Origin of the sequence: Mesorhizobium comanense, assembly GCF_005503535.1 — a bacterium.
In the GTDB taxonomy this organism is placed as follows: domain Bacteria; phylum Pseudomonadota; class Alphaproteobacteria; order Rhizobiales; family Rhizobiaceae; genus Mesorhizobium; species Mesorhizobium comanense.
Genome location: NZ_SCNN01000004.1, coordinates 1 through 225,917, shown reverse-complemented (window position 1 = coordinate 225,917; position 225,917 = coordinate 1). Strand labels below are relative to the sequence as shown.

The following is a 225,917-nucleotide window of genomic DNA, read 5'->3' as shown; positions in this document are numbered from 1 at the left end:
CAAGGCGTGGTTCATGCCCTGGGACTGGGGCAATACGCAGCTCACCTACAATTCCTCCAAGATCGACGAAAAGGACGTGCAGTCGCTCAAAGCGTTCGCCGATCCGAAGTACAAGGGGCGGGTGTCCATCGGTGACAATGTCGACGACGCCTATGCGCTGGCGGCGCTTGCCATCGGTCTGAAGGACTGGACCAAGATGACGGATGACCAGTTCAAGCAGGCGTCTGACTTCCTGCGCCAGGTGCACAAGAATGTCCGCTCCTACTGGACCGACACCACCGACATCGTCCAGCTGCTCTCCGGCGGTGAGGTCGACCTCGCCTGGGCCTGGAATGATGCGACTGTGCAGTCCGTCAAGGCGGGTGTGCCGATCAAGTCCAAGAAGGACACGGCGGAAGGCATCTCGACCTGGGTCTGCGGCTACGTCCTGTTCAAGGACGCGCCCGGCAATGTCGACAAGGCCTACGACTATCTGAACGCCATCAACGATCCAGAGACCGCCAAGGTGCTGGTCAAGGATTGGGGCTACGGTCAGGCCAATGCGAAGGGCATGGCCGGCGTCGACCAGGCGATCCTGAAGGAAAAGGGCTATGACGACGTGCAGAAATTCGTCGACAAGACGCTGTTCCAGTCGCCGCTGCCGTCCGATCTCAAATTGAAGATGATCGCCGAGTTCGAGAAGATCAAGGCCGGCTATTGAGTCTGCGCCGGCGAGCCCGCCCGCGTCCGCGGACGGGCTCGCCAAAGCGTTCGAATTTGCCTAACCTTGCTCCCGACATCTTTTGCGATGGGGGAGTTTTCGCGCCATGAATTCCATGCTTCGCCGCCTTGCCCTTGCTGCCACCTGCATCATCGGTGCGGGTGCGGTCTATGCCTTCGCGGAAGGCGGCGGCGACCTCGTCGTGTTCGACTGGTCCGGGTATGAAGATCCGCTGCTGCACCCTGCCTACACCGCCAAGAATGGCGCCGAGCCGACCTTCGCCTTCTTCGGCGACGAGGACGAGGCCTTCGAGAAGATGCGGGCCGGGTTCAAGGCCGATATCGCGCATCCCTGTTCGCAAAGCGTGTCGAAATGGCGCGACGCGGGCATGCTGCAACCGCTCGACACCAGTCGCATCGCCGGCTGGAAGGACCTCAATCCCGGCATCATGGGCATGAAGAACCTCACCACCACCGAGGATGGCAAGGCCTGGTTCATGCCGTTCGACTGGGGCAACACGGCGCTGCTTTACCGTACGGACAATGTTACGGCCGACGAGGCGAAATCGCTCAGGATCCTGGCCGATCCGAAATTCAAGGGCCGCGTCACCATCGGCGACAATGTCGATGACGCCTATGCGCTGGCAAGCCTGGTCATCGGCCTCAAGGACTGGACCAAGATGACGGACGCGCAATTCAAGGAGGCGTCCGACTTCCTGCGCCAGGTGCACAAGAATGTCCGGCTCTACTGGACCGATTCCAGCGACATCGACCAGGCCTTTTCCGGCAATGAAGTCGACCTTGCCTGGGGATGGGGCCAGACCTTGATCGCGATGAGCGGGCAGGGGGTTCCCGTGGCCATGAACCGCGATACCAAGGAAGGCATGTCGACCTGGGTGTGCGGCTATGTGCTGATGAAGGATGCGCCCGGCAAGCTCGATCAGGCCTATGATTTCCTGAGTGCGGTCAACGCGCCTGATATTTCGAAGTACATGGTCACGACATTCGGCTACGGCCACGGCAACAGCGCCGGCATGGCTTCCGTCGATCACAAGGTGCTGGCGGAGCGAGGCTTCGACGACATCGACAAGTTCCTCGACAAGACCCTGTTCCAGCAGCCGGTGGCGCCGGAGCTGAAAAAGCGGATGGTCGACGAATTCGAGAAGATCAAGGCCGGCTATTGAACGACAAGACCGATAGAACCGCAGTCGTCATAGTCGGCGCCGGATTTACCGGCCTGTCGGCTGCGCTCGAGATGAAGAAGGCCGGTGTCGATTTCGTGCTGCTCGAGGCGCGCGACCGCGTCGGCGGGCGCGTCGAAGCAAGAAACAACGGACTTGGCGAGCACATCGACAGTGGCGGCCAGTTTCTCTGCGAGGACATGCCGCAGCTGATGGCGCTGGTGGAGGCACGCGGCAAGAGGCTGGTCGAGACCTATGTCGACGGCGATTTCATCACCCATCCGTCCATGTCGGTCATGCAGGCCGAACGGACCTACCATGGCGCGATGGCGATCCGCGAGCGCATGAACAGGATCGAACCTGACGACCCGGCGATTGCCGGTATGAGCGCCGCCACCTGGCTCGAAAGCCAGCATGATCCTGCCGATGCCAAGACGGCTTTCCGTTCGATGATCGAGGGCCTGTGGTGCCTGCCGATGGACAGGGTGCCGCTCTGGTACCTGATCGACAACGACCGCCGCATCACCAACGACGTGCCGGAACTGCAGTATTTCCTGCATGAGACCATGCTGTCTCTGGCCGACGACCTGGCTGGCGATCTCGGCGACCGGGTGCGGCTGAATGAGCCGGTCACACGCATCGAGCATGGGCCGCAAGGTGTCCTCGTCGTCTCGGCCAAGCGCGCCATCGAAGCGCGTGAGGTGCTGATCGGCCTGCCGCCGGCAACGGCGGCCAAGCTCGATTTCGCTCCCGGCCTGCCGGAGCCGCTGGCCAAGGCGCTTGGCGTCTGGGAAAGCGGTGCGGTGATCAAGATCCTGGTGCGCTATCCCAAGCCGTTCTGGCGCGGCCGCGATCTGAGCGGCATGGTGATGTGGCGCGACCTGCCGGGGCTGTTTGCCTGCGACGCCAGCAAGGACGCGGAGCATGCCGCGCTCGTCGTCTTCATCGGCGGCCCGCTGGCGCTGCGCTGGCGGGCGCTGAGTGAGGTGGCACTTCGCGCGGAAGTGACGGCACGATTGCAGGACGCCCTTGGCCCGGATGCCGGAGATGTCATCGATTTCAGTTCGCGCGACTGGATAGGGGACCGTTGGAGTGGCGGCGCCTACAGCGACCTCATTGTCGATGTGACGGCGAAGGATGCCGAGCGCACAATTCTCGCCGGCGCGCCGCGGCTGCATTTCGCCTCGTCGGAAGTGTCGCCGTCATTCCCGGGCTATGTCGAAGGCGCGATCGTCGCCGGGCGTATCGCGGCGCGCAAGATCATCGCCGCTGTTCAGTCTGCCATCGCCACCAGGGCTTCCGGATCATAGGCGAGGCGGATCGGGGTGCCGACCGGAATGTCGTCGGCGCCGAAATCATTGGTCTCGGTGACCGAGAGCGGCTTCTCCAGGCCGGGAATTTCGACGATCAGATGGGTGATCTCGCCGAAATAGTGGCGCTCGACCACCTTGCCGGCGACCTCGAATTTCGCCGTCGCATTGTCCCACAGGACACGCAGCCGTTCGGGCCGGATACCAAGCGTCGCGCCGCCGCCATTGCGCACGAAGGCCTTGGGCTTGTCGGTCCTGACGCGGCCGAAGCCGAGCGTGTCGACGACCAGCGAGGCGCCGCTCTCCTCGACGATCTCGGCCTTGACGAAATTCATGCCGCCGAGGAAGTCGGCGACCTGCCGGTTGACCGGCCGCTGGTAGATCTCCTTGGGCGACGCGACCTGCGCGATCCTGCCGCCGAACATCACGGCGATGCGGTCGGACATGGCGAGCGCCTCGTACTGGTCGTGCGTGACCAGAACGAAGGTGATGCCGACCGCCTGTTGCAAGCGGCGCAGCTCGACCTGCATCTGCTCGCGCAGCTTCTTGTCCAGAGCCGATAGCGGTTCGTCGAGCAGCAGCACCTTGGGCCGCATCACCAGGGCGCGGGCGAGCGCCACGCGGTGTCGCTGGCCGCCCGAGAGTTCGGTTGCCCGGCGCTTGCCGAGACCGGTGAGCGAGACCTGCGCCAGCGCCTCCTCGACGCGACGCTTTTCCTCCGCGCCCTGCAGCTTCAGCCGCTTCAGCCCGTAGGCGACGTTCTGCTCGACATTGAGATGCGGGAAGATCGCATAGCTCTGGAACACCATGTTGGTCGGGCGGCGATTGGCCGGAATGCCCTCCATCGGCTGGCCGCCGACCGCGATCGAGCCACTGGTCGGATTGTCGAAGCCGGCAATCATGCGCAGAAGCGTGGTCTTGCCGCAGCCGGAGGGGCCGAGCAGCGAGAAGAATTCGCCTTCCCTTATGGTCAAGGAGGCATCGTCCAGCGCCTTGAACGCACCGTAGCTGCGGGTGACGTCGCGGATCTCGATCATCGGCTTTTCGGATTGCGGCCGCTCCGCGCGGGGGTGCTCGATCCGCGGCTGGTCAGGCATAGAGGCCTCCCTCGTTCTGGGTGCGTCTGGCCGCGCGGCGGCGCAGGATTTCGGCGACGGTCATCAAAAGGAAAGAAGCGACCAGAAGCAGCGTGCCGAGCGCCAGAACGCCCGGCAGTTTCGATGCGAAACGCAACTGGCCCCAGATGTAGATCGGCAGTGTCGCCTCGGTTCCGGTCAGGAAGAAAGCGATGATGAACTCATCCAGCGAGATGGTGAAGCAGACGAGCAGGCTGGAGATGATCGCCGGCGCCACCATCGGCAGCGTCACGCGCCGGAAGGTGCCGAAGGCGCTTTCGCCGAGATCGGCGGAGGCTTCCTCAAGGCTGCGGTCGAAACCTTCGAAGCCCGACGTCAGCACAGTCATCGAATAAGGAATGCAGACCAGCACGTGGCCGAGCACGACGGTGAACAGCGACAGGCTCAGTCCCAGCTGCAGCATGACCAGCAGCATGGAGATGGCCACGATCACCTCGGGCAGCACCAGCGGCGCCATGATCAGGCCGTTGATGGCGCGGCGGCCAGGGTAACGGTAGCGGGTGATCGAACGGGCGGCGAGGATGCCGAGCACGGTGGAAAGCACGGAGGCCGAGATGCCGACGATCAGGCTGTTCCAGGCGGCGTCGAGGAGCGCCGGCGTGTGCGGCAGGTCCTCGTACCATTGCAGCGTGTAGCCGGTGAGCGGGAATTTCGGCGTCGGCGACGTGTTGATCGAGAAGATCGGCAGGAAGATGACGGGCAGATAGAGGAAGACGATGTAGAGGAACGCGTAGACGGACAGCCAGCCGCCCGGCAGGAAACGGGAACGCGCTCTCATCGCGCCATCCTCTGCAGGGTGCGGATGATCAGCACCGTGGCGCCGGCCATCAGGGAGACGATGAGCATGGTGGTGACGGAAAGGGCGGCACCCAGCGGCCAGTTGGCCGCCTTGCCGAACTGCGCCTGGATGGCGTTGGCGATCATCACGCCATCCTTGCCGCCGACGAGCTTGGGCGTGACATAGTCGCCGACCGTCGGGATCATGACGATCAGCGCCGCTGAAATGATGCCCGGCGCCGACAGCGGCAAGGTCACGCGCAGGAACGACCGCAACGGACCATCGCCAAGATCGGTGGCGGCCTCGACCAGCGTGCGGTCGACTTTTTCCAGCGACACGAAAATCGGCAGGATGGCGAAGGCCGCCCAGGCATGGGTGAGCGTGATGATGACGGCGCTCGAATTGTAGAGCAGCGCCGTCGACGGTTCATCGATGATGCCGAGGCCCATCAGGCCCGAATTGAGCACGCCATTATAACCGAGGATGACCTTCCACGACATCACGCGCAGGAGATAGCTGGTCCAGAACGGGATGGTGATGAGGAACAGCCACAGGCTCTTGTGGCGGCCGCCATGGAAGGAAATGAAGTAGGCGATGGGATAGGCCAGAATGACCGTAAACAGGCTGACCGTCAGTGAAATGTAGAGCGAGCGCCACAACAGATCGCGGTAGATCGGCTCGGTCAGCGCGATGCGGTAGTTCTCCAGCGTGAAGGTGCGATCGATGGTCAGGTAGTGCTGCGTCCAGAAGGAATGGGCGATGACCACCAGGATCGGCAGGACCAGCAGGACAAGCGCATAGAGAAAGGTGGGACTGATCAGGGCAAAGCCCTGTACCGGCTCGGATTGCAGAAGGGCATTTCGTCTGGCCCGCGTCATGCGTAACGGGGCCGACCCTTCCGCCGCCGCCGTCATTGCAAGGCTCCCGGCGTCAGCGCTCCGGGCGTGATCTCGGTTGCTGGCCTCGACGGTTGCGCCATGCGGCTTCCCATTGTGCTGGCGCCGGCTGTTTGTTCCCACTTCATGATCGGGGCGCGGTCGAACGCAAAACCGGTGACCATTTTGCTGATCGCTCCCCTAGCTTGCCGGCTTTCTTTCATCATGCGCGCATCCGTGGATTGAAATCAAGCGCTATTTCTGAGATATTGATTGAACGGACATTCAAAATTAGGTGAAGAAAACGCCTATTTCCGGCGTTTGACGCTCAATTCGGTGTTCAGGAAAAAATCGACGAGAGAAGTGGAGGCGATGATGGCTGCGGTGAGGGATCTGAAGGCGACCGAAATGGCGATGCCCGGCGGCGACGATGCCGTCGAACTGGCCAAGCGGCATCTCATCCAGCCCTGGCCCTATGCCGGTTCCGTCGGCGCCGAGGCGCGCGCGCTGATCGGCGAAGGCGACGGCATCTACATCACCGACAGTACCGGCAAGCGGCTGATCGACGGGCCTGCCGGCATGTGGTGCGTCAATGTCGGCCACCGTCGCGAGGAACTCGCCAGGGTGATGTACGATCAGGCCATGGCGCTGTCCTACAACACGCCCTGGTACACGATGAACACGCCGTCGGCGGAGCTTGCCGAGCGGATCGCGGGTCATGCGCCGGGCGATCTCAGCCATGTCTTCTATACGACCGGCGGTTCCTCGGCCGTCGAAACGGCGCTGCGCTTCATGCAGTTCTACAACAATGTGCGCGGCCGGCCCGAGAAGAAGCTGATGTTGAGCCGTGGCGGCGCCTATCACGGCTCGACCTATCTGTCGGCCTCGCTCAATGGCCGTCCGCGCGACCGCGACTGGATGGACGGCGCCGATGAACTGGTCGTGAAACTGTCTTCGCCCGATCCGTTCCGCCGGCCAAAGGGCATGAGCATCGCCGCCTTCACCGATTTCCTGGTGGATCAGTTCCGCGACACGGTCGCGCGTGTCGGCGCCGACAGGATCGGTGCCTTCGTCGGGGAGCCCATTCAGGCCTCCGGCGGCGTCGTCATACCGCCCGACGGTTATCTCAAGCGCATCCGCGAGATCTGCCGCGACAATGATATCCTCTACATCTCCGACGAGGTGGTGACCGGCTTCGGCCGGCTTGGCCATGTCTTTGCCTCGGGCGATGTGTTCGGCATCGATCCGGACATGATCACCTTCGCCAAGGGTGTCACCTCGGGTTATTTCCCGCTCGGCGGCGTGATCATCTCGGAACGCTTGCTGGAAGAGTTGCGCCGCTCGAATCATCCCGATGCCATGTTCGGCCATGGGCTGACCTACACCAGCCATCCGGTCGGCTGCGCGGTGGCGTTGAAGAATCTCGATCTTCTGGAAGAAGGCGTGCTCGCCCATACCCAGGCGGTCGCGCCTTACTTCCAGGCGCAGCTGAAGACGCTGGAAGAACTGCCGCTGGTCGGCGAGGTGCGCGGCGTCGGGCTGATGGGCTGCGTGGAATGCGTCGCCGACCGCGAAAGCAAGGATCCGCTGCAGCTCGACAAGGATGTCGGCAAACGCATCGATGCGCATTGCCACGAGCTTGGCCTGCTGGTGCGGCCGCTCATCAACATGTGTGTGATGTCGCCACCGCTCATCATCACGCGCGAGCAGATCGACGACATGGTCGGCATCCTGCGCGAAGGCATTTCGCGCACGATGGACGATTTGCGCAAGGAAGGCGTGTGGCGGGGGTAAGTTCTTCCTTCTCCCCGTTCCACGGGGAGAAGGTGCCGGCAAGCGGATGAGGGGCGGCGCCAGCGTTGGCGATTGGCCGCGTTTTGAGAGCGTCATCCGCCTGAGGCGATAACCTGGCGCGGCGCGGGCTTCCAGGAATTCAGTCGCACGATCATCTTCCGAGGTTGCGGGCAAGCCAATCGCGAAGCGTTGGCGCCGCCCCTCATCCGCCCTTCGGGCACCTTCTCCCCGTAAACGGGGAGAAGGAAGAGGCGCTACGAGCGCGACCTCAGCGCGTCGTTCAGATTCCACATGTCTTTTTCCTCCGGCGCGGTCTCCAGGCCGAGCACCGGGATTTGCCGGCGCAGGTGGTCGTGATGGGTGCGCACGCCATATTCGAGGTCCGAGAGGTAGAAACCCTCGAAGGCTTCGGACAGCATGGATTCGTTCGACCAGACCGAGAGCTGCACATCCTCCGACATGGTGTCGCGGTCGATGCGGAAGGAGAGGTAGCGGGCGGCGGCCTGTTCGCGGCTTTCGTCGCGGTAGCGGTAGATGGCGCCGCGCAGCAGCGTCTCGCCGGTCGACAGCGGAAACTCCTGATAGAACTGCACCGATTCCGGCATCACCGAGAGAACCGCGTTCGGAAAGATGCCGTAATAGACCCAGGCCTTCCTGAGATAGTCCGGCAGATGCGCCGGCTCCGGCGCGATCTTGACATAGTTCTTGACGCTCCAGCGGCGGCCGGCATGCGGATTGTAGGTGGCGAAGGAGCGCGACACGCCGTTGACGAAAGGCTCGTCGAAATAGGTGGCGCCGTAGAGATCCTGCAGGGCGGGATGGGCCATGGCGACGTGGTAGCCCTCATTGTCGACATCGCGCACCGACTTCCAGTTGACCGGCGTCTTCTGGGTCCAGATGCCCCAGGACGGCACCATGTCTGCGGCATTGTAATGCGCGAATTCCGGCTCGATCGGCTTCAGCAATTCGGCGACGGAAGGCTGTGGCCCGCCATTGCGGAAGCGGATGAAAATGAAGCCCATCCAGACTTCGAGGTCGAGCGGCATCAGGCCGAATTCGGTCTTGTCGAGGTCGGGGAAGGAGCGGGGGCGGGCAGCACCCCGCAACGTGCCGTCGAGATTGTAAACCCAGCCGTGGAACGGGCATACCAGCGCGTTCTTGCAGTTGCCCTGGCTGTCGGCCACGACACGGCTGCCGCGATGGCGGCACATATTGTTGAAGCCGCGCACCACGCCGTCCTTGCCGCGCACGATCAGGGCGCGCTCGCCGATGACGTCCATGGTCAGATAATCGCCGGCGTTGGGAATGTCACAGACATGCCCGGCGATCTGCCAGTGATTGCGGAAAACATGCTCCTTCTCGAGCTCGAGAAGGGCGGCCGAATGGTAACTCCAGCCCGGTAGTCCCCGCCGGTCCCAATCATTCGGGATTGCCACGTCACGGAGGTGCGGGTTCATAAAACGTCTCGTCTTTTTATTGAATACTCATTCAATATAATCATATTTTGCATTGAAATGCAATGGCTTGTGGGAGGGCGTCGTTTCTGTGACGAAAACGGCAGCGGCAATTCCAGTTGAATTTCGTACCGCCGCGGGCTCTGAAAACGCCGGAAAATCTGGGTGTTAGCCCGGGTTTCCGTGCCGCGCCCGGCGGTGATCTCGGGGCCTGGAAACGGGATCCGCCCGCGAAGTTCCGGCTTGGGCAAAAAGCGCTTTTCGTTCACGGACCACCCGCCGGGGGCGTGCATTCGTCACCACCGGTAATGCCAATCGTAGAATCAGGAAGTTGGTTGCCCGATTTTGCCTGTTTTTGCCCGAATCAATGTTTCAATCCGGTTACATTGTCAGATAATCGTCACCGTAGCGCTGTTACAAAGCGCGGTTAAATTCGTTTTATCGAAAAAAGAAAATCAACGAAGGGGAAGGCAATGCATGCGAAAGTTCAGATCACCCGCGGCGAGCGTCGGCTTCAGGCTCCGGAGCGCGCTGACCGCCGCCCGAAACTGGCGCTCCGCCAGCGCGCCAGCGATCACCCCATGGCAATGTTCATGGCGTTGGCTGCTTGCGCCTTCGCCGGCATGGCGTTCGCGCCGACGGTCGGCCCGGCCTTCGCCTCGCTCAACCCGCCGGCCAACATCGCCGACGGTGCGCTGACCACCACCAGGACCGCGCGGCTGCCCATGCCGGCCATCGATTTCGCCTGCAAGGGGCAGGCCTGGGGCGCCGAGAGCGTGGATTGCCTGCGCGCCATCGCCGAGCAGTCAGGAACCCACAAGGCGCGGGCCATCCGCATGATCGCAAACGCGGCGCCGCTGACCAACACGCCGAACATCTTCTGACTTTCGCCAGGCACGATCCCGGCTGCCGTTGGGAATTGGGCCTTGAACTCCCCGAGCGCTTCCTCCAGCGCTCCCTTCGGCTCCCGCCGCATTGTCGGCCGGGAGCCTTTTTTTACTTCGGCGCGGCCTGGTCGGCGATCGTCGAAAGCACGCTGCGCACGTCCAGCGTGCTGAACGGTTTCTCTAGGATCTGCGGCCGCTGCTGCGCCGGCAAGGCTTCGATCTCGGCCTTGGCGCCGATCAGGTCGCCGGTGACGAGCACGAAACGCCGCGCCAGGTCGGGCCTCTCCGCAAGCAGTTCGCGATAGATCGATATGCCTGAAATGCCGGGCATGCGCAGATCCGAAAAGACGATGTCGGGCGGCATGTGGCCACTCAAGGTGGCGGAACCCGATTCCCACACGGGTGCGACCCGCGACTTGATGCCCATCAATTCGAGAATGTCCGACAGCGAGCCGGCGACGTCGGGCTCGTCATCGATGATCAAGGCATGGCGCAGGCCGCTTGAGCGGGGCTGGACTTCGCCAGGGGCGGCTACGCCCGCCGAAATCGCCGGCAGCTGGACGACGAAACGCGCGCCCTTCGGCAGCACTTCCTCGAACCAGACATTGCCATTGTGCCGCTCGATGATCGATTTCGAGATCGACAGGCCGATGCCGGTGCCGACGCCGACCGGCTTGGTGGTGAAATAGGATTCAAAGATGCGGTTGCGGATCGCCTCGGGAACGCCGGGACCGTTGTCCTCGACCGAAAAGCCGGGATTGCCACGGTCGCTGCGGAACGTCCGCACCTTGATCTGCCGGTCGCCGGGGATGCCGGCCAGCGCGTGCTGGCTGTTGATGAGGAAATTGGCCGCCACCTGCGTCACGTGATCGGCATCGGCCATGGCCAGGAGCGGACCGGGCGCGAAATCGGTGTCGATGACGATGCCGCTCGAGCGCGCGCCATAGGCGGTCACCTCGAGCGCGGCGCGGATCACCTGGTTCAGGTCGGTCTCGGCCTGTGCGGCGGGATGGAGGCGCACCATCGAGAGGAAGCTCTTGACGATGCGGCCGCAGCGCTCGGCGGCGGCACGCACCTTTTCGGCACGAACCTTGGTCTGCGGGTCGGAGGCGAATTCATGCAGCAGCGTCGACTGGGCAACCACGACCGCCAGCGGATTGTTGAGCTCATGCGAGACGCCGGCCAGCAGTGAGCCCATCGCCGCCATCTTCTCGTTCTGATGCAGTTTCTCGCGTTGCCGGTTGATCTCTTCCTCGGCGCGCAGCTTGTCGCGCAGGTCGCGGATGGAGCCGAAGATCAGGCGGCGGTCGGCGACGCGCATCTCGGTCGCGGTCAGTTCGATCGGGAAGACCTCGCCGGCGGCGTTCTGCGTCACCGTCTCCAGGCGCTGGCCGACCATGGGCGCCCCGCGCCCGGACATGTACTCGGCGCCCGAAGTATAGCCCTTGCGGTAGTATTCGGGCACGACCGTGTCGAGCAGGTCCTTGCCGAGAATGTCGCTGCGCAGGAAGCCGAACATCTTTTCGGCCGCCGGGTTGAACTCGATGATGGAGCCGGTTTCGTCGATGACGATGATGGCGTCGAGCGATGCCTGCAGCATGGTGCGGCGGATGACTTCACTGGCATGGGCGTCGGACGGCGAGCGTTCGATGGCGTCGCCGATGGCGAGCGCGATGATGTGCAGCGTCGCCTCTTCCTCGTCGGTCCATTCGCGCTCGTCGACACAGTCATTGACCGCCAGAGTGCCCCAGAGATGGCCATGCGCGAAGACCGACACCGACAGGAACGACTTTATGCTCTGCTTCTCGAAATCGGCCCTCAGGAAGCCCTCGAGGTCGCGTGTGTGGCCGGCGAAGATCTTACCCTGCCGTTCGTCTTCGGCAACGCGCTCGAGCAGCGGATCGGAGTTGACGATCGACTGCATGATGACGGTCGGCGACGCCAGCTCTCCGCCGAAATCGGGATCGATCCAGTAGGCGGCGACAGACTGAGCAAAGCCCTGGCCGGGAAGTTCGCGCAAGCGGAACAGGATGCCGCGCTGGCATTCGATGGCGCGGCACAGCACTTCCAGTATGCCGTCCATCTCGCGCTGCCAGTCGCCGGCCTCGCGCAAGCGTCGCACGACGCGCACCGCGGCCATCGCCGCGCCCTGCCTGAACTCCTGCATATCCGTGTTTGCCGCTTCGCCCGTCATTGTCAGCCGTCATTCCAAAGCCATGCCAGGTCGGTCGGCGGGCGACGGCTGCGAACCCTCTCGGGTGTCGCGCTCAGTTCCCGTCGCCGGCCGGCAGCGAAAATATATAGCCCTCGCCGCGCACCGTGCGCAGGAATTTCGGATTGGCGGGATCCGCCTCGATCTTTTTCCTCAGGCGCATGATGCGGATGTCGACGGCACGCGAGGATTCGGGATCCTCGGTGAAACCGATCGCCTCCGAGATCGCGGCGCGCGTCAGCAGCCGGTTGGCGCGGGTCAGAAAAACCTCCAGCACGTCGAACTCGCTCTTGGCCATATCGATCACCGAGCCGTTGGCGCCGGTGACCAGCCTGCCGTCGAGATCGGCGTGGAAGGTGCCGAAGGCGACGGAGCGGCGCTCGGTCCTGTCCTTCCTGTCCATCAATTCCGTTGGTTGCGGGACGCGGCGCAGCACGCTGCGGACCCTCGCCAGCACTTCGCGCAGCTCGTAAGGTTTGACGATATAGTCGTCGGCGCCCAGTTCCAGTCCCACGATGCGGTCCAGCGCGGTGCCGGCGGCGGTCGCGTAGATGATGCCGATGGGCAATTTCGATCGCAGCCAGCGGCCGAGCGAAAGCCCGTCCTCGCCGGGCATGGCGATGTCGAGGATGGCCAGGTGGAAGGACTGCGTCTCGACCAGGGCACGCGCAGCGGCCGCGGTTTCCGCGGTCGCCACGTCATAGCCGGCGGCGCCGAGATACTCGGCCACCGCGTCCCTCAGGTCGGGCTCGTCCTCGACGATGACAATTCTTGCCCGCACGATGCCCTCGCTGCCACTTTCAGTGGAAAGTAGATTGGGTATAAACATGATGTCCAGCACTCATATCCGGTTGCCAGGGAACGGTTGGAAAACATGGCCGCACGAGCCGTCATCGCGCTTGTCTCCGTCGCCGAAGTCGTGGCGAGCGAACTGGCCGACCATCTGGAGCGCCGTGGCCATGATGTGCGCCAGGCGCGACAGCCCTGGGAGGCGGAATCGCTGCTGGCCGGCTCGGGTATCGATGTCGTCGTCGTGGGTGACAGCCTCAGCCAGGCGGAGGGGCGGGAGCTGCTCAGGCGCTACGGGAGCAAAAGCGGCGGCGAGGAAGGACCGGACTTCATCCTGATCTGCCGGCCGGGCGATCTCGTCGACAAGGTGCTGGCGCTTGAGCTTGGCGCGGCCGATGTCGTCGAAAGTCCGCTCAATGTGCGCGAACTCGCCGCCCGTGTCGGCGGCCTGCTTTCGCGGCGCGGCAGGGGCAACCAGGAACTGATCGTGCTGGAGAACGCGACCGTCGATCTGCGCTCGGCGATCGTCATGCACCGCTCCGGCGCGGAGGAACAGCTTTCGCCCGGCCAGGTGGCGCTGCTCAGGCTGTTCCTGGCAAGCCCACGCAAGGTGCTGACGCGTGACGACATCATCGCCGCCGCGCCGGCCGAGAATGCGGATGCCTTCGACCGGTCGATCGATTCGCGCATCGTGCGGCTGCGCCGCAAGCTCGATACCGAGACCATCACTACGATACGTGGCGCCGGCTACCGCTTCGATCCGCCGCGGCAGTTCGCCGACTGACGGCGGAGCACGCGGAATATCTTGGTGATCGAGCATCGGAGGTTCCACTTGCCGATGCCCCGGACGCTCAGCGCACCACCAGCAAGGACGGACCCGACGGCATGTCCTTGCCAGAAGTGAGTTCGCTCGCGTGGGCGCGGTCCTTGAGAAGCACGGTGGCGAGGGCGGCAAAGCCGAGCAGGCCCTGCGCGTACAGCAATGCGGAAAGCACGGAGGCCGCGAATTTCGTCTTCATCGTTCCAATCTCCGGAAATACCAATTCTTCAAAAAAATGATCTGTCGCGGGTCGCTTCAGGAGCCTCCCGAAGTGCCCGCGCCGCCTACGGAGCCCCCCGCGGCGGCGCGGGCCTTCGGTCCTCTCGGCAGCAAGTTGCCGGAGGGGCCGCGCAATGCCAGCCGAAGGCCAACCCGCCAGAGGGCCTTGAGCCGGGCGATGCGCAGGCTGGATAAAATCCAGACCGTGGCTGAAAACAGGGCGACGTGAAGGGTCGAGATCTCGCTCGATGTCATCGCCGCGAGCCGCGCCACAGGGTCGCCGGCAACAATGCCGACACCGCCGATGGCTGCCGCCGCGATGCTGATCCCGAAAATCCAGGACCAGATGTTCGATTTCGTTCCCATGGCCGTTGCCGTCTGCTTTCGTTGCGTCAACATTGCTTCGGCTCCGTATCCGGATCATGCCGCCAGAACCCGCGCTTTGTTGCAGATTGGTTTCGAAAATAGAGGTAAAGTTTTCATATTAGCGCAATCCGAACTTTCGTTTCGGAGAAAATACCCATGTGTAGTGACAAGCCATGCGCGATGAAGATGGGAGAGCCTGTCTTTGGCGCGCAGCGCGTTAACCAGAGGAAACACACTCGAAACAAAAACGAATATTTAGCGAAATCTCTCCGAAACATGATGCAACGATAAGCCGGTCATCAGATGGAGCCGGCCGGGCCGGCAGAGAGAGGGACATCATGCACATCGCCACTTCCGCAAAGCTCATCAACATCACCGCCGCCGCGCTGACGGGGGCGGCACTTCTGTTCGGTGCCGGTTCGGGCGCCGCCCATGCGGCCAACAGGATCGTGGCACGCGTGTCGCTTTCGGAGCAGATCATGGAGGTATCGGTCGACGGACGGCCGACCTTCGCCTGGAAGGTCTCCACCGGCGACAGGGCGCATGTGACGCCGACCGGTTCGTTCAAGCCGACGCGCATGCATGAGATGTGGTATTCGAAGAAATACGACAACGCGCCGATGCCGCATTCGGTGTTCTTCAGCGGCGGCTACGCGGTGCACGCCACCTATGCCATCAAGCGCCTCGGCCAGCCCGCCTCGCATGGCTGCGTGCGGCTGCACCCCGACAATGCCGCCGATTTCTATCAGCTGGTCGAGACCTTCGGGCCGGCCAACACCAGCATCGTCATCGTCAAGTAGCGGCCGGGGTCAAGTAGCAGGCTGTGGGCGGGCCGGCGGACTGCCGCGCCCGCCCAGGGCTCCCGGCGGAGCATTTCGCGCGGTACCGAGCACAGCCAAAAAAAGAGGCCGGGAAATTCCCGGCCTCTTTTTGTTGTTCGGCTTTTGTCAGTCCTGCAGCGCCGGCATCAGTTTCGGATCCGGCTTCTCGGCGTGCTTGGGCAGGTCCTTGCTGGCGATGAAAGTGTAGAACATCGGCACGACGAACAGCGTGAACATGGTGCCGACCAGGATGCCGGTGAAGATCACCAGGCCCATTGAATAGCGGGCCGCGGCACCGGCGCCGCTGGAGGTGATCAGCGGCACCACGCCAAGCGCCATCGCCGCCGTCGTCATCAGGATCGGCCGCAGACGCACCTTGGCCGAAGCGATGATGGCGTCCCGCCGTCGCATGCCATGGGCCTCGCGTTGCTGGTTGGCGAACTCGACAAGGAGAATGCCGTGCTTGGTGATCAGACCGATCAGCGTGATCAGGCCGACCTGCGTGTAGATGTTGAGCGTACCGAGACCGATATTGAGCGGCACGATCGCGCCGAAGATCGACAACGGCACCGCCATCATGATGATCAGCGGGTCGCGGAAGCTCTCGAACTGCGCCGCCAGCACCAGATAGATGACGACGACGGCGGCGGCAAATGCGATCAGGATGGTGTTGCCCTGCTCCTTCTCCTGCCGGGACTGGCCGGAATAGTCGACGAAGAAGGTATCGGGCAAGGTCTCCCTGGCGAGGTCTTCCAGCACTTTCAAGCCGTCGCCGGTGGTGACTCCGGGCAGCGGGAGCGCTGAAATCGTCGAGGAATTCAACTGGTTGAACTGCTCGATCGCCGCGGGGGCCGCGTTGTTGGAAATCTTCACCACGGCCGACAGCGGCACCATCTCGCCCGTCACGCTGCGCACGAAATATTCGCCGAGCCTTTCTGGGTTGTCGCGGAATTCCTGCGGCACCTGCGGGATGATGTCGTAGCTGTTCGAGTCGCGGTCGAACTGCGCCACTTCGGCGCCGCCCACCAGCAAAGTGAGGGTGCGGCCGATGTCGGCGATCGGCAGGTTGAGGGCTGCGGCACGGTCGCGGTCGATGGTCACCGTCACCTGCGGCGCGTCATAGGCCATGGAGTTCTGCACGACGATGAAGCGGCCCGAAGCCTGCGCCTTGTTCTTGATCTTCTCTGCCTCCTCGAAGACCTCCGCCGGGGTGCCGGTCGAACGCACCACCATGGCGATCGGCAGGCCGCCGCCGGAACCCGGCAGCGTCGGCGGCGCGAAGACGAAAGCCTGTACGCCCGCCACCTTGGCGATACGGGCGGTGATGTCGGCCTGCAATTGCTTGGAATTGCGCTTGCGCTCGGCCCAGTCCTTGAAGGCGAAGCCGACGAAGGCGCTGTTGGTCGCGCCGCCAAAGGCGACGGCCGAGAATTGCGCCCGCGTTTCGGGAATGTCCTTCACAAGGCCCAGGATCTGATTGACGTAGGTCTCGGTGTAGTCGGATGTCGCATAACGCGGCGCCGTGACCAGCGAGAGCAGGAAGCCCTGATCCTCTTCCGGTGCCAGTTCGCTCGACGTCTTGGTGAACATGAAGCCGGTCACGCCGACGAGCGCCAGCACGATGATCAGCGTCAAGGGGCGATAGTTCAGCGAGCCGGTGACGGCTCGCTCGTAGACATGCTCGACCCGCGAGAAGGCGCCGTCGACGATACGCTGGAAACGGCCGGCATTGCCGGGCTTCAGGAGGCGCGCCGACATCATCGGTGTGATGGTGATGGCGATGATGCCCGACAGCACCACGGAGCCGGCCAGCGTCACCGCGAATTCGCGAAACAGCGCACCGGTGAGGCCGCCGGTGAAGGCCAGCGGCGCGAACACGGCCGCCAGCGTCATTGTCATGGCGACAATGGCGGTGGCGATCTCGCGCATGCCGTTGAAGGCGGCCTGCATCGGCGACATATGGTCTTCCTCCATATGGCGGTGGATGTTCTCCACCACCACGATGGCATCGTCGACGACAAGGCCGATCGCCAGCACCATGGCCAGCAGCGACAGCAGGTTGATCGAGTATCCGACCGCGAACAGAAGGAAGCAGACGCCGATCAGCGACAGCGGAATGGTGACGATGGGCATCATCACCGAACGGAAGGAGCCGAGGAACAGAAGAATGACGACGACGACGATGGCGACCGCTTCGGCGATGGTCTTGAACACTTCGTCGATCGAGGCGCTGATCTGGCCGGTGGCGTCATAGACGACCTCGATCGTCATTCCCTTCGGCAGCGTCTCCTGGATCTGCGGGACGAGCTTGGTGAGCGCGGCCGCGGTTGTCAGCGGGTTGGCGGCAGGCGTCGGGAAGATGGCGAGGAAGGTGCCGGGCTTGCCGTTGAAGCTCACCCGGGTGTCGGTGTTTTCGGCGCCGAGTTCGATGCGTGCCACGTCTCGCAGCCGCACGACATTGCCGTCGGTGGAGCGTAGCGGCAGTTCGGCGAAGGCTTCCGGCGTCTGCAGCGTCGAGCGCACGGTGATCGAGGAGACCACGAACTCGTTCTGGGTGTTGCCGGGCGCCGACAGGAAGTTGGAGTTGTTGATCGCCGTCAGCACTTCGGCCGCCGTCACGCCGCGCGCGGCAAGCCGGACCGGATCGATCCAGACGCGCATAGAATATTGCTGGGCGCCGAAAATCTGGACGTCGGCGACGCCCTCGACCGTCGACATGCGGGGCCGGATGACGCGCTGGATGTACTCGGTCAGCTGCTCCTTGGTCATGTTCGGATTCTGCATCGAGATGTACATCATCGCGAACTGCTGGCCGGTACCCTTGACGATGACAGGGTCCTTGGACGCGTCCGGCAAGGTGCCGCGCACGCCCTGCACCTTCGACAGCACTTCCGTCAGCGCGGTGTCCGGATCGGAGCCGAGCTTCATCTGCACCGTCACGGTGCTGGAGGACGGGCTGCTCGACGAGGTGACGTAGTCGATGTTTTCCGTCGAGGCGACGGCGCGCGCGATCGGGGCGGAAATGAAGCCCTGGATCAGGTCGGCGCTGGCGCCCGGATAGGCGGTCGTGATCGTGATCGCGGTTTCGTCGACCTTCGGATACTGCCGGATCGACAGGTTGAAGATGCCCTGGAACCCCAGGAGCAGGATCATGCAGGCAAGCACCGTCGACAGGACGGGCCGGCGAATGAAGAGATCGGAAACGCTCATTGCTGGTCGGCCTGCTTGTTTGCCGATTTGGTCGGGTCGATGGTGTTGTCGACGTTGACGGACATGCCGTTGAAAAGACGGTTCTGGCCGGCGGTGACGACTTCTTCACCCGCCTTCAGCCCTTCGACGATCTCGACCATGCCCTGGTTGCGCCGGCCTGGCTTGACGAAGACCTGCGACAGCACGAGCGCGGGCTTCTCGGCCTCCGCCGGCTTGGCCGCATCGGCCGGTTTGGCATCGGCGGCAGGCTTCGCGGCATCGGCCGCCTTGGGGTCCGCGGGCTTGGCGTCCGCAGGCTTGGCGTCGGCAGGCTTGGCGTCCGCGGGCTTTTCCACCTGTGCGGGCGCCGCTTCGGCGGGCTTCGCCGGCTGCACCACGAAGATGTAGTCGCCGTAGAGGCTGGTGGTCAGCGCCGTCTGCGGCAGCGACAGCACGTTCTGCTCCTCGGGCAGTTCGACACGCACCTGCACGAACTGGCCGGGGGTCAGCTTGCCGTCCGGATTGGCGACTTCGGCGCGGATGTTGACCAGCCGGCTGGACGGGTCGATCTTGGGATCGATGCCGCGAATGGCGCCGGCGAAGGGCATATCGCCGCCACCACCGCCGCCGCCGAGGCCGAGCCGGACCGTCTGGCCGATCTTGAGCAGCGGGAGCTGCTGTTCGGGAACCGAGAAGTCGACTCGCATCGTGTCGAGATCCTGCAGCGTCACCACCGAGGTGCCGGGCGACAGATATTGGCCGAGGTCGATCTTCGGGATGCCGACCGTGCCGGCGAAAGGCGCGGTCAGCTGCTTCTGGTCGAGCACCGCCTGCAGCCTTGTGACCTGGGATGCCGAGGCGGATGCCGCGGCGCGCGCACTGTCCAGCGTCGAATCAGAGCCAACACCACGCTTGGTCAGTTCTATGGCGCGGGTCAGCGATACCTGATCGAGCGCGGCCTGTGCTTTCTGCGCCTCGAGATCGGCGCGCTCGACAGCGTCGTCGAGCTGGAGCAGCACCGCGTTGGACGCGACCTTCTCGTTGGCATGGAAAGGGATTTCCTTGACGATGCCGCTGACTTCAACCGTCAGGTCGACGCCGCGCACGGCGCGCACCGTGCCGATGGCCTCGACGCCCGGCGTCCAGTTCGACGGCTTGGCGATCGTCGTCGACACGGTCGCCGCTGGCGGCTTCATCGTGGCGAAATACTGCTTGATCATGCCGTCGCGGAAGTAGTTGAACCAGACAATGCCGCCGACCACGACCGCGAGGACGAGCAGAACCACCAGGATGATGAAGATACGGAGTATGCGCTTGAACAAGGAAGTCCCCTCAGTCGAAATCCGGCGCGAAGCTCGGACATCGGGACGCATATCGACCGCGGGTCCCGATTTCAAATAGTGGCGGTCTTACTGTACCGTCTGGACGGTCTTGTCAATTGGGCCTAAGCTTGCGAAGGGAGGCGCCATGAGAGCCCAACGACCGAACTCGCGCGAGAAGATCCTCGCCGCGGCCGCTGATGTTGCACGGGAATCCGGACCCGGCAGCCTGTCGCTGGACGCGGTGGCCAGCCGCGCCGGCGTCTCGAAGGGCGGACTGCTCTATAATTTCCCGACCAAGGCCAAATTGATGCAGGCGCTGGTCGAAGGCTATCTGCGCGAATTCGAGCAGGCCCTGGAAGCCGCCAACAGCAACGACAAGGGCGAGAACCCGCTCGCCGTCTATATCAGGTTGTCGGCCAATGACTGCGAGGACAAGCAGCCGTCGGCATCCTGGATATTTTCGGCGATCGCCGAGGACCCCGATTTCATGACGCCGATCAAGACGTTCAAGCGGCAGCTGTTCGAAAGACTGAAGGGCGGCAGGAACGATCTCAGATCGCTGCTGGTCTGCTATCTGGCCATCGAAGGCCTGCGCAGCATGAACCTGTTCGATTCCGACGTGCTGTCGAAGGAAGAGCGCGAGCTGCTGGTATCCTCGCTCCTCGAAATCGCCGGATAGGCCGAAGGCGTCGCGAAGGCTATGCCGGGACGCTCCGTCACTCGGCGGCACGTTCGATGTCACGGCGAAGCACGATGGCGGTCGTCAGGTCCTCGACACCGCCGAGCGTGGCAACGAGATCGCGAACCGTGTTGAGCCTGTCGATCGATTTCACTTCGACCTCGACGATGAGATCGAGCTGACCGCTGACCGACGACACCCGGCGCACTTCCGGATAGCGCGCCAGCTGGTCGAGGATGCCGATCGACGGCGTGCGGATAAGCGTGACCAGCAGGAAGGCGCGGACAAGCCCCGCGTCCATCTGGCCGATATCGGCGCGGTAGCCCCTTATGACGCCGCTCTTTTCCAGCGAGGCCACGCGTTCGCTGGTCGCGCTGCGCGACAGGCCGATGCGCCCGGCAAGCGACTTCAGCGGGATGCGGGCCTCCTTCGACAGGATGGCGAGAATGTCCCTGTCCTTGGCGTCCAGTTCCCTCATGTCCCCATGCTCCTGGCGGTTCCGTTAATGTGCCGGTCAAAGCAGTCATTGTGCCGGCGTAACCGACGCTTTGCCGGATGCCCGATTTTTTGGCCCATGCCAAGCTTCGACAGGACAGATCGGATTTCACATGACTGACGTTTCCCACCCAGCGCCGCATTTCCCGCCCGGCGAAGCCGTCGATCTCGCGGCGCGGCATTTCGGCATCGCCGGAACAGTCGCGCCGCTCGACAGCGAGCGCGACCAGAATTTCAAGCTGATGGCGGCGGATCATTCGGCGTGGATATTCAAGATCGTCAATGCCAGCGAGCCGCGGGTCGAGAGCGATTTTCAGGCAGCCCTGTTCGACCATCTCGAACGCCACAGCCCGGATCTCGCCGTGCCGCGCCTCAGGAAGACAGGGCAGGGAACATCGCTCGCCCATGCCAGGGGCCCCGGCGGCGAAGAGCATGCGTTGCGTCTGGTGTCGTGGCTTCCGGGACGGCCTTTGGCAGAGAGCGAGACGAACCCGGCGCTGCTCGAGAGCCTCGGCGGCGTGCTCGGTCGGCTGGACCGGGCCTTGCAGGGCTTCATCCATCCCGGCGCCTTGCGCTCGTTCGACTGGGATATCCGCCAGGCGGGTGGCGCCCGGCATCGTCTTCATCATATCGATGACAGCCGGGACCGCGCCTTGCTCGAGCGGTTCCTTGATCATTTCGATGCGGAGGTCGCACCCCGGTTGCCAGCATTGCGCGCGCAGGTGATCCATAACGACGCCAATGACTGGAACGTGCTGGTCGACCCCGACCGGCCAGAGCGCGTCGCCGGGCTTATCGACTTCGGCGACGCGTTGCACAGCGTGCTGATCGCCGAAGTCGCCGTCGCCTGCGCCTACGCCATCCTCGACGCCGAGGATCCGATCGGCGCGGCGGCGCGGCTGACATCGGGCTTCCATGCCGAATATCCGTTGCGCGAAGAGGAACTCGACCTGCTCTTCGATCTGATCGCGATGCGCCTCGTCACCTCGGTGACCTTGTCCGCCGCGCGCCGGGACCGGACCGTCGACAATCCTTATCTGTCGATCTCGGAAGCACCGGCCTGGCGGCTTCTGCATCGCCTTGGGCGGATGAACCGGCGCTTCGCCACCGCGATCGTGCGCCATGCCTGCGGCTTCGAAGCGGCTCCCGGAGCCCGCGCCGTGACAGGCTGGATCGCGGCGAACCGTACGCGGCTGGCGCCGATCCTCGACCGCCACCCGGCCACGCTCGCCAAGGCGCTCGTGCCTTATGGCGAACCGCAAAATCCGATGACCGTGGCATCGGCCGCGCAGCAGCCCGACGAGGCGACCGCGTGGTGGGACGCCTATTGCGCCGAGCATGGTGTTGCGCTCGGCATCGGTCCATGGGGTGAGGCGCGCACGGTCTATGCGGGCGAAATGTTCCAGTCGCGTTTCGTGGAAGGCGCGCGACGGGCCAATCATCTTGGCCTCGACCTCTTCATGCCGGCGGGTACGCGGCTTTATACGCCGCTCGCCGCCACGGTCAGAAGCGTCGAGATCGAAGAGGACCCGCTCGGCTATGGCTGCCTGGTGGCACTGGAGCACGCGCCGCCGGACTGTCCGCGTTTCGTCACGCTGTGGGGCCACATGGCGCATGAGGCGGGACAGCGGCTGAAGGTGGGCGACCGCCTGGACGCCGGCGCGCTTGTCGGCGAGATGGGCAGGCCCGCGGAAAATGGCGGCTGGGCGCCGCACCTGCATTTCCAGATTTCGACGGACACCAGCCTCGCCGCGCGCGACATACTGGGTGTCGGCGAAGAGCGCTATCTCGATGTGTGGCAAGAGCTCTTTCCCGATGCCGCCGACCTCGCCGGCATTCCACCGGAAACCTTCCGGCAGAGCGGCCGCGCCCGCTCGGAGATCGTCGCGGCGCGCAAGGCGACGCTGCTGCCCAACCTCTCCATCTCCTATTCCGAGCCGATCAAGTTCGTGCGGGGCGAAGGCGCCTGGCTGATCGACGATCGCGGCCGCGCCTATCTCGACTGTTTCAACAATGTCTGCCATCTCGGTCATGCCCATCCCGACGTGGTCGAAGCGATCGCCAGGCAGGCGGCGAAACTCAACACCAACACGCGCTATCTGCACGACGCCATCGTGACCTACGCGGAGCGGCTGACGGCGACGCTCCCGGCCGGGCTGTCGGTCGCGTCCTTCGCCTGCTCGGGCAGCGAGGCCAACAGCCTGATGCTGCGCATGGCGCGAACCCATACCGGGCGCAGCGAGGCGATCGTGCTCGACTGGGCCTATCACGGCACGACGCAGGAACTGATCGACCTCAGCCCCTACAAATACAAGCGCAAGGGCGGCAAGGGCCGGCCGCCACATGTGTTCGAGGCTGTCATTCCCGACAGCTACCGCGCACCCGCCGACTGGCCCGCCGAGGAGTATGCAAGGCGGTTTGCCGAGAGCGTCGCCGAGCAGATCAGCGAGATGGCAAGGCAAGGCCGCGCGCCGGGCCTCTTCCTGGCGGAATCGATTCCGAGCGTCGCCGGCCAGGTGTTCCTGCCGGACGGCTATCTCGAGGAAGTCTACGCCATGGTGCGTGCCGCCGGCGGCATCTGCGCCGCAGATGAAGTCCAGGTCGGCTTCGGCCGGGTGGGCAGCCATTGGTGGGCGTTCGAGACCCAGGACGTGACGCCCGACATCGTCACCATGGGCAAGCCGATCGGCAACGGTCATCCGATGGCGGCGGTGGTCACGACCCGGGAGATCGCCGCCTCGTTCAACAACGGGATGGAATATTTCAATACGTTCGGCGGCAATCCGGTGTCGTGCGCGGCCGGGCTCGCGGTGCTCGACGTCATCGAGCGCGACGGCTTGAGGCGCAATGCGCTGGAGATCGGCAACTATCTCCTGACCCGGTTCAAGGAACTGCAAGCGCGCTACGCCATAATCGGCGACGTGCGCGGCCAGGGCTTGTTCCTTGGTATCGAGCTGGTCGAGGACCGCGAGAGCAAGACGCCGGCGACGGCGCTCGCCCGCCGCGTCAACGACGGCGTGCGGGCGCGTGGCGTGCTGATCGGAACCGAGGGCCCGCATGACAATGTGCTGAAGATGCGTCCGCCGATGATCTTCAGCCGCGCCAACGCCGATCACCTTGTCGGCGTTCTCGACGAGACGCTGGCGGCGGTCCTGGCGGAAAGGGCAGAGGGCTGACGCCGCGCGCCGAGGCGGCGCGCGGCAATCTCGTAAGTAGCGATTTTCAGGAACGTCCGGCGCTTGCGCGCCGGCGGGAGGAGAGGCTTTGCCTCAGCAAGGGAGGAAACCATGAGACAAGCAATCATTGCCGCGCTCGCGCTGGCATCGGCCATGATGGCCGTGCCGGCGAAGGCGGACACATTCGACATCGTCAAGCAGAGAGGCTCGATTCTGTGCGGCGTCAGCCAGGGCGTCGCGGGTTTTTCAGCGCCCGACGATCAGGGCAAATGGAGCGGCTTCGACATCGACTTCTGCCGTGCCGTTTCGGCCGCGGTTTTCGGCGATCCGGACAAGGTGAGCTATGTCCCTCTGTCGACCAAGGAGCGCTTCACCGCCCTTCAGGCCGGTACCGTCGATATTCTGTCGCGGCAGTCGACCTGGACCTTGTCGCGCGACACCGGCATGGGCATCCATTTCGCCGGTACCGCCTACTATGACGGCCAGGGCTTCATGGTGCGCAAGAACCTCGGCGTGGACAGCGCGTTGAAGCTTTCGGGCGCCACGGTATGCGCCGAGCAGGGTACGACCACCGAGCAGAACGTCGCCGACTATTTCACCGCCCACAACATGAAGTATGAGGCGGTCGTCATCGATTCCGCCGACAGCATCATCAAGGCGTTCGACAGCGGGCGCTGCGATGTCTACACGACGGACGCCTCGGCGCTCTACGCGCAGCGCCTGAAGCTGACCGATCCGGCCGCCTTTGCGGTGCTGCCCGAGATCATCTCGAAGGAGCCACTCGGTCCCGCCGTGCGCAAGGGCGACGACAAGTGGTTCGATGTCGTGCGCTGGACGCTGTTCTCGCTGATCGAGGCGGAAGAGGAAGGCATCACGCAAGCCAATGCGGAAACCTCGCTGAAGTCGCAGAATCCGACGGTCCGACGGTTTCTCGGCGTCGAGGGCGATAATGGCAAGCAACTCGGGCTGGATCCCGCCTTCGCCTACAACATCGTCGCCAAGGTCGGCAATTACGGCGAGATCTTCGAGCGCAATCTCGGCCAGTCCAGCCAGCTGAAGATCGCGCGCGGCATCAATGCGCTGTGGAGTGCCGGCGGACTGATGTACGCGCCGCCGGCGCGCTGATCTTTGTTCTGCCGCAATTCCGGACGGAAAGCCGGTTCCCACTTTTCCTGGAATTGCTTTGAGACCGTGCACGCCGGGCAGGCGTGCACGGCCGGTTTCAAGCCGTCGGCAGGGCCTTGCCTGTCGACGGATCGAAGAGGCGAAGTGCCGCCTCGTCGAAGGCGAGGTCGCGCTTGTCGCCTTTGGCGAGAGAGGCACGTGGCGGCAGGCAGGCCGTCAGCCGCTGCGTGCCGAGGCGGGCGGTGGTCACCAGCTCCGGGCCGGTCAGTTCGACGACCTCGATCTCGACGGGCAGCGAAAGGTCGGTCGCCGCGCTCTGCGCCGCGCGCAGCGCCTCCGGTCTGATGCCGATGACGACCGGCGCACCTTCTCGCGCCGCGCCGGCATAGCGCGCCGGCAAAGGTATGCGTGCCTCGGACCCGTCGATGGCCAGCCTGCCATCCGTGACAACCGCCTGCAGCATGTTCATCGAAGGCGCCCCGACGAAGCCGGCGACATAGAGCGTTGCCGGCTCGTTGTAGATCTCCTCCGGCGTGCCGAGCTGCTCGATCCTGCCGTCGCGCATGACGGCGATGCGGCTCGCCAGCGTCATGGCCTCGATCTGGTCATGGGTGACGTAGACGACAGTGGTCTGCAGCATCTGATGCAGCCGCTTCAATTCGGTGCGCATTTCCAGCCGCAGCTTGGCGTCGAGGTTGGACAGCGGCTCGTCGAAGAGGAAGACCTGCGGCTTGCGCACCAGCGCCCTGCCGATGGCGACACGCTGGCGCTGGCCGCCGGAAAGCTGGCTCGGTTTGCGGTCGAGCAGGCTTTCGATCTGCAGCAGTTTGGCGGCTTCGGCGACCGCCTTGTCGCGCTCCTGCGCCGCGACACCACGCATTTCCAGGCCGAAGCCGATGTTACGGCGCACGGTCAGGTTCGGATAAAGCGCATAGGACTGGAAGACCATGGCGATGTCGCGGTTCTTGGGGTGGACGCCAAGGATCGACCGGCCGCCGATCAGCACATCGCCGCTCGTCGCCTCGGCCAGGCCCGCGATGATGTTGAGAAGCGTCGACTTTCCGCAGCCGGAGGAACCGAGCAGCACCAGGAATTCACCGCTCTGCAGCGCGATGTCGATGCCTTTGAGCGTTTCGACGCTGCCATAGTTCTTGCGGACATTGCGGATTTCAAGCGCGCTCATGCGTGACTTCCCTGGGGTACATTGGTTCGCCGTAGTTGCGCGGCAAGGTGGATATGGCACGCGACGCCACCTGTGTGGCGGCTTCGAGCGAGGCGCTCAGCGGCTGGTCCTGCGCGAGCGTGGCCAGGAACGCGGCGTTGAAGACATCGCCGGCGCCGATCGTGTCGACAACCTTGACGTTGGGGGCGGCCGCCCGCACCAGCGCTCCGCCGGGGCCGATGGCGATCGCTCCGTCGGGGCCGCGCTTGACCACGGCGGTCGCGCCTTTCTTCATCATGGATTGTATCCGCCGCGCGGCATCGACGGGCGCGGGCGTACCGGCCAGCGTCACCGTCTCGACCTCATTGAACAGGGCAAGATCGCAGCGCGCCAACCATTCCCGCGCCGCCTTGCAGTTGGCCGGCGTCCAGCCCTGTATCGGCCATCCGGTGTCCAGCGCGACGGCGATGTCGTGGCTGGCCGCCCAATCGAAGAAGGCGTCATACTCGCCGGTCAGGTCGTCGGTGAGGAACGAGCCACACAGCAGCGCGTAGCCACCGCCAAGCCGCTTGCCGTCGAGTACGGAAAGCACATCCGCCAGGCTGAAGCGTGGCAGGTGCCCGCGCGTGGTGAAAAACGTTCTTTCGCCATCGGGATGGGTCATGCCGACCGAAAGGGTCGTGCTTTCGGGGCGCACCGGCCATTTGTCGGCCCGGGCGCCAAAAGCCTCGCGCAGCCAATGGCCGAACTGGTCGTCACCGACATTGGCGGCAATCTCGAAATCGACGCCGAGCGCTTGCCAGGCAAGTCCCGTGTTGCCGGCCTGGCCGCCGACGCGCAGATCGTCATGGTCGACGACGGTTTCGGTGCCGGCCTTCGGCCATGGCGCGACCGGGCCCATGATCAGGTCGACATTGACGTTGCCGATCACAGCAAGCGGACGCATCACTCGCTCCTGGTGATCTTGGTCGTGCGCACGGGCGTGCCGGCATTGTCGATCCGGCTGTCGGCGAAGGCGATCATCAGGCGCTGAGCGACAGGCAGCATGGCGAAGATCGCGCCCATGCCGGAAGCCGGCCTGAAGGCAAGCGTCACGGCACCCGCCACGGGCAGTTGTCCGGACGCGTCGAAGATCACCAGCGGCGCGCCGGTCTCGACCACCGAAAGGGCCATCGCGGTCACCAGCTCCGATGTCGGGTCGTTGCCGCGAAACAGGACCACGCCGATCTTCGGGCCGAGCATTTCCATCGGGCCATGCCGCAGCTGGCCGCCTTCCAGGGAAAAGCACGGCAGCCGCGAAAGCTCGGTCAGGCCGAGCGCCAGGGCTTCGGCGATACCTTGCAGGCGCCGGCCCGAGGTGACGATGGTGTCCACGCCGCCAAGCACAGCGAGCGCTGCGGCTATGTCACAATCCTGCGGCGCTTCGAGCGCGGCGACGGCGGGAGCGGGATCCTCGCCCAAGGCGGCGAGGATTGCCAGATGCAAGGCGAGGGTCACCGTCAGGCTGCGGGTCGCGGCGAAGGCTAGTTCGGTGCCGCCGGCGCCAACCAGACAGGATGCCGTGCGGGCAAGAAAAGAGCCGCCTTCCAGCGTCAACCCGAAGATATCAGGGCCGGCGCCAACCTCCTTGAACCATCTGACGACCTCGGCGCTCTCGCCGGATTGCGAGGTCACGATAACGGTGCGGCCGTCGAGCGGCAGCGGCTGGCCGAGCTGCTCGGAAAGCGGCGTTGCCAGGGCATCGACGCCAAGCGCGCGATAAAGCGGTTCCACCGCACGGCCCACGGCATGCGAGCCGCCCATGCCGAGCAGCAGCAGCCGGCCCGTTTGTCTGATGGAAGCCGCCGCTTTCCGCGCCTCGGCCGTGTTCTGCCTGAACGAGGTCAGCGCATCCGCGTGCTGGCGCGCCATTTCGCGGTCGATCGCGGCCAGTCCGGCCGGACGGTTCTTGGGTTCGTTCATTGTCATCCTTTCACACCGCCGCTGGTCAGGCCCGAGATCAGCGCCCGCTGCATCACCAGCCCGATCAGGACCGGCGGCAGCGCGGCCAGAACGCCGGCGGTGGCGATCAGCCCGTAGTCAGAAACACGGCCGCCGGCGAGATCGGCGATGGCGACCGTGAGGGTCTTGGCGCGCTGGTCGGAGGTGAACAGCAGCGCATAGAAGAATTCGTCCCAGGCCAGAAGCACGGCAAACAGCGCCGATGTCGCCATGACAGGCGCGGCGAGCGGCAGTGTGATGATGCGCCATGTCTGGAGCAGGCCGGCGCCGTCGATCATCGCCGCCGCTTCGATTTCGCGCGGAATGGAATCGAAGCCGGATTTCATCAACCAGGTGGTGAACGGCGCCAGTATGGTCAGGTAGACCAACGCCAGGCCGAAGACGTTGTTGAGCAGGCCAAGATGCGACAGGCCCATGTAGAGCGGCACGGCCAATGCCACCGGGGGCAGCATGTAGGTGGCGATGACCATCGACAGCGACCAGCCGATCGCCGGCGTGCGCGACACCGCCCAGCCGGCGGGGATTGCCAGGGCGAGTGCCGCGAGCGTCGCCATGCCTGATATCTCCAGGCTGTTGCGCAGCGACGAGGTGAAGGCCGCGCCGGCGCTGTTCTCGGCGGTCGACAGCAATTGCCGGTAACGGGAGAGATCGACGGCCTGCGGCCACCAGCGCAAGGGCTTGGCGGCGAGATCGGCGGCCGGCGAAATGCTCATGATGAACAGCCAGGCGATCGGCGCCAGGATGATCGCCGCGAGCAGGAGCGCACAGGCATAGATGAAGACGGTGAAGGCCGGGCTCCTGCGTTCCATCAGGCGGCGCTCCCGGCGGTCTTCCTCACCAGCGCGGCATAGGCAACGGCAAGCACCGTGACGAGCAAGGTGACGATCAGCGCCAGCGAGGCGCCGGAACCGGCGCGCTGGAAGGAGAAGGCCTCCTGATAGACCAGGATCGACAGCGTGCGCGTGCTGTTGGCGGGACCGCCTCGCGTCATCACCCAGATGATGTCGAAGACCTTGAAGGCTTCGATGGTGCGCAGCACCAGCGCCACCATCAGCGGGCCGGCGAGATAGGGCAGGATGACGAAGCGGAAGCGGTTGAACGGGCCGGCGCCGTCGACCAGCGAGGCGGCGGTTATGTCGCGCGGCACCGCCTGCAGGGCGGCGAGCGCGATCAGGGCCACCAGCGGAAAATTCTTCCAGCAGTCGGCGACGATCAGGGCCGCCAGGGCCGTGCCCGGTTCGCCGAGCCAGGAGCGGTAGGCGTCGATGAGGTGCAACTGCGTCAGCGCGGCGTTGAGCGCGCCGTATTCGGGATTGTAGATAAGCCGCCACAGCGTTGCGTTGACCACGGTGGGCAGCGCCCAGGGCAGGATCATCAAGGCGCGCAGGATGGCGCGGCCTTTGAATTCCTGGTTGAGCAGAAGCGCGGCGAGAACGCCGATCACCATCTCGGCGGCCACGGAGATGACCGCGAACAGCGTGGTGGTGATCAGCGTGCGCGAGAAGTTCGGGCTGGACAGCATGTTGGTGTAATTGTCGATGCCGACGAAATCGCCGCCGGTGCCGACCAGCCTGGCGTCCGTGAAGGAAAGGCCGATCGTGTCGACCAGCGGCCAGCCAATGACGGCGACCATGACCACGAGAAGAGGCAGCATCAGCAGCCACGCACGGGTTGTCATCCAGGTGCCCGACATCAGAGCAGCCTCTCCTCGTTCATCATTGATCCGGATATAGCACGGCGGCACTACAGCGTTGCGCGTCCGATTGGACGCGCAACCGAGGCTGCGGCACTTCGACGTCGGGCATGATCCCTAACGAAGATCATGCCCCTGTCGCCCGTGAGGAAGGGTCGACGCTTAAAGGCCGCTGTTCTTGGCGGCCGTATTCAAGGCATCTTCCGGCGAAGACGTGCCAAGCAGCGATTCCTGGATGGCCTGCTGCAGGGCGGTCGACAGTTCCTGGTATTTCGGCGTGGTCGGGCGCGGATACATGGCGGCCAGGCCGAGCTTGGCGGCGGCGATCAGCTCTTCCTGGCCCTTGGTCACGGCCGGATCGTCGTAGGACGAGGCCCAGATCGGCAGCGAGAGCTTGGCGTACTGGTTCTGCGTCGCCTGCGAGGTCATGAAGGTGATGTACTTCCAGGCTTCGTCCGGATGCTTCGACACCGCCGTGACGCCAAGGCCCATCGAGCCGTTGACGGCCGACACCTCGCTGGTCCCGGAAACGCCCGGCGCCGGCACGACGCCGACCTTGCCCGCGACCTTCGAATCCTTGGGGTCGTTGGCCATGTTGTACATGTAGGTCCAGTTCAGCGCGAAGGCGGCATCGCCGTTCTCGAAGACCTTGCGGACGTCCTCCTCGAGGAATTCCTTGGAATTCGGATTGGTGAGGCCCGACTTGTAGCTGTCGACCATGTATTTCAACGCCAGCAGGCCGCCGCCGTTCTGGAAGTCAGGCTTGCCGTCCTTGAGGAAGTCGCCGCCATAGGCGCTGACCAGCGTGGTGTAGTCGCAGATCGCGGCTTCGGCCTGCGACCAGCTCCAGGCGATCGGCGTCTTCAACAGGCCCTTTTCCTGGATGGTCTTGGCCTGTGCGCCAAGCTCCTCCCAGGTCTTCGGCGGTGTCTTGATGCCGGCCCTCTCCAGGATTTCCTTGTTGTAGAACAGGTATTTCGTGTCGAGGATCCACGGCATGCCGTAATATTTGCCGTCGTACTGAACCGTGGTCCACGCGCCGGGCAGCACGCCCTTCTTCATGTCGTCGGTGATTTTCGACGACACGTCGACCAACACCTTGTTGGTGGCATATTCGGCGGGCCAGATGACGTCGAACAGCACGACGTCGTAGCCGCCGCCGGAGCCCTGCGCGAGCACGGTCTTGTCGTGCAGGCCTTCATAGGGAACGAATTCGAGGTTCACCTTGACGTCCGGATTGGCCTTGGTGAAGGCGTCCGTCATGGCGCGCACATCGGCCTCGCTATAGGCGGCCTGCGCCATGAACAGCGCATTGAGCGTGGTCTCGGCGAAAGCGTGGGGGACAAGCAGCCCCCCGGCAAAAACGGCACCCAACAGGGTCTTGCCGATCGATTTCAGCATCTTCTTCTCCCATTTCCGATGTTGTCGGGCCGGCGTTCCCTGCCTTCCCGGGTCGAGGTCGCGTGACCTAATGTTTGCCGACGAGACAAAAAGCCTAGTGTCCCGGTGGTTGGCACGATTAAGTCAATTCGCTTGACTTAATTAGTCGATGAATATCCTAATGGAGTCAAGAGGGGAAAAGCCGTGGACGATATCAGCCCGATCCGCGCCAAGAGCGGCACCAATCAGGAAGGCACCAGCGCGCACAACCGCCGCGTCATGGTCGAGGCGCTGCGCCTCAATGGCGCGCTGTCGCGCGCCGACCTGGCGCGGGCGACGCAGCTGACCAAGCAGGCCGTTTCCAACATCATCGAGGACCTGGAAAGCGACGGCCTCGTCGTGGGGCTGGATGCGGTGCGCAAGGGCAGGGGGCAGCCGTCGACCCCTTACAGGCTGGTGCCCGAAGGCGCCTTCGCCATCGGCCTGCAGATCGATCGTCACTTGACGCGGGCGGTCGCGGTCGACCTGATGGGCAGCGTGCTGGCGCGGGCCGAGGCCAATCTGCCGCTCGACGAACCGTCCAAGGGGGTGGAGATCATTCTCGGGCTGATCGGCGGCGTGCGGCGCGATCTGGCCGCCATCTCCTCGCAGTCGGAGAAGCGGCTCGTCGGTCTCGGCGTCGCCATGCCCGGGCCTTTCGGGCTGGAGAATTCGGACGACAAATGGATGATGCCGGCGTGGCAGAAGTTTCCGCTACTGGAGACACTGGCGGCCGGTACGGGCCTGAATGTCGGCCTGCAGAACGACTCGGCCGCCTGTGCAACGGCCGAACGCATCGTGGGCGCGGCGCACGGGGTCGACCATGCGGTCTGCCTCTATGTCGGCTACGGCATCGGTGCCGGCCTGATCCTCAATGGCGAACTCTACAGTGGCGGCCATGGCAATGCCGGCGAAATCGGCATGGCGCTGCTGTCGCCGGCGGGGCCCGGGTCGACGCCGCTCGAACATCGCGCTTCGCTGGCCTCGCTTTACCAGCATCTCGGCCTCGATCCGGAGGACAGGGATATATACCAGCGGATGAATGACCTCGTGCTGGCCGAGAACCCCCGGATGATGGCCTGGATCGACGGCGCGGCGCATGATCTGCGCTGGAGCGTACATCTGATCGAGACGATCTTCGACCCGCAGACCGTCATTTTGACCAGCGGTGCGCCGCAAGCACTGGCGCGCAGGCTCGTCGAGGCGATGCATCCGCTGCTGCCGTCGATCGCCGACCGGCCGGGACGAAGCTTGCCGCGCCTGCAACTCGGCACCACCGATCCCTGGTCGATCGCGCTGGGCGCCGCGGCGGCGCCCATCAGCCGGGCCTTCGATCCCCTGTTTTCGGCGATCCTGAAGACGCGCTCCAGCCCGGCCTAGAGCCGGATGATTTCAGGTCGAATCGACCCTTCCAGCATCATGCCTGAGCCGGATCAACGCCGGCTATCGGCGTCACACAGGGTTCATCGTGCGGACTTAGCGTCCCTTCCGGTTCTTTGCTGCAATGCAAAAGGAGTGGGATATGGTGGACATAGTTTCAAACGAGGCGGGCATTCCGAGGCCGGATCATCCGCTTGAACAATCGGGTGGAGCCAAATGGTTCCTGCCCGCCTTCGGCGTGCTGGTGCTGGTCGGCATCATCTATGTCGGCTACGCACTCAGCCAGGATCTGGCGGTAGCCAAGACCGTGCCGTGGATCCTACTCGGAATTGCCCTGCTGATCGCGCTCGGCTTCGAATTCGTCAACGGCTTCCACGACACCGCCAATGCGGTGGCAACGGTCATCTACACGCGCTCGCTGCCGGCCGAGTTCGCCGTCATGTGGTCCGGGGTGTTCAACTTTCTGGGAGTTCTCACCTCCAGCGGCGCTGTCGCCTTCGGCATTCTGTCGCTCTTGCCTGTCGAACTGATCCTCCAGGTCGGCTCCTCCTCCGGCTTCGCCATGGTGTTCGCGCTGCTCGTCGCGGCGATCCTGTGGAATCTCGGCACCTGGTTCCTCGGCCTGCCCGCCTCCAGCTCGCACACCATGGTCGGCTCGATCATCGGTGTCGGCCTCGCCAACCAGTTCATGGCGCCGGCCGGCAGCGCCACCAGCGGCGTCGACTGGTCGCAGGCGACCAATGTGGGCACCACCTTGCTGGTGTCGCCGATCGTCGGCTTCTTCGCCGCTGCGGCCCTGCTCTATGCGATGAAGCTTCTGGTGCGCAACAAGGCCCTCTACGAGGCGCCGAAGGGCAACACGCCGCCACCCTGGTGGATCCGCGGCCTGCTGATCTTCACCTGCACCGGCGTCAGCTTCGCGCACGGCTCCAATGACGGCCAGAAGGGCATGGGCCTGATCATGCTGATCCTGATCGGCGTCGTGCCGACCGCCTACGCGCTCAACCGCACGCCCGATATCAATTATCTCGAAGCCTACAAGTCGGCCTCGGTCAATGTCGAGCAGGCGCTGGGCAAGTATGTGAAACCCGGCGTCACCGTCGCCGACGCCAAGGATGCCAAGGCAGCCGTGCAGGATGCCGTGCGCACACGGACCTGGAGCGACAAGACGACGGTCGCACTGCAGACCTACATTCACAACACGACGGCCGAACTGCAGCCCTACGCCTCGGTCGACAACGTGCCGACCGACCTGGTCAGCAACGCCCGCAACGACATCTACCTCATCGGCGAGGCGCTGAAGCTGATCGACAAGAAGCAACTGCTGCCGATGCAGGCCGCCGACCTCAAGGCGGTGACCGATTATCACAAGGCCGTCGACAATGCGACGAAGTTTATCCCGCTCTGGGTGAAGGTCGCGGTTGCCCTGGCGCTTGGCCTCGGCACGATGGTCGGCTGGAAACGCATCGTCGTCACCGTGGGCGAGAAGATCGGCAAGAGCCACCTGACCTATGGCCAGGGCGCCGCCGCCGAACTCGTCGCCATGGTGACGATCGGCATGGCCGACCGGCTCGGACTTCCGGTGTCGACGACCCACGTGCTGTCCTCCGGCGTCGCCGGAACCATGGCCGCCAACGGCTCCGGCCTGCAATGGTCGACCGTGCGCAACCTGCTGCTCGCCTGGGTGCTGACCCTGCCGTGCTCGATCGCACTGGCCTTCGTGCTGTTCATCGTCTTCCGCCAGGTGTTCTGAACGGAGCGCGATCGATCACGCAAAAACGCTGCCGCTTGGGGCCAACGCCTGACCGAAAGGTGGAACCCAAGCGGCGATTGTGTCAACATCGCTTGCCGCTTGGTTGTGGCAGGCGTAAATTTTGCCGGCGAATATCTTGGCTGGGCATTCCGCGCATTCGACTGTCGCAGAATGCCCTTCTTCGCCACAGGCCAGAATGAGGTCTTCAGGATCCGCAATCAAGAGACCTTCTTTTTCATGCGCATCGGCACAGGAATTCTCGCTCCGGCAATCATAGGCGCTTTGCTTTCGGCCTCTACGCCTGGGCGAGCGTCGGCCGAAAACGCAGTGGGTGCCTTTTCGCCCGACCTCAAGGAATTGTGCGCGCCTGATCCGCATGACCCTCCCGCTCAATGGCTGATCAGCAAACAGCTCTCCCCGGATTCCTGGGCATCGCGGTTCTCCTGCGACGCCCCTGCATCATCGACAATTCTGCGCATCTCCGTTCATCCGGGAGATGCCGCCAATCCAAATCCGGACGACAAGCCCACCGAACGCGTAGAGGCGCAGGTCCGGCAGGAAGTCGTGAAGTTCGATCAGCCTACCTGGTACCATTTCAGATTTCGCCTCGAAGCACCGTGGCAAGGCACGGACAACCGTACCGTAATCCATCAGGTCAAACAGGACATCCCGTACGCCGATCAGCTGCCTAAGGGTGATTGTCACGCCGCGATCCCTCTTTTCGCCGTGCAAGCGCGACGCTCGCCCACGGGCGCCGACTTCCTGGCGCGGGTCCACGGCGCAAAGGATTGCAATCAGGGCAAGAGCAAAACCATATGCGGGCCATGGCACGTGGATGTCGGCACTTGGAACGACGTAAACGTCCTGTTGAAACCGAGCCTTGCGGACGGTGCCAGCGAGGTTCGCGTGTGGTTCAATGGCCGAAGCTGCAAGCCCTATTTCGGCATACTGGGTTATGCCGACCATGGCGCGCGGGACGGTGCGGGGCACCCATTCATCGACACGCAGCCACGCTTCGGGATTTACCGTGACGCGCTTTCCGACATAACCCAGACCATCGGGTTCAGCGATATCTCGTTTTGGTCGTCTGCCCCGACACGCGATCCCGCATGGTCATCCATCGCGCTACCGAATGACTAGTTTTCCAATAGACCAGTCGCGTCCATGATTCCGAAGCGGGAGCCGAAACCGGAAAAGCCCCGGTCAAACAGACAGAGGCGCATTTCGATCAGCGCTGCTCCAGCTGGAACCGTACCCGCTATCGTGATCTTCCGGAGGGACCTGAGCTCCTCAGGTCGGGTCTTCGCGATGCAGGTCGTGGATGGTGACGCCGTCGGCATTGGTCGGCAGCATAAGCCATTTCTTGTGACGCAGCGTGCGCTCGGTGTCTTCCTGGCCCATTTCCCAATGCTCGCGCATCGAGGTGCCGGAGAACTCATAGTCCTTGGCGTGGCCTTCGTAGCCTTTGTGCTGGTAGATGAGGTGGACGATGTTGACGACACCGGCGTCTGAATAGTCGGCCATCAATTCCTTCTCGCCTTCCTTGAGCTGGTCCGGCGGAACACGCTTCAGCGCGTCGAGCAGCTTCATCTTCAGCGCGTGGATGCGCTGGAAATTGTCGGTGTTCTGTCGCGTGCGGCTGGAATACATGATGTCCTTGTGGCGCGACAGCACATCGGCCATGCCGCGCGGCAGCACGCCACGCGCACTGAACAGATCGACCTGGAAGACCAGCGAGGAGCGGTCCTCTTCCTGGTCGAGCAGATATTGCAGCGGCGTGTTGGAGACGATGCCGCCATCCCAGTAGTACTCGCCCTCGATGCGTATCGAGGGGAAGGCGGGCGGCAGAGCGCCGCTGGCCATGATGTGCTCCGGTCCGATGCGGACCTTGTCGGTGTCGAAATAGACGAAGTTGCCGGTCCGCACGTTGACCGCGCCGACGCTCAGCCGCTTCTTGCCGTCGTTGAGGACATCGAAATCGATCAGGCTCTCCAGCGTGTCCTTCAATTCGGCGGTGTCGTAGAAGCTGGTGGCGCCATCCGCCCCCGAAAGCTGGAACCAGGGATTGGGATTGCGCGGCTTGAAGAAGCCGGGCTGGCCCATCGTCATCGTCATCAGCGACGAGGTCTGGTTGCGGATGTCGCGGTAGAGGTCTCCTTCCGGCGTATAGGCCCAGATCTTGCGGCCCGAGATCGTCTGCCAGAATTGTTCCAGACGCTGCAGGCGGCGGCTCGGCTCGTTGCCGGCAATGATGGAGGCATTGATGGCGCCGATCGAGACGCCGGAAAGCCAGGTCGGCTCACAGCCGGCGTCGGCCAGCGCCTGGTAGACGCCGGCCTGATAGGCGCCGAGCGCACCGCCGCCCTGGAACACCAGCGCGATGCGGTCGTACTGCGCGGAGATTTCCTCGATGGTGGCGGCGGCTTCCTTGTTGCGGTTGCGTTCAAGCACGAATTTTCTCCGGCATGTTTGTGCTGGCCGCGGACCGGTCGTGCTCGGCGAGGTAGTCGTGGACGACCTCGCCCAATCCGAGCGTCAGGTCGGCTTTGAAATGGACGGCGGAAACGATGTCGAGCACCGGCAGTTTGGCCACGTCGGCCATGACATGCGGCCGAAGGTCGAGCGCGGCGGGTGCTGTCCAGGCTTCCTTCAGCGTGATGTCGGTGAGGTAGTAGCGCACCAGCTCGCAGATACGTGGTCCACCATCGACATGCGGGATGATCTTGATCAGGAAGTTGGGCGCCGCCAGCGAGGCGAGCACCTGGTCATGGTCGGCCTCCCTGTGCTTGTAGCCCATCGTGCCGGTCGCGCACAGAACGCTGCCATAGTGAAGCGTGCCGACGATCACCTCGCCTTCGTGCACGATCTTCGGGTTGGCGAGCTTTTTCGGGAAACCCCAAAGCTCGCGCCCGCCGGCGATCGGTGCGTCGTCGTCGAGATACATCGAATGGACGAAGCCGCCATGCTGGCCCTTGTAGCGTACCGGGATGACCTGGCCGGTTTCGGTGTAGTCGCCGAAACCCGTCGAGTCGGGCATGCGGATGAATTCATACTTGACCAGCGGCTCGTCGATCTCCAGTGGCGCCGGCACCACGGCTTCGAGCGCCTCGCGGGTCGTGCGGTAGGTGATGATGATGTATTCGCGGTCGAAGAAGCGGTAGGGCCCGGGCGGGAAGGACGGGTTGGTGAGCGGCATGGCATAGGCGCGCTTCACGACATCGGCGATTTCCATCCTCGTGTCCTCGTGATTTTGAAAAACGACCCCGCGCGAATGCGCTGGCAAATATGTTGCACGGCACCATGACAGTGCCGTGTCAGCCCGGCGAACACGGTTCGGGGCGTTGCGAAAGCCATGCCGGCAGCGTCATCTGGCTGTAATCGCGCCGACACATGGCTCTGTCATTGTCATGTTGCGACGCACAATTATATGCTCCTGTTCCCTCCCACATCTTGCGAGATTGCCATGGGCTCCCTGTCTTCGAAGAATGCTCTCGTCACCGGCTCGACCAGCGGTATCGGCCTGGCCATAGCCCGCGCCTTTGCCGCCGAAGGTGCCAACGTCACCATCAATGGCCTCGGCGATCCGGCGGCGATCGAGCAGGAGCGCGCCGGCATCGAGAAGGATTTCGGCGTCAAGTGCCGCTATTCGGATGCCAATATGATGGACGGCGCGGCGGTGAGTGCCATGGTGCACGATGCAGAGGCGGCGTTCGGCAGCCTCGACATCCTGGTCAACAATGCCGGCATCCAGCACGTCGCGCCGATCGAGGAGTTCCCCGACGACAAGTGGGAAGCCATCATCCGCATCAATCTCCTGGCGGCCTTCTACGCCATCAAGGCTGTCGTGCCCGGCATGAAGGCGCGCAAATGGGGCCGCATCATCAACACGGCCTCGGCGCACGCTCTGGTCGCCTCGCCGTTCAAGTCGGCCTATGTCTCGGCCAAGCACGGTATTGCGGGCCTGACCAAGACGGTGGCGCTCGAGGTCGCGCAGGACGGCATCACCGTCAATGCGATCGCACCCGGCTATGTCTGGACGCCGCTGGTCGAAAAACAGATCCCCGATACGATGAAGGCGCGCGGCATGACCGAAGAACAGGTCAAGCATGACGTGCTGCTCGCCGCACAGCCGACGAAGGAATTCGTCACCGTCGAGGAGCTTGCCGCGCTGACGCTGTTCCTGTGCTCCGACGCGGCCAAGCAGATCACCGGCACGACCTTGCCGATGGACGGTGGCTGGACCGCACAATAAGGCGCCTTTCCGGCCCTTTTCGTCCTATCTCCTTGACACAATTCCGGACAGAAAACCGCTTCGCACTTTTCCTGGAATTGTTCCGTACCGAGCCCTCCGCAAAAATGCTTTCCCTATAGCCGCCCGATCATTGTATCGTGGCGGCGGCAGCGGAAAGATCGGGAGGTTTTGCGTTGCCCTTCACCGTGGCGGTGACTGACGGAGGATCGGGAAGAGGAGGACTTTCCCCGCAAACCGTCACAAAGACGTTACCTAGACCTCCTATTTCGATCTCAGGAACGGGCAGCTTGCGTCTTATGATGCACAGCTGTGCAAAAGGGTGGTGAATGACGACGGAAAGCTTCCTCGAACTTGGCGGTGTCAGTGCCGGATATGGTGCGTCGCGGGTTCTGGACGGCATAGACCTGGGCATTGCCAAGGGCGAATTCGTGGCGTTGCTCGGCGCCTCCGGCTGCGGCAAGACAACGCTGTTGCGCGCGATAGCCGGCTTTGTTTCGCCGAACGCCGGCTCGATCAGGGTCGCTGGCCGCGATGTCACCCGCCTGCCTCCCGACAAGCGCGGCATGGCGCTGGTTTTCCAGTCCTACGCGCTGTGGCCGCATATGACGGTGGCGCAGAACATCGGCTACGGGCTGAAGCTCAAGCGGCAGCCGCGCGCCGAGATCGCGCGGCGCGTCGGCGAGATGGAGAAACTGCTGGGGCTCGATGGGCTCGGCGACCGCAAGCCGGCGCAGCTTTCAGGCGGCCAGCGCCAGCGCGTGGCGCTTGGCCGGGCGCTGGCCATAGATCCGGAAATCCTGCTTCTGGACGAGCCGCTGTCCAATCTCGACGCGCGCATAAGGCTGACCGTGCGCCATGAAATCCGCGCCCTGCAGAAGCGGCTCGGCATCACGGCCGTGCATGTCACGCATGATCGCGAGGAAGCCATGGTGATGGCCGACCGCATCGTCATCCTCGATGCCGGGCGTATCGCGCAGCAGGGCACGCCCGAAGCCGTCTACAACCGCCCGGCCTCCGCCTTCGTCGCCGCCTTCATGGGCGCGGAGAACCGGGTGGAGCTCTGGGGCCAGCCGTCGTCTGGTCGTTTCGAGATCGAGAGCGGCCCGGCGAATGCCGCCTGCGCGGTGCCGCTGGAGGGGCGCCCGCTGGCGCGCGGCTTCGTCGAGGCGCGCTTCCGCGCCGAAGCCGCGCAGCTTCTGGCCGTCACCGCCGGAGATGCGCCACCTGCCGGAACGCTCGAATTCTCGGGCCGCATCGAAAGCGTCAGCTATCCAGGCGGCCTCTGGCGCCATGCAGTCAGGGTCGGCGACGACGTGGTGCTGGTCGATGCCGGCATGGCCTTCGCCGCCGGCGAAGCGGTCAAGGTCCGCATCCCGTCCCAGGTTCTCTTCCTCTTCAACGCGCCGGCGGCTTCGTCGCCCGCGCCAACCCGTTCCCGGCAGGGCGGCGACAAAAGCCGCTCCCTGGAAGCATCCGAAGCTTGAACCCTCTTCATCCAACTGGAGACTTTCCCGTGAAGACAATCCTGCAGGCCGCATTGGCTCTCGGTCTCGTGGCGTCGCCCGCGACCGCCGCCGAACTGACCGTTCTCACCGCCGGCGACCAGAACATGGTCGACTACATCAACGACTATCTCGGGCCGCTGTTCGAGAAGGAAAATCCTGGCAATACGGTGCGCGTTGTCGGCACCGGCCCCGGTGACGCCGGTTCGCAGAAGATAACCGAGCGCTTCAAGGCGCAGGCCGATGCCGGTTCGGACAAGTGGGACACCGACGTCGCCGTCGTGCACGAGAAGTTCGCCGGCCCGATGGTGACCGCCGGCTATCTCGAAGCCTATCGGCCGAAAATCGACACCGGCAAGATGGTGACGCGTTCCAATGCCGACATGGCGCTGGGCTCCAATGTCAGCGGCTATGTCATGCCGATGTTCAACAGCCAGACCGCGATCGCCTACAATCCGGCGATGGTGCCCAATCCGCCGAAGAGCTACGACGAACTCGTCGCCTGGGCCAAGGAACACCCCAAGCAGTTCGGCTATAACGGCATCAAGGGCGGCGCTTCCGGCGTCAGCTTCGTCATGGGCTGGATCTATGCATTCGGCGAGGGCGACGCCAAAAAGCTGATGAACGGACCCTTCGACGAGGCCGAGACCAAGAAATGGGACAAGGCCTTCGCCGGCCTGAAGGAATTCACCGCCAATGCCACATTGACCCCCGGCAATGCCGGCACGCTCGACATGCTGTCGCGCGGTGAGATCGCCATGGGACCGGTCTGGGTCGACATGTTCTACTCCTGGCAGGCCGATGGCAGGCTTCCCCCAGACCTCAAGCTGGTGTTGCCGGCACCGGGCATGCCAGGCCAGCCGATGCACTATGTGATCCCGGCCAAGAGCCCGAACGAGGCGCTGGCCGAGAAGTTCGTGGCACTCGCGACCAGCCCGCAAGTGCAGGCCGAGGGCATCGTCAAGAAGTTCAACTGGTATCCTGGCATCGATGCCGAGTTCGTCAAGCCGAAGCTCGACGAGGCGACCTGGAACAAGCTGTTCGTCGACATCTCGCCGGAAGACCTGGCGAAATACGGCAAGCCGTTCCCGATCGCCCCCTACAACAATGCGATCCTCGAAGCCTATGAACGCCAGACCGCGAATTGAGTGAGCGGGCTCAATCCTGAACCCGGACCGCCCGACATCGCCGGGCGGTCCAAGCCTGTCTGATGCAAGGTGAAAGAACAGAGATGTCGAAACGGTTTCTCGGCCTGCTGCTCGTGCTGCCCGCCCTGGCGGTGATCGTGCTGCTGTTCATCGTACCACTTGCCGCGTCCGTCGTCGGCGCGTTCGAAGTCGAAGGCGGCCATGGCTTCGGCAATTTCGTCAAATCCGTCGAACTCTACCGCGGCGATACGATCTTCACGGTTCTCATCGTCAGCCTGTCGACGCTGCTCATCGGCCTGTTTTCCATCGCCATCGGCGGCTATCTGACGCTGGGTGAAAATCCGCGCGCGGTGGCGATCCTGCGCTGGCTCTACCGCTGGCCGATGTTCATCCCCTTCATCGTCGTCGGTCAGATCCTGCGCACCTTCCTGGCCAAGAACGGCCTGATGAACAATCTCTTGATCAGCGCCGGCGTCATCACGCCGATGCAGGCCACGGCCTTTCTCGACTGGCGCGGCATCGTCATCGCCTTCGTCTGGAAACAGGTTCCCTTCGTCGCCCTGCTGGTCGCCGGCGCCATGGCATCGATCGATCGCGGCACCATAGAAGCCGCGCGCAATCTCGGCGCCTCGCGGCTGCGCATCCTGATCGAGATCGTGGTGCCGCAGGTCGCCACCACGCTGCTGGTCGGCCTGATCCTGTCCTTCGTGACGATGATGTCGGTGCTGTCGGTGCCGTTGATGATCAACGCGCAGTCGCCGACCATGCTGACCGCCGACATCGCCTTCCGCATCAACGCCTATGGCGACTACGGCGTTGCCAACGCGCTCGGGCTGATCTCGCTGGTCATCACCTCGGGCGTCGCCTGGATCTATCTGCGCCACACGATGAAGGAGCGCGCATGAGTCTCGTCTCGGCATCGCCCGGGATCGGGCAGAGATTTCGGATCGACCTGTGGTGGCTGCCCAGGGCTCTCATCCTGGCGCTGCTTGCCTTCGTCATATTCGGCCCGCTGCTCAACCTGTTGCTGTGGACGGTGGCGGAGCGCTGGTATTTTCCGCATGTTCTGCCGCTCGACTACGGCTTCAGCGTCTGGACGAGGGTGTTCTCGCCGCGCGGCAATGCGATGGATTCGCTGCAGAACAGCATACTGGTGGCGGTGCTGACGGTGATCGTCTCGCTGGCGCTGGCCATACCGGCGGGTTACGCGCTGGCGCGGCTGAAGCTGCCGTTGCGCAGCCTGATCCTGCTCGCCTTCCTCATCCCGCAGGCGTTTCCGAACCTGCCCGTCTATGTCAACATCGCGCGCCTGTTCTACCAGATCGGTCTCAACGGGACGATCACCGGCGTGGTGCTGGTGCATGCCGTGCATGGCCTGGTCTATGCGGTGTGGATCGCGACGGCCGCCTTTTCCGCCGTCGATCCCGAACTCGAGCAGGCCGCCCGTTCGATCGGCGCCGGACCGTTGCGCGCCTTTCGCGACGTGACCTTGCCGCTCGCCATGCCCGGCCTGATGGCCAGCGCCATCTTCGTCTTCCTGGAGTCGCTCGACGAGTTCACCGGCAGCTATTTCGTCGGTGCGCCGGATGTGAACATGCTGCCGCTGCTGCTCTACTCGGCTGGTGCCGGCGGCAACTACCAGATCGCCTCGATCACGGCGCTTCTGTTGCTCATCCCGTCGATCGGCTTCATGCTGATCGTCGAGCGATTCCTGAAGGCCGATGTGCTGTCGCGGGTTGGCCATTGAATTTCTCGCGCATGAGCACCGACCGATGACTGCAGACAAGACTTCAGGCGACAAGACCTCGGACAAGCTTCGCTCGGTCAGCGCGCTGCACGTCGCGCGCCAGGCGGGGGTATCGCGCTCGGCGGTGTCGCGCGCCTTCACGCCCGGCGCCAGCGTCGCCGCCGAGACGCGCGAGAAGATCATGCGCGCGGCCGAGGAACTCGGCTACCAGGTCAACGACCTGGCGCGCGGCCTGCTCGCCAACCAGAGCCGGCTGGTGGGACTGGTGGTGACCAAGCCGGAAGTCGGCTTCCGCGCGCATCTGGCCGCCGCACTCACCAAGGCACTCATCCATCGCGGCAATGTTCCCGTCCTGATCAACACCGGCCAGACCGAGCAGGAGTTGATATCAGCCCAGAAGACGCTGCTTGGCCATCGCGCCGAGGCGACCATCATCCTGTCCGGCTCGCCGCCATCGTCCTTCTTCGAACTGGCGCGGCGCAACGGTCAGCCGCTCGTGGTCATCGGCCGCTCCGAGCCCGAGGCCGACCACATTCAGACGGACGGCGCCGCAGCGGCGAAGCTCGCCGCGGCGCATTTCGTCGCGTGCGGCATGACCAGGCTCGGCCTCGCCGGATCGCTGTCGGGCACGCCGACCATCACCGAGCGCGAGGATGCCTTCCGCGCCGAGGCCCGCCGCCTTGGCGCGGACGTCGCGGTCGAGCGCGGCAACGACACGGACTACGCCGGCGGATTGCAGGCGGGCCGGTTGCTGATCGATCGTGCGGACAGGCCGCAGGCAATCTTCTGCGTCAACGATCTCATCGCCTTCGGCGTCATGGACCATGCCCGCAAGGCCGGGCTCGCCATACCGCAGGACCTTTCGGTGATCGGTTTCGACGATGTCCCCGAAGCCGACTGGCTTGCCTACCGGCTGACCACCTTCCGCCAGGATCCGCAGATGATGGCCGCCAAGGCGGTCGACTTGCTCGACCTGCGGCAGCGACAGCCCGACCTGCCCCCCATCCGCGAGCGCTTCAACGTGCCGCTTGTCGTGCGCGGCAGTTTCGTGCCGCATTCCGCGGAATGATGTTGAACAGCTCCTTCCGAATCCTCGATCGCAGGCCGATGCCCCATGAAAATCATCCAGCTCTCCGACCCGCATCTGATGGCGCCCGGCGGCCGTCTCTACGGCTCCGATCCGCTTGCCAGGCTGGACGCCTGCCTCGCGGACATCGGCAGGAACCATGCCGATGCCGATCTGGTGGTGGTCTCAGGCGACCTGACCAATGATGGCGAGCGCGCCGCCTACGCGGTGCTGCGGGACAGGCTTGGGAAATTCGCTCCGCCTTGCCGGTTGATGCTCGGCAATCATGACGACCGGGCGCTCTTCCTCGAAATGTTTGCCGACGCTCCCGCCGAAGGCGGGTTCGTGCAGAGCGTTTTCGACAGCGGCGATGGACGCCTGATCCTGCTCGACACGCTGGACAGCGGGCATGTCGAGGGCAAGCTATGCCAGGCGCGGCTCGACTGGCTCGACGAACGGCTGCATGAAGCGCGGGACCGGCCGGTCTTCCTTTTCATGCACCACCCGCCGTTCCGCATACACATGCCCGTGCTTGACGAGGTCAGGCTCGCCGATGCCGATGCCTTGCATGAGGTTCTTTCTCGCCACGGCAATGTCCGGCACATCTTTGCCGGACATGTTCATCGGCTGATCGCCGGCAGCTGGCGCGGCATACCGGTCAGCACGCTGCGCAGCACCAACCACCAGACCGGGCTCGATTTTTCAGACAGCTGGCAGCTTGGCCACGAACCGCCTGCCTATGCCGTCATCTTCATCGATGCCGACGGGGTGATTGTGCACTTCCACGATTTTGCCGTTGCGGCCTGAGGCATATGCCGCAAGCCCGATCGGGGAGCCGATGCCCGTTCGAGGCCATGGGTGCACTGTCGCAACTGTGATCTGATACCCGTATCATCCCTGAGAAAAATTCTTACCGATTTGTAAAGTCATGCGTTAGAACCGCTTTGAGGGTCCATGCGGGGGTCTATATGCTGGCTATGATTTTTCGCGCGTCGCGCGCTGTTTCCTTGCTTGTCGCCGTTCTGGCCGTTGCGATGTGCACGCAGGCGCAAGCGGTCGAATTCAAGACGATCACGATCAAGGTGGGCTATGGGCCCGGCGGCGGCTATGACCAGACGTCGCGCGTGATCGCACGTCATTTCGGCCGGTTCCTGCCCGGCAATCCGGATGTCGTCGTCCAGAACGTTCCGGGAGGCGGCAGCCTCAAGCTCACCAAGATGGTGCTGGGCAGCGAGCCCGCGGACGGAACCGTCATCGCATCGATCAGCGAGGCGATGTCCTATGCTCCGGTGCTTGACCCCCAGAACGCGAATTTCGACCCGCTTGCGCTGCAATGGATCGGTTCCCTCGTCAACGAGCCGGCCTATTGCATGACCGCAAGAAGCACCGGCATCGACACGATGGACAAGTTCCTGCAGTCGGACTTTCTGATCGGCGCGACCGGCAAGAGCAGCGTCACCTATATTTTCGCGGCACTGGTCAAGAACGGGCTGAAGGCGAAGTTCAAGATCGTCACCGGCTTCGAGGGCACCGCCGATATAGAACTGGCGATGCAGCGCGGCGAAATCGCCGGAATGTGCGGGGTCTCAAGCTACAACATCTCTGGAAACCGCGACACGCTGAACCTTATCGGCACGTTCGGCTCGGGCCCGGTCGATGGGCAGAAACCGCTTGAGCGATTTACCGCGCGCATCCAGGATCCGAAGCTGCAGGAGGCGGCCGCGCTTATCGAGACGGCCCTGCACTTCCATCATCCGCTGGTTGTTCCGCCCGACACTCCCAAGGAAACCGTCGAGGCGCTTCGCAAGGGATACATGGATATGGTCCGCGATCCCGCCTTTCTGGCCGACATCGGCAAGCTCAGCGAAATGGCCGTCAACGCCACAAGCGGCGAAGACATAAGCCGGCTTGTGTCGCGACAGTTGCAGGTGGACCCGGGGGTGTTCGAGACCGCCAGGGATCTTGTGAAATAGGTTCGGGGCGGGGCTTAGAAAGGTGGACCTGATCCTGACCGCCATCGTCGAGATGGCCCAACCATTCCGCATGCTGATGCTGGTGACCGGGGTTTTCGCCGGCCTGATTGTCGGCGTCGTTCCAGGCATTGGCGGGCTGTTCGCGATGGCCCTGCTCATCCCCATGACCTACAACATGGACGCCTACGCCGCCTTCGCGCTGTTGCTTGGCATGGGTTCGGTCAACACCACGTCGGATACCATCCCGGCGATCCTTTTCGGCGTTCCCGGCTCGGTCGGCGCCGCGGCGACGGTGCTGGACGGGCATGCCATGGCCAAGAAGGGCGAAGCCGCGCGCGCCTTCGGCGCCTCTTATTCCGCATCGATGATCGGCGGCGTGTTCGGTGCGCTGGTGCTTGCCGCGGCCATCCCGGTGATGCGGCCGCTTGTCCTCTATCTGAAGACGCCGGACTTCTTCGCGATTTGCGCCTTCGGTCTCTCCATCGTGGCGATGCTGGCGGGGAGCCAGCCGCTGAAGGGGCTGGCCGCGGCCATGTTTGGCATGCTGGCCTCGTTTGTCGGCATCGACAAGATCGCCGGCATCGACCGATGGACCTTTGGCGAAATCTATCTCTGGGATGGCCTGCCCGTGGCGCTGGTGTTTCTCGGCCTGTTCGGGCTGCCCGAGCTCGCTTCGCTGCTGCTGCGCGGTTCCATTCAGGGCAATGCCGAACGGCCAACCTATGCCGGCATGTGGCAAGGCATCATGGATACCGTGCGCGAGTGGCCGCTGGTCCTGCGATGCAGCACCATCGGCTCGCTGCTCGGTGCGGTTCCCGGCGTCGGCATCGCGGTGCTGGACTGGATCGCCTATGGCTATGCCGCGCGCCGGCCAGGATCAGGACCGAAGTTCGGCGAGGGCAATGTCAGGGGCGTCATCGCGCCCGAAAGCGCCAACAATGCCAAGGAAGGCGGCTCGCTTATTCCCACCATTGCCTTTGGCGTGCCGGGTTCGGCCTCGATGAGCATCCTGCTCGGTGCCTTCGTGGTGCATGGTCTCGTTCCGGGCCCCGACATGCTCGGCAAGAATGCTGCGCTCACCATGTCCATGGTGTTCAGCATCGCCGTGGCGAACATAGTGGGCGCGGTTACCTGCTTGGTGCTGACGCGGCCGCTGGCGCGCGTCGCGCAGGTCTCGGCGGCCATACTGGTGCCGCTGGTGGTGACCTTCATCGTGGTCGGCGCGTACCAGACCAATATGAGCGCTTTCGACTTTGCGCTGGTCATCGGCGTCGGCGCGATCGGCATGGCGATGAAGGAGCTCAACTGGCCGCGCTCGGCCTTTTCGCTTGGGTTCGTGCTTGGCCCGAGCCTGGAGAACTACTTCTTCCTTGCCTATCAGATTTCCGGCTGGTCGTGGCTTGCGCAGCCCCTGGTGCTGCTGCTGCTTGGACTGGCCGTGGTCGGGGTCATCAGGCAGACGCGATCGTGGATAAAGGCCAGAAAGGCCGGCGGTCCGTTGCCGCCCGCGCTGCCCGATATCATCGCCGGCACCGCCGTGACGTTGCTGGCACTGGCCGCACTGGTGACTGCCGTGACGGAGTTCCCCTTCGAGGCCGCCATCTTCCCCGTGATCACCGCCGGACTGCTCGCGGTCTTCTCGCTGGTCACCACTGCGCAGACGATGGTGAGGTGGCGTCGCCGGGTTCCTCACGAGCCTGAACTGCAGCCGTCCGCCGAGGCCCCGGGCGAATGGACGCCGGCTACCGAGCCGACCATGAAGGGCAATCTCGCAATTATCGGCCTGTGCCTTGCGCTTTCCGTCCTGATCCTGCTGGTCGGTCATCTGGCGGCGACGTTTGTCTTCGTTGCCGGGAGCATCGTGCTGTTGGGCGTGAAGTCGTGGCGCAAACCGCTCATCATAGCCGCCGTTACGACGGTCTTTGTTTATTCCGTCTTCGACATGCTGGCTTCACAGCCGTGGCCCACGCCCTGGCTCGGCCACGTCAATAAGATGTTTTAGGCTATTTGCGGGCCAGCGTCTCGACGAGCTGGCGGCGCAGCAGCTTGCCGTTGTCGCTGTACGGCAGTGATGCGACGAGCCGTATCTCCCGCGGCCGCCGGTCGGGCGCGATGTTGGCGCGCATGAAGGCCTGAAGTTCCTCGGCCGTCCCTTCCCTGGAGACGATGAACGCGGCGATCTCCTGTCCCATGGTCTCGTCCGCGAAACCCGCGACGGCGACATCCTGCACCTTGGGATGCGCGCGGATCAGTTTTTCCAGCTCCTGCGGCGCGACGCTGACCCCGCCGCGCACGATCATGTCGGCCTCCCGATCGACGATCGTCACGAAGCCGTCCGCGTCCAGGAAACCGATATCGCCGGGAATGCCCCAGTCCGGGCCCATGACCTGCGGATCGACGAAAAGCCGGTTGCCGGGCATCAGCACGGCTGATGCCATGGTCGGCGTCCGGGCCTTGATGAGCCCGCGTTCGCCTTGCGGCAGCACACGGCCGTCCGCGTCGAGAATCTCGATCTGGACACCGGCCACCGGCCTGCCGGCGCTTTCCGGCTTGGCCAGGATATCCAGGCCTGAAAGCGACGATATGATGCCGGTCAGGCTCGATGAGTAGCTGATGCGATATCCCGGCGAGATGTAGCGATAGGCCGCGATCTTGTCCTCGCCCCTGGCCGGTCCGCCCACGCTGTAGAGAACGGAGAGATGGGGAAGCAGGTGGGTGGCGCGTTCGCCAACCTCCTTGACCATCCGGGCTATGACCGATGGCGCCAGCGCCGTGCCGCTCGCCTGGAACGACAGCAGCGCCTCGATGAGCTCCGATGGCGTGAACAAAGGCGGGAAGAACCGGACGACACCGCCATAGAGCAGGTAGCCGAAGACCTGGTGGCGCATCGCCGAGTAGGACAGGGCCATCGGCGTCAGGAAGCGCTTGGCGGTGCCTTCCACCACGGCTTTGCGGGCAGCGATCCGCCTTGCCAGCGCCTGATGCGACTGGATATAGGCTTTCGGATCGCCGGTGGTGCCGGACGAGAAGATGAGGAAGGCTGGATTGGCATCGCTCATCGGAGCGTCGGTGCCGAAACCCGGCGCCGACGCGTCCGTTTTCCAGCCGGCGTCGAAGAGGGCGCGGGGATAAACCTCGTCGCCCGGCATGGCGCGGTTCTCGAAAATGATCTTCAGGCCGAAGTCGCGGGCCTGCCTGGCACGCTGGCTCGCGGGCGTTCGAAAGTCGATGACGACAGGAGTGGCGTTGTTTTTCCAACAGGCAAGGATGGAGAGCACCACGTCGATGTTGTCGACCATTGCCAGGCCAACACGATCGCCGGGCCCGATACCCGATGCGCTGAAATTGGCGCTCAGATGCCCGATCTGCGCCAGCGCCTGCGCATAAGTGACCTGTGACCGGTCACTGACCATCGCCACCTTGTCGCCATGGCTGGCGAAGGCCTCCAGCAGCTGCCGGCCAAAACTCATGGATTGTGCCGGGCTTCCCGCGCCGCGCCTTGCCGTTCGGCGAGGAAAGCGAGGATTTCGGCGTCGATCGCATCCATGTTGGCTTTGCGGAATTTGTTGTGCGTGCCGGGCATAACCACCGTCTTCACGCTGGCTTTGTCGGATGCCCAGCCCTTGTAGTCGGCAACCGTCGTGGCACCCCATTCCGAACTGGCGAGGATGAGGATGTCGCAGGGGTAGGATGAGGGCACGAAGCCGGCGGCCGCCTGCAGGAGCGTGCTCTTGTAGGCCTTCTTGCGCAGGTGCCGTCCAAGCCGTGTCTGTCCGAGCCCGACCGCCTTGAGCGCATCGCGCAAGATGCGCCAGTAGATCACCTTGCGGGCGATATTGCGCCGCCTGCCTTCGGTCAGCCGATCGTCCGGCATCGGCTTCAGCCAGGCCGAACCTGGCGAGGGTGGGTCGATGAGCACGATCGCCGGCCGCTTGCCGGTCGCCTCGTGGCTCAACCGGCCGACCTCGATGGCCAGCAGCCCGCCAACGCAGATACCGCCGACAATGTCGGGATGTCGGCCCGTCACAGAGGTGAGGGCCTCGAAATAATTCGAGCAGATCTCACCCATGCCGGAATAGGGCGTCTCGCCGGGCTCGGTGCCCATGCCGCGTACGGCCAAGATGGCGTATTCCTGCTTCAGCTGCCTGCTGAAGCGGTTGGCGAACAGCGCCGAGCCGGTAATGCCATGGATCATGGCGATCGGTTCGTGGCCGGTGCTGCCCGATACCGGCACGATCAGTTCGCGGGCAGGGTGCATCGGCACCAGCGAGCCGATCAGCCGGCCGAACTCGCGCGGTGTCTGTGCCTCCAGCAGGACGGAGGTCTGCAGCTTGACCCCGAACCGCTTCTGCACGGCAAGCACCAGCGTCTCGGCCATCAGCGAATCGCCGCCGAGATCGAAGAAATTGTCGTCGAGACCAACCGAGGGAACCTGCAATTCCCCGGCGAAGATGCCCGCGATCGCATGTGCCGGTCCGTCGCCCGGCGACGCGACCGGGCGCGCCCTTGGATGAACATTCATCGGAAAGCCCCTGCCGATGTTTCCATGACCTTTTACGCACAGCTGTGTCCAGGGACAACCCCACGATCCGACGGCAGGCAAAATGGCCGTCTGCATGACGGTTGCGGGTTCGTGGAATGGGAGGCGAAAGTGCGGTAATTTTGGACATTAGTCTTGACAGAAATACAGATGTTCAATACCCGTCAACCACTTGAACAAGCCTGCAATGTGGGAGGAATGAGCGGTATGGCTTCCAATATTTCGTTGACGGGGCTCGCCCGCGATCTCGATGAGCGCGGCAAATCGGGCAAGCCTATCCGCATCGGCCTGATCGGTTCGGGTGAGATGGGAACCGACATCGTCACCCGCGTCGCCCACATGTCCGGCATCGAGATCGGCGCCATTTCCGAACTCAACCTTCCCGCCGCCAGCAAGGCGGTCGACATCGCCTTCCAGGAAACCGGCCATGCGCGCGAAGTGTCGAACGCCTCGGCGATGACGTCAGCCATGGAGGCCGGCAAAGTCGCGGTCACCAACGATGCCAGCCTGGTCATCAACAACGATCTCATCGACGTCGTCATCGACGCCACCGGGGTTCCGGCTGTCGGCGCCGAGATCGGCCTGCGCGCCATGGAGCATGGCAAGCATCTGGTGATGATGAATGTCGAGGCCGACGTTACCATCGGCGCCTATCTGAAGAGCGAGGCCGACCGGCTGGGCGTCACCTATTCACTGGGCGCCGGCGACGAGCCGTCCTCCTGCATGGAGCTGATCGAGTTCGTCTCGGCGATGGGCCATCCGATCGTTGCCGCAGGCAAGGGCAAGAACAACCCGCTCAACATCGACGCGACGCCGCCCGCCTACGAGGAAGAAGCCAGGCGCCGGCACATGAATGTGCGCATGCTGGTCGAGTTCGTCGACGGCTCCAAGACCATGGTCGAGATGGCGGCGATCGCCAACGCCACCGGGCTGGTGCCCGACAAGGCCGGCATGCATGGCCCGGCCGCGACCCTTGGTGAGCTGAACAAGGTGCTGGTGCCGCAGAAGGACGGCGGCGTGCTGTCCAAAGTCGGCGTGGTCGACTATTCCATTGGCAAGGGCGTTGCGCCCGGCGTCTTCGTCGTCGCCGACATGTCGCATCCGCGCATTTCGGAGCGCATGGAGGATCTGAAGATGGGCAAGGGCCCGTACTTCACCTTCCACCGCCCCTATCATTTGACCTCGCTCGAAGTGCCGCTGACCTGCGCCCGCGTCGTGCTCTACGGCAAGGCCGACATGGTGCCGCTGGCCAAGCCGGTGGCCGAGGTCGCCGCCGTTGCCAAGAAGGACATGCAGCCGGGCGAGAAGCTCGATGCGATCGGTGAATATTGCTACCGCGCCTGGATCATGACGGCGCCGGAAGCGCACGCCGCCAGGGCCATTCCCTGCGGCCTGCTGCAGGGCGGTTCGGTGACGGCGCCGATCAAGAAGGGCGAACTCATCACCTATGCGAATGCGGCGCCCGCACCGGGCTCCAAGATCGCCGAACTGCGTGCGCGGCAGGACAAACTCGTCTACGGAACCGTGGAGGCGTGATCATGGCCACAGCCAGCAAAGCGGCCGCGGACAGCCGCGCCAACCTGCCTTTCGTCTATCGCCAGTACAGCGCCGAGCAGCTCAGGGAGGTGCTTCACAAGATGTACCTCATCCGCCGCTTCGAAGAGGGCGCGGAAGAAAGCTACATGCGTGGGCTGATCCACGGCACGATGCATCTGTCCATCGGCCAGGAGGCCAGCGCCATGGGCATCTGCATGCCGCTTGCCGAGGATGACCAGATCACCTCGACGCATCGCGGCCATGGCCACTGCATCGCCAAGGGCGCTGAGGTCAAGCGCATGTTCGCCGAGTTCTTCGGCAAGACGACGGGCTACTGCAAGGGCCGTGGCGGCTCGATGCACATCGCAGACGTCGCCAAGGGCAATCTCGGCGCCAACGGCATCGTCGGCGGCGGCATTCCGATCGCGGTCGGTGCGGCACTCTCCTCCAAGATGATGAAGACCGGCAAGGTGGTGGTCTCCTTCTTCGGCGACGGCGCCAACAATGAGGGCGCCTTCCACGAGGCGCTCAACATGGCGGCAGTCTGGAAGCTGCCTGTCATCTTCGTGTGCGAGAACAATGGCTACGGCATGTCGACCTCGACGGCCCGCTCGACCGCTGTGAAGAACATCGCCGACCGCGCCGCCGCCTATTCGATGCCCGGCGTCATCGTCAACGGCAACATCTTCTCCGAGGTGGCAGAGGCTTCGCACAAGGCTGTCGAACGGGCTCGCAACGGCGAAGGTCCGACGCTGATCGAATCCAAGACCTACCGCCATCGCGGCCATTCCAAGAGCGACCGCAACCGCTATCGCACCAAGGAAGAGATCGAGGACTGGATGTCGAACCGCGACCCGATCACGCTGTTCGAGAGCGAGTTGCGGGAATTCGGCTTCATCGACGACAGGGGCATCGAGGCCATTCGCGAAGCGGTGGCGAAGGAAATCGCCGACGGCATCGAATTCGCCAAGGCGAGCCCGTCGCCCGACGTCAGCGAGACTGGAAATTATGTTTATACGGAGCAGGCGTGATGGACGCGATGGTGCGTGAACTGAGCTACGCCCAGGCGATCCAGGAAGCCATGGCGATCGCCATGGACATGGACGAGCGCGTCTTCCTGATGGGCGAGGACATCGGCGTCTATGGCGGCGCCTTCCAGGTGACCGGCGACCTGGTCGACCGCTATGGCGCCGACCGGGTGCTGGACACGCCGATCTCGGAACTGGGCGGCGCCGGCGTCGCGGTGGGCGCGGCCGTCACCGGCATGCGGCCGATCTTCGAGTTCCAGTTCTCCGATTTCGCCACGCTCGCCATGGAGCAGATCGTCAACCAGGCGGCCAAGATGCGCTTCATGCTGGGCGGCGAGGTTTCCGTGCCCGTGGTGATGCGTTTTCCCGCGGGTTCCGGCACGGGTGCCGCCGCGCAGCACAGCCAGAGCCTGGAAGCTTGGCTCGGCCATGTGCCGGGCCTGAAGGTCATCCAGCCGGCGACACCCTATGATGCCAAGGGCATGCTGCTCGCGGCCGTCGCCGATCCTGATCCGGTGATGATCTTCGAACACAAGCTGCTCTACAAGGCGAAAGGCCCGGTGCCCGAAGGCTACTACACCGTGCCGATCGGCAAGGCCGACATCCGCCGCGAGGGCCGGGATCTCACCATCGTCGCGACCTCGATCATGGTGCAGAAGGCGCTGGACGCCGCCGCCACGCTGGAAGCCGAAGGCATCGACGTCGAAGTCGTGGACCTCCGGACCATTCGGCCGATGGACAAGCAGACCGTCATCGACAGCGTCAAGAAGACGTCGCGGCTGATGTGCGTCTACGAAGCGGTCAAGACGCTGGGCATCGGCGCCGAGGTCAGCGCGATGATCGCCGAGAGCGAGGCGTTCGACTATCTCGACGCGCCGATCGTGCGTCTGGGCGGCGCCGAGACGCCGATCCCCTACAATCCGGAGCTCGAAAAGGCCACCGTGCCGCAGGTTCCCGACATCATCGCCGCCGCGCGCGACCTCGTGAAAGGGGTTCGCTGATCCATGCCGACCGAAGTCATTCTTCCCAAGGTCGACATGGATATGGCGACCGGCCAGATTTCGCGCTGGTTCGCCACGGAAGGTCAGCAGGTCAAGAAGGGCGACGTGCTGTTCGAGATCGAGACCGACAAGGCGGCGATGGAGATCGACGCTCCGGCCAGCGGCATCTTGCGCGATGTGACCGGCAAGGAAGGCGTCGACATCGCGGTCGGCGCGCCCGTTGCTTGGATCTATGCCGACGGCGAGGCTTATGGGGCCAAGCAAGATTTGACGCCAATCTCCCCCCTTGTGGGGGAGATGTCGGCGAAGCCGACAGAGGGGGGCGCTGTCCCTCCAGCCTCTCATTCTGTCGCGCCCCCCTCTGCCCTGCCGGGCATCTCCCCCACAGGGGGGGAGATCGGCCAGTCGCCGTCGGGCGGACGCGCGACACCGTTGGCTCGTCGTCTGGCCCGTGAAGCGGGCATTGCCCTCGCCAGCATCGCCGGAACCGGCCCGCATGGCCGCGTGGTCAAGGCGGATGTCGAGGCGGCGGTTGCCGGCGGCGCAAAGGCTGCGCCCGAAGCCAAGGCGCCGCCCGCTGAGGTTCCAACGACCACCGCTCCCGCACCGGCCAAGCCGATGTCGGACGATCAGGTGCTTCGCCTGTTCGAGGAAGGCTCCTACGAGCTCGTGCCGCATGACAATATGCGCAAGACCATCGCGCGCCGTCTGGTCGAAGCAAAGTCGACCATCCCGCATTTCTACCTGACGCTCGACTGCGAACTCGATGCGCTCTTGGCGCTGCGTTCGCAGTTGAATGCCGCGGCTCCGATGAAGAAGACCGGCGAGCAGTCCAACGGGGGCGAGGCGCCCGTCTACAAGCTGTCGGTCAACGATATGGTGATCAAGGCGATGGCGATTGCGCTAAAGGCGGTGCCGGATGCCAATGCCTCGTGGACCGAAAGCGCCATGGTCAAGCACAAGCACGCCGATGTCGGCGTGGCCGTGTCGATCCCGGGCGGGCTGATCACGCCGATCATCCGGCATGCGGATGAAAAGACGCTGTCCACCATCTCCAACGAGATGAAGGACCTGGCCAGCCGCGCGCGCAGCCGCAAGCTGAAGCCGGAGGAGTACCAGGGCGGCACCACGGCGGTGTCGAACCTTGGCATGTTCGGCATCAAGGACTTTGCCGCCGTCATCAACCCGCCGCATGCGACGATCCTGGCGGTCGGCGCCGGCGAGGAGCGGGCGGTGGTCAAGAACGGCGAGATCAAGATCGCAACGGTCATGTCGGTGACGCTGTCGACCGACCATCGCGCCGTCGATGGCGCGCTGGGGGCCGAGCTGCTGGTCGCCTTCAAGAGCCTCATTGAAAATCCGATGGGCATGCTCGTCTAGCCATAAGGCATTAGCCGGCGCCAATGTTGCGCCGGCTCACGACAGAAACGACTTGTCAGGCGCCGACCCTTGACCCATGTTCTTGATGGAACGCGATCAAGGGAGGCCCGCATGCCCGCATTCGACCCGTCCGACGTCAAAACCCTGTTCGGCAAGGTCATGGGCGCGTCGCCGTCCGACATCAAACTGGTGGCGCAGCGTCTGCACGATCATGCATTCGAGCCGCGCATGTCGGCGCAAGAGACCAAGCAGCTTGTCGCCAGCCTTGGATTTGAGAGCCTGGATGCGTTCTGCGCCGATATCGGCCTGCCCGCGCACATCGCCGAGCGGTGGAGCCGGTTCGGCGTTTCCGGCGAGATGAAGCAGGTGTTCACGCTGCTGGCGGCCCAGCGCAAGCGGGTGGCCGAGGCGATCGCCGAATTCGAATCCATGACCCATGTCGGCGTCGAGGACTTTTTGCGCGACCGCGGCCTGATCTAAAACCGAACTCAGAAATTCGAATCGAAGCCGTCTCAGCCGCCTTTGGCCAACAGTGCCGCGGCGGTGTCGCTGTCGGTGATCAGCACATTGGTGCTGACGGCCTTCAGCGCCGCGAGGATCGCCGCCACCTTGCGTTTCCCGCCGGCGGCCAGCACGACATTGGGCACCTTGCCGACGACATCGAGATCGATGGCCATGACCCGGCCGTTGACCTCGTGGTCGACCAGGCGCCCGGCGGTGTCGACGAAAAAGCACAGCATGTTGGCGACCGCGCCCCTCGCCTTGAGCGGTGCGATCAGCGATGACGGAACAATGCCGTGCCGGAAGATCGTGGCATCGGGCGACATGTCGCCGACGGTGAGCAGCGCTATGTCGGCGGCAGCCGCGCGCCGCTGCACGTCTTGCAGTGTGGGTTGCGCCCAAAGCAGATCGCGCAGCGCAGGATCGTCCACGGTTACCGGTGCGGTGATCTGGTAGCTGTCGACCTCGAAAACGTCGGCGACCTTCGCCGCGACGATCGAGGGGTTGATCCATTGAGAATGCGGCAGGCTGCCGACGAGCGCGACCACGGAAGCGCGTTTCAATTGCCGGCGGGCAAGGAAGCCCAGGCTGGAGTGCAGCGTGGCGCCGCCGCCGATGGCGAGCGTCATGCCGTCCTGCATCTGTTCGCCGAGATAGGCAGCGACGGCATGGCCGATCGCCTTTTCCAGATGCTCATGCGCCGAAGGCGTGGGGACGACGACGGCGGCATCGAGGCCCCAGCGCCTTTCCAGGTCCCTTTCGAGCGCCACCTGTTCGGCAGTTGGCGCATTGATCATGGTAACGACGATGCCTTCGGCCGTGCAGGCGGCGAGTGTCCGCATGACCTTCACCCTGGAGACATCGAGCTTTTCGGCGATCTGCTCCTGCGTGAGGCCTTCGACGTAATAGAGCCAGGCGGTCTTCACATTCAGGTCGGACGAAACCATCGGCAGGCGGGCCGGTCGGGGCTTTTGCGTGGACATAGGTTCTCATCCCTCATGAGTCCTGGCGGGGGCGCTGCCGACATCGGAGAAACGCCGGCCTTGTGTCAACTGGATGCCGGATCGCGGCTTGATGGATTGTGGCACATCTCTGTTCATTTGTAATTGACATTGAACATATGAACATATTTTGTGGGTTTCACGCGCTGTGTCATCCACCAGTCATATGCGCCGTGCAGGGAGGAAGAGACGGGGTATCGGCCTGGGGCCGGTCCGGTCGTGCACAGACAAGACAGGAGGTCTCATGAAGACGCACTTCATCACGCTGCTGGCCAGCCAGCTGGCGCTCGCGGCGGCTTTGTTTGCCGGCGTGGCAAACGCCGAAACACTGACGCTCTACACATCCCAGCCCGAAGCCGACGCGGCCAAGACCGTGGAGGCCTTCAAGAAGGCGCAGCCCGGCATCGATGTCACCATCTATCGCTCGGGAACCAGCGACATCCTGACCAAGATGGCGGCGGAGTTCGCCGCCGGCAGCCCGCAGGCCGACGTGCTGTTGATCGCCGACGCGGTCTCGATGGAACTGCTGAAGAAGGATGACCGTCTGATGGCCTATCCAGAGGCCAAGCTCGACGGCATCGAGGCCGATGCCTATGACGCCGGCAAGACCTATTTCGGCAGCAAGCTGATCACCACCGGCATCGTCTACAACACCGCGGCGGCCGAAAAGCCGCAGCATTGGGCCGATCTGGCCAAGCCGGCCTATGCCGATGGCCTGGTGATGCCGAGCCCGCTCTATTCGGGTGCGGCCGCCTATCTGCTGTCGGGCTTCGCGGGCGACAGCAATTACGGCTGGGACTTCTTCCAGAAGCTGAAGACCAACAACACCGTCAGCGTGCGCGGCAATGGCGCGGTGCTGAAATCGGTGGCGTCGGGCGAGAAGCCCTATGGCATCCTCGTCGACTTCATGGCGATGAACGCCAAGAAGAAGGGTTCGCCGGTCGAGTTCGTGTTCCCCAGTGAAGGCGTGCCCGCCGTGACCGAGCCGGTGGCCATCATGAAGACCGCCAAGAATGTCGACGGCGCCAAGAAGTTCGTCGACTTCATTCTGTCTGACGAAGGCCAGAAGCTGGCGCTGTCGATGGGTTACCTGCCGGCGCGCGCTTCGGTCGGCCGTCCCGAATGGCTGCCGGAAGGTGTCAAGGTCAAGGTGATGCCGTTCGACACCAAGGCGATCGTCGCCAAAACCGACGCCGACAAGGCGAAGTTCCAGGAACTGTTCGGCGGCTGAGCCGTCAATGACGGCGGGATGCCGGCCGGCCGGCATCCCGCTCGCCTCGACCCAGGAAACACAATCATGCCCACACGAGTGAGGGAGAGCCGGGGCCAGGAAATGGCCCTGACCGTGGCGGTGGCCATCGTCATTGTCCTGCTTTCCCTGTTGCCGATGCTGCGCCTGATCAAGGAGATCGTGGCGCCCGGCGGCACCCTGTCGACAATAGCGGTCGAAGCCGGATTGCGAAGCCCGGCGACGTGGATCGCGACCTGGCACACGCTGGTCGTCGGCATCGGCGGTACATTGCTCGCCGTGCTGTCGGGAACCCTGGTGGCTGTGCTGGTCTCGCTGACCGACATACGCGGCCGCGGCGCCCTGGTGCTGTGCTACGTCATGCCGCTGATGATCGCCCCGCAGGTGACGGCGCTGGCCTGGCTGCAACTGTTTGGACCGGCAAGCCCGTTTCTCAAGCTTTTCGGGGCGGCGCCGCCGCTCGGCACGAAAAATCCGCTCTATTCGACCTCGGGCATCATCCTGCTGCTCGGTGTGCAGTATGGGCCGCTGGTGTTCCTGCTGGTGCGCGCGGGCCTGCGCAAATTGCCGCGCGAACTGGTCGAGGCGGCACGCGCCGGCGGCGCGAACTGGTTCACCGTGCTGGTCACCATCGTGTTGCCGCTGATGACGCCTTCGATCATGGCGGCCGCGGCATTGGCCTTCGTCTCCTGTGTCGGCAATTTCGGCATTCCGGCTTTCCTCGGCATTCCGGCCAACTATCTCGTGCTGCCCACGCTCATCTACCAGAAGCTGGCCGGCGGCGGCCCGGCGGTGCTCGGTGAGACGGCGTTCCTGTCGGTGCTGATCGGCGTCATCGCCATGGCCGGCATCCTTGCCCAGGAAGTGATGAGCCGCCGGCGCGACTACCGCATCTCCTCCACCTCGCTGCCTGCCGAGCCCTATGAACTGGGCGGCTGGCGGCCCGTCGTCCAGGCCGGCATGTGGCTGCTGATCCTGCTGGTGCTGGTGCTGCCGCTGTTCGGTCTGGTGCTGACGTCGCTCGTGCCGGGCTACGGCATCGCGCTTACGGGAAAGACCGCGACGCTCGACAATTACCGCTTCGTGCTGTTCGAACACGATGCCGCCAGGCGCGCCTTCTTCAACAGCTTCTGGCTGTCGATCGCGGCCGCCTTCTTCGCGGTCATCGTCGCCGTCCCGGTCGGCTATCTCATCGCCTGGGGCAAGCAGCGCTGGGTGCGGCTGCTCAACCTGTCGGTCGAACTGCCCTATGCCTTGCCGGGTGTGGTGCTGGCAATCGCTTCGCTGCTGCTTTTCCTGCGGCCCATCCCGCTCACCGGCATCCAGCTCTACAACACGGTCTGGATCATCCTCTACGCCTATCTCGCCCGCTTCCTGGTGCTGGCGCTGCGGCCGACGATCAGCGGCTACCACCAGATCGACCGGGCACTCGAGGAGGCCGCGCAGGTGGCGGGCGCGGGTCTGTTCACGCGCATGCGCACGATCGTCTTTCCGCTTGTGGCGCCGGCGGCCGTTGCCGGCGGCCTGCTGATCTTCATGACGGCGCTCAGCGAGCTCACCGTCTCGGCGCTGCTGTGGTCCTCGGGGTCCGAGACCATCGGCGTGGTGATGTTCTCCTTCGAACAGGGCGGCGATTCCAACTATGCGGCGGCGATGTCGGTCATCACGGTCGCGGTCACCTTCGGGCTGATGCTGGTGACCAATCTGCTTGCCCCTCATCTTCCAAGCGGAGTTCTGCCATGGCGAGATTGACCCTGGACCATGTGACCAAGAGCTTCGCCGATTTCGATGCGGTCAAGGATGTCTCGATCGACGTCGCCGACGGCGAGTTCCTGGCGGTGCTCGGGCCTTCCGGCTGCGGCAAGACGACATTGCTGCGCCTAGTTGCCGGTTTCGAGAAAGTGAGTTCAGGCGAAATCCGCATCGGCAGCGACGTCGTGTCGAACAGCGGCGGCGGCGTTGCGCCGGAGAAGCGCCGGGTCGGCATCGTTTTCCAGAACTATGCGCTGTGGCCGCATATGACGGTGGCCGAGAATATCGGCTATTCGCTGAAGGTGGCCAGGCTCGACAAGGCCGTCGCTCGCCAGAAGGTGGAAGACGCGCTGGCCCTGGTCAACCTGCAGGGACTGGGCGAGCGCCGGCCCGCCAACCTCTCCGGCGGTCAGCGGCAGCGTGTCGCGCTGGCGCGCTGTCTTGTCGCCGCGCCTTCGCTGGTGCTGTTCGACGAGCCTCTGGCCAATCTCGACGTGCATCTGAGAGCCTCGATGGAGGATGAGTTCGCCGCCTTCCACAAGCGTTCGGGCACCACCATCGTCTACATCACCCATGACCAGGCCGAAGCAATGGCTCTAGCCGACCGCATCGCGGTGATGGACCATGGCCGGCTGGCGCAGCTTGCGACACCGCGCGAACTCTATCATGAGCCGGCAAATGAAATGGTGGCCTCCTTCATTTCCCAGGGCATCCTGCTGCCGGCCGATGTGCTCAGCGGGGAGGAGGCGGGCCATTGCAGGGTGCGGGTGCTCGGAACCGAACTCGTGGTCCGCTGCCGGCTTGGCGAACGGCCCCGTACCGGCGCCAAGATCTGCTGCCGCTCCGCCGATCTCGAAGCGTCGGCCGATGTCTCCGGCTTCGACGGTCTGGTCAAGCGGGTGGTCTATCAGGGCGGCGCGGCGCGGATCGAATTCACGCCCACTGCCGGCCCTGGCCTCACCCTGCATTTCGAGCAGCCGGACCCGGTCCTCCTGGAAAGCGGATCCCAGGCGCGGCTGCGCGTGAAATCCGGCTGGCTGATCCCGGCGGCAGGGACATCATCGTGATGATGCTGGACCTGCTCGGCGGCTTCGGGGAAAAGGGCCGCACCAGCGTTGCCGTGAGCAGCGGCGGGGACCGTATCCTCCTCGACGCCGGCATCAGGGTGGGAGCCTCGGGGCCGGCCTACTATCCCGCACTTGAAGGTTCGGCGGCAGACATCGATGCGCTTTTCATCTCGCACGCGCATGAAGATCACGTCGGCGCGCTGAGCTGGCTGTTGTCGCGTGGTTACGCCGGCCCGATCTTCATGACGGCGGAGACCCGCGATGAGGCCCCGGCCACGCTTGCCGCCTATGCCGATGCCGGAGACCTGAGCCGATTTCCTTTTCCGGGAGACCGCATCGAGCTGTTTGAACCCGGAGATATGCTCAAGATCGGCAATCTCACGATCAGCACCGGACGATCGGGGCATGTCGTCGGCGGCGTCTGGTTTGCCGTCGACGATGGCGACAGCCGGGTCGCCTATTCGGCCGATGTGGTGCCCGACAGCAACGTGTTCGTCATGGACAGGATTCCGAATTGCGATCTTCTCATTCTCGACGCTTCCTATGGCGCCGACCCGATCGCGGGGGCTGCGCGGGCGCGACAGATTTCCGAATGGGTAGCCCGGCATCCGCAGGGGTGCCTGCTGCCGACGCCCTTGTCCGGCCGGTCGCTGGAGCTGATCGCGGCCTTGCCTGGCCCCTTCGCCATCCATGCCAGCATGCGCTCGTCGCTGCAGGCGCAGATCGATGCCTCGGCATCCCTGTTGCCGGGCGTTCCGGGCATTCTGCGCCATCGCCTCGCGGAAGCGCCCGATTGGACCGACGTCGATCCTTTGCCGGCACTGCCGCTGCTGGCCGACGACGGCATGGGCGAAGCCGGCCCGTCGTCGCGCCTGCTGCCTCGTGCGGGGGAGGCGGGCTATCCGGTCTTGCTCACCGGACACCTGCCGGCGGGCTCCCCGGGCGACTTGCTGCACGCGGCCGGCCGGGCGGATTGGGTGCGCATGCCCACGCATCCCACCCTGTCCGGCAATGTCGGCATCTGGGAGAAGGCCGGCCGGCCGGCGGCGCTTGGACATTCCTGCGCGCCCGACCTTCTCGATGAGCTGAAGAGCCATATCCCGTCGCTGCTTACGAACTATCGCACGGGCCAGCGGATCGCGGTGCCGCAAGGGAGCAATCCATGAGAATCCTGATCTGCAACGATGACGGCATAGAAGCGCCGGGACTGGCCCGACTGGTCAATGCCGCCAGCGACCTGAGCGATGATGTCTGGGTGGTTGCGCCCGAAGGCAAGCGGACGGCTGCCGGCTCGTCGCTGACCATTGCAAGGCCATTGACGATGCGGCGCGTCGGGCCCAACTGGTATTCCTGCTCGGGCACGCCCGCCGACTGTGTGGTGAGCGCGATGGCATGGCTGTTCGCCGATGCGATGAAACCCGACCTGGTGCTTTCGGGCGTCAATGACGGCCGCAACGTCGCCGAAGACCTTGCCTATTCCGGCACGCTCGGCATTGCCCGGGAGGCGAGCTTCTGGGGCGTTCCCGCCATCGGCTTCTCGCGCGTGAAAAATCCCGATTTTACCGATGCCGATGACGGATGGCTCGGAGCACTGATCGCCTCATTGTGGCACTCGCGCGCCGATTGGGTTGCCGAAGGGCATTGGCTGAGCGTCAATCTGCCGGCCGCTCTGCCGGCCGAAATCAGGCAGCCGGCCATCGGCCGCGACAAGATCGCCCGGAGCGCGCAGATCGTGGAAAGCGGCGGCGACCGCACGGTGATTACGGTCCCGCGCGGACGCGCGCATGCTAGTGAGCCAGGCGACGAGAATGAAGCGATCGATGCTGGCTTCGTCGGCATCAACCGGTTGAACTGGTTTGGCGAAACGCGGCTGGACGAGGGGCTCCTGGACGGGATTCAGCGCAACGAAGCCAGCTGATTTCAGGTTTGGCTCGTCGAGCCGATTGAATGGCGCCAGCGCTTTGGAGGCGCGGCCCGCGAGACCGCAGATCACCAAGCTGTCAGCGGCCAAATTGCGTCAATCCAATGCTTATGCTTGAAGCTGCCGCTTTTTCATTCCACATCGGTCAGGATGAAGGGCGAGACAGGAGAACGGCGTCAGAATCTGTTGTGGGGCATCCCCGCATCGCTGCTCCTGCATGCGCTTTTCGTGGTGGCCCTGGTATACGGCGTACGCACGCCCCCCACACAACCTCAGCAGGACGAGCCGGTCAATGTCGCGCTGGTGCCTCCGCCGGAGCAGCCAAAGCCGAAACCTGTTCCCCCGCCGCCACCCAAGCCCAAAGCCGAAAAGCCGCCGGAACAGAAGGTCGAAAAACCGCCCGAGCCGCCGCCCAAACCCGTGAACATTCCGGTTCTGAAGCCTGTTTTCCAGTATGGCAAGAAGGATACCGGGCCCGAGAAATCTCTCGACGGCGGCAGCGCTCAAGCCAATGCGCCTTCGCCGGCCAAGGATGAGGCTGCGAAGCCGCCTATTACACCGACACCCACGCCGGCCCGGCCCGCCCCGGCTGCAACGCCAGAGCAGAAGGCAGAGCCGAGCAAGCCCGACGAGAAGCCGGCAACCGCCCCGCCGGACGAAAAGCCTGTGCAAAGCGAGGATAAGCGGCCGACTGAGGATGCCGACAAACAGCAGCCGGACAAAGAGGAACCCGCGCCGCAACCCGCCGAAAAGCAAGCGGTTGCGGAGCCAAAGCCATTAGCAGCCGAGACCGGCGACAAGCCGGCGCCTCCAGCCTCGACTGCCAAGGCAAAACCCAAACCAGCCAAGACAATGGCATTCAAACCGGCAAGAGCCTTCAAAGCCCCAAGCGGGAAAGCAGGGAAATCAAACCCTACCAGCAACGACGTTGCAGGATCGCCGATGTATTCCGGTCTTCCGGGCGTCAGAAAGCTGTTCTCGCAAGGAGCAACCGGCGATGCGTTGGCGACAAGCTCCATGGATAATGTGCCGCGCGGTCAGCGCGTGGCCAATCTTTGCGGCAACGTTCTGAGCCAGGAATTGCAAGGAGCCGACTATTCGATCAAATGGGTACCAACCATTACCCTGGACAAAGGTAATGTTCTTAATCCGCCGCAGGCGGCCTTCAGCACCAGAAACACCTGGTACAATCTAAACTTCCGGTGCGAAGTCGACGCGGATGCGACGAGGGTCCTATCCTTCAACTTCCGTGTGGGCTCATTGGTCCCGCCTGGCGAATGGGCCAGCCGTGGATTCACCAAGTATCCGCTGAATTAAGCCGGCACGCCAAGACCAGCCAATTGCCGGCTGATCTCATGCCAGTCCGGGCAGACGAAATCGGCGCCGGCCGCCTTCAGCCGCTCGGCGTGCTCGGGATAGGTGTGGCCACCGCCGGTGTAGCCGATCGCCGTCATGCCGGCGGCCGCCGCGCCCTGGATGCCGAAGGGCGAATCCTCGATCACGATGCAGTCGGCGGGGTTGGCGCCCATCCGGGCCGCCGCGAAGAGGAAGATGTCGGGCGCCGGCTTGCCGTTCTTGACCATGGAGGAACTGTAGATCGCGTCCCCGAAAAACCGCGCCAGCCCGGTGACGGCCAGGCTGTGGTTGATGCGCTCGACAGAGGATGACGAGGCAACGCAGCGGTCACAGGCAAGTTTGGCGAGGAACGAGGCGATGCCCGGCGTCGGCTTCAGCTCCTCGGAGAAGACAGCCTTGGTCTCGGCCCAGATATCGCCATCGGCCTCGGCGGGAAACTGGTGGCCGGTCAACTCCTTGATCTTCACGATGATATCGGCCTGCTTCATGCCGATGCACTGGGCGATGATCCCGTTATGAACACCGGGCATGCCGTGCTTTTCATAGACGCGCTCATAGGCCCTGGCGGCCAGGGGTTCGCTGTCGACGAGGACGCCGTCGCAATCGAAAATGATAGGTCTTGATCGCGCCACGCGCTTCTCCCGGAAGTCAAATTTCGCACATCGCTATCGATAAAAAGTCAAATGTTCAATAGCGGGATAGCGGTTGTACGGGGCGGCGGGGCCTAGAGCTGGCGCAGCGCATCGCTGGCACGGGCGGATCCGAGTGCCCGTTGCATGGCCTGGCGCGATTGCGCGCGGTCGGGCGTGATCCAGTTGGGCTCGGCGCCCAGGAAGCGGTCCAGGAAAGCCACGGCATAGGCCGGCATCTCGGTGACGTTCTCGCGATAGGACCACCAGGTGCGCAGATCGTCGGCGCATTTGTCGATGCCGGGCGCGGAGCCGAATTCCTGCTCGTGGATCGCCGAAATTACGGAAACGCAGTAGTTGGTGTAGAGGAAGCCCTCCGGCCAGAAACGGATGATCTCCAGCGTGCCGGCATTCTCTCCCGTTTCGATGAGCCCTGTGAGGCCGGAGACTTCCCTGGCCGGCGCCTGTTTGATCAACTCTCGCAGCACGAGCCCGGCGGCAAAGACGATGAAGTCGGCGCGGTCGATCGCGGCGAAGCGCTTCTGCGCCTCCATGATCTCGACCCAGTCGAGAAAGGCTCGTGTGAGCCGCGCCTCGTCGATCTCGAAACGCACGCCGAATGTATCGGAGACCACCTTCGCGCTGCCGCGGAACGTGGCGCGAAACCAGCGCAATTGGCGCAGCCGGTGCCGCAGGTCGGGCATGAGGGCCAATTCATCCCTGAAGGGCAGTTCCATGTCTCTCATCCCGTTTCGGACAGGCTAGCACAGCCGCGGCGCCACCGAAATCCGCCGATGGCCTGTGGATGACCGTGTCGGGTGCCAATATCATACATATTGACATTCTCGGAAACAAATGTTCTCACTTTGCTGTTGTCTCGCATCGGTCCAAGGTGCGGGTTCAACGCAAGCTTCGGGAGGAGAACTGGATGGCGATCTGGCAGTGGGCACTGCTTCTGCTGGTTATTGTGTGGGCGCTGCAGTCGCTCGGTGTCTGGCTGCAGATGCGGCACTATTCGGATGTCTTCCGGGGCGTCACCGACCAGTACAAGGACGGCTTCGTCGGAGCCGGCAATTTTCGCGGCCGGCTGGCCAAGGGCACCATCGCGCTCGTCGTGGTGACGCCTGACCTGATCGTGCGCCGCATGATGGTGATGAGCGGCCGCTCCGTCTTCACCAAGTTCAAGAGATTTCAAGAATTCGAGGGGGTCTCCCTCGATCGACTCCGGTCCAATCCTGCAATCATGGGAGAGGGGGAACCCGGTGTGGCCGAGGCCGTGAAACGGGCGATCGAACAGATCGACAAAGCACGGTCGGAGCCGGGCAAGAAGCCGGGCCTATCCGGTTTGAATGTAGCAAGGGCCTAGAGTCGGATGATTTCAGATCCAGTCGATCTGAATCTGAATCCGCCTCTGAATCAAAGGGATAGAGCATGAAGTCGTCCGAAAACCGCTTCGCACTTTTCGGCATCATGCTCTGAGGACGCCGCGCACCGACTGGGATCAACCGGCGGGCGGCATAAGGAGGAGAAATGTCTGTATTTTCGTTGTTGGCGCAGCATGCCGACCTGGCCGTTCACAATTTGCATGTGGCGGGCACGATGGTCTCGGATGCTGCTTTGCATGGCAAGCTCGCCGTCGAGCATGCTTCCGACCATCTCGTTGTGCTGGCCCAGGCCGACAGCGGGCCGATCACCGTCGATCAGTTCAAGGAGAAGCTGAAGGACGTCCAGCAGGAAGAGCAGCTGGGCTGGCTGACCGCCATCGGCAAGTACTTCATCGGCATCTTCCAGAAGGGCGGCGAAGTGTTCGCCGGCTTCGTCACCGGCATCATCCCGACGCTGGTGGTGCTGATGACCGCCTTCTACGCCGTCACCGAACTGGTCGGCGAAGAGCGCGTCCACGGCCTGGCGCGCGGCGCCGGCAGGATCGCGCTGACGCGCTATACGCTGCTGCCGCTGCTGGCGGTTTTCTTCCTCACCAACCCGATGGCCTACACGTTCGGGTCGTTCCTGGAGGAAAAGCACAAGCCCGCCTTCTATGACGCGGCCGTGTCCTACGTGCATCCGCCGCTCGGCCTGTTCCCGCACATCAACCCGGGCGAATATTTCGTCTGGGGCGGCATTCTCGTCGCTCTGCTCGAGCTCGAGAAGAAGGGCGTCGTCGTTGCCGGTTACCACGTCAAGGTGGCGATCTGGTACGCCATCGTCGGCCTCGTCGTCATCCTGCTCAAGGGCATGCTGACCGAGCGCATCACCGCCATCATGGCACGCCGCCAGGGCGTCGAGCTCTAAGGGCGGGGAGGACATCATGGCCAAGACATACAAAGCCGTAAAAATCTCCCGGGGCTCGACCGGCTGGGGCGGTCCGCTCGTCATCGAGCCGACCGCGCAGCGTGACAAGGTCGTCTCCGTCACCGGTGGCGGCATCCACCCCGTAGCGCAGCTCATCGCCGACATGACCGGCGCCACGGCCGTTGACGGCTTCAAGGCGCCGCCGATCGAAAGCGAGATGGCTGTCGTCGTCGTCGACTGCGGCGGCACCGCCCGGTGCGGCGTCTATCCGCGCAAGCGTATCCCGACCGTCAATCTGACGCCGGTCGGACAGGCTGGGCCGCTCGCCCAGTTCATCACGGAAGACATCTACGTTTCGGGCGTGAAGCCGGCCAATGTCGCAATGGCGGACGGATCCGAGGCGGTCACCACTGCGGGGGGAGCAGCATCGATGAGTTCAAGCAACAACACTACAGCCGCGGCGCCACAGCCGCTGCCGAGCGAGGGCGGGCTTATCGGCCTGATCAGCTCGATCGGCCGCGTCATGGGCCGCGTGGTCGGCATCTTCTTCAATTCCGGCCGCCGTACCATCGACCAGGTCGTGCGCAACGTGTTGCCGTTCATGGCCTTCGTGACCATGCTTATCGGCCTGATCCTCTACACCGGCATCGGCGACGTGCTGGCACAGCCGATGGGACCGCTGGCCAACAACATCGTCGGCCTGCTGATCATCTCGGCCATCTGCGGCCTGCCGTTCCTGTCTCCTATCCTGGGGCCAGGCGCCGTGATCGCACAGGTCATCGGCGTCGCCATCATCGGCCCGCAGATCGCCAACGGCACGATTTCGCCGGCGATGGCCCTGCCGGCGCTGTTTGCCTACAACACCCAGGTCGGCTGCGACTTCGTGCCGGTCGGCCTGGCGCTGGGTGAAGCCAAGCCGAAGACCATCGAAATCGGCGTGCCGGCGGTGCTCATCAGCCGCCAGATCATGGGCCCGGTCTCGGTGCTGATCGCCTGGATCGTCTCCCTGATCGTATTCTAAACACTAACAACAACGAGGTTCGCCATATGTCGGTTCTTCTCAAGACACGGGTCACAGCAATAGGACCCGAAGTGGCGGACCTTGCCGAAGGGGGCGTGGTCATCCTGTTCGCGGATGGCTCGCCGCCGGAGCTTGCCGAAGTCTCCGTGCTGCACAAGACGGAGCAGGGACCAAGTGACGGAGCGCCCGCCAAGGGCGCTTCGATCACCATCGGGCCGGTTTCAGCTGTCATAACGGCCGTTGGGTCCAGCGCCTGGAGCAAGGTGCTCGAAATGGGCCACGTCGTCATCTCGTTCAACGGCGCCGCCGAGGCCGAGAGGCCAGGCGAGATCTGCGCGTCGCAAGTCGATGGTGGAGCGCTCGTAGCCGCCTTGAAAACCGACGCGATCATCACAATCGCCGCCTGACAGCATCCGCGCCGCCGCCTATGCTGGGCGAGGCGCCCATAACAAGAGTATTTGCCATGGAACGCTCGACCATCGTCAGAGTGCATGAAGGTTTGCATGCCCGTCCCGCCACGCGCTTCGTCAAGCTTGCCAAAGGCTTCGAATCCGATGTCGAACTGGTCAAGGACGGCAAGGCGGTCAGCGCCAAGAGTTCGGTCAAGCTGATGCTGCTGGCGGTCAAGGAAAACCAGGAAGTCACCGTGCGGGCCAATGGCGCCGACGCCATCGAGGCCATCGAGGCGCTGATCGGCTATCTCGAGAACCCCAAGGCGGGCCTCGACGACGAAGCGCCGCAGCATCCGGCGAATGACGCCGGCCAGGAGGCGATGCCCGCGCCGGTGCCCCAATCAGCGCCCGCCGCAGCAGGTCAAGCAAATGGCTTGCGCGGTGTGGCGGCCAGCGAGGGTGTCGCCATCGGGCCTGCCTTCGCGCATTTCCCGCCTGACATCACCGGACAGGGCCGCATGCTGCAGGCCGGAGAGATCGCCGGTGAGATCGATCGGTTCCGCGCCGCCGTCGCCGCGGTCCAGGCGCGCATGGACAACGCGCTGGCGCAAGACAATCTGTCGGCCGGCGACCGGGGTATCGTCGCGGCACTTCGCGATATCGCCGCGGACGACAGCCTGACCGGCCAGGCCGAGAAGGCTATCGAGGGCGGCAATGACGCGGTTTCGGCCGTCATCACCGCCGCCTCGACCATCGCCGCCGAGTTCAGCGCCGTCGACGATCACTATCTCAATGCGCGCGCGGACGACGTCCATGCGGTCGGCCGGCAGATCTGCCTGGTGCTGCTTGGCCAGGACGATGTCAGCCTCGAGAACATTCCCGAAGGCGCCATTCTCATCGCCGACGACATCGGCGCCTGGGATCTGGCGCGGGCCCCGCTGAAGCGCATCGGCGGTGTGGTGTGCGGCCATGGCGGCGCCACTTCGCACATCGCCATCATCGCCCGTTCGCACGGCATTCCGGCGGTGCTGGGCCTCGGCGAGCGGATCAATACGCTGCGCACGGCGAACCAGGTCGCGCTCGACGGCAATAGCGGTCATGTGATCGTCGATCCCGACGCGGCCGTCCGCGCCGATTTTGCCGGCCGCGTCGAGGCGGCGGCCAAGGAGCGCGCCGGCCTGGCGGCTTTCAAGACGGTGACGCCGAAACTCGCCGACGGCCGGGTGATCGAGGTCGCCGCCAATATCGGCTCGCTTGAGGAAATCGAAGCCGCGCAGGAAGCCGGCGCCATGGGCGTCGGCCTGTTCCGCACCGAGCTCCTCTTCATGCGCCATATGCATCTTCCCTCGGAGGACATGCAGGCCGAGACCTATGCGGCGCTGGCCAAGGCGTTCGCGCCCTATCCGGTCATCGTGCGCACGCTGGACATAGGCGGCGACAAGCCGATCGCCGGCATCGAATTTCCTGACGAGGAAAATCCGTTCCTGGGCTGGCGCGGCATTCGCATGTGCCTCGACCGGCCCGATATCTTCAAGCGCCAGCTGCGGGCCCTGCTCAGGGCCGCGGTGCACGGCAACATCAAGGTGATGCTGCCGATGGTGTCCGACATCGGCGAGGTCAGGCAGACACGGGTGTTGGTCGAGGAATGCGCGGCGGAACTCAAGGCCGAGGGCGTGCCGCATACCGGGTTCGATCTCGGCGTGATGATCGAGACTCCGGCAGCCGTGCTGATCGCGCCAGCGCTGGCAAGGGAAGTGGCTTTCTTCTCGATCGGCACCAACGACCTGACCCAGTACATCATGGCCGCCGATCGGCTCAACCCGACCGTCGCCAAGCTCAATGACGTCGCCAATCCCGCCGTGATGTCGGCGATCGAGCTGACGGCAAAAGCCGGCGTCGCCGCGGGCATCATGGTCGGCATGTGCGGAGAGGCGGCCGGGCGGCCGGACCTCATCCCCACCTTCATCGAAATGGGTCTGACCGAACTTTCGATGAGCCCGGCCTCGATCCAGCGCGCCAAGAAGACAATCACGGCCATGGTGACGGAAAGTGGGGCGGCCGGAAAGTAGCTCCGCGCGGCCGTTCCGGTCCCGGAAACGCGCTGGAGGCCTTACGGCAAATGCGCAAGCAAGGTGGCGAAGACAGCCGTCAGTTCCTCAGCCGGGCTCGCCTTGGCGCAGGCCTGCACGATGCGGTCGCGGCGGATGTCGGCGGCCAGGATCGCGATCTCCAGCATGTCGGGTTCCGGGGCGCCGTCGCGGCCGGTGGTCGCCAGGCCGCAGGCCAGGACGACCGGCGCAAGGCAGCTTATGTCGAGTGCCCTGTCCCCCATTGCTGCTGCTTCCGGCGGCGTGTCTCCAAAGCGGACCGGCCGCTGGTTCAGGCATTCGACCAGCAGCGCCGAGCATGTCGACGCGATTTCCCGCAGCCCCGCGCCGGGCGCGGTAAGAGCGGTCAACAGATCCCCGTGGCGCTTGCGCATGGTTGCATGGACGGCGGCGAACCCGGCTTCATGGATGCGGGCATTGTCGATCTTCAGCCCGGCAAGCACCGCCTTGGTCAGATAATACATGTCGCGCCGGAACAGCCGCTCCGCGCTCAACTGCCGTTCCTCGTCTCCAACGGGGAAATAGGTGCCGAGACCCTTTACCGTCGTTCCGTCCACCTTGATCGGGCGTTCATGCGGCACGAAGGATTCGGCGATCGACAGCGCCTCGTCGACGGCGCTGGCGGCATGGCTGAGCAGGTCTTCGATGCCCTTGCCAGGGAAGGGCGGCAGATGGCTGGTGGCTTCGCGCAGCACGCTGGCGTCGCCGGTGCCGTCATGGCGGCTCTGCCGGATGATGTCGCGGACCTCCCGCAACCGGTCCTTCAGGTTGACCCGGACATCTTCGGAGATTTGTCGCAGCATCGCGGATCGCCTCGAAACCATCTACTGATCGCGGCCGGTGGACGCCGACCGTCAACCCTACATTGTTCCTCTCGATTGGTAGATCAATAGGCGATATTAGACCAGCATGGAGAATCGGCGGGGGCTCGTCCGTCGCCGCGGGGAGAGAGACAATTGGGCAGGCGACGGCAAAGCGATAGCGAGAACGATCGGGCCGATATGTCCGAGCAGGTCGTCAGCGAGAGCCGGACGGACCGCCTTCGGATTCGCGCCGCCTGGATGTATTTCGTCGAGCAGATGACGCAGAACGAGATCGCCGACGTGCTCGGCGTCGGCCGCGTCACCATCGTGCGCATGCTGGCCGAGGCGCGCTCGCGCAACGAGGTGAAGATCACCATCGAGAGCGAGCTGCTGGAGATCGTGCGACTGGAGCGCGCGCTGGAAAAGACGTTCGGCCTGCAGCAGGCGCTGGTCGCGCCGCTTACGGCGGCCAGCGCCGATCCGATCCCGGCAATCGCGGCCAAGACCGGCATGTTCCTGTCCGACGCGATGAAATCCGGAATGCAGGTCGGCGTCGGCTGGGGCAACACGCTATTCCACACCTTGCCGTTCATCAGCGCCAAATCGCTTAGCGACTTCAAGGTGATTTCGCTGCTTGGCGGTGTCGGCGTCGCGCGCCGGGTCAACCCCGCCGAATTCGCCTGGCGCTTTGCGCAGATATTCCAGGGCGACGGCTATCTGATGCCGACGCCGGCCGTCGTCGACAGCGTCGAGACCAAGATCGCGCTGGTCGAACGTTGCGGCCTGCAGGAGGTTTTCGAAATGGCCGATTCGCTCGATGCCGTTCTGCTGAGCGTAGGCGGCATCGCCTCGGCCACGACGTTCTCACGCGGCGGCTTTCTGCGGGAAGCAGACCGGGAGGCCTTGCTCGAACGAGGCGCCGTCGGCGACCTCCTGTTCCATTTCTACGACCGCAATGGCGATCTCGTCGACCATCCCGTCAACAACCACGTTATGTCGGTGGATGTCGACCGGCTGCGCAAGGCGCCGATCCGCATTCTCACCTCCGGCGGCGAGGAGAAGACCGAGGCGCTACTCGGCGCCATGAGCCTGATCGCGCCGACGATCCTGATCACTGATGAGGAAAGCGCCAAGCGGATGCTTGCGGCGGTCAGCGGAAGCTGAAAGATGTGGTGACGTAGTCGGGCCAGGCATCGTGCTCGTCGAACACAGCGGCGAGATCCGACCTGTCCGCCAGAATACCGCCCAGCACCAGCGCTGTCGCGATGCCGGCGCCGTTGCCGCCGGCTATGTCATGCTCGACGCTGTCGCCGACGCAGACCACGCCGGCACGGTCCGGCTCGCCGGCCAGGGCCAGCGCCGCGTCGAAGATCGCCGGATAGGGCTTGCCGATGCGGGTGACGCTGCCGCCCAGATTCTCATAGAGATCGGCGATCTCGCCGGCGCCGAAGCGGGCGCCGACCGAAGTCAGCATGATCTTGTCCGGATTGGTGCAGAAGCACGGCACCTGGCGCGCCGCAGCCGGGGCCAGCAGTCGGCGATAGTGCTCGAGATCGTAACGATCTCCCTCGCTGGCCGAGATCAATACCAGTTCGGCATCCTCGCCTGTTCCCGTCATTATGAAAGGCAGGCGCTCGATCGCGCTGCGATCGCCATCGCGGCTGATCAGCAGACATTTCGTGCCGGGCCGTAACGCTCCGGCTGCCGCCATCCCGTCAAAGCGCCGCCACGCCACCTCGCCGGACGAAACAAAGTGATCCCAGCTTCCAGCTTCGAAGCCGAGTGTCAGCAAGCGATCCTCGTTGGGTCTGGCACGCTTGCCCGAATTGGAAATCAGCACCACGGTCTTGCCCGCGCGCTTGAGCGCCGACAGGGCCTCCACCGCGCCGGAATAGGGGGCCTGGCCGTCGTGCAGCACTCCGAACTGGTCGAGCAGGAAGACCTGATAGCGCTCAGCCAGCAAGCCGATGCCGTCCAGGCGTTCGATCTCTTTCGCACTCATGCAAGCCCTGCCTTCCTCGCGCCCTTGAGCGCCAGCCGCGCGGTACCGGCGGCGGCCTCGTCCGACAATGCGGGCAGAAAAGCGACGCCGAGCTTGCGTTGCCGTATCGCCGTCCAGGCCGGGTTCGCGGCGCCGCCGCCAACGCTCCTCACCGATGTCAGCGCCGGCGCGCCAAGTTCCGCCAGCCTGCCGTAGCCAAGCGCCTCGATCGAAGCCATGCCTTCCAGCATCGCCTTGAGATAGTCGGCGTCGCTGGCCGGACGAGGCGAAAGGCGAGGCGGCAGCGCCGGGTCGGCGATCGGAAAGCGCTCTCCCGGTGTACCGAGCGGATAGTAGTCGAGACCGGTCTCGGTCGTGGGATCGATCGCGGCGCTGAGTTCGATGATGCGCGCGAGCGGAAAATGCTGAGCCAGAACCTTGCCGCCGGAATTCGACGCCCCGCCCGCCAGCCACATATCGCCCAGCCGGTGGCTGTAAATGCCGAATCGCGGCGCCGAAATCGGCCGGTCGGACAGGATCTTGATGGTCAGCGAGGATCCCAGTGCCGTGACGCCGTCTCCGACCGCCGCCGCACCGGTTGCAAGAAACGAGGCGCAGCCATCCGTGGTGCCGGCGACCACGGCCACGTCGCGCGACAGGCCGAACAGGTCTGCTACCGTCGCGCTCAGGGGGCCGGTGACATCGCCCGGTTCGACAATGCGCGGCAGCAGATCCATGCGCATGCCGGTGGCGGCGATCCAGTCCGGCCAGTGGCGCGCTTCGACGTCGTAGCCGGTCTTGAGCGCATTGTTCTCGTCGCTGACATCGAACCGTCCGGACAGGTTTCCGGCGATCCAGTCCGCCTGGTGCAGCATGCGGCTGATGCCGGGCAGGTGCTGGAACCGCAAGGCCTTGGCGAGGCCGGAGGTCGCTCCGTGGGCGGCACTCGCTTCCGGAGCCTCGCGGGCGATGATGGCCAGGATATCGGCGTCATCCACTTTGTCATTGTACATCAGCGGCTCGGCCAGGGGCCGCCCATCGCTGTCGACCGGCAGCAGCGTGCCTGATGTGCCATCCACGGCGACGGCGCGGACAGCGGTGCGGTCGATGCCCGTAAGAAGCTCCGCCAACGCCGCCTGGACCGCCTGCCACCATATCAGGGGCTCGCGGGGGTTCTGGCCGAACCTGTCGAGCCGAACAGCGGCCTGGCCGGCAATGGAAAAATCCTGGCGCATGGCGACGGCGCGGGCGCCGGAGGTGCCGATGTCGATGCCGACGACGAGTGGCGTCATGCCGTCCGTCCCTTGCTAGGCCGCGCCGGCCGCATTGAGCTTCTGGCGATACTGCTCGGCGTCCCAATTGACCAGTTCATCGTTCTCGGCGGCGGTGAGATAGTTCAGCCGCGCTTTACCATCGACGCGCGCGGTGACATCGGCAAGGCAGCGCTGCATGGCGTCGGCGCCTGCACTGGCGTCAGCGCGCATCAGCACGCCGGCGCCGGGAAACAGCACCGCGACGGGCGGCGCGCCGAGCCGCGCCGTGACGCCGGCTATAGTCTCGCCCGGCCTCGCCACGGCCGATCCCTGGCCGAGGAAGATGACATGGTCGGGATAGAGGCTGCCGGCTTCGGCCATGCGGCGGCTCTCTGGATCTAGCGCGACGGCGTGCGCTTCGAGATCCGCTGGCAACCGGTAGGCACTGCCCCCGGCAAGCGTCGTCAGGGCCGTGATGTCGGGCGCGACAGTCGCACGCGCCGGCCGTGCCAGCAGCGATCGGACGCGGTGCAGCAGCGCGTCCGCCTCGGCGACGGTTTCGGCGGCGACGACCAGCCCGTGATTGCCGAGGATCAGCACGTCGACGCCGGGCCGCAGCTTTTCGGCAATGCCGCGAGCGAGCGGCAGGCCCGGCCGGAAATAAGGCACATAGGCCCATTCGATGCCGCCGAGCCGCCTGGCAACCTCGGCCTCGCCGTCGGCCTGCACAGCAAGCGAAATCGTGTCGACGCAGTGCACATGCAGGACCACGCGTTGCGGCATCAGGGCGTGCACCGTGGTCTCGATCGACGGGCGCAAGCCGCGCGGGTTGAGCGCCTCGATGGCGAATGCCTGCGGCTTTTCCGCTGCCGGATCGCGCTCCTCGACGGCCTTCAGCAGCGGCGGCATCGCCACCGGCACCATGATATCATCGGCGAGGGCATCCTTCAGCCAGGTGCCGGATGCCTTGATCCACAAAGTGTCGCCGGCTTTCAGCGAGGTATTGCCGCCCGCTGCCTGCGTCATATGCGGGTCGTTGCCAATGTCGGCCGAAAGCGCACGCAGGGCCGCCATTTCCCGCGCGTCAGCTTGGATTGCCATGACGCCTTCTTCTCCTACGCTTGCACGAAATCTCGCCGCCAGGCGGGATTGGCGCTGATATCGCAGATGCGAGTGATCTGCGTCAATAGTGATCTACTATCGTCAAAACCCGCTTGCAATCCAACTGATGTTGAGTAAGTTGCACCAATTGCCATGGAAAATGGCATTTGGGAGGAAAATAATTGAGCGACTCCGGCCGCCAGCGTCAGATCGTTGAGCTCTTGCGGGATCGTCCGTTCGCCTCGGTGCGCGAGCTTCAGGAGCGGCTTGGCGTATCGGCGGCGACGGTGAGGCGCGATATCGACCGGATCGACGAGGCCGGTGAGGCCCGCAAGGTCTATGGCGGCATCTCGGCGCTCGACGGCGCCTCCCAAGGCGGCGTGGCCTATGCCCGGCCCTATGACGAGAACCGCGACCTCGCGGTCGAGGCAAAGCGGCAGATCGCAAGTGTCGCGGCGACCATGGTGAGCGACGGCGATGCCGTCATAGTGCATGGCGGCTCCACTTGCTTCCATCTCGGTGTCAAGCTCGCCGACCGCAATATACGGCTCTACACCAATTCGATGCCGCTCGCCGCCTATCTCAGCGACCATGGCCATTGCAGTCTGACGGTTGCCGGCGGCGACCTGCATCGCGAGCCCGGCATCATTCATTCGCTGGCCCAGGCCAGCCCCTTCTATGCCTCGAAATTCTTTCTCGGCGCACAGGGCCTCAACCAGGAAGGGGTGTTGGAATCGCATCCGCTGCTGGTGCGCTCCATCATCGACCTGAGCCTGTGCGCCGACCAGATCGTGGTGTTGGCCGACAGCCGCAAACTGTCGATCCACGCCCGCAATGTCGCGCTGCCCTGGTCGCGCATCGGCACGCTGGTGACCGATGACGGCCTCTCCGATGCCGACGCACGCATGCTGGAGGATGCCGGCGTCATGGTGCGGATCGCTTCCGCCTCGGGAGCCGTCCCGTGAAAGTGGCCGTGCTCGACTTCGGCAAGACCAATTCGAAGCTGTTCGTCTTCGGCCAGGACGGTCGCATCCTCGACGAGCGCCGCACCCAGCCGAAATGGATTGATCAGGCCGGCTTCAGCGTGCTCGACGAGGCCAGCCTCCACGACTGGGCCCTCGGCGCGGTCACCGACGCGGCGGAGAGCCATGGCGTGGAAGGGGTCACGGTCTCGGGCCATGGGTGCACCTTCGCCCTTGTCGACGACAAGGCGCTGACGCATGCGATCCTCGACTACGAGCAGGAGCCGCCCACCGAAATCGCGGCGCGGATCGACCGGCGCATTCCGGATTTCGCCGAGACCTTCTCGCCGCGCCTGCCGCTCGGCTTCAACTATGGCCGTCACATGCTGTGGCTGCAGGAGGTCGACCCCGACGCGTTCGCAGGGGCAAGCTCGATCCTCGGTTATCCCCAGTACTGGAGCTGGCGGCTCGGTGGCCGAGCCGTTTCGGAAGTGTCCTATCTCGGCTGCCATTCGCACCTTTGGGCGCCGCGCAGGCGCGATTTCTCCTCGCTTGTCGATGCCCAGGGGTGGCGCGGCCGGATGCCGGCCTTCGAACGCGCCGGCGCGGTCATCGGCGAACGGCGCCTTGGCGGTGCTTCGCGGCCGATCGCCATCCACAACGGCGTTCACGATTCCAATGCGGCCTTGCATACCTATCGCCGGCAGGCGCTTGGTTCGCTCACCGTCGTGTCGACCGGCACATGGGTGGTCGTGCTCAATCCCGACTGTCCGCTGGACGCACTCGACCGCGAGCGCGACATGCTGGTCAATGTCGATGTCGATGGCGGCCCGGTGCCGACCATCCGCTTCATGGGCGGGCGCGAATTCGCCGTCATCAGCGGCGGCTGGCAAGGCGAGATCCCGCAAGGCTCGGTGCAGCAGGCGCTCGACGCCGACATCATGGCGCTGCCGAGCTTCGCGCCGGGCGGGCCGATGCCGGACCACCCGGGCCGGCTGGTCGGCCGCGAGCCCGACGCGGGCGAACGCGCGGCCGCGGCGCTGCTCTATGTGGCGATGATGATCGATCTCTGCCTTGACCTGATCCATTCGAAAAACACGGTGATCGTCGATGGCGGGCTGAACACTGGCGGCCTGCTCGCCGGGCTGCTGGCGCAGCTTCGCCTGGGGCAGGCCTTCCTGCAGGGGGCTTCGCTGGAGGGCAGTGCGACCGGCGCCGCCGCGCTCGCCTTCGAGAGCTTGGGGCGTGACTTCGCCGCCGAGCCGCCAGGGCCGGCGCATGCCGCACGCTTCAACGGCCTTGCCGCCTATCGCGATGCCTGGCGCGACCGCGTCGCCGGTCATGACAGCGCCACCAAAGCGGCGGGCGGTGCGCGATGAGTGTGGCGGCCCAGCCAAGCGCGGCACGCCGGCCGGTGCTGGAGATGCACCACATCTCCAAGACCTTCGGTGCGATCCGCGCCCTACAGGATGTGTCGCTCTCGGTCCATGCCGGCGAACTGCATGCGCTGATGGGCGAGAACGGCGCCGGCAAGTCGACGTTGATGAAGGTGCTGTCGGGCGCTTATCGGCCGGATGCCGGAGGCGAAATTCTTATCGACGGCGTGCCCGCCACGACCGGCGACCCGATCAAGGCGCGAGCCGCGGGCATTGCGGTGATCTACCAGGAGCTGTCGCTGGCGCCCAACCTGACGGTGGCGCAGAACATCTTCCTCGGCAACGAGCCGCGCCGCTTCGGCATCGTCGACCGCGAGCAGTGCCATCGGCGCGCCAGTGAAATCATCGCGCGGCTCGGCGTGTCGTTTTCCGCGCGCGCCCTGGTCTCCAGCCTGTCGCTTGGCGAGCGCCAACTGGTCGAGATCGCCCGGGCGCTGTCGACCAATGCGCGCATCATCGTCATGGACGAGCCGACGACGTCGCTGACCTCGCGCGAAACCGACCGCCTGTTCGAGGTGATCGCAACGCTGAAGGCGCAAGGCATCGCCATCATCTACATCAGTCACCGCATGGAAGAAGTCTACCAGCTCGCCGACCGCGTCAGCGTGCTGCGCGACAGCGGCTATGTCGGCACGCTGGAGCGCGCCGACCTCAGCGCCTCACGGCTCGTCGCGATGATGGTCGGGCGCGATCTCTCGGCCTTCTACAAGAAGGATCATCGTCCGCCGGACGCGAAGCGCGCCGTCGCGCTCTCTGTACGCGGCATGTCCGACGGGCGGCTGCTGAAGAACTGTTCGTTCGACCTTCACAAGGGCGAGGTTCTGGCGCTGGCGGGCCTCGTCGGCTCCGGCCGCACCGAGCTTGCACGATTGATCTTCGGCGCGGACAGGCGCAGCGCCGGCACGCTGGAACTCGAGGGCAAGCCCGTGACCATCGGCTCACCTCGCGAGGCGCTCGACGCCGGCATCGCCTATCTCACCGAGGACCGCAAGGAACTCGGCCTGTTCCTCGACATGTCGATCTCCGACAACATCAGCATGGGCGTGCTGAGCCGCGATGCGCGAACCGGCGGATTCCGCGACTTCGCGGCCGCCGACAGGCGCGCGGCGAAGGCCGTCGCGGATCTCTCCATCCGCACCCGGTCGGCGCAGGCCAATGCCGGCTCGCTGTCGGGCGGCAACCAGCAGAAGGTGCTGCTCGCCCGGCTGCTGGAGACCGAGCCCAAGGTCGTCATCCTCGACGAACCGACGCGCGGCGTCGATGTCGGCGCCAAGTCCGAAATCTACCGGCTGATCGACAGTCTCGCCAACAAGGGCATCGCCATCCTGATGATCTCCAGCGAACTGCCCGAGGTGATCGGTGTCGCAGACCGGGTGCTGGTCATGCGTGACGGCGCCATCGCGGGCGAGGTGACGGCATCCGAGGGCGAACCGCTTCGTCAGGAGGCGATCATGGAACTTGCGACGGGAGCGGCCCAGAAATGAGCGACAAAACGACGGTGACGAGCGGGGACCAGGCGGCGCTCAGAAGCCGGCGGCTGCGCACCGCTTTCGCCGCGCTTGGCATGCTGCCCGTATTGATCCTGCTTGCCGCCGGCTTCCAGTTCATCAATCCACGCTTCCTGACCGGCACCAACCTGTTGATCGTCACGCAGCAATCGTCGATCAACATCGTGCTCGCGGCAGGCATGACCTTCGTCATCCTCACCGGCGGCATCGACCTGTCCGTCGGTTCCATTCTCGCCGCCGCGGCAATGGTGGCGGTGCTGGTGTCGCTGGTGCCGGACTGGGGGCTGCTCGGCGTGCCGGCGGCCATTCTGGCGGGTCTCGGCTTCGGGCTGATCAACGGGCTGCTCGTCGCCTATATCAGGTTGCCGCCCTTCATCGTCACGCTGGGTTCGCTGACCGCCGTGCGCGGCATCGCCCGGCTGCTCGGCGAGGATACGACCGTGTTCAATTCGGACCTGCCGTTCGATTTCATCGGCAACGGCTCGGTCCTCGGAATTCCCTGGCTGGTCATCATCGCGCTCACCGTGGTGGTGCTGTCCTGGCTGGTGCTGAAACGCAGCGTGCTCGGCACCTGGATCTACGCCGTCGGCGGCAATGCCGAGGCGGCGCGGCTGACCGGCATCAAGGTGCCGCTGGTGCTGCTGTTCGTCTATGGCGTTTCGGGCCTGCTCGCCGGCCTTGGCGGCGCCATGTCGGCCGCAAGGCTCTACGCGGCCAACGGCCTGCAACTCGGGCAAAGCTATGAACTCGACGCCATCGCGGCGGTGATCCTTGGCGGCACCAGTTTCGTCGGCGGCGTCGGTTCGATCTGGGGCACGCTGATCGGCGGCCTGATCATCGCGGTGCTGTCCAACGGGCTCATCTTGGCCGGCGTTTCGGACATCTGGCAGTACATCATCAAGGGATTGGTCATCATCGTGGCGGTCGCCCTCGACCGTTACAGACTCCAGGCAGGGGCGAGAACGTGAGTGACCTGGTCGCCGGCATCAACGACCGGCTTGTGTAACGCAACGCGAGAGGCGCGAGGCATCAGGAGGAAGTAAGCGTAATGAAGACCATCGCCAAACTGCTTTGCGGCGCCGCGTTCGCGGCTGTCGCCATCGCGCCGGCATCGGCCAAGGACCTCAACAAGGTCGGCATCTCGGTCGGCCTGCTCGGCAACCCGTTCTTCGTCGCCACCATCAAGGGCATCGAGGACGCGGCCAAGAAGATCAATCCGAAGGTGGAGGTGACCTCGGTATCGGCCGACTACGATCTCAACAAGCAGGTCTCGCAGGTCGATTCCTTCATCGCCGCCGGCGTCGACGTGATCATGCTCAACGCTGTCGATGCCAAGGCGATCGCGCCCGCTGTGAAGAAGGCGCAGGCGGCGGGCATCATCGTCGCGGCCTTCGACGTTTCGGCGCCTGGCGCCGACGTCACCGTGATGACCAACAACGTCAAGGCCGGCGAGGAGGCCTGCCAGTATCTGGTCGACCACACGGGCGGCAAGGGTGACTACGTCATCCTCAACGGCCCGGCCTCGTCGTCGATCCTGGAGCGGGTCAAGGGCTGCAAGAACGTGCTCGCCCAGCATCCCGACATCAAGATCCTGTCCGACGACCAGAACGCCGAAGGTTCGCGCGACGGCGGCCTGAAGGTGTTCCAGGCGCTGCTGACCCGTTTCGACAAGATCGACGCTGTGTTCGCCATCAACGATCCGACGGCGATCGGCGCCCAGCTCGCCGCCAAGCAGCTCAACCGCTCGGAGTTCATCTTCACCGCGGTCGACGGCGCCCCCGACATCGAAAAGGAGCTCTCCTCCGGCAAGTCGATGATCAAGGCGTCGGCCTCGCAGGATCCCTATGTGATGGCCGGCCAGTCGCTGACCATGGCGGCCGAGCTGCTGGCCGGCAAGAAGCCGGCCGAGGCCACCGTGCTGCTCGATCCCAAGCTGATCACGGCCGAGAACCTCAAGGACTACAAGGGCTGGACCGCGGCCCGCTGATCCATCCGACACGGGCGCGGCCGGATTGATCCGGCCGCGCTTTTTCCTTCCTGCCCGTTAACCGGAGACGATCATGTCGCGCATCGGAATCCATTCTTTCGTCTGGTCGGCGAGTTCGGCGCAGAACGAGCTCGAACGCACGCTGGCCAATACAAGGGAGGCGGGTTTCGACCTGATCGAATTCTCCTATCTCGACCCCGCCGACGTCGATATCGGCGGGCTTGCCAAGCGCATCGCCGGTCTCGGCCTCGGCGTGGCGATCAGCATCGGGCTGCCCACCGATGGCGACATATCGAGCGCCGACAAGGCTGTCGCCGCGCGCGGCGTCGAAATCCTCAATGAGACCATCGCGCTGACGCGCGACCTTGGCGGCAGCAAGGTCGCCGGCATCTTGTCGACGAGCCATGGCCTGCAGGTCGAGGCGCCGACACGCGATCAATGGAACCGCAGCGCCGCAACGCTTGCCAAGGTCGCCGAGACGGCCAAGGCGGCAGGTGTCACGCTCAATCTCGAAATCGTCAATCGCTTCGAAAGCAACCTGCTCAACACCGCCGCACAGGGGCTTGCCTTCATCGAGGACACCGGCTCGGACAACATCTTCCTGCATCTCGATACCTTCCACATGAACATCGAAGAGGCCGATGTCGGGCTCGCCATCCGCCATGCCGCAGCCAAGATCGGCTATGTCCATATCGGCGAGAGCCATCGCGGCTTCCTTGGAACCGGCAACATCGACTTCGCCGGCATATTCGATGCGCTGACGGCCATAGGGTACAGCGACGACCTCAGCTTCGAATCCTTCTCGTCGGAGATCGTCGACGAGAACCTGTCGAAGAAGACCGCGATCTGGCGCAATCTGTGGACCGACAACATGGCGCTCGCCAGGCACGCGCGCGGCTTCATCGGGCTCGGGCTGGAGACGGCGCGGCGCAAGGCGGAATTGGTCTCGGCCCGGCACAAGCCGTAGGGCTGCCGGGGCAGGGTACCAGGCCGTGCCGGAGGCGCAAAAGCCTCTGGCCTCATGGCCCATGCATTGCTCCCGTCATGGGCATCGGCTATCCGATCCTTCGGACACATGCAGCAAAACGGAGCCCGGCATGACGAACAAGACGATCCTCAAATTCGGCGCGATCGAACACGCGGAAGCCGGCGACCTGCCCGGCTGGGTCGTGGTCGAGGGCCACCCGACCATGCAGACTGCCGTCCAGCACACGACCGAGGACGGCAAGGTGATGTCGGGCACCTGGCGCGCGTCCCCCGGCACCTACCATGCGACCTACACCGACTATGAATTCGTGCACATGATCGCCGGCCGCATCATCATCACCCCCGATGGCGGCACGCCGGTCGAAGTCGGTCCCGGCGACGCTTTCGTCGTCGAAGCCGATTTCAAGGGCACCTGGAAGATCGTCGAGCCGGCGACCAAGCATTTCGTGGTCAGGGTCGCCTGAACCGGCCTGCCTCGATCGCGCAAGACATGCAGGCCGGTGGTTCGCCGGCCTGCGGTATTTTTCTTCAATCCGGCTGCTCTTGCCTGTGATAGTTCGAGCTCAGTAAGCTTGTTCAGGGAGCGAAGCAGTGAGCGCGCGAAACGCGAAAGAGCACGCCCGTTATTTCACCGCGCCGACCACCGGCGTGGAATGCCTGACGGCTTCGTTCAGCCAGCATCAGTACGCTCCCCATGCGCATGAAACCTATGTGATCGGGGCGCTGCTCAGCGGCAAGGCCAGCGTGTTCATCCGCGGCGCCCAGCATTTCGCCGGCGCCGGCGACTTGACCCTCTACAATCCGCATGACGTCCATGACGGCATTCCGAGCAATGAGGGCTACAGCTATCGGGTCAGCTATCCCGAGGCCGGTCTGATCGTCGACATCGCCTCGGAAATGACGGGGAGCGGCATTCACGGCACGCCTTCGTTTCCGGAACCCGTCGTCAACGACCTCAAGGGCTGCGCCCTGTTCTTCGAGGCGCATCGCGCCTGGGAGGCCAACCAGTGTCCGCTGGAGGCCGAAGAGTTGATGCTGCGCAGCTATCGCCATTGCCTGTCCCGGCATGCGCGCGTGGCGCTGAAGCCGGCCGGCGTCGAAAAGGGACCGGTGGCGCGCGCGGCGGCGGTCATGAGCGAACGGTTCGACGAAAAACTGACCCTTGCCGAACTGGTCAGGGAAGCCAGGCTGCCGCGGCAGCGGCTGATCGCTGCTTTCCAGCGCGACACCGGCCTCACGCCGCATGCCTACCTGATCAACCGGCGCGTGGATGCCGCGAAGGCGATGTTGCGGCGAGGCCATGAGCCGGCCGATGTTGCTGCCGCTTCCGGCTTTGCCGACCAGGCCCATCTCATCCGCACATTCAAGGCGCGCATCGGTGTTACTCCCGGTGCTTATCAGGCCGCCTTCGCCATGTAGCGGGCATTCTGTCGCGGCTGTGACGAGGCCGCATCCATTCACTCCATACATGAACCAACCCAACCGGCGCAGCCATGCGCCGCAACGAAGGAGCATGCCGTCATGAAACGTACGCCGGAGCCATTCAGGATCAAGATGGTCGAACCCATCCGCATGACCGAGCGGCCCTATCGCGAGGCCGCGCTGCGGGAGGCCGGGCTGAACCCATTCCTCCTGCGCAGCGGAGACGTCTATATCGATCTGCTCACCGACAGCGGCACGGGCGCGATGAGCGATCGCCAATGGGCCGGGCTGATGCTGGGCGACGAGGCCTATGCCGGCAGCCGCAACTACTATCGGCTGGCGGAAACCGTCGGGCGGCTGTTCGGCTATCCCTATACGATCCCGACCCATCAGGGGCGCGGCGCGGAACAGATCCTGTTTCCCGAAATGATCAAGCGGCGGGGCTCGGCGACGCCGGTCTTCCTGTCGAACTACCATTTCGACACGACGAAAGCGCATGTCGAGCTGGCTGGCGCCAAGGCGGTCAACGTGCTGACCAAATCCGCCCTCGACACGGCCAGGCATGACGACTGGAAGGGGAATTTCGACCTGGCGGAATTGCTCCACGCGATAGAGATCCATGGCCGCCAGAACATTGCCGGCATCATCGCGACCATCACCTGCAACAGCGCCGGCGGCCAGCCGATGTCGATGGCCAATCTGCGCACCGTTTCCGGATATGCCCGCGAAATGGGCATCCCGATGATCATCGACGCCACGCGTTTCGCCGAAAACGCCTGGTTCATCAAGCAACGCGAGGTCGGCTATGCCGAGCGCTCGATCCGCGACATCGTGCGCGAGATGATGTGCTATGGCGACATGCTGACCCTGTCGGCGAAGAAGGATGGGCTGGTGAATATCGGCGGCCTCTGCGCCTTTCGCCAGGACGAAGACCTGTTTCGCGCCGTCCAGACCCGATGCGTTCCGATGGAAGGCTTCATCACCTATGGCGGCCTGGCGGGGCGTGACATGGAAGCGGTCGCCATCGGGCTCGAAGAGGCGGTCGAGAGCGACTATCTCGCCTACCGCATCGGGCAGGTGGCCTATCTCGGCGAAAGGCTGCGCAGCGCCGGCGTTCCGATCCAGTATCCGACCGGCGGCCATGCCGTGTTCGTGGATGCCACGGCTGTCCTGCCGCATATCAGGCCCGAGCAGTTTCCAGCACACGCGCTCGCCTGCCAGCTCTATCTGGAAGCCGGCGTGCGCGCCGTGGAGATCGGCTCGCTGATGCTGGGCCGCGACCCGAAAACCGGAAAGCAGGAGGCGTCGCCTCTCGAATTGCTGCGCCTGACCATCCCGCGACGCGTCTACACCAACGATCACATGGACTATATAGCCGAGGCACTGATTGCCGTCGCCGCGCGCGCCGGCGATATAAAGGGACTGGACTTCGAATATGAACCACCGGTCCTGAGGCATTTCACGGCGCGCTTCCGGTGGATGGACATGGCCCCGGCGGCATTGAACAGAGAACTGGCCGACGCATGAGCCCTTTGGTCAAACGCTATCTCGAAGAACGAGGCGCGGCATTTTCCGTGGTGACGCACCGGCCGCTGATCTCGTTCGAGGACGCAAAGGAGATCCTGAGCCTCGACCCTCGCAACATGGTCAAGACCCTGGTGTTCCGTTGCGCCGATGACAGCCTCGCGCTCGTCGCCCTTCGCGCCGCCGATCGCGCCGACTACAAGAAGATCGCCAGCGCGATCGGGGAGCGACGGGCGGAGATGCGCATGGCCGACGCCGACCTTGTCCGCGACAGGCTCGACATGGAGGTCGGCGGCATCGTCCCGCTGCCGATCAACGGCGCCCGCGTGTTCATGGACAGCAACGTCCTCGAACTGGAAGAAGTGGTCTGCGGCACAGGCCGCAACACCGCGACCCTGGTGATCGCCCGCTCCGAGCTGGTGCGGATCGCCGGCGCCATCTCGGGAGACCTGTCGAAGCCGGCCCCTGCCGCCGGCTGACGGGTGATGCGTCCCCCGGGCGTCAAGCTTGGCAGCGAGCGGGTGAGGGCCAGGATCGCCGGTCTTGCCCTGATCGGCCTTGGGGTGATCGGGTTGACCGGCGCATTGCTGAACTTGCTCGGATACTGAGCCGGGGGATCGGATGAGCGATCGGTGAGGGACAAACCGCGGCGCTCGCCGGCTGGACTGGCCTGGCTGCCGTTCCTTCGACCTCACAGCGTCTTCAAATACGCGATCAGCGCGGAACGCTCCTCCTCCTTCAGTTCGCGGCCAATGACGCCAAGCCGGGGTGAGCCGTCCGCCGGACTTTCGAAGGAATGACCGAGATTGGAGTTGCCGCGTTGCGTTACGTCGAACCGGGTCAATCCCGCCTCGCATTCCACCTTCTCGGGTTTAGTGGTGATTGCGACCGGCAGGCCGACCTTTTCGGGATCGAATTCGAGCGGGCCGACGCAGAAGGCCTGCGGCCGGTCGCCCTGCGGCCTGAGCAGATCATAAAGGGTTGGAACCGAACCATTGTGCAGATAGGGCGCGGTCGCCCAGATGCCGTCGAGCGGCCGGGCGCGGTAGCGGGGTGTCGCGAGATAGGCGATATCGGCCGGACCCTTTGCCGTTCGCGCCGCGTAACTGTCGTCGGCGGGCAGCATGGAATTGAAAACCCTCGGATTCGGACAGTTCGGTCTTTTGCTGGCCGCCGCGGTGGCTTCCTGCGCCGACATCGCACTTCCATCGGCGCGCCTGGGATCGCCGATCCATTGCTTCTGGGTTCTGCTCACCGCCGCCATCAGGTTGACGGCGTAGGATTTCTTCAAAGCCGCGTCACCCGTCATGCTGCAGCCTTTGAGCACTTCGGCTTGAGGATCCAGGCCAAGATATTTCGGCACGTTGACCTTCCGCTCGGCAAGCACGCGGGCCTGTTCGGGGTCGGTGCCCATTTGGACGACCGGTTTCTGGACCACGTTGAACAGCCACTCGCCGCCGATAAAAACCCAGTTGGCGTCGTCCTGCTGGCTGCCGGTCTGGTCGCTGTTTTTCTCCTGCCAGAACGAATCCGGATCGCTGGCCGGGATCTGCGCGTCGCGCAACGGTGCGCGGTGGCATTCGAAACAGAACTGGCGATAGAGTTTCCGGCCAGTGACCACCATGTCGGCGTCGACAGCCCACTTTTCATCGTCCTGGCTGTTCCAGTCCGGCATGGCTTTGAGCTTTTTCACCGCATCGTCCCAGCGCGGTGCTGCCAGCGACTCCGGAGGGCCATCGAAGCGCGTTGGTCTCCCGTCCACATGCTTGCGGCCTTGCAGCATGCTCTCGATCCTCGCTATCTCGGCGACATGGACCGTCGACGCAAACAGCGGGCGCTCGGGATTGGTCATATTGATCCTGGCGGTAACGCCCATGGCTTCGCCGATGTTGCGGATGCTGGGGTTGAGGATCGAGGCGTCGTACTGCGCCCAGGAAAAATTCGGAACGTCCCAGATCGGCGGGAAGCTGACCGGCGCGGTATGGGCGGCGAAATTGGCATCCATGGCTGTCTGCGAGAGGCCGCCATCCTTCTCGGGAACGGCCGGCTGTTCCGGATTTTCCTGGCTGGCGAGATTCTCGTGGAACACCTGGTTGCCAATGCGGTTGAGTGCATCGAGGCGGCCGAAGCCTTCCTCGGTATGAACCATGTGCTGGCGGGCGAGAATGTTCCTTTCGGCGGTCACCTTGCCGAAGACCTTCTTGTCGCAAATGTCCTTTATCCCGGCCGCGATTGCTTCCCTCGCCGGATAGTCCTGCCGGTCGGCAGCAGGGCCGGTATCGAGGACGGCCTCGGCAAAGCGCGTCCTGCGCCAGGGCGCCTTGGCCGTGTAGCAAACCGACAGGCCGATGATCCGCTCCAGGTTTTGCAGGTCGATCATCGCCTGCGCGCCATCGATGCGCAGTTCGAATCCCTTGTAGAAGATATGACCGGTGTGACATGCCGCGCAGGTCAGCCCCAACCCGTCCTCGAATTTCTCGCCTGTTGTCGGGTCGATGCCGCTCTTGAGCACGGCGAAGCCGACGGGCAGGGCGCCGTAGCCTTCGGGCTTGTCGGTGCCCGGCTTCGGATCGCAATCGCGCGGCGCCATGAAGCCGAGCCGGGACAGATAGTCGGGGTCGCTGATGAGGCCACGGCGCGCCAAGACATCGAACGGGCTGATTTCCGGGCGCTCGAGTTTCTGGAACCAGGCGTAGGATACGGGGAAGGTCGCCGTGCCCTGTGAAACATTGTGGAACCAGGCCCTGTCCGCCTCCGACCAGTTCTGGTCGAGCCAGGCACAGCCCTTTTTCGGCCGCTCGGCCACAAGTGGCGGCGCAAGCAGCGCCGAAGCCAGTTCCACGGTCTTGCCCCTGAAAGCCAGGAAGGACCGGGCAAGGTTCGGCGCGTAGCTCAGCACGAGGATTGCCACGACGGTGGCGGCAATCGTCACCAGCCCCAGTTTGAGCAGGGCTCGCCCGAATTTCCGCAGTGACGGCTGGAGTCTCATCATTGCCCCCGACGCGTTCTCCCGGCCTGCCGGCTATTGTACCTCTTGCAGCAACTCGTTCGCGGCCTTCACGACCTCATCGGTTTCGGTCGCGGTGCGGCGGGTGATCGTCGGCCTGAGCCCGCCGGGCTCAAGTCCCCAGCCGAAATTGCGCACGTTCCACCTGTCCTTTGGCAGAACAGCCTCCGCCACGCCCTCGATGCTGGTGGTCGGAGACCTGGAACGCAGCAGCCGGGTCTCGGTATGGCAGCTGACACAGTCAGTGTTGAAGAAATGGCTCTTCGACGGGTCGGCGATGGTCGCGGTCAGGGCTATGGTGTCCTGTTCGCTGGCTGTGCCGTTGAGCAACGTCGCCGTGGAAACGCCCCTGCGGTCGCCCGGCAAGCGAAAGCAGGTCGTCATCGTCTCGTTCAAATTGTCGGAAACGGGTGCAGGCAGCACCTTGTCTCCGAAAAACCGCACCAGTTCGGCCGTTGCCTTGCCGTCGAGGGCCGGGCTTGGAACCGCGACCAGTTTTCCCGTGCCGGGCTGTCTTTGCATGGCGATAAAAATCCATGGTTCCGGTGCGGATTTCGGCAATCCCATGGCCGCCATGGCGCCAAGCTGCCTTGCCGAAAGATCCTTGCCCAGAACGGCCACCAGCCTGTCGCGGAACGGCTTCCTCGCCTTGGCGTCCCTGAGCGCCGGATGGACATCGAGGGGACCCTCCGTGCTGATGGATGCCGCTCCCAAGCTGCCTTTGGCGAGGTCGTCGCGCAGCGACGCGAAGTCGGCAAGCGCAGTCCGGAAATGATCGAGGTCTGGGTCGATCCGGCTCAGCATCGGGATCGCGCACGTCTCCTGCGATTGGGCTTTTCCCTTGGCGAAGCTGAAGATCATGTGCGCGGCGCGGTCGTGGATTTTGACTGCACCGCCCTGAACCGTCACGGGCTGCAGGATCAGCCGGACCTGCGGTATCTGGCCGAACGCCGCCATGACGTTTTTCGAAAGACCCGGTGCGCCGACATCGACGCGGATCCCGGCGACGAACCAGTTCCTGATGTCCTTGACAGCGTCCGGGAGGCCGATCTGCGCCGGTGTGCCGCCAGGGACGGCAACCTGGCCGGCGTCGCTGGCCGCGATCGCCAGAAATTCCTGGAACAGCGGGTCTGGAACCAACGGCGCCCCGCCGGCGTCGGCCAGGTCCGCGACGGAAATGAAATTCGCAAGGTCGGCGGCGTCTTTCGGTGCTGGGAACAGGATCGACACATCAAGGGGATGGAGCGCCGCTGGCGCGTCGGCAACCGCTGCCGGAGAGGTGAAGCCCAGTATCGCGGCAAACGCCATCGTGCCGACTGACACAATTGTCCTTCGATAAGCCTTTGAAGACTTCCCCATGTTCCCCCCTTGCTGTGCCGAAAGTTCTTGCTGCTCCTCGTTGAACGCGTGGTCTGAAATGATCTGTCAAACATCGGCGCGTCAGCGCGCCGTCAACAATCGGCTGCCAAGTTTCCACGCCGTATATGTAACTTCAAAAAAATGTGATTGCTTGGCTATATTGATAAGCGTGGCGAACGGTCGATGTCAATCGGGCCGAATTCTATTTGAAACCACAATAGAGGTTCGTTTTGAATTTTATTCCAATTGAGAGTAGCGGCGCGCCGAGGCTGAAACCGCTTCCTGCATTCGAGGAGCTGGATGACATTTGCGTTCGACGTCCGTCGGGCAATCTGAAGCCGTATCAGGGTCGACGCGATCGTCCGGTCCCGGATGTCGCGCGGGGCTTCAGAGGTCGACTTTCGCAAGGTGAAGCGTGGTGATCCCGACAGGAATCGAACCTGTGACCTACAGATTAGGAATCTGCCGCTCTATCCTACTGAGCTACGGGACCACGCGGCCCGACACATAGCCGCTTCGGACCGTTTCGCCAAGGGGCCGGACGAAGGCAATTCGGCCGGTCCCCTTGCAGTGCGCCAGGGGTGTTTCAGGCGGCGAGCGCGGTTTCCGCCAGCTTCACCCAGTAGCTCATGCCATGCGGGATGGCCTCATCGTTGAAGTCGTAGCCGGGGTTGTGCAGTCCGGCCGTGTCGCCATTGCCGATGAAGATGAAGGCGCCGGGGCGGGCTTCCAGCATGTAGGAAAAGTCCTCGCCGCCCATCACCGGCTGGATGGCGCGATGCACCTGCGCATCGCCGGCCACGCCGGCCGCAACGTCGCTGGCGAAAACCGTCTCTTCGGCGTGGTTGAACGTCACCGGATAATTGGCGTCATAGTCGACCTCGATCGTCGCGCCGTAGGCGGTGGCCAGTCCGGCGCAGATCGCACGGATGCGTTCTTCCGACTTCTTGGCCACGTCCTTCTTCAACGTGCGTACCGTGCCGGCGATCTCGGCCGATTCGGGAATGATGTTGTAGGCGTCGCCGGCATGGAACTTGGTCACCGACACCACCACGGCCTCGACCGGATCGGTGCTGCGCGAGGCGATGGTCTGCAGCGCGCCGACCAGCTGGCTGGTGATGACGATCGGGTCGATCGTGCCGTGCGGCATCGCCGCGTGGCCGCCCCGGCCCTTGACGGTGATTGTGAATTCCGCGGTCGCGGCCATGATTGGACCCGGGCGGATGGCGAACTGGCCGACAGGCAGGCCCGGCATGTTGTGCATGCCGAACACTTTCGAAATGGCGAAGCGTTCCATCATGCCGTCCTTGACCATCTCGTTGCCGCCGCCGCCGCCTTCCTCGGCCGGCTGGAAGATCACCGCCACCGAGCCGGCGAAGTTGCGCGTCTCGGCGAGATATTTCGCCGCGCCCAGAAGCATCGCCGTGTGGCCGTCATGGCCGCAGGCGTGCATCTTGCCGGGAATGGTCGACGCATAGGGCTTGCCCGTTATCTCGTTGAGCGGCAGCGCGTCCATGTCGGCGCGCAAGCCGATCGTGGTGCCATCGCCCTGACGGCCGCGAATGATGCCGACGACCCCCGTCTTGCCGAGGCCGGTCACCACATCGTCGCAACCGAATTCCTTCAGTTTCTCGGTGACGAAGGCCGCCGTCTTGAACACGTCGAAGTTGAGCTCCGGCGTCTGGTGGAGATGGCGGCGCCAGCCGGCGACTTCGTCCTGCATCTCGGCGGCACGGTTCAGAATTGGCATGATGGGTCCATTTCGTTGTTGGAGCAGCCGGCTTCGGCCTGGTGTTTTTGCAATTGTGGCCGGTCTTTTGCGATTGTGATTGTCAGGCGCTTTGCCATGTTGGCGTCACATAGGGTAAATAGCACCGCAACAACAGGGTCCGGTTTTGAGGGGCGGATCCACTTTGCTCGCGGCCATGTAACGAAATCTTACGGAGCCAGAGGCGATTACGGCAAGAGGCGATTTCGGATTTCCATCATGCGGCACAGGCATTTCCTCAAACTATTGACGGCTGGCGCAATCATGCTGCCGGTCCTGGCCGGGTCAGCGCAGGCCAATCCGGTCATGCTGTTCGACCTCAACAGCGGCAAGATTCTCGAACAGCAGGACGCGTTCAAGCGCTGGTATCCGGCCTCTCTCAGCAAGCTGATGACTGCCTATGTCACGTTCCGCGCGATCGAGGCGGGCGAGGTGCAGTTGAGTTCGCCGATCAAGGTGACGAAGCATTCCGCCGCCGAGCCCCCAAGCAAGATGGGCTTCAAGCCCGGCTCGGTGATGAGGCTCGACAATGCGTTGAAGATGATGCTCGTCAAGTCGGCCAATGACATAGCCATGGCGGTCGGCGAGAATGTCGGCGGCTCGCAAGCCGCCTTCGCCATACGCATGAACGCCGAGGCCCGGCGCCTTGGCATGACCGGAACTTCTTTCGTCAATCCGAACGGGCTCTTTTCTCCGGATCAGTATACGACGGCGCGTGACCTCGCCCTGCTTGTCATGGCGATCCGCAAGGACTTTCCGCAATATGCCTCCTGGTTCTCGATCGAGGGATTGGCGGTCGGCAAGAAGGCGATCCCGAACTACAACCTGCTGATCGGCCGCTATCCCGGCGCCGACGGCATGAAGACGGGCTTCGTCTGCCCGTCGGGTTTCAACATGATAGGCTCGGCGACGCGCAATGGCCGCACGCTGGTGGCGGTGGTGCTCGGCGAGAAGTCGGCGGTCAGCCGCGCCGAGGCCGCGGCCAGGCTGCTGGACCAGGGCTTCGACATGCCGGCGACCGGGTCGGCCACCGTCGCCACCCTGGCGCCGTATGGCGATACGACCACGCCCAACGACATGCATGACGAGATCTGCAAGAAGAAGGCGCCGGAAGAGCAGTCCGAGGCGCCGGCCGCCGCAGCCAAGGACGCTCCGAAGTCGCCCTACCAGGAAAAGCTGGACCACGTGCCGACGTTGGTTGCCGTCGGCCTGGGCGGCGCCACCGGCCCGGCGCCGAAGGCGATGCTGGACCAGGGCGGTCAGGGCTATGCCGACGTGCCGATTCCGAGCTGGCGGCCCGACCGGCCGGTCCCGACCGGCGCCGGGTCGGCCCTGGCTGGCGCGGACGCTCAAGGCGACCAGCCGGCCAAGGCTCCCAACTAGGATATCGACTTTGGCCGTTTGGTCTGGAAAAGGCCTGCGTCGATAAGTAGATAGAGCACCATGGCGAACTTCCCCATTCCCGTTTCGGTGCTGACCGGCTTTTTGGGTGCCGGCAAGACCACGCTGCTCAACCGGCTGCTGAAAGATCCGGCACTGGTCGATACGGCGGTCATCATCAACGAGTATGGCGAGGTGGCGATCGACCACCTGCTGGTCGAGCAGGCTTCGGACGGTATCATCCAGCTTTCGGACGGATGCCTGTGCTGCACGGTGCGCGGCGAACTGGTCGACACGCTTGCCGACCTCGTCGACCGGCTGCAGACCGGCCGCATCGCGCGTCTTGCCCGCGTCATCGTCGAGACCACAGGCCTGGCCGACCCGGCGCCGGTATTGCAGTCGATCATGGCGCATCCGGCGCTGGTCCAGGCGTTCCGGCTGGACGGCGTCATCACGCTGGTCGATGCGGTCAACGGCAATGCCACGCTCGACGCCCATGTCGAGGCGGTCAAGCAGGCCGCGGTCGCCGACCGCATCGTGCTGAGCAAGGTGGATCTGGCCGCGGATGCCGCTGACCTGGGAACGTTGCGCAGACGGCTGCGGCAGATCAATCCCGGCGCAGAGCTGCTCGATGCCGGTGATGCCGGGACAGGCGTGGCGGCGCTGTTCGACTGCGGCCTCTACAACCCCGCCACCAAATCCGCCGATGTACGGCGCTGGCTCGGCGAGGAAGCAGCGCACGATCATCATGGTCACGGCCATGACGGGCACGATCACGGCCATGACCATGGCCACCGGCATGACGAGCGCGTGCGGACCCATTCGCTGGTCCATGACGGCCCGGTGCCGTTCTCGGCCATCGAGATGTTTCTCGACCTCCTGCGTTCGACGCATGGCGAGCGGCTGCTGCGCATGAAGGGCGTCATAGAGCTCAAGGAGGATCCGTCGCGGCCGCTGGTGGTGCACGGCGTGCAGAAGATCCTGCATCCGCCGGCGCGCCTGGCCTCCTGGCCCGACACCCAGCGCGGGACGCGGCTGGTGCTGATCACGCTTGATATGCCCGAGGATTATGTGCGCCGGCTGTTCGCCGCTTTCACCGACCGGCCGTCCATCGACACGCCTGACCGTGCGGCGCTGGAGAACAATCCGCTGGCGATCGCCGGCCGGTAGCCTTTACTGCGGTTGCTCGCCGCGTTCGACCAGAAAGCGGTGGCCGCCCGATACCGATGCGGTTTCAACCAGCCGGTGGCCGGCGTCCGAGCAGAAGGCCGGAATATCGATGACGGCCAACGGGTCGGTGGTTTCGAGCCAGAGCCGGCTGCCCGGCTCCATCCCAGCCAGCCGTTTCCTGGCCTTGAGGACGGGCAGGGGGCAGTTCAAGCCCTTCAGGTCATAGACGGTATCGCTGGTCACGGCGATCAGCCGCCGAACATGCCGAGGATCTTGTTCTTCAGCTTGGTCACCCGGTTCTCATCGGCACTTGCGGCCTGCGTTTCAGCCTGCGGCGCGGCTTCGGGGGGCGCGGCGATCGTCGCGGTGGCGACAGGGGCTTCCTTGGCGGCCTTGGCTGCGATCTTGGCCTGCTTGGCGGCTTCCTTCTCGGCGAGGGCCTGCGCCTTGGCCGCTTCCTTGGCCTGCTTGGCTGCCTCTATGGCAGCCAGTCTCTGTTCCTCGGCCTTCTGCTTGGCGGCTTTCTCGGCGTCGAGCGCGGCCATCTTGCGGCCGGCGGGCGAATCGATACGGCCCATGCGCGCCGTTTCGGTCACCGTACCGTCCGAATTGAGCGAAGGCGGATCGATCGGCACGCGTTCGCCGCGCGCGCGGCGCTTGGACCAGTCGGAGACGATGCTGGCTTCCTTGACGCCGGCAATGGTCGGCTTGGGCGGCGGCACGCTTGCCTTGAGCGCGCTGTTGAAAGCCGCGTCATAGGTGGTCTGATAGGCGTTGTAGGCGCTCTTCAGCGAATCCGGCTGCGTCGTCGCGGGGCAGGGGCCGGTCGGGTTGAAGGTCTGGCCGTCGGCTGCAACCTGGTTGAAGACGTAGCGCTTCTCGCAGACATCCACCTTCGGCGGCACCTTGGTGACTTCGAAATTGTCGTAGCCGACCTTCAGCATCTTCCAGAATTCGTAATTCGGGTCGTTGCGGTAGCGCGCCATGTTGGCGGCGGTCATGCGGAAGGGAAAGGCCTGAATCTGGAATTCGGTCTGGCCGCCCTGGAAGGCATCGCGGCCGAAAGCATAGATCTGCTCGATCTGCGCGTCGGTCATCGAATAGCAGCCCGAGGACGAACAGGCGCCATGCACCATCAGGTTCTGGCCGGTGCGGCCGTTGGCGCGGTCATAGGCGTTGGGGAAGCCGATGTTGAAGGACAGATGATAGCTCGAGCGCGGGTTCATCTGCGAGGGGCGTACCGTGTAGAAACCTTCCGGCGCCTGGCGGTCGCCTTCGGTGTATTTCGGCCCCAGCTTTCCCGACCATTTGCAGATGTCGTAGCTCGCCACCATGTCGTAGCGGCCGTTGGTCTTGGCCTTCCAGATTTCGAGCTTGCCCTCTTCCTTGAAGATGCGCGCCATCACTGAAGAGGTGCGCACCATGCCCTTGGCCTTCATGTCGGCCAGGATCTTGTCGGGCAGCGGCTTGTTGGCTTCCGGGGCAAAGTCCTTCATCGACGAATCATTGCAGCCGGCAATGGCTATCGAGGCAATCAGGACTCCGGTGCGGGCAAGCTTGGCAAACATGGATACGGCTATGTCTTTTCTCCCGGGCCAAGGCTTTGCGAAAAGCCGACCCGTATGCTGAACATCGACGGACCGTAAGCCCGTTAACCTTGAAAATTCCTTACCGCAAGCTCCAGCCGGTCTCTCGCGGCAATTTCATTGACCCGAATGGGGCGGCAATTTTGTGGCGAAATTGCTCATCGAGGCCACATTGTCGACCGTGACGGCCCGCTACGCCCTGCCGGGCCGGCGGCAGGTCAGAGGCTGCGGCCCATCGCCAGGTACTTTTCACGGCGCTGTTCGCGGAAATCCGTGTTGGCGCCGGCAAATTCCTTCATCGTCTTGGCGATGAGGTCCCCTGTCGCGGCAATCACCGTTTCGGGTGCGCGCTGGGCGCCGCCCATCGGCTCGGGGATGATGGCGTCGATAACCTTCATTTGCAGAAGGTCCTGCGCGGTGATCTTCATATTGGTCGCCGCGTCCTTCAATCGGGTCGTGTCTCGCCACAGGATCGAGGCAGCGCCCTCGGGCGAAATTACCGAATAGATGGCATGTTCGAGCATGTAGACGCGGTTGGCGGTGGCGATCGCGATGGCGCCGCCCGAACCGCCTTCGCCGATGACCACCGAAATCGACGGCACCTTCAGCGCAAGGCAGGCTGAGGTCGAGCGCGCGATCGCCTCGGCCTGGCCACGTTCTTCCGCGCTGACGCCGGGATAGGCGCCTGCGGTGTCGACCAAGGTCAGAAGCGGGATCTTGAAACGGTCGGCAAGCTCCATCAAACGCACTGCCTTGCGGTAGCCTTCCGGGCGCACCGAGCCGAAATTGTGCTTCAGGCGGCTGGCCGTGTCCGAACCCTTTTCCTGACCGATGATCGCAACAGGCTCGCCGCGAAAGCGGGCAAAACCGCCGACGATCGCCTGGTCCTCGCCGAAACTGCGGTCGCCCGCGAGCGGCGTGAAGTCGCTGAACAGGCCCTTGATGTAGTCGACGCAGTGCGGCCTGTCGGAATGGCGTGCCACCTGCACCTTCTGCCACGGTGTGAGCGCCTTGTAGAGTTCGCGCAACGCGTCGTGGGAACGCTTCTCGAGCCTGGTTATCTCATCGGCGACGTCGACTGCCTCGCCGTTCTCGGCAAGCTTTTTCAGCTCGAGGATCTTGAGTTCGAGATCCTGCACCGGCTTTTCGAAATCGAGGTAATTGTACATGCTTGAGCGGACCGATACGTCGAAAGGCAAGGACAGCGGAACCGATGAATTCAGGGCTCCGGGCGGCGAAATGTCGTCCTCACATAGCGATATGAGGCCTAGTCGGCAAGCGGATGATGATCGTTGACCAGCCGCACCAGCCGCTCTTCCAGCACATGGGTGTATATCTGTGTCGTGGATATGTCGGCATGGCCAAGCAGCTGCTGCACGGCCCTGAGGTCGGCGCCGTTCTGCAGAAGATGGCTGGCGAAGGCATGGCGCAGCACGTGCGGCGATATCTTCGCGGAGGCGATGCCGGCCCGGGCCGCCAGGCCCTTCAGGTCACGCGCGAAGACCTGCCGCGACAGGTAGCCGCTGTCCGATGCCGCCGGGAACAGGAACGGGCTTTCGGCGAAGGCGGGGACCCCGGCCCGAGCCGCCAGCCAGCTCCGCATCGCAGTGCGCGCCTTGGCCGACAGTGGCACCATGCGTTCCTTGTCGCCCTTGCCGCGCACCATGAAGAAACGGTCGTCGCGCTGGGCCACAGTGACCGGCAGGCCAACCAGTTCGGAAACGCGCAGGCCGGTGGCATAGAGCACCTCGACCAGTGCATGCAGGCGCACCGCCGCCAGGCTGTCAGCGTAGCCGAGCCCGGCGTCACCGGCTTCCTGCGCGGCGCGGTCGATCAGCCTGCCGGTTTCGGCCTCGCTCATCGTCTTGGGCAGCGGGCGTCCCTTCTTCGGGCTGTCCAGCGTACCGGTAGGGTCGTCGCCGCGCAGGCCTTCGGCATAGAGGAACTTGAAGAACTGGCGGATCGCCGACAATTTGCGCGCCTGCGAGGTCGGCGCAAAGCCGCGCGCGGCGATGTCGTCTATATAGGCGCGGATATCGGCGGCGGCCGCACCGGCAAGCCCGCCATCGATCTCTCGCGAGGCGTCCTCGAGGTCGCGGCGATAGGAGGAAAGCGTGTTTTGCGCCGCGCCACGCTCGACGCTCATCATTTCCAGGAAAGCCTCGATGCGCGCCGCGCTGTTCATTGCCTTTGAGGATCCGGGATCAGTTCTTCTTGGGATTCAGCTTTTCGGGCAGGATGCGAACGCTCATCTCCGCTTTCTTCGGCTCGACGAACATAACCAGCGCGAACATCGTACCATAGGCAATGCCGGCCAGAATCGCTGCTACCACGACAAAGCGAAACAGTGTCGGCATCAATTTTCGCTCGTCTTCTTGTTCTGCGTTTCCAAACCCTGTGCCCTTATGGGACGCCAATCCGTCCAATTCAAGGAAGAACCGGAGGCTTGTTAGCAAGTTCTGATGCACGCATTGCTTCCGAGCCATGCGCCGCATGGTGTTCGCCGCGCTTGACGCAACCGGGGTTTTCATGTCGATACGCCGGCAAAGAGGGCCTTTATGAACGCGTTGCCAGCAAATCCTCCAGGTGAGAGCCATGCCGGGCTGCTTGGCCGGCTGGGCAATCGCTCGATCGTCTTTGTCGGACTGATGGGGGCCGGAAAGACGGCGATCGGACGCAAGCTGGCAACCATGCTTTCGCTTCCCTTCATGGACAGCGACCACGAGATCGAAAGCGTCTCGCGCATGACGGTGCCGGAACTGTTCGAACGCTATGGCGAGAGCGAGTTCAGGGCGCTGGAACAGCGGGTCATCCTGCGCCTGCTGGAAAACGGTCCGCAGGTGCTGTCGACCGGCGGCGGCGCCTTCATGAACGCGCAGACGCGCGAGGGCATCGCCGCGCACGGCGTGTCGGTATGGCTGAAGGCCGATCTCGACCTTCTGATGGACCGCGTCTCCAAGAAGCAGAACCGGCCGCTGCTGAAAAACCCCGACCCGCGCGGCGTGCTCGAGCGGCTGATGGGCGAGCGCTATCCGGTCTACGCCACATCCGATGTCACCGTGCCGACCCGGGAAGAGCGCAAGGAAGTCATCGCCGCGGAGGTGCTGGCGGCGTTGTGCCGGCATTTCGGCATCGAGGAAATTGCCGCGACAGGCGAGGTCGAATCGTGAGCGTGGAACAGCCTGTCACCGTCGAAGTCGGGCTTGGCGAGCGCGCCTACGACATTCTGATCGGCTCCGGCCTGCTGTCTCGCGTCGGCGCCGAGATTTCAAGCCGGTTGCCCGGTACGCGCGCGGCCGTCATTACCGACACCAATGTCGCGGCCGCCCATCTGGACGCGCTGAAGGCCGGTCTCGAGAAAGGCGGCATCCAGCCCGCGATCCTCACCCTGCCGGCCGGCGAGAAGACCAAGAGTTTTGCCCATCTCGAAGAGGTCGTCGACGGTATTCTGGCCGCCAGGCTGGAGCGCGGCGATGTCGTCATCGCCTTTGGCGGCGGTGTCATCGGCGATCTCACCGGCTTTGCCGCCGGCATCGTGCGGCGCGGCATGAATTTCGTGCAGGTCCCGACCTCGCTGCTGGCGCAGGTCGATTCCTCCGTCGGCGGCAAGACCGGCATCAACAGCCCGCGCGGCAAGAACCTGGTCGGCGTCTTCCTTCAGCCGAAGCTGGTGCTGGCCGATACCGGGGTGCTCGACACGCTGCCGATCCGCGAATTCCGCGCCGGCTATGCCGAGCTTGCCAAATACGGGCTGATCGACCGGCCGGACTTCTTCGCCTGGCTGGAGAAGAACTGGGCGAAAGTGTTCGCCGGCGGACCGGAGCGGGCGCAGGCCATCGCCGAAGCCTGCCGCGCCAAGGCCGACGTGGTCGCCCGCGACGAGTTCGAGACGGGCGATCGTGCGCTGCTCAACCTCGGCCATACTTTCGGCCACGCGCTGGAGGCCGCGACACAATATGATGGCGCAAGGCTCGTGCATGGCGAAGGCGTTGCCATCGGCATGGCGCTGGCGCACCGGTTCTCCTCGCGCCTCAACCTCGCCAGCCCCGATGACGCGGCGCGCGTCGAGACGCATCTCAGGGCCGTCGGGCTGCCCTGGCGCATGTCCGATATCCCAGGCGACCTGCCGGATGCCGAGGCGCTGCTCGGCTTCATCACGCAGGACAAGAAAGTCTCGCGCGGCGCGCTGACCTTCATCCTGACGCGCGGCATCGGCCAGGCCTTCATCGCCAAGGACGTGCCGGCGTCGGAAGTGCTGGCCTTCCTGAGGGAGAACCATCCAGCCAGCAGCAAGGCTGGCTGAGATGGCCAGCGAGACGGGCTGGATCGTCGTCGCCGTCCTTGCCGTGCTCATCGTGCTGGCGGTTGCCCTGCGCTCGCGCCTGCTTGCGGCTTTCGGCTATCAGCTGTCGCGCATCGAGCCGCAGCGGTCGAGCCAGGACGAACTGCGCGGCGCGGTCGACGATTTCCGCCGCGACGGCCAGGTGGTGCGCGAGGACCGCGACCGCATCGGCGGCCTGTTCGACCTCGAGGAACTCGAAGTCTCGGACGTCATGGTCCACCGCACCAACATGCGCTCGGTCAATGCCGACAATGCGCCGGAAGCCGTGGTGCGCGAGATCCTGCAAAGCCCGCATACCCGCATGCCGCTGTGGAAAGGCTCGCTCGACAACATCGTCGGCGTGCTGCATGCCAAGGACCTGCTGCGGGCGCTGAACGAGGTGGGCAACGATTTTTCCCAGATCGACGTGATGAAGATCGCCTCGAAACCCTGGTTCGTGCCCGACACCACCACTTTGCAGGAGCAGCTCAACGCCTTCCTGCGCCGCAAGGCGCATTTCGCCGTCGTTGTCGACGAATATGGCGAGGTCGAAGGGCTGGTGACGCTGGAGGACATCATCGAGGAGATCGTCGGCGAGATCGCCGACGAGCATGATGTCGACATTCAAGGCGTCAAGCAGGAAGCCGACGGCTCCGTCGTCGTCGACGGCACGGTACCGATCCGCGACCTCAACCGGGCACTAGACTGGAACCTGCCCGACGAGGAGGCGACGACGATCGCCGGGCTGGTCATCCATGAGGCGCAGTCGATCCCCGAGGAAAAGCAGGCCTTCACCTTCCACGGCAAGCGCTTCATCGTCATGAAGCGCGACAAGAACCGGATCGCCCGGATCAGGATCCGGCCCGTCGCATAGGCCGCAAGGGTACACCTTACCGATCGTTCATTGGAACCTCGCCGCGCCCTAGTGCATTCTGCGCCGGGCTGACAGGAGAAAACGATGATCGACCGGCGAACCCTGCTTCTGGCCTCGATGGCGGCGTTCCTGCCCTTGAGGGCGCTCGCGCGCCAGCCGCAACCTGAGCCGGTGACATTCGACTACGGCCCGGCCAAACTCGATATCTACACCCCCGATGGCGCAAAAAACCTCCCGGTGGTCTTCTTCGTCCATGGCGGCGCCTGGGAGTTCGGCAAGCGCAGCCAGGTCGGTGAGAAGCCGGCATTCCTGCTCGCCAACGGATTCTGTTTCGTTTCGATCGACTATCGAATGCTGCCGCAGGCTGACGTGGCCACCCAGGCAAGCGACGTCGAAAAGGCCTATGCCTTTGTCCGAGCCAACATCGCCCAGCATGGCGGCGACCCGAAGCGCATCGTCGGCATGGGTCATGCGGCCGGCTGCCACCTGATCGCGCTGACCGGCTTGCGCGGCGGCTTGCCCGAGGTCGCCGGGCTGCTGCTCGACGATACCAGGGCCTATGATCTGGCCGCGCTTGAGAAAGACGGAGGCATGGTGCGCTCTTATGCGCGGGTGTTTTCCGATCCGTCGCAATGGGCGGCGCTGTCGCCGGCGAGCTATGTCGACGGTCGCAAGCATCCGCCGACCTTCATCGCCTATTCGAAGGCGCCCGGGCGGGGAGAGGAGTCGAAGGCCTTCGCCGAGCGCCTGCGGGCGACAGGCACGGAGGTGACCGTGTTCGATGGCAGCGCCTATACGCATATGTCGATCAACAGCGATTTCGGCAAGGATGGCGACGCGCTGACGGCGGCGGCGTTGAAATTCCTGAAATCAACGGTCGGTTGACCGCCTGCCGGTGAATTCACCGACCTGGCTCATGCCAAAAGCGGCGGCGGGATATTGCCGCGCGGACGTCCGTGGGTGCAATTGGTCCTCGATCCTGAGGAGAAAATTGCATGAATGGCGCCGATGTCCTGTGCGACGTGCTGCTGGCCAATGACGTCAAGGTCTGCTTCGCCAATCCCGGCACGTCGGAAATGCATTTCGTGGCGGCACTCGACCGGAAGCCCGAGATGCGCTGCGTCCTCGGCCTGTTCGAAGGCGTTGTGACGGGGGCCGCGGACGGTTATGCGCGCATGACCGACCGGCCTGCGGCGACGCTCCTGCATACCGGCCCGGGCCTCGCGAACGGACTGGCCAACATGCACAATGCCCGTCGCGCCAGGACGCCGATGATCAACATTGTCGGCGACCACGCATCCTACCACCTGCCGCTCGACGCGCCGCTGACGAGCGACATCGAAGGCCTGGCGGCGCCGATGTCGCAATGGGTGCGCCGCATCGAAGGAGCGGGCGACGTGCAGCCGGCGACCGAGGCGGCCTTCCGCGCCTCGCTGACGCCGCCCGGCGTCACGACGCTGATCCTGCCGGCGGACGCGGCATGGGGCGACGCCAGCCCGGCAGCACCTGGCAAGGTGGAGCTTTTGCCGCCTCCGACCGTCGATATGACCAGCGTGCGCGAAATCGCCACAGCGATCCGCGCCGCTCCCGGTAGGGTCGGCATGATCGTCCGCGGACAGGCGGCGCGCGCCGATGCGCTGGAGATCGCGGGCCGGATCTCGGCGGCCTGCAATGTCAGGCTGTTCAGCGAGGTGCTGATCGCGCGCATGCAGCGCGGCCTTGGCCGCGTCGCCCCGACCCGCATCCCCTATCCGGTCGATGCGGCGACGGCGATGCTCAGGGATATCGACGTGGTGGTGCTTGTCGGCGGCAAGGAGCCTGTCGCCTTCTTCGCCTATCCGGGAAAGCCGGGGCGGCTGGCGCGTGACGATTGCCGGGTGATGACGCTCGCCGCTCATGGCGACGATCTCCATGCGGCACTGGAGGCGCTGCATGATGAACTCGGCGTCAAGCCGTCACAGTGGACGGTATCGGCGAGCGCGTTCCCGGATGAAGCGACACCGGGCGGAAGGCTGACGGAAGATGCCATCGCGCTGTCCGTCGCGAGAAAGCTGCCCGACAATGCGATCGTCTGTGACGAGGCCGTCACTTCGGCTCGGCGTTTCTTCGCGCTTTCGGCCTTTGCCGCGCCACACGATTACATGATGGGCACGGGCGGCTCGATCGGCGGCGGCATTCCGCTGGCCACCGGCGCGGCGGTCGCCTGTCCCAACCGCAAGGTGGTCAATCTGGAGGCCGACGGCAGCGGCATGTACACCGTGCAAGGCCTGTGGACCCAGGCGCGGGAAAATCTCGACGTCGTGACGATCGTCTTCTCCAACCGCACCTATGCCATCCTGCATGGCGAAATGCGCAATGTCGGGGTCAACGCCATCGGCGAGAATGCGCGCCGCATGCTCGATCTCGACCATCCGGCGCTGGACTGGGTGTCGCTGGCCAAGGGCATGGGTGTGGAAGCCGCGCGCGCCGATACCTGCGAGCGGTTCGACGCGTTACTCGACAGCGCCCTGTCGCGGCGTGGGCCTTTCCTTATCGAAGCAATGATCTGAAGGCCTACCAGCGCGTCTGTTCGCCGGGCGCTGCCGGCTCGATCGCCAGGGCATGGACGCCGGCCTTCAGTTCGTCGGCCAGCAATTCGTTGACGGCGCGATGGCGGTCGATCCGGCTCATGCCGGCAAAATTCGGCGACACGATGCGGACGCGGAAATGGGTCTCGCCGGTGCCGTCATAGGCGCCGTGATGGTCCGAACCGTGATGGTGATGGCCGGCATGAAGGTGGCTTTCGTTGATGATGACCAGCCGGTCGGGCGAAAATGCCTTGTTGAGCTTGTCTTCCATCGTCGTCTGTATGGACATTGCCGTCTCCCTTCACCACATATCGGTGGCGCATCGGCCTGGGGCCGCCGCCGCGCGACAGAATCCACCATCCGCCTGTTTTATGCCGCGATTCAGCGGTTAGGGCGAGGATCGCGAAAATGTCAATTCTTGTTTCGCATCTGCGAACGCCCCATAAATGGGTGAGATGAAGCCGTATCCCAAATATTTCGAGAAGATTCGCATCCGCCCGGAGAAGGACGCGGAGCTGAAGTCGCACTCGCCGATCTGCCAATGGGACGGCTGCAAGGAGCCCGGCACCCATCGCGCGCCGGTCGGGCGCATGAAGGAGGGCGAGTATTTCCGCTTCTGCTTCGACCATGTGCGCGAGTACAACAAGGGCTTCAACTATTTCTCCGGCGTGCCCGACACCGAGGTCGCGCGCTTCCAGAAGGAAGCGATGACCGGCCACCGGCCGACATGGAAGATGGGCGTCAACGGTGCCTCGCCACGCTCCTCTCCCGATATGGCGTCGCCCGACATGGCGCAGATGCGCTCGGGCCGCGCCGGCTACTACAACCGCATGCGCGACCCGTTCGACCTGTTCAAGGGGCCGAAGGATCCGCGCGAGGCGCGCGAGCGCAAGGCCAAGCCGCTTGAGGCCAAGGCGCTGGAAACGCTTGGCCTTGATACAAAGGCGACTGGCAAGGATATCAAGGCGCGCTATAAGGAACTTGTGAAGCGTCACCATCCGGATGCGAATGGTGGCGACAGAGGTTCGGAAGACCGGTTCCGCGATGTGCTTCAGGCCTATCGCGTGCTCAAACAGGCAGGCCTGTGCTGAGCGACCCTATGGTTTGTGTCGTTTTCCAACTTTCATAAGGTTGGAAAAGGCTCTAAGACCGCCCCCGAACAAAATCGATTGCCGGCGAAACGGGACGTTTCGCTTGTGGAGACGTTGAGAGATATGAACAAGGTCGATCGCGACATCGCCAACCTGCCCGACACGACGGTGTCGGTGAAGGACAAATTCGGTTTCGATTCCAAGATGGTGGTGCCGGCCTATTCGGTGACATCGGAGCACGTGCCTGACGTCGATCCGGACTATCTGTTCGACAAGGCGACGACGCTCGCGATCCTCGCCGGCTTTGCCTACAACCGCCGCGTGATGGTGTCGGGTTATCACGGCACCGGCAAGTCGACCCATATCGAACAGGTCGCCGCCCGCCTCAACTGGCCCTGCGTGCGCGTCAACCTCGACAGCCATGTCAGCCGTATCGACCTCGTCGGCAAGGATGCCATCGTCGTCAAGGAAGGCCTGCAGGTCACGGAATTCCGCGACGGCATCCTGCCATGGGCCTACCAGCACAATGTCGCGCTCTGCTTCGACGAATATGACGCCGGCCGCCCGGACGTGATGTTCGTCATTCAGCGCGTGCTCGAATCCTCGGGCCGCCTGACGCTGCTCGACCAGAGCCGCGTCATCCGCCCGCATCCGGCGTTCCGGCTGTTCGCCACCGCCAACACGGTCGGCCTGGGCGATACCACCGGCCTCTATCACGGCACGCAGCAGATCAACCAGGCGCAGATGGACCGCTGGTCGATCGTCACCACGCTGAACTATCTGCCGCACGACAATGAGGTCAACATCGTGCTGGCCAAGGCCAAGCACTATCGCGACGCCAAGGGCAAGGACACCGTCAACAAGATGGTGCGTGTCGCCGACATGACGCGGTCGGCCTTCATCAATGGCGACCTGTCGACCGTGATGAGCCCGCGTACCGTCATCACCTGGGCCGAGAACGCCGAGATTTTCGGCGATGTCGGCATGGCGTTCCGGCTGACCTTCCTCAACAAGTGCGACGAGCTGGAGCGTTCGGTGGTCGCCGAGTTCTACCAGCGCGCCTTCGGTCAGGATCTGCCGGAAAGCGCCGCCAACGTGGTGCTGGGCTAAGAGCTGATGCCGGAAGGTCAGAGGACCTTTCGGGCACCATCATGCTCCAGGGAATAATTCATGGCGGGTCCAGGCGACAACACGCGCAACAAGTCGAAGACCGGGTCTGAAGCCGACAGCTTCAAGCGCGCCGTCACCGTGTGCATGCGCGCCATTGCCGGCGACAAGGAACTCGAGGTCGGTTTCGCCAAGGACAGGCCGGCACTAGCCGGAAGCCGCGCCCGACTGCCCGAACTGCCGAAAAAGGCGTCGAAGACCGACATCGCCATCACCCGCGGACTTGGCGATTCCATGGCGTTGAAACGCGCCTGTCACGATGTCCGCATCCACAGCAAGCTGGCGCCGGAAGGCAAGGCGGCCCGCGCCATCTACGACGCCGTCGAGCAGGCCCGCGTCGAGGCGATCGGCAGCCGCGCCATGCAGGGCGTGGCCGACAATATCGGCTCGATGCTGGAGGACAAATACGCCAAGGCCAACCTCGTCGACGTCAAGGACAAGGCCGACGCGCCGATCGAGGAAGCTCTTGCGCTGATCGTGCGCGAGAAGCTGACCGGCCGTCCGGTGCCGAAAAGCGGCGAGCGGCTTGTCGAACTCTGGCGGCCCTGGGTCGAGGAAAAGGCCAAGGCCGATCTCGACGGCCTTTCGGACAAGCTGGAAGACCAGCAAGCTTTCGCCCGCCTGGTGCGCGACATGCTCGCCTCCATGGAAATGGCCGAGGAACTGGGCGACGACCAGGAGACCGAAGACTCCGAGGACAATGACGACAACCAGCCGCAAGGCGAGGAGCAGAGCGAGGAGGGCGGCGAAGACGATTCCGGCTCCGAGCAGTCGCAGTCCGAGGACGCCGAGGCCTCGGTCGATGACGAACAGTCGTCCGAGACCGAAGCTTCCGACGCCACCGCCGACGATTTGTCGGACGACGACGATGCCGACGCGGAGACACCAGGCGAAGCGCGCCGCAACGACAATCCCTTCACCAATCTGCCGAAGGAAATCGACTACAAGGTCTTCACCACGGCCTTCGACGAGACGGTCGGCGCCGAGGAACTCTGCGAGGAGGAAGAACTCGACCGGCTGCGCGCTTTCCTCGACAAGCAGCTCGCCAACCTCTCCGGCGTCGTCGGCCGCCTGGCCAACCGCTTGCAGCGCCGCCTGATGGCGCAGCAGAACCGGTCCTGGGATTTCGATCTGGAAGAGGGCTATCTCGATCCGGCGCGGCTGGTGCGCGTGGTCATCGATCCGATGCAGCCGCTGTCCTTCAAGCAGGAACGCGACACCAAGTTCCGCGACACGGTGGTGACGCTGGTGCTCGACAATTCCGGCTCGATGCGCGGCCGGCCGATCACGGTCGCCGCCACCTGCGCCGACATCCTGGCGCGCACGCTGGAGCGCTGCGGCGTCTCGGTCGAGATCCTCGGCTTCACGACGCGTGCCTGGAAGGGCGGGCAGGCGCGCGAGAAGTGGCTGAAGGACGGCAAGCCGCCGAACCCAGGCCGCCTCAACGACCTGCGCCACATCATCTACAAGTCGGCCGACCATCCGTGGCGGCGGGCGCGCCGCAATCTCGGCCTGATGATGCGCGAGGGCCTGCTCAAGGAAAACATCGACGGCGAGGCGCTGCTGTGGGCGCACAACCGGCTGATTGCCCGGCCCGAGCAGCGCAAGATCCTGATGATGATCTCCGACGGCGCTCCGGTCGACGATTCGACGCTGTCGGTGAATCCCGGCAATTATCTGGAGCGGCACCTGCGCGCCGTCATCGAACTCATCGAGACGCGCTCGCCGGTGGAACTGCTGGCCATCGGCATCGGCCACGACGTCACGCGCTACTACAGGCGCGCCGTCACCATCGTCGACGCCGAGGAACTGGCCGGCGCCATGACCGAGCAGCTGGCCTCGCTGTTTGCCGAGGAACGCGCGCGCGATACGCGCCGCGGCGGCATGCGGCGCGCCGGATGATCTTTTCGCGGGGCGGCTTTCGGCGGGTGCTGCTGGCCGCTTGCGCGCTCGTCGGCACGGTCGTCTCACCGGCGATTGGCGCCGGGCAGGCCGCGATCGAGCCGGTCGAGGTCTCGGCAAGGCCGATAAGTCAGTTCAAGATCGGAAATGACGGGAAACAGTTCGGGCCGCTCGAATTCGTCGGCGGCCTGGAGATGACTTCGAAGTCACGCGACTTCGGCGGGCTGTCGGCGCTGCGTTTCCTGAAAGCGGGCAGCGACTTCATCGGCGTCGCCGATACCGGCTTCTGGTTCTTCGGCACCGTCGCCCGCGATGGCGAGAAGCGGCCCGTGGCCATCCAGAACTTCCGCATGCAGCAGATGGTCGACCGGAAGGGTCAGCCGGTCGACGAGAAATGGGAAGTCGACGCCGAAGGCCTTGCGGTGAAGGACGGCATCGCCACCGTCGGGTTCGAGCGCAACCACCGGGTCGCCCAGTTCAGGATCAACCCTGATGACATGAAGGCGCCGTTCCGGCAGCTGGATTTCCTCATCCCGGCACGCGAACTGCGCCAGAATCGCGGCTTCGAGACCGTCGCCCACGCCAATGCCGACGGCCGCCACAAGGGCGGCATCGTCGTGGTTTCCGAGAAAAGCCTGGACAAGGCGGGCAACATCTATGCCGCTATCCTCGAAGGGCCGCGCAAAGGCATCTTCACCGTCAAGCGCAACGACGATTTCGACATCACCGATGGCGCCTTCCTGCCGGACGGCGACCTGCTGCTGCTGGAGCGCAGTTTCACCATGGCGGGCGGCCTCAGGATGCGGCTGCGGCGCATTCATGGCGACAGCGTCGAGAAGGGCGCCATCGCCGACGGTCCGGTTCTGCTGCAGGCCGATATGGGCTACCAGATCGACAATATGGAAGGCCTCGACGTCTGGACCCGTGACGACGGCGCGCTGATGGTGTCCCTGATCTCGGACGACAACCACTCGATCCTGCAGCGCAATCTCTATCTGGAGTTTATCTTGCACCAGGATTGAGCGGTCATCAGATCCGCCTGATGCCCGCCTGCTGGAGGTTTTGCAGCGGCTGCGTGTTTCATGAGCGGCTTGCATTGCGTTATGCGGCGCTGGTCGACCCCCACTCCGTCTCGGCTTCGCCGAGCCACCTCTCCCCCGATCGACGGGGGAGAGGAAGGGCGCTAGGCTTTTTGTCGCCAGCGCTTGTCCAGCAAAGCTCCCTTCCTTTCCCTCCGGAGGGGGGAAAGGTGGCGCTGCGAAGCAGCGACGGATTGGGGGAACCACATCGCAAGAAAGCCTCGCGCCGACAATCACGCGAGATGTGTGCATCCCCTAGCGTTGATCAGGGAAGAGGTGTCGAGCGCAGCTTGAGTCGACTGCTCACCGCTCCCGCGAGCCGTTGGTCGCTATCCAGATGACGTGGCGCGCGCCGCGCTTGCCGTTGGCGCGCGTGTTCACCTCTTCGACCGCAAGGCCTGCCTGTTTCAGCCGCCGCGTGAAGCCGGCATCCGGGCCTTGCGACCACACGGCCAGCACGCCGCCGGGCTTGAGGGCCACGCGCGCCGCAGCGAGGCCGGCCGCGCTGTAGAGCGCGTCATTGCCCTTGTGGACGATGCCTTCGGGGCCGTTGTCGACGTCGAGCAGGATCGCGTCCCAGGACCCGCGCCCGGTGCGGATAAGCGCCCCGACATCGGTCTCCTCTATGGTGACGCGGGGATCCTCAAGACAGCCGCCAAACACCTCGGCCATCGGGCCGCGCGCCCAGGCGACGACCGCCGGCACCAGTTCCGCGACAACGACGCTTGCATCGCCGCCCAGTTCGGCAAGGGCGGCGCGCAGCGTGAAACCCATGCCGAGGCCGCCGATGAGAATGCGTGGTTGCCGATGGCCGGCAATCTTGCGGCAGGAAAGCCGCGCCAGCGCCTCCTCCGAGCCACTGAGGCGGCTGTTCATCAGTTCATTGGTGCCCAGCATGATCGAGAATTCGGCGCCACGCTGCTTGAGGCGAAGTTCTTGGGCACCATCCCCGGTCTTGGCGGAATCGAGTTGAACCCAAGGGATCATGGGCTAGGCGGCCACGACCGGCTGGCTCCAGCGGGCGGCGAGCAGCCGGTAGGGAATGAGCGCGACCACGGCGATGATCAGCTTGACGCTGAGGTCGCCGAGCGCCCAGGAGATCCAACGCATGGCCTCGACATGAAAGACGCCCATCAACGGCGCCGTCTCCAGCGCAAAACCGTCGCTGGGGCCGACAAACGCAAAGGCGGCAGAAAAGGCGACGCTGAAGAACACAAGCGTGTCGAACACCGAGCCGACCAGCGTGCCGAGAATCGGCGCACGCCACCAGCTCTGCCGACGCAAGCGGTTGAACACGGTGACGTCGAGCAGTTGCGCGGTCAGGAAAGCGGCGCCGGAGGCGCAGGCGATGCGCACCAGCCGGTCCGCCGATATCTCGAATTCGATTAAGCCGTGACGGAACAGGAAGGGCGGCACCAGGATGGAGCACACGACCGCCGTCATGAAGCCGACAAAGACGATCCGGCGCGCGACGGCCGGCCCGTAGCGGCGGTTGGCGAGGTCGGTGACCAGGAACGAAAAGGGATAGGTGAAAGCGCCCCAGGTCAAAAGGTCAGCCAGCGAGAGACCGCCGACCTGACCCTGCATGGGGAATTGCACCAGAATATTCGATGCCACAACGACAAGCGCCATGGCGGCCACAAAGGGCAGGTATCGCGAGAAGGAAGTCATTTTTTTATCCTGGGTAATGGAACCAGCGGAGCGTTTTGCCGAGGCAGCGCTCGCTTGATATCAGGGCATCGGACCATCGAACCTTGCGGGTCTTATCCGATGCCCAAGGCCAACAAGAGGTTGGCCAGGGCGGTTGTCCCCCGCCTGAAAGGATTAAGCAGCCGCCTGTTCGGCGAGCTTCTTGGCGATCTGCTTCTTCAGGAGGCGCGCGCGCTGCGACAGCTCCTTGGCATCGGCCTTGGCCAGGAAGGCGTCGAGGCCGCCGCGATGTTCGACCGAACGCAGCGCGTTGGCCGAGATGCGCAGACGCACGTTCTGGTTCAGCGCTTCCGAAATCAGCGTCACATTGACGAGGTTCGGCAGGAAGCGGCGCTTGGTCTTGTTGTTGGCGTGGCTCACATTGTTGCCGGTCATGACTGCCTTGGCAGTGAGTTCGCAGGTACGGGACATGGTTCTAACCTTCAGTTCTCTCGTGACCTGCCAAACCTTTGTGCCCGCGCCGGGTGGCGCGCGGTTCTGGTCAGGCGGCCTTATGGAAAAAGTTGGCGTTCCATAGTTGCATTTCACCGGGGCGTCAAGCTCCGGCTTCCCCAGGGAAGCGCGCGGCGTTTCATATTAAGGCCGGATTTCGCTCTATAAGCGGTCTCATAGGGACATGCCAGACCGGAGTCGCCCGCTTCCGGTCGAATATCAAGGATACGATCCCGCCATGCCTCGTTTGCCTCACGCGCTTGCCGCCGCGCTTGCCATCGCCTTGCCGTCCGCCGCCTCGGCCGCCTCGCCGCAATCCTTCAAGGGCGCATACACCGTATCGTTCCTGGGTTTGTCGATCGCGAGATCGACCTTCTCCAGCAGTTATGAGAACGGCGTCTATACGATCAATGGCACCGTCTCGGCGGCGGGTCTGGCCAAGCTGTTCGACGACACGCGCGGCACGATCTCGTCCAAGGGCACCATTTCGGGCCAGAAGATGGTGCCGCAGGCATTCCGCGCCGACTACACCTCGGGCAAGAAGGTGTCGGCGATCGACATCCGTTTCACCAACGGCAACGTCACTTCGACGCAGGTCATTCCGGCCCCCGGCAAGCGCGACCCCAAGGAATGGGTGCCGCTCGGCGCCGGCGACCTGGCCTCGGTACTCGACCCCATGGCGGCAACCGTCATCCATGCCGACAGTCTGGACAAGGTCTGCGGCCGCACGGTGAAGATCTACGATGGCGAGATGCGCGCCGATCTGACGCTGAGCTACGTTTCGAAAGGGACGATCTCGGTGCCGGGCTACAAGGGCGACACCGTCACCTGCAGGATGGGTTTCGAGCCGGTGGCGGGCTATCGCAAGGGCCGCAAGGCGCTGGAATTCCTGAAGAACAAGAGCCGGATGATGGTGACGTTTGCGCCGCTCGGCCAAACCGGCGTATATGCGCCGATCCACGCCACGGTCGGGACCCAGATCGGTCCGCTGACCATAAGCGCGAGACAGTTCGAAGCGGTGCAATAGACCGGGCGCGGCACTGGAGACAGGGGAGGGCGCGCCACTGGAGGGGGAATGGGGCGCGCAACACTGATCGGTTTTTCGGCCGTCGTCATGTGGGCGCTGCTGGCTCTGCTCACCGATGCCTCCGGCAAGGTGCCGCCCTTCCTCCTGTCGGCGATCACCTTCTCGATCGGCACCGGGGTCGGGCTTGCCGCGCGGCTGGTGATGCCGGTCGCCGACAAGAACCAGAAGATACCGCCCCAAGTCTGGCTGATCGGGATAGCGGGCCTGTTTGGCTATCACTTCTTCTACTTCACCGCGTTGCGCAACGCGCCGGCGGTTGAGGCAAGCCTGATCGCTTATCTGTGGCCGCTGCTGATCGTGCTGGGGTCGGCGCTGATGCCGGGCGAGAAGCTGGCGTGGAACCACGTCGTGGGCGCGCTGCTCGGCCTTGCCGGCACCGTGCTGATCGTCACCAAGGGCGGCGGCCTGGCCTTCGACGCCCGCTATGCCTTCGGTTATGCCATGGCCGCCGTCTGCGCCGTGCTGTGGTCGTCCTATTCGCTTCTGTCGCGAAGGTTTCCGTCCGTGCCGACCAGCATCGTCACCTGGTTCTGCGCGGCAACCGCGATCCTGTCGCTCGCCTGCCATCTGGCGCTGGAACAGACGGTGCTGCCCAATGGCGCCGGCCAGTGGCTGGCCGTGCTCGGCCTTGGGCTGATGCCGGTGGGCGCCGCCTTCTATGCCTGGGACATCGGCGTCAAGCGCGGCAACATCCAGGTGCTGGGCGCCGCGAGCTATGCCGCACCGTTGCTGTCGACACTGGTGCTGATAGCAGCAGGCGTCGCCGAGCCGTCGCTGCGCATCCTGGCCGCATGCGTGCTCATCACCGGCGGCGCGGCGCTCGCGGCGAAATCGCTGTTCCTGCGCAAGCCGGCGCCGGCCGAAGGCGGAGCAGGGGCATCCGAAGACGGAGCCAGGGCATGACGATGCCCTTTGCCGGCGGCATCGACGCCAACGCCAATGCAACGCTGATCTTCTCGCTGGTGGCGGCGGTCATCTACGCCTTTTCAGCCGGAATGCCGCCGACGCTCGGCCGTTCGGCGGCGAAGACGCTCGCCGTGGCGATGCTCGCCGTGCTCGCCGCCATGCAAGGCGGCCCGCTGCTTCTGGTCGCCGCGCTTGCGCTGAGTGCGATCGGCGATGCCTTCCTGTCGCGCGATGGCGAAAAGGCCTTCATGGGTGGGTTGGCGAGTTTTCTCATCGCCCATGTCGTCTATATTGCGCTCTTCCTGCGCGCCGGGGGCGGACTGGGCCTGATTGGCGCCGAGCCCTGGCGCGGCGCGGTTGTGCTCGCCATGGCGGTGTTCGCGATCGTCATGCTCGCCGCGCTCTGGCGCCGCGTTGGCCCAGGCCTGCGCATCCCGATCGCCGTCTATGTCGTGGCGATCCTGGCGATGGGCTTGTCCGCACTGACGACGAGCAGTCCTCTGGTGATCGGCGGCGCGGTGCTGTTCATGGCGTCGGATGGGTTGCTCGCCACCGAGAGATTCCTGGTCGCCGCCATCTCGCCGCATCGCGGCTGGATGCAGCTTGCCGTATGGGTGCTCTATTATGCCGCCCAACTGGCGATCACGCTGGGGTTCCTGCTGGGTTAAGGCTGCCTGGGCCGCCAGTCCGGCGTGGCCAGTTCGAAGGCGGCGAAGTCGAAGCCGGGCGCCACCGTGCAGCCGACCAGCGTCCATTCGCCCAGGCTGCGCGCCGATTGCCACCAGCCGGCCGGCACGACGACCTGCGGCCGTTCGCCCGCCGCGAGCTCGATGCCGAGCACCTGCTCGATCACCTGGTTGTCCCTCGTGCCGCCTTCTTCCCATATCGACAGGGCCAGCGGCGCGCCGGCATAAAAATGCCAGACCTCGGCGGCGTCCCTGACCCGGTGCCAGGCCGAGACCTGATCCCGTTCCAGCAGGAAATAGATCGCGGTCGAATGGCCGCGCGCACCGCCGGCCTCGTCGCGGAAGGTTTCGGCATACCAGCCGCCTTCGGGATGCGGTTTCAATCCGAGTGTCGCGATGATTTCGGCGGAACTGTTCATCGAGCGAAAGCTAGCACGGCGCTCAGAAATTGTCCTTGCGCTTGCGGATCTCCGCGAACACCTCGGCATCGCCGGCCTTTTCCATGGCGAGATGCTTGCGGATCGCCGGATCGTGCCAGCGCAGGAAAGGGTTGGTCGACAGCTCTTCGCCAATCGTCGTCGGCAATGTCGGCTTGCCGTCTACCCGCAACGCCTCGATCCTGGCGGCACGCTCCCGCAAGGCCGAGTTGGTCGGGTCGACGCTCAGCGCGAAACGCGCGTTGGCAAGCGTGTATTCATGGCCGCAATAAATGACCGTCTCGGCCGGCAGCGCCGCGAGTTTCCTCAGCGAGTCATACATCACCGGCGGCTTGCATTCGAACAGCCGGCCGCACCCCAGCGCAAACAGCGTGTCGGCGGTGAAGGCCACTTTCGAACCGGGCAGGTGATAGGAGACATGGCCGGCGGTGTGCCCCGGCGTGGCGATCACCTCGATGCGCTCATTGCCGAGATGAAGGACGGAACCCTCTGCGACGGCCTCGTCGATGCCGGGAATCTTGGCCTTTTCTGCTTCAGGGCCGACGATGCGCAGCTTGAAGCGCTCCTTCAGCGCGAGATTGGCCTCGACGTGGTCGGCATGGTGATGGGTGGTCAGGATCATGGTCGGCGTCCAGCCGGTGCGCTTGAGCGCGGCCAGGATCGGGCCTTCCTCGGGCGCGTCGATGATCGCGGTCTGGCCGCTTTCGGGATCGTGCACCAGCACGCCGAAATTGTCGGTGCGGCACATGAACTGTTCGATTTCGACCGCCATCGCCTCTCTCCATTCGTTGCCGCAGACATAGGGTGGCGGAACGCCGATGTCATCCGGGAAGGCCGAATAAGATCGGTAAAGTTCGCTGTCCCGGGGCTTTTGTTGAATCCCGCTGATATCACGGCTACATCCCTGACATGCATTCCGACATCGTCGACCTCCGTTCCTTCTATTCGACAACGCTTGGCCGGTTTGCCGAGCGCTCGATCACCATGGCGCTGTCTTCGATATGGGCAGCGGTGCCCAATGAACGGCTTGTCGGCCTCGGCTACACATTGCCGTGGCTGGAACGTTTCGGCACCGACGCCGAGCGGGTCTTCGCCTTCATGCCGGCAACGCAAGGCGCCGTGGTCTGGCCATCGACCGGGCCGACGGCAACGGCGCTGGTCTTCGACGAGGAACTGCCGCTGGTCGATTCCTGCATCGACCGCGTGCTGATGGTCCATTCGCTCGAACATGTCGAAAATCCGCGCGAGACGCTGAACGAGATCTGGCGGGTGCTTTCGCCGGCGGGGCGGGTCGTCATCGTGGTGCCGAACCGGCGTGGCGTCTGGGCGCGCTTCGAGCATACGCCGTTCGGCAACGGGCGGCCGTTCTCGCGCGGACAACTGACCGAATTGCTGCGCGAGGCGAATTTCACCCCGGCGGCGTGGTCCGATGCCCTGTTCTTCCCGCCGTCGCGGCGGCACTTCATGATGCGCTTCCACAATGTGCTGGAGCGCGCCGGCCGGCGGCTGTGGCCGATCTTTTCCGGGGTCATCGTCGTCGAGGCGCAGAAGCGGCTCTATCAGGGTGTGCCGGTGGTCCAGCGCGCGTCCCGCCGCGTCTTCGTGCCGGTGCTGTCGCCGCATGGCGCGACCCGGCTCGGCCGCCGTGGCGGCGAAGGCGCATCACCGGCACGCCGGGTGAAACCTTCGTGATCTCGGTGGAAATTTCCTCAGCGCGGCCTTTGCCGGCCTATCTGTCGTGGTGAACTCGCAGCCTGGTTGATATGCGGATGGCTTCAGTCTTCTTCATCCGGTTTCAGCATCGCTTCTGAACGCAAGGACCTCTGACATGGCTGATCAACCAGACAACGCTGTCCGGCCGGTCGCGGCTGTCGAAGCCAGCAGCCTGCGCGACCAGGTGACGACGATCAAGCAGGCGCTGCTTGGATCACCGGTTCGCAAATGGCTGCTGTGGACCTCGGTTGGCATCATGCTCGTGATCATCGCGACGTCGATCGGCCAGGTCCTGCTCAACCGCTGGAACCAGCCCTTCTACGATGCGCTGGCGCGTCGCGACATGGCGGCCTTCCTGCATCAGCTTTTGATCTTTGCGATGATCGCCGGCGGGCTGCTGGTGCTCAATATCGGCCAGACCTGGCTCAACCAGATGATCCGGCTGAAGCTGCGCGAGGCGCTGACGCTGGACCTGATCGACCAGTGGATGCGGCCGGCGCGCGCTTTCCGGCTGGCCAATGCCGGCGCCATCGGCGTCAACCCAGACCAGCGCATGCAGCAGGATGCCGCGCATCTGTCGGACCTGTCGACCGATCTCGGCGTCGGCCTGTTGCAGTCGTTCATCCTGCTGGTGTCGTTCGTCGGCGTTCTGTGGGAGCTGTCCTCGGGCTTCGTGTTCCACATCGGCGGCTGGTCGCTGGCCATACCGGGCTATATGGTGTGGGCCGCGTTCCTCTATGCCGGCATCGCCTCCTGGCTGAGCTGGCTGGTCGGCCGGCCGCTCATCCGTCTCAACAGCGATCGCTATACGCGCGAAGCCGAGCTGCGTTCCTCGATGGTGCGCGTCAACGAGAATGTCGACGCCATTGCGCTCTACCATGGCGAGGACGACGCCCGGCGACGGCTCGAACTCGACCTCGGCACGGTGCTGGGCGCCATGCGGCGCATCTTCACCGCCCAGATCAACCTGTCCTGGGTGACAGACACCTATGGCTGGATCACCGTGGTGGCGCCGATCCTGGTCGCTTCGCCAGTCTATTTCTCCGGCGATATCTCCTTCGGCGGTCTGATGATGGCGGTAGGCGCCTTCAACCAGGTCCACTCCTCGCTGCGCTGGTTCATCAACAACATCGGCAGCATCGCCGACTGGCGCGCCACGCTGATGCGGGTCGCCGATTTCCGCATCGCGCTTGTCGAGACCGATGTGCTGCACGACAAGGAAAAGCGCATCGCCTTCGATGAAAACGCCAATGGCAGCCTGACCTTCGAGAAACTCCAGGTCGCGTCGCCGGAAGGCTGTACGAAGCTGTCCGACCAGCATGTCGAGATTCGCCCCGGCGAGCGGGTGATGATCACCGGCGAGCCCGGCGCCGGCAAGACGCTGTTCTTCCGCGCCATTGCCGGCCTGTGGCCTTGGGGTAGCGGCCGTATCGGTATGCCGGCCGGCGAAGTTCCGGTCTTTGTGCCGCGCGTCCCGTATTTTCCGGCAGGCACACTGCGCGAGGTGCTCGATCATCCCTATGGCGCGGATCCGGCGAGCGACGCCGAGATCACGGCGGTGCTTGCCGAGGTCGGACTGGAGCGGCTGTCTTCATCGCTCGACCGTTCGGCACGCTGGGAGCGCGAACTGGGCGATGACGAGCAGCGTTCGCTGGCTTTTGCGCGGCTTGCGCTCAGGCAGCCGAAATGGGTTGTTATCGACGAGGCGATGGATGCGTTCGACGGGCCGTCGCTGCGGCGAGTGCTGTCGCTGATGGAGAAGCACCTCAAGGGAGCCGCGATCATCAATATCGGGCGCGGCCAGCACAACAATCAGTTCTTCCCGCGCAGCCTGACGATCGTGAAGGATTCCGGCGCTCCGGCGCTGAAACCCGCGCGCGTCAGGGCCGGAGCGATCGAACCGCCACCTGTCACCGCCCGACGCAAGAAGTAGAGCGACGACCGGATTGCCCTGGAGCAGCTTTATTTCGCCGTGATCGCGGGGAAAGCTCGGCGGGAGAAACAATTCCGGCACTGGCCATGCTTGACGCCCTGCGTTTGCTTGTCTGTCTCGCCTGCGGCCAGGCGATACAAGTCGCCGCGCCCCAGGCGGCGCTGCCGGTCGATGTCGAGCTGGTGCTGGCGGTGGACATCTCACTGTCCATGGACGAGAAGGAGTTCGCCCTGCAGCGCGCCGGCTATGTCGAGGCGTTGCGGCATCCGGATTTCGTCCAGGCGGTGCGCTCCGGCAACAAGGGCCGCATCGCGCTCGCCTATTTCGAATGGGCCGGCACCGTGCGCGATGACGCGGTCATCGGCTGGCACGTCATCGACAGCGCCGAAAGCGCCAACGCCTTTGCCAACCAGCTAGCGGCCCGCCCGTTCCGCAGCTTTCGCGGCACCTCCATTTCCACCGCGCTCGCCTTCGGCGCCGGACTGTTCGACAAGACTGATTTCCAGGGCGAGCGCAGCGTCATCGACATATCGGGCGACGGCCCCAACAATATCGGCCCGCCGGTCACCGCGATGCGCGACGCGGCGATCGCCAAAGGCATCACCGTCAACGGCCTGCCGATCCTGATCAACCCGTCGCCGACCTTCAAGCATCTGGACCAGTACTATGCGCAATGCGTGACCGGTGGGCCTGGCTCTTTCGTGCTGCCGATCCATGCGGCCGCGGAGTTTTCCACCGCCATCCGCCGCAAGCTGATCCTCGAAGTGAGCGGCGTTCAGGACAAGCCGGTGATCACGCCCATCGGCATGGAAACGCCGGTCGACTGCCTTCTAGGGGAACGCGACCGGCGGTTCCTGTCGGATCCCTATTTCCCGGAACTGGACCGATAGGCTGGCCTGCTTCACGCAGGCCGGGCGCCGAACTCGGCGCGGAACTTGTTGGAGAGGTCGCGGCGCCGGCGCCGGCCCTGGACATATCCTCTGGCCAGCTCCGGCAAGGAGTAGCCGAGCGCCTTCGACGAGCGATTGGCCATATAGCCCTCGAACGCCTCCGGTATCCGGCCCCTGAGGATATCGGCGATGATCTGCCGCGCGATCATGTAGGGCGGGATGTGCGGATAGGAACGGGCGATATGCGGGTGCTTGCCCATCAGGTTCGCATAGGCTTCGACGTAACCCGCCCGGCGGCCCGAGATCGAATTCTGCGAATTGTATTTCGTCCAGTCGATATCTCCCGACAGTTGCGCGCCGAACCGTAGCGCCAGGCGCAACAGCAATTCGCGGTCCTGCATGCGAGTAATATCGCTGTCGTAGCCGCCAATCTGCAGCAATGCTTCGCGGCGGGCCGATATGGCCGAGCCGGCGATGAAGATCGTCTGCGCCACAAGCGTCCGCTCCAACAGCATCGGGCTGACAAAGGTCTCGGGATTGACGCAATTGGTGGCGCGGCCGCTCTTCAAAGAGACAAATGAGCTGAGAAGCACCTGAAGGGCGAGATTGTCGTCAAACCAGGCCAAGGTGCGCTCGAGCCGATGCGGCAGGTAGACATCGTCGGAATCGAGAAACGTCACCACCGGTGCGCGCGCCCGCTCGATTCCGGCGTTCCTGGCGGCGTTGGCGCCACGCCATTTCGCTCCGACATAGACCAGCCGGGGATCGCTGATGCGCGCCAGCGCCGCCTCGGTTCCGTCGGTCGAGCCATCGTCAACCACGATATGCTCGAAGCGCGGCATGCTCTGGGCAAGCACGCTGTCGATCGCGCGCAGCAGGGTTTCGCGCCGGTTATGGGTCGGCGTGATGACCGTGATGAGAGGCGCCATGTCAGCGGTACTGGCCATGTTCAGCTATGACCGACATGGACAGGCAAGAGTTCCGGTTCGTCCCGGACCAGGCCGAACGCCATGGCCGCCTGGCCGAGAAAAACCAGCGTGCAAAAGGCCAATCCGACGATCAGGGCGAACGGGATTTGCCAGACCGGCATTCCGAGTTGCGACGCCTGCCCAAGGATGCGCCCGCTTACGCGGCGGGACATCGAAAACCAGCGCCTGGTTGCTTTCAGCACACGTCGGTGCCGTGAGGCTGATTCCAGCGCCACATATTTGCGGTCCGCATCGCGGCCGGTGACCAGTGCGCGCCATAAGAAAAACCTCCAGCCGCGCGGGGGATAGTGGCTCGCTCGTGCATCGACCCTGACGAAATCATGTCCGCTTTCCCGCAACTGGCTGGTCAGCAGCGTGCAGGAAACCTTGAACCCATTGCTGGCCGGATAGGGATGGCTGGCCAGCCAGCTTCTGCGAAACGCGCAATTGTTGGCGTTCATCGCTCGCCTGGAAGCGAAACGCTGATCACCGTCGCGCAGCGGGAAGAACCATAGGAGGGCAAAGGTCCGCGAGGCGAAATCGTCATGGCCGAGATAGGTGTAGCCATTCACGGCAATCGTCTTGGGGTCTTCCATCGGCTTGAGAAGCGCGGACAGCCAGCCGTCTTCGATCACCGTGTCCGAATCGCAGAAGATGACGACATCGCCATTTGCCAACGCAGCACCGGCATTCTTCAACTCATAGTACCGGCGGCCGGGACAAGCGCTGAAAAGCAAAGTCGCGGTCGTTGCAAGCAGCGGGACGAGTTCAAGGATGCGGTTCTGGAGAAGTGGTGTGTCGGTGCGCTGTCCGCTGTGAACCACGATAACCTGAGGTTTGTGGCAATGGCCGACCGTCGTCGTGCGCTCTATTTCCCGCGCCAAGGCAGTTAGCGAAACGCCAATCTCATCCTCGTCGATGGAACTGGCATTCTCCATTTCAACAACGATCGAATATGTCTGATTCTTCGGTTCCATGCTCCGCCCGCATCTATCCGGCGCGACGCTACAAAGAACATGCCGCTGTGTCACCACATCATGCACAGTTCAACCTGTTCGAAACGACGAATTGCTGGCCTGGCGCCCCAATAGCAACATCACTGCAGGACCAGAAAGCCTGCAAATCGAAGCTGATTCGCTCCGCCGCACAGATACCGTTCTTATTATCCGAGAGGTAATCGAATTGCGTGTGCTGCCTTGGCAATGTGCGGTCGAGAGGCCGGCAACCGGCTTCGGACACAGGAGTTCCGCTATGACCGCTTATGCCGTTGCCCACATGCGCCAAGTCACGATGGGCCCGCAGATCATTGAATATCTGCACAGGATCGATGCCACGCTGGAGCCCTTCGGCGGCCGGTTCCTGATCCATGGCGGCGACGTCGAAGTGGTCGAGAACGACTGGCCGGGCAATCTGATCGTCATCGAATTTCCCGACAGGCAGCATGTGCGGGACTGGTACGCCTCGCCGGCCTATCAGGCCATCCTTGCATTGCGGACCGAAAACTCGCAATCGGATGTGGTTTTCGCAGATGGCGTCGAGCATCCGCACAAGGCGACCGACGTTCTGGGCTAGCGCCAGCTATCGGATTTGATCTTGGCTACCGCTTCAGCAGGAACACCGCCTGCTGGCCGAAGAAGTTCCAGAACCACCAGGGCATCGACAGGCCGATCTTCTGGCCGTTGCCGTCGAGCGCGGTCGCCTTTTCCACCGTCGCGCCAAGCTCCTCGCACAGATTGACGAAGTCGCGGATGGTGCAGAAGTGGATGTTGGGCGTGTCGTACCAGGAATAGGGCAGGTCCTTGGTCACCGGCATGCGGCCGTTGACGAACAGCGACAGGCGCACCCGCCAATGGCCGAAATTGGGGAAGGAAACGATCGCCCGATTGCCGATCCTGAGCAGTTCGTCGAGCACCAGCTTCGGGTTGCGGGTGGCCTGCAAGGTCTGCGACAGGACGACGAAGTCGAAACCCTTGTCGGGATAGAATTCGAGGTCCTTGTCGGCATCGCCCTGGATGACCGAGAGGCCGCGTGCAACGCATTCGTTGACGCCACGCTGCGACAGTTCGAGGCCGCGCCCGTCGACCTGCTTGGTGTCCTGCAGCAACTCGAGCAGCGAGCCGTCGCCCGAACCGACATCGAGCACGCGCGAGCGCGCCGGGATGAGGTTGGCGACGACCTCGAGGTCGACGCGCTGGCTTCCGTTGACGCTCATGATGCCGTCTCCTGTCCGGCGCATGATCCCGATCCGGAAAATCTGCGATTTTCCGGGGTCATGCGCTCAGTCCCCTTGCGCGCGCGGCCGAGCCGATGAAGCCGTTGATGGCGGCAAACAGTTCCGGTTCGTCCAGCAGGAAGGCATCGTGGCCGCGGTCGGTCTCGATCTCGACGAAGGACACAGAGGCGCCGGCGGCGTTGAGCGCGTGCACGATCGAGCGGCTTTCCTCGGTGGGGAATAGCCAATCGCTGGTGAAGGACACCAGGCAGAAACGGGTCTTGGTACCGGCGAAGGCATCCGCCAGCCGGCCGCCATGGTCGGCGGCGAGGTCGAAATAATCCATCGATCTCGTCATGTAGAGATAGGAATTGGCGTCGAAGCGGTCGACGAAGGTCATGCCCTGGTGGCGCAGGTAGCTCTCGATCTGGAAGTCGGCGTCGAAGCCGAAGGTGAGCGCTTCGCGATCCTGCAGGTTGCGGCCGAATTTCCGGTGTAGCGCGGCTTCCGAAAGATAGGTGATGTGGGCGGCCATGCGCGCCACCGCCAGGCCCTTCTCGGGGCGCTTGCCGTGCTCGAAATACTTGCCGCCATGCCAGTCCGGATCGGCCATCACGGCCTGCCGGCCAACCTCGTGGAAGGCGATGTTCTGCGAGGAATGGCGTGCGCCGGTGGCGATCGGCAGCGCCGCGAAAACCTGCTCCGGATAGCTCGACGCCCATTCGAGCACCTGCATGCCGCCCATCGAGCCGCCAAGCACGCAAAACAGCTTTCCGATGCCGAAATGGTCGATCAGCATCTTTTGCGCGCGCACCATGTCGCGGATGGTGATGACCGGCAGGTCGAGCCCGTAGGGCTTGCCGGTGGCCGGATTGGTCGAGGCCGGGCCGGTCGACCCCAGACAGCCGCCTATGACATTGGAACAGATGACGAAGAAGCGATCAGTGTCGATGATCCTGCCCGGTCCGATCAGCACTTCCCACCAGCCGGGCTTGCCGGTGACCGGGTTGGTGCTGGCCACATGCTGGTCGCCGGTCAGCGCATGGCAGACGAGGATGGCATTGGAGCGGTCATCATTCAGCGTGCCATAGGTCTGGTAGGCGATCTGGAACGGCGACAGCAGCGTGCCGGCGTCCAGCTTCAGCGGCTTGTCGGGCCCGAAGCGCAACATCGGGCTCGACGGCGCGTCGGCCTCGTTATTGGTCTTTCCTGTGCGCTGGGCGGCCATCACGTACTCACTTGCTGCATCATGCTTGGCGTCAAGCGCCGCGATGCGGTCGTCCGGCCGGCCGCGGACAATAAAAAACCGGCATTGCCATTCGCAAAGCCGGTTACGTCACGCAACGGCCCTTTAGCGAATTGTTTAACGTGGCTGCAAGCCGACCGGCCAAATCACCACGGAACTGTCACTGTCCTTCTAGAACTCGGCCGCCTCGCCGTCAATGCCGGCGGTTGGGCCGGCGATCGGGCCGGCGGTTGGGCGGACGGTTGGGTCGACCTTTGGGCCGAGCGTCGGACTGGCGGCTGGGACGGCCGCTGGCACCATTGCCGGCTCTCGACATTGCGGGCCATGGCCTGTATTTCCGCTGCGGCTTCCGGATGGAGGCATTCTCGACGGATTTTGCAAAAATGAGCCAGACACCGGACAAGGCACGTCCAACGCCCCGCGCGGGCATCATGGATATCGACGCCTATGTGCCGGGCAAGAGCTCAGCCCCGGCCGGTGTCGCCAAGGTCCACAAGCTGTCGTCGAACGAGAACCCGCTCGGCCCCTCGCCAAAGGCGATCGAGGCCGCACGCGAGGTTGCGGCCAGGCTCGACATCTATCCCGACGGCACAGCCAGGCGCCTGCGCGAGGCGATCGCCGAGGTGCATGGGCTCAATGCGCAGAACATCATCTGCTCCAACGGCTCGGACGAGATTCTCGGCCTCCTGGCGCAGACCTATCTCGCGCCCGGCGACGAGGCCGTGTTCACCGAACATGCCTTCATGGTCTACAAGATCTACATCCAGTCCGCCGGCGCCACCCCTGTCGTGGTCAAGGAGACCGACGAGCGCGCCGACGTCGATGCGATCCTGGCCGCCGTGACAGCGCGCACGAAGATCGTTTTCCTCGCAAATCCCAACAATCCGACCGGCACCTACCTGCCTTTCCAGGAGGTGCGCCGGCTTCATGCCGGACTGCCGAAGAACGTACTGCTCGTGCTCGACGCGGCCTATGCCGAATATGTGCGCCGCAACGACTACGAAGCCGGCATCGAGCTGGCGGGCAGCGCCGAAAACGTCGTCATGACCCGTACCTTCTCGAAGCTCGGCCTCGGCGGCGCGCGCATCGGCTGGATGTATGGCCCTCTGCACATAGTCGATGCGATCAACCGCGTGCGCGGACCCTTCAACGTGAATGCGACGGCGATCGAAGCGGGCATCGCTTCCATCCGCGACCGCGCGCATGTCGAGCGCAGCGTCGCGCACAACGAGACCTGGCTCTCCTGGCTGAGCGCCGAGATGACCGGGCTCGGACTGCGGGTGACGCCCAGCGTCGGCAATTTCCTGCTCATCCACTTCCCTGACGACGCGAAGCATTCCGCGACGGCGGCTGACGACTACCTGACGGCGCGCGGCTACATTCTGCGGCGGGTTTCCGGCTATGGCTTTCCCAACGCGCTGCGCATGAGCATCGGCACCGAAGAGGCCAACCGTGGCGTCGTCGCCGCGCTCACCACATTCTTGAAAAGCTAGAACGCCGAAAAGCTGGAACCCCATGACATCCCCGATGTTTGAAAAAATCGCGCTCGTCGGCATCGGCCTGATCGGTTCGTCGCTCGCCCGCGTCATTCGCCGGGAAGGCCTGGCGGGCCACGTCGCAATCTCCACCCGCAGCGAAGCCACGCTCAAGAGAGCCGAGACGTTGGGCCTTGGCGATTCCTACACCACGGACGCCAGGGAAGCGGTGCGCGACGCCGACCTGGTCATCGTCTCGGTGCCTGTCGGTTCATCCGGCACGGTCGCGGAAGAGATCGCGCCGGCCCTGAAGAAAGGGGCGATCCTCACTGATGTCGGCTCGACCAAGGCCTCGGTCATCGCGCAGATGCAGCCGCATGTGCCCGAGGGCGTGCATTTCATTCCCGGCCACCCTCTGGCGGGTACGGAAAAATCCGGTCCGGACGCCGGCTTCGCCGAGCTGTTCGCCAACCGCTGGTGCATCTTCACGCCGCTGCCGGGCACCGATCCCGACGCGCTGGAAAGACTGTCGGAATTCTGGCGCCGTTGCGGCGCCAACATCGACACGATGGACCCCCAGCATCACGACATGACGCTGGCCATCGTTTCGCATCTGCCGCACATCATCGCCTACAACATCGTCGGCACGGCCGACGACCTGGAATCGGTGACCAAGACGGAAGTGATCAAATATTCCGCCTCAGGCTTTCGCGATTTCACGCGCCTGGCCGCTTCCGACCCGACCATGTGGCGGGACGTCTGCCTGCACAACAAGGACGCCATCCTCGAAATGCTGGCGCGGTTCTCGGAAGATCTGGCGTTCCTGCAGCGCGCGATCCGCTGGGGCGATGGCGACAAGCTGTTCGACCTGTTCACCCGCACCCGGGCCGTGCGCCGTTCGATCATCGAGGCCGGACAGGACATCGACGCGCCCGATTTCGGCCGTCAGGCGGTCGAGCACCCCGCTAAGGGCTAAGCTTCCCCGGCTGGCCAGGTCGCGGCGACCATGGCCAGTGTCGCTCCCCGGTCCGGCGCGCCCAACCTGCCGCCAAAGCGAAGGCATTTGAGGGCGGCGGCAGCGCTTGCGAAACGCAAGGCCTGCTCGATAGGCATGGCTTCCGCCAGTCCGACGGCGAAGGCGCCGTGAAAGACATCGCCGGCGGCCAGCGTGTCGACCGCCTTGATTTTTGGGGCCTCGACATGGCGGATGCCGGACCGATCGCTCCACCAGGTCCCGGCGGCGCCCCCGGTCACGGCGACAAAGGCGTCGGTTCGCGACGCAAGGTCTGCGCACGCGGTCCGCGGGTCGAGCGCATGGCCGCATATGATGCGGGCGGCGGGTTCGGACGCGACGATATGCGAGGCCAGCGGCAGGAGGCGCTCGAGCACCTCCAGCGGCGCGGTGTCGGCATCGAGGATCGCCGGACGTCCGGCAGCACGGGCCGCCTTGAGCGCGAGGGCCGCTGCGCCCGGCCAGCGCACATCCACCAGCACGGCATCGAAGGCAGACATGTCGGCGACAGGCAATGTGTCGGGATCGGCCTGCGCCTTGGCGTCGTAGAAGGGCACGATGATCCGCTCGCCATGCGCGTCGACGAGAATCGAGGCCAGGGCCGAGCGGGCGCCTGGAACGCGGCGCACATGGCTGCAGTCGACGCCCTCGGCTTCGATCCCGGCAATCAGCTGGTCGCCGACAGGATCATCGCCGGCGCTGGCCCAAAGCGACACGTCGGCGCCGAGCCGATGCGCGGCACAGGCAGCGCTCGTCGCCATGCCAGAAGCAATCTGGACACCGTCGGAAGCGATGAATTTTCCCTGATGGTGGGGCAAGGCGTCGACACGCAGGATGGTATCCAGCGTCAGGGCTCCGACACTCAGCAGCTTCTTGGGGCTTGCCATGGCGGCGCTACGTCAGGCCGACGGTTCGTTGAACCGTCCCTTGTCGATCTCTTTTTTCGAACATGATCTCTTCCGAGCACGGGGGCCCCTTTTCGGGATCATGCTCTATTGCACCGGCTTGATCTTGCCCAGCGGAATGAAGCCCAGCGAAGCCTTGCTCTTGATCACCTTGAGCGGCATGGAGGGCTCGCTGCCGAGCAGGGCCAGCGCCGCAAAGCCCTGCTGGATCGCATTCTTCTGTTCCGGCAGCGCGCCGCCAAGAATGGAAGCCACGGCCTTCGGGTCCTTGATCCGGATCATCAGGTCGGCATCGATCAGCCCTTCGGCATCGACGGACAATGGGCCCGAAACGGTAATCCGCGCCGTGCCCGACGACAGGTCGAGGTTGCGGATTTCGACGCTTTGCCCGCGCAGGCTTTTCAGCTGTGTTCCGATCAGTGCGACGCCGTTCTTGAGCGTGGCATCACCGCTGGCGTCAAGCGCCGGCAGCACGCGCCCGCCAATCGCATTGGGGTCGATCTCCAGATCCGTGAAGCTTCCGACATAGTCGAGATCCCCGCCATTGGGCTGCAGCTGGCCGGATGCCTTGCCGGCGCTGAACAGTTGCATAGGGTCGGTATCATCGGCTGGATCGGTCTGGCCGGACAGGCCGTCGGCCTGCAGCGAAATACGGCGCGGCAGCGGCCAGGACAGTTTGACGTTGGCCTGCAGATTGTCCCAGTCGATCCACAGCGGCATCATGCCGGGGACGGAGGTCCGCAACGGCCCGCGCAGGTCGGCCACCGGCGACAGGGGCTGGGTGATCTGGGCAACAGCGTTGAACGAGCCGGCCGAGGCCGCGATGTTCCTGGTATCGTCCTCATAGGCGAGGTTGTCGCATGTGACCGTAAAGCTCAGCGGATAGCCGCTGACCTGAAGGTTGGTGCAGCCGGCCAGGACGCCGTTCTTTTTCAGTGTCGCAACCGTGTTGTCGGCTTCGGTCCTGACCTTGTTGGCCAGATAGAACCAGCCGGCGCTGTAGATGGCGAAAAGCAGGACGACAAAACCCGCGAGCCACCACAGGATGCGGCGATTGCGGGGTTGGCGTTCGTCAGGTGACGTCATGCTTCGGCTCTCATTAACGCGGGAATGTCGTGGCGGAGTCTCGATTCCGACGACACTGGAGTTATCACGCAATTTCGGATGGAAAACCGCTTCACAATTTTCCTGGAACTGCTTTAGGCAGGTTAAATCATATAGGTAGACGGACGCGGATGGAAAAAACACCGGTTTCCGATGCGGTGCTGCCATTCTTTTTGCAATCAGGCGCGGCGATATGGGCGATTTTTGGGTGTTCGGCTACGGCTCGCTGATTTGGCGGCCGGGTTTTGCACATGTCGAGACCCGACGCGCACGCCTGCACGGCTACCGTCGAGCGCTCTGTGTCTATTCCTTCGTGCACCGCGGCACGCGCCAGAGGCCAGGACTGGTGCTGGGCCTCGACCATGGCGGTTCCTGCGTCGGCCTGGCCTTCCGCGTGCCGGGCGAACTGAAAGACGAGGTGATCGCCTATCTGCGTGAGCGCGAACTCGTCACATCGGTCTATCTCGAGCGGACGCTCAAGGTGCGCCTCGACGGCGGCGGGATGGTCGACGCCGTGGCCTACATCGTCGACCGCAAGCACGAGCAATATGCCGGCGCGCTGGATGCCGCGCATGCGGCGGCGGTGGTGCGCGGCGCGGTCGGCCGCTCGGGCGCCAACGAGGATTATGTGCTCAGCACGCTGGAGCATTTGCAGGCCCTGGGCATCCGCGACCATTGGCTGGAGGAGGTGGCGCGGGCAGTAGCGCCGTTGTGAAGCGCTGGCTCTGCGGAAAAAGCCCGGAGGCCTTTGATCTTGCTGAGGCAAGACCTAGCTTAGGCTGCGAACCCAGCCTGCGGGCGGCATCCGCCCGGCCCCAACTTCACGGAGATCAGCCTTGCAAAAACGCCGTCTTGGTCGCACCGACCTTTCCATCGCGCCATTGGTCCTGGGCGGAAATGTCTTCGGCTGGACCGCCGACGAGAAGACCTCCTTCGATCTTCTTGACCATTTCGTGGATGGCGGCCTCAATGCCATCGACACGGCGGATGCCTATTCGCGCTGGGTGCCGGGTAACAAGGGCGGCGAATCCGAAACCATCATCGGCAAATGGATGAAGGAGCGGGGCAACCGCGACAAGGTGGTCGTGATCACCAAGGTCGGTTCCGACATGGGGCAGGGCCACAAGGACCTGTCCGCGGCCTATATCGAAAAGGCAGTCGAGGCATCGCTCAAGCGGCTGCAGACCGACGTCATCGATCTCTATCTTTCGCACTGGCCCGATCCGTCGACACCCTACGAAGAGACGCTCGGCGCCTATCAGAAGCTGCTCGCCAAGGGCAAGGTGCGCCATATCGGCTGTTCCAACCTCGACGCCGGCCAGTTGCGCGCGGCCCTCGATGTGGCGAGCCTGCGCGGCCTGCCGCGCTACGACGTGCTGCAACCGGAATACAATCTCTACGACCGCTCCTCTTTCGACGGCCCGCTGCGCGATCTCTGCGTGGCGCAGGATATCGGCGTCATCACCTATTTCAGCCTGGCCAAGGGCTTTCTGAGCGGCAAGTACCGCTCGCAGGCCGATCTCGGCCAGAGCGAGCGCGGCGAGGATGTCGGCAGCTATCTCAATCCACGCGGCATGCGTATCCTGGCGGCGCTCGATGCCGTGTCCGCCCGGCATTCGGCCAAGCAGGCCGAAGTGGCGCTTGCCTGGGCGATCGCGCGGCCAGGCGTCACCGCGCCGATCGCCAGCGCCACCAAGCCGGGCCAGATGGACAGTCTGATCAAGGCTGCGTCGCTGAAACTGACCGCCGACGACATGGCTGAGCTCGACAAGGCGAGCGGCTGAAGCCGCCGGCGCCACGCGCACGAACGTCCAAGACGGCCCTTGCCTCCTGTCCTACGGTTTCCAACGGATGCCGCAGGACAAAGGATAGGAAATGGCCGAGCCGCTTCTTTCGCAGCCGGATTTGTGGCGCCAGCTGCTTGCGCTGCTGCTCGCCGCCACCGTGGTCATGGGCAGCCCGGGGCCGGCAACGATAAGCGTCACCGCGGTTGGCGCGGCGTTCGGCCTGCGCGATTCGCTGCGATATGCCTGGGGTATCGTGCTGGGCACGATCGCGGTGCTGCTGGTCGTGGCAACCGGCATCGTGGCGCTGCTTGCCTCGGTGCCGAGACTGGCGCCGGTGCTGGCGGTCGCGTCGGGTGCCTACATCCTCTATCTCGCCTACAGGATCGCGACGGCGCCGCCATTGGCGGCGCGCGACAGCGAGGCTTCGCGCCCGACCTGGCTGGCCGGGTTCCTGCTGGCCGTCGCCAACCCGAAGGCCTATGTCGCCATCGCCGCGGTTTTTGCCGGCGCCTCTTCAGGCCAGGAGGGCGCCGGACTTGGCCTGTGGCTGAAACTGGCGGCCCTTGCCGCGATGATCGTGGTGATCCATGCCGCTTGGCTGCTCGCGGGCGCGGCGTTCGCGCGGTTCCTGCGCAGGCCGCTGGCCTCGCGCGTCATCAATCTGGCTTTCGCCGCAACGCTGGTCCTGACCACCGCACTGGCCGCGTTCGGCTGATTGCATGGCTGGAGCCTGTTGCCGAAAAGTGTGAAGTGGTTTTCGGTCTGAAATCACCCGGCTCTTGCGGTTCAGGTCTTGGCTGCGAGCTCGCGCAACCGTTTCACGGCCGTCGGCGGCAGGGCCGGCGGATTGGGCGCCTGCGAGGCTTCTATCAGGAACTGGTCGCAGGCCGCTTCCGTATCGCCGATCAGCCGCGCCATGAACTCGTCCTTGCCCAGGCCAGGCGGGATCGGCGGCAGGAAGCGCGCCTTGATGGTGCCTGGATAGCGCAGGAACTTGCGGCGCGGCCAATAGAGGCCCGCGACATGGGCGACGGGCACGACCGGGACGCCGAGCTGCGAATAGATCTCGACGATGCCGTATTTGTAGGCCGGCTCGTCGCCCGGCGCCCGGCGCGTGCCTTCGGGATAGATGATCAGCTGGCGCGGATTGCGCGCCATCTCTTCACGGGTCGCGGCGACGACCGCCTTCAGCGCCTTGGAGCGGCTGCCACGGTCGACCGGGATCATGCGCATCTTCATGATGTACCAGCCGAAGAACGGGATCCAGGTCAGCTCCCGCTTCAGGATGTAGAGCGGGTCCTTGAGAAAGGGGAAGAAGGCGATCGCGTCCCAGAACGACTGATGCTTGGGCGCCAGGATGAAGGAGCCTTCGGGCAGGTTTTCCAGGCCTGATATCTCGTTGCTGGTGCCGGCGATCTTGTCGTACAGCCACATCGAGGTGCGCGACCAGAATTTCGGCACGAACCAGGCGCGGTGGCGTGGCGACAGGAAATAGTAGGGCGTCCAGAGGATCATCTGGACGATCAGATTGACGTAGAAGACGAAGTTGAACGCCAGCGACCTGACATAGAGCATGGGGGAGGTCCGGTGAGGAGGTGTGCGTTGGTTACACCAAGCAAGGGCAAAAAGGAAATGGCCGAGGTGCCCTCGAGCACATCAAAAGCCCTCGGCCCGCAGGCGCCGGTTCGCTACTCTAACCGTGCCAGCCGCTCCTTCAACCTCGGAGCCGCGAAATCGAGAAAGGCGCGCAGCTTGACGGGCAGCAGCCCCTGGCCTGCATGCACCAGGCTAACCGGCCAGGGTTCCGGTTCGAAGGACTGCAGGAGGATGCCAAGCGCGCCGGATCGCAGCGCTGCCTCGATCTGGTAGGAAAGCACCCTTGTCGGCCCAACGCCTGATATCGCGGCATCGATCGCCGCCTCGGCGGTGTTGACCTGGAGCCGGGAGCGGACCTGAAGCGTTGCCTCGCCCTGGCCCTTGCGGAAACTCCATGCCGAGAGCGCGCCCGAACCCTCGAAGGTGATGCAGCTGTGCGCTGCGAGATCTTCGGGGGTTTGCGGCGTGCCATGCCGGGCGAGATAGGCGGGGCTGGCGCAAACCACCCGCCTGATTGCGCCGACGCGGATGGCGACGAGGCTGGAATCGGGGAGCGAGCCGATCCGCACCGCAAGGTCGATATGATCCTCGGCGAGTTGGGATATGCGATCGGCCAGTGACAGGCGGATGTCGACGTCGGGATAGGCGGCGAGGAAAGCGGTCACGACCGGCAGCACGTGCAGCCGGCCGAAGACGACGGGCGCCGTGATGACCAGTTCGCCGGTCGGGGTGCTGTATTCGCCCGCGGCGGCACGCTCGGCCTCGCGCACATCATTGAGGATGCGCCGGCAGGCGGCAAGATAGGCATGCCCGGCATCGGTCAGGGTCAACCGCCGCGTCGAACGGGTCAGCAAGCGTGTGTTGAGATGCCGCTCCAGCTCCGAGATCTTGCGGCTGACGGTGGCCAGCGGAATGCCCAGCTGGCGCGCGGCGGCGGAAAGGCTGCCGGCTTCCACAGCGCCGATGAACAGGGACATGGCTTCCAGACGATCCATATTTCTTCCGGAAAATGGAAGGGTAGGTTACAGATATGCCAGCTACATCTCAATGATGGAAGGCTCCATATTAGCCGCGTGGGCACAGGCGGCCTTGAGCAGGAGAAAGTTGCATGTCTGAAAGCCGTCCACCGCTTCCGCCCTTCACCGCCGAGACCGCCGCGCAGAAGGCGCGCATGGCCGAGGATGCGTGGAACTCCCGCGATCCGGCGCGGGTGGCGCTTGCCTATACGGCCGACAGCCGCTGGCGCAACCGCGCCGAGTTCCTGCAGGGGCGCGAGGCCATCCAGGCTTTCCTGGCGCGCAAATGGGCGCGTGAACTCGACTACCGGCTGATCAAGGAGGTGTGGGCCTTCCATGGCAACCGGATTGCCGTGCGCTTCGCCTATGAATGGCACGACGATTCCGGCTCGTGGTTCCGCAGCTATGGCAACGAGAACTGGGAGTTCGACGAGCATGGTCTGATGCGGCTGCGCATCGCCAGCATCAACGATCTGCCGATAGCGCAGGCCGACCGCAAATATCACTGGCCGCTCGGACGCCGTCCGGACGACCATCCGTCCCTTTCCGCGCTCGGGCTCTGACTCTGATTTGGCGCCCGCCGCCTTGCAAGGAGGCTTTCGATGAACGCGCATGCCTTTACCAGCGATGTCGCCTTCACGCCGACCGTCAAGGCGATCCAGTCGCGCAAGGGCTCGCGCCAGTCCTACGCCCGGGTCGAGGAGCGTGGCGGCTGGCAAGCCGTGATCACACCGGACCTCGCCGCCTTCATCGGGATGCAGACCAGCATTTTTCTGTCGACGGCCAATGGTGAGGGCCAGCCCTACATCCAGCATCGCGGCGGGCCGGCCGGCTTCCTCAAGGTGCTCGACGAGAAGACGATCGGCTTCGCGGACTTTTCAGGCAACAGGCAGTTCATCACACAGGGCAATCTGGCCGACAATCCCCGGGCATTCCTGTTCCTGATCGACTATATGATGCGCCAGCGCATCAAGATCTGGGGCACCGCCCGCGTGGTCGAAGGCGATGCAGAACTGACCGCAAGTCTGATGCCGCAGGACTACAGGGCCCGCCCCGAGCAGGTCATCCTGTTCACTGTCTCGGCCTGGGACGCCAACTGCCCGCAGCACATACCGCAGCGCTTCGAGGCCGCCGACGTGGCGGCCGCGCTTGGCGAGCGCGACAGGCGCATTCAGGGGCTTGAACAGGAAATCGCGCGGTTGAAAGCAGAACTAGGCGCTGCGGCCAGTCAATGATGGCGGCTCAGCCGCCGGTGGCGGTTTCGGCCAGCGCGATACCGTCGGGTGTCGGCCTTACCGGCACGATGCCGCGCGCCAGCGCCAGAAGATATTTGGTGTATTCGGTGAACAGCACCCGCAGCGCCTGCGGCTTGGTCAACCAGTTGCCATTGTCGAGATTGGCGTTGACCACCGGATAGGGCTCCAGCTTGGCCTTGTGCAGCAGCCGGCCCATTTCCAGCAGGCTGCGCGGCATGTGGTAGTTGTTGGTGACGAGGATGACCGTGCCATAGGCATGGCTCTCGACCCATTTGGCGCTTTCCTCGGCATTGCCGATCGTGTCCAGGGCCGCGCGGTCGATATCGACACAGCAGGAAAAAAGCCTGATGTCGCCACCGGTCGCGGCCTGAAGCTGGCGACGGCTGGCGGAGGGATGCACGCCGCTGATCAGGAGCCGTTCGCCCTTTCCGGACGCCAGAAGATCCATCGCGGCATCGAGGCGGGACTGGCCGCCGGTCAGGACGATGATGGCGTCGGCCTTGGCCGGATTGGCCGGCGTTGTCATATGGCCAACCTCGTTGGCGAACCAGCCGAAGCCGCCGGCGAACATCGTGGCGAGCAGGATGAGGCAAAAGGCCGAGATGCGCAGAATGGCTCTGAGACGGCCAGGCTTGCTATGGTCACGCGAACGGGCAACCACCACTGGCAGCTGTCCAGCCGTCCCGGTCGAATCCCGCGCGTCCATCGGCATATGGTTAACTCTGAAATGCGGTCTTTGGTAGGTTGAAGACGCACTTTGCGTTACGCCAATTCTCCATCCGTGATCGCGCGATCTCATGGGCCGGTCGCCTTACGCATCGGGCTGGCGAACGTCGATGTCGCTGAGATAGGCGACAACGGTGGCGTGCGAGGTCGCGGCGGTCAGCGCGCCGATGACCAGCACCATGAGAACCACGCCGAGATAGCCCGCCGAGCCGATGGCGAAATTGCCGAACAACGCGGTTGCCTGATCGGCCTGGGGCGTCGCCATGTTGCGCGACGACCACCAGGAAAAGACGATGAAAACCAATACGGCCGCCGCGCCGCCGGCGGCCGCGCCCTTCATGCCGGTCACCAGGAAATGGCGGCGGAATTCGCGGGCGATGAAGCGCGCCTCGGCGCCGACGAAATGCAGCACCTCGATGATATGGCCGTTGCCCGCCATGGCGCCCCGGGTCGCGAACACGACGGTCAGGACGGTCGCCGACAGCATCAGCGCCAGCACGGCAACACCTATGGTCACCGTGGTGCGGGCCATGGCCACCAGCCTGTCGACCCAGGTGCGGTGATCGTCGAGCGAGGCGCTCGGCAGCTTCGGCGTGATCGCCGCCCGCATGGCGGCGAAGTCGGGCGGGCTGTTCTCGTCGATGGTGACGATGATCAGCCGCGGCACCGGCAGGTCGTCGATGTTGAGGCCGGAACCCAGCCATGGCTCCAGAAGCCTGGCGGTCGCCTCGCGGTCGATGATGCGGGTCGACTTCACGCCGGGGAATTCGCCGGCGATCCGCGAAGCCTGGGTCAACGCCGCTTCCATGTCGAGGCCGTCGACCGGCTTGATCTGGATCGTCGCCTCGCGCGAGATCTGGTTCTCCCAGACCGAGGCGGTGTCGCGCACCAGCGTGACCGCGCCGAATGTCAGGCAGGACAGGAAGGTCATGATGGCGATGACCAGCACCAGCGCCCGGCCGGCGATGTTCTGCGCCGGCACGATGGGCGCCATCCGCCGCTGGGCGCGCTGCCTCGTCGGCGCGGCCTCCGCGTCCTCGTCCTCGAAATGTTCGGCCGACAGATCAGTCATAGATGTCCAGCCTTCCACCGGCCAGGATCATGCGGCGCGCGTCGACCTGTTCCATGAGGCCGAGATCGTGGGTCGCGATAACCACCGCGGTGCCGAGACGATTGAGCTCGATGAAGAGCCTGAGCAGGCGCCGCGCCAGCGGCGGGTCGACATTGCCGGTCGGTTCGTCGGCCAGCAGGATTTCCGGCTGCTCGATGAGGGCGCGGGCGATGGCGGCGCGCTGCTTTTCGCCGCCCGACAGGACCGGCGGCAGCACATGCATGCGCTCGCCCAATCCCACCCATTTCAACAGCTCGGTCACGTCGGTGCGGTAGCTCGCCTCCTCGCGCCCGCGCACACGCAAGGGCAAGGCGACGTTCTCGTAGGTGGTCATGTGATCGAGCAGGCGAAAGTCCTGAAAGACCACGCCGATGCGCCTGCGCAGATGCGGCAACTCGGTGCGCGAGATGCGCGAGCGGTCCTTGCCGAAGATGGTGATCAATCCGCGCGTCGGCTTCAGCGACATGAACAATAGGCGCAGCAGCGTCGTCTTGCCGGCGCCCGAGGGTCCGCTCAGGAACTGGAAGGAGCGCTCCGGGATGTGCAGGGAAATGTCGCGGAGGATTTCCGGACCCATGCCATAGCGGAGGCCGACATTTTCGAAGCGAATCAATTTCGACGACCTGAAATTCCTGGCGGTGGCGAACCGGCCGTTGGTGAGAAACGACCATCGGCGCGCATGGTTAACCGGCGGTTAATAGCTGGGCTCTTTCGGCGTGTCACACGGGCTCCGGTGTGGAAGCGTTAACCATTTATGTTTACGCAAAAGAAACGAAAAGCGAACAGGTGCAATAGCAGGGCCATGATGGCTGACGAGCGAACCGCGCGCCCGGTTTCCGGCGAAATCATGACCGATCCGCCGGCAATCACCGTGGCGGACCGTATCTTGCGCGGTCCGGCGGCCGATATCATCGATGCCGACTATGTGGTCACGCCGCGGCGTGCCCCGATCGTCGAAGCGGTGCCATCCCCACAGCGCGTCATCGCCACGCCGGCCCTGGAGGGCATGGACATGCTGCGCAAGCCGGAGGCACCGGCGGAGCGCCCGCCCGCCTCGCGCGGCGGCCCGATCTTCTGGGTCGCCGGCGTTGGCGCCGCCCTTGCCGCCTTCTGGGTTTCAGGCGGGCATGCGCTGATGCGTCACGCATCCTTGCCGGCCAGCGCGCCAGCAGCCGCGCTGACCATTTCGGACGTGACCTCACGCGTCGATACTTCTGGTCCCAATCCCGTGCTGTTCGTCGACGGCGAGGCCGCCAATGACGGGGCGAAACCTGCGCCGCTGCCGCCGCTCGAAATCCGGGTTACCGGCAATGACGGCCGCCTGACCCGCTATACGTTGGGGACATCCGGCCGTTCGCTGGCGTCGGGGGAAAGATTCGGCTTTGCCAGCCGGCTCGAGGTGCCTAGAAACGGGGTCAAGGCTGTTTCGGTCACTTTCGCCGAATAGGCGACCACCACCGGGGAAGACAATCAATGCCCATCGTACGCGGCAAGGACATCGAAGTCCTGTTTTCGGCGTCGGCCATCGCACGCCGCAATCTGGAACTCGCCAAGGAGATCGCCGAACACGACTATCACGACCTCCTGGTGATCTCGGTGCTGAAAGGCTCGTTCATCTTCGCGGCCGATCTCATCCGCGCCATGCATGATGTCGGCCTGTCGCCCGAGGTCGAATTCATCTTCATTTCCAGCTACGGCTCCGGCACCACCAGCGGCGAGGTGAGGGTGCTGCGCGACATCGACAATGAGGTCGCCGGCCGCGACGTGCTTCTGATCGACGACATTCTCGAATCGGGCAAGACGCTGACCTTCACCCGCGACCTCATGCTGTCGCGCGGCGCCAGAAGCTGTTCCATCGCCGTGCTGCTCGACAAGCGGATGCGCCGCCAGACCGCGCTCAACGCCGACTATGTCGGCTTCGACTGCCCGGATTACTTCGTCGTCGGCTACGGCATGGACGTGGCCCACGCCTTCCGCGAACTGCCATTCGTGGGTGTCGTCAAAGGCGATGTCTGAGACCCGCGGCGCGACACGCAAGCGTTGAAAAAGACCTTAACGGCCGACAGAAAATTTGCCCTGCCGGGTCGCCCTGGCCTTCAGGAAAAGTCAACTTTTGGCCGCCAAATATGCCTGCCATGGCAAAGCTTCTGATCGTCGAGGACGATGAGTCCGTCCGCACCCTTGCAGCCCGCGCGCTCGAACGCGCCGGCCACGCAATCGATATCGCCGCGGACGGTGCTCAGGGCCTGGCGCTGATCCGCGCCGCGCAGGGCGGCTACGATCTCGTCGTCTCCGACATCCGCATGCCGGAGATGGATGGCATCGAGATGGCGGTCGCGGCGGCCGCCCTTTTCCCGGCGATGAAGATCATGCTGATGACCGGCTACGCCGACCAGCGCGAGCGCGCCGAGGAGCTGGACGGCATCATCCTCGATGTCGTGCAGAAGCCGTTCACGCTCGCCGAAATCCGCGCCCGGGTCGAAAAAGCGATCGCCTGCTTCGCCTAGAACGACCAGGTGACAAAGAACAACCAGGTGACAATCTATCTTCGCATCCCCTAATATGCCGTCGGGGCAGTTGGGGTGGGCGGAATGGCGCGTCAGCGTCGCAAGGTTGAACCGGCAACCGGAGGAAAAATCGCGGCGACCGAAGTTGCGGCATCAGGGGAGCAACCGCGGCGGATGCGTGACCGGTTCTCGCTTGCCGGCTTCGACAGCTGGTCGACCACGGTTCGCAGCATCTTCCTCAACGCGCTGTTCCTGGTCGCGGTGATCATCGTCTTTCCGGTTCTGGTCAGTCAGTTCCGCCGTGACGAAGTGGTTATCGAGCCGATAGCCGTGCCGGAGGCGCTGAGCAAGGAAGGGCTGACCGCCGATGTCGCGGCAAGCCGCGTCTGGGACGGGCTCCAGGACGTGACAGCCAAGGCCAAGACCAGCAAGGCGAGTATCTCCGCCATTCCGCAGTCGCGCCGGGTCGAGTTTTCGTTTCCCGATTCCGGCTTCTCGATCGAATCGCTGATCTTCCATGTGCGCCGTCTGTTCAACGCCTATGAGACACGCATTTCCGGGGAATTCGTCTGCTCAGACGCGGCCTGTGCGCGCTCGGGCCTGCGGTTGCGGCTGAGGGTCGTGCGCGACACGGTCGAGATCATCGACATGCCGGCGATCGGCGACGAACCCGAGCGGCAGTACTTCGCCGACGCGGCCACCAGCATCATGGCCACGCTCGACCCGTTCATCGCCATCGCGGCCGATGCCGAGAAGGAGCCTTTGCGGGCAACCACGCTGGCGCGGCGGCTGATCCGCTCGCACCACAAGGATGCGAAGTGGGCCTATAATCTCGTTGGTCTGATCCGTTACAACGCCAATGACCTGCCGGCGGCAACCGAGGATTTTCGCGCCGCGATCGCGCTCGACGCCGGCTTTGTGCCTGCACGGCTCAATCTGGGGAATGTGCTGCGCGTCGCCGGCGATCTCGACGGGGGACAGGCCGAGTTCAACGAGGTTCACAGCCGCGACGCCGGCAATGCACTTGCCGTCGAAGGGCTGTCCGACATAGCGATGGCGCGCAAGCAGCCGGACGAGGCGATAAAGTACCTGGTGCAGGCGGCCGATCTCGACCCGGAAAACCCGCGTTACTACGCCAAGGCCGGCAAGATCGAACTCGATCGCGGGCGCAAGGAGCAAGGTGTTAGCCTGCTGCGCCGTTCGCTGGAACTCGAACCCGGCTATCTCGTGGCGTTTGCCTATCTGGCGTCGATGTATCTCGGCGACGGCAATTACGACGAGGCGGAGAAGGTTTTCCGCGATGCGGCCGACTATTCGCCTCAGAGCGCCCAGGCACAGGCCGAGGACGCCAATCTGCTCGCATTGCTGCACAAATGGGACCAGGCCGCCGAGCGTTATGATCGCGCCAGGACGCTTGAACCCGGCAATGCCGGCTACTGGCTGGAATATGGGCGTTGCCTGCAGGCGCTGGGAAAGCAGAAGGAAGCGCTCGCGGCACTGGAAACGGCGGTGAAACTCGCGCCTGATAAGGCCGACATCTATAGCGCTCTCGGCGACAGCTATCGCGACACCGACCGCAAGCCCGAAGCCATCGCCGCCTACAAGAAGTTTCTCGAACTGGACAAGTCGAACTCGCCGACGCGGCCGGTCATCCAGCGCTTCATCGAAATCCTGTCCGGCTGACCTTGCCTCATGCCGTGTCGCCTGTCGTGGCGAGCACGGGCGCCACGGCTTTTCTGCGCCCCACATTGAGCGCCAGCAGGCCGGCGCCGATGATCAGGGCCGCACCGATCACGGTCGTCGGGCGCGGCACTTCGGCGAAGAACAGGAGCCCCCACAGCGGCGACCAGAGTATGCCCGTGTATTCGAAGGTGGCGACGCGGTTGGCAGGCGCCAACCGGTAGCCCTGCGACAAAAGGATCATGCCGGCGGAGGCCACGAAACCGCAGGCTGCCATTTTCAGGAAATCCGGCAGCGTCGGCCATATCCACGGCCGGACGAGAAATTCCAGGCTCGGATGGACGGCGTGGGTTATGCCGGCCAGATGGAAGGTGCCGGCAACCACGAGCGCGCCGACGAGATAGGCGCCGTTCTGGTAGAAAGCCATCACGGTGGAGGATTCAGTGTCGCCGATCTTGCGCGCCATCAGCTGCGAGAAGCCATAAAGCACGGCCGAGCCCAGCGACAAAAGGGCCGCCCATTCGAACAGGCCGGCGCCGGGGCGCACCATCACCAGCACGCCAAGCAGGCCGAGCAGCACCGTTGCCAGCGTCTGCCAGGAGACGCGTTCGCCCAGATACGGGCCGGCCAGCGCCATGATGCAGAGCGGCGCCATGAAATAGAGCGCCACCGCGTCTGCCAGCGGCAGGGCGGCGATGGCCAGGTAGTAGACGGTGTAGGAGGTAAACTGGATGAAGGCGCGCGTCGTCAGCATGCCGAAGCGCTTCGACAGGATCGCCCGCAGCCCGACATCGGCATGAACAAGGACGATGAGGATCGGCAGAGCGACGATCGCGCGGATGGCCATGACCTCGGTCACGGGATAGCCGCCCGACACGGCCTTGACGAGCGGATCCTGAAGCGAAAACACCAGCACGCCCAGGCACAGGCTCAATATGCCGCGCACGATCTGGTTCTGCATCTGCGTCAGGGCTCCTGCACGAATCGGAAGCGTTCACAGGGTAAAAAGAACCCGCCACCGTTTCGGGCAGCGGGTATGAGTGAGGACTCTTGATTGGTCCGCGGCCGATTCGGCAGCCGCATATCCAATGGGTGAGATGACTATCATCCGGCGTTTGACATGTTGCAAACGAATTGGAATGATATCAGTAATCAAAATTTCTTATGGCGGATTTCATGCGCCCGACCCTCGACAGCGATCTTCTGCGCACCTTCGTCGCCATTGCCGAGGCCGGCAATTTCACCAGGGCGGCGGAACTGGCCGGCCGCACCCAGTCGGCCGTATCGATGCAGATGAAGAAGCTCGAAAGCCTGGTGGGCGACAGCCTGTTCGAACGCGGCTCGCGCGGTGTCGCGCTGACGCGGCGGGGCGGCGAGCTGATCGTCAACGCCCGCCGCATCGTCTCGCTGCTCGATGAGACGGCGGCGTCGATGGTGGCGGCGCCGCTCGGCGGACCGGTGCGCATCGGCATTCCGGAGGAATACGGCCACGCCATCCTGTCGCGCGCGCTGGGCGCGTTCTCCAAGCGCCACACCAAGGTCGAGGTCACCGTCCGCTACGCGCATTCGGAGGCGCAGATCGCCGCGCTCGCCGCCGGCGAACTCGATCTTTGCGTCGTGTTCGAGTGGCAGGACCCTTCCGGCGGCGAAGTGCTGATGCACGACCCGACAGTCTGGGTGACGTCGGCACAGCACAACACGCACGAGGAGCGCCCCGTGCCCATCGCGCTCTACAACCGTGTCAGCTGGTGCAAGGACTTCGCCATCAAGTCGCTGGAGCAACGCGGGCTTGCCTATCGTGTCGCCTATTCCAGCGACACGACCGGCGGCCTGAAACTCGCCGTCACATCCGGCCTGGCGATCGCGCCGATCTCGCGCAGCAACATTCCAGCGGACTGCCGCGAACTGACCGCCGCCGACGGCTTCGGCGACATCGACGCCTCCAATGTGGTCATGCACCGCAACCCGAATGCGTCAGGCGAGGCGATCGACGGCATGCAGGAGGCGATCCGCGAGGCGTTCATCAACCGGTAGGGTCAGAGTTTCGTTCCGACGCAGTTCCCAAGGGAAAGCGCTACGCGCTTTTCCCGGGAAAACCGTTCAGACTTTTCCTGGAATTGCTTTCACATCCTCATAAAAGGTCAGGCGGTTGCCGAACGGATCGTTGACTGTGACCTCTTTCGTCTTCCAGGGCGTCTCTTCCAGGCCCGGCCTGGCAAAGCGGTACTTTCTTTCGATCAACTCGTGATGAAGCCCGGCAATGTCCGCCGTCTCGATCCGGACGTGAGCGCCCGGCGCACCGTCGCCATGATGTTCGCTCAGATGCAGGACACAGCCGTCGCGATAGACGCCTGTGTAAAGCGGTGTGCCGTCCTCGAAGCGGTGTTCGAACTGAACCTTGAAACCGAGAAAGCCGAGGTAGAATTCATGCGCCTTGGCAACATCGAAGATGCGCAGGATGGGCGTGACAGTACCAATCTTCGGCATGGTCTTGTTACCGTTGGAGAGCGCTTCGCGCGAGGGAAGCGATCCTATTTCAGCTCCAGCAGCCGCTCCAGATAGCTGCGCTCTATATCCGGGCTGAGCGCGTTGCCGAGCCGCTTGCGGATCGCTTCCAGGATCTGGCGGGCGCGCTGCACGTCGATCTCGTCGGGCACCTTCACCGAATCGCCGAAGTCGGGGCCCTGGCTGGCGCGTGGGCGGCCGAGCGGATCGCGGTCGGCATTCTGCTGGCGGCCGCCTTCCTGGCTGCCACCCTGGTCGCCCTGCATGGCCTGCATCTGCTTCATCATGTCCTTGGCGCCCTTGCGCAGTGCCTCCAGCGCCCGACCCTGGTGGCCGACGGCCTCGTCGCCCTGGCCTTCGCCGAGCGCCTGCTCGGCGCTGCCCATGGACTTGCCGGCCTCGCCGAAGCCTTCATTGGGCTCCATGCCCATGCCTTCGAGGCTCTTCTTCAGCTGTTCGAGATCGCTTTTCAGCTGGCCCTGGCCTTCCTGCAGCTGTTTCAGCGCATCGGCGAATTCCTGCGGCGTCATCGGCTTCTGGCCGGCCTGCGGGTCGCCCTGGCCGCCACCTTGCTGGTCCTGCTCCTGACCGCCTTGGCCGAGCTGTTCGTCGCGGTTCTGCCCACGCTGCTGCTCGCCGCGCCGCATCTGGTCCATGCGGAAAGTGTCGTTCATCATCTCCTGCTGGCGCCGCAGGATCTCGCCGAGCTTGTCCATCTGCTGGCGCATCTGGCTATCCTGCTCGCCGCCCTGCTGCTGACGCCCGGCCTGGAGGTTGTTCATCATGTCCTGCAGCTGCGACAGCAATTGCTGCGCCTTGTCGCGGTCGCCCGATTTGGCCAGGTTCTCGATCTGGTCCATCATGCGGTCGATGTCGCTCTGGCGCAGCTCCTGGCCGTTCTGCTGCATCTGCGGCGCGTTCGGGTTCTGCTTGGCGCGTTCGGCGAATTCCTGCAGGAACTGGTTCATCGCCTCGCGCAGTTCCTTCATCGCCTTTTCGATTTCCTGGTCGCTGGCGCCGTTCTTGATGGCGTCCTGCAGCGCCTGCTGTGCCTGGCGCAGCCGCCTTTCGGCGGCGGAGAGGTTGCCCTCCTCGATGCCGAGCGCGATTTCCCAGAGATAGGCCACCTCGCTGCGCAGCTGATCGTCGTCGTGCGCCAGCTTCAGCCGGCTCTGCGCGCTCACGATGGCGAGGTAGTGGGACATGTTGTCGAACGTGTCTTCGGGCCGCAGCGTGATGGCGTCCATCAGGTCGAGCACGCGCGGCTTGGCATTGGCGTCGAGCGCCAGAAGGCGGCGCTGCTCGATCACCGCGCGGGCCAGCGGGTTGGCAAACGGCCGCTCGGGCATGACAAGCGTCTTGGTCTCGCTCGAGGCCGTGTGTCCCGCATCGTCGGTGGCGACCAGCGTCAGCTTGATGCTGCTGCCGGCCCAGACATGCTCGGTCAGATCCTTCGTGGTCTTGGCGGCATTCGACTTGCCTCCACGGCGCGGCAGCGTCAGCGGCATGTCGGGCGGGCCGTAGAGTGGATGTGCGCCCGGCGCCTGCGGATCGGCCAATGCGAAAACGGCCTTGGCGCTGGCGGCGCCATAGTCATCCTCGATCTGATAGTTGAGCTCAAAGGCGCCGTTGGCGGCGCGCTTGGGCTCGCCGACGAAGCGGATCTGCGGCGGCTTGTCCGGAATGACCGCGAATGCCCAGCGGCCAAGGTTCTCTTCTCCCGATTTCAGCGTCAGCGTACCGTCGCCGGTCAGCTTGCTGGTGAACTGCCGCACTCTCGACGGTGTGGCGGGCGCGGCAGCGGGCTTGGCTGTCGCGGCGGCCTGTGGCGCGGCGGGGTCGATGGCACGCTCGTTGCCATCCTTGTCCGCATAGGCGAGCGTTTCCTCGCCCGAGCCCCCGGTCACCCGCAACGAGACATCGCTGCCTTCGGGAACATGAAAGGTCGGCGTCGCCTGGTTGGCGTCGGCGGTGAGGAAGACCGGCGGTTTGCCGGTATAGGCGGGCGGGGTCACCCATGCATCGATGCGCGGCGGCACGACGTCATGCGCGCTGCGGGCGCTGAAGCCGTCTTCTATCCTGCCGCCCGCCGGCCCGAAGGAGAAGGCGAAGGCGGTGACGAGCATGAGGGGAGCGATCGCGCGGAGCCCCCAGGGATCGCGCTCCGGCACGTGCGTGCGCGGCAGGTCGGCGCCGAGGCTGTCGAGCCTTGCCGCCATGCGCTTCTGATGCTCGCGCCACAGCGCTTGCGAGAAGCTGCTTTCGCGGCCGCTTGGCTGGTCGGCCTGCACCAGAACGGGGCTGTGCAGCAGGTTGTTGGCGGCCTCGATGCGGCGATCGACCTCGGCCACGGCGGGCATGCGGAAGAAACGCAGCGGATAGAGCGCCGCCAGCCCGGCCAGACCGAATGCGGAGACAAGGCCGATGCGCACGACATCCGGCAGCCGGGAGAAGATGCCGAACCAGGAGGCGCTCAAAAACAGGCAGGCGACCACGATGAGCGGCAGCAACAGCGGCCAGCCGCGCTCGGCGATCATCGAGACCCGTGTCGCCAGGCGGCTCAAAGCCAGGCGTCCGGCAAGGCCGCGATCGTTACTGAAGATGGGTCGTTGCGTCATCGGCCCTTCCTGGGATCGGGCTCAACGGCCTGATCCTCACGACTCGAAGTTTACCAGCAAACACGGCAAAGGCGAGGCAGTTGGTAAAAACGTGACGGCAGCCGAAATGGTTGCGCTCAGAAAGTGGCGGGGTTGGCGTTGGCGCCACACACCAATACCGCGAGCCGCTCACCCGGTGCGGGCGTATAGCGACCCGACAGGACAGCCGCGAAGGCGGCCGCACCGCCCGGCTCGGACAGGATCCGAACACGGTTCCACAGCGCCTTCTGCGCGGCGACGATGTCGTCGTCGCTGACCAGGATGGAGCGTTCGACGAAAGCTTCGGCGATGGGGAACATCATTTCGCCGACACGCTTGGGAGCCAGCGAATCGGCCGCGACGCCTTCCGCCGGCGCGTCTACCGGATGGCCGGCCTCGAACGCGCGATGCAGCGTCGGCGCACCCTCGGGCTCGATGGCGACGATGCGAATGCGGCCCGCATACCAGGCGGCGATGCCGCCGATCAGGCCGCCGCCGCCGACAGCGACCAGCAGCGTGTCGATCTCGGGCAGGTCGCTTTCGATCTCGAGCCCGAGCGTGCCTTGGCCGACCAGCGTCTCCTCCTGGTTGAAGGCGTGGATCTGCAAGGCGCCGGTCTTTTGCGCGAAGGCTTCGCTGGCAGCCAGCGCCTCGGCATAGCGGGCACCGCCGACAACCAGATCGGCGCCGTAGCCGCGAATGCGGTCCAGCTTGGCCTGCGGGCTCACTTCGGGAACGAAGATGGTCGCCTTGTGGCCAAGCCGCATGGCGGCATAGGCGACGGCGGCGCCATGATTGCCGCCCGACGCGGCGACGACGCCGGCCTGGGGAACCGGCCTTTCCAGCAGGTTGGTGAAGGCGCCGCGCGCCTTGAACGAGCCCGAATGCTGCAGGCATTCGAGCTTGAGGTCGACCGCTAGCGGCGGCCGGTCGAAATCGGCCATATCGACGCGCAGCACCGGCGTATGCCTGATGTAGGGGCGGATGCGCGGTTCCATCGCGGCAATGCGCTCGCGGGTGACGGTGATTTCTGGCACGGTTTGCTCCCTGAGAAGTCCTTGCGGCTATTTCAGCCAGTCCGGAACCGAATCCAGCCCGAGCAGGTCGTCATAGGTCAAGCGCGGGCGTACGACATGGAACCGGTCGCCGTCGACGAGCACCTCTGGCACCAGCAAGCGAGTGTTGTAGGTGCCGGCCTGCACCGCGCCGTAGGCGCCGGCGGTGGAGACGGCGACGAGATCGCCGGCCTTCAGTCTTGGCAGATCGCGGTCGAGGCCGAGATAATCGCCGGTCTCACAGACCTGGCCGACGACGTCTACCATCATGCGCGGCGTGTCGGCAGGCGGTTGCACGACCGGCCTGATGTCGTGGAAGGCGTCATAGAGCGTCGGCCGGATCAGATCGTTCATGGCGGCGTCGACGACGAGGAAGTTCTTGGCGTCGCCTTCCTTCACGAAAATCACTTCGGAGACCAGAATGCCGGCGTTGCCGACGATCAGCCGGCCCGGCTCGAACATCACCTTCAGCCCAAGCTTGGTGACGTGCTTCCTGACAATCTGGGCATAGGCATCTGGGAGAGGCGGCGGGTTGTTGTCGACGCGATAGGGAATGCCGAGGCCGCCGCCGAGGTCGACATGGTCGATCGCGTGGCCGTCGGCGCGCAGCGCGCCGACCAGCTCCACCAGAAGGGCAAAGGCGTCGTCGAAGGGCTGAAGTTCGGTGATCTGGCTACCGATATGGGTATCGATGCCGGTTACCTTGATGCCGGGAAGCTCGGCCGCGCGGGCATAGACCTGCCGCGCCCGCTGCCACGGTATGCCGAACTTGTTCTCGGCCTTCCCAGTGGAGATCTTCCTGTGGGTCTTGGCATCGACATCCGGGTTGATGCGCAGCGAAACCGGCGCCACCTTGCGGAGCGCCGTGGCGCGGGCGGAAAGTAGCTCGAGCTCCGGCTCGGATTCGACATTGAAGCAGAGGATGCCGGCTTGAAGCGCGAAGTCCATTTCACGCGCCGTCTTGCCGACGCCCGAGAACAGGATCTTGCCGGCCGGAATGCCCGCGGCCAGCGCGCGGCGCAATTCGCCTTCCGAGACCACGTCGGCGCCGGCGCCCAGCCTGGCCAGGGTCCGCAGCACCGCCTGGTTGGAATTGGCCTTCATGGCATAACAGACCAAGGCGTCCAGCCCGGCGAAGGCCTGGGCGAAAACGCGATAGTGCCTGGTCAGCGTCGCCGTCGAATAGCAGTAGAAGGGCGTGCCGACCTGGGCGGCGATATCAGGGATCGCCACGTCCTCGGCATGCAGCACGCCGTCGCGGTAGTCGAAATGGTTCACGGTAGTGGTTCCGGAAAGTTGGAGCGCAATGAGATCGGGTTCGGAAAGACGAACCCGGTCTCCTGGCCTCTAGATCAGAGGGTCGAGGATGAACTTCTTGTCCTGGACCGGTTTTTCCGGCTCCGGCGGCACAGGCTGGTGGGCCTTTTCAGCATCCTTGCGGGCCTGGACCGCCGCCTCGTAAGGCGTGTCGAGACCGGCTTTGCGGCCGCAGGCGGTCACGGCGGCCATTGCCGCCAGCAGCGTCAGCGTCACCAAAATCCTGCTTCCGGTCATCGATCCATCCGTCCGAAACATTTGCCAGCCGCCGCTTTTAGCCGAGTTCTCGGTGTATTGCACCCCGGATATTGCCACTGGCAACATCTGGGATGTTGCTGCCGCAATGCGCGGGCTGTTGCGGTCGCAACGGCCGATATCAGGCCTTTGCGATGCGCTTTTTCCAATAGCGGATCTGCTTTCTTACCTCCGACGGCGCGGTGCCGCCGAAACTGGTCCGGCTCTTGACCGAGTTCTGCACCGCCAGAACCGAGAATATGTCGGCCGTGATGCCCGGATTGATCGACCGCAGATCCTCCAGGGAAAGCTTCTCCAGGCTCACCTTCTTCTCTTCGGCCAGCGCCACCGCGCGACCGGTGACGTGATGGGCCTCGCGGAATGGCAGGCCCAAAGTGCGCACCAGCCAGTCGGCGAGGTCGGTTGCCGTGGCGTGGCCGGACCCGGCGGCCTTCTTCATGGCCGCCGGGTTGACGGTCATGTCGGAAACCATGCCCGTCGTCGCGGCCAGCATCAGGTCCAGCGTCTCGGCGGCGTCGAACACCGATTCCTTGTCTTCCTGCATGTCCTTGCCATAGGTCAAAGGCATGCCCTTCATCACCGTCAGCAGGCCGACAAGATGGCCGTTGACGCGGCCGGTCTTGCCGCGCACCAGTTCGGCGGCGTCGGGGTTCTTCTTCTGCGGCATGATGGAGGAGCCGGTGGAGAATGAGTCCGACAGCCTGATGAAGCCGAACTGCGGCGTCGACCAGATGATGATCTCCTCGGCGAGCCGCGACAGATGCGTGGCGCAGATCGCCGCCATGCCGAGAAACTCGAGCGCGAAATCACGGTCCGAAACGCTGTCGAGCGAATTGCGCATCGGCTCGCGGAAGCCGAGCGCTTTTGCCGTCTGGTGGCGGTCGATCGGGAAACTGGTGCCGGCGAGCGCGGCCGCGCCCAGTGGGCTCTCGTCCATGCGTTCGATGGCGTCGCGCACGCGCGACAGGTCGCGCGAAAACATCTCGACATAGGCCATGCAATGATGGCCGAAGGTCACGGGCTGCGCCGCCTGCATGTGGGTGAAGCCCGGCATTACGGTCGCCGCGTGTTCCTCGGCCCGTTCGAGCAATGCCTTGATCAGTCCTTTCAGCGCCTCCGCGACGCGGAAGCATTCGTCCTTGACCCAGAGCCTGAGGTCGACCGCAACCTGGTCGTTGCGCGAGCGGGCGGTGTGCAGGCGGCCGGCGGCCGGGCCGATCAGATCGGCGAGGCGGGCCTCTACATTCATATGGATGTCTTCCAGCTTCGTCGAAAACTCGAAGCTGCCGGCCTCGATCTCCTTCAGGATCGTGTTCAGCCCGTCGGCGATTTTTTCTTGATCGGCCGCCGAAATAATGCCCGTTTGCGCCAGCATCTGGCTATGGGCGATCGAGCCTCTGATGTCCTGTGCGTAGAGCTTGCGGTCGAACGAGATCGACGCGTTGATGGCTTCCATGATCGCGGCCGGACCCGAGGCAAATCGTCCGCCCCACATCTGGTTGCTGGTCTTCTTGTCGCTCATCGCTATAAAACCCGTACTTCGGAGCAGTTGTGAGAACATGGCAGACGGAAACAGATTTTTCCCGGCCCCGCGCCTGATCCTCGCCGCCCTGGTGGCGGGAGCGCTGGCCGGCGCGGTGGCGGTATATGTCAGCGAGAGCCGGTCTGGCAACAATGCCGCGCCGCAAGCGACGGCCGGCGACAGCAAGGACGATGTCGCCTGCGCCGCCAAGAGCGACCGCGCCAAGAAGGTCGCGGCCTCCGCCACCGGCGAGGTCGCCGCACTTTTGCCGGCCGATCCGCCGCAATCGATGAGGAGCCTGGCCTTCAAGGGCCCTGACGGCAAGCCGATGACCATCGCCGACCATGCCGGCAAGACGGTGCTGCTGAACCTCTGGGCGACGTGGTGCGCGCCGTGCCGTGCCGAAATGCCGGCGCTCGACGCGCTGCAGAAGGAAAAGGGCAGCGGTGCCTTCGAGGTCGTCGCAGTCAATGTCGACGCCGGCGATGATGTGAAGCCGAAGAAGTTCCTCGCCGATACCGGGGTGCACACACTTGGCTACTACCGGGATTCGACGATGGCGCTGTTCAACGACCTGAAGGCGCGCGGCCTGGCGCTGGGCCTGCCGGTCACCATGCTGATCGACGGCGAAGGCTGCCTGATCGCTCATATGAACGGTCCGGCGGAATGGGCCGGCCCCGACGCCAAACGGCTGGTCGAGACAGCCCTTGGCTCATGACCGGCCTCGCGACGGCTTCAGGCCGAGCGCACGCGCTGCCTTGATATAGCAGGCCGCCGCTCGCGGGGAGCGGGCGCGTCGGGCGTGCGCTTGCCGTGGCCGGTCAGATCGTCGAACGCCTCGATCGGGGCCGGTTTGCCGAGATAATAGCCCTGGCCGATCTCGCAGGCCTCGGCATCCAGGAACTTCAATTCGCCAAGCGTCTCGACGCCCTCGGCCAGCACCGGCAGGCCGAGACCGCGCCCCAGCCCCAGCACGGCGCGCACGATCGCCGCGACCTGGCCGTTCGTGTCGACCGCCTTGATGAAGGAGGCGTCGATCTTGATCTTGTCGAAGGGAAAGGCGCGCAGGTTCGACAGGGAGGAGTAGCCGGTCCCGAAGTCGTCCATCGCCACGTGCACACCCAGCGCCTTGACCTGCCGCAGGGTTGCCAGCGCGCGCGGCATGTCCTTCACCAGCGCGGTTTCGGTGATCTCGAGCTCCAGCCTGGCTGGAGCCAGTCCCGACTTAAGCAGGGTTTCATGGACCTTGCGGCTGAAATTGGGGTTGTGAAGCTGCACCGCGGAGACGTTGACGGCGATCGTCAGCGGGTTCTCCCAGCGGGCGGCTTCCTCGCAGGCCGCCTCGAGCACCCAGTCGCCTATCTGGCCGATGGCGCCGCTGTCCTCGGCAACCGGAATGAAAAGGGCCGGGGAAACGTCGCCGCGCTCGGGGTGGCGCCAGCGGATCAGCGCCTCGAAGCCGACCATCCTGCCGCTGCTGATTTCCTTCTGCGGCTGGTAGACGAGGTAGAATTCACCGCGCACCACGGCCTGGCGCAGTTCATGCTCCATCACGCGCTTGTCGCGGGCCTCGGCGCCCATCGAGGCCTCGAAATAGCGGTATGTGTCCCGGCCTTCCGTCTTGGCGCGGTAGAGTGCGGTATCGGCATGGCTGATGAGGCTGGTCTGGTCCTCGGCATCCAGCGGATAGATCGCGATGCCGATGCTGGCCGAGACCAGGCCGCCGCCGACGGCGGCGCGGTTTTCCTCGCGCATGGCGGCAAGCACTGACGCCGCGATACGGCCGGCCGCCTGCGGGTCGGGCAGGTTCGGGACGATGATGGCGAATTCGTCGCCGCCCAGGCGCGCGAGCAGCTGCCCGTGGCGCAGGACACCGCCGGCACAGCTTGCGACCTTTTGCAACATCGCGTCGCCAGCGCCGTGGCCGTAGAGGTCGTTCACCTCCTTGAAACGGTCGAGGTCGAGCAGCAGAAGCGCGAGATGCCTGCCTCTGACGCCCGGCTCGGCGCTCGCCACGCGCTTCATCGATGCAATCTCCGCGTCGAGACGGCTGGAGAAGGAGCGGCGATTGGCAAGCCCCGTCAGCGGATCGAAATGGGCAAGCCGCAGGATCTCCTCCTCGGCCTTTTTGCGTTCGCGTATGTCGCGCACGGCGATGACGTTGTGTGGCCTGCCGCAATAGTCGATGCCGCGGGCGATCAGCTCGACGGGAATCCTCGTCCCGTCGCGGCTCCTCAATTCGGCCTCTCGTGGCTGACCCTCGATACCAGCCACATCGGATGCGACGCGTTCATCGAAGAGATCGTCCAGGTCTTTGCCGTTCAGGGCTGCCGCGGCTGTGCCGGTCAGCTTGCCCATGCTGTCATTGGCACTGACGATACGGCTGCCGTCGCAGACGATCAGCCCCTCGACGGCGGCATTGGCCAGGCCATGCATGCGCTCGACCTCGAGCCTTTGGCGGCGAAAGCGCAGATCGATCCACAACGCCGATGCCGCCAGCACCAGGATCACCAGCGTGGCGGCCGCGGCGGCGAAAGCCTGCGAGGTCGGCGCGATCGTGTACTCGGATATGGCGATCGATGAATCGGGAAAGATGGCGACCGCACCCATGCCGATGAAATGCAAGGTGCAGATCGCCAGCGTCAGCAGCACCGCGCTGGCGCATGCCGCCGGGAATGAGGGGCGGCGCAGGACGACGCGCAGAGCCAGCGCCGCCAGTGTGACGCCGGCCAGCAGCGAAACGCCGACAAGCATCAGGTTCCATTCGATCCGGCCTTGCACCTCGAATGCCGCCATGCCGATGTAGTGCATGGCGGCGATGCCGCCGCCCAGCACCGCGCCGCCGACGAGATGATAGTCGAGTTCGTTGCGCAAGGTGGCGATCCACATGCCGGCCGCCGTCAGCATGACCGAGGCCGCGAGCGAAAGCGCTGAAAGTTCCGGATCGTAGGCGCTGGGTATGCCGGGCGTGAAGGCAAGCATGGCGATGAAGTGCGTTGCCCAGATGCCAAAGCCGGTCGAAGTGGCTGCGATCATCAGCCAGGCGAGCCGGTTGCGGTCAGTCGAACGGCCAATGTGCTGAAGCAGGTTGGCGGCCGAGAAGCAGGAAATTCCGCAAATCAATGCGGCGAGCGCGACCAGCCTCAGATCGTGCTGGTTCACGATACAGTTGTAGACCGTCAACATCTTGTTTTCCCCGATCCGCCGGAAATAAAAAACGAAATATGACTGAGTAATGCTTGGTCATTGAAGGATCGATGAAGTCTTCTGCAACCGTAGCGTGCTTTCCAGGCGCAGGGGCGCTGACGGACGGCGGGATCATCGGGTGGAGGCGAGCCGCGTCTTCCGGCGATGTCCGCCACTCACGCAAACCGCCGGTGCCGGGTTTCGTGATCGGCCCGAGGCCTTGGCCGGAAGGTGCGGGCACCACGGCCAGCCATGGCGCCAACGCTCCATTGGCTCCTTAGCCGGATGATCGTCCTCACCATTTCATGGCCTTTACGCCCTCGGCCGCTGTCCTAGATACCTGGATGCCGGGCGGATGTTTTGATGCCGGCCAAACTGCCGTAGGGGAGGAAACGAACAGCTGTGCAAAGGCCCCGGCCCCACAGCAGAACTGTCACATACCTTCTCTAAGAGAGCGGGCGAGGACTTGCGCAAGAACCCTTGTCACCATCCACTCAAGAGGGAAAAACCATGACCATCATCAAGCGGGGCGTTGCTGCCCTTGCCGCCGGCGCGCTCAGCTCCCTGCTGGCGATGCCCGCCTTCGCGGAGCCGGTAAAATTCGACTTCTGGTTCGGCCTTTCCGGCGACCTCGCCCGGGTTGTCGACACGATGTGCAAGAACTTCAACGAATCGCAGAAGGACTACGAAGTCGTCTGCACCAGCCAGGGCAATTACGACGCCACGCTGCAGAACACGATCGCCGCCTTCCGCGCCGGCAAGCAGCCGACCGTCGTCCAGGTCTATGACGTCGGCACCGCGACGATGATGCTGTCTGGCGCCTACAAGCCCGCCGACAAGCTGATGGAAGAGAACGGCTACAAGATCGACTACGCCGACTACTTCCCCGGCATTGCGCGCTATTACGCTACCTCGAAGGGCGAGATGCTGTCCTTCCCCTTCAATTCGTCGACCGCGCTGATGTACTGGAACAAGGATGCCTTCGCCAAGATCGGCAAGACCGAAGCGCCCAAGACCTGGGAAGACGTCGGCGCCGACCTCAAGGCGATGAAGGACGCCGGCTACGAATGCCCGATGGCGATCAACATCTCGGCCAACGAAAGCTGGCAGCTGATGGAGCAGTTCTCGGCCATCCACAACCAGCCGATCGCCACCAAGAACAACGGCTATGACGGCCTCGACGCCCGCCTGGAAGTCAACAAGACCAAGTTCGTCCAGTACGTCACCGACCTCAAGAAGTGGTATGATGCCGGCCTGATCAAAATAAAGTCCAAGGATCTCGGCCAGGACATGGTTCAGGCCTTCGCGACGGGCACCTGCCAGGTCATCCTGACCTCGGTCGGCGACCACGGCACTGTCGGCCGCACGCAGAAAGAAGGCATGAACTGGGATGTCGCCGAACTGCCGGTCTATGCCGGCACCGAGCGCAAGAATTCGCTGGTCGGCGGCGCTTCGCTGTGGGTCCTTTCGGGCAAGTCGGATGCGGAATACAAGGGCGCTGCCGCCTTCCTCAACTTCATCCACGATCCCAAGACGGCTTTGTTCTGGTCGACCAACACCGGCTACATCCCGGTGACCAAGTCGGGCTTCGACTACATGAAGGGCCAGGGGTTCTACGACAAGGCGCCCTACAAGGGCCGTGAAGTCGCGATCGCCAGCCTGACCGCGTCCGAACCGACCGAAATCACCCGCGGCATCCGGCTGGGCAACTTCACCCAGATCCGCGCCGAGTTCGGCACGCAGATGCAGGCGATCTTCGCCAACAAGGTCAGCGTCCAGGAAGGCCTCGATACGCTGGTCAAGAATGGCGACGCCATCCTCGATCGCTTCCAGCAGACCTATCCGGGCAAGACCCTGCCCTGATCACCGCGACTTTCCGGCTGCCCGTCGACGTGTTTGCGTCGAGTCGACGGGCAGCCGTTTCGCGTATTAAATGCAAAAACGTGACTGGCCGCTAAGCGGCATCGGCGGACCGATGGAAAAACGCGTCACCTTCAGCAAATGGACGATCGGCATCCTGTTCGCGGTGCCGCAGCTCATCCTGATCTTCACGTTCTTCTACTGGCCGGCCGGCCAGGCGGTGTACTGGTCGCTCACGCTTCAGCAGCCCTGGGGCGGCGGCAACATCTGGGTCGGGCTCGACAATTTCCGTTCGATCCTGGCCAATCCGGACTACTGGCGCTCGGTATCGGCCAGTCTCGTCTTCGCCGGCATCAGCACCGGCCTGGCGATGTTCATCGCGCTCGTTCTTGCCGCGTTGACCGACCGGCAGCTTGCCGGTTCGTGGCTTTATCGCGTGGTGCTGATCTGGCCCTACGGCATAGCCGCGCCCGCACTGGCGTTGGCCTTCCGCTTCATCCTGGCGCCGGAAGCTGGGTTCCTTTCCGTCGTCAACCAGATGTGGCCCGGGATCTGGGATCCTGGTCTCGATGGCACGGATGCCATGGCCTCGATCATCGTCGCCTTCTCGTGGAAATATGTCGGATACAATTTCATCTTCTTCCTGGCCGCGTTCCAGGCCATCCCGCGTTCGCTGATCGAGGCGGCGGCGATGGACGGGTCGGGCGTCATCAGGCGGTTCTGGGACATCCAGTTTCCGCTCATCACGCCGACGATCTTCTTCTTGCTGGTCATCAACATCACCGAAAGCTTCCAGGATTCCTTCGGCATCGTCGACATCATGACATCAGGCGGTCCGGCGAACGCGACCAACCTGATGGTCTACAAGATCTATTCGGACGGTTTCAAAGGCCTGGATTACTCGGGCGCCGCCGCGCAGAGCATCATCCTGATGCTGCTCATCATCCTGCTCACCATCTTCCAGTTCCGCTTTCTCGAGCGGCGCGTGCATTACAGGTGAACCGCCATGGTCGAGCGCACGCCTTTCCTCAATTTCTTCACGCATCTGATCCTGTTCGCCGGCTTCGTCTTCTGCATCGCGCCGTTCGTCATCGTGACGATCGCGGCGTCGCACAATCTCAAGGATGTCAACGACGTGCCGATGTCGCTGCTGCCCGGCAGCGATTTCTGGATCAACATCAAGACGGCCTGGGTTACGGCCGATCTCGGTCCCAAGCTGCTCAACTCCTTCATCGTGGCCGGCGGCACCGCCATCGGCAAGGTCATCGTCTCGGCGCTGACGGCCTTCTCGATCGTCTATTTCCGCTTTCCCGGTCGGATGCTGATGTTCTGGCTGATCTTCATCACGCTGATGCTGCCGCTCGAAGTGCGCATCGTGCCGACTTACGCGGTTGTGGCCAACGTGCTCGAACCCTACCAGGCGATCATGGACGTGACCGGCCTCTCCTGGCTGATCGAAAAGATATCGGGTGTGCAGGTCTCGCTCAGCCTTGGGCTGCTCAATTCCTATAGCGGCCTCATCCTGCCGCTGGTTGCCACCGCCACCGGCACGTTCCTCTATCGGCAGTTCTTCCTGACCGTGCCGGATGAACTGACCGAGGCGGCGCGCATGGACGGAGCCGGCCCGTTGCGCTTCTTCATCGATATCCTGCTGCCCCTGTCGCGCAACAACATGGCCGCGCTCGGCACCATCATGTTTCTATGGGCCTGGAACCAATATCTGTGGCCGCTGCTGATCACGACGGACCAATCGCACGCGATGGCGGTCACCGAGTTGAAACAGCTCATTCCCAATGTCGGCGGCTCGCCGGAATGGCACATCGCCATGGCCGGCACGCTGATCGTCATGCTGCCGCCGATGATCCTGGTGGTCCTGATGCAGCGCTGGTTCGTGCGCGGCCTGATCGCCACTGAAAAATAAGGAGACGGAACCATGGCCTCCATCACCATTCGCGGCGTCAGGAAGAACTACGGCAAGACGCAAGTCGTGCATGGCGTCGATCTCGACTTCGCTTCGGGTGAATTCGTGGTCATCCTCGGGCCGTCCGGCTGCGGCAAGTCCACGCTGCTGCGCATGATCGCGGGACTGGAGGAGATTTCCGACGGCACGATCGCCATCGACGGCACCGTGGTCAACCAGCTGGAGCCACGTGAGCGCGGTTGCGCGATGGTGTTCCAGAATTACGCGCTCTACCCGCATATGAGTGTCGCCCAGAACATCGGCTATTCGCTCAAGGTGGCCGGTGTTCCCGCCGCCGAACGCACCCAGCGCATCCAGGCGGTCGCCCGCACGCTGGAACTCGAACATCTGCTCGACCGCAAGCCGATGGCGCTTTCGGGCGGCCAGCGGCAGCGCGTCGCCATGGGCCGCGCCATGATCCGCGAGCCGAAAGTGTTCCTGTTCGACGAGCCGCTGTCCAACCTCGATGCCAAGCTGCGCGTGCAGATGCGCTCCGAGATCCGCAAGCTGCACCGCCGGCTCAACGCGACATCCGTCTTCGTCACCCACGACCAGGTCGAGGCGATGACGCTGGCCGACCGGCTGGTGGTGATGAATGGCGGCCGCGTCGAGCAGGTCGGCACGCCGGGTGAAATCTACACGCGTCCCGCCAGCCGCTTCGTCGCGACCTTCGTCGGTGCGCCGGCGATGAACATGCTGGAGGGCACGGTGGAACTCGACGGGCTGTCGTTGCTCGGCGGCAGCCGGCGTCTCGCCGTCCCGCGCGCGGGCCTGCCGGTCGGCACGAAGGTGGCGATGGGCGTTCGGCCGGAAGCGGTCCGGCTGGTGGCGCCCGGCACATCAGGCGCGCTCGACGCCACCGTCGACCTTGTCGAGGAACTGGGCGCCGGGCGGGTGATCTATGTCGATCTCGACGGCTCGCCGTTCTCGGTGATGACGTCGGAGGCCATCCACCCAGAGCCCGGCAGCACGGTCTGGCTGAAGTTTTCCGCCGACGACATGCATTTCTACGCATCGGAGACAGGCGGCCGCCTCGATGTCTTCAAGGCGTCCGTGCCCGAGCCGGCCTAGAGCACGATCGCGATCAACATCATCCTGCTCTAGGAGAGACGCTCGTGGGCGGTCTCCCGCATGGTGGCGATCGTCAGAAGTCCAAGCAGCGAGGCGCCGATCACGTAGAAGGTCGGCGCGATGGCGTGCCCGGTCAGTGAAATGAGCCAGGTGGCGACAAAGGGCGCGAATCCGCCTGCCAGCGCGACCGCGATGCTGTAGACGGCCGAAAGCCAGGAAGAGCGATTGTGCGTCGGGAATATCTCGGTCAGCGCCGCCGTGGCCGGTCCCGAGATCGCGGCCAGGGACACGCCGAAGAGGATCTGGATGGCGACGAGTGTCCAGACGCCGATGCCCGAGAGCATGAAGAAGAACAGCGGATAGGTCAAAGCGGCGAACGCCATGCAGCCGACCGCCAGCACGATCCTTCGGCCAAACCGGTCCGACAGATGGCCGGTCACCGGCAGGCAGAGCGTGTAGACGATCAGGCCGGCCGTATTCGCCCAGAGCGCCGTGCTTGCCGACATGCCCAACTGGCGTTGCGAGAAGGACGGCAGGTACGACAGAAAGATGTAGAACTCGACGGACCAGGCCGACGCCAGCCCCAGCACCTGCAGAGCCCTTGTGAAGGACCCCGAAGCCGCGGCGGCAGGCTTCGGAACGCTGCGGCTTGCTTCGAAAGCCGGCGTTTCGCCGACCGAACGCCTGACATAGAAACCGACCGGCAAAAGCACGATGCCCAGCAGGAAAGGTATGCGCCACGCGCCGGCATCGATCGTTGCCGCGTCCACGAGCGAGTTGATGGCCGCGGCCGTGAACGATCCCAGCAGGATGCCAACCGAAGCGCTGAGCTGGTTGAAGCTGCCGTAGAGGCCGCGCTTCCGGTCGGGCGCCCATTCGACCATGAACGCGGCGGCCACGGCCCATTCGCCGCCAAGCGAGAAACCTTGAAGGAGGCGAACCAGGACAAGCATGACCGGCGCGGCGATCCCCACGGTCTCGAAGGTCGGCAAAAGTCCCATCGCCAGGGTCGACAGCGCCATGATGAAGAAGGTGACAAGCATGACGGGCTTGCGGCCCCACAAGTCTCCGAGCCTGCCCAGCACGATGCCACCGAGCGGTCGCGCGACGAAGCCCAGGCCAAATGTCGCGAATGTCAGCAGCAGGGACGTCGTCTCGTTCGCCGGAAAGAATTTCCTGCTGATCGTCAGCGCCATGTAGCCGTAGATAGTGAACTCGTACCATTCGAGCATGTGACCAAGACCGGCCGCCATGATCGCCCGGCGTGCGCTTTTGCTCTGGATGGTTGGCGAGGCCTGCTGTGCCGCGTCGAGCTCGATGCCGGTTACCTGTGCTTGCATGCTTATCCCCATCCTGACGCCGCAGCCGTGATTGCCACCCTCTCGAAGATAGAATACCCCGACATGAATGCAGTCAATCTGTATATTGATATGCTATCAATGTGAGCGCCACCCGCCGACGGTGACGCTGCCGGGCTGGCTGCACCGAAGTCGAATGGAGCGCCGCTCAGGCAGTTCGAAAATTCGAAAGCAGTGGCCAGCCGCGCTGTGACGTTGAAGTCCGTCTGGGACCGGGAGCGATCGGAGGACGGCGCCATCACTGGCAATCGCATTCGCCTGAAGGCGGCCAAGCGCCTTCATTCAGCTCTGGCGCAATGGCAGGAACTGTTTCACGCCGTTGCTGGAGTTGCTTTCATCGCCTCAGGCGATCGCGACAGGCCGCGCCTTGTGCCGCGGGGGGTGATCGTCATGGTCGTGATGGTGATGGCCCGCGGGAATTGTCGCCATGCGTTTGGCGAGACCCGCAACGTCGCCCCGATCGGCAAGCCGACGGCCATCGAGCAGGCTTTCCAGGGCGCTGAGCCAGCAATTGTAATAGGGTTCGTCAGCGCCACGCCGATTGATTTCGGCGCCAAGTGCCGTGGCGAACTCTTCCCATGCAAAAAGGCCGTCGCGGCTCAACGATACTGCCATGGCGAAGGCCCTGGCCTGCCAGGGTTCGTCGAAGACGGATTTTCCGTCTTCGGGAAGTCGAACGTCATGTGTCTCGTTCATCGGATGGCTCCAGATAATCGTCCCAGAGATCGACCAGGACCGCGCCCGGACCCGGCTCGCCGCCCCACAGCTCAGCGGCTTCGAACCGGACCAGGTAGAGATGCTGCGGCTTCGGACCGAGCCCCGCGGCGGATGTGTCGGGAAAGCTGAATACACCGTGATCCCGCTCGATCCGCCCCGTGCGGCCCCGGACATATCGCGGCAGCCGGGTATGCCCTTCGGGATGAAGGTTGCGCGCCTGGACCCGGTCGCCAACCGAGAACTGCGCCGGCGCTCCCATACCCAGCCTGGCGGATCCGCGCCTGGCGACCCGTTCGGGAACATCCTCGGCTTTCAGGCACGATAGTGCGAGCCCGGCAGGCACGTTGCCGGCGCCAGGCCTGCTGTTGTGCCGTTCAGCCGCCGTTACGATGCCTTTGCGCTCGAGGAGGATCTCGGTCGCGCACAGCCACCGCCAATAGTAGCTTTCGCCGGCATGGATCGTCCGGAGGTAGAGCAGGGGGTCCATGCGTTCGACGCCGTCGCGCGCCTCGTCCATGCTCAGGGCGCCGCTCGCGATCACCGCGATCAGCAATGCGAATGCCCGGCACTCCCAGTGTTCGGGAAACAGGGCCTCGTGCTCGTCACGCAGGATCGGGCCGAAGCCATGCATCCCGCCAATGTCGTGAAGCCCGTTCATGGCGCCGGCGCGCCGGCGCCATCGGGAGCGCGGATCAAGCCGGTCCCTATAAGCGCGTCGCGGGTAACGATCGCCGCAAGCCTGTCCTGCGACCAGCCCTCGGTCCCCGCTGGCCGCTCCGGAAGTACGACGTAACGGAGCTCGGCGGTCGAATCCCAGACCCTGACCTCGACGTCGTTGCCAAGGTCGACCCCGAATTCCCTCAGGACGCCCCGGGGATCGGACACGGCGCGTGAGCGATAGGGCGCCGATTTGTACCAGGTTGGCGGCAGCCCAAGCACCGCCCAAGGATAGCAGGAGCAGAGCGTGCAGACGATCATGTTGTGAACGCCCGGCTCGTTGGGGAGGAACATCAGGTCCTCGCCCTGCATGCCGCCGAAGCCCATCTCGCCGATAGCCTGGGCGCCGTCCTCCAGCAGGCGCTGGCGAAAATCCCGGTCGACCCAGGCGCGCGCCGTGACCCTTGCGCCGATATGCGGCCCGACCTTCGTCTCGTAGGTGTCGACCAGCACATCGAGCGCCGCCGGGTCGATGATGCCCTTGGCGCTCAGCAACTCTTCGAGAGCCTTGACGCGAAGCGCCGGGCCGGGCTCGCGCGGATCCTTGAAATCACCGCTCATGATCGGCCTCCGCCGTGCCGGGGCGAATGAAGTCGTATGCGCCGAAGCCCTGGAGATTGATGAAGTGACATGTGTCGCCGCCGATGTTGGTGACGCGGTGCTCGCATCCCGGGGACACGGCGCAGTATCCTCCCGCGCCGAGATCGAACGACTGATCCGGAGCCTGGGTTTCGACGCGAAGTCTTCCCGCGATCACCCAGAAATGGTCGATGACGTTCGTGTGCCGATGCCACGGCACCTGTTGTCCCGGAGCGAAGCCGGCGTCCAAGACCCGCAGAATGGGTGTGTCGATCACGATGTCGATGCGGTCGGCCGAATAATGCTTGTCCCAGGGGCGCTTTTCATCGGTTCGGTTCATCTCTGTCATTTCAATTGACACCATATCAATATTAGAATTGACATTATCAGAACATGGCAATTAAACCTCGTCAATAGGGAAAGGGGTGGACGTGCTGACAGGAACATTCACAATCGTCGCGCGCTGCCAGGCCACGGGCGAGTTGGGTGTCGCGACGTCGACGGCAATTCCCGCGGGCGGCGCGATCTGTCCTTTCGTCACCCGGTACGGGGCGCTGTCGACGCAGTCGTTCAACAATTTCTACTTCGGGATCGACGGTCAGCGCCTTCTGGCCGAAGGTCTGCCTGCGCGATCTGTCTGTGACGTGCTGCTGCGCACCGACCCCCAGCGTGAAATGCGGCAGCTGCTCGTGGTCGACGCCGGGGGCGGCTCCTGGGCATTTACCGGGCGGGAGTGCGTTGCGTCCCACGGACACCGGACAGGTGACGGTTTCGCCATTGCCGGCAACATGCTGTCGGGCGAGCTGGTCCTCGATGCGATGGCGGACGCCTTCTGCGGCGCTTCCAATCTGGAACTCACGGATCGTCTGATGGTGGCCCTGGAGGCGGGCCAATCCAAGGGCGGCGACAAGCGCGGCAAGCAATCGGCCGCGCTCAAGGTGGCGGGATCAGGCAGCGAAGTTCCGATCTGCGACCTGCGGGTGGACGAACATCCGAGCCCGGTAGCCGAGTTGCGGCGCATCCTTGAAATCGCCAGGCGGCAATTGTTTCCGTTCTTGCGCTCCATGCCGACACGAACCCGGCCCGAAGCTATGCTGACAGCTGAATTGAGCCATTATCTACAGCGATCCGTGGAGGACAGATGACGCATTCGAATGCCAGGCACGGCGCCGACACGCTCCCGTCCCCCTATCGGCTCATATCGGCGCTGGAGCCGTCGCATCTGGTCGAGTTGCAGCGGCTCTATGAGCAGGAATGGTGGACCAAGGGCAGAACCCCGGCACAGACCGCACAAGTGGTGGAGGGATCATCCCTCAATCTCGGCATCACCGGCGGCGAGGGCGAGCTTGTCGGATATGCCCGCGTGCTGACCGACTACACGATCAAGGCGTTGATCTTCGACGTCATCGTCAGGAAGGACCATCGCGGGCATCAGCTTGGCGCCTATCTGATGGAAGCCATCGTTCGTCACCCCTCGCTGTCGAATGTCGCCCATTTCGAACTGTATTGCTTGCCGGAGATGGAGCCCTTCTACGAGAGATGGGGCTTCTCGTCCGAGCTGGGCACACTGCGCTTCATGCGTCGCAAGACAGGCTGAACCCTCTATCCCGGCGCCCGGTGAGCGACATCGCCAGCACGACCAGGGTCCGCACCGGGATCTCAGACGAAGACGTGGGCCTTCCCGGATACGGTCAGCCGCACGATCTCGCCCACCGCCGGCGCGTCCATGCCCGATTTGCGCAGGATCAGCGGCGTGCCGCCGATCGCGGCTGCATCCGGCGGATCGGCATTGTTCAGAAGCCGCACTGCGATCGTGCATGTCGAGCCGGCGAATTCCGATTCCGTCACTTCGCCGAACAGCATGTCCGGGGTGCCCGACATGCCCTCGCGCGAGGTCCTTTTCAGCCCGATCTGTTCGGGTCGCAGCATGATGCGGGCGACGTCGCGGCTGTCCGGCGTGTCGACGGCGATGCGGCCCAGCGGTGAGTTGGCGAAACCGCCGGAGACGCTTGCCGGAAGGATGATCGCATCGCCGAGGAACTCGGCGATCATCCTGTCCTTGGGCCTGAGATAGAGGTCGCGAGGCGTGCCGACCTGCGAGAATTTGCCGTCGCGCATGACCGCCACCTGGCTGGCGAAGGACAGCGCCTCGGCCTGGTCGTGCGTGACCAGGATGGTGGTGATGCCCGCTGCCTCCAGCAGTTCGGCCACCGCCTTGCGCATCGAGGCGCGCAGGCCGGTGTCGAGCGCCGAGAACGGCTCGTCGAGCAGCATCAGCCTGGGCTTCATCGCCATGGCGCGGGCGAGCGCCACGCGCTGCTGCTGGCCGCCGGAAAGCTCATGCGGGCGGCGCTTGAGGATCGCCTTGTCCAATCCCACGATATAGGCGAGTTCCACGATGCGCTCGGTGCGCTTGTCCTGGCCACGGTCCATGCCGAAGCCGATATTGTCGGCGATGGTCAGATGCGGAAAGAGGGCGCCGTCCTGCGCCACGACGCCGATGCCGCGGCGATGCGCGGGCACCGCGGCGCCGCCATTGGCCAGCACCTGGCCGTCGAGCACGACGCGGCCATGGTCCGGCGCCTCGAAGCCGGCGATCAGCCGCAGCAACGTGGTCTTGCCGCAACCGGAGGGGCCGACGATTGCCGTGCGGCTGCCGCTGGCGACAACGAGGTCAACGCCGGCAAGTGCCGCGACCGGGCCATAGTGCTTTTCAAGACCGGTGATTTCAAGGAAGCTCATCGTCCGGCCATCCGTTTCGACTGGACGTAGAGCAGCCAGGTCAGCGGCAGCGACATCGCCACCATGATGAAGGCATAGGGCGCCGCCGAGGCATAGTCGATCTCGCCGCTGTAGGACCAGAACGCCATCGCCAGCGTGCGGGTGCCGTTCGGGGCCAGCATCTGGGTCGCGGTCAATTCGTTCATGATGCCGAGCGCCACCAGCGCCATGCCGGCCGCCGCGCCGGGCGCCGAGAGCCGGATCGTGGTCGACCAGAGCGCGTTGAGCGGGCGCCGGCCGAGGCTGGACGCGGCACGCTCGAGTTCCACCGGCGCCTGGGCGATCGAGGCCCGCAGGCTGACCAGGGCGCGCGGCAGGAACATGAGGGCATAGGCAACCAGGATGGTGAACAGGGTCTGATAGAGCGGCAAGGCGATGCGCACGGTGATGGTGACCAGCGCCAGCGCGATGACGACACCCGGTAATGAGCCGACGATGTAGTTGCAACCCTCCAGCAGCCGCTGCAGCGGTCCCGGCGCACGGATCGAGATCCAGGCCATGGGCATCGCAGCAATGGTGGCGAGCAACGCGCCCGCGACCGCCAGGAACAGCGTTTGGCCGAGCGCCAGGCCGATCTCGTTGAGGCGCCAGACATCGGCGCCGCCGGCGGCAAGCCAGCGGCCGATGGTGACGAACGGCACGCCCAGCGTCAAAAGGGTGGTGGCGGCGAGCAAGGCCAGGCTCGGTATGGTGGCGCGCCCAAGGCTCATGCGTTGCTGGTGGCGTGCGGCGCCGGAGCCGACACGGGCATAACGCTCCTCGCCGCGCACCAGGACCTCGAGACCGAGCAGAACGAAGCAGCAAGTCACCAGCACGCCGGCCAGCATGTTGGCGGCGGGTCCGTTGAAGGTCGACTGGAACTGGTCGACGATCGCGGTGGTGAACGTGTCGAAGCGGATGAAGACATAGAGGCCATATTCGGCCAGCAGATGCAGGCCGACGAGCAGCGAGCCGCCGCAGATGGCGAGCCTTAGTTGCGGCAGCACGACGCGCCAGAAGATGCGCCAGGGCCCGAGGCCAAGTGCCGCGGCCGCGTCTTCCAGTGCTGGATCGAGCCGGCGGAGCGCAGCCGACACCGGCAGATAGAGGAACGGGAAATAGGCGATCACCGACACCAGCACGCCGGCCCACAGGCCATGCATTCCAGGCACCATGGTGATCCAGGCGTAGGAGTGCACGAAGGCAGGAATGGCGAGCGGCGCCACGCACAACCAGGCCCAGAGCCGGGCGCCGGGAAGGTCGCTGCGTTCGGTCAGCCAGGCAAGCGCGACAGACAGTACGATGGCGATCGGCACGGCCAGCAACACCAGCAGGCTGGTGTTGACCAGGAGCTCGCCCACGCGCGGCCGGAAGACCAGCGCCGAGACCGTCTCCCATCCGGTCTGGATCCCGATCCAGATGATGAAGGCGAGGGGCACAAGCGCCAGCAGCGAGACGAACACGGCCGCGGCGACGATCCACGGTGCAACCCGGCGATGCGCCCGCCGGCGGACCGTCGCAGGCAGGCTTGGGCGCGAAAGATCGACCGCGGACCGCATCAGTCGAGATGCCGGGCCGTTGCCGCTCCAGCGGCGGCAATCAGGCGGCCGCCGGAGCGGCCAGGGAGGGAACATGCCGTCATCGACAGGTCTCGAAAAACAAAGCGCTCCCGCGGGGTTACCGCGGGAGCACGGTCGAACGTCCTTATTAGGACGAATGGCAACTAAAGCAAGCCGGCTGCCGTCATCAGGTCGGTGACCTTCTTGGAGTTCAGCGTCGCGGCGTCGACCTTGGGCGCCTGCAGGTCGGCGAGCGGCACCAGCTTCGGATTGGACTGCGCATCCTTGCCGACGGCGTATTCGAAGGAAGTGCCGTTCTTCAGCACGTCCTGGCCGCCCTTGCCGGTCACCCACTTCAGGAAGGCCTGCGCTTCCTTCTGGTGCTTGCTCGAGGCCAGCACGCCGCCGCCCGAAACCGAGACGAACGCGCCCGGATCCTGGTTCTTGAAATAGTGCAGGTCGACGTTCTTGCTGTTTTCGCCGGTCTTGGCCTGATCGCCGAAGTAATAATAGTGGTAGATCACACCGCCTTCGATCTCGCCGGCATTGACGGCTTTCATCACCGTGCTGTTGCCCTTGTAGGCGGTGAAGTTGGTCTTCATGGCCTTCAGCCAGTCGGCGGTGGCGGCCTCGCCCTTGAGCTGCAGCAGCGCGCTGACGATAGCCTGGAAGTCGGCGCCCGAAGGCGACGCGGCCCAGCGGCCCTTCCAGCTCGGATCGGCAAGGTCGAGCAGCGACTTTGGCAGCTTGTCGCCGCTAAGCTTGGTCTTGTTGTAGACGAATACGGTGCTGCGCGCCGCCACGCCCACCCACTTGCCGGTCGACGGCTGATAGTCCTGCGGTACCTGGGCCAGCGTGTCGGCATCGACAGGGGCGAACAGGCCGGCTGCCTCGACCAGCGCCATGGCCGGTGAATTCTCGGTCAGGAACACGTCGGCTGGCGAAGCGGCTCCCTCGGCGACGATCTGGTTGGAAAAGTCGCTGTCGCCGCCATTGCGCAGCGTGACCTTGATGCCGGTTTCCTTGGTGAAGCCCTCGGCCCATTCCTTGGCCAGGCTTTCATGCTGGGCATTGTAGACGATGATGCCATCGTCCTCGGCCATAGCCGGACCGCCGATCAGGCTGATGGCCAGCGCGGTTGCACCGGCCAGGGCGGAAAGAGCATATTTCATGGGATAGTCCTTGATCTAGGGGTTGGCGCGCCCACCTATCGATACCTGACCATGATAGTCAACATTGCTGACCGCGCACAGCCACAAACGTCGGTATCGGACGGATAATTCCGCGCGGCGCGAAAATTGTCTTCCCGGCGGCCGGCCGGATTCGGAATGCGAAACGAATCAAGCCCTTGCCTTGATTCCAGCGGGTTCGATGCCGCCGGCGGCGGGATAGCCGCACCGATGCCGGGCAGCCGCAAACTTTCGTGATTTGCCCGCAGTTTGGCTTGGACATTATTTCGCCGGCCACGTAACAAATCAGTGCCGAGGCACGAAAATCGGGGGAGTGAACTCTTGTGAGCGGCAAGGACGAGGCCGAGCTTTCCCGGCTGCTGCGAGCCGCGATCGCGGGAGATGAAAAGGCCTATGCCGATTTTCTCCACCGGATTGCCGCGCTGGTGCGCGGTTTTGTCCGCCGCAAGATCGTGCAGGGCGGGGTCGATCCCGAGGATGTCGTGCAGGAAACCTTGCTGGCCATTCATGTGAAGCGGCATACCTGGCGCCAGGAAGCGCCGGTGCTGCCGTGGATCTATGCGATCGCCCGCTTCAAGCTGATCGATGCCTTCCGGCGGCGGGGCCGGCGCATCGAGATCGATGTCGACGATATCGCCGAGACCTTCGCCGAGCCGGAGACCGAGACCGTCAGCGAGCGCGACATCAACCGGGCGCTGGACGGGCTGCCGCCGGCGCAGCGTTCCGTGGTTTCGGCTGTATCGGTGGAAGGCCGCTCCATCGGCGAGACGGCGACCAAGTTCGGCATCAGCGAGACGGCGGTGCGTGTGTCGCTGCATCGCGGCCTGGCCGCGATAGCCAGGCGATTTGGACGGGAATGACATGAGGACCGAGGATCTCATCAAGGCGCTCGACGCCGATGCAAGCAGCAAGGCGATGCCGCTGCGCTCGGCCTGGTGGCTGGCGGCCGGCGCGGCGATTGTCATCGCGGCGGTTGTTTTCATGCTGACGATCGGCCCGCGCCCCGACTTCATGGTGGCCGCGCACACAATGCGCTTCCTGTCCAAATTCGTTTTCACCATCGTGCTGGCCATCAGCGCCTTCGCCCTGATCCGCGCTTTGTCGACGCCGGGTGCCTCAACGGGTCGCGCAATGGTAGGGATGCTTGCGGCGCCGTTGCTGGTGGCTGTGGCGGTGGTGCTAGAGCTCTTCATGGTTCCGGAGGCGTTGTGGGGCACGCGCATGGTCGGCTCCAACATGATGATCTGCATGAGCTTCATCCCGCTGATCGGCATCGGGCCGCTGGCGGTCTTCCTGTGGATGCTGCGCTATGGCGCGCCGACGCGGCCGGTGCTTGCCGGCGCGGTGGCGGGGCTGCTTGCCGGCGGGCTTGCAGCAACCTTCTATGCCGCGCACTGCTTCGACGATTCCCCGCTTTTCGTCGCCACCTGGTATACGATCGCGATCGCGGCTCTCGCCTTGCTTGGCGCGCTCGGCGGGCGGTTTTTCGTGCGCTGGTAGCGAGCGCGCATACCGATCCTTAATCATGCCGGCGATTGTTTGCCGGTTGTCCATATCACCAGTCCCCCGGCCGCAACCTTTCCTTAAAATCGATCCTTCAGGGTTTTTACGGGAAAAAGCGATTGCCCACGGGGGTGGCACGGGTCGTGACATTGCGAGAAATGATCGGGCCAGGGCCCCACAAACGCGCAGCATTGGCCCTGCTCGGGTTCGGTCTCGCCGTGGTGACCGTTCTGGCCCTGTTTTCCAGGGTGACGCTTGGCGCCGACGCGCTGAAATTCTGCCTGCAAGTATCGGTCGTGGTGGCGCTCTGCGCGGTCTTCTTCGCCTGTCTGGTCATCGGCCGGATCTCCGACGACCGGCGCCGGATCGTACAGAGCGAACAGCGATTTCGCCGGGCCATGGAGGATTCATCGATAGGTATCGCCATCGTTGGCCTCGACGGGCGCATCCTTCAGACCAATCCGGCCTTTGCCGCGATGCTCGGTTACAGCCGTCCGGAGATCGAGGCGCTGACCTTCTTCCAGATCACGCACCCCGACGATCTGCATATCGGGCGCGAAACCATGGCGAACATGCGAGCCGGTACGGTCGACGCCTTCCACTTCGAGAAGCGCTACCTCAGGAAGGATGGCACGCCCATCTGGGCCCGCCTTGCCGGCTCGGTCATCCGTGACGAGAAAAGCGGGCGTCCGCTCTATCTCGTCTCGCAGATCGAGGACATCGACGCGCGCAAGCAGGCCGAGGCGCGGATCGCCGAGGCCGAGACGCGCTGGAATTTCGCGCTTGCCGGGGCCGGCCAGGGGGTCTGGGATCTCAACATGCGCACGGGTGGCACGACCTACTCCTCGACCTGGGTCAAGATGCTGGGCTACGCGGAAGGCGAACTGGACGGCGACCCCGACCACTGGCTGACGATGATCCACCCGGATGATCGCGAGGCGGTGATGGCGGCCGATCGCGCCCATCTCGACGGCAAGACGGAATTCTTCGAAGCCGAGTTCCGGATGCGTCACAAGGACGGTCACTGGATGTGGATCCTCGACCGGGGCAAGGCGATCGAGCGCGACGGCGATGGACAACTGATCAGGGCGATCGGCAGCCTGACCGACATCACACAGCGCAAACAGGCGGAGGAGCGGCTCATCGTTTCGGCGGCGATGCTGGCCGACGAGAAGGAGCGGCTCAGGGTGACGCTGCGGTCGATCGGCGACGCCGTCATCTGCACGGATGCCGCGAACCGCGTCACTTTCATGAACCCGGTGGCGGAGAAGCTGACCGGAGTCTCCGGCGACGAGGCGTTCGGCAAGATGCTGGGGCATGTCTACTGGGCGGTGGACGAGGAGACAGGGCACAGGATCGGCGTGGCGCGGCCCGCCATCAGTGCGGACGGGCGGGCCGATCAGAACAGCCGCGCCGTCCTCATCCGGCGCGACGACACGCGCTGCAGCATCCGTCAGGTCGTGTCACCCATCGTGAACGAGCGCAGCGAATTCTGCGGCCTGGTCATCGTCTTCCAGGACTTCACCGATGCGCGTGCCCTGCAACGGCAACTCGCCCATGCCGCCGCGCACGATGCGCTGACGGGCCTCGCCAACCGCTCCAGCTTCATCCGCACAATGGAGGACCTTGTCGACCAGGCGCGCAGGGATGGCCCGACAGCCAGAGGCGGCCATCAGTTCATGTTCATCGACCTCGATCATTTCAAACTGGTCAACGACACTGGCGGCCACGCTGCGGGAGACGCCTTGCTGAAGCGGGTCGCCGAGGCCATGCGCGGCGTGCTCGGCCCCGAGGATGCTGTAGCCCGGCTGGGCGGCGACGAATTCGCCGTCATCCTGAAATCGGCGTCGACATCAGGCGCCAGGATCGCGGCCCGCTCCATCATCGATGCGATAAGGGGGCTGGATTTCACCTGGGATGGCCGTCCCTACCAGATCGGCGCCAGCATCGGGCTGGCGTCGATCGATGCCGGCGCCGGCGAAGCCGACGAGATCATCGCCAGGGCCGATGCGGCCTGCTACGCGGCCAAGGCGGCAGGACGCGGATGCGTCTCGGCTTCGGTGGATCGCGAGGTCCCCGCTGCGGACGAGCAGATAGCGGTGGCGTCCTGACGCAATGCGTCGGGTCGAAACGGACCCGGCGGTCGCCTCCAGACCGGCCGGGCGCCGCGTCAATCAGCGTGTGGGAACCGGATGCTCGCCGCGATAGTCGTAGAAACCTCGCCCGGTCTTGCGGCCGAGCCAGCCGGCCTCGACATACTTTACCAACAGCGGGCAGGGGCGATACTTCGAATCCGACAGACCGTCATGGAGCACCTGCATGATCGACAGGCAGGTATCGAGGCCGATGAAGTCGGCGAGCTGCAGCGGTCCCATCGGATGGTTGGCGCCGAGCCGCATGGCGGTGTCGATGGCATCGACCGTGCCGACGCCTTCATAAAGCGTGTAGATCGCCTCGTTGATCATCGGCAAAAGGATGCGGTTGACGATAAAGGCCGGAAAATCCTCCGAGACCGTGATCGTCTTGTCGAGCTGCTTCACATAGGTCTTGGCCGCCTCGAAGGTCTGGTCCTCGGTGGCGATGCCGCGCACCAGTTCGACCAGCTTCATCACCGGCACCGGGTTCATGAAATGTATGCCGATGAAGCGCTCAGGCCGGTCGGTCTGCGCGGCAAGCCGCGTGATCGAGATCGACGAGGTGTTGGTCGCCAGTATGGCCTCGGGATTGAGCTGCGGGCAAAGCTGGGCGTAGATCTTGCGCTTGACCGTCTCGTCCTCGGTTGCCGCCTCGATGACCAGGTCGGCGCCGGCCAGATCGGCCATCGCCGGTGCGGACCCAATGCGCGCCATGGCCTGGTTGCGCAGCTTCTCGTCGAGCTTGCCGGAACCCACCTGGCGGGCCATGTTGCCGCTGATGGTGGCGATGCCCTTCTCGATGCGGTCGGGCGATATATCGTAGATCAGCACCTTGTAGCCCGAAAGCGCGGAGACGTGGGCGATACCCCCACCCATCTGGCCCGCACCGATGATGCCGATCGTTTCGATCTTGCTCATTACACCGATCCCGTCCGGAGCCGTTCCGCCTGAATTGCGAACGCGCCCCACCTTTTTTGTTTTACCGCAATTCCTAGGGGAAAGCGCTACCCACGCCTCCGGGAATTGCTTCGAGCCTTCGCGGCCTGCTTTTTGTGCGGTGCAAACTAAAAGGGCGGGGCGACTTCGTCTACCCCACCCCCCTGTAATTTATACGCTTTGCCGAAGAGCGTCAGAAGCGACCGTCAGAGCGCCTTCTGCAGCTCCGGCAGAACGACGAAGAGATCGCCGACGAGGCCGTAATCGGCAACCTGGAAAATCGGTGCCTCCTCGTCCTTGTTGATGGCGACGATGACTTTCGAATCCTTCATGCCGGCGAGATGCTGGATGGCGCCCGAGATGCCGACCGCGATGTAGAGATCGGGGGCGACGACCTTGCCGGTCTGGCCGACCTGCCAGTCGTTCGGGGCATAGCCTGCATCGACCGCCGCGCGGGACGCGCCAACCGCCGCGCCGAGCTTGTCGGCGACCGGCAGTATGACCTCCTGGAACTTCTCCGAGGAGCCCAGTGCGCGGCCGCCGGAGATGATGATCTTGGCCGAGGTCAGTTCCGGACGATCGGTCTCCGACAGCTTGTTCTCGACGAAGGTGGACAGGCCGGGATTGGCCGCCGGCTTGACCGTCTCGACGGAAGCGGAGCCGCCCTCGGGCGCCGCCTGGAAGGAAGCGGTGCGCACGGTGATGACCTTCTTGGCGTCGGACGACTGCACCGTCTGGATGGCGTTGCCGGCGTAGATCGGACGCTTGAAAGTGTCCGGTGAAACCACCTCGATGATCTCGGACACCTGCGCGACATCGAGCAGGGCGGCGACGCGCGGCGCGATGTTCTTGCCGGTGGAGGTGGCGGGCGCGACGATGGTGTCATAGGCGCCGGCCAGCGAGACAATGAGCGCTGCCGTCGGTTCGGCCAGCCGCTCGGCAAGCTCGTCGGCTTCGGCGAGCAGCACCTTGCTGACACCCTTCAGTTTCGCGGCGGCGTCGGCGGCGCCCTTGGCACCCTTGCCGGCGACAAGCACATGCACGTCGGAGCCGATCTGTAGCGCGGCCGAGAGCGCCTTGGCGGTCTGGTCGGAAAGAGTGGCGTTGTCGTGTTCGGCGATGAGGAGAATTGCCATGTGTCTGTTCCTTTCCTGACCGCTTAAAGCACGCCGGCTTCGTTCTTGAGCTTGTCGATCAGTTCGGCGACGCTCTTGACCTTGACGCCCGCCTTGCGGCCGCCCGGCTCCTCGGTCTTGATGACCTTGAGGCGCGGCTTGACGTCGGCGCCGAAGTCGGCCGGGCTCTTTTCGTCCAGCGGCTTCTTCTTGGCCTTCATGATGTTGGGCAGCGAAGCATAGCGCGGCTGGTTGAGGCGAAGGTCGGCGGTGACGATCACCGGCATCTTCAATTCAACGGTCTGCAGGCCGCCATCGACTTCGCGCGTCACCTTGGCCGTATCGCCCTCGATGACCACCTTCGAGGCGAAGGTGCCCTGCGCCCAGCCCAGAAGTGCCGCCAGCATCTGGCCGGTCTGGTTGGAGTCGTCGTCGATCGCCTGCTTGCCGAGGATGACCAGGCCGGGCTTCTCGGCCTCGACCACGCCCTTCAGCACCTTGGCGACGCCGAGCGGCTCGGTCTGTTCGTCGGTCTTGACCAGGATCGCGCGGTCGGCGCCCATGGCGAGCGCGGTGCGCAAGGTTTCCTGCGCCTGCTGCGGACCGATCGAGACGACGATGATTTCCTCGGCCTTGCCGGCTTCCTTCAGCCGGATAGCTTCCTCGACCGCGATCTCGTCGAACGGGTTCATCGCCATCTTGACGTTGGCGAGCTCGACCGCCGAACCATCGGCTTTCACGCGAACCTTGACGTTCGCATCGACAACCCGCTTCACGGGCACAAGGATCTTCATTTGCCTGTCACCTCTTCACGCTAGTTGGGCGCGCTATAGCAGCCCGCGCCCGCTCTGAGTTGTCGAAAGCCGACATTCCTGACGGAAATTATAGTCTCTGACCGCCTTGGGCTGCGGCGGAGACGTTTCCGTAGTTGCGGCAACCCCGCGCGTCAATACGCAGAAAGCTGCTCAAATCGGTTCAGTTTGGGCCAGACGGGTTTCCCCGGCCCCAGCGGGTGGTGGTGGCCGGCTGCTCGGGCGTCTCTGGCTCAACGGCAACCGGCGGCCGTTCGGGGGTGGGAGCCGCGGCATCCTCGTCGGCCGGGGCAAACAGCGGCACGCCACGGCTGCGCAGGACCAGCACGAGAATTGCCCCGGCGATGATGCCGCCAATGTGGCAGGCCCAGGAAATCTGGTCCTCGCCGCCGGCGGCGAACATGACGACCTGGAACGCCACCCACAGGATGAGCGGGATGAACGCCGGGATCCGCAATGGGATACGGGCGAAGGCCAGCACCCACACCTTAACCCTCGGATAGAGGATCAGGTAGGCGACGACGACCCCGGCTATGGCGCCCGAAGCGCCGATCAGCGGCACTTGCGAATCCCAGGCCACAAGCCCCTGGAAAGCGGCACCTGCGACGGCGCACAGCAGGTAGAAGATGAGATACCTGATATGGCCGAGCGCATCCTCGACATTGTCGCCGAACACCCACAGGAACAGCATGTTGCCGCCGAGGTGGAAGATGTCGCCATGCAGGAAGGAGTAGGTGACGTAGCTCAGGCTCTCGGGGATGATGATGAAGCGAGGGTCGAGCTGGGCCGTGTCATGGACGACGGCCGGAATGAAGCCGAGGCCGAGCACCGCGGCGTTGTTGAAGGCATCGCCGCTGAGCGCAGTGACGCAATAGACAAGCGCGTTCGCCACGATCAGGCCGATCGTTACATATTGCAGGCGGATGTGGCGCAGCCTGTTGGTGTCGTAAAGCGGGATGAACATCGATCCCCGGTCCCCTGCCGCCGTTCGGACAACTCAGCGGTTCTTGCCGGGAACCCATAGCACGTCGGCATTTCCATTGTCATTGACCGCCCGGGCGGCGACAAACAGGAAATCGGAGACGCGGTTGATGTATTTCAGCCCGTCGCGGTTGACGTGCTCGTGCGGATTCCGCGCGAGGGCCACCATCAGCCTTTCGGCCCTCCTGGCCACCGTGCGGGCGAGGTGGAGGGCCGCCGCCGCCGGCGTGCCGCCATTGAGCACGAAGGACTTCAGCGGCTGCAGATCCTTGTTGAGGAGGTCGATGTCCTTCTCGATCCTGTCCGTCTGCGCCGCGACGATGCGCAACGGTTCATATTCCAGCGGCTTGCCGTCGTCCGGGACAGCGAGATCGGCGCCGAGGTCGAAGAGGTCGTTCTGGATGCGCGACAACATGGCATCGATGGCGGGATATCCACCTGCCGTGTGGATGCGGGCGATGCCGATACAGGCATTGGCTTCGTCCACGGTGCCGTAGGCGTCCACGCGCAGGTCGGACTTCAGCCGTCTTTCACCGGTACCGAGGCCAGTGGTGCCATCATCGCCGGTGCGGGTATAGATCTTGTTGAGCTTGACCACATCGCCTCCGCAACACCTGTCACTTGCGGGTGAAATACACGGCGAGCAGGATCAGCGCCAGCGCCACCGCCTGCAGCATGACGCGCGCCTGCATCAGCTTGTTCGAGGTGACGCCGGAACCGCCGCGCATCATGTTGACGAGGCCTCGGATCAGCACGATCACCACGGCGGCCATGACCAGGATGGCCAAAATGTTGAAGACGGTTGCCATTGTTGCGTTTCCAGTTGTTTCGCGGTCAGGCGCGTTTGGCCATCAGGCGGTAGAGTATCGATGCCGGCAGGACACGTTTGAGCGCCGCGCCGATCCTGGCCGGCACTGTTACCACATAGTGCGGGCGCGGGCGCCGCGACAGAAGCGCATGGCGCAGAACCTTGTGGACCACTTCCGGCCCGGGCTTCAGTGCCGACTGGCTGCCGCCGGCGCGCAGCCGCTCCAGCTGTGCTTCATACTCCACCCGGTGCACGGAGTTCTCGTGGTCGATATTCCTGAGGAACCAGGGCAGGCCGTTGCTGGCGATCTTCGATTTCACCGGGCCCGGCTCGATCAGGCAAACCTGGACGCCGCTGCCTTCCAGTTCCTGGCGTTGGCAGAGCATCAACGCCTCGAGCGCGTGCTTGGAAGCCGAATAGGCGCCGCGGAAGCGCACTGGCACCAGGCCGAGGATCGACGAGCAATGGACGAGGCGGCCATGGCCCTGGCGGCGCATGACAGGCACAAGCCGGCGCGTCAGATCATGCCAGCCGAAGAAATTCACCTCGAACTGCTCCCTGAGCGCCGCCACGGAAAGGTCCTCGACGGCGCCGGCCTGGGCGTAGGCGCCATTGTTGAAGAGCGCGTCGAGCCGGCCGCCGGTGCGGCCAAGCACCGTCGTCACCAGGGCGGCGATGGACTCCGGTTCGCTGTAGTCGAGATAGAAGGCCTCGATGCCGTCAGCTTCGAGTGCGGCGATGTCTTGCGGCTTGCGCGCGGTGGCGAACACCCGCCAGCCTTCGGCCTTCAACGCGCGGGCGCAGTACGCCCCAATGCCGGAAGACGCACCGGTGACGATGATGGTGCGCAACTCTATCGCTGTTGAATTCGTGGTTTGACGAAGGGTTGCCATTTGCCGCATTCACTTCCCATATTCGCGGCGTCGAGACAATCGAAGGGAGCGCGCGTTCTTGCTGCGGAATATTGTCGCCCTGCGCCGCGTGCTCTACGACGCGATCGGCCATTTCAACACCGATGACGGCTGGGCCATGGCCAGCCACCTGGCGATCACTTCGCTGATGGCGCTGTTTCCGTTCCTGATCTTCGCCACGACGCTCGGCAGTTTCCTCGGTGCACAAGCCTTCGCCGACACGGCCGTGCATCTGGTGTTCGACACCTGGCCCGATCAGATCGCCAAGCCGATCGCGCACGAGGTGCTCAACGTTCTGACGGTACGGCGCAGCGACCTGTTGACCTACGGCGTGTTGCTTGCTGCCTATTTCGCCTCGAACGGCATCGAGGCGCTGCGCACGTCGCTCAACCGCGCCTATCGCGTCACCGAGACGCGCGGCATCATCTACCGCCGGATACAAAGCATCTTCTTCGTGCTGATCGCCACCGCCGGGTTCCTGGCCATCAGCGTGCTGCTGGTGTTCGCCCCGCTGCTGGCGCGGCTGGCGGAGGCGCATTTCGAGTGGATCAAACCCTATACCGGCACGATCACGCTGTGGCGCTACGTCATTGCCTCGACCGTCATCATCGGCGGGTTGTTTGCCGTTCACTATTGGCTGCCGGCCGGCAAGCGCCGTTTCGTCTCGCTGGTGCCGGGCATCATCTTCACACTGGCCGCATGGCTCATCGGTTCGACGATGTTTGCCACCTATCTCGACCATTTCTCGTCCTATGTGACGACCTATGCGGGCCTGGCCTCGATCATGATCGCGGTGGTTTTCCTCTACATCGTCTCGGCGATCTTCATCCTGGGCGGCGAGCTCAATGCCGCGATCAGCCGTTATCTGGAGGCGCGGGCGCGGGTTGGATGAGGCTGTGCCGGGCGGATGGGGAAATGAAGACCTGAAGAAAAATTGGCATGTCTGGCGCGCTGTGCGTGCGCTTCTCCTCAATTCCTCAATTCCTCAATTCCTCAATTCCTCAGTTTTTCCCTTGCTCTGTCTCGCCGTGGCCAGGCCAACACCGAACGTCGTGATCGCCATGCCGACGATCTGCAGCGCGTTGAGCTGTTCGTTGAACAGGGCCCAGGCGATGATGGCCGTCACGGCCGGCACCAGGTAGAACAGCGAAGCCACCTTCGACATCTCGCCGTCGCGGATCATCACCATCAGGAGAAAGATGGCGCCGACCGACAGCACCAGCACCAGCCACGCCATGGCGAAGATCAGTTCGCCATTGATGACGACGGTGTGGGTTTCGAAGGCAAGGGCCGCCAGGATCATGAGTGCTGAGCCGCCGACATATTGCCACATCGTTGCCGCCACCAGGTCGCCGCCGGACGCGAAGCGCTTCTGCCAGATGGTGCCGGCGGCCATGCCGAGCACCGAGATCAGCGACGCGGTCAATGTCGCGGCCGTCACGCCGCCGCCCAGCGCTCCAAGCTTCGGCCATAGCACGATGACGATGCCGATCAGGCCGATGCCGAGGCCGAGCCAGTGGCGGGGCAGGATCGCCTCGCCCAGAAACTTGCCGGCAAGCACGGCCGTGATCAGCGGCTGCAGGCCGACGATCAGCGCCGAAAACCCCGCCGGCATGCCGCGGTGGATGGCCCAGAAGACAGCGCCGAGATAGACGCCATGCATCAGCACACCGGCGCCGGTGGCATGGAGCGCTTCCTTGCGCGTGGCTCTCCTGGAGCCGAGCACGAGCGTGAGGACGGCAAACAGGATCGCGGCGATGACGAAACGCGCCGCCAGGAAGGTGAACGGTTCCGCCCAGGGCATGGCATAGCGGGCGCCGATGAAGCCGGTTGCCCACAAGACAACGAAGGTGGCGGGGATGAACCGCTTGAGGCTCTGCATTTTTGGAAAACCGCCGCGCTGGTGAAATCTGGCGATGCTCTAATCCCGTTCAGTCCGGTGTGCAAAACGAAACGATTGATCCATGCATCACCGGAATTCAACGGCGGCGAGAGCTCAGAGCCCGACCATCCGCCTGACATCTTCCGGCGACGCTCCGGCATCACGAAGTGCTGCAAGGCCCGTATCGCGCAGACTTTTCGACAATTTGCGTCCGTCCGGGCCGAGGATGAGCCGATGGTGGAAATAGGCGGGTTGCGGCAAACCGAGCAGTTGCTGGAGCAGGCGCTGCACGCTGGTGGCGGAAAACAGATCCTGCCCGCGCACGACATGGCTGATGCGTTGCAGGGCATCGTCGACGACGACGGCGAGGTGGTAGCTGGTCGGGATGTCGCGCCGTGCCACGATCACGTCGCCCCAATCCTGCGGGCGCGCCTCCACGGGATGCGTCGCCGACAGCGTTTCATCGGTGAATTCGCTCCATGCCAGGTCCTTGCCGGTACGCGCCGTGGCGGCGGCCACGTCCAACCGCCAGGCGAAGGGCGCATTGTCGGCAATCCGCTGCTTGCGCTCCTTCATCGGCAGCGCCTTGTCGGCTGGCGGGTAGAGCGGCACGCCGTCGGGGTCGCGCGGCCAGTCACGCCCGCGCTTCTCGCTGTCGGCGATGAAGGCGCGGATTTCGCCACGGCTCATGAAGGCGGGATAGACCAATTCCTCGCGGATCAGCCGGTCGAGCACTGCTCCGTATTGGGCGAAATGCTCGGACTGTCGCCGCACCGGCTGTTCCCAGCCGAACCCCAGCCATTCCAGGTCGGCAAGCATGCCGGCTTCGAATTGCGGCGTGCACCGCGTCGTGTCGATGTCCTCGATGCGCAGCAACGTGCGGCCGCCATGGACGTCCGCCAGCTTCTTGTTGAGCAGAGCCGAATAGGCGTGCCCCAGATGCAGGTCACCATTGGGGCTGGGCGCGAAGCGGAATGTCAGGAGCGTCATGTCTCGAGCGGCAATCGGGTTGTGCGGCGGTTTTGGCCGTTGTTATTTTGCGGCACATTCGAGGACAAGGATACCATGCAACGCATCGCGACACTGGACGACGTTGCGCGCGGGCTCGATGCGCTTTGCGTCATCGATCCGCGCCTGGAAAAGGTGCGCGCCATGGCCGGAGAGGTGCCGCTCAGGCTTTCGGAGCCGGGGTTCAGGAGCCTCGCCTCGATCATCGTCTCGCAGCAGGTGTCACGCGCCAGCGCCGATGCGATCTTCGGCCGGTTGACGAAGCTCGTCGATCCGCTGACGCCGCTGGCGATCCTCGCGGCGGGCGAGGACATGTTCCGTGAGGCCGGCCTGTCGCGGCCCAAGCAGCGTGGACTGATCGCGGTCGCGCAGGCGGTGGCCGACGGTCTCGACCTGCATCATCTCTGCTCCCTGGACGCCTCGGAGGCGATCGCGGCGATGACGGCGGTGCCCGGGATCGGTCCCTGGACAGCCGAAGTCTATCTGCTGTTCGCCGCCGGGCATCCCGACATCTTCCCGGCGAGGGACGTCGCCTTGCAGAGCGCGGTCGGCCATGCGCTGGGCATCGAGCCGCGTCCGCCGGAGAAAATGCTGATCGCGCTGGCCGAATCATGGAGCCCCTGGCGAGGGGTCGCATCGCGGCTTTTCTGGTCCTACTACCGCGAGACCAGGGGCAGGGATGCCGCCCCGCCGAGCGGAACTGCCGAAAAAGCATGAAAATGGGGTATTTTTGGCGCTTCGTCCCAACGACAATCCGCTTCACATCCCTGTCATGTCGGGCTTACAGTATCCGCGCCGAACGGAAGGACTTTTGAAGCGGCGCATGATCCTTTCCGGAAGTCGAGTTCGATTTTCGGGGCCATGCGCGAACCAAGGAGGTCAACAAGGTGACGGTTGCCGTATCTCCGGATGGGCTTCCAGCGCTGGTGCTGAATGCGGATTACCGTCCGCTCAGCTATTACCCCTTGTCGCTCTGGTCCTGGCAGGACGCCATCAAGGCGGTGTTCCTCGACCGGGTGAACATCGTCGCCGAATACGAGCACGCGGTTTCCTCGCCGACCTTCTCGATGCGGCTGCCCAGCGTGGTCAGCCTGAAGGCCTATGTGAAGCCGTCCAGGCATCCTGCCTTCACGCGCTTCAATGTGTTCCTGCGCGATCGTTTCCAGTGCCAGTATTGCGGCACGCCTGAAGACCTGACCTTCGATCATGTCATCCCGCGCCATCGCGGCGGCGCCACGACATGGGAGAATGTCGTGGCCGCCTGTTCTCCGTGCAATTTGAGGAAGGGCGGCATGATGCCGTCGCAGGCCAAGATGTGGCCGCTGCAGAAGCCGTATCAGCCGACCGTGCATGATCTGCACAACAACGGCCGGCTGTTCCCGCCGAACCATCTGCATGAAAGCTGGATGGATTATCTCTACTGGGATGTCGAACTCGAACCATAGAGTTCGGCAGAAATCCGCCATGCTGGCCGCCTGACGCAGCTTACCGAGCTTTCCCTATTCTGCTGCATCGCAGTGGAACTGAGCTCACGTCCTTGAGTACGCTCCGCTCCGGCTCTCGAAAGCCGCGGCACTCGACTCAGCCGGCCGAATTTCTGGGCGAACTCCGCGTCGCGCTGGTTTAGCTAGTCGCGGGCCAGCGCGCCGCGGAAGGCGACGGCGGCCAGGATCAGGCTGGCGATGGCGTTCCAGCCGGCGAGCGACAGGCCGAGGATGCGCAGCGCCGCCTTGTCGCAGGAGGGCGGGACGAATTTGTCGAGCGCGTCGAGCACGCCCTTGCCGCCGGTGTCGACCGGTGCGGCGCCGGCCGTGCAATCGGTCGGACCGGCCCACCAGTGCCATTCCACGCCGGAGTGGTAGATGCCGAGATAGAGGCCGTACAGCATCAGCAGGCCGCCGATCGCCAGCAGGCCGCGCGTAATCCACGCGGGCGCGCGCAGTATCGATGCAATCGCGGCCAGCACCATCAACGGCACGCCGACATAATAGGGGGTGCGCTGCTCCAGGCAGAGATGGCAAGGGATGTAGCCGCCGATATGCTCAAAGCCGAGCGCCGAGCCGACAGTCGCGGCCATGGCGATGGCGAGAAACAAGGCCATGCGCGTGCGCTGGCGTCCGGTATCGGCATTCATGGTCGCTGTCATGGGTCTTTCGTCCGTTGTGTTCGCCGCCCGCCAGGTGCGCTTGCCCGTCTCAAAACCGATATCGGTTTTGAGACCAAGGCCTCAGAGCGCGTATTTGATCAGGATATAGAGCAAAATCAGGGCAACCGCGGCGGCTCCGGCGATCAGTCCGAGGCGCTTTTCGATGAATTCGCGGATTGGCTCGCCATAGCGGCGCAAAAGCCACGCCAGCAGCAGGAAGCGGCCGCCGCGCGCCACGATGGCCAGCACGATGAACAGCACCAGGTTGACGCCGAGAGCGCCCGACAGGATCGTCACCACCTTGATCGGCGGCAGATGCGCCGCGCCCGAGGTGATCAGCATCAGAACGATGAGCTCGATGCCAACGCCAGCCGAAGCCCGCAGCTGTTCGAACTCGTCATACTTGCCGTAGAATTCGAGGATCGGCCGCGCCACTGCGTCATAGGCGTAGTGGCCGATGAACCAGCCGGCAACGCCGCCTAACACGGAAGCGACGGTGGCGACCAGCGCGTAGCGGTAGGCCCGGTCCGGGCGCGACAGCGCCATCGGCAGATAGAGGACGTCCGCCGGCACCAGGAATACGGAGCTTTCGACAAAGGCGATGAAGGCCAGCCACCATTCGGCGGATTTCCGCGCCGCCAGCGACAAGGTCCAGTCGTAAAGTCCGCGAAGCATCGGCTCTCCTAATGCAAATCGCCCAAACACGCATAACCGGCTTGGGACAAAGGCATGGGTGAAAGGACGTAAGGCGCCGCATCCATGTCTTCAGCCACGCCGCGCCCTGACGCGCCGCCTGTCTAGAAAGATTTTCCGCGCCGCACAATGGCAGCGCCGCCACGAAATCGAAAGGCGAAGTTTGGTCGCAGCCGGATTTTTGGGAGAATTGGCCAGTTGACGAACAGGCACCCAACCGTATAGTCCGCGCCATCCAGGCCGCCCGGCCTGAGCCCCTATGGCGGAATTGGTAGACGCGCTCGACTCAAAATCGAGTTCCGCAAGGAGTGCTGGTTCGATCCCGGCTAGGGGCACCACCGCCTTTCGAAGAAGCGGCGCCGGACGGTTCCGGTCAATTTCGATCTTCAGTTGACCTGGCAAAAGGCCGATCTCAGCCCGCAACTTCCCGATCAAATTCGATAGGCTATCGGTCCGGCAGTCCCGACATGCCGAATTGCCTGTACCGAACGCGCCGCCCGGGCCCGGAAGATTGCCTTCAAGGTGGTGTGCCACGGTCGGCTGTAGCGTCCCGCAGCCAATTCCATGCGCCGCGCACGTCGGCATCCCTGAGCCGGTCGGGCGTCGATATGGCATACCAGGCGCGGCCGGTTTCAAGAACATGACCAAAGGGCTGTTTTAGTGACCCATCGGCAAGCGCCTTCTCGGCAAGCGTCAGGCTGCCGAGCGCCACGCCCTGGCCGAGCTCGGCAGCGGCCAGGGCGAAATCGCTGTCGCTGAAGTTGCTTCCCGCCCAGGTTCCGTTCACCGCGATGCCGGCGTGCAGGAACCAGTCCGCCCAGCCGATAGGGCGCTCGTCATGAATGAGAGGCGCATCAAGCAGGTCGGGAGCTTGCCGCAAGGACGCAGCGCGTTCCGCCGTCATGACCGGGGACAGAACGTCTGTCGCGATCAGCAGGCTTTCACAGCCCTCCGGCGGTGCGTCGGCGTGGACGATCGCAAGGTCGATTTCCAGGGTCTCGAAATCGACCGGCGTTCCGCTCGTGTCCAGCCAGGGTTCGCAGCCCGGGGCCGCCGCCCGCAGCGACGGCAGGCGATGCAGCAGCCAGCGCCGGGCGAAGTCGCGCGGGGCATAGATGACCACGCTGCCGGGCTTCCGGTAGGGTTCGAGGCGGCGATAGCCCTCCTCCATCAGCTCAAGACAGCGGCGCACCGTGCGCTGATAATCGCGCCCAGCGTCCGTCAACCGCACCTCGCGGCCGCTGCGCAGGAACAGGGGCTGGCCGATATGGCCCTCCAGCAGGCGCATCTGGTGGCTGATGGCGGACTGGGTGAGGCCCAGCTCCTCGGCCGCGCGGCTGAAGTTTTCCAGCCGCGACGCGGCCTCGAAGCCCTTCAGGAACTGGGTCGGCGGGATATGGCGGAACTTCACCATTCATGAATTCCATTCATTCTAAGCAGGAATGCTTCTCAGTTGTATGCCGGCTTGGCCTGCTTAACAATGAGAACCACAAATGAATGGAGCATTTCATGAACGCCGTTGAATGGCCGGCACAGCAGTTGCGGTTCCGCCGGCCCGCCGAGTTCGAACTTCACGCCAAGACATGGATGGCTTGGCCGCACCGGCGCGACATGTATGCCGCCAAGCTGCCGGCCATGCAGCAGGCCTATGCCGATGTCGCCCGCGCCATAGCCGGGTTCGAACCGGTCAGCATGGTGGCCCACCCTGATCACGCCGACGGCGCCCGGGCCATGCTGGGCGAGGGCATAGAGGTCGTCGAAATTCCGATCGACGATTGCTGGATCCGCGATTCCGGTCCGACATTCCTGAAACGGGCCGACGGCGGCCTCGCGGGCGTGTCGTGGCGTTTCAATGCCTGGGGCCGCAAGCACGAGCCCTATGATCAGGACAACGCCCTTGCCGAACGGGTGCTCGCCCATGAGGGGGCTCTTGCCCTGCGGTCCTTCCTGCATTGCGAGGGTGGCTCGCTGACGACCGATGGCGAGGGCACGCTGATCGTGACCGAGACCAGCCTGCTCCATTCCAACCGCAACCCGGGCATGGCCAAGGCGTGGGTGGAAAAGGAGCTGATGCGCATGCTCGGCATGGAAAAGGTCGTCTGGCTGCCGGGGGATCCGCTGGATCTGGAGACGGACGGCCATGTCGACGGCATGTGCTGCTTCGTGCGTCCAGGCGTGGTGATGTTCGAATACAATCCCGATCCATCCGATCTGCACGGGCGTATTCTCGCCGACAATCTTGCCGCTCTGCGCGGCCAGACCGACGCGCGTGGACGCGATTTCGAGGTCATCATGATCCCCGAGGCCTATGACGTCGAGGCGACCAGCGAGGTCTTTGCCCGCTCCTACATCAATTTCGCGCTCGTCAATGGCGGCGTGGTGATGCCGACCTTCGGCCGTCCGTCCGGCGAAGAGGCGAAGGCAGCGGTCGCGCGCGCCTTCCCCGAGCGGCGCATCGTCACCGTCGATGTCGGCGCCGTCGTGCCGGCGGGCGGCGCCATCCATTGCATCACCCAGGAACAGCCGCTGTAGCGGGTCACCGATGAGGACATCATGGACGCGTCGCGAATTCATCCTGGCAGCGGGTTTGGCGGTCATGCCTGAGATCGTGATCAAGACAGCAAGGGCCGACGACTGGACGGGCGTAGCCCCGGCGGAGGCGAAGCCGCATGCCCGAACCTGGATGGCCTGGCCGAGCACGCCGGCGATCTATGGCGGGTCCGGGGCCTACTACGAAAGCGTACAGGAAACGCTGGGCAGGCTCGCGGCGGCGATCGCCGAGAACGAACCGGTGGCGATGGCCGCGCCGGCGGATCAGCACACCCTTGCCGCCGCGCTTTGCGGCCCTCGGGTCGAACTCGTCGACCTCGCGACCGACGACATGTGGATGCGCGATTGCGGTCCGGTTTTCGTGCGCTCTGCGAAAGGTCCCATCGCCGTCGATTTCGGCTTCAACGGCTGGGGCAACAAACAGGCGCATGCGCGTGATGCCGAGGTGGCGGCCGGTGTCGCCAGGCATCTTGGCATCCCTCGCCATGCCGCGGCGATCCGGGGTGAAGGCGGCGGCATCGAATATGACGGCGACGGCACCTTGCTTCTGACCGAGAGCTGCTGGGTCAACGACAACCGCAATCCGGGTCTGAGCCGCGCCGATATCGAAGCGCACCTCAAGTCGATCCTGGGCGTCGAAACCGTGATCTGGGTTCCCGGCGTCCGGGCAAAAGACATCACGGACGGCCACATCGACGGCTCGCTCCGCTTCGTGAAGCCTGGATTGGTCGTCGCCAGCACTTGGCCGGGCGATGCTTCCGAATGGGGGCGGGCGCATGCGCAAGCCCTCGCCATCCTTGCCAAGGCCAGGGATGCCAGGGGGCGCGGTTTCGAGGTGGTCTCCATACCCGCGGCCACAAAGGCGCGATCGACGCGCGACGACGTTCTCACCAGCTATGCCAACTACTATGTCGGCAACGGCGCGCTGTACACACCGCAGTTCGGCGACGCGAAGGCCGATGCGCTGGCGAAGGAGACGCTTGGCCGGCTGCATCCCGAGCGGCGCATCGTCCAGCTTGACATGGACCGCATCTATGAGAATGGCGGCGGCATCCATTGCGTCACCCAGCAACAACCCCTGTGAGGTGAAACCATGCGTCAGCTGATTGCCGCCGCCGTTCAGATTTCCTGCACCGACGACACCGAAGCCAATCTTGAGAAGCTCGAGCTTCATGTTCGCGAAGCTGCCCGGCGGGGTGCGCGGCTCGTCGTGCTGCAAGAACTCTTCGAAGGCCTCTATTTCTGCATTGACGAAGACCGGCGCCATGATGCGCGCGCGCGTCCGCTCGCCGGCCATCCGACCATCGAGCGCATGAGCGCGCTGGCCCGCGAAACAGGCGCCGTGCTGCCGGTTTCGCTGTTCGAGCGCGATGGTTCGCGCCTGTTCAATACGCTGGTCATGATCGACGCCGACGGCAAGGTTCTGGGCCACTACCGCAAGAGCCATATCCCCGACAGCCCGGGCTATTGCGAAAAGTTCTATTTCGCCGACGGCGATACCGGCTTTCGCGTCTTTGAAACCGCCGCCGGCAGGATCGGCACGGGTGTCTGTTGGGACCAATGGTTTCCCGAGGCGGCGCGCGCCATGGTGCTGGCGGGCGCCGAGGTGCTGATCTATCCCACGGCCATCGGTTCCGAGCCGTCCTATCCCGGCTGGGACTCGCGCGACCACTGGCAACGCGTCATGCAGGGGCATGCCGGCGCCAATCTGACACCCGTCATCGCCGCCAACCGGGTTGGCGCCGAGAAAGGCGATGCCGGCGAGGTCGTGTTCTACGGCTCGTCCTTCATCGCCGACCACACCGGGGCCAAGCTGGCGGAAGCCGACCGTGTCGGCGAATGCGTGATAACAGCGGCACTCGACCTGGACGAGATTGCCAGCGCGCGGCGTGGCTGGGGCGTATTTCGCGACCGGCGATCCGATCTCTACGGCGCACTGATGGAGCCGACGCCGGAGCGCCTGCTCGCCCGGAATGCGACTTGAAGTGCCTTGCATGAGAGCATGACCCCCTGACCGGGGGTTTTCACCAAGGGAGGAAATGATGAAGATCTGGCTCGCGCTTGTCGCGGCATGCCTTTTTGCGTCCCCGGCGCTGGCCGAGGAGAAGGTGCTGCACCTCTATTCCTGGGAATCCTATTTCGGTCCCGACTCGGTCGCGCAATTCGAGAAGGAGACCGGCATCAAGGTCACCTACGACCTGTTCGACTCAAACGACATCGTCGAAACCAAGCTTCTGACCGGCGGCTCGGGTTACGATGTCGTCACCATCAACCTGTCGCCGCACATGCAGCGCGAGCTTCCGACCGGCGTCTGGGGCACGCTGGACAAGAGCCGGCTTTCCAACCTTGGAAATCTGGATCCGGCGGTGGTCGCCCGCGTCGACGAAGTCGACAAGGATGGGGCGCATGGCGTGCCCTGGATGTGGGGCACGACCGGCGTCGGCTACAACATCGACAAGGTCCGCGCGATCATGCCCGACGCCCCGGTCGATTCGCTGCGCATGCTCTTCGACCCCGCGATCGTCGCCAAATTCGCCCCATGCGGTGTCGTCATGCTCGACGATGCGGAGCAGGTGCTGGGCCTGGCGCTGATCTATCTCGGGCTCGATCCGGACACTACCGATCCCGAGATCCTGCAGAAGGCCGTCGACGTGGTGGCCAAGGTTCGCCCCTATGTGCGCAAGTTCCACAGTTCGAGCTACATCAACGACCTTGCGGAAGCCGATGCCTGCGTGGCGCTCGGCTTCTCAGGCGACATGCACATAGCCGACATCAGGGCGAAGGAGGCAAAGCGGCCCTTCTCCATCACCTATCGCCTGTCGAAGGAAGGCAATCTGGTCTGGGCCGACGTGCTGGCGATCCCGGCGGACGCCCCGCATCCGGAAGCGGCGCATGCCTTCATCGACTTTGTCATGCGTCCGCAGATCGCCGCCGCGGCTGCCAACGACACCGGGTTCTCGACCGCGAACAAAGCGGCATTGGCGATGCTGGACGGAAAGATGGCAGGCGACGCGAACCTCTATCCTTCGGCGGAAGCCCAGAAGCGCTTTCATCTGCCCAAAGCGCTCGACCAGAAGGCGCTGAAGATGTGGTCGAACGCCTGGAATCGCGCCAAGGGCCTGGAATAGGCCGTAAGCATGAGCGCTCCGGGCCCGAACAGTCCGGAGCGCCCGGCTTCGACAACAGGCGAAGGCCTAGAGCGTTACCGGCGAAACGGAATCGCCGGTAACGCTCTATCTTTCTGTTCTGACGCAATTTCCGGACGCAAAACCGCTTCGCACTTTTGCTGGAATTGCTCTAGCGGCGCCTCAACAGGCTCTTCATGCGGTTGCGCAGGATGCGCGCCATGTTGCGGGTCTCGCGATAGAGGTGCAGCTGTGAGGCCGCCTGGCGGGCGGGACGGTCGGCATCCGGCGTCAGCCCGATCACCAGCGTGCCCATCGGCTTGCGTTCGGTCCAGAGCCTGCTCATCACCGGATGGTCGGGCACCGCGCAGGAATCGGTCATCATGATGTTGGGATCGTCGAGATGCTGCCGGGTCACTTCGATCATCAGCAGCGTGCCCGGCGAATAGCTGGCCAGCGTCTCGTCATAGGCCGTCTTCCAGGTATAGGCGACGCCGGCTTCGACGAAGACGATCAGGCTGGCGATCGTGCGGCCGTCGAGCGTCAGGGAATGGATGCGGCACATGTCCTGTTCGGCGAGCCGGTGCACGGCCTCGCGGGCGAAGGCGGCGCGGAAACGGTCGATCGCCATGGCGGTGCGCTCGCGGCCCTTCCAGCCGGACGCTTCCAGCGTCAGGAAGCTCTCTATGGCGTGACGGATATCTTCGGGCGCGCGCGCCACGGCATGTTCGAGTTTGCCAAGGTCGGCCAGACGCCGCTTCAGGCGGCGGAATTCGCGATAGTGGTGCGAGCGCAGCGAAGCCTTGAGATAATCGTCGCCGTCGAGCTTGCTCTCGAGCATCGGCCGCGAGGTCTGGCTGGTCGTCACCAGCATCAGGCCGCGTGTCTCGGCCACGGTGCCGACGAGGCTCGCCACCGGGCCGTCGAGCCGCACGTCGGGCAGGACAAGCACTTTCGGCAGCTTGAGATGCGGACGCGACAGCATCGAGAAGAAGTCCTCGACCACGCCGACCGGATCATCACGGTCGATCAGCGGCGTGCCGAGCGGACCGAACGGGCTCGACCAGGTGCGCATCACCGGCACGCCGAGCGGCACGACGGGACGCTCGACCGAGATCGGCACCAGAAGCCGCAGGCGGTTGCGGTATTCGTCGCCGTCGCGGATGACCGCCAGCCGCACCTCGCGGTCCTCCAGCCGGGGCATGGCCGGCGCCAGGAAGCGCGGATTGAAGAAGACGTTCGGCTCGATCGTGCGGGCGCAGAGATAGTCCAGCTCCTCGACCAGGTCGAAGCCTGCGGACGCCGGGTAGATGGCGAGCTTGCGCTCGGGCCGGTTGTTGGCGAGGACTTCGAGATGGGCCGGGTCGGCATCGCGGCCGAGGCCGGCCAGGCCCGACACCATGGCGCCGGCGGTGCCGCCACTGGTTTCCTCAAGCAACGGGATCGCGGCCATCAGGCGGCTCCTTTGGCTGGCACGAAGATCGCCATGACGATGCCGAGCTTGCGCCATACGGTGAAAGACAGCGCGCTGGCCTCGAAGATCATGGCGAAGGCGGTGGCCATGGCCGCGCCCCACAGGCCGAAAAGCGGGATCAGCACGACGTTCAACCCGATGTTGAAGGCCAGCGTCATGGCATAGACGGCGGCGCAGATGTTCTGGTTGCCGCTCATGGTGAGCAGGCTTTCGCACGGGCCTACGGCGGCCCGCGCCACGACACCGAAGACGAGCAGGAACAACAGCGGATAGCCCGATGTGAATTCAGGCCCGAACAGCACGAGCATGGGTTTGCCGAGCGCCAGCACCAGCAGCGCCATCAACAGCGACGGCCAGAAGGTCCAGGACACCGTTTCGCGCGCAAAGGCGGCAAGCTTCTCCGGCTCGCCATGCGTGAACTGGGCATAGCGCTGGGCAACGCCGGCCTTGACGGCGAAGTAGACGAAATGCACCAGCGCCAGCGTCTTGACCGTGGCGAAATAGACGGCGACGTCGTTGGGATCCATATAGGCGCCAACCATCAGCACGTCGGCATTGGTGAGCAGGAAGAAGAAGCTCTCAACCAGGAAGATCGGCAGCGAGACGATGAACCATTGCGCGAAATGGACCTTCATCGGCCCGGCGGGTATCTGCCGTTCCATGCGATGTGTGACACCCACCAGCTGGGCGAGCGTGGTGACATAGGTGGCGGCGATCGAGGCGAAAATCGCTGTCCTGGCATCGGGCGCATAGCCTGCCCAAAGCATCAGCGCCATGAACATCAGGATCAGCACCGGCCGCACCAGATAGGTCGGCGAGAGGGCAAACAGCGCCCAGCTGTTGGCCCTGGCCTGGCCTTGCAGCAGATCCGACAGGGCGATCATCGGCAGGCAGATGATGCCGAGGATGAAGGGTATCACGTAGTAGTTTTCGAGCCAGGGTGCCGCCAGCCAGACGCCGAGCGCGCCGAGCCCGGCGATGATTGTCGAGGCAATCAGCACGAACAGGCGGCTGGCGACGACGATGCCGCGCAGTTCGTCCATGAGGCCGCGCTCGCGGTATTCGGGAATGAAGCGGATGACGGAGGTGTGGAAACCGAGGCAGGCAAGGTTGCCGACGATGACCATCGTCACCCAGACCAGCACGAAGATGCCGTATTCGAACGAGCCCATCCAGCGCGCCATCAGCACCTGGCTGATGAAGGCGATGACGGCGCTGATGATGCGGATCGAGAAGGCGATGACCGACATGCGCCCGGCTTCGCCGCGCTCATCGGCGGTGAACAGCACGGCGTCGATGCGGCCAAGCAGAGGCTCCACGCGCAGCGCCAAGCGCTGCGGCAGGAACCGCCCGGCAGTCGTGGCCGCGGAAAAGCGCACCCCGATCTCTCTCCGTTTTCCGCCTCTTTTTCAGGCCTTGGTGTAGCGGAGACACCTTAAGAAACGGTTGGGTGAGGGGGCTTCTCCCCGTGGAACGGGGAGAAGGAAAGAGCTGCGTTACGCGAACGCGCCGTGGCAGTGCTTGTATTTCTTGCCGGAGCCGCAGGGGCAGGCTTCGTTGCGGCCGACCTTGCCCCAGGTCGCCTGGTTGTTCGGGTCGCGGTCTTCCGGCGCCACGACCGCGTTGCTCTCCTGGCGGACCAGAAGGGCCGTTTCGCCGCCCTGGAAATCGTCCTCGCCGGTCGAGCCGTCGATGTGGCTGCCGAACATGTCGGGCGCCTCCGGGGGCGGCGCCTCGGCGGCCTGGCGGACCAGTTCGACGCGCATCAATTGCGCGGTGACGGCCTGGCGCAGATTGCCCAGCATCGCCTGGAACAGCTCGAACGCCTCGCCCTTGTATTCCTGCAGCGGATCGCGCTGGGCGTAGCCGCGGAAGCCGACCACCGAGCGCAGATGGTCGAGGTTGACGATGTGCTCGCGCCACAGATGATCGAGCGTCTGCAGCACCACCGAGCGCTCGACATAGGTCATCACCTCGGGGCCGAAGCGATCGGCGCGTTCCTTGGATGCAGCCTCGGCGGCCGCGCTGATACGCTCGCGGATATCGTCCTCGGCGATGCCTTCTTCCTTGGCCCACTCCTCGATCGGCAGGTCGAGATTGAGGAATTCGGCGACCTCGGCCTTCAGGCCGGCCACATCCCACTGTTCGGCATAGGCATTTTCGGGAATGGCCTTGGCGACGATCTCTTCGATCACGCCTTCGCGCATCTCGGCGACCGTCTCGGACAGGCCTTCGCCGTCCATCAGTTCGATGCGCTGCTCGAATACGACCTTGCGCTGGTCGTTGGAGACGTCGTCATATTTCAGCAGGTTCTTGCGGATGTCGAAGTTGCGCGCCTCGACCTTCTTCTGCGCCTTCTCCAGCGCCTTGTTGATCCAGGGATGAATGATGGCCTCGTCTTCCTTGAGGCCGAGCTTCTGCAGCATGCCGTCCATGCGCTCGGAACCGAAGATTCGCATCAGGTCATCCTGGAGCGACAGGAAGAATTTCGAGCGGCCCGGGTCGCCCTGGCGGCCGGAACGGCCACGAAGCTGGTTGTCGATGCGGCGCGATTCATGGCGTTCGGTGGCGAGCACATAGAGGCCGCCGGCGGCCAGCGCCTTTTCCTTCAGGCGCTCGATGTCGGCGTGGATCGCCTTTTCGCGTTCCTCGCGCTCGGGGCCGGCGGGCATGTCGCCCAGTTCGTCGGCGATGCGCATCTCGGCATTGCCGCCGAGCTTGATGTCGGTGCCGCGGCCGGCCATGTTGGTGGCGATGGTGATGGCGCCGGGCTTGCCGGCCTGGGCGACGATTGCCGCCTCGCGCTCGTGGTGGCGGGCGTTGAGCACTTCGAAGTCCTTGAAGCCTTCCTTGCGCAGGCGCTCGGCCAACTGCTCCGACTTTTCGATCGAGGTGGTGCCGACCAGCGTCGGCTGACCCTTGGCGCTGGCTTCCCGGATCTCCTTGACGATCGCCTTGTACTTCTCCTCGACCGTCCGGTAGACCTCGTCGTCCTCGTCCTTGCGGATGACGGGCAGGTTGGTCGGAATCTCGGTGACTTCGAGGCCGTAGATGTTGCCGAATTCCTCGGCCTCGGTCAGCGCCGTGCCGGTCATGCCGGCGAGCTTCTTGTAGAGGCGGAAGTAGTTCTGGAAGGTGACGGAAGCCAGTGTCTGGTTTTCCGGCTGGATCGCCACGTGTTCCTTGGCTTCCAGCGCCTGGTGCAGGCCTTCCGAATAGCGGCGGCCGGGCATCATGCGGCCGGTGAATTCGTCGATGATGACGATCTCGCCATTGCGCACGATGTAATCCTTGTCGCGCTGGAACAGGCGATGCGCCTTGAGCGCGTTGTTGACGTGGTGGACGATGGCGACGTTCTCGACGTCGTAAAGCGACTCGCCCTTGAGCAGGCCGGCCACGCGCAGCATGTTCTCCAGCTTCTCGGTGCCTTCCTCGGTGAAGATCGAGGTCTTCTGCTTTTCATCGATCTCATAATCCTGCGGCTGCAGCTGGATGATGAAGGTGTCGATGGTGTTGTACATTTCCGAACGGTCCTCGAGCGGACCGGAAATGATCAGCGGCGTACGGGCCTCGTCGACCAGGATGGAATCGACTTCGTCGACGATCGCGTAATTGTGGCCGCGCTGCACCATCTGGGCGCGCTCGTACTTCATGTTGTCGCGCAGATAGTCGAAGCCGAGTTCGTTGTTGGTGGCGTAGGTGACATCGGCCTCGTAAGCCGTGCGGCGCTCCTCGTCCGACAGGCCGTGGACGATGATGCCGACCGACAGGCCGAGGAATTTGTAGACACGGCCCATCCATTCGGCGTCGCGGGTGGCCAGGTAGTCGTTGACGGTGACGACGTGGACGCCGTTTCCGGCAAGCGCGTTGAGATAGACCGGCAGCGTCCCGACCAGGGTCTTGCCCTCGCCGGTGCGCATTTCGGCGATGCCGCCATTGTGAAGCACCATGCCGCCGATCAGCTGGACGTCGAAGGGGCGCATGCCGAGCACACGGCGCGAAGCCTCGCGCGCGGTAGCGAAGGCGGGCACGAGCAGGTCATCGAGGCTGGCGCCATTGGCGATGTCCTGCCGGAATTTCTGCGTGCGGCCGGCAAGCTCGGCATCCGAGAGCGCCCGCATCTCGTTTTCCATGGCGTTGATCGCCTCGACACGCGGCCGGGTCGATTTGACCCGGCGGTCGTTGGAGGAACCGAAAACCTTACGGGCGAGACCGCCAAGACTGACCATTCAATGGTCCTTTCGATAAAATTCTCAATCTTTGAGACGAGCGCCGGCCGGCCCCATCACATCCGCGTGATTGCATCGCCTGAATATGGGCAAACACAAAAAGCGCCCGGAAAACGGTTCTGGACGCCAAGTCGTTGGACAGATAAGAGGGGGCTCAACTGATGTCAACGCCGCGCTCGCCCTGCCGGTCGCGCCAAATTCCGCCACAATCAGGCTGATCTGGAAGCCAACCCTCCCTACAATCCTTCACCGGAGTCATCCTTATGCCCCTGTTGTTAAGCCGTGCGTCGCTCGCCAGCCTTGGCCTGGCCTTCGGCCTGTCGGCTCTTTGCCTGTCGCCTTTGATGGCGCAGGAGACCGCTCCCGCTCCGGCCGCCCCGGCGGATGCCGCCGCTCCCGCCGCTGCGCCGGTCGATCCGAATGCCGTGATCGCCACCGTCAACGGCCAGCCGCTGACCGAAGCCGACCTGACGCTTGCCGAAGGCGAGCTGTCGCAGCAGTTCGCGCAGCTGCCGCCCGAACAGCGCCGCGCCGCCGCGCTGTCGGCCGCGATCGAGATTCGCGTCATGGCCGCCAAGGCTGTCACGGACGGTCTCGACAAGGATCCCGACTTCCAGCGCCGCATGGCCTTCCTGCAGGAGCGTGCGCTGCACGGCGAAATGGTCGAGAAGGGCGTGGTCGACAAGGTCACCGATGCCGAGGTCCGGGCCCGCTACGACCAGGAAATCGCCAACACGCCGCCGGTCAATGAGGTGCATGCCCGTCACATCCTCGTGAAGACGAAGGAAGAGGCCGAGGCGATCATCAAGCAGCTCGATGGCGGCGCCGATTTCCAGAAGCTCGCCAACGAGCACACCAGCGACCCCTCCGGCAAGTCCAATGGCGGCGATCTCGGCTGGTTCGGCCCCGGCCAGATGGTGCCGGAGTTCGACAAGGCGGCCTTCGCGCTCGACGTCGGCAAATACACCGAGCAGCCGGTGCAGACCCAGTTCGGCTGGCACGTGATCAAGCTCGAGGACAAGCGCGCCAAGCAGCCGCCGGCCTTCGACGACGTCAAGGACCAGGCCAAGCAGGCCGTCATCCGCGACAAGTATTTCGCGCTGGTCAAGTCGCTGCGCGCCGACGCCAAGGTCGAAATTCCCGACGCCAAGCTCAAGCAGGCCGTCGATACGCTGGAAGGCGGCAAGTAAGCCCGTCAAGCTTTGATAAAAAGGCGCGGCAGCCGAAGGGCGCCGCGCCTTTTTTCTTGGCGAATGTTTCATGGGCAAACGTTTCTTGGGCGAATGCCGGCCGCCCTATCCAACGGGTGCCTGGATGCCTCTCAGGAGGTAGCGAACCACCTCGCGTATCGCAGCCTCCGGCTCGTCCAGCCGGTTGGTCAGGAGATGCCGCCAGGCGTAGGAGGCCACGAGATCGGCGACCACGGCCTGATCGATATCGGCCGCGACCTCGCCCCTTGCCTTGGCGCGCTCGATGATCCGGCCGGTATGGGCGCTGCGCCCTGCGGCATAGCCGGCAAGGGCTGCCGCCGCCGTCTCGTCCGACTGCGCCTCGGCGATCAGCGACCTGAACACGCTGCCCGACGATGTCTCGCGCCAGTGCGCGAACAGGTTCTTCAGGAAGCCGGCGAGATCCTCTTCCAGGCTCCCCGTATCCGGAACCTCGACGCGCTTCTGGCGCTGGTAGACTTCGAACAGGAGTGCAGCCTTGCTCGGCCACCAGCGATAGATGGTCGGCTTGCCGGCGCGGGCGCGGCGCGCCACCGCCTCGATCGAGAAGCCGGCATAGCCCGCCTCGACCAGAACGGCTTCGGCCGCCTCCAGAATGGCTTCGGCGCTGTCGGGATTGCGCTTGGCGCCTATCGATCTGCGTGCCGGATCAGCACTCTCGGCCATCCCAATTGTCCTCGCCCTGAAAATTCGCCGGCAATCATAGGTGAGCTCGCGGTCAAACGAAACGGTGCGTTTTTCAATGGCTTGCGCAAGCCGTCGAGATGGGAACGGCGATAAGCTCAGGTCGGGTGGTCAATTCATCGCCTGCGAGGTTTCCGATTCGATACGCCATCCGTCTTCGGCCTTGACCAGCCCTAGCGTGACGCGCGCCTTGCCGGTGAGCCGGGTCGCCGATTTGTCCTTCGGCAGGTAGTCATAGCGCATGGCGAAGTTCGCTTCGGCGCGGTCTTCCCCTCGCGGGGTGATTTCCAGGCTGCCGGGTTCGAGGTGAAGCGACCACGAGGCCCATTGCGCGAACCAGTCGGTCTTCACCTTGACGATCGCGTCGGCGTCATAGCGCGTGCCGAAAATGGTGGCCGACGGGCCATAGAGCCGCTTGACGGTCTTGCTCATCGCTCCGGCGTCGGGCGCCAGATAATCCTGGCGCAGGAACGTTTCGATCGAGCTCTTGTCGTCGCCCACGGAGCGCTCGGCAGTGGCCACCTGCGTGGCCGGCGCCGGCTCCGCCGCCGGCTTGGGGGCGGGGGCGGGGCTTTCGCCCGGCACGAATTCGAAGCGTTCGAGCAGCGAGCCTTGCTCCCACGGGCGCTGGGCCTCGCGTGTCTGCGAGACCACATCGCGGCGGACAGCGATCATCATGTCGTTGATGCTCTGGCCGGGTTCGGCGATATGCCGCAGCAGCGCCTGGGCGAAGGGGGAGTTCCGCCCGGTCCCGTCCATGGCGACGGCGCCCGGAGCGGTCGAGAAGGCGATGAAGGAGCCACGCGTCGAATCGAATTGCGCCAGGCCGGCGAGCGCGGTGGCCGAGCGGGTCGTGGCGCTGCGGCTTAGGCTGCGGGCAAACGGGTTGTTGCGGCAAGCGTCGAGAAACACCAGGCTGACTTTGGTCTGCTGTTCCATGATGTCGAGGACTTCGTCGATCGGCACCGCTTCGAGCTGCAGCTTCACCGGCATGTCCAATCGCGCGTCGACCGGTACGATGTAGTTGCGCCCGTCGACCTGCAGGCCGTGGCCCGCATAGTAGAAAAGCCCGACGCCCGCGCCTTCGAGCGCATCGGAGAATTCACCGATGCTGCGCTCGAGCTCGCGCTTGCCAAGGTCGTTGCCTTCGATGACCTCGAAACCGATGGAGCGCAGCTTGTCGGCGATATCGAGCGCGTCGTTCACCGGATTGGCCAGCGTGCCGGCCTCGGCATAGGTGCCATTGCCGATGACGAGCGCCACGCGCCGCGCCGGCTCGGCGTCGGCGCCCAGCAGCAAAAGTCCCAGAAATGCCCAAGCGAGGATCACAAGCCTGCCCATGGGGCGCGATCATAGCCCCACAGGCCCCGGCCACGCCAACAGATTTGAAATGCAGGCTTAATCGCCGGCCGCTGCCCCGGTGGGGCGCGGCGAAAACGCCCTTGCACGCGCGCGCCGTATCGGGCAAACCGGCCTTCCCTTGCGATTTTCCCGCCCGAGGTTCCCATGTCCACGACGATTTCACCGCTCGCGCCGAAGAAATACCCTGAGATGCCTGTCATCGAAGGGGTGCGCATCGCCACCGCCGAGGCGGGGATCAAGTACAAGAACCGCACCGATCTCCTGGCCATGGTCTTCGATCCCGGCACTGCCGTTGCCGGCGTGTTCACCAGGTCGAAATGCCCTTCGGCGCCGGTCGACTTCTGCCGGCAGAACCTTGGTGCCGGCAAGGCCCGCGTGCTGATCGTCAATTCCGGCAATGCCAATGCCTTCACCGGCAAGAAGGGCCGCGAATCCACCGCGCTGACCGGCGAGGCGGCGGCCAAGGCGGCCGGCTGCACGGCGGGCGAAGTGTTCCTCGCCTCGACGGGTGTCATCGGCGAGCCGCTCGACACGACCAAGTTCAGCCATCTGCTCGCCGGGCTGGTCAGCAACGGCAAGCCGGACCTGTGGACCGAGGCGGCGAAGGCCATCATGACCACGGACACCTATCCCAAGGTGGCGACGCAGACAGTGAAGCTCGGCGACACCGACGTCACCATCAATGGCATCTCCAAGGGCGCCGGCATGATCGCGCCCGACATGGCGACGATGCTGTCCTTCATCGCCACCGACGCGCCGATCGCGGCGCCTGTGCTGCAGGACCTGCTCTCGCGCGGCACCGCCAAGACCTTCAATGCGGTGACCGTCGACAGCGACACCTCGACCAGTGACACGCTGCTGATCTTCGCCACCGGCAAGGCCGCCAAGCGCGGCGCGCCCGAAATAACCGACCCGAAAGACGCCCGGCTCGGCCAGTTCCGCCGGGCGCTCGGCAAGGTGCTGAAGTCGCTGGCCTTGCAGGTGGTGCGCGACGGTGAAGGCGCGCGCAAGCAGGTCGAAGTCACCGTGACCGGCGCCAAGTCGGCGCGCTCGGCCAAGCGCATCGCGCTGTCGATCGCCAATTCGCCTCTGGTCAAGACGGCGGTTGCCGGCGAGGACGCCAATTGGGGCCGCGTCGTCATGGCCGTCGGCAAGGCCGGCGAGCCCGCCGATCGCGACAGGCTGTCGATCTGGTTCGGCGACAACAGGCTGGCGCATGAGGGCGAGCGCGACCCGGCCTATTCGGAAGAAAAGACCTCCGCCTACATGAAGCGCGACGATATCCGCATCCGCGCCGATATCGGCATCGGCCGCGGCAAGGCGACGGTGTGGACCTGCGACCTCACCAAGGAATACGTGACCATCAACGGCGACTACCGGAGCTGATCGCCTTGGTTTCGCGCCACCCGGCAAGCATGCTCGCGACCGTGCGCCGCTACGAGGCCGCCGGCTTTCGCGCATGGCCGGCTGCCGCCGTCCATTATGACGGCACCTGGGTGGTGCGGCTGACCGCCGGCCATCCGGCCAAGCGGCTGAATTCGGTCAACCCGCTCGATCCCGGCGACATCCAGCACATCGCCGACCGCATCGGCCGCGCCAGCCGCCGTTTCGATGCCTATGGCCGGCCGCTGACGTTCCGCATGTCGCCGCTGTCAGGCCCCGATCTGGCCAGCCATCTGGACAAGGAGGGTTGGAGCCGGTTCGACGAATCGCTGGTCATGCGGCTGCCGCTGTCCAGCGCGCAGCTCGACGCCGCCATGGACCAGATCCCGCTGAAGGACATCAGCCGCTTCATCGGCGCGTCGCTCAAGGTCAGCGGCTCGGATGTTTCGCTGCGGCCCGGCCTGTCGGAAATCATCGGAGCGATCCAGCCGGAGGCGGGGCTGTTCGCGCTCGAGGAAGGGACGGAGCCGCTGGCGACGCTGATCTGCGTGCATGATGGCGACCTTGCGGGCCTGTTCGAGGTCGCTACCGACAAGTCGGCGCGCAACCGGGGGCATGGCCGCAACCTGATCCTGTCGGCGCTGAAGTGGGCGCGGCTGCGCGGCGCCCGGGAAGCCTGGCTGCAGGTCGAGGCCGGCAACGTGCCGGCACTGGCGCTCTACCGGTCGCTCGGTTTTGAGGAAGTCTATCGCTATCATTACCGGCGGCCGCCTGGTCATGAGTGACGTTGGTCATGAGTGAAGTTGGGCATGAGTGATCTGGCAAATCCCGGCAAGCGCCTGCTTCTCGTCGCCGCCTGCGCGCTCGTCGACGCCGACGGCCGCGTGCTTCTGGCGCAACGGCCGCCGGGCAAGCAGCTTGCCGGCCTGTGGGAATTTCCGGGCGGCAAGGTCGAGCCCGGCGAGACGCCGGAACAGTGCATCATTCGCGAACTTCATGAGGAGATCGGCATCGAGACCGACATCCCGTGCCTGGCGCCGCTGACCTTCGCCAGCCATTCCTATGACGACTTTCATCTGCTGATGCCGCTCTTCGTCTGCCGCCGCTTCCGCGGCATCGCCCAACCCAGGGAAGGCCAGGCGCTGAAATGGGTGCGGCCGAAGCAGATGCGCGACTATCCGATGCCGCCGGCCGATGCGCCGCTGATCCCGTTCCTGATCGATCTGCTCTAAGGATCGGGCGGCGGACCGAGGGGTGGTCCATATCAGCCAGCGTTAATGGAAGATTTATCTGATCATGAAAAATTGATCCAAGGCCGCGCTCTCGTCGCGGTCGCCGATTGCGTGGAGAGCGACAGGATGAGCCTGGACAGGGATTGGGATTCGATCCGGCCTGAGCGCGGCTTTCGCGCCGCCGACGCCGGCATGGGCATCCTGCGCATAACGCTGCTGTTCGGGTCCGCAGCGGTGGCGTTGGCGTTGATCGCGACGCCATTCCTCGACAGCCAGACGCGGTCGCAGACGGCTCGCGATGATTTTCCCGGCCTGGACATGACGGCCACCGGCTCGATCAGCCATCGCGGCACCTACACGGTGCGGCGCAGCGTGCTGCAGTCCGAGCCCGGCTCGGTCTGCATCATCGGCTCCGACGGCAAGACCAGCGGCGATTGCTGACATGGTTAAGACATTTTCGACAGGCGGGCCGTTTCACCGCCTGTTAAGCCTTTGCCGTTAACCTTTCTTAACAGATGGGCGGTAAGGTTCCGGCAAGGGGGATTGAGCCTATGAGAACAGTGCTGCTGCGGTTTTTGAAGGACGAGAACGGCGCCACGGCCGTCGAATACGCCCTGATCGTCTGCGTGCTGTCGCTGACGATCATCGGCGGCATCGGCCAGGTTTTCAACTCGCTCACCTGGCTGTTCAGCAGCAACACCAGCAGGCTTGCCAACGCTTTCGCACAGTAATTTTGCGCGTCCGCGCCAGCGGATTGCCTACTGTCCTTCTTCAAGTATCGTCTTCAGCGACACCTTGGCCGAACCGGGCTTGAGCGGCTTCTGCTGCGATGCATCGGGCGCCCAGCCGGACATCCAGACCATCGAGAAGCTCGCCCGGATACGGCCATCGGGGTCGGAGAAACGCTCCGCGTAAATTTCGGCGGCCCTTGCAAACAGCCTGCGCGAACCCGGCCGCCGGCTGCGATCGGCGAGCGCGCCGGTTTCACCCATGGCGCGCAGATCGGCCATCAGGGCGAACAGGTTGGCATAGCGCACGGTCAGCGTCTCGACATCGGCGACCGGCAAGGCAAAGCCGGCTCGCTGCAGCAGCGCGCCGGCATCCCGCACGTCCGTAAATGGGGTGACGCGCGGGCTGGCGCCGCCGTAAAGCTCGGTTTCGGCCGCAAGCAGGCTTTCGCGCAATTCGCCCAGCGTGCCGGCGCCGGCGAAGGCGCCGAGGAAAAGCCCGTCCGGCCGCAGCGCGCGGCGGATCTGGATCAGCATGCCGGGAATGTCGTTCATCGCCTGCAGCGAGAGGAGCGAGACCACCAGATCGAGGCCTTGCGGCTCGAACGGCATGGTCTCAAACGGCGTGACGAGACCGGGGGCGCCGTCCAGAAAAGCCGCATCCGCCTCGACGCGGGCGAAATCGGCCACCTTGCCGCTCGCCGCGAGGACCTGGGCGGCGGCTGACGTCTGGCAAAACAGCGCCGCCGCCTTGCCGAACCTGCGCTCGACGGCGCCCAGCCTGTCGGCCAGGTCCTCAGCGGCACGGTTCATCAGGAAATCCACGCCTTCGGACGGATGGGTGAGCGCGCGCCGCTTGTGCGCCAGCCACAGGGATGTGTCCATTATGGGCTGCAACGGATGGGTCCTTGTTTGTCCGCGCCCTGATATGGTTTGTATAGAGGCGTGGAGAACCAACCACGTGGCCGATCCTATGCTCAAGATCAAGTCCGCCGAGATCGGGAAGCTGGCCCGGTCGGCAGCCCACTCGGCCCTGAACTGGCCGGCCCGCATTCTTTTTCCGCCGGTTTGCGCGGGCTGCCGCCGGCAGGTCTCTCAGCCCGGCGTGCTGTGTGGCGCCTGCTGGCCGAAGCTCAGGCTTCTGGAACGGCCCTGGTGCCCGGTGATGGGCACGCCGTTTACCCACCATATGGGCGAGGGGTTCCTGTCGGCCGAGGCCATCGCCGATCCGCCGCCCTTCGAGCGGGCACGGGCGGCGGTCGCTTATTCCGGCGTCGCCCGCCAGATGGTGCAGGGGCTGAAGTATCAGGACCGCACCGATCTCGCTCCCTGGATGGCGCGCTGGATGGTGCGCGTGGGCGCCGACGTCATCGCCGATGCGGACGTGGTCGTGCCGGTGCCGCTTCACTGGCGGCGTTTCTTCCGGCGGCGTTTCAACCAGTCCGCGGAACTGGCGCGGTCGGTTTGTGAGCTCAGCGGCCTGACCTTCGCGCCGTCCGTCATGCGACGCGTCAAACTCACCCGCCAGCAGGTCGGACTGGAGCGGCAGGAGCGCGACGAGAATGTGCGGGCCGCCTTCCGTGTGCCCGATGACGCCGAGATCGAGATCGCCGGCCGAAGGGTGCTTCTGATCGATGATGTCTACACGACCGGCGCCACGGTGCGTGCGGCCACCAAGGCCCTGAAGAGAGGAGGGGCGGCTGCCGTCGACGTGCTGACCTTTGCCCGTGTACTGCCGGGGGACTTCCGGGCGGACGAGTCCGCGACTATATAAGTCGGCAACGAAAGTGGAATTCCGTCATGGTCGATGTCACGATCTATACGCGCATGATGTGCGGCTACTGCACGGCGGCCAAGCGGCTGCTGGAGCGCAAGGGTGTCGCCTATACCGAGCACGACGCATCGTTTTCGCCCGAACTGCGCCAGGAAATGATTTCGCGCGCCCATGGCCGCACGACCTTTCCGCAGATTTTCATCGGCGATACGCATGTCGGCGGCTGCGACGACCTGCATGAACTGGATGCGGAAGGCCGGCTCGACAAGCTGCTGGCCAACGGTTCGACGATTTGAGGATTTGACGATGGGTGTTTTCAAGGCGGCGGCGGTGCAGATGCGTTCGGGCGAGAGCCCCGAACGCAATGCGGTCGATATGGAACGGCTGGTGCGCGAGGCGGCGGCCCGGGGCGCGAGCTATGTGCAGACGCCCGAAATGACCGGCGCGCTGATCCGCGACAAGCAGGCCGGCGCCGCGGCCTTCACCACGCAGGACAAGGACGTCGTTGTTTCCACGGCCCGCAAGCTGGCCAAGGAACTCAGCATTTTCCTTCATGTCGGTTCTACCGCGATCCTGCGTTCGGACGGCAAGCTTGCCAACCGTGCCTTTTTGTTCGGTCCGGACGGGGCCGTGCTTGCCACTTACGACAAGATCCACATGTTCGACGTCGACCTCGACAATGGGGAGAGCTGGCGCGAATCCGCCTCCTATGAGCCGGGCACCGAAGCGGTGGTGAGCGAAGCTGCCGGCGCGAAGCTGGGCTTCGCGGTGTGCTACGATCTGCGTTTTCCGCAGCTGTTCCGCACCGAGGCCCTGGCGGGCGCCGATCTCTTGACCGTGCCGGCCGCCTTCACCCGCCAGACCGGCGAGGCGCATTGGCATGTGCTTTTGAGGGCCCGCGCCATCGAGAACGGCGCTTATGTCGTGGCTGCCGCGCAAGGCGGCCTGCACGAGGATGGCCGCGAGACCTACGGCCATTCGCTGATCGTCGATCCGTGGGGCCGTATCCTGGCCGAAGCCGCCCATGACGAGCCCGGCGTGATCGTGGCTGAGATCGATCCGGCGCAGTCGCTCGCGGCGCGCAAGAAGATCCCCAATTTGAAGAACGCGCGGGATTTCAGCATCGGCGCCGGCGAGACGCCGCGTCTCAGGGGTGCCGCATCTTGATCCGGTTTTCCCTGATCTGCGAACACGAGCATGAGTTCGAAGGCTGGTTTCGCAGCAATGACGATTTCGACAAGCAGAAGAAGCGCGGCTTCGTCGACTGTCCGAGCTGCGGTTCGCACAAGGTCGGCAAGGCCCTGATGGCGCCGGCTGTTTCGACGGCGCGCAAGCAGGAAACCATCGCGCTCGCCATGGGCGAGGCACAGAAGCAGGCCATGGCGCAGTTGAAGGCAATGGCCGAGAAGGTGCGCGAAAACGCCGACTATGTCGGCGACAAGTTCGCCGAGGAAGCGCGCAAGATCCATTTCGGCGAAACGGATGCGCGCGGCATCTATGGCGAAGCAACGCTGGAAGAGGCCAAGGGCCTCGCCGAAGACGGTGTCGATTTCATGCCGATCCCGGTGTTTCCGGACGACCGGAACTGATTTCCGGTGGCAACGTCGCGCCGGCCCTCGAGCGCTGCGCGGCGACCTTTGTCAGTCGTGCTGCAAGATATTCTTAGTCGGCTGGCCATGAGGGCCGATACCAAGCGCACAGTCGGCGGGTTGGTGATCGCTTATAGCAAAGGCAGCAAAGCAGCGGACAAGGTCGCCGCTGCACTGCAGTTGATACAGGACGTCGACCCTCTCCGGTACCGGCGGATGGTCCTAGATCTCAAACAAATCTGGATTACAACCATTCCCGGCGCCGCCGGGCAGTTCGTAAGATCGACGTTGACTTGCGAGCTAGATGAACGGTTTGTCATGCGCGAAGACATATCGGTCGCAGAGGTGGCCAACGCCATCGTCCATGAGGCTGCGCATGCGCGTATCGATCGATGCGGGATTGGTTACGAGGAGGAATTGCGCTCCCGGATCGAAGAGGTCTGCATGCGGCGTGAGCTCGCCTTCGCAGCCAGACTACCGGACGGTGAAAGAATTCACCGATGGGTGGAAGCTAGGCGGAACGGGTCAGTCGACTACTCCAATACAGGGTTCAATACCCGCGAGATGGCTGGTATCCGGGATGCGTTGATCCATCTCGGCACGCCGGTATGGCTTGCGGACAGAATGATTGCTTTCGGGCGATGGCGCCGACGCCGGAGCAAACGGCACTAAGTCGACAACTCTTCCAAACCGGGTAACAGCGCCCTATTTCATCTAGGCTCCAGCGAGCTAGGTGATGCTACCAATCAGCTTTCGCAGTAGGCCTGCAAGCGTGTCGCACTCCGCGCGCGTGAGGGCCGACAGAATTTCGTGCTCGTTGGCGACATGGGCGGTCAGGGCCTCGTCGATCAGGGCTCTGCCTTTCTCGGTGAGCTGCACGACAATCCCGCGCCGGTCGGTCGGATGGGCGCCCCGCGCGATCAGCTCTGCCTTCTCCAGCCTGTCGAGCCGGGCGGTCATCGCACCCGAGGTCACCATCGTGGCCTCATAGAGTTCGGTCGGGGTCAGCGCGTAAGGCGCTCCCGAACGGCGCAGCGTCGCCAGCACGTCGAATTCGCCGGATTGCAGCCCGAAGCGGGCGAAGACCGGGGCGAGCCTGTCGCGCGCGATCAGCGAGGACACTTCATTCAGGCGCCCGATCACACCCATAGGCGAGACGTCAAGATCCGGCCGCTCCCTGTTCCACTGTTCGATCGCTCTCGCCGCCCGGTCCATTTATCTCACCATAAAATATCTTGACGTTAAGAATCTTTGTATTATCTTAGCTGAAGATGGAATGGCGGCCAAGTGCCTGTTCAGGGATGACGGGGTCATCGATGAAATTTCTCTGGGATTCCGCACTGGGCCTGCTGGTTGTCACGGGCGGCCTGCTCGGGTTGACGCTGCCCTTCGGCAAGCTTGCCACCGCCGCGGGCGTGCCGGCCATGGTGTGGGCCTTCGTCATCTCGCTCGGCGCCGGCGGCGTGCTTTTGGGCGTACTCCTGCTGCGCGGCCAGCGTATTCGGCTCACCGCGCACAAGCTGCGCTATTTCTTCGTCACGGCGGCAGTGTCCTATGCCGTGCCGAACCTCTTGATGTTCTCGGCCATACCGCATCTGGGCGCCGGCTATACCGGCATCATGTTCACGCTGTCGCCTGTCATCACGCTGGTGTTCTCGATCCTGTTGCGCGTCCGGCGCCCCAACATGCTGGGCATATCAGGCATCGTCGTCGGCTTTGTCGGCGCCGTCATGGTGGCGGTGACGCGCGGCGAAGCCGGCCAGCCGGCCGATTTCTTCTGGGTGGCGATGGGGCTGCTGATCCCGGTCAGCCTTGCCGCCGGCAACATCTACCGCACCGTCGACTGGCCTGAAGGCACCGGCCCGATCGAGCTTGCCGTCGGCAGCCATCTGGCATCGGCGACGCTGCTGCTCGTCGGCATTCTTGCCCTGTTCGGCTTCAAGGCGTTCGCGCCGCTTGCAGGGGTGCCGCTGGTGGTGCTGGCGCAGGTCGCGTCGGCATCGGCGATGTTCGCCTTCTTCTTCCGGCTGCAAGCGGTGGGCGGCCCGGTCTATCTCAGCCAGATCGGCTATGTGGCGGCGGCCGTCGGTCTGTTCGCCGGCACGCTCTTCCTGGGCGAGCACTACCAGTTGCTGACCTGGATCGGGGCCATCATCATCACCGCCGGCGTGTTCATCACCACAAGGGCGCAAAGCCGGAAGGCGTGAAGGGTCTAGCCTCTAACCACCTGTTTTACGCAAATCCCCAGGGAAAACGCGGTGCGTTTTCCCTGCAAACCATTTCACACTTTTCCTGGAATTGCTTCAGTCCGTGCCGGCGGCGATGCCGGGCTCCGGCCTTGGATTCCGGCGGCGGTGGGTGGCGGCGGCGCGCGCCGCCTGTTCGTAGATGCCGGTCATGAGTTCGAGCGTGCGCGCGACATCCTCAAGCTTGCCGGCCATTTCGGGAATGCGCGTCACCGCTTCGATCAACAGCACCGAGCGGATGTCGGCATAGCGCTCGGTCACGCGATACCCAAGCGGCGTCACCTCGTAGGTGACACCGGCCCTGCCGCTGCCGGTGCGGGTGATCAAACCGCCCTTGAGCAGTTTGCGCAGGCTGTACTGGATGTTGGGGATGTCGTCGCGGTTGGTCATCTGGGCCAGATCGCGCACGCTTTTCGGGCGGTCATTCATGCGGATGATGTGGAGCAGCGCATTCTCGGGTCCGCTGGCGGAAAACTCGATCACGGTGGCGAGGCATTCGGCCTGCCAATGGCCGAACGCCTCGTAGGAGCGCATCAGCGCGTACTCGACTTCGGTGACGTCGATTTCCAGCGGCGTTCGCGCCAGATGCCAGCCGCGATCCAGCAGCTCGGCCTGTGTTTCCAGAGATTTGCGCCGATCATTCATCTGTCTGTTCCCCGTCACCAGCATGCGCCGATGCCGGCGATTGCGTCCACATGAATTTATGATAGACTTTCTATCATAAATTATAAGCAAAAATGAGGAGAACATCACCGATGAGCATGCTCGACAAGACCGCGCCTCATGCGCAGCCCTTCTTTCTCGGCACCTTCGCATCCAATTGCTCCGGCGGCATGACCGTTACCAAGGTGCCTGAGCGCTGGGTCAGTTCCTGGGATAACAATCTGCGGCTGGCGCAACTGCTCGATGAGGCCGGCATCGACTTCATGCTGCCGATCGCGCGCTGGATCGGATACGGCGGCGAGACCAATTTTCACGGCAACGTTCTGGAGACGATCACCTGGGCGGCCGGCCTTCTGGCGCTCACCCGCAACATCACGGTTTTCGCGACCACCCACACCGCGGCGAACCATCCTGCCGTCGTCGCCAAGCAACTGGCGACCATCGACCAGATCAGCCGCGGCCGCATCGGTCTCAACATCGTTGCGGGCTGGAACAAGCCGGAATACGAGGCGCTCGGGCTGACGCTGCCCGATGACCACGTCACGCGCTATGGCTATGCCCAGGAATGGTTCGACGTCGTCAGGGCGCTGTGGGAGCGCACGGAAGCCTTCGACTGGGACGGCACCTGGTTCAAACTCAAGAACGTGCTTGGCGATCCGCGTCCGTCCTCACGGCTGCCGATCCTCAACGCGGCGGGGTCGGAAGAGGGGCGCAAATTCGCCGTCCGCAACGCCGATTTCCTGTTCACGCCGGCAATCGACCTGGCGCGCTCCAAGGATGAAATCCTCGCGTTGAAGGAGCAGGCGAGGGCCGCCGGCAGCGATGTCGACGTGCTGACCTTCGCCCATGTCGTGTGCCGGCCGACTGAAAAGGAGGCCAAGGACTATCTCGAACATTTCGGCCGCAGCAATGCCGACTGGGCGGCGGTCGACAATCTTGTGCGACTGCAATTCGCCCATGCGCAGTCGTTCCCGCACGACCTCCTGGCACTCATTCGCGACCGCATGGCGGCCGGCCATGGTGGCTTCCCGCTCACTGGCACGCCCGAGCAGGTCGCGGACGGGATCACCGCCCTGCATGAGGCGGGCTTTCGCGGCTCGACGCTCTCCTTCGTCGACTATGTCGAGGAGTTTCCCTATTTCCGCGACACCGTGCTGCCCATCCTCGAGCAGAGAGGCATCCGCATCGCGCCGGCCGCGATGCAGTCGGCGGCTTAGGAGAAGGTCGTGTCCACGGCTTCGGGAGGGGATGCGGTCAGTGTTGCCGACTTCCGCGCCGCCATGCGGCTGGTCGTCGGCAATGTCAGCGTCATCACCGCCGGCATCGGCGAGGATCGCTCCGGCCTCGTCGTCATTTCGGTGGTTTCGCTCTCGGCCGAGCCGCCCAAGGTCATCGCCTGCGTCAACCGATCGTCGTCGACCTGGCCGGTCATCGAGCGCTACCGGCATTTCGGCATCAATTCGCTCGGCCCTCAACACCAGCACTTGGCGGAGCGTTTTTCCGGTTTCGGCGGCATCAAGGGCAAGGATCGGTACGAGGGCGCCGAATGGGTGACGCTGAAGACCGGAGCGGCGCTGCTTTCCGACGCCGTGGCCGCCTTCGACTGCAGCCTGGACGAGATGATCGATCGCGGCACGCATTCCATCATCATCGGCTCGGTCGAGGCGGTGCGCACCCACGATAGCGGCCAGGCGCTGATCTACTGGCGCGGCGGCTATCGCCCGCTCAATGTTGAATAGTGCGCGACAGGATCAGGCCGATCCTTTTTCCGCCAGCACCATGTAGTTGACGTCCATGTCCTTCGAGCGCGCCCAGCGGTCGGCAAGCGGGTTGTAGGTGACGCCGGTGCGGTCGATGATGGTCAGGCCAGCGCCGCCCAGCGCCTTTTCCAGTTCCTCGGGGCGCACCAGCTTGCCGAACTGGTGGGTGCCGCGCGGCAGCCAGCGCAGCACATATTCGGCGCCGATGATGGCAAGGCCGAGCGCCTTCAGCGTGCGGTTGATGGTGGCCACGAACATGATGCCGCCGGGCCGCACCATCTGCCCGCATTTGGCGACGAACAGGTCGATGTCGGCTACATGTTCGACCACTTCCATGTTGAGGATGACGTCGAACGTCTCGCCGGCGTCGGCAAGGTCCTCGGCCGTCGTCGCACGATAGTCGACGCTCACATTGCCTTCGGCCGCATGCAGTTTCGCCACCTCGATGTTTGTCCCGGAGGCATCCGCACCCACGACCTCGGCGCCAAGCCGCGCCATGGGTTCGCACAAAAGGCCGCCGCCGCAGCCGATGTCGAGGATGCGCAGCCCCTCGAACGGCCGCGCGGCACGCGGGTCACGCCCGAAGCGTGCCGCTATCTGGTCACGGATATAGGAAAGCCGGACCGGATTGAACTTGTGCAGCGGCCGGAATTTGCCGTTCGGATTCCACCATTCGGCGGCAAGGGCGGAGAAGCGTTCGACTTCTCCGGCATCGATCGTCGATCGTCGGGGCTCTGGCATAGGTTGGTCTCCTCGGACGCTAGGAAGTCGGGCGTGAGGCATCGAATGTCAAGGCAGCAATTTTCAATGCTGCCAGGGGGAGAGCCGACAGCGCGGCGGCTCCGCCGAACGGAGCGGTCTATTTCGCGTCCAGCACGTCGCGCAACTTGGCGGCCAGCTGCTCGATGGTGAAAGGCTTGGCCAGGAAATGCACGTCGTGGTCGAGCACGCCGTTGTGGACGACGGCGTTGCGCGTGAAGCCGGTGGTAAAGACGACTTTCAGCCCGGGTTGGCGAGCCACAGCCTGCTCCGCGAGTTTGCGGCCGTTCATCACCGGCATGACGATATCCGTGAAAAGCAAGGCGACATCGGATGTGGCGGCCAGCTTCTGAAGCGCTTCCTCGCCGCTGGCGGCATGGATCACGGTGTAGCCCAGTTCGCGCATGGCGTCCGTGGTGGCGGCCCGCACGCGGGCATCATCCTCGACGACGAGGATCGTCTCCGTGGCCTTGGCCGCGCTCTTGCCATGGCCGACAGCCACCGCCGGCTCTTCGGGTCCGAAAAATCGGGGCAGGTAGATCTTGATCGTCGTGCCTTCGCCCGGCTCGGAGTAGATCTTGACGTGACCGCCGGATTGCTTGACGAAGCCGAACACCTGGCTGAGCCCCAGTCCGGTGCCCTTGTTGACCGGCTTGGTGGTGAAGAAGGGCTCGAAGGCCTTGGCGATGACCTCCGGCGCCATGCCGGCACCGGTGTCGGTTACCGCGATCATCACATACTGGCCCGATGTGACCTCGGCGTGCGTCGCGGCATAGGCGTCGTCGAGGTGGCTGTTGGCGGTCTCGAGGGTCAGCTTGCCTTCATTGTCCATCGCGTCGCGGGCGTTGACCGCCAGGTTGAGAATCGCATTCTCGATCTGGCTCGAATCGGCATGGATCTTCCACAGGCCACCCGCCAGCACCGTTTCGATGCGGATGCCTTCGCCGAGCGCGCGCCGCAGGAGATCGGACATGCCGGTCACCAGGCGGTTGGCATCGACGACTTGCGGCGCGAGCGGCTGCAGGCGCGAGAAGGCGAGCAGCCGCGACGTTAGATTCGCGGCGCGGGTGGCGGCATCCGTCGCGGCTTCGACGAACTTCTCGATGTCGTGCTCGCCGCGTTTCAGCTTGCGCTGGGCCAGGTTCATGGCGCTGAGGATAACCGCCAGCATGTTGTTGAAGTCGTGGGCGATGCCGCCGGTCAATTGGCCGACCGCCTCCATCTTGTGCATCTGGCGTATCTGGGATTCGGCCTTTTCCCGCGTCTGGATCTCGTTGCCGAGCTCGATGTTCTTCCGCATCAGCTCTTCCTGGCCGGTGGCGACCTCGCGGAATCGGCGGCGGGACTCACGGATCGTGTAGGTGCCGAGCAGGAAGATCGCGATCAGCGCCGTGATCGAGCCGACGCGCAGCCAGGTCTCGACCTGGTCCGTGTGGTCGTCACGCGCGGCCACGGCGGCGGCGCCGATACGCCGGATCGTATCCATGCTGGCCCGGATTTCATCCATGGCGGCTTTGCCCTGGCCGCTGTGGACCAGTTGCAGCGCCTTCGCCGCATCGCCTCGGTCATAGAGGGCTATCGTCTGCGCCAACTCAGCCTGTTTCTGCGAAAGCGCGTCCTTGATGTGACTGATCTGAAGGGCAAGTCGGTCGTCCGGCGGCGTCATTGCATCGATGCGCGCGAACTGGCCAGGAATCGCGTCGACAGCCTTCTGGTAAGGCTCGAGATAGGACTTTTCGCCCGTCAGCAAGTAGCCGCGCTGACCGCTCTCGGCGTCCTGCGCCATCGAAAGCAGCCCGGAGAGCAGGTCCTGGTATTCGATCGTCTCACGCGCCGCGGCGCGATTGGCCCTCTGACCCTCGACCAGCAGGGCGCGGGTGCCGACGATCAATGCCAGCACGGCAAAGCCGACGACAAGCGGCAGCGATTGCAATCGCATGGCGCGTCGAAGACGAGCAATCATCTGTTATGCCAAACCAAAAGGAATTCCCCGCGGGCAGCATTTGGTAAGCGGCGCGGGCCTGGAAGGCAATATGCCGGCTTCTTGAACCGGGCAAATCCGCAGCCAGCCTTGCGAAACCTTCATCATTTGGCTAAGGAGGCCGCGCATTCAGCGGCCGGCGTCAACCGGACGTTTCCTTCCGCTTTCGGTGTTCCCCTTCGCGGGGAGCCGGCTTCAGTCAAAGGCATCTCGCTTCCATGGCGCGTATCGTGATGAAATTCGGCGGAACGTCCGTCGCCGACATCGCCCGCATCCGCAATGTCGCGCGCCACGTCAAACGCGAGGTCGATGCCGGCCACGAGGTCGCGGTGGTGGTGTCGGCGATGGCCGGCAAGACCAACGAACTGGTTGCCTGGACGCGCGAAGCCTCGCCCATGCACGATGCCCGTGAATATGACGCGGTTGTCGCGTCCGGCGAGCAGGTCACGGCCGGCCTTCTCGCAATCACCTTGCAGAACATGGGCGTCCATGCCCGTTCCTGGCAGGGCTGGCAGATTCCGATCAAGACCGACAATGCGCATGGCGCCGCGCGCATCCTCGACATTGATGGCGCGTTCCTGGTCAAGCGCTTCGGCGAAGGCCAGGTGGCGGTCATCGCCGGGTTCCAGGGCATCGGCCCGGACAATCGCATCGCCACGCTCGGTCGCGGCGGGTCTGATACCAGCGCGGTGGCCATCGCCGCGGCGGTCAAGGCCGACCGCTGCGACATCTACACCGATGTCGACGGGGTCTACACCACCGACCCGCGCATCGAGCCCAAGGCGCGGCGGCTGAACAAGATTTCCTTCGAGGAAATGCTCGAAATGGCGTCGCTCGGCGCCAAGGTGCTGCAGGTGCGCTCGGTCGAACTTGCCATGGTGCACAGGGTGCGTACCTTCGTGCGATCGTCCTTCGATGATCCCGATGCGCCCGGAATGGGGGATTTGCTCAATCCTCCGGGAACGCTCATTTGCGACGAGGAAGAGATCGTGGAACAGCAGGTCGTCACCGGAATTGCCTACGCCAAGGACGAAGCTCAGATTTCGCTGCGCCGCGTCGGCGACCGCCCCGGCGTCGCCGCCGGCATCTTCGGCCCGCTGGCCGAGGCCAACATCAATGTCGACATGATCGTCCAGAACATCTCCGAGGACGGCAAGTTCACCGACATGACCTTCACCGTGCCATCAGGCGATGTCGACAAGGCGCTTGCCGTGCTTGACCGCCTCAAGGCCGATGTCGGCTACGATGTCGTGCAGTCGGAAGCCGGCATGTCGAAGGTCTCGGTCATCGGCATCGGCATGAGGAGCCACGCCGGTGTCGCGGCAACCGCTTTCAAGGCGCTGGCGGACAAGGCGATCAACATCCGCGCCATCACCACCTCCGAGATCAAGATTTCGATACTGATCGACGGTCCGTACACCGAACTGGCGGTTCGCACTTTGCATTCCGTCTACGGTCTGGATAAGCAGTAGCCAGACTGAATCAGTTGTTGCGCGCATGCCGGCAGCGGCGGAAACTGCGCCGGCAAGTGTTTCATTGGAGAAGAAGCCGCGATGCGTGACCAGGCCAGCGGCCCGCGCGTTCTGCTGAAACGGCTCCGCGAGCTCATGCAAGAGCCGCTGGAGCCGCAGGAGCGGCTTGACCGGATCGTGCGCGACATCGCCTCCAACATGGTCGCCGAAGTCTGCTCGCTCTATGTGCTGCGCGCCGATTCGGTGCTCGAACTCTATGCCACCGAGGGTCTCAACCCGAACGCCGTCCACCTGGCGCAGTTGCGGCTCGGCCAAGGCCTGGTCGGCACGATCGCCGCCAGCGCGCGGCCGCTCAACCTATCCAACGCGCAGGAACACCCGGCCTTCGCCTACCTGCCGGAGACGGGGGAAGAGATCTACAATTCCTTCCTCGGCGTGCCGGTGCTCAGGGCAGGGCGCACGCTTGGCGTCCTTGTGGTGCAGAACAAGACCATGCGCCACTACCGCGACGACGAGGTCGAGGCGCTGGAAACCACGGCCATGGTCATCGCCGAGATGATCGCCACCGGCGATCTGGCGCGCCTGACCCGGCCGGGACTGGAACTCGACCTGCGCCGGCCCGTCAGCTTCACCGGCCTGTCCTTCAACGATGGCGTCGGGCTTGGCCATGTCGTGCTGCACGAGCCGCGCATCGTCGTCACCAACCTGTTCAACGAAGACAGCGAGGAAGAGGTCAGGCGGCTGGAAAGCTCGCTGGGCTCGCTCCGGCTCTCCATCGACGACATGCTTGAGCGGCGAGACGTGGCTTTCGAGGGCGAGCACCGCCAGGTGCTGGAAGCCTACCGCATGTTCGCCAACGACCGCGGCTGGGTGCGCCGGCTGGAGGAAGCGATCCGCAACGGCCTGACAGCGGAAGCGGCGGTGGAAAAGGTGCAGAGCGACATGCGTGCCCGCATGCTGCACATGACCGACCCCTATCTGCGCGAGCGGATGAGCGATTTCGACGACCTCGCCAACCGGCTGCTGCGCCAACTGATGGGACGCGGGCCGGAGGATGTCGCGGCCTCGCTGCCCAAGGACGCCATCATCGTCGCCCGGTCGATGGGCGCGGCCGAACTGCTCGACTATCCCCGCGACAAGCTGCGCGGCCTGGTGCTGGAGGATGGCGCCGCGACCAGCCACGTCGTCATCGTCGCGCGCGCCATGGGCATTCCGGTCGCCGGCCAGATGAAGGGCGCCGTTTCCATGGCGGAAAACGGCGATGCCATCATCGTCGACGGCGAGGAAGGCACGATCCATCTTAGGCCACAGTCCGATCTCGAAGCCGCCTATGCCGAGAAGGTGCGGTTCCGCGCGCGCCGGCAGGAGGTCTACCGCGAACTGCGCAAGAAGCCGTCGACGACCAGGGACGGTGTCCAGGTCGACCTCTTGATGAATGCCGGGCTTGCCGTGGACCTGCCGCAGCTCGCCGAAGCGGGTGCCGCCGGCATCGGTCTGTTTCGCACCGAGCTCCAGTTCATGGTCGCTTCGACCTTTCCGCGCGCCGAGGCGCAGGAAAAACTCTACCGCGACGTGCTGGAGGCGGCGCGTGGCAAGCCGGTCACCTTCCGCACCATCGACATAGGCGGCGACAAGGTGCTGCCTTACTTCAAAGGCGCCATCCAGGAAGAGAACCCCGCGCTCGGCTGGCGGGCGATCCGCCTGACGCTGGACCGGCCGGGCCTGCTGCGCACCCAGATCCGCGCCCTGCTCAAGGCCAGCGGCGGGCGGGAGCTCAAGCTGATGCTGCCGATGGTGACCGAGCTCGGCGAGATCGCCCAGGCGCGTGAGATCATCGACCGCGAGGTGCGGCATCTCTCGCGCTTTGCCCACCATCTGCCGACCAGCCTCAAGCTCGGCGCCATGCTGGAAGTGCCGTCGCTGCTGTTCCAGCTCGACGAACTGATGAAGGCTGTCGATTTCGTCTCGGTCGGCTCGAACGATCTGTTCCAGTTCGTCATGGCGGTCGATCGCGGCAACACGCAATTGGCCAACCGGTTCGATACGCTGTCGGCACCGTTCCTGCGTGTGCTCAAGCAGATCGCGGATGCCGGCGCCCGCAACCACACGCCCGTTACCTTGTGTGGCGAACTCGCCGGAAAACCCATATCGGCCATGGCGCTCATCGGCCTCGGCTTCCGCTCGATCTCCATGTCGCCGGCCTCGATCGGGCCGGTCAAGGCGATGCTGACGGAGCTGCCGCTGGAGGAGTTGAAGGCTTTCTTCGACGACAATCTGATGGCGCCCACGCAAGGGATGCCGATGCGGGCGCTGCTGCAGGCCTTTGCCGACGACCGTTCCATTCCGCTTTAGCGTTTGCCATGATCAACCTTCCCCGCGACCGTATGGATCAAGTCGTCAAGCGTTTCGAGATGCTCGAAGCGCAGATGGCGGCCGGACCGGCGCCGGACGCCTATGTGAAAATGGCGTCCGAATATGCCGAGCTGCAGGACATGGTGGCCAAAGTCCGGGAGTTGCGCTCCGCCGAACAGGAGCAAGCCGACCTCGAGGCAATGCTTGCCGACAAGGGCACCGACGCGGAGATGCGCGGGCTCGCCGAGGCGGATCTGCCAGGCGTGGAGGAACGCATCGAGGCGCTGCAGAAGGACATCCAGATACTGCTCCTGCCCAGGGATGCCGCGGACGACAAGAACGCCATCCTCGAAATTCGTGCCGGCACCGGCGGCGACGAGGCGGCGCTTTTCGCCGGAGACCTGTTTCGCATGTATGAGCGCTACGCCGCCGAACGCGGCTGGCGGTTCGAAACGGTCTCGGCCAGCGACGGCGATGCCGGCGGGTTCAAGGAAATCATCGCGACCGTGTCCGGCAAGGGCGTGTTCGCGCATCTGAAGTTCGAATCAGGCGTGCATCGGGTGCAGCGCGTGCCGGCGACCGAGGCGAGCGGACGCATTCACACCTCGGCCGCCACCGTTGCCGTGCTGCCGGAGGCCGAGGAAGTCGATATCGACATCCGCGCCGAGGACATCCGCATCGACACGATGCGCGCTTCGGGTTCGGGCGGCCAGCACGTCAACACCACCGATTCGGCCGTCCGCATCACCCATCTGCCGACCGGCATCATGGTGGTCCAGGCCGAGAAGTCGCAGCACCAGAACCGCGCCAAGGCCATGCAGATCCTGCGCGCCAGGCTTTACGACCTCGAGCGCAGCAAGGCGGATGAGGAGCGCTCCGAATCGCGCAAATCGCAGGTCGGTTCCGGTGACCGCTCCGAGCGCATCCGCACCTACAATTTCCCGCAAGGGCGCGTCACCGACCACCGCATCAACCTGACGCTCTACAAGCTCGACCGGGTGATGATGGGCGAGCTCGACGAAGTGGTCGACGCACTGATCGCCGACCACCAGTCGAAGCTGCTCGCCGATATCGGCCTCGATGGCTGACCTGCCAGAGGTGCTGGGGCCGCTGCTACGGGAGGCGCGGGCCCGGCTCGCGGCCGCATCCGTCGACGATCCCGCGCTCGATGCGCGGCTGATCGTCGAACATTTTTCCGGCACCAGCCGCACGCAGGCCATAGCCGACCCTCAGCGCGGGATCGGCCGGGACGCCGTCGCCGCGATCGACGCGGCGCTGAGGCGGCGCGCCGGCGGCGAACCTGTGCATCGCATCCTCGGCTATCGCGAGTTCTATGGCCTGCGCCTGTCGCTGTCGCCGGAAACGCTCGAGCCGAGGCCCGATACAGAGACGCTGGTCGAGGCGATCCTGCCCTTCGTCAGGGCGGTCGCGGCAAGGGAGGGGCAATGCCGTATTCTCGACCTCGGCACTGGCACGGGCGCCATCGCACTGGCGCTGCTGAGCGCCGAGCCTGCCGCGACTGCCATTGGTGTCGATATTGCCGAGGGCGCGTTGGCGACGGCGACCGGCAATGCCGGGCGAATAGGTCTTGCCGATCGCTTTGCGGCGCTACAGTCCGACTGGTTTTCGAAAGTTTCCGGCCTGTACCATGTAATTGCCGCAAACCCTCCCTATATACCTTCCAGAGACATCGAAAATCTGCAGGACGAGGTCTGCGATTTCGATCCGCACAGCGCCCTTGATGGCGGCGCGGATGGTCTGGACCCCTACAGGACAATCGCCGCCGAAGCGGCCGGGTTTTTGAAACCCGAAGGCAGGATTGCAGTCGAGATCGGTCACACGCAACGCGTCGAGGTCACGGATATATTCAGGCTGGCCGGTTATGCACTGGCGGGTGCTTTCCGCGATCTCGGTGAAAACGACAGGGTTCTTGTCTTTCAACGGGGAAAGCCTTGACGCAGTGCGAAAAAACCGCTTGGCAATACCGGGGAATGCGGCTAGGGTCGCCTTAACCGGATGAGACGAAGCAGGCAGTGCTCTTAGCGATTCGGTTTTCCTTGGAAATAGCTGCCTTCTTGCGCAAACGACGCCCATGCTTCGTGCGGGAATCGTCCGGCAAGTGATGTAACCGGAACAGGATGGCACGTGGCGCCAACGCAATCGATGCGGGCGAACGCCGGTGAAGAAACGAAACGGCTGGCTGCATGAGCGCCACCGTGCGTGAAGAGTTTTTCGAAAATTCACTATGAAGAGAGTCGAATGAGGCCACAACAGCAGAACAGGCGCATGCGCGGTCGCAACAACAATGGCGGCGGCGGTGGCAACAACAATAACAACAACAACCGCAAGGGACCAAATCCCCTCACGCGCAACTACGAGAGCAACGGCCCGGACGTGAAGATCCGTGGATCGGCTCAGCAGATCGCCGAGAAATATGCTACCCTTGCCCGTGACGCGCAAAGCTCCGGCGACCGGGTTATGGCTGAAAACTATCTCCAGCACGCCGAACACTACAACCGCATCATTGCCGCCGCGCAGGCGCAGATGCCGATCCAGAACGTCCAGCAGAACCGCGACGAGTTCGACGAGGACGGCGATGAGGATCGCGACGAGTTCGACAATGCCGGAAATTCCGGCAACGCCGTCTCCGACACGCAGTTTCCTGCAAGCAGCCACGGTGCAGGCCCGCAGCCGGTTATCGAAGGCATGCCGGCCGAGGTCGCGCTGAACCGCGATGGCCGCGACAACAATGGCGGGCGTAACAATGGCGGCCGCGACAACAATGGCGGACGCCATCGCGATCGTCGCCCCAATGGCGGCTATGGCCAGAATGGCCAGCGCGATCATGCCTCGCCGGCCGAGCAAGGCGGCCAGCAGCAACGCAATGAAGCTCCGGTGCAAGCAGAACAGCCTGTCGCCGCGCAGGCCGAGACCGTTGCGGTCGCCGAGCCGGCGCCGTTGTTCGGTGATTTTTCGCCGGCAGGTCTGGCCGCCCAGGCTCAACTCAATGAGGCCGCCGCCGAGGGCGGTGCCGCCCGTCGCCCGCGCCGTCCGCGCCGTCCGCGCGCCAGTGCCGACCAGATTGACGGCGGCAGCGACAATTCCGATGCCGGCGAGGCGACCGCAGCCCCGGCCGAAGGCGGCGGCGAGCCCGTGATCGCCGACATCGACAACTGATCGGTCACTTCTTTCAAGACGTTGAACGGCGGGGAAAAATCTCCGCCGTTTTCGTTTTCATGGCTGTGGAATATTATGCGCTTGCCGATAGCGAGACGTCTTGAGGGGCAGGGGTCCATGCACCATATCTGGGCTGAACAGGATCCGGCTCGCATGAGCGGGTCCGTCACCGCAATCTGATCCGGTGCCGCAAAGCGGGCCGGTGATGGAAGGAGACAGATATGAACCTTGAGAAATACTCCGAGCGCGTGCGCGGCTTCATCCAGTCCGCGCAGACCATGGCGCTCTCGCGCAACCACCAGCAATTCACTCCCGAACACATCCTGAAAGTACTCGTCGACGATGACGAGGGCCTTGCCGCGTCGCTGATCGAACGCGCCGGCGGCAATGTGCGTGACGTCAAGCTTGGTGTCGAAGCGGCACTTGAGGCCATGCCCAAGGTGGAAGGCGGCAACGGCCAGCTTTACCTGGCGCAGCCGCTTGCCAAGGTGTTTTCGACCGCCGAGGACCTGGCCAAGAAGGCCGGTGACAGTTTCGTCACCGTCGAGCGCCTGCTGCAGGCGCTTGCCATGGAGAAGTCGGCCAAGACGGCCGAAATCCTGGCCAAGGCGGGTGTCACCGCGCAGGCGCTCAACCAGGTCATCAACGATGTCCGCAAGGGCCGCACCGCCGATTCGGCGAGCGCCGAGCAGGGCTATGACGCGTTGAAGAAATATGCGCGCGACCTGACCGCCGACGCGCGCGCCGGCAAGCTCGATCCTGTCATCGGCCGCGACGACGAGATCCGCCGCACCATCCAGGTGCTGTCACGCCGCACCAAGAACAATCCGGTGCTGATCGGCGAGCCGGGCGTCGGCAAGACCGCCATCGCCGAGGGCCTGGCGCTGCGCATCGTCAATGGCGATGTGCCGGAATCGCTGAAGGACAAGCAGTTGATGGCGCTCGACATGGGCGCGCTGATTGCCGGTGCCAAGTATCGCGGCGAGTTCGAGGAGCGGCTGAAGGCCGTGCTGTCGGAGGTCACGTCGGCCAATGGCAGCATCATCCTGTTCATCGACGAGATGCACACGCTGGTCGGTGCCGGCAAGGCGGACGGCGCGATGGACGCGTCCAACCTGTTGAAGCCGGCCCTGGCGCGCGGCGAATTGCACTGCGTCGGCGCGACCACGCTTGATGAATACCGCAAGCATGTCGAGAAAGATCCGGCCCTTGCCCGCCGTTTCCAACCTGTCTTCGTCGAGGAGCCGACGGTCGAGGATACGGTGTCGATCCTGCGCGGCCTGAAAGAGAAGTACGAGCAGCACCACAAGGTGCGCATTTCGGATTCGGCGCTGGTGGCGGCCGCGACGCTTTCCAACCGCTACATCGCCGACCGGTTCCTGCCGGACAAGGCGATCGACCTGGTGGACGAGGCCGCCTCGCGGCTCCGGATGCAGGTCGATTCCAAGCCCGAGGCTCTCGACGAGATCGACCGCCGCATCATGCAGCTCAAGATCGAGCGCGAGGCGCTGAAGGTCGAGACCGACGACGCCTCGAAGGACAGGCTTGCCCGCCTTGAAAAGGAGCTCGTCGGGCTCGAGGAAGAATCAGCCGAGATCACCGCCAAATGGCAGGCCGAGAAGCAGAAGCTCGGGCTGGCCGCCGATCTCAAGAAGCAGCTAGACGAAGCGCGCAACGAACTTGCCATTGCCCAGCGCAAGGGTGAATTCCAGCGCGCCGGCGAGCTGGCCTATGGCAAGATACCGGAGCTGGAGAAGAAGCTTCGGGAAGCCGAAGCCCAGGACGGCAAGGCAGGCATGGTCGACGAAGTGGTCACGCCCGATCACGTCGCCCATATCGTCTCGCGCTGGACCGGCATCCCGGTCGACAAGATGCTGCAGGGCGAACGTGACAAGCTGTTGCGCATGGAAGACGAGATCGGCAAACGCGTCGTCGGCCAGGGCGAGGCAGTGCAGGCGGTTTCGAAAGCCGTTCGGCGCGCCCGCGCCGGCCTGCAGGATCCGAACCGGCCGATCGGCTCGTTCATCTTCCTGGGACCTACGGGTGTCGGCAAGACGGAGCTCACCAAGGCGCTCGCCAGCTTCTTGTTCGACGACGACAGCGCCATGGTGCGCATCGATATGTCGGAGTTCATGGAAAAGCACTCCGTCTCCCGGCTGATCGGCGCGCCTCCCGGCTATGTCGGCTATGAGGAAGGCGGCGCGCTGACCGAAGCGGTGCGGCGCCGGCCCTATCAGGTCGTGCTGTTCGACGAGATCGAGAAGGCGCATCCCGATGTCTTCAACGTGCTGTTGCAGGTGCTGGATGATGGCCGGCTCACCGACGGACAGGGTCGCACGGTCGACTTCCGCAACACGCTGATCATCATGACGTCCAATCTCGGCGCCGAATATCTGGTCAATCTCGGCGAGGACCAGGACGTCGACGCCGTGCGGGACGAGGTGATGGGCGTGGTCAGGGCATCGTTCCGGCCGGAGTTCCTCAACCGGGTCGACGAGGTCATCCTGTTCCACCGGCTGCGCCGCAAGGATATGGACCGCATCGTCGAGATCCAGCTCAAGCGGCTGGAAAGCCTGCTTGTCGACCGCAAGATCGCCCTGTCGCTGGACAAGGAGGCGATCGAATGGCTGGCGGCCAAGGGCTACGACCCTGCCTATGGAGCGCGGCCGCTGAAGCGGGTGATGCAGAAGGAACTGCAGGATCCGCTGGCGGAAAAGATCCTGCTCGGCGACATCCTCGACGGCTCGACCGTGAAGGTCACCGCCGGCTCCGACCGGTTGAACTTCCGCTCCAAGCCGACGGTCGTGGCGGCCGAAGCGGCGGCCTGATTCACGACGCCGCGCGTCCGGACCGGACGCGCGGCGTTTCCCATCCAGAGGCGGGGCGATGACGCTGGACGATTACAACGGTTTCTGCGCCTCGCTGCCTTCCACGACCCATGTCGTGCAGTGGGGAGGGGCCCATGTCTGGAAGGTCGGCACCAAGGTGTTCGCGATCGGCGGCTGGGATCAGGGCCAACGGCTTTTCGTGACCTTCAAATGTTCCGACATCGCCTACGATGTGCTGAAGGAGCAGCCCGGCTTGCGGCCGGCGCCCTACCTCGCCTCGCGCGGCATGAAGTGGATCCAGCGTCAGACAAGCCAGAGCATGGATGATGGCGCACTGGAAGACTATCTGCGCGAGAGCCATCGCCTTGTCGCCCTGAAGCTGACCAAGCGGGAGCGCAAGGTGTTGGGACTTGCCGCAGGCTAGCTAATATTCGCAGAGGCGCCGGAAAACCGCCATCTTCATGCCCGGTTCATGTTGGAACCATAGTGTGGGGCAAGTGGTTTGCTGGCGAAGGGGTTCGCCGAATCGCACAATGCCGGGCGGCGGCACATACGGACCGGAGAGTTTGGCCACCATGCTGCGCACTATCTTCACCCTTTCGGCGCTTGCCGCGGGACTGGTGTTTTCCAGCGCTTTCGCAGCGCCGACACAGGACGGTGAGACGCGTACCGTCCGCGCGGCCGGGAGCGGCGGCATTCTGCTCGCGCAGGACGGCAACCTCGATGTCTACTATGATGCGCGCGGCAACCGCGTCATTGTCGACGCCGACACCGGCAAGGTTATCGCCATCCAGCCACCGCAGACCCGATTCGACCGGCGTACGCTGCGCCGCGACATGCGGCTGCGCGAGCTGGGCCGGGCACCGGCGGACGACGACGGCTATTATCTCGACGATCCTCAAGACATGCCGCGCCGCAGGCAGGATGGAGACAGGATGCTCGGGCCAGCGCCCGATCAGGGCGATCCCTATGGCGACAACTCCGTGGAGGCCTATCCCCGTGCACCGCAGGATGACGGCACTTACGACAACACGTATCCCGACGCGCCGCAGCCGGCGAAGCCGCGCACCATCAAGCGCCAGCCACTGAACGAAGCCTCGATCGATCCGGCCCAACCGACCACGCCTCCCGCCCTGCAGACGCCTCCGTCGGACCAAACGGCGTTGCCACCCAAATCCGGTGGTCAGACCACGGTCGATCCCTCGCTTTCGCTCGGCGCGCGCCAGGATGTCGCCGCGTTGCAGGTTCTGCTCGATCGCGGCGGCGCATCGCCCGGCGTCATCGACGGGCGCTTCGGCTCCAATGTCGACAAGGCGCTTGCCGCCTACAACGAAATCAACGGCAGCAATCTCAAATCGACGGATTCTGTCGGCATCCAGGCGGCGCTCTCGCAATCGGGCGGCGACCCCTTTGCCAATTACACGATCACGGCCGAGGACGTCGCCGGTCCTTATGTCGCGTCGATCCCGGAAGACTACAGCCAGAAGGCGCAGCTCAACTGCATGTGCTACACCTCCGTCACCGAGGCGCTGGCGGAGCGCTTCCACATGGACGAGAATTATCTGAAGTCGCTCAACAAGGGCCTCGACTTCAACAGTCCCGGCACGGTCATCAAGGTCGCCAATTTCGGCAAGCTGGTGTCGACGCCGGTCGCGCGCATCGTCGCCGACAAGACCAAGAAGGAAGTGTACGCCTACGATGCCGGCGGCAAGCTGGTCGCGGCCTATCCCGCGACCATCGGTTCGGCTGACACGCCGTCGCCCACCGGCATCCACGCCGTTTCGCGCATCGCGCTCGACCCGAACTATACCTACAACCCCAACATCAATTTCAAGCAGGGCCAGAACGACAAGATCCTGACCATCCCGCCAGGCCCCAACGGGCCGGTCGGCTCGGTTTGGATCGCGCTGGACAAGCCGACCTACGGTATCCACGGCACGCCGGATCCCTCGAAGATCGGCAAGACCGAAAGCCATGGCTGCGTGCGACTGACCAACTGGGATGCGCGCGAACTCGCCAAGCTTGTATCGCCAGGCGTTACCGTGGAATTCATCGGCGGGCCTTCAGCCGACAACGTTGCGCAGCAGTAAGCCGCGCAGTGCGGCTGCTTGGATCAACCGCACGACCAGCCGGCAGTCCGCCGGAAACCCGGCATGACTGCCGCTGCTTGCCTCCGGACCGTTTCGTCTCCTGCCCGTCCGGCTGGATTCAATGACCGCCGGCTGCTGGCCGGTTGTTGCCCGGGCAATGGCGGTCTAAGCCAAGGCCCATGCATTCACCAAATGAAGTTGCTGCAACACCGCTGACCGGATCGATCACGAACGGCACGTTCTGCCCGCAATCCCAGCGGCATTACGTGTTGATCGCGGCTATCCTGGCCTCGGCACTTGGTTTCATCGACGGTTCCATCCTGGCCATCGCCATGCCGGCAATCCGCGTCGATCTCGGCGCCAGCCTTGCCGAGGCGCAATGGATTTCCAACGCTTATGCATTGACGCTTTCGGCGCTGATCCTTGCCGGCGGCGCCGCGGGTGACCGGTTCGGGTTGCGACGCGCCTTCGTGGCGGGCATCGCGGTCTTCGTTGTCACCTCGCTTGCCTGTGCGATCGCACCGAACGCCGTCGTGCTGATCGCATTCCGCGCTCTCCAGGGCATCGGTGCCGCGATCATGGTGCCTGGCAGTCTCGCCATCATCGCCAAGGCCTATCCGAAGAAGGAACGCGGCCGCGCGATCGGTATCTGGGCGGCGGCTTCCGCACTGACCACGGCACTCGGCCCGGTGCTCGGCGGCCTTGTGCTGTCAGCGTTCGGGGACGGCATCTGGCGCGCGATCTTCGCCGTCAACCTGCCGCTCGGCCTGATCTCGATCTACCTGCTGCTGGTCAAGGTGCCTGCCGATGCGCCGACGGAGAAGCGCAGCCTGGACCTCGGCGGCGGCGCGCTGGCGACACTGGCCTTCGGCGCGCTTGCCTATGGGCTGACCTCGATGAGCGCCAGCGGTGGGAACCGGATGGCGGTCCCGAGCATTGCCGCCGGCGCCGTTCTGCTTGTCGTCTTCATCCTGTTCGAGTTGCGCCGGCGCGAGCCGATGATCGATCTCAGCCTGTTTCGCATCGGCGCTTTCGCCGGGGCCAATGTCGCGACTTTTTTCCTGTATTTCGCGCTGTCGGCCAACCTTTTCTATCTGCCCATGCTGCTGATCGCAGGCTGGGGGCTGAGCTCGGCCGAGGTCGGGTTCATCTTCCTGCCGCTTTCGGCATCGATCGCGTTGCTGTCGGGGCCGGTCGGGCTGTGGTCGGACAGGATCGGTCCGCGTTTCCCGATAGCCTGCGGCAGCCTTGTCGTTGCCTGCGCCTTTGCCGGACTGGCAATGCTCAGCCATGCCCGTATCCATCATTTCTGGACCGGCACATTTCCACTGATGGCACTGATGGGGCTTGGCATGGCGCAGGTCGTGTCGCCGCTGTCGACGGCGATCATGACAGCCGTGGAGGACAAGGACACCGGTGCCGCCTCCGGTATCAACAATGCCGTCTCCCGCATCGGGGGGCTTATCGCGGTGGCGGCGATGGGATCTCTGGCCGCCTGGGTTTATGCCCACGCATTGGATGGTAGCGCTGCGCCCGGCGTGCCCGGCTTTGGCGAACCGGCGCCAGCCGGACTTGCGCCGGCACTTGATGCCGCAAGGCTGGCGGCCAGCGACGCCGCCTTTTCAGCTGTCTCCGCCGTGACGGCGCTGCTGTGCCTGCTTGCTTCCGGCGTCGCATGGGTGACCATCCCGGGCGAACGACTGCCTTGGGCGCGGCGAACTGGAAGTTCGTAACGATCAAGGTTTGAAGATCAGCCGTCGATCTTGGCGCTGGCGACCTTCAGCGAATTGCCGTCTTCCTGCTTCAGCAGGTCGTCGATGCGCTCGCGTTCTCGCTTGAAAGCAACGAGGTCGTCACCCTTCAGCACCTTGCCCACAGGCAGGCGCACGCGCATCGAATCGACCTTGGTGCCGTTGACGATCAGCTCGTAGTGGAGGTGAGGACCAGTGGAGAGACCGGTCTGGCCAAGATAGCCAATGACCTGGCCCTGGCGAACATGAACGCCCGCCGCGATGCCTTTGGCAAAGGCGCTCTGGTGATTGTAAGAGGTCTCATAGCCATTGGCATGGCGAAGGATGATCTGCTTGCCATAGCCGCCGGCCCAACCGGCTTTCTCGACGACGCCGTTGCCGGCAGCGATGATCGGTGATCCGATCGGGGCGGCCCAATCGGTGCCTGTGTGCATGCGGACATAGCCTAGGATAGGATGCTTGCGCGCGCCAAATCCGGAGGTGAATCTCCCGTTGGGCAGTGGGTTGCGCAGCAGAAACTGCTCGGCGCTCGATCCGTCCTCATCGAAATAGTCGGTGCTGCCGTCCTGCATCTGGAAGCGGTAGAAGTTGCGTGTCGTGCCGCCGAACGTTGCCGAGACGTAGAGAAGCTCGGAATTGTCTGACGTCTGGTCGTCGCTGTCGGGCTGCGAGAACAGCACTTCGAGGCGATCCGACGGATTGAGTCGCGACTGGAAGTCGACACCAGACGCCAGCAGCTTGATCAGCCGCTGGGTCATGGCCTTCGACATGCCGTAGGAATAGGCTGTGCGGTAGATGCCGTCATAGACGTTGGGCAGGTTGCCACGCACCACCACGGGTGCCGACGAATCATCGAAAGCCGTCAGCAGTTCGGGATTTGGATCCGGTTCCTGCGCGGGTACATACTGGCCGCGGTCATCGAGCGCGATGGTGACGATGTGCGTGGTCTTGTCGTAGACGCTGGTGCGCACGACCTTGGCGGCATCGCCGTGAACCTCGAGGCCGACGCGCAGCACGGTTCCGGCCTTGAGCGTGGTCGCGTTGAGAAGCTTGCCGATGGCCTCGGCCATGCCCGTGGCGTCGTCACCGGTATAACCCGAATCGGCAAAGGCCTCGGTGAGGTCGGTGTCCTTGGTGAAGGGAATGATTTCCTCGGCGAAAGCCGGCGCCTGGTCGTCGGTGGCGGCACGTGGCGACACCGAGACGTTTTCCGGCACGATCTTCACGTCATAGGAGCCGGCCATGCTCTCCGCGAAGGCTTCGCCGAATCGCTGCGGGTCGACATAGTGGAGCGAAGCGACCTGCACGGCCCCGTCGCTGAGGTCGGTGCCGGCTTCGCGCACCACCTTTTCCACCTCGTCGGCGGACAGGTCGCTCTTTTCGTCGAAGGAGGCCGTCTCGATCGGGAAATCGACGGTCTTCAGGCTCATCTCGCTTTCGACCTTGGCGCCATAGATCTGGCCGGAGGCGGCGGAGGCCGTCGCCGGTTGCGCGGCATTGTCGTCGCTGTCGTTGCCAAACACCTGCAGCGGGTCGAAAGGAGGGTAGGGGCGGTTGGTGGTGTGGCCCGCGGCGAGCGCCATCTTTATCTGCACGAAGGGCATGGTGTGGATGACGTCGCGGTCGCCGACCTTGGTGACCATCGAAACTTCCATGCGGCGCCGATCCTTGGCCTTGGCGATCTGGCGCGGCGCCACCAGCCTTGTCGTCTTGGCCACCTCGCCGGAATCGCCATTGCTGGCAAGGCCGATCAATTCGGCGATCTCCGGCGGCGTCGCCAGTTGCTGGCGTCCGTCGAGGGCGGCAAACAGCGCCACACCCATGAGCACGCTCGACGTCACGCCTGTAAGGAATGTTCCCGACAGCCAGCGCGCGGAAACCTCACGCCGGTCGGGCGGGCCGCTGCGGCCGTCCGCGATAAGCGGCGGCTCGTTGCCGAGTTCGGCTATGACATCTTCCGTGTCTGGCATCCAGAAAGGCTGCTTCTTCCCCGGGCGGAACGGCTTGTCGCTTTTGTTGTGGCCATGACATTTGCCTGTCACGGCTGGTGAAGTCAACGAAGCCTCGGGCCCGGTCGACTTCGTCTGGCGTCCTTGTCTCAACAGAGCTTTCGGCGGGGAAGGCGGCGTGCCTTCTTTATAAGGCCTTCCGCCTGCTCCTTTGGGAAGCTCTTTGAAGGAGGCATTGCACGGATGTGCACGCTCTCTTTCGTCGGCCTTGGTGTCGAACCGCAATGCGGCGGCAATAGGGCTCCTTCGGGGCAGTTTTCCCTGGCTGTCCCCGGTTCCCCTGGGGCAGTCGGCTGCCGACAAGGCGTGCCCGAAATTTCTGTCGCAAAAAGTTCAAAAACTTTGCGATGGTGTGTTGACAGTTTTGGTTGGTGGCGACTATATACGCCTCACGAACGAGGGCGGTGCGCCGCTGGCGACGAAGAAGTTCGCTTCTAAGAGTGCCCTCGACGAAATTCAAGAGAGC

The 225,917-nt window shown here is 64.3% G+C and carries 213 protein-coding genes, 2 tRNA genes and 1 riboswitch (1 of these 216 running past the window's edge); of the genes, 121 read left to right on the top strand and 94 right to left on the bottom strand.

Annotated elements, in window-relative coordinates; translation table 11 throughout:
- The 3 genes from FFS37_RS09825 to FFS37_RS09815 all read left to right on the top strand — a co-directional run.
- A protein-coding gene (locus tag FFS37_RS09825) for an ABC transporter substrate-binding protein (protein WP_137930748.1) crosses the window boundary here: on the top strand, positions 1-700 show its 3' portion. It extends 383 nt beyond the left edge of the window; 700 of the gene's 1,083 nt are visible here — the last part of the coding sequence; its start codon lies off the left edge, out of view; its stop codon occupies positions 698-700.
- Positions 701-806: 106 nt separating this feature from the next.
- Positions 807-1,883 (top strand): extracellular solute-binding protein, encoded by a 1,077-nt coding sequence (locus tag FFS37_RS09820; RefSeq protein ID WP_137930747.1) that lies wholly within the window; start codon positions 807-809, stop codon positions 1,881-1,883.
- Positions 1,880-3,190, top strand: a complete 1,311-nt coding sequence (locus FFS37_RS09815; RefSeq protein WP_232375611.1) for a flavin monoamine oxidase family protein — start codon at positions 1,880-1,882, stop codon at positions 3,188-3,190. Before FFS37_RS09820 ends, FFS37_RS09815 begins: the two co-directional genes overlap by 4 nt.
- Here FFS37_RS09815 and FFS37_RS09810 read toward each other — a convergent pair.
- Genes FFS37_RS09810 through FFS37_RS09795 form a run of 4 tightly spaced genes read right to left on the bottom strand, consistent with a single transcriptional unit; the run spans position 3,154 to position 6,206 of the window.
- Positions 3,154-4,227 (bottom strand): ABC transporter ATP-binding protein, encoded by a 1,074-nt coding sequence (locus FFS37_RS09810; protein WP_137930905.1) that lies wholly within the window; start codon positions 4,225-4,227, stop codon positions 3,154-3,156. The two genes, FFS37_RS09815 and FFS37_RS09810, sit on opposite strands and share 37 nt — an antisense overlap.
- 52 nt (positions 4,228-4,279) lie before the next feature.
- Complete coding sequence (locus FFS37_RS09805; protein WP_137930745.1) at positions 4,280-5,104, bottom strand: ABC transporter permease; 825 nt, start codon at positions 5,102-5,104, stop codon at positions 4,280-4,282.
- Positions 5,101-6,018 carry an ABC transporter permease gene (locus tag FFS37_RS09800; RefSeq protein ID WP_137930744.1) on the bottom strand — a complete coding sequence of 306 codons (918 nt, stop codon included), beginning with the start codon at positions 6,016-6,018 and terminating at the stop codon, positions 5,101-5,103. Before FFS37_RS09800 ends, FFS37_RS09805 begins: the two co-directional genes overlap by 4 nt.
- The gene (locus FFS37_RS09795) at positions 6,015-6,206 is read right to left on the bottom strand and encodes a hypothetical protein (RefSeq protein ID WP_137930743.1); all 192 of its coding nucleotides are present in this window, start codon (positions 6,204-6,206) and stop codon (positions 6,015-6,017) included. The genes FFS37_RS09800 and FFS37_RS09795 overlap by 4 nt, the downstream gene beginning before the upstream one ends.
- A 148-nt stretch (positions 6,207-6,354) precedes the next feature.
- Here FFS37_RS09795 and FFS37_RS09790 point away from each other — a divergent pair, with 148 nt between their 5' ends.
- The gene (locus tag FFS37_RS09790) at positions 6,355-7,773 is read left to right on the top strand and encodes an aminotransferase (protein WP_137930742.1); all 1,419 of its coding nucleotides are present in this window, start codon (positions 6,355-6,357) and stop codon (positions 7,771-7,773) included.
- A 254-nt stretch (positions 7,774-8,027) separates the two neighbouring features.
- Here FFS37_RS09790 and FFS37_RS09785 read toward each other — a convergent pair whose 3' ends face one another.
- The gene (locus FFS37_RS09785) at positions 8,028-9,230 is read right to left on the bottom strand and encodes an aromatic ring-hydroxylating oxygenase subunit alpha (protein ID WP_137930741.1); all 1,203 of its coding nucleotides are present in this window, start codon (positions 9,228-9,230) and stop codon (positions 8,028-8,030) included.
- A 470-nt stretch (positions 9,231-9,700) separates the two neighbouring features.
- Here FFS37_RS09785 and FFS37_RS09780 point away from each other — a divergent pair, with 470 nt between their 5' ends.
- Positions 9,701-10,111 carry a hypothetical protein gene (locus tag FFS37_RS09780; protein WP_137930740.1) on the top strand — a complete coding sequence of 137 codons (411 nt, stop codon included), beginning with the start codon at positions 9,701-9,703 and terminating at the stop codon, positions 10,109-10,111.
- Between the two features lie 112 nt (positions 10,112-10,223).
- On the opposite strand, the gene FFS37_RS09775 is transcribed toward FFS37_RS09780, so the two are convergent.
- Positions 10,224-12,308 carry a PAS domain S-box protein gene (locus FFS37_RS09775; RefSeq protein WP_171026230.1) on the bottom strand — a complete coding sequence of 695 codons (2,085 nt, stop codon included), beginning with the start codon at positions 12,306-12,308 and terminating at the stop codon, positions 10,224-10,226.
- Positions 12,309-12,381: 73 nt separating this feature from the next.
- On the bottom strand, positions 12,382-13,155 hold the full coding sequence (locus FFS37_RS09770) for a response regulator (protein ID WP_171026229.1): 774 nt from the start codon (positions 13,153-13,155) through the stop codon (positions 12,382-12,384).
- Positions 13,156-13,200: 45 nt separating this feature from the next.
- Here FFS37_RS09770 and FFS37_RS09765 point away from each other — a divergent pair, with 45 nt between their 5' ends.
- Positions 13,201-13,899, top strand: a complete 699-nt coding sequence (locus tag FFS37_RS09765) for a response regulator transcription factor (RefSeq protein WP_137930739.1) — start codon at positions 13,201-13,203, stop codon at positions 13,897-13,899.
- Between the two features lie 67 nt (positions 13,900-13,966).
- Here the strand turns inward: FFS37_RS09765 and FFS37_RS09760 are convergent, their stop codons facing one another.
- Positions 13,967-14,134 (bottom strand): hypothetical protein, encoded by a 168-nt coding sequence (locus FFS37_RS09760; RefSeq protein ID WP_137930738.1) that lies wholly within the window; start codon positions 14,132-14,134, stop codon positions 13,967-13,969.
- A 56-nt stretch (positions 14,135-14,190) separates the two neighbouring features.
- On the bottom strand, positions 14,191-14,553 hold the full coding sequence (locus FFS37_RS09755; RefSeq protein WP_232375610.1) for a hypothetical protein: 363 nt from the start codon (positions 14,551-14,553) through the stop codon (positions 14,191-14,193).
- 305 nt (positions 14,554-14,858) lie between these two features.
- Between FFS37_RS09755 and FFS37_RS09750 the strand changes: the two genes are divergently transcribed.
- The gene (locus FFS37_RS09750; RefSeq protein ID WP_137930737.1) at positions 14,859-15,320 is read left to right on the top strand and encodes a L,D-transpeptidase; all 462 of its coding nucleotides are present in this window, start codon (positions 14,859-14,861) and stop codon (positions 15,318-15,320) included.
- A 147-nt stretch (positions 15,321-15,467) separates the two neighbouring features.
- Here the strand turns inward: FFS37_RS09750 and FFS37_RS09745 are convergent, their stop codons facing one another.
- Positions 15,468-18,551 carry an efflux RND transporter permease subunit gene (locus FFS37_RS09745; protein WP_137930736.1) on the bottom strand — a complete coding sequence of 1,028 codons (3,084 nt, stop codon included), beginning with the start codon at positions 18,549-18,551 and terminating at the stop codon, positions 15,468-15,470.
- A complete protein-coding gene (locus tag FFS37_RS09740; RefSeq protein ID WP_137930735.1) occupies positions 18,548-19,852 on the bottom strand; it encodes an efflux RND transporter periplasmic adaptor subunit in 1,305 nt (434 codons plus the stop codon). The genes FFS37_RS09745 and FFS37_RS09740 overlap by 4 nt, the downstream gene beginning before the upstream one ends.
- Before the next feature lie 145 nt (positions 19,853-19,997).
- Here FFS37_RS09740 and FFS37_RS09735 point away from each other — a divergent pair, with 145 nt between their 5' ends.
- On the top strand, positions 19,998-20,531 hold the full coding sequence (locus FFS37_RS09735; RefSeq protein ID WP_137930734.1) for a TetR/AcrR family transcriptional regulator: 534 nt from the start codon (positions 19,998-20,000) through the stop codon (positions 20,529-20,531).
- Between the two features lie 37 nt (positions 20,532-20,568).
- Here the strand turns inward: FFS37_RS09735 and FFS37_RS09730 are convergent, their stop codons facing one another.
- Positions 20,569-21,009: an Lrp/AsnC family transcriptional regulator gene (locus FFS37_RS09730; protein WP_137930733.1), complete on the bottom strand. Its 441-nt coding sequence runs from the start codon at positions 21,007-21,009 to the stop codon at positions 20,569-20,571.
- 130 nt (positions 21,010-21,139) lie between these two features.
- On the opposite strand from FFS37_RS09730, the gene FFS37_RS09725 reads away from it, so the two are divergent.
- Complete coding sequence (locus FFS37_RS09725; protein WP_137930732.1) at positions 21,140-24,202, top strand: aminotransferase class III-fold pyridoxal phosphate-dependent enzyme; 3,063 nt, start codon at positions 21,140-21,142, stop codon at positions 24,200-24,202.
- 111 nt (positions 24,203-24,313) lie between these two features.
- Entirely contained in the window at positions 24,314-25,327 is a 1,014-nt protein-coding gene (locus FFS37_RS09720; protein ID WP_137930731.1) for an amino acid ABC transporter substrate-binding protein, read from the top strand.
- A 97-nt stretch (positions 25,328-25,424) separates the two neighbouring features.
- On the opposite strand, the gene FFS37_RS09715 is transcribed toward FFS37_RS09720, so the two are convergent.
- From FFS37_RS09715 to FFS37_RS09690, 6 genes are all read right to left on the bottom strand, one after another.
- Positions 25,425-26,510 carry an ABC transporter ATP-binding protein gene (locus FFS37_RS09715; RefSeq protein ID WP_137930730.1) on the bottom strand — a complete coding sequence of 362 codons (1,086 nt, stop codon included), beginning with the start codon at positions 26,508-26,510 and terminating at the stop codon, positions 25,425-25,427.
- Positions 26,497-27,435, bottom strand: a complete 939-nt coding sequence (locus FFS37_RS09710) for a PfkB family carbohydrate kinase (RefSeq protein WP_137930729.1) — start codon at positions 27,433-27,435, stop codon at positions 26,497-26,499. The genes FFS37_RS09715 and FFS37_RS09710 overlap by 14 nt, the downstream gene beginning before the upstream one ends.
- Positions 27,435-28,451, bottom strand: coding sequence for an SIS domain-containing protein (locus tag FFS37_RS09705; RefSeq protein ID WP_137930728.1), 1,017 nt, complete (start codon positions 28,449-28,451; stop codon positions 27,435-27,437). Before FFS37_RS09705 ends, FFS37_RS09710 begins: the two co-directional genes overlap by 1 nt.
- A gap of 2 nt (positions 28,452-28,453) precedes the next feature.
- Positions 28,454-29,299: a carbohydrate ABC transporter permease gene (locus FFS37_RS09700; RefSeq protein ID WP_137930727.1), complete on the bottom strand. Its 846-nt coding sequence runs from the start codon at positions 29,297-29,299 to the stop codon at positions 28,454-28,456.
- The gene (locus FFS37_RS09695) at positions 29,299-30,183 is read right to left on the bottom strand and encodes a carbohydrate ABC transporter permease (RefSeq protein ID WP_137930726.1); all 885 of its coding nucleotides are present in this window, start codon (positions 30,181-30,183) and stop codon (positions 29,299-29,301) included. Before FFS37_RS09695 ends, FFS37_RS09700 begins: the two co-directional genes overlap by 1 nt.
- A gap of 162 nt (positions 30,184-30,345) precedes the next feature.
- Positions 30,346-31,584: an extracellular solute-binding protein gene (locus FFS37_RS09690; protein WP_137930725.1), complete on the bottom strand. Its 1,239-nt coding sequence runs from the start codon at positions 31,582-31,584 to the stop codon at positions 30,346-30,348.
- 183 nt (positions 31,585-31,767) lie between these two features.
- Between FFS37_RS09690 and FFS37_RS09685 the strand changes: the two genes are divergently transcribed.
- From FFS37_RS09685 to FFS37_RS09675, 3 genes are all read left to right on the top strand, one after another.
- Positions 31,768-32,982 carry an ROK family transcriptional regulator gene (locus FFS37_RS09685; RefSeq protein WP_137930724.1) on the top strand — a complete coding sequence of 405 codons (1,215 nt, stop codon included), beginning with the start codon at positions 31,768-31,770 and terminating at the stop codon, positions 32,980-32,982.
- 142 nt (positions 32,983-33,124) lie between these two features.
- Complete coding sequence (locus tag FFS37_RS09680) at positions 33,125-34,735, top strand: inorganic phosphate transporter (RefSeq protein WP_137930723.1); 1,611 nt, start codon at positions 33,125-33,127, stop codon at positions 34,733-34,735.
- Positions 34,736-34,906: 171 nt separating this feature from the next.
- The gene (locus FFS37_RS09675) at positions 34,907-35,875 is read left to right on the top strand and encodes a heparin lyase I family protein (protein WP_137930722.1); all 969 of its coding nucleotides are present in this window, start codon (positions 34,907-34,909) and stop codon (positions 35,873-35,875) included.
- 150 nt (positions 35,876-36,025) lie between these two features.
- On the opposite strand, the gene FFS37_RS09670 is transcribed toward FFS37_RS09675, so the two are convergent.
- Complete coding sequence (locus FFS37_RS09670; RefSeq protein ID WP_137930721.1) at positions 36,026-37,186, bottom strand: patatin-like phospholipase family protein; 1,161 nt, start codon at positions 37,184-37,186, stop codon at positions 36,026-36,028.
- Positions 37,179-37,967 (bottom strand): acetoacetate decarboxylase, encoded by a 789-nt coding sequence (locus FFS37_RS09665; protein ID WP_137930720.1) that lies wholly within the window; start codon positions 37,965-37,967, stop codon positions 37,179-37,181. Before FFS37_RS09665 ends, FFS37_RS09670 begins: the two co-directional genes overlap by 8 nt.
- Before the next feature lie 231 nt (positions 37,968-38,198).
- On the opposite strand from FFS37_RS09665, the gene FFS37_RS09660 reads away from it, so the two are divergent.
- The 9 genes from FFS37_RS09660 to FFS37_RS09620 all read left to right on the top strand — a co-directional run bounded on the left by FFS37_RS09660 (position 38,199) and on the right by FFS37_RS09620 (position 48,425).
- Positions 38,199-38,987, top strand: coding sequence for a 3-hydroxybutyrate dehydrogenase (locus FFS37_RS09660; protein WP_137930719.1), 789 nt, complete (start codon positions 38,199-38,201; stop codon positions 38,985-38,987).
- Positions 38,988-39,313: 326 nt separating this feature from the next.
- A complete protein-coding gene (locus FFS37_RS09655) occupies positions 39,314-40,471 on the top strand; it encodes an ABC transporter ATP-binding protein (RefSeq protein WP_137930718.1) in 1,158 nt (385 codons plus the stop codon).
- 29 nt (positions 40,472-40,500) lie between these two features.
- Entirely contained in the window at positions 40,501-41,637 is a 1,137-nt protein-coding gene (locus FFS37_RS09650; protein WP_171026228.1) for an ABC transporter substrate-binding protein, read from the top strand.
- A gap of 83 nt (positions 41,638-41,720) precedes the next feature.
- Complete coding sequence (locus tag FFS37_RS09645; RefSeq protein ID WP_137930717.1) at positions 41,721-42,542, top strand: ABC transporter permease; 822 nt, start codon at positions 41,721-41,723, stop codon at positions 42,540-42,542.
- Positions 42,539-43,384 (top strand): ABC transporter permease, encoded by an 846-nt coding sequence (locus FFS37_RS09640; protein ID WP_137930716.1) that lies wholly within the window; start codon positions 42,539-42,541, stop codon positions 43,382-43,384. Before FFS37_RS09645 ends, FFS37_RS09640 begins: the two co-directional genes overlap by 4 nt.
- A 25-nt stretch (positions 43,385-43,409) precedes the next feature.
- Positions 43,410-44,453 (top strand): LacI family DNA-binding transcriptional regulator, encoded by a 1,044-nt coding sequence (locus FFS37_RS09635; RefSeq protein ID WP_137930715.1) that lies wholly within the window; start codon positions 43,410-43,412, stop codon positions 44,451-44,453.
- A 45-nt stretch (positions 44,454-44,498) separates the two neighbouring features.
- The gene (locus FFS37_RS09630) at positions 44,499-45,257 is read left to right on the top strand and encodes a phosphodiesterase (RefSeq protein ID WP_137930714.1); all 759 of its coding nucleotides are present in this window, start codon (positions 44,499-44,501) and stop codon (positions 45,255-45,257) included.
- 161 nt (positions 45,258-45,418) lie between these two features.
- Positions 45,419-46,423 carry a Bug family tripartite tricarboxylate transporter substrate binding protein gene (locus FFS37_RS09625; RefSeq protein WP_137930713.1) on the top strand — a complete coding sequence of 335 codons (1,005 nt, stop codon included), beginning with the start codon at positions 45,419-45,421 and terminating at the stop codon, positions 46,421-46,423.
- A gap of 22 nt (positions 46,424-46,445) precedes the next feature.
- On the top strand, positions 46,446-48,425 hold the full coding sequence (locus FFS37_RS09620; RefSeq protein ID WP_137930712.1) for a tripartite tricarboxylate transporter permease: 1,980 nt from the start codon (positions 46,446-46,448) through the stop codon (positions 48,423-48,425).
- A gap of 1 nt (position 48,426) precedes the next feature.
- Here FFS37_RS09620 and FFS37_RS09615 read toward each other — a convergent pair whose 3' ends face one another.
- Both FFS37_RS09615 and FFS37_RS09610 read right to left on the bottom strand, forming a co-directional pair.
- Positions 48,427-49,893 (bottom strand): class I adenylate-forming enzyme family protein, encoded by a 1,467-nt coding sequence (locus FFS37_RS09615; RefSeq protein WP_137930711.1) that lies wholly within the window; start codon positions 49,891-49,893, stop codon positions 48,427-48,429.
- Positions 49,890-50,945, bottom strand: coding sequence for a thioesterase domain-containing protein (locus tag FFS37_RS09610; RefSeq protein ID WP_137930710.1), 1,056 nt, complete (start codon positions 50,943-50,945; stop codon positions 49,890-49,892). The genes FFS37_RS09615 and FFS37_RS09610 overlap by 4 nt, the downstream gene beginning before the upstream one ends.
- A 225-nt stretch (positions 50,946-51,170) precedes the next feature.
- Between FFS37_RS09610 and FFS37_RS09605 the strand changes: the two genes are divergently transcribed.
- The 5 genes from FFS37_RS09605 to FFS37_RS09585 all read left to right on the top strand — a co-directional run bounded on the left by FFS37_RS09605 (position 51,171) and on the right by FFS37_RS09585 (position 56,388).
- Positions 51,171-52,499: an NAD(P)H-dependent oxidoreductase gene (locus FFS37_RS09605; RefSeq protein ID WP_137930709.1), complete on the top strand. Its 1,329-nt coding sequence runs from the start codon at positions 51,171-51,173 to the stop codon at positions 52,497-52,499.
- Positions 52,500-52,501: 2 nt separating this feature from the next.
- Entirely contained in the window at positions 52,502-53,530 is a 1,029-nt protein-coding gene (locus tag FFS37_RS09600; RefSeq protein WP_137930708.1) for a thiamine pyrophosphate-dependent dehydrogenase E1 component subunit alpha, read from the top strand.
- A complete protein-coding gene (locus tag FFS37_RS09595; RefSeq protein WP_137930707.1) occupies positions 53,530-54,528 on the top strand; it encodes an alpha-ketoacid dehydrogenase subunit beta in 999 nt (332 codons plus the stop codon). Before FFS37_RS09600 ends, FFS37_RS09595 begins: the two co-directional genes overlap by 1 nt.
- Positions 54,529-54,531: 3 nt before the next feature.
- Positions 54,532-55,908: a pyruvate dehydrogenase complex dihydrolipoamide acetyltransferase gene (locus FFS37_RS09590; protein ID WP_137930706.1), complete on the top strand. Its 1,377-nt coding sequence runs from the start codon at positions 54,532-54,534 to the stop codon at positions 55,906-55,908.
- Positions 55,909-56,019: 111 nt separating this feature from the next.
- The gene (locus tag FFS37_RS09585) at positions 56,020-56,388 is read left to right on the top strand and encodes a hypothetical protein (protein WP_137930705.1); all 369 of its coding nucleotides are present in this window, start codon (positions 56,020-56,022) and stop codon (positions 56,386-56,388) included.
- 32 nt (positions 56,389-56,420) lie between these two features.
- On the opposite strand, the gene FFS37_RS09580 is transcribed toward FFS37_RS09585, so the two are convergent.
- A complete protein-coding gene (locus FFS37_RS09580) occupies positions 56,421-57,392 on the bottom strand; it encodes a sugar-binding transcriptional regulator (protein ID WP_137930704.1) in 972 nt (323 codons plus the stop codon).
- Positions 57,393-57,654: 262 nt separating this feature from the next.
- On the opposite strand from FFS37_RS09580, the gene FFS37_RS09575 reads away from it, so the two are divergent.
- The 6 genes from FFS37_RS09575 (at position 57,655) to FFS37_RS09550 (ending at position 64,716) form a co-directional block, all read left to right on the top strand.
- Positions 57,655-58,641 carry an ABC transporter substrate-binding protein gene (locus tag FFS37_RS09575; RefSeq protein ID WP_137930703.1) on the top strand — a complete coding sequence of 329 codons (987 nt, stop codon included), beginning with the start codon at positions 57,655-57,657 and terminating at the stop codon, positions 58,639-58,641.
- A 66-nt stretch (positions 58,642-58,707) separates the two neighbouring features.
- Positions 58,708-60,411 carry an ABC transporter permease gene (locus tag FFS37_RS09570; protein ID WP_137930702.1) on the top strand — a complete coding sequence of 568 codons (1,704 nt, stop codon included), beginning with the start codon at positions 58,708-58,710 and terminating at the stop codon, positions 60,409-60,411.
- Entirely contained in the window at positions 60,399-61,478 is a 1,080-nt protein-coding gene (locus FFS37_RS09565; protein ID WP_137930701.1) for an ABC transporter ATP-binding protein, read from the top strand. Before FFS37_RS09570 ends, FFS37_RS09565 begins: the two co-directional genes overlap by 13 nt.
- Entirely contained in the window at positions 61,478-62,644 is a 1,167-nt protein-coding gene (locus FFS37_RS09560; protein ID WP_137930900.1) for an MBL fold metallo-hydrolase, read from the top strand. The genes FFS37_RS09565 and FFS37_RS09560 overlap by 1 nt, the downstream gene beginning before the upstream one ends.
- Positions 62,641-63,396, top strand: a complete 756-nt coding sequence (locus FFS37_RS09555; RefSeq protein ID WP_137930700.1) for a 5'/3'-nucleotidase SurE — start codon at positions 62,641-62,643, stop codon at positions 63,394-63,396. Before FFS37_RS09560 ends, FFS37_RS09555 begins: the two co-directional genes overlap by 4 nt.
- A gap of 153 nt (positions 63,397-63,549) precedes the next feature.
- Positions 63,550-64,716 (top strand): DUF930 domain-containing protein, encoded by a 1,167-nt coding sequence (locus tag FFS37_RS09550; protein ID WP_137930899.1) that lies wholly within the window; start codon positions 63,550-63,552, stop codon positions 64,714-64,716.
- On the opposite strand, the gene FFS37_RS09545 is transcribed toward FFS37_RS09550, so the two are convergent.
- The gene (locus FFS37_RS09545) at positions 64,713-65,387 is read right to left on the bottom strand and encodes an HAD family hydrolase (RefSeq protein ID WP_137930699.1); all 675 of its coding nucleotides are present in this window, start codon (positions 65,385-65,387) and stop codon (positions 64,713-64,715) included. The genes FFS37_RS09550 and FFS37_RS09545 overlap by 4 nt on opposite strands.
- Before the next feature lie 92 nt (positions 65,388-65,479).
- Positions 65,480-66,121 carry a hypothetical protein gene (locus FFS37_RS09540; RefSeq protein ID WP_137930698.1) on the bottom strand — a complete coding sequence of 214 codons (642 nt, stop codon included), beginning with the start codon at positions 66,119-66,121 and terminating at the stop codon, positions 65,480-65,482.
- Between the two features lie 191 nt (positions 66,122-66,312).
- On the opposite strand from FFS37_RS09540, the gene FFS37_RS09535 reads away from it, so the two are divergent.
- The 5 genes from FFS37_RS09535 to ptsP (FFS37_RS09515) all read left to right on the top strand — a co-directional run bounded on the left by FFS37_RS09535 (position 66,313) and on the right by ptsP (FFS37_RS09515) (position 71,158).
- On the top strand, positions 66,313-66,750 hold the full coding sequence (locus tag FFS37_RS09535; protein ID WP_137930697.1) for a transcriptional regulator GutM: 438 nt from the start codon (positions 66,313-66,315) through the stop codon (positions 66,748-66,750).
- A gap of 164 nt (positions 66,751-66,914) precedes the next feature.
- Positions 66,915-67,676, top strand: coding sequence for a PTS glucitol/sorbitol transporter subunit IIC (srlA, locus tag FFS37_RS09530; protein WP_137930696.1), 762 nt, complete (start codon positions 66,915-66,917; stop codon positions 67,674-67,676).
- A gap of 16 nt (positions 67,677-67,692) precedes the next feature.
- Positions 67,693-68,697 carry a PTS glucitol/sorbitol transporter subunit IIB gene (srlE, locus tag FFS37_RS09525; protein ID WP_137930695.1) on the top strand — a complete coding sequence of 335 codons (1,005 nt, stop codon included), beginning with the start codon at positions 67,693-67,695 and terminating at the stop codon, positions 68,695-68,697.
- Positions 68,698-68,723: 26 nt separating this feature from the next.
- Positions 68,724-69,104 carry a PTS glucitol/sorbitol transporter subunit IIA gene (locus tag FFS37_RS09520; RefSeq protein WP_137930694.1) on the top strand — a complete coding sequence of 127 codons (381 nt, stop codon included), beginning with the start codon at positions 68,724-68,726 and terminating at the stop codon, positions 69,102-69,104.
- A 56-nt stretch (positions 69,105-69,160) separates the two neighbouring features.
- On the top strand, positions 69,161-71,158 hold the full coding sequence (ptsP, locus tag FFS37_RS09515; protein ID WP_137930693.1) for a phosphoenolpyruvate--protein phosphotransferase: 1,998 nt from the start codon (positions 69,161-69,163) through the stop codon (positions 71,156-71,158).
- A 41-nt stretch (positions 71,159-71,199) separates the two neighbouring features.
- Here the strand turns inward: ptsP (FFS37_RS09515) and FFS37_RS09510 are convergent, their stop codons facing one another.
- Positions 71,200-72,000, bottom strand: coding sequence for a hypothetical protein (locus tag FFS37_RS09510; protein WP_137930692.1), 801 nt, complete (start codon positions 71,998-72,000; stop codon positions 71,200-71,202).
- 198 nt (positions 72,001-72,198) lie between these two features.
- On the opposite strand from FFS37_RS09510, the gene FFS37_RS09505 reads away from it, so the two are divergent.
- Positions 72,199-73,164, top strand: a complete 966-nt coding sequence (locus FFS37_RS09505) for a sugar-binding transcriptional regulator (protein ID WP_171026227.1) — start codon at positions 72,199-72,201, stop codon at positions 73,162-73,164.
- Here FFS37_RS09505 and FFS37_RS09500 read toward each other — a convergent pair.
- Genes FFS37_RS09500 through FFS37_RS09490 form a run of 3 tightly spaced genes read right to left on the bottom strand, consistent with a single transcriptional unit; the run spans position 73,151 to position 76,335 of the window.
- Complete coding sequence (locus tag FFS37_RS09500; RefSeq protein WP_137930690.1) at positions 73,151-74,002, bottom strand: TIGR01459 family HAD-type hydrolase; 852 nt, start codon at positions 74,000-74,002, stop codon at positions 73,151-73,153. The two genes, FFS37_RS09505 and FFS37_RS09500, sit on opposite strands and share 14 nt — an antisense overlap.
- Positions 73,999-75,273, bottom strand: coding sequence for an FGGY-family carbohydrate kinase (locus FFS37_RS09495; protein WP_137930689.1), 1,275 nt, complete (start codon positions 75,271-75,273; stop codon positions 73,999-74,001). The genes FFS37_RS09500 and FFS37_RS09495 overlap by 4 nt, the downstream gene beginning before the upstream one ends.
- A 15-nt stretch (positions 75,274-75,288) precedes the next feature.
- Positions 75,289-76,335, bottom strand: coding sequence for a class II aldolase/adducin family protein (locus tag FFS37_RS09490; RefSeq protein ID WP_137930688.1), 1,047 nt, complete (start codon positions 76,333-76,335; stop codon positions 75,289-75,291).
- 182 nt (positions 76,336-76,517) lie between these two features.
- On the opposite strand from FFS37_RS09490, the gene FFS37_RS09485 reads away from it, so the two are divergent.
- The 10 genes from FFS37_RS09485 (at position 76,518) to FFS37_RS09440 (ending at position 86,640) form a co-directional block, all read left to right on the top strand.
- The gene (locus FFS37_RS09485) at positions 76,518-77,300 is read left to right on the top strand and encodes a DeoR/GlpR family DNA-binding transcription regulator (RefSeq protein ID WP_137930687.1); all 783 of its coding nucleotides are present in this window, start codon (positions 76,518-76,520) and stop codon (positions 77,298-77,300) included.
- Positions 77,297-78,676, top strand: a complete 1,380-nt coding sequence (locus tag FFS37_RS09480; RefSeq protein WP_137930686.1) for an acetate and sugar kinases/Hsc70/actin family protein — start codon at positions 77,297-77,299, stop codon at positions 78,674-78,676. Before FFS37_RS09485 ends, FFS37_RS09480 begins: the two co-directional genes overlap by 4 nt.
- Positions 78,673-80,217, top strand: coding sequence for a sugar ABC transporter ATP-binding protein (locus FFS37_RS09475; RefSeq protein WP_137930685.1), 1,545 nt, complete (start codon positions 78,673-78,675; stop codon positions 80,215-80,217). Before FFS37_RS09480 ends, FFS37_RS09475 begins: the two co-directional genes overlap by 4 nt.
- A complete protein-coding gene (locus FFS37_RS09470) occupies positions 80,214-81,209 on the top strand; it encodes an ABC transporter permease subunit (RefSeq protein ID WP_137930684.1) in 996 nt (331 codons plus the stop codon). The genes FFS37_RS09475 and FFS37_RS09470 overlap by 4 nt, the downstream gene beginning before the upstream one ends.
- Before the next feature lie 80 nt (positions 81,210-81,289).
- Positions 81,290-82,228 carry an ABC transporter substrate-binding protein gene (locus FFS37_RS09465; protein WP_137930683.1) on the top strand — a complete coding sequence of 313 codons (939 nt, stop codon included), beginning with the start codon at positions 81,290-81,292 and terminating at the stop codon, positions 82,226-82,228.
- A 73-nt stretch (positions 82,229-82,301) separates the two neighbouring features.
- Positions 82,302-83,195: a sugar phosphate isomerase/epimerase family protein gene (locus FFS37_RS09460; RefSeq protein WP_137930682.1), complete on the top strand. Its 894-nt coding sequence runs from the start codon at positions 82,302-82,304 to the stop codon at positions 83,193-83,195.
- A 130-nt stretch (positions 83,196-83,325) separates the two neighbouring features.
- The gene (locus FFS37_RS09455) at positions 83,326-83,679 is read left to right on the top strand and encodes a cupin domain-containing protein (RefSeq protein WP_137930681.1); all 354 of its coding nucleotides are present in this window, start codon (positions 83,326-83,328) and stop codon (positions 83,677-83,679) included.
- Between the two features lie 127 nt (positions 83,680-83,806).
- Positions 83,807-84,634 (top strand): AraC family transcriptional regulator, encoded by an 828-nt coding sequence (locus FFS37_RS09450; protein WP_137930680.1) that lies wholly within the window; start codon positions 83,807-83,809, stop codon positions 84,632-84,634.
- A gap of 102 nt (positions 84,635-84,736) precedes the next feature.
- Positions 84,737-86,164, top strand: coding sequence for a tryptophanase (locus FFS37_RS09445; RefSeq protein WP_137930679.1), 1,428 nt, complete (start codon positions 84,737-84,739; stop codon positions 86,162-86,164).
- Complete coding sequence (locus tag FFS37_RS09440) at positions 86,161-86,640, top strand: aminoacyl-tRNA deacylase (RefSeq protein WP_137930678.1); 480 nt, start codon at positions 86,161-86,163, stop codon at positions 86,638-86,640. Before FFS37_RS09445 ends, FFS37_RS09440 begins: the two co-directional genes overlap by 4 nt.
- A 212-nt stretch (positions 86,641-86,852) precedes the next feature.
- Here FFS37_RS09440 and FFS37_RS09435 read toward each other — a convergent pair whose 3' ends face one another.
- The 4 genes from FFS37_RS09435 to FFS37_RS09420 all read right to left on the bottom strand — a co-directional run bounded on the left by FFS37_RS09435 (position 86,853) and on the right by FFS37_RS09420 (position 92,277).
- Positions 86,853-89,150 (bottom strand): di-heme-cytochrome C peroxidase, encoded by a 2,298-nt coding sequence (locus FFS37_RS09435; protein WP_137930677.1) that lies wholly within the window; start codon positions 89,148-89,150, stop codon positions 86,853-86,855.
- A 33-nt stretch (positions 89,151-89,183) separates the two neighbouring features.
- Positions 89,184-90,491 carry a hypothetical protein gene (locus FFS37_RS09430; RefSeq protein WP_137930676.1) on the bottom strand — a complete coding sequence of 436 codons (1,308 nt, stop codon included), beginning with the start codon at positions 90,489-90,491 and terminating at the stop codon, positions 89,184-89,186.
- Positions 90,492-90,943: 452 nt separating this feature from the next.
- A tRNA-Arg gene (locus tag FFS37_RS09425) sits at positions 90,944-91,020 on the bottom strand.
- A gap of 93 nt (positions 91,021-91,113) precedes the next feature.
- Positions 91,114-92,277, bottom strand: coding sequence for a M20 aminoacylase family protein (locus tag FFS37_RS09420; RefSeq protein ID WP_137930675.1), 1,164 nt, complete (start codon positions 92,275-92,277; stop codon positions 91,114-91,116).
- 237 nt (positions 92,278-92,514) lie between these two features.
- Between FFS37_RS09420 and FFS37_RS09415 the strand changes: the two genes are divergently transcribed.
- Both FFS37_RS09415 and FFS37_RS09410 read left to right on the top strand, forming a co-directional pair.
- Positions 92,515-93,678: a D-alanyl-D-alanine carboxypeptidase family protein gene (locus tag FFS37_RS09415; protein ID WP_137930674.1), complete on the top strand. Its 1,164-nt coding sequence runs from the start codon at positions 92,515-92,517 to the stop codon at positions 93,676-93,678.
- Between the two features lie 60 nt (positions 93,679-93,738).
- Complete coding sequence (locus FFS37_RS09410; RefSeq protein WP_137930673.1) at positions 93,739-94,845, top strand: CobW family GTP-binding protein; 1,107 nt, start codon at positions 93,739-93,741, stop codon at positions 94,843-94,845.
- Between the two features lie 3 nt (positions 94,846-94,848).
- Here FFS37_RS09410 and FFS37_RS09405 read toward each other — a convergent pair whose 3' ends face one another.
- From FFS37_RS09405 to FFS37_RS09385, 5 genes are all read right to left on the bottom strand, one after another.
- Positions 94,849-95,088, bottom strand: a complete 240-nt coding sequence (locus FFS37_RS09405; RefSeq protein WP_171026226.1) for a sulfurtransferase TusA family protein — start codon at positions 95,086-95,088, stop codon at positions 94,849-94,851.
- 5 nt (positions 95,089-95,093) lie between these two features.
- Positions 95,094-96,413: a L,D-transpeptidase family protein gene (locus tag FFS37_RS09400; protein WP_137930671.1), complete on the bottom strand. Its 1,320-nt coding sequence runs from the start codon at positions 96,411-96,413 to the stop codon at positions 95,094-95,096.
- 236 nt (positions 96,414-96,649) lie between these two features.
- On the bottom strand, positions 96,650-97,600 hold the full coding sequence (locus FFS37_RS09395) for an acetyl-CoA carboxylase carboxyltransferase subunit alpha (RefSeq protein ID WP_137930670.1): 951 nt from the start codon (positions 97,598-97,600) through the stop codon (positions 96,650-96,652).
- Positions 97,601-97,698: 98 nt separating this feature from the next.
- Positions 97,699-98,616, bottom strand: a complete 918-nt coding sequence (locus FFS37_RS09390) for a site-specific tyrosine recombinase XerD (protein WP_137930669.1) — start codon at positions 98,614-98,616, stop codon at positions 97,699-97,701.
- 19 nt (positions 98,617-98,635) lie between these two features.
- Complete coding sequence (locus FFS37_RS09385) at positions 98,636-98,788, bottom strand: histidine kinase (RefSeq protein WP_137930898.1); 153 nt, start codon at positions 98,786-98,788, stop codon at positions 98,636-98,638.
- Positions 98,789-98,989: 201 nt separating this feature from the next.
- Between FFS37_RS09385 and FFS37_RS09380 the strand changes: the two genes are divergently transcribed.
- From FFS37_RS09380 to FFS37_RS09360, 5 genes are all read left to right on the top strand, one after another.
- Complete coding sequence (locus tag FFS37_RS09380) at positions 98,990-99,601, top strand: shikimate kinase (protein ID WP_137930668.1); 612 nt, start codon at positions 98,990-98,992, stop codon at positions 99,599-99,601.
- Complete coding sequence (gene aroB / locus FFS37_RS09375; protein ID WP_137930667.1) at positions 99,598-100,734, top strand: 3-dehydroquinate synthase; 1,137 nt, start codon at positions 99,598-99,600, stop codon at positions 100,732-100,734. The genes FFS37_RS09380 and aroB overlap by 4 nt, the downstream gene beginning before the upstream one ends.
- A gap of 1 nt (position 100,735) precedes the next feature.
- Positions 100,736-101,626 (top strand): HlyC/CorC family transporter, encoded by an 891-nt coding sequence (locus FFS37_RS09370; RefSeq protein WP_137930666.1) that lies wholly within the window; start codon positions 100,736-100,738, stop codon positions 101,624-101,626.
- 84 nt (positions 101,627-101,710) lie between these two features.
- On the top strand, positions 101,711-102,511 hold the full coding sequence (locus FFS37_RS09365) for an alpha/beta hydrolase (RefSeq protein WP_137930665.1): 801 nt from the start codon (positions 101,711-101,713) through the stop codon (positions 102,509-102,511).
- Between the two features lie 110 nt (positions 102,512-102,621).
- Positions 102,622-104,175, top strand: coding sequence for an acetolactate synthase large subunit (locus FFS37_RS09360; RefSeq protein WP_137930664.1), 1,554 nt, complete (start codon positions 102,622-102,624; stop codon positions 104,173-104,175).
- Between the two features lie 4 nt (positions 104,176-104,179).
- Here FFS37_RS09360 and FFS37_RS09355 read toward each other — a convergent pair whose 3' ends face one another.
- The gene (locus FFS37_RS09355; protein ID WP_137930663.1) at positions 104,180-104,482 is read right to left on the bottom strand and encodes a BolA family protein; all 303 of its coding nucleotides are present in this window, start codon (positions 104,480-104,482) and stop codon (positions 104,180-104,182) included.
- 157 nt (positions 104,483-104,639) lie between these two features.
- Here FFS37_RS09355 and FFS37_RS09350 point away from each other — a divergent pair, with 157 nt between their 5' ends.
- The 4 genes from FFS37_RS09350 (at position 104,640) to FFS37_RS09335 (ending at position 109,375) form a co-directional block, all read left to right on the top strand.
- Positions 104,640-105,284 carry a J domain-containing protein gene (locus tag FFS37_RS09350; protein ID WP_137930662.1) on the top strand — a complete coding sequence of 215 codons (645 nt, stop codon included), beginning with the start codon at positions 104,640-104,642 and terminating at the stop codon, positions 105,282-105,284.
- A 123-nt stretch (positions 105,285-105,407) separates the two neighbouring features.
- Positions 105,408-106,394 (top strand): cobaltochelatase subunit CobS, encoded by a 987-nt coding sequence (gene cobS / locus FFS37_RS09345; RefSeq protein WP_137930661.1) that lies wholly within the window; start codon positions 105,408-105,410, stop codon positions 106,392-106,394.
- A gap of 60 nt (positions 106,395-106,454) precedes the next feature.
- A complete protein-coding gene (gene cobT, locus FFS37_RS09340) occupies positions 106,455-108,353 on the top strand; it encodes a cobaltochelatase subunit CobT (RefSeq protein ID WP_137930660.1) in 1,899 nt (632 codons plus the stop codon).
- Entirely contained in the window at positions 108,350-109,375 is a 1,026-nt protein-coding gene (locus FFS37_RS09335) for an esterase-like activity of phytase family protein (RefSeq protein WP_137930659.1), read from the top strand. The genes cobT and FFS37_RS09335 overlap by 4 nt, the downstream gene beginning before the upstream one ends.
- 360 nt (positions 109,376-109,735) lie before the next feature.
- Here the strand turns inward: FFS37_RS09335 and FFS37_RS09330 are convergent, their stop codons facing one another.
- From FFS37_RS09330 to rpmB, 3 genes are all read right to left on the bottom strand, one after another.
- Positions 109,736-110,419, bottom strand: coding sequence for a spermidine synthase family protein (locus FFS37_RS09330; protein WP_137930658.1), 684 nt, complete (start codon positions 110,417-110,419; stop codon positions 109,736-109,738).
- Positions 110,420-110,422: 3 nt separating this feature from the next.
- Positions 110,423-111,103, bottom strand: coding sequence for a queuosine precursor transporter (locus FFS37_RS09325; protein WP_137930657.1), 681 nt, complete (start codon positions 111,101-111,103; stop codon positions 110,423-110,425).
- A 153-nt stretch (positions 111,104-111,256) separates the two neighbouring features.
- Positions 111,257-111,553 carry a 50S ribosomal protein L28 gene (rpmB, locus tag FFS37_RS09320; protein ID WP_137930656.1) on the bottom strand — a complete coding sequence of 99 codons (297 nt, stop codon included), beginning with the start codon at positions 111,551-111,553 and terminating at the stop codon, positions 111,257-111,259.
- 259 nt (positions 111,554-111,812) lie between these two features.
- Here rpmB and FFS37_RS09315 point away from each other — a divergent pair, with 259 nt between their 5' ends.
- The 3 genes from FFS37_RS09315 to FFS37_RS09305 are packed head-to-tail and all read left to right on the top strand — an operon-like array spanning position 111,813 to position 114,235.
- Positions 111,813-112,601, top strand: a complete 789-nt coding sequence (locus tag FFS37_RS09315) for a DUF3108 domain-containing protein (RefSeq protein WP_137930655.1) — start codon at positions 111,813-111,815, stop codon at positions 112,599-112,601.
- A 48-nt stretch (positions 112,602-112,649) separates the two neighbouring features.
- Positions 112,650-113,564 (top strand): aromatic amino acid exporter YddG, encoded by a 915-nt coding sequence (gene yddG, locus FFS37_RS09310; protein ID WP_137930654.1) that lies wholly within the window; start codon positions 112,650-112,652, stop codon positions 113,562-113,564.
- Positions 113,561-114,235, top strand: coding sequence for a lysoplasmalogenase family protein (locus FFS37_RS09305; RefSeq protein ID WP_137930653.1), 675 nt, complete (start codon positions 113,561-113,563; stop codon positions 114,233-114,235). Before yddG ends, FFS37_RS09305 begins: the two co-directional genes overlap by 4 nt.
- Here the strand turns inward: FFS37_RS09305 and FFS37_RS09300 are convergent.
- A complete protein-coding gene (locus FFS37_RS09300; RefSeq protein WP_137930652.1) occupies positions 114,232-114,672 on the bottom strand; it encodes a cupin domain-containing protein in 441 nt (146 codons plus the stop codon). The two genes, FFS37_RS09305 and FFS37_RS09300, sit on opposite strands and share 4 nt — an antisense overlap.
- Positions 114,673-114,694: 22 nt before the next feature.
- Positions 114,695-115,462 (bottom strand): hydroxyacylglutathione hydrolase, encoded by a 768-nt coding sequence (gene gloB, locus FFS37_RS09295; protein ID WP_137930651.1) that lies wholly within the window; start codon positions 115,460-115,462, stop codon positions 114,695-114,697.
- 137 nt (positions 115,463-115,599) lie between these two features.
- Here gloB and FFS37_RS09290 point away from each other — a divergent pair, with 137 nt between their 5' ends.
- From FFS37_RS09290 to FFS37_RS09280, 3 genes are all read left to right on the top strand, one after another.
- Complete coding sequence (locus FFS37_RS09290) at positions 115,600-116,382, top strand: class I SAM-dependent methyltransferase (protein WP_137930650.1); 783 nt, start codon at positions 115,600-115,602, stop codon at positions 116,380-116,382.
- Positions 116,383-116,518: 136 nt separating this feature from the next.
- A complete protein-coding gene (locus tag FFS37_RS09285) occupies positions 116,519-118,336 on the top strand; it encodes an ABC transporter ATP-binding protein/permease (RefSeq protein ID WP_137930649.1) in 1,818 nt (605 codons plus the stop codon).
- 86 nt (positions 118,337-118,422) lie between these two features.
- Complete coding sequence (locus FFS37_RS09280; protein ID WP_137930648.1) at positions 118,423-119,226, top strand: DUF1194 domain-containing protein; 804 nt, start codon at positions 118,423-118,425, stop codon at positions 119,224-119,226.
- An 11-nt stretch (positions 119,227-119,237) separates the two neighbouring features.
- Here FFS37_RS09280 and FFS37_RS09275 read toward each other — a convergent pair whose 3' ends face one another.
- Together FFS37_RS09275 and FFS37_RS09270 are read right to left on the bottom strand one after the other, a co-directional pair.
- Complete coding sequence (locus tag FFS37_RS09275; RefSeq protein ID WP_171026225.1) at positions 119,238-120,173, bottom strand: glycosyltransferase family 2 protein; 936 nt, start codon at positions 120,171-120,173, stop codon at positions 119,238-119,240.
- A 2-nt stretch (positions 120,174-120,175) separates the two neighbouring features.
- Positions 120,176-121,237 carry a glycosyltransferase family 2 protein gene (locus tag FFS37_RS09270; protein ID WP_232375609.1) on the bottom strand — a complete coding sequence of 354 codons (1,062 nt, stop codon included), beginning with the start codon at positions 121,235-121,237 and terminating at the stop codon, positions 120,176-120,178.
- Between the two features lie 208 nt (positions 121,238-121,445).
- Between FFS37_RS09270 and FFS37_RS09265 the strand changes: the two genes are divergently transcribed.
- Positions 121,446-121,766, top strand: a complete 321-nt coding sequence (locus FFS37_RS09265; RefSeq protein WP_137930647.1) for a DUF1330 domain-containing protein — start codon at positions 121,446-121,448, stop codon at positions 121,764-121,766.
- 25 nt (positions 121,767-121,791) lie between these two features.
- On the opposite strand, the gene metW is transcribed toward FFS37_RS09265, so the two are convergent.
- Both metW and metX read right to left on the bottom strand, forming a co-directional pair.
- Positions 121,792-122,406, bottom strand: coding sequence for a methionine biosynthesis protein MetW (metW, locus tag FFS37_RS09260; RefSeq protein WP_137930646.1), 615 nt, complete (start codon positions 122,404-122,406; stop codon positions 121,792-121,794).
- A 58-nt stretch (positions 122,407-122,464) separates the two neighbouring features.
- Positions 122,465-123,634, bottom strand: a complete 1,170-nt coding sequence (metX, locus tag FFS37_RS09255; protein ID WP_137930645.1) for a homoserine O-acetyltransferase MetX — start codon at positions 123,632-123,634, stop codon at positions 122,465-122,467.
- A 103-nt stretch (positions 123,635-123,737) separates the two neighbouring features.
- Positions 123,738-123,815, bottom strand: a riboswitch (SAM riboswitch).
- A 220-nt stretch (positions 123,816-124,035) separates the two neighbouring features.
- Between metX and hisC the strand changes: the two genes are divergently transcribed.
- Positions 124,036-125,145, top strand: a complete 1,110-nt coding sequence (hisC, locus tag FFS37_RS09250) for a histidinol-phosphate transaminase (RefSeq protein WP_137930644.1) — start codon at positions 124,036-124,038, stop codon at positions 125,143-125,145.
- Positions 125,146-125,167: 22 nt separating this feature from the next.
- Complete coding sequence (locus FFS37_RS09245) at positions 125,168-126,103, top strand: prephenate/arogenate dehydrogenase family protein (protein ID WP_171026224.1); 936 nt, start codon at positions 125,168-125,170, stop codon at positions 126,101-126,103.
- On the opposite strand, the gene FFS37_RS09240 is transcribed toward FFS37_RS09245, so the two are convergent.
- Both FFS37_RS09240 and FFS37_RS09235 read right to left on the bottom strand, forming a co-directional pair.
- Positions 126,100-127,026 (bottom strand): sugar kinase, encoded by a 927-nt coding sequence (locus tag FFS37_RS09240; protein WP_137930642.1) that lies wholly within the window; start codon positions 127,024-127,026, stop codon positions 126,100-126,102. The genes FFS37_RS09245 and FFS37_RS09240 overlap by 4 nt on opposite strands.
- A gap of 105 nt (positions 127,027-127,131) precedes the next feature.
- Entirely contained in the window at positions 127,132-128,130 is a 999-nt protein-coding gene (locus FFS37_RS09235) for a DUF2125 domain-containing protein (protein WP_137930641.1), read from the bottom strand.
- A gap of 211 nt (positions 128,131-128,341) precedes the next feature.
- Here FFS37_RS09235 and FFS37_RS09230 point away from each other — a divergent pair, with 211 nt between their 5' ends.
- The 3 genes from FFS37_RS09230 (at position 128,342) to FFS37_RS09220 (ending at position 130,650) form a co-directional block, all read left to right on the top strand.
- A complete protein-coding gene (locus tag FFS37_RS09230) occupies positions 128,342-128,863 on the top strand; it encodes a gamma-glutamylcyclotransferase (protein WP_137930640.1) in 522 nt (173 codons plus the stop codon).
- 121 nt (positions 128,864-128,984) lie between these two features.
- Entirely contained in the window at positions 128,985-129,932 is a 948-nt protein-coding gene (locus tag FFS37_RS09225; RefSeq protein ID WP_137930639.1) for an aldo/keto reductase, read from the top strand.
- Between the two features lie 91 nt (positions 129,933-130,023).
- A complete protein-coding gene (locus tag FFS37_RS09220; RefSeq protein ID WP_137930638.1) occupies positions 130,024-130,650 on the top strand; it encodes a LysE family translocator in 627 nt (208 codons plus the stop codon).
- A gap of 71 nt (positions 130,651-130,721) precedes the next feature.
- Here the strand turns inward: FFS37_RS09220 and FFS37_RS09215 are convergent, their stop codons facing one another.
- Complete coding sequence (locus FFS37_RS09215; RefSeq protein WP_137930637.1) at positions 130,722-131,510, bottom strand: lysophospholipid acyltransferase family protein; 789 nt, start codon at positions 131,508-131,510, stop codon at positions 130,722-130,724.
- Between the two features lie 113 nt (positions 131,511-131,623).
- Positions 131,624-132,526, bottom strand: coding sequence for a LysR family transcriptional regulator (locus FFS37_RS09210; RefSeq protein WP_137930636.1), 903 nt, complete (start codon positions 132,524-132,526; stop codon positions 131,624-131,626).
- A gap of 113 nt (positions 132,527-132,639) precedes the next feature.
- Here FFS37_RS09210 and FFS37_RS09205 point away from each other — a divergent pair, with 113 nt between their 5' ends.
- Both FFS37_RS09205 and FFS37_RS09200 read left to right on the top strand, forming a co-directional pair.
- Positions 132,640-133,110 (top strand): nuclear transport factor 2 family protein, encoded by a 471-nt coding sequence (locus tag FFS37_RS09205; protein WP_137930635.1) that lies wholly within the window; start codon positions 132,640-132,642, stop codon positions 133,108-133,110.
- Positions 133,111-133,149: 39 nt separating this feature from the next.
- Positions 133,150-133,782, top strand: coding sequence for a pyridoxamine 5'-phosphate oxidase family protein (locus FFS37_RS09200; protein ID WP_137930634.1), 633 nt, complete (start codon positions 133,150-133,152; stop codon positions 133,780-133,782).
- A 7-nt stretch (positions 133,783-133,789) separates the two neighbouring features.
- Here the strand turns inward: FFS37_RS09200 and FFS37_RS09195 are convergent, their stop codons facing one another.
- From FFS37_RS09195 to ftsE, 3 genes are all read right to left on the bottom strand, one after another.
- A complete protein-coding gene (locus FFS37_RS09195; protein ID WP_137930633.1) occupies positions 133,790-134,515 on the bottom strand; it encodes a YdcF family protein in 726 nt (241 codons plus the stop codon).
- Between the two features lie 99 nt (positions 134,516-134,614).
- Positions 134,615-135,601, bottom strand: coding sequence for a cell division protein FtsX (locus FFS37_RS09190; RefSeq protein ID WP_137930632.1), 987 nt, complete (start codon positions 135,599-135,601; stop codon positions 134,615-134,617).
- Positions 135,594-136,253, bottom strand: coding sequence for a cell division ATP-binding protein FtsE (gene ftsE / locus FFS37_RS09185; RefSeq protein ID WP_010911739.1), 660 nt, complete (start codon positions 136,251-136,253; stop codon positions 135,594-135,596). The genes FFS37_RS09190 and ftsE overlap by 8 nt, the downstream gene beginning before the upstream one ends.
- Positions 136,254-136,442: 189 nt before the next feature.
- Between ftsE and FFS37_RS09180 the strand changes: the two genes are divergently transcribed.
- The 4 genes from FFS37_RS09180 to FFS37_RS09165 all read left to right on the top strand — a co-directional run bounded on the left by FFS37_RS09180 (position 136,443) and on the right by FFS37_RS09165 (position 139,830).
- Positions 136,443-137,087 carry a hypothetical protein gene (locus FFS37_RS09180; protein WP_137930631.1) on the top strand — a complete coding sequence of 215 codons (645 nt, stop codon included), beginning with the start codon at positions 136,443-136,445 and terminating at the stop codon, positions 137,085-137,087.
- Between the two features lie 26 nt (positions 137,088-137,113).
- Positions 137,114-137,656, top strand: a complete 543-nt coding sequence (hpt, locus tag FFS37_RS09175) for a hypoxanthine phosphoribosyltransferase (RefSeq protein WP_137930630.1) — start codon at positions 137,114-137,116, stop codon at positions 137,654-137,656.
- Positions 137,657-137,775: 119 nt separating this feature from the next.
- A complete protein-coding gene (locus FFS37_RS09170; protein WP_171026223.1) occupies positions 137,776-138,147 on the top strand; it encodes a response regulator in 372 nt (123 codons plus the stop codon).
- A 174-nt stretch (positions 138,148-138,321) separates the two neighbouring features.
- Positions 138,322-139,830, top strand: coding sequence for a tetratricopeptide repeat protein (locus FFS37_RS09165; protein WP_137930628.1), 1,509 nt, complete (start codon positions 138,322-138,324; stop codon positions 139,828-139,830).
- Positions 139,831-139,837: 7 nt separating this feature from the next.
- Here the strand turns inward: FFS37_RS09165 and FFS37_RS09160 are convergent, their stop codons facing one another.
- A complete protein-coding gene (locus tag FFS37_RS09160; RefSeq protein WP_137930627.1) occupies positions 139,838-140,788 on the bottom strand; it encodes a DMT family transporter in 951 nt (316 codons plus the stop codon).
- A 215-nt stretch (positions 140,789-141,003) separates the two neighbouring features.
- Here FFS37_RS09160 and FFS37_RS09155 point away from each other — a divergent pair, with 215 nt between their 5' ends.
- Positions 141,004-141,861, top strand: coding sequence for a LysR substrate-binding domain-containing protein (locus tag FFS37_RS09155; protein ID WP_137930626.1), 858 nt, complete (start codon positions 141,004-141,006; stop codon positions 141,859-141,861).
- A gap of 66 nt (positions 141,862-141,927) precedes the next feature.
- Here the strand turns inward: FFS37_RS09155 and FFS37_RS09150 are convergent, their stop codons facing one another.
- From FFS37_RS09150 to argH, 6 genes are all read right to left on the bottom strand, one after another.
- Entirely contained in the window at positions 141,928-142,314 is a 387-nt protein-coding gene (locus FFS37_RS09150; RefSeq protein ID WP_137930625.1) for a glyoxalase superfamily protein, read from the bottom strand.
- Between the two features lie 44 nt (positions 142,315-142,358).
- On the bottom strand, positions 142,359-144,950 hold the full coding sequence (locus tag FFS37_RS09145) for a TIGR02302 family protein (RefSeq protein WP_137930624.1): 2,592 nt from the start codon (positions 144,948-144,950) through the stop codon (positions 142,359-142,361).
- Positions 144,951-145,066: 116 nt separating this feature from the next.
- Positions 145,067-146,005: a threonine/serine dehydratase gene (locus tag FFS37_RS09140; RefSeq protein ID WP_137930623.1), complete on the bottom strand. Its 939-nt coding sequence runs from the start codon at positions 146,003-146,005 to the stop codon at positions 145,067-145,069.
- A gap of 27 nt (positions 146,006-146,032) precedes the next feature.
- Positions 146,033-147,301, bottom strand: a complete 1,269-nt coding sequence (lysA, locus tag FFS37_RS09135; RefSeq protein WP_137930622.1) for a diaminopimelate decarboxylase — start codon at positions 147,299-147,301, stop codon at positions 146,033-146,035.
- 69 nt (positions 147,302-147,370) lie between these two features.
- A complete protein-coding gene (locus FFS37_RS09130) occupies positions 147,371-147,577 on the bottom strand; it encodes a hypothetical protein (protein ID WP_137930621.1) in 207 nt (68 codons plus the stop codon).
- A 139-nt stretch (positions 147,578-147,716) separates the two neighbouring features.
- Complete coding sequence (argH, locus tag FFS37_RS09125; RefSeq protein ID WP_137930620.1) at positions 147,717-149,117, bottom strand: argininosuccinate lyase; 1,401 nt, start codon at positions 149,115-149,117, stop codon at positions 147,717-147,719.
- Between the two features lie 37 nt (positions 149,118-149,154).
- Between argH and tlpA the strand changes: the two genes are divergently transcribed.
- Positions 149,155-149,835: a thiol:disulfide interchange protein TlpA gene (gene tlpA, locus FFS37_RS09120; RefSeq protein ID WP_137930619.1), complete on the top strand. Its 681-nt coding sequence runs from the start codon at positions 149,155-149,157 to the stop codon at positions 149,833-149,835.
- Between the two features lie 17 nt (positions 149,836-149,852).
- Here tlpA and FFS37_RS09115 read toward each other — a convergent pair whose 3' ends face one another.
- Positions 149,853-152,303 (bottom strand): sensor domain-containing diguanylate cyclase, encoded by a 2,451-nt coding sequence (locus FFS37_RS09115; RefSeq protein ID WP_232375608.1) that lies wholly within the window; start codon positions 152,301-152,303, stop codon positions 149,853-149,855.
- A gap of 510 nt (positions 152,304-152,813) precedes the next feature.
- On the opposite strand from FFS37_RS09115, the gene FFS37_RS09110 reads away from it, so the two are divergent.
- The 4 genes from FFS37_RS09110 (at position 152,814) to FFS37_RS09095 (ending at position 157,194) form a co-directional block, all read left to right on the top strand.
- Positions 152,814-154,166 carry an extracellular solute-binding protein gene (locus FFS37_RS09110; RefSeq protein WP_137930618.1) on the top strand — a complete coding sequence of 451 codons (1,353 nt, stop codon included), beginning with the start codon at positions 152,814-152,816 and terminating at the stop codon, positions 154,164-154,166.
- Positions 154,167-154,278: 112 nt separating this feature from the next.
- Positions 154,279-155,163 carry a carbohydrate ABC transporter permease gene (locus FFS37_RS09105; protein ID WP_137930895.1) on the top strand — a complete coding sequence of 295 codons (885 nt, stop codon included), beginning with the start codon at positions 154,279-154,281 and terminating at the stop codon, positions 155,161-155,163.
- Between the two features lie 6 nt (positions 155,164-155,169).
- Positions 155,170-156,084: an ABC transporter permease subunit gene (locus tag FFS37_RS09100; RefSeq protein WP_137930617.1), complete on the top strand. Its 915-nt coding sequence runs from the start codon at positions 155,170-155,172 to the stop codon at positions 156,082-156,084.
- Positions 156,085-156,096: 12 nt separating this feature from the next.
- Positions 156,097-157,194, top strand: coding sequence for a sn-glycerol-3-phosphate import ATP-binding protein UgpC (locus FFS37_RS09095; RefSeq protein ID WP_137930616.1), 1,098 nt, complete (start codon positions 156,097-156,099; stop codon positions 157,192-157,194).
- Between the two features lie 29 nt (positions 157,195-157,223).
- On the opposite strand, the gene FFS37_RS09090 is transcribed toward FFS37_RS09095, so the two are convergent.
- The 5 genes from FFS37_RS09090 to FFS37_RS09070 form a co-directional block, all read right to left on the bottom strand.
- Positions 157,224-158,534 carry an MFS transporter gene (locus tag FFS37_RS09090; RefSeq protein WP_171026222.1) on the bottom strand — a complete coding sequence of 437 codons (1,311 nt, stop codon included), beginning with the start codon at positions 158,532-158,534 and terminating at the stop codon, positions 157,224-157,226.
- Positions 158,535-158,894: 360 nt separating this feature from the next.
- Positions 158,895-159,248, bottom strand: a complete 354-nt coding sequence (locus FFS37_RS09085; RefSeq protein ID WP_137930614.1) for a nitrile hydratase accessory protein — start codon at positions 159,246-159,248, stop codon at positions 158,895-158,897.
- Positions 159,232-159,900, bottom strand: coding sequence for a nitrile hydratase subunit beta (nthB, locus tag FFS37_RS09080; RefSeq protein WP_232375607.1), 669 nt, complete (start codon positions 159,898-159,900; stop codon positions 159,232-159,234). Before nthB ends, FFS37_RS09085 begins: the two co-directional genes overlap by 17 nt.
- A 23-nt stretch (positions 159,901-159,923) precedes the next feature.
- Positions 159,924-160,547 carry a nitrile hydratase subunit alpha gene (gene nthA, locus FFS37_RS09075; RefSeq protein ID WP_137930612.1) on the bottom strand — a complete coding sequence of 208 codons (624 nt, stop codon included), beginning with the start codon at positions 160,545-160,547 and terminating at the stop codon, positions 159,924-159,926.
- Positions 160,537-160,905, bottom strand: coding sequence for a cupin domain-containing protein (locus tag FFS37_RS09070; RefSeq protein ID WP_210240449.1), 369 nt, complete (start codon positions 160,903-160,905; stop codon positions 160,537-160,539). The genes nthA and FFS37_RS09070 overlap by 11 nt, the downstream gene beginning before the upstream one ends.
- A gap of 85 nt (positions 160,906-160,990) precedes the next feature.
- On the opposite strand from FFS37_RS09070, the gene FFS37_RS09065 reads away from it, so the two are divergent.
- Positions 160,991-161,710 carry a DUF1028 domain-containing protein gene (locus tag FFS37_RS09065; protein WP_171026221.1) on the top strand — a complete coding sequence of 240 codons (720 nt, stop codon included), beginning with the start codon at positions 160,991-160,993 and terminating at the stop codon, positions 161,708-161,710.
- Positions 161,707-162,162, top strand: coding sequence for a GNAT family N-acetyltransferase (locus FFS37_RS09060; protein WP_137930609.1), 456 nt, complete (start codon positions 161,707-161,709; stop codon positions 162,160-162,162). The genes FFS37_RS09065 and FFS37_RS09060 overlap by 4 nt, the downstream gene beginning before the upstream one ends.
- 62 nt (positions 162,163-162,224) lie before the next feature.
- Here the strand turns inward: FFS37_RS09060 and FFS37_RS09055 are convergent, their stop codons facing one another.
- The 3 genes from FFS37_RS09055 to FFS37_RS09045 form a co-directional block, all read right to left on the bottom strand.
- Complete coding sequence (locus FFS37_RS09055) at positions 162,225-163,307, bottom strand: ABC transporter ATP-binding protein (protein ID WP_137930608.1); 1,083 nt, start codon at positions 163,305-163,307, stop codon at positions 162,225-162,227.
- Positions 163,304-164,884, bottom strand: a complete 1,581-nt coding sequence (locus tag FFS37_RS09050) for an ABC transporter permease (protein ID WP_171026220.1) — start codon at positions 164,882-164,884, stop codon at positions 163,304-163,306. The genes FFS37_RS09055 and FFS37_RS09050 overlap by 4 nt, the downstream gene beginning before the upstream one ends.
- 164 nt (positions 164,885-165,048) lie before the next feature.
- Positions 165,049-166,056 (bottom strand): iron ABC transporter substrate-binding protein, encoded by a 1,008-nt coding sequence (locus FFS37_RS09045; RefSeq protein ID WP_137930606.1) that lies wholly within the window; start codon positions 166,054-166,056, stop codon positions 165,049-165,051.
- Positions 166,057-166,397: 341 nt separating this feature from the next.
- Between FFS37_RS09045 and FFS37_RS09040 the strand changes: the two genes are divergently transcribed.
- From FFS37_RS09040 to FFS37_RS09030, 3 genes are all read left to right on the top strand, one after another.
- Entirely contained in the window at positions 166,398-166,934 is a 537-nt protein-coding gene (locus FFS37_RS09040) for a sigma-70 family RNA polymerase sigma factor (protein ID WP_137930605.1), read from the top strand.
- Position 166,935: 1 nt separating this feature from the next.
- Positions 166,936-167,574 carry an NrsF family protein gene (locus FFS37_RS09035; protein WP_137930604.1) on the top strand — a complete coding sequence of 213 codons (639 nt, stop codon included), beginning with the start codon at positions 166,936-166,938 and terminating at the stop codon, positions 167,572-167,574.
- Positions 167,575-167,768: 194 nt separating this feature from the next.
- Positions 167,769-169,688, top strand: coding sequence for a PAS domain S-box protein (locus tag FFS37_RS09030; protein WP_232375606.1), 1,920 nt, complete (start codon positions 167,769-167,771; stop codon positions 169,686-169,688).
- 63 nt (positions 169,689-169,751) lie between these two features.
- Here the strand turns inward: FFS37_RS09030 and FFS37_RS09025 are convergent, their stop codons facing one another.
- From FFS37_RS09025 to FFS37_RS08995, 7 genes are all read right to left on the bottom strand, one after another.
- On the bottom strand, positions 169,752-170,630 hold the full coding sequence (locus FFS37_RS09025; protein WP_137930603.1) for a 3-hydroxybutyryl-CoA dehydrogenase: 879 nt from the start codon (positions 170,628-170,630) through the stop codon (positions 169,752-169,754).
- 224 nt (positions 170,631-170,854) lie between these two features.
- A complete protein-coding gene (locus FFS37_RS09020; protein WP_137930602.1) occupies positions 170,855-171,784 on the bottom strand; it encodes an electron transfer flavoprotein subunit alpha/FixB family protein in 930 nt (309 codons plus the stop codon).
- A gap of 23 nt (positions 171,785-171,807) precedes the next feature.
- A complete protein-coding gene (locus FFS37_RS09015; protein ID WP_137930601.1) occupies positions 171,808-172,557 on the bottom strand; it encodes an electron transfer flavoprotein subunit beta/FixA family protein in 750 nt (249 codons plus the stop codon).
- Positions 172,558-172,738: 181 nt separating this feature from the next.
- A complete protein-coding gene (locus tag FFS37_RS09010; protein ID WP_137930600.1) occupies positions 172,739-173,539 on the bottom strand; it encodes a rhomboid family intramembrane serine protease in 801 nt (266 codons plus the stop codon).
- Between the two features lie 33 nt (positions 173,540-173,572).
- Positions 173,573-174,154, bottom strand: coding sequence for a cob(I)yrinic acid a,c-diamide adenosyltransferase (locus FFS37_RS09005; RefSeq protein WP_137930599.1), 582 nt, complete (start codon positions 174,152-174,154; stop codon positions 173,573-173,575).
- Between the two features lie 19 nt (positions 174,155-174,173).
- Entirely contained in the window at positions 174,174-174,365 is a 192-nt protein-coding gene (locus FFS37_RS09000) for a twin transmembrane helix small protein (protein ID WP_137930598.1), read from the bottom strand.
- A gap of 25 nt (positions 174,366-174,390) precedes the next feature.
- The gene (locus FFS37_RS08995) at positions 174,391-175,257 is read right to left on the bottom strand and encodes an SDR family oxidoreductase (RefSeq protein ID WP_137930597.1); all 867 of its coding nucleotides are present in this window, start codon (positions 175,255-175,257) and stop codon (positions 174,391-174,393) included.
- A 58-nt stretch (positions 175,258-175,315) separates the two neighbouring features.
- On the opposite strand from FFS37_RS08995, the gene FFS37_RS08990 reads away from it, so the two are divergent.
- Complete coding sequence (locus FFS37_RS08990) at positions 175,316-176,167, top strand: YihY/virulence factor BrkB family protein (RefSeq protein ID WP_137930596.1); 852 nt, start codon at positions 175,316-175,318, stop codon at positions 176,165-176,167.
- 93 nt (positions 176,168-176,260) lie between these two features.
- Here FFS37_RS08990 and FFS37_RS08985 read toward each other — a convergent pair whose 3' ends face one another.
- On the bottom strand, positions 176,261-177,157 hold the full coding sequence (locus FFS37_RS08985; protein ID WP_137930595.1) for a DMT family transporter: 897 nt from the start codon (positions 177,155-177,157) through the stop codon (positions 176,261-176,263).
- Between the two features lie 114 nt (positions 177,158-177,271).
- Positions 177,272-178,147 (bottom strand): tRNA glutamyl-Q(34) synthetase GluQRS, encoded by an 876-nt coding sequence (gene gluQRS / locus FFS37_RS08980; RefSeq protein WP_137930594.1) that lies wholly within the window; start codon positions 178,145-178,147, stop codon positions 177,272-177,274.
- A 75-nt stretch (positions 178,148-178,222) separates the two neighbouring features.
- On the opposite strand from gluQRS, the gene FFS37_RS08975 reads away from it, so the two are divergent.
- Positions 178,223-178,882 carry a DNA-3-methyladenine glycosylase family protein gene (locus FFS37_RS08975; RefSeq protein WP_137930593.1) on the top strand — a complete coding sequence of 220 codons (660 nt, stop codon included), beginning with the start codon at positions 178,223-178,225 and terminating at the stop codon, positions 178,880-178,882.
- Positions 178,883-179,052: 170 nt separating this feature from the next.
- Positions 179,053-179,610 (top strand): HNH endonuclease, encoded by a 558-nt coding sequence (locus tag FFS37_RS08970; protein WP_137930592.1) that lies wholly within the window; start codon positions 179,053-179,055, stop codon positions 179,608-179,610.
- A 182-nt stretch (positions 179,611-179,792) separates the two neighbouring features.
- On the opposite strand, the gene FFS37_RS08965 is transcribed toward FFS37_RS08970, so the two are convergent.
- Together FFS37_RS08965 and FFS37_RS08960 are read right to left on the bottom strand one after the other, a co-directional pair.
- On the bottom strand, positions 179,793-180,311 hold the full coding sequence (locus FFS37_RS08965; RefSeq protein WP_137930591.1) for a disulfide bond formation protein B: 519 nt from the start codon (positions 180,309-180,311) through the stop codon (positions 179,793-179,795).
- A gap of 81 nt (positions 180,312-180,392) precedes the next feature.
- A complete protein-coding gene (locus FFS37_RS08960; RefSeq protein ID WP_137930590.1) occupies positions 180,393-180,986 on the bottom strand; it encodes a YqaA family protein in 594 nt (197 codons plus the stop codon).
- Between the two features lie 271 nt (positions 180,987-181,257).
- Between FFS37_RS08960 and FFS37_RS08955 the strand changes: the two genes are divergently transcribed.
- A tRNA-Leu gene (locus FFS37_RS08955) sits at positions 181,258-181,342 on the top strand.
- A 179-nt stretch (positions 181,343-181,521) separates the two neighbouring features.
- On the opposite strand, the gene FFS37_RS08950 is transcribed toward FFS37_RS08955, so the two are convergent.
- Positions 181,522-182,418, bottom strand: a complete 897-nt coding sequence (locus FFS37_RS08950; RefSeq protein WP_137930589.1) for a LysR substrate-binding domain-containing protein — start codon at positions 182,416-182,418, stop codon at positions 181,522-181,524.
- A 95-nt stretch (positions 182,419-182,513) separates the two neighbouring features.
- Here FFS37_RS08950 and FFS37_RS08945 point away from each other — a divergent pair, with 95 nt between their 5' ends.
- The 4 genes from FFS37_RS08945 to FFS37_RS08930 all read left to right on the top strand — a co-directional run bounded on the left by FFS37_RS08945 (position 182,514) and on the right by FFS37_RS08930 (position 186,682).
- Positions 182,514-183,536: an agmatine deiminase family protein gene (locus tag FFS37_RS08945; protein WP_171026219.1), complete on the top strand. Its 1,023-nt coding sequence runs from the start codon at positions 182,514-182,516 to the stop codon at positions 183,534-183,536.
- Between the two features lie 64 nt (positions 183,537-183,600).
- Positions 183,601-184,638: an agmatine deiminase family protein gene (locus tag FFS37_RS08940; protein ID WP_137930587.1), complete on the top strand. Its 1,038-nt coding sequence runs from the start codon at positions 183,601-183,603 to the stop codon at positions 184,636-184,638.
- A 9-nt stretch (positions 184,639-184,647) separates the two neighbouring features.
- A complete protein-coding gene (gene aguB, locus FFS37_RS08935) occupies positions 184,648-185,538 on the top strand; it encodes an N-carbamoylputrescine amidase (protein WP_137930586.1) in 891 nt (296 codons plus the stop codon).
- 58 nt (positions 185,539-185,596) lie between these two features.
- A complete protein-coding gene (locus tag FFS37_RS08930) occupies positions 185,597-186,682 on the top strand; it encodes an extracellular solute-binding protein (protein ID WP_171026218.1) in 1,086 nt (361 codons plus the stop codon).
- 169 nt (positions 186,683-186,851) lie between these two features.
- On the opposite strand, the gene FFS37_RS08925 is transcribed toward FFS37_RS08930, so the two are convergent.
- The 3 genes from FFS37_RS08925 to secA form a co-directional block, all read right to left on the bottom strand.
- Entirely contained in the window at positions 186,852-188,132 is a 1,281-nt protein-coding gene (locus FFS37_RS08925) for a GNAT family N-acetyltransferase (RefSeq protein ID WP_137930584.1), read from the bottom strand.
- A complete protein-coding gene (locus tag FFS37_RS08920; protein ID WP_137930583.1) occupies positions 188,132-189,532 on the bottom strand; it encodes a lipopolysaccharide biosynthesis protein in 1,401 nt (466 codons plus the stop codon). The genes FFS37_RS08925 and FFS37_RS08920 overlap by 1 nt, the downstream gene beginning before the upstream one ends.
- Before the next feature lie 117 nt (positions 189,533-189,649).
- Positions 189,650-192,382 carry a preprotein translocase subunit SecA gene (secA, locus tag FFS37_RS08915; protein WP_137930582.1) on the bottom strand — a complete coding sequence of 911 codons (2,733 nt, stop codon included), beginning with the start codon at positions 192,380-192,382 and terminating at the stop codon, positions 189,650-189,652.
- Positions 192,383-192,645: 263 nt separating this feature from the next.
- Between secA and FFS37_RS08910 the strand changes: the two genes are divergently transcribed.
- On the top strand, positions 192,646-193,572 hold the full coding sequence (locus FFS37_RS08910; protein WP_137930581.1) for a peptidylprolyl isomerase: 927 nt from the start codon (positions 192,646-192,648) through the stop codon (positions 193,570-193,572).
- A gap of 105 nt (positions 193,573-193,677) precedes the next feature.
- Here the strand turns inward: FFS37_RS08910 and FFS37_RS08905 are convergent, their stop codons facing one another.
- On the bottom strand, positions 193,678-194,277 hold the full coding sequence (locus FFS37_RS08905; protein ID WP_137930580.1) for a TetR/AcrR family transcriptional regulator: 600 nt from the start codon (positions 194,275-194,277) through the stop codon (positions 193,678-193,680).
- Between the two features lie 129 nt (positions 194,278-194,406).
- A complete protein-coding gene (locus tag FFS37_RS08900; RefSeq protein ID WP_137930579.1) occupies positions 194,407-195,636 on the bottom strand; it encodes a caspase family protein in 1,230 nt (409 codons plus the stop codon).
- 165 nt (positions 195,637-195,801) lie between these two features.
- On the opposite strand from FFS37_RS08900, the gene argJ reads away from it, so the two are divergent.
- The 5 genes from argJ to FFS37_RS08875 all read left to right on the top strand — a co-directional run bounded on the left by argJ (position 195,802) and on the right by FFS37_RS08875 (position 199,003).
- The gene (gene argJ, locus FFS37_RS08895; protein ID WP_137930578.1) at positions 195,802-197,043 is read left to right on the top strand and encodes a bifunctional glutamate N-acetyltransferase/amino-acid acetyltransferase ArgJ; all 1,242 of its coding nucleotides are present in this window, start codon (positions 195,802-195,804) and stop codon (positions 197,041-197,043) included.
- Between the two features lie 29 nt (positions 197,044-197,072).
- Positions 197,073-197,825 (top strand): GNAT family N-acetyltransferase, encoded by a 753-nt coding sequence (locus FFS37_RS08890; RefSeq protein ID WP_137930893.1) that lies wholly within the window; start codon positions 197,073-197,075, stop codon positions 197,823-197,825.
- 24 nt (positions 197,826-197,849) lie between these two features.
- Positions 197,850-198,272, top strand: a complete 423-nt coding sequence (locus FFS37_RS08885) for a (deoxy)nucleoside triphosphate pyrophosphohydrolase (RefSeq protein WP_137930577.1) — start codon at positions 197,850-197,852, stop codon at positions 198,270-198,272.
- A gap of 126 nt (positions 198,273-198,398) precedes the next feature.
- Positions 198,399-198,713 (top strand): hypothetical protein, encoded by a 315-nt coding sequence (locus tag FFS37_RS08880; RefSeq protein ID WP_137930576.1) that lies wholly within the window; start codon positions 198,399-198,401, stop codon positions 198,711-198,713.
- A gap of 110 nt (positions 198,714-198,823) precedes the next feature.
- A complete protein-coding gene (locus FFS37_RS08875) occupies positions 198,824-199,003 on the top strand; it encodes a Flp family type IVb pilin (protein WP_137930575.1) in 180 nt (59 codons plus the stop codon).
- 27 nt (positions 199,004-199,030) lie between these two features.
- Here the strand turns inward: FFS37_RS08875 and FFS37_RS08870 are convergent, their stop codons facing one another.
- Positions 199,031-199,897 carry a methyltransferase domain-containing protein gene (locus FFS37_RS08870; RefSeq protein WP_137930574.1) on the bottom strand — a complete coding sequence of 289 codons (867 nt, stop codon included), beginning with the start codon at positions 199,895-199,897 and terminating at the stop codon, positions 199,031-199,033.
- 64 nt (positions 199,898-199,961) lie between these two features.
- Between FFS37_RS08870 and FFS37_RS08865 the strand changes: the two genes are divergently transcribed.
- The 5 genes from FFS37_RS08865 to FFS37_RS08845 are packed head-to-tail and all read left to right on the top strand — an operon-like array spanning position 199,962 to position 203,035.
- Positions 199,962-200,774, top strand: coding sequence for a ComF family protein (locus tag FFS37_RS08865; protein WP_137930573.1), 813 nt, complete (start codon positions 199,962-199,964; stop codon positions 200,772-200,774).
- 26 nt (positions 200,775-200,800) lie between these two features.
- Entirely contained in the window at positions 200,801-201,070 is a 270-nt protein-coding gene (gene grxC, locus FFS37_RS08860; protein ID WP_137930572.1) for a glutaredoxin 3, read from the top strand.
- A 10-nt stretch (positions 201,071-201,080) separates the two neighbouring features.
- Positions 201,081-201,941 (top strand): carbon-nitrogen hydrolase family protein, encoded by an 861-nt coding sequence (locus FFS37_RS08855; RefSeq protein ID WP_137930571.1) that lies wholly within the window; start codon positions 201,081-201,083, stop codon positions 201,939-201,941.
- A complete protein-coding gene (locus FFS37_RS08850; protein ID WP_137930570.1) occupies positions 201,938-202,363 on the top strand; it encodes a DUF1178 family protein in 426 nt (141 codons plus the stop codon). The genes FFS37_RS08855 and FFS37_RS08850 overlap by 4 nt, the downstream gene beginning before the upstream one ends.
- A gap of 48 nt (positions 202,364-202,411) precedes the next feature.
- The gene (locus FFS37_RS08845; RefSeq protein WP_137930569.1) at positions 202,412-203,035 is read left to right on the top strand and encodes a hypothetical protein; all 624 of its coding nucleotides are present in this window, start codon (positions 202,412-202,414) and stop codon (positions 203,033-203,035) included.
- A gap of 57 nt (positions 203,036-203,092) precedes the next feature.
- Here FFS37_RS08845 and FFS37_RS08840 read toward each other — a convergent pair whose 3' ends face one another.
- On the bottom strand, positions 203,093-203,578 hold the full coding sequence (locus tag FFS37_RS08840; RefSeq protein WP_137930568.1) for a MarR family winged helix-turn-helix transcriptional regulator: 486 nt from the start codon (positions 203,576-203,578) through the stop codon (positions 203,093-203,095).
- Positions 203,579-203,679: 101 nt separating this feature from the next.
- Here FFS37_RS08840 and FFS37_RS08835 point away from each other — a divergent pair, with 101 nt between their 5' ends.
- Positions 203,680-204,570, top strand: a complete 891-nt coding sequence (locus tag FFS37_RS08835; RefSeq protein WP_137930567.1) for a DMT family transporter — start codon at positions 203,680-203,682, stop codon at positions 204,568-204,570.
- A 96-nt stretch (positions 204,571-204,666) separates the two neighbouring features.
- Here the strand turns inward: FFS37_RS08835 and FFS37_RS08830 are convergent, their stop codons facing one another.
- Positions 204,667-205,254, bottom strand: a complete 588-nt coding sequence (locus tag FFS37_RS08830) for a winged helix DNA-binding protein (RefSeq protein ID WP_171026217.1) — start codon at positions 205,252-205,254, stop codon at positions 204,667-204,669.
- A 110-nt stretch (positions 205,255-205,364) separates the two neighbouring features.
- Here FFS37_RS08830 and FFS37_RS08825 point away from each other — a divergent pair, with 110 nt between their 5' ends.
- Complete coding sequence (locus tag FFS37_RS08825) at positions 205,365-206,489, top strand: LLM class flavin-dependent oxidoreductase (protein WP_137930565.1); 1,125 nt, start codon at positions 205,365-205,367, stop codon at positions 206,487-206,489.
- Positions 206,490-206,552: 63 nt separating this feature from the next.
- Positions 206,553-207,011 carry a flavin reductase family protein gene (locus FFS37_RS08820; RefSeq protein ID WP_137930892.1) on the top strand — a complete coding sequence of 153 codons (459 nt, stop codon included), beginning with the start codon at positions 206,553-206,555 and terminating at the stop codon, positions 207,009-207,011.
- A 12-nt stretch (positions 207,012-207,023) separates the two neighbouring features.
- Here FFS37_RS08820 and ubiG read toward each other — a convergent pair whose 3' ends face one another.
- Positions 207,024-207,773 carry a bifunctional 2-polyprenyl-6-hydroxyphenol methylase/3-demethylubiquinol 3-O-methyltransferase UbiG gene (gene ubiG / locus FFS37_RS08815; protein WP_137930564.1) on the bottom strand — a complete coding sequence of 250 codons (750 nt, stop codon included), beginning with the start codon at positions 207,771-207,773 and terminating at the stop codon, positions 207,024-207,026.
- A gap of 118 nt (positions 207,774-207,891) precedes the next feature.
- Positions 207,892-209,730, bottom strand: coding sequence for a CHASE3 domain-containing protein (locus FFS37_RS08810; protein WP_137930563.1), 1,839 nt, complete (start codon positions 209,728-209,730; stop codon positions 207,892-207,894).
- A gap of 260 nt (positions 209,731-209,990) precedes the next feature.
- Between FFS37_RS08810 and FFS37_RS08805 the strand changes: the two genes are divergently transcribed.
- From FFS37_RS08805 to FFS37_RS08765, 9 genes are all read left to right on the top strand, one after another.
- Positions 209,991-211,244, top strand: a complete 1,254-nt coding sequence (locus FFS37_RS08805; RefSeq protein ID WP_137930562.1) for an aspartate kinase — start codon at positions 209,991-209,993, stop codon at positions 211,242-211,244.
- An 81-nt stretch (positions 211,245-211,325) separates the two neighbouring features.
- Positions 211,326-213,596, top strand: a complete 2,271-nt coding sequence (ptsP, locus tag FFS37_RS08800) for a phosphoenolpyruvate--protein phosphotransferase (RefSeq protein WP_137930561.1) — start codon at positions 211,326-211,328, stop codon at positions 213,594-213,596.
- Between the two features lie 8 nt (positions 213,597-213,604).
- The gene (prfA, locus tag FFS37_RS08795; RefSeq protein ID WP_137930560.1) at positions 213,605-214,684 is read left to right on the top strand and encodes a peptide chain release factor 1; all 1,080 of its coding nucleotides are present in this window, start codon (positions 213,605-213,607) and stop codon (positions 214,682-214,684) included.
- Complete coding sequence (gene prmC / locus FFS37_RS08790; RefSeq protein WP_137930559.1) at positions 214,677-215,552, top strand: peptide chain release factor N(5)-glutamine methyltransferase; 876 nt, start codon at positions 214,677-214,679, stop codon at positions 215,550-215,552. The genes prfA and prmC overlap by 8 nt, the downstream gene beginning before the upstream one ends.
- A 303-nt stretch (positions 215,553-215,855) precedes the next feature.
- Positions 215,856-216,773 carry a DUF4167 domain-containing protein gene (locus tag FFS37_RS08785; RefSeq protein ID WP_137930558.1) on the top strand — a complete coding sequence of 306 codons (918 nt, stop codon included), beginning with the start codon at positions 215,856-215,858 and terminating at the stop codon, positions 216,771-216,773.
- A gap of 221 nt (positions 216,774-216,994) precedes the next feature.
- Positions 216,995-219,601: an ATP-dependent chaperone ClpB gene (gene clpB / locus FFS37_RS08780; RefSeq protein WP_137930557.1), complete on the top strand. Its 2,607-nt coding sequence runs from the start codon at positions 216,995-216,997 to the stop codon at positions 219,599-219,601.
- Between the two features lie 58 nt (positions 219,602-219,659).
- Positions 219,660-220,025 carry an MmcQ/YjbR family DNA-binding protein gene (locus tag FFS37_RS08775; RefSeq protein ID WP_137930556.1) on the top strand — a complete coding sequence of 122 codons (366 nt, stop codon included), beginning with the start codon at positions 219,660-219,662 and terminating at the stop codon, positions 220,023-220,025.
- Positions 220,026-220,176: 151 nt separating this feature from the next.
- A complete protein-coding gene (locus FFS37_RS08770) occupies positions 220,177-221,691 on the top strand; it encodes a L,D-transpeptidase family protein (protein ID WP_137930555.1) in 1,515 nt (504 codons plus the stop codon).
- A gap of 179 nt (positions 221,692-221,870) precedes the next feature.
- Positions 221,871-223,424, top strand: coding sequence for an MFS transporter (locus FFS37_RS08765; protein ID WP_137930554.1), 1,554 nt, complete (start codon positions 221,871-221,873; stop codon positions 223,422-223,424).
- Positions 223,425-223,441: 17 nt separating this feature from the next.
- Here the strand turns inward: FFS37_RS08765 and FFS37_RS08760 are convergent, their stop codons facing one another.
- Positions 223,442-225,412 (bottom strand): M23 family metallopeptidase, encoded by a 1,971-nt coding sequence (locus FFS37_RS08760; RefSeq protein WP_171026216.1) that lies wholly within the window; start codon positions 225,410-225,412, stop codon positions 223,442-223,444.
- A 202-nt stretch (positions 225,413-225,614) separates the two neighbouring features.
- On the opposite strand from FFS37_RS08760, the gene FFS37_RS36010 reads away from it, so the two are divergent.
- Positions 225,615-225,917 (top strand): hypothetical protein (locus FFS37_RS36010; protein WP_232375605.1); only part of this gene is annotated, 303 nt, incomplete at its 3' end.

Excerpts from the sequence above, each read along its gene's own strand:
- FFS37_RS08840 (WP_137930568.1), bottom strand. The coding sequence starts at position 203,578 with ATGGACCGGGCGGCGAGAGCGATCGAACAGTGGAACAGGGAGCGGCCG.
- FFS37_RS09000 (WP_137930598.1), bottom strand. The coding sequence starts at position 174,365 with ATGGCAACCGTCTTCAACATTTTGGCCATCCTGGTCATGGCCGCCGTG.
- secA (WP_137930582.1), bottom strand. The coding sequence starts at position 192,382 with ATGGTCAGTCTTGGCGGTCTCGCCCGTAAGGTTTTCGGTTCCTCCAAC.
- FFS37_RS09520 (WP_137930694.1), top strand. The coding sequence starts at position 68,724 with ATGTCGGTTCTTCTCAAGACACGGGTCACAGCAATAGGACCCGAAGTG.
- FFS37_RS09220 (WP_137930638.1), top strand. The coding sequence starts at position 130,024 with ATGGCCGAGCCGCTTCTTTCGCAGCCGGATTTGTGGCGCCAGCTGCTT.
- FFS37_RS08875 (WP_137930575.1), top strand. The coding sequence starts at position 198,824 with ATGAGAACAGTGCTGCTGCGGTTTTTGAAGGACGAGAACGGCGCCACG.
- FFS37_RS08945 (WP_171026219.1), top strand. The coding sequence starts at position 182,514 with ATGAACGCCGTTGAATGGCCGGCACAGCAGTTGCGGTTCCGCCGGCCC.
- FFS37_RS08960 (WP_137930590.1), bottom strand. The coding sequence starts at position 180,986 with ATGCTTCGCGGACTTTACGACTGGACCTTGTCGCTGGCGGCGCGGAAA.
- FFS37_RS09130 (WP_137930621.1), bottom strand. The coding sequence starts at position 147,577 with ATGACCGGAAGCAGGATTTTGGTGACGCTGACGCTGCTGGCGGCAATG.
- FFS37_RS09400 (WP_137930671.1), bottom strand. The coding sequence starts at position 96,413 with ATGTTTGCCAAGCTTGCCCGCACCGGAGTCCTGATTGCCTCGATAGCC.
- FFS37_RS09015 (WP_137930601.1), bottom strand. The coding sequence starts at position 172,557 with ATGAAGATCCTTGTGCCCGTGAAGCGGGTTGTCGATGCGAACGTCAAG.
- argJ (WP_137930578.1), top strand. The coding sequence starts at position 195,802 with ATGTCCACGACGATTTCACCGCTCGCGCCGAAGAAATACCCTGAGATG.
- FFS37_RS09365 (WP_137930665.1), top strand. The coding sequence starts at position 101,711 with ATGATCGACCGGCGAACCCTGCTTCTGGCCTCGATGGCGGCGTTCCTG.
- FFS37_RS09150 (WP_137930625.1), bottom strand. The coding sequence starts at position 142,314 with ATGCCGAAGATTGGTACTGTCACGCCCATCCTGCGCATCTTCGATGTT.
- FFS37_RS09660 (WP_137930719.1), top strand. The coding sequence starts at position 38,199 with ATGGGCTCCCTGTCTTCGAAGAATGCTCTCGTCACCGGCTCGACCAGC.
- gluQRS (WP_137930594.1), bottom strand. The coding sequence starts at position 178,147 with ATGACGCTCCTGACATTCCGCTTCGCGCCCAGCCCCAATGGTGACCTG.
- FFS37_RS09635 (WP_137930715.1), top strand. The coding sequence starts at position 43,410 with ATGACTGCAGACAAGACTTCAGGCGACAAGACCTCGGACAAGCTTCGC.
- FFS37_RS09750 (WP_137930737.1), top strand. The coding sequence starts at position 14,859 with ATGCACATCGCCACTTCCGCAAAGCTCATCAACATCACCGCCGCCGCG.
- FFS37_RS09110 (WP_137930618.1), top strand. The coding sequence starts at position 152,814 with ATGACCATCATCAAGCGGGGCGTTGCTGCCCTTGCCGCCGGCGCGCTC.
- FFS37_RS08835 (WP_137930567.1), top strand. The coding sequence starts at position 203,680 with ATGAAATTTCTCTGGGATTCCGCACTGGGCCTGCTGGTTGTCACGGGC.
- FFS37_RS09210 (WP_137930636.1), bottom strand. The coding sequence starts at position 132,526 with ATGGATCGTCTGGAAGCCATGTCCCTGTTCATCGGCGCTGTGGAAGCC.
- FFS37_RS09475 (WP_137930685.1), top strand. The coding sequence starts at position 78,673 with ATGAGTGTGGCGGCCCAGCCAAGCGCGGCACGCCGGCCGGTGCTGGAG.
- FFS37_RS09305 (WP_137930653.1), top strand. The coding sequence starts at position 113,561 with ATGACGATGCCCTTTGCCGGCGGCATCGACGCCAACGCCAATGCAACG.
- FFS37_RS09380 (WP_137930668.1), top strand. The coding sequence starts at position 98,990 with ATGAACGCGTTGCCAGCAAATCCTCCAGGTGAGAGCCATGCCGGGCTG.
- FFS37_RS09180 (WP_137930631.1), top strand. The coding sequence starts at position 136,443 with ATGATGGCTGACGAGCGAACCGCGCGCCCGGTTTCCGGCGAAATCATG.
- hisC (WP_137930644.1), top strand. The coding sequence starts at position 124,036 with ATGAGCCAGACACCGGACAAGGCACGTCCAACGCCCCGCGCGGGCATC.
- FFS37_RS08820 (WP_137930892.1), top strand. The coding sequence starts at position 206,553 with ATGCGGCTGGTCGTCGGCAATGTCAGCGTCATCACCGCCGGCATCGGC.
- FFS37_RS09535 (WP_137930697.1), top strand. The coding sequence starts at position 66,313 with ATGGCGATCTGGCAGTGGGCACTGCTTCTGCTGGTTATTGTGTGGGCG.
- FFS37_RS08880 (WP_137930576.1), top strand. The coding sequence starts at position 198,399 with ATGAGCCTGGACAGGGATTGGGATTCGATCCGGCCTGAGCGCGGCTTT.
- FFS37_RS08930 (WP_171026218.1), top strand. The coding sequence starts at position 185,597 with ATGAAGATCTGGCTCGCGCTTGTCGCGGCATGCCTTTTTGCGTCCCCG.
- FFS37_RS09035 (WP_137930604.1), top strand. The coding sequence starts at position 166,936 with ATGAGGACCGAGGATCTCATCAAGGCGCTCGACGCCGATGCAAGCAGC.
- FFS37_RS09720 (WP_137930731.1), top strand. The coding sequence starts at position 24,314 with ATGAGACAAGCAATCATTGCCGCGCTCGCGCTGGCATCGGCCATGATG.
- aguB (WP_137930586.1), top strand. The coding sequence starts at position 184,648 with ATGCGTCAGCTGATTGCCGCCGCCGTTCAGATTTCCTGCACCGACGAC.
- FFS37_RS09745 (WP_137930736.1), bottom strand. The coding sequence starts at position 18,551 with ATGAGCGTTTCCGATCTCTTCATTCGCCGGCCCGTCCTGTCGACGGTG.
- FFS37_RS09190 (WP_137930632.1), bottom strand. The coding sequence starts at position 135,601 with ATGACTGATCTGTCGGCCGAACATTTCGAGGACGAGGACGCGGAGGCC.
- FFS37_RS09325 (WP_137930657.1), bottom strand. The coding sequence starts at position 111,103 with ATGACTTCCTTCTCGCGATACCTGCCCTTTGTGGCCGCCATGGCGCTT.
- FFS37_RS09550 (WP_137930899.1), top strand. The coding sequence starts at position 63,550 with ATGAAGGGCGAGACAGGAGAACGGCGTCAGAATCTGTTGTGGGGCATC.
- FFS37_RS09575 (WP_137930703.1), top strand. The coding sequence starts at position 57,655 with ATGAAGACGCACTTCATCACGCTGCTGGCCAGCCAGCTGGCGCTCGCG.
- FFS37_RS09710 (WP_137930729.1), bottom strand. The coding sequence starts at position 27,435 with ATGCGTCCGCTTGCTGTGATCGGCAACGTCAATGTCGACCTGATCATG.
- FFS37_RS08985 (WP_137930595.1), bottom strand. The coding sequence starts at position 177,157 with ATGCAGAGCCTCAAGCGGTTCATCCCCGCCACCTTCGTTGTCTTGTGG.
- FFS37_RS09695 (WP_137930726.1), bottom strand. The coding sequence starts at position 30,183 with ATGTCGGGCACCTGGATGACAACCCGTGCGTGGCTGCTGATGCTGCCT.
- FFS37_RS08775 (WP_137930556.1), top strand. The coding sequence starts at position 219,660 with ATGACGCTGGACGATTACAACGGTTTCTGCGCCTCGCTGCCTTCCACG.
- gloB (WP_137930651.1), bottom strand. The coding sequence starts at position 115,462 with ATGGCGGTCGAAATCGAACAGTTCATGTGCCGCACCGACAATTTCGGC.
- FFS37_RS09790 (WP_137930742.1), top strand. The coding sequence starts at position 6,355 with ATGGCTGCGGTGAGGGATCTGAAGGCGACCGAAATGGCGATGCCCGGC.
- FFS37_RS08770 (WP_137930555.1), top strand. The coding sequence starts at position 220,177 with ATGCTGCGCACTATCTTCACCCTTTCGGCGCTTGCCGCGGGACTGGTG.
- FFS37_RS09025 (WP_137930603.1), bottom strand. The coding sequence starts at position 170,630 with ATGAGCAAGATCGAAACGATCGGCATCATCGGTGCGGGCCAGATGGGT.
- prfA (WP_137930560.1), top strand. The coding sequence starts at position 213,605 with ATGATCAACCTTCCCCGCGACCGTATGGATCAAGTCGTCAAGCGTTTC.
- FFS37_RS09315 (WP_137930655.1), top strand. The coding sequence starts at position 111,813 with ATGCCTCGTTTGCCTCACGCGCTTGCCGCCGCGCTTGCCATCGCCTTG.
- FFS37_RS09420 (WP_137930675.1), bottom strand. The coding sequence starts at position 92,277 with ATGCCAATTCTGAACCGTGCCGCCGAGATGCAGGACGAAGTCGCCGGC.
- FFS37_RS09105 (WP_137930895.1), top strand. The coding sequence starts at position 154,279 with ATGGAAAAACGCGTCACCTTCAGCAAATGGACGATCGGCATCCTGTTC.
- FFS37_RS09115 (WP_232375608.1), bottom strand. The coding sequence starts at position 152,303 with ATGTTGACGGTCTACAACTGTATCGTGAACCAGCACGATCTGAGGCTG.
- FFS37_RS09795 (WP_137930743.1), bottom strand. The coding sequence starts at position 6,206 with ATGATGAAAGAAAGCCGGCAAGCTAGGGGAGCGATCAGCAAAATGGTC.
- FFS37_RS09160 (WP_137930627.1), bottom strand. The coding sequence starts at position 140,788 with ATGCAGAACCAGATCGTGCGCGGCATATTGAGCCTGTGCCTGGGCGTG.
- cobT (WP_137930660.1), top strand. The coding sequence starts at position 106,455 with ATGGCGGGTCCAGGCGACAACACGCGCAACAAGTCGAAGACCGGGTCT.
- FFS37_RS09625 (WP_137930713.1), top strand. The coding sequence starts at position 45,419 with ATGCTGGCTATGATTTTTCGCGCGTCGCGCGCTGTTTCCTTGCTTGTC.
- cobS (WP_137930661.1), top strand. The coding sequence starts at position 105,408 with ATGAACAAGGTCGATCGCGACATCGCCAACCTGCCCGACACGACGGTG.
- FFS37_RS08900 (WP_137930579.1), bottom strand. The coding sequence starts at position 195,636 with ATGGGCAGGCTTGTGATCCTCGCTTGGGCATTTCTGGGACTTTTGCTG.
- FFS37_RS09050 (WP_171026220.1), bottom strand. The coding sequence starts at position 164,884 with ATGCGGTCCGCGGTCGATCTTTCGCGCCCAAGCCTGCCTGCGACGGTC.
- metW (WP_137930646.1), bottom strand. The coding sequence starts at position 122,406 with ATGAGCGTCAACGGAAGCCAGCGCGTCGACCTCGAGGTCGTCGCCAAC.
- FFS37_RS09385 (WP_137930898.1), bottom strand. The coding sequence starts at position 98,788 with ATGCCGACACTGTTTCGCTTTGTCGTGGTAGCAGCGATTCTGGCCGGC.
- yddG (WP_137930654.1), top strand. The coding sequence starts at position 112,650 with ATGGGGCGCGCAACACTGATCGGTTTTTCGGCCGTCGTCATGTGGGCG.
- FFS37_RS09445 (WP_137930679.1), top strand. The coding sequence starts at position 84,737 with ATGAAACGTACGCCGGAGCCATTCAGGATCAAGATGGTCGAACCCATC.
- FFS37_RS09760 (WP_137930738.1), bottom strand. The coding sequence starts at position 14,134 with ATGAAGACGAAATTCGCGGCCTCCGTGCTTTCCGCATTGCTGTACGCG.
- FFS37_RS09055 (WP_137930608.1), bottom strand. The coding sequence starts at position 163,307 with ATGAGCTTCCTTGAAATCACCGGTCTTGAAAAGCACTATGGCCCGGTC.
- FFS37_RS09010 (WP_137930600.1), bottom strand. The coding sequence starts at position 173,539 with ATGTTCATCCCGCTTTACGACACCAACAGGCTGCGCCACATCCGCCTG.
- nthA (WP_137930612.1), bottom strand. The coding sequence starts at position 160,547 with ATGAGCGGTGATTTCAAGGATCCGCGCGAGCCCGGCCCGGCGCTTCGC.
- FFS37_RS09170 (WP_171026223.1), top strand. The coding sequence starts at position 137,776 with ATGGCAAAGCTTCTGATCGTCGAGGACGATGAGTCCGTCCGCACCCTT.
- FFS37_RS09615 (WP_137930711.1), bottom strand. The coding sequence starts at position 49,893 with ATGAGTTTTGGCCGGCAGCTGCTGGAGGCCTTCGCCAGCCATGGCGAC.
- FFS37_RS09565 (WP_137930701.1), top strand. The coding sequence starts at position 60,399 with ATGGCGAGATTGACCCTGGACCATGTGACCAAGAGCTTCGCCGATTTC.
- FFS37_RS09440 (WP_137930678.1), top strand. The coding sequence starts at position 86,161 with ATGAGCCCTTTGGTCAAACGCTATCTCGAAGAACGAGGCGCGGCATTT.
- FFS37_RS09145 (WP_137930624.1), bottom strand. The coding sequence starts at position 144,950 with ATGACGCAACGACCCATCTTCAGTAACGATCGCGGCCTTGCCGGACGC.
- FFS37_RS09245 (WP_171026224.1), top strand. The coding sequence starts at position 125,168 with ATGACATCCCCGATGTTTGAAAAAATCGCGCTCGTCGGCATCGGCCTG.
- ptsP (WP_137930561.1), top strand. The coding sequence starts at position 211,326 with ATGCGTGACCAGGCCAGCGGCCCGCGCGTTCTGCTGAAACGGCTCCGC.
- FFS37_RS09460 (WP_137930682.1), top strand. The coding sequence starts at position 82,302 with ATGTCGCGCATCGGAATCCATTCTTTCGTCTGGTCGGCGAGTTCGGCG.
- FFS37_RS09410 (WP_137930673.1), top strand. The coding sequence starts at position 93,739 with ATGGCGAACTTCCCCATTCCCGTTTCGGTGCTGACCGGCTTTTTGGGT.
- FFS37_RS09675 (WP_137930722.1), top strand. The coding sequence starts at position 34,907 with ATGCCCTTCTTCGCCACAGGCCAGAATGAGGTCTTCAGGATCCGCAAT.
- ubiG (WP_137930564.1), bottom strand. The coding sequence starts at position 207,773 with ATGCCAGAGCCCCGACGATCGACGATCGATGCCGGAGAAGTCGAACGC.
- FFS37_RS08765 (WP_137930554.1), top strand. The coding sequence starts at position 221,871 with ATGCATTCACCAAATGAAGTTGCTGCAACACCGCTGACCGGATCGATC.
- FFS37_RS09290 (WP_137930650.1), top strand. The coding sequence starts at position 115,600 with ATGCATTCCGACATCGTCGACCTCCGTTCCTTCTATTCGACAACGCTT.
- FFS37_RS09300 (WP_137930652.1), bottom strand. The coding sequence starts at position 114,672 with ATGAACAGTTCCGCCGAAATCATCGCGACACTCGGATTGAAACCGCAT.
- FFS37_RS09045 (WP_137930606.1), bottom strand. The coding sequence starts at position 166,056 with ATGAAATATGCTCTTTCCGCCCTGGCCGGTGCAACCGCGCTGGCCATC.
- FFS37_RS09275 (WP_171026225.1), bottom strand. The coding sequence starts at position 120,173 with ATGGCCAGTACCGCTGACATGGCGCCTCTCATCACGGTCATCACGCCG.
- FFS37_RS08905 (WP_137930580.1), bottom strand. The coding sequence starts at position 194,277 with ATGGCCGAGAGTGCTGATCCGGCACGCAGATCGATAGGCGCCAAGCGC.
- FFS37_RS09415 (WP_137930674.1), top strand. The coding sequence starts at position 92,515 with ATGCGGCACAGGCATTTCCTCAAACTATTGACGGCTGGCGCAATCATG.
- FFS37_RS09800 (WP_137930744.1), bottom strand. The coding sequence starts at position 6,018 with ATGACGGCGGCGGCGGAAGGGTCGGCCCCGTTACGCATGACGCGGGCC.
- FFS37_RS09595 (WP_137930707.1), top strand. The coding sequence starts at position 53,530 with ATGGACGCGATGGTGCGTGAACTGAGCTACGCCCAGGCGATCCAGGAA.
- FFS37_RS09395 (WP_137930670.1), bottom strand. The coding sequence starts at position 97,600 with ATGTACAATTACCTCGATTTCGAAAAGCCGGTGCAGGATCTCGAACTC.
- hpt (WP_137930630.1), top strand. The coding sequence starts at position 137,114 with ATGCCCATCGTACGCGGCAAGGACATCGAAGTCCTGTTTTCGGCGTCG.
- FFS37_RS09705 (WP_137930728.1), bottom strand. The coding sequence starts at position 28,451 with ATGAACGAACCCAAGAACCGTCCGGCCGGACTGGCCGCGATCGACCGC.
- FFS37_RS09090 (WP_171026222.1), bottom strand. The coding sequence starts at position 158,534 with ATGCAAGCACAGGTAACCGGCATCGAGCTCGACGCGGCACAGCAGGCC.
- FFS37_RS08830 (WP_171026217.1), bottom strand. The coding sequence starts at position 205,254 with ATGAATGATCGGCGCAAATCTCTGGAAACACAGGCCGAGCTGCTGGAT.
- FFS37_RS09280 (WP_137930648.1), top strand. The coding sequence starts at position 118,423 with ATGCTTGACGCCCTGCGTTTGCTTGTCTGTCTCGCCTGCGGCCAGGCG.
- FFS37_RS08890 (WP_137930893.1), top strand. The coding sequence starts at position 197,073 with ATGCTCGCGACCGTGCGCCGCTACGAGGCCGCCGGCTTTCGCGCATGG.
- FFS37_RS09805 (WP_137930745.1), bottom strand. The coding sequence starts at position 5,104 with ATGAGAGCGCGTTCCCGTTTCCTGCCGGGCGGCTGGCTGTCCGTCTAC.
- FFS37_RS09640 (WP_137930716.1), top strand. The coding sequence starts at position 42,539 with ATGAGTCTCGTCTCGGCATCGCCCGGGATCGGGCAGAGATTTCGGATC.
- FFS37_RS09585 (WP_137930705.1), top strand. The coding sequence starts at position 56,020 with ATGCCCGCATTCGACCCGTCCGACGTCAAAACCCTGTTCGGCAAGGTC.
- FFS37_RS09580 (WP_137930704.1), bottom strand. The coding sequence starts at position 57,392 with ATGTCCACGCAAAAGCCCCGACCGGCCCGCCTGCCGATGGTTTCGTCC.
- nthB (WP_232375607.1), bottom strand. The coding sequence starts at position 159,900 with ATGCATGGCTTCGGCCCGATCCTGCGTGACGAGCACGAGGCCCTGTTT.
- FFS37_RS09730 (WP_137930733.1), bottom strand. The coding sequence starts at position 21,009 with ATGAGGGAACTGGACGCCAAGGACAGGGACATTCTCGCCATCCTGTCG.
- FFS37_RS09230 (WP_137930640.1), top strand. The coding sequence starts at position 128,342 with ATGGGCGATTTTTGGGTGTTCGGCTACGGCTCGCTGATTTGGCGGCCG.
- FFS37_RS09610 (WP_137930710.1), bottom strand. The coding sequence starts at position 50,945 with ATGAATGTTCATCCAAGGGCGCGCCCGGTCGCGTCGCCGGGCGACGGA.
- FFS37_RS09715 (WP_137930730.1), bottom strand. The coding sequence starts at position 26,510 with ATGAGCGCGCTTGAAATCCGCAATGTCCGCAAGAACTATGGCAGCGTC.
- FFS37_RS09360 (WP_137930664.1), top strand. The coding sequence starts at position 102,622 with ATGAATGGCGCCGATGTCCTGTGCGACGTGCTGCTGGCCAATGACGTC.
- FFS37_RS09785 (WP_137930741.1), bottom strand. The coding sequence starts at position 9,230 with ATGAACCCGCACCTCCGTGACGTGGCAATCCCGAATGATTGGGACCGG.
- FFS37_RS09235 (WP_137930641.1), bottom strand. The coding sequence starts at position 128,130 with ATGACGTCACCTGACGAACGCCAACCCCGCAATCGCCGCATCCTGTGG.
- FFS37_RS09330 (WP_137930658.1), bottom strand. The coding sequence starts at position 110,419 with ATGATCCCTTGGGTTCAACTCGATTCCGCCAAGACCGGGGATGGTGCC.
- FFS37_RS09690 (WP_137930725.1), bottom strand. The coding sequence starts at position 31,584 with ATGCTGAAATCGATCGGCAAGACCCTGTTGGGTGCCGTTTTTGCCGGG.
- FFS37_RS09020 (WP_137930602.1), bottom strand. The coding sequence starts at position 171,784 with ATGGCAATTCTCCTCATCGCCGAACACGACAACGCCACTCTTTCCGAC.
- FFS37_RS09095 (WP_137930616.1), top strand. The coding sequence starts at position 156,097 with ATGGCCTCCATCACCATTCGCGGCGTCAGGAAGAACTACGGCAAGACG.
- metX (WP_137930645.1), bottom strand. The coding sequence starts at position 123,634 with ATGGCCGCCCAGCGCACAGGAAAGACCAATAACGAGGCCGACGCGCCG.
- FFS37_RS09470 (WP_137930684.1), top strand. The coding sequence starts at position 80,214 with ATGAGCGACAAAACGACGGTGACGAGCGGGGACCAGGCGGCGCTCAGA.
- FFS37_RS09590 (WP_137930706.1), top strand. The coding sequence starts at position 54,532 with ATGCCGACCGAAGTCATTCTTCCCAAGGTCGACATGGATATGGCGACC.
- rpmB (WP_137930656.1), bottom strand. The coding sequence starts at position 111,553 with ATGTCCCGTACCTGCGAACTCACTGCCAAGGCAGTCATGACCGGCAAC.
- FFS37_RS09455 (WP_137930681.1), top strand. The coding sequence starts at position 83,326 with ATGACGAACAAGACGATCCTCAAATTCGGCGCGATCGAACACGCGGAA.
- FFS37_RS09655 (WP_137930718.1), top strand. The coding sequence starts at position 39,314 with ATGACGACGGAAAGCTTCCTCGAACTTGGCGGTGTCAGTGCCGGATAT.
- FFS37_RS09390 (WP_137930669.1), bottom strand. The coding sequence starts at position 98,616 with ATGAACAGCGCGGCGCGCATCGAGGCTTTCCTGGAAATGATGAGCGTC.
- FFS37_RS09285 (WP_137930649.1), top strand. The coding sequence starts at position 116,519 with ATGGCTGATCAACCAGACAACGCTGTCCGGCCGGTCGCGGCTGTCGAA.
- FFS37_RS09555 (WP_137930700.1), top strand. The coding sequence starts at position 62,641 with ATGAGAATCCTGATCTGCAACGATGACGGCATAGAAGCGCCGGGACTG.
- FFS37_RS09600 (WP_137930708.1), top strand. The coding sequence starts at position 52,502 with ATGGCCACAGCCAGCAAAGCGGCCGCGGACAGCCGCGCCAACCTGCCT.
- FFS37_RS09070 (WP_210240449.1), bottom strand. The coding sequence starts at position 160,905 with ATGAACCGAACCGATGAAAAGCGCCCCTGGGACAAGCATTATTCGGCC.
- FFS37_RS09570 (WP_137930702.1), top strand. The coding sequence starts at position 58,708 with ATGCCCACACGAGTGAGGGAGAGCCGGGGCCAGGAAATGGCCCTGACC.
- FFS37_RS09645 (WP_137930717.1), top strand. The coding sequence starts at position 41,721 with ATGTCGAAACGGTTTCTCGGCCTGCTGCTCGTGCTGCCCGCCCTGGCG.
- FFS37_RS09500 (WP_137930690.1), bottom strand. The coding sequence starts at position 74,002 with ATGAGTGCGAAAGAGATCGAACGCCTGGACGGCATCGGCTTGCTGGCT.
- FFS37_RS09700 (WP_137930727.1), bottom strand. The coding sequence starts at position 29,299 with ATGGAACGCAGGAGCCCGGCCTTCACCGTCTTCATCTATGCCTGTGCG.
- FFS37_RS09735 (WP_137930734.1), top strand. The coding sequence starts at position 19,998 with ATGAGAGCCCAACGACCGAACTCGCGCGAGAAGATCCTCGCCGCGGCC.
- FFS37_RS08810 (WP_137930563.1), bottom strand. The coding sequence starts at position 209,730 with ATGCGATTGCAATCGCTGCCGCTTGTCGTCGGCTTTGCCGTGCTGGCA.
- FFS37_RS09100 (WP_137930617.1), top strand. The coding sequence starts at position 155,170 with ATGGTCGAGCGCACGCCTTTCCTCAATTTCTTCACGCATCTGATCCTG.
- argH (WP_137930620.1), bottom strand. The coding sequence starts at position 149,117 with ATGAGCGACAAGAAGACCAGCAACCAGATGTGGGGCGGACGATTTGCC.
- FFS37_RS09540 (WP_137930698.1), bottom strand. The coding sequence starts at position 66,121 with ATGGAACTGCCCTTCAGGGATGAATTGGCCCTCATGCCCGACCTGCGG.
- FFS37_RS09490 (WP_137930688.1), bottom strand. The coding sequence starts at position 76,335 with ATGGCAATCCAAGCTGACGCGCGGGAAATGGCGGCCCTGCGTGCGCTT.
- FFS37_RS09680 (WP_137930723.1), top strand. The coding sequence starts at position 33,125 with ATGGTGGACATAGTTTCAAACGAGGCGGGCATTCCGAGGCCGGATCAT.
- FFS37_RS08805 (WP_137930562.1), top strand. The coding sequence starts at position 209,991 with ATGGCGCGTATCGTGATGAAATTCGGCGGAACGTCCGTCGCCGACATC.
- FFS37_RS08855 (WP_137930571.1), top strand. The coding sequence starts at position 201,081 with ATGGGTGTTTTCAAGGCGGCGGCGGTGCAGATGCGTTCGGGCGAGAGC.
- srlA (WP_137930696.1), top strand. The coding sequence starts at position 66,915 with ATGTCTGTATTTTCGTTGTTGGCGCAGCATGCCGACCTGGCCGTTCAC.
- FFS37_RS09665 (WP_137930720.1), bottom strand. The coding sequence starts at position 37,967 with ATGGAAATCGCCGATGTCGTGAAGCGCGCCTATGCCATGCCGCTCACC.
- FFS37_RS09355 (WP_137930663.1), bottom strand. The coding sequence starts at position 104,482 with ATGTCCATACAGACGACGATGGAAGACAAGCTCAACAAGGCATTTTCG.
- FFS37_RS09505 (WP_171026227.1), top strand. The coding sequence starts at position 72,199 with ATGTCCGAGCAGGTCGTCAGCGAGAGCCGGACGGACCGCCTTCGGATT.
- FFS37_RS09205 (WP_137930635.1), top strand. The coding sequence starts at position 132,640 with ATGTCTGAAAGCCGTCCACCGCTTCCGCCCTTCACCGCCGAGACCGCC.
- tlpA (WP_137930619.1), top strand. The coding sequence starts at position 149,155 with ATGGCAGACGGAAACAGATTTTTCCCGGCCCCGCGCCTGATCCTCGCC.
- FFS37_RS08760 (WP_171026216.1), bottom strand. The coding sequence starts at position 225,412 with ATGCCAGACACGGAAGATGTCATAGCCGAACTCGGCAACGAGCCGCCG.
- FFS37_RS09605 (WP_137930709.1), top strand. The coding sequence starts at position 51,171 with ATGGCTTCCAATATTTCGTTGACGGGGCTCGCCCGCGATCTCGATGAG.
- FFS37_RS08910 (WP_137930581.1), top strand. The coding sequence starts at position 192,646 with ATGCCCCTGTTGTTAAGCCGTGCGTCGCTCGCCAGCCTTGGCCTGGCC.
- FFS37_RS08940 (WP_137930587.1), top strand. The coding sequence starts at position 183,601 with ATGCCTGAGATCGTGATCAAGACAGCAAGGGCCGACGACTGGACGGGC.
- srlE (WP_137930695.1), top strand. The coding sequence starts at position 67,693 with ATGGCCAAGACATACAAAGCCGTAAAAATCTCCCGGGGCTCGACCGGC.
- ptsP (WP_137930693.1), top strand. The coding sequence starts at position 69,161 with ATGGAACGCTCGACCATCGTCAGAGTGCATGAAGGTTTGCATGCCCGT.
- FFS37_RS09510 (WP_137930692.1), bottom strand. The coding sequence starts at position 72,000 with ATGCTGCGACAAATCTCCGAAGATGTCCGGGTCAACCTGAAGGACCGG.
- FFS37_RS09265 (WP_137930647.1), top strand. The coding sequence starts at position 121,446 with ATGACCGCTTATGCCGTTGCCCACATGCGCCAAGTCACGATGGGCCCG.
- FFS37_RS09560 (WP_137930900.1), top strand. The coding sequence starts at position 61,478 with ATGATGCTGGACCTGCTCGGCGGCTTCGGGGAAAAGGGCCGCACCAGC.
- FFS37_RS09370 (WP_137930666.1), top strand. The coding sequence starts at position 100,736 with ATGGCCAGCGAGACGGGCTGGATCGTCGTCGCCGTCCTTGCCGTGCTC.
- FFS37_RS09435 (WP_137930677.1), bottom strand. The coding sequence starts at position 89,150 with ATGAGACTCCAGCCGTCACTGCGGAAATTCGGGCGAGCCCTGCTCAAA.
- FFS37_RS09495 (WP_137930689.1), bottom strand. The coding sequence starts at position 75,273 with ATGACGCCACTCGTCGTCGGCATCGACATCGGCACCTCCGGCGCCCGC.
- FFS37_RS09200 (WP_137930634.1), top strand. The coding sequence starts at position 133,150 with ATGAACGCGCATGCCTTTACCAGCGATGTCGCCTTCACGCCGACCGTC.
- FFS37_RS08950 (WP_137930589.1), bottom strand. The coding sequence starts at position 182,418 with ATGGTGAAGTTCCGCCATATCCCGCCGACCCAGTTCCTGAAGGGCTTC.
- FFS37_RS09085 (WP_137930614.1), bottom strand. The coding sequence starts at position 159,248 with ATGAACGAGACACATGACGTTCGACTTCCCGAAGACGGAAAATCCGTC.
- FFS37_RS09155 (WP_137930626.1), top strand. The coding sequence starts at position 141,004 with ATGCGCCCGACCCTCGACAGCGATCTTCTGCGCACCTTCGTCGCCATT.
- FFS37_RS09770 (WP_171026229.1), bottom strand. The coding sequence starts at position 13,155 with ATGTTTATACCCAATCTACTTTCCACTGAAAGTGGCAGCGAGGGCATC.
- FFS37_RS08995 (WP_137930597.1), bottom strand. The coding sequence starts at position 175,257 with ATGGCAACCCTTCGTCAAACCACGAATTCAACAGCGATAGAGTTGCGC.
- FFS37_RS08825 (WP_137930565.1), top strand. The coding sequence starts at position 205,365 with ATGAGCATGCTCGACAAGACCGCGCCTCATGCGCAGCCCTTCTTTCTC.
- FFS37_RS09215 (WP_137930637.1), bottom strand. The coding sequence starts at position 131,510 with ATGCTCTATGTCAGGTCGCTGGCGTTCAACTTCGTCTTCTACGTCAAT.
- FFS37_RS09350 (WP_137930662.1), top strand. The coding sequence starts at position 104,640 with ATGGGTGAGATGAAGCCGTATCCCAAATATTTCGAGAAGATTCGCATC.
- FFS37_RS09165 (WP_137930628.1), top strand. The coding sequence starts at position 138,322 with ATGCGTGACCGGTTCTCGCTTGCCGGCTTCGACAGCTGGTCGACCACG.
- FFS37_RS08885 (WP_137930577.1), top strand. The coding sequence starts at position 197,850 with ATGAGTGATCTGGCAAATCCCGGCAAGCGCCTGCTTCTCGTCGCCGCC.
- FFS37_RS09630 (WP_137930714.1), top strand. The coding sequence starts at position 44,499 with ATGAAAATCATCCAGCTCTCCGACCCGCATCTGATGGCGCCCGGCGGC.
- FFS37_RS09725 (WP_137930732.1), top strand. The coding sequence starts at position 21,140 with ATGACTGACGTTTCCCACCCAGCGCCGCATTTCCCGCCCGGCGAAGCC.
- FFS37_RS09240 (WP_137930642.1), bottom strand. The coding sequence starts at position 127,026 with ATGGCAAGCCCCAAGAAGCTGCTGAGTGTCGGAGCCCTGACGCTGGAT.
- FFS37_RS09060 (WP_137930609.1), top strand. The coding sequence starts at position 161,707 with ATGACGCATTCGAATGCCAGGCACGGCGCCGACACGCTCCCGTCCCCC.
- FFS37_RS09335 (WP_137930659.1), top strand. The coding sequence starts at position 108,350 with ATGATCTTTTCGCGGGGCGGCTTTCGGCGGGTGCTGCTGGCCGCTTGC.
- FFS37_RS09775 (WP_171026230.1), bottom strand. The coding sequence starts at position 12,308 with ATGACGGGCGAAGCGGCAAACACGGATATGCAGGAGTTCAGGCAGGGC.
- FFS37_RS08965 (WP_137930591.1), bottom strand. The coding sequence starts at position 180,311 with ATGACAGCGACCATGAATGCCGATACCGGACGCCAGCGCACGCGCATG.
- FFS37_RS09810 (WP_137930905.1), bottom strand. The coding sequence starts at position 4,227 with ATGATCGAGATCCGCGACGTCACCCGCAGCTACGGTGCGTTCAAGGCG.
- clpB (WP_137930557.1), top strand. The coding sequence starts at position 216,995 with ATGAACCTTGAGAAATACTCCGAGCGCGTGCGCGGCTTCATCCAGTCC.
- FFS37_RS09820 (WP_137930747.1), top strand. The coding sequence starts at position 807 with ATGAATTCCATGCTTCGCCGCCTTGCCCTTGCTGCCACCTGCATCATC.
- FFS37_RS08785 (WP_137930558.1), top strand. The coding sequence starts at position 215,856 with ATGAGGCCACAACAGCAGAACAGGCGCATGCGCGGTCGCAACAACAAT.
- FFS37_RS09765 (WP_137930739.1), top strand. The coding sequence starts at position 13,201 with ATGGCCGCACGAGCCGTCATCGCGCTTGTCTCCGTCGCCGAAGTCGTG.
- FFS37_RS08975 (WP_137930593.1), top strand. The coding sequence starts at position 178,223 with ATGCAACGCATCGCGACACTGGACGACGTTGCGCGCGGGCTCGATGCG.
- FFS37_RS09755 (WP_232375610.1), bottom strand. The coding sequence starts at position 14,553 with ATGTTGACGCAACGAAAGCAGACGGCAACGGCCATGGGAACGAAATCG.
- prmC (WP_137930559.1), top strand. The coding sequence starts at position 214,677 with ATGGCTGACCTGCCAGAGGTGCTGGGGCCGCTGCTACGGGAGGCGCGG.
- FFS37_RS09780 (WP_137930740.1), top strand. The coding sequence starts at position 9,701 with ATGCATGCGAAAGTTCAGATCACCCGCGGCGAGCGTCGGCTTCAGGCT.
- FFS37_RS09465 (WP_137930683.1), top strand. The coding sequence starts at position 81,290 with ATGAAGACCATCGCCAAACTGCTTTGCGGCGCCGCGTTCGCGGCTGTC.
- FFS37_RS09195 (WP_137930633.1), bottom strand. The coding sequence starts at position 134,515 with ATGCCGATGGACGCGCGGGATTCGACCGGGACGGCTGGACAGCTGCCA.
- grxC (WP_137930572.1), top strand. The coding sequence starts at position 200,801 with ATGGTCGATGTCACGATCTATACGCGCATGATGTGCGGCTACTGCACG.
- FFS37_RS08925 (WP_137930584.1), bottom strand. The coding sequence starts at position 188,132 with ATGGCCGCGATCCCGTTGCTTGAGGAAACCAGTGGCGGCACCGCCGGC.